The sequence below is a fragment of the Lepagella muris genome (assembly GCF_004793975.1).
Taxonomy (GTDB): domain Bacteria; phylum Bacteroidota; class Bacteroidia; order Bacteroidales; family Muribaculaceae; genus Lepagella; species Lepagella muris.
The window spans coordinates 114,012-301,915 of record NZ_SRYB01000001.1; the positions used below are offsets into that span (position 1 = coordinate 114,012).

The 187,904-nt window shown below is 44.4% G+C and carries 218 protein-coding genes, 1 tRNA gene and 2 pseudogenes (1 of these 221 only partly in view); 90 read left to right on the forward strand and 131 right to left on the reverse strand.

The genetic code is table 11. The features are described 5' to 3' along the window. The 8 genes from E5331_RS00545 to E5331_RS00580 form a co-directional block, all read right to left on the reverse strand. Nucleotides 1–404, reverse strand: partial view of a DUF551 domain-containing protein gene (locus tag E5331_RS00545; protein WP_135985763.1) — the 5' portion only. Its footprint begins 4 nt before the window's first position; only the first 404 of its 408 coding nucleotides appear in the window; it begins with the start codon at nt 402–404; its stop codon lies off the left edge, out of view. Nucleotides 405–406: 2 nt separating this feature from the next. Next, entirely contained in the window at nt 407–883 is a 477-nt protein-coding gene (locus E5331_RS00550) for a hypothetical protein (RefSeq protein ID WP_135985761.1), read from the reverse strand. After that, entirely contained in the window at nt 883–1,467 is a 585-nt protein-coding gene (locus tag E5331_RS00555) for a hypothetical protein (RefSeq protein WP_135985759.1), read from the reverse strand. Before E5331_RS00555 ends, E5331_RS00550 begins: the two co-directional genes overlap by 1 nt. A gap of 1 nt (nt 1,468) precedes the next feature. Further along, nucleotides 1,469–1,747 (reverse strand): hypothetical protein, encoded by a 279-nt coding sequence (locus E5331_RS00560; RefSeq protein WP_135985757.1) that lies wholly within the window; start codon nt 1,745–1,747, stop codon nt 1,469–1,471. Nucleotides 1,748–1,753: 6 nt separating this feature from the next. Continuing rightward, nucleotides 1,754–2,011, reverse strand: coding sequence for a hypothetical protein (locus E5331_RS00565; protein WP_135985755.1), 258 nt, complete (start codon nt 2,009–2,011; stop codon nt 1,754–1,756). A gap of 2 nt (nt 2,012–2,013) precedes the next feature. Continuing rightward, entirely contained in the window at nt 2,014–2,451 is a 438-nt protein-coding gene (locus E5331_RS00570; protein WP_135985753.1) for a hypothetical protein, read from the reverse strand. Further along, the gene (locus E5331_RS00575; protein ID WP_135985751.1) at nt 2,435–2,890 is read right to left on the reverse strand and encodes a hypothetical protein; all 456 of its coding nucleotides are present in this window, start codon (nt 2,888–2,890) and stop codon (nt 2,435–2,437) included. The genes E5331_RS00570 and E5331_RS00575 overlap by 17 nt, the downstream gene beginning before the upstream one ends. A 173-nt stretch (nt 2,891–3,063) precedes the next feature. Continuing rightward, a complete protein-coding gene (locus tag E5331_RS00580; protein WP_135985749.1) occupies nt 3,064–3,306 on the reverse strand; it encodes a YopX family protein in 243 nt (80 codons plus the stop codon). A 275-nt stretch (nt 3,307–3,581) separates the two neighbouring features. Between E5331_RS00580 and E5331_RS00585 the strand changes: the two genes are divergently transcribed. Beyond that, entirely contained in the window at nt 3,582–4,559 is a 978-nt protein-coding gene (locus tag E5331_RS00585; RefSeq protein WP_123481028.1) for an IS110 family RNA-guided transposase, read from the forward strand. Nucleotides 4,560–4,696: 137 nt separating this feature from the next. On the opposite strand, the gene E5331_RS00590 is transcribed toward E5331_RS00585, so the two are convergent. The 9 genes from E5331_RS00590 to E5331_RS20555 are packed head-to-tail and all read right to left on the reverse strand — an operon-like array spanning nt 4,697 to nt 8,343. Then, a complete protein-coding gene (locus tag E5331_RS00590; protein ID WP_135985747.1) occupies nt 4,697–5,053 on the reverse strand; it encodes a YopX family protein in 357 nt (118 codons plus the stop codon). A 52-nt stretch (nt 5,054–5,105) separates the two neighbouring features. Then, nucleotides 5,106–5,912 (reverse strand): SPFH domain-containing protein, encoded by an 807-nt coding sequence (locus E5331_RS00595; RefSeq protein WP_135985746.1) that lies wholly within the window; start codon nt 5,910–5,912, stop codon nt 5,106–5,108. Next, a complete protein-coding gene (locus E5331_RS00600) occupies nt 5,899–6,078 on the reverse strand; it encodes a hypothetical protein (protein ID WP_135985744.1) in 180 nt (59 codons plus the stop codon). The genes E5331_RS00595 and E5331_RS00600 overlap by 14 nt, the downstream gene beginning before the upstream one ends. Nucleotides 6,079–6,089: 11 nt before the next feature. Further along, entirely contained in the window at nt 6,090–6,368 is a 279-nt protein-coding gene (locus tag E5331_RS00605) for a hypothetical protein (protein WP_135985742.1), read from the reverse strand. After that, entirely contained in the window at nt 6,358–7,005 is a 648-nt protein-coding gene (locus E5331_RS00610) for a hypothetical protein (protein ID WP_136013195.1), read from the reverse strand. The genes E5331_RS00605 and E5331_RS00610 overlap by 11 nt, the downstream gene beginning before the upstream one ends. Before the next feature lie 19 nt (nt 7,006–7,024). Beyond that, a complete protein-coding gene (locus E5331_RS00615) occupies nt 7,025–7,537 on the reverse strand; it encodes a hypothetical protein (RefSeq protein ID WP_135985738.1) in 513 nt (170 codons plus the stop codon). A gap of 1 nt (nt 7,538) precedes the next feature. Beyond that, entirely contained in the window at nt 7,539–7,997 is a 459-nt protein-coding gene (locus E5331_RS00620; protein WP_123482495.1) for a hypothetical protein, read from the reverse strand. Further along, entirely contained in the window at nt 7,997–8,221 is a 225-nt protein-coding gene (locus E5331_RS00625) for a hypothetical protein (protein WP_135985736.1), read from the reverse strand. The genes E5331_RS00620 and E5331_RS00625 overlap by 1 nt, the downstream gene beginning before the upstream one ends. After that, nucleotides 8,218–8,343: a hypothetical protein gene (locus E5331_RS20555; RefSeq protein WP_275441017.1), complete on the reverse strand. Its 126-nt coding sequence runs from the start codon at nt 8,341–8,343 to the stop codon at nt 8,218–8,220. The genes E5331_RS00625 and E5331_RS20555 overlap by 4 nt, the downstream gene beginning before the upstream one ends. Nucleotides 8,344–8,522: 179 nt before the next feature. On the opposite strand from E5331_RS20555, the gene E5331_RS00630 reads away from it, so the two are divergent. After that, entirely contained in the window at nt 8,523–9,095 is a 573-nt protein-coding gene (locus E5331_RS00630; RefSeq protein WP_135985734.1) for a helix-turn-helix transcriptional regulator, read from the forward strand. Here the strand turns inward: E5331_RS00630 and E5331_RS20170 are convergent. From E5331_RS20170 to E5331_RS00790, 35 genes are all read right to left on the reverse strand, one after another. Then, nucleotides 9,084–9,257 carry a hypothetical protein gene (locus E5331_RS20170; RefSeq protein WP_168355097.1) on the reverse strand — a complete coding sequence of 58 codons (174 nt, stop codon included), beginning with the start codon at nt 9,255–9,257 and terminating at the stop codon, nt 9,084–9,086. The two genes, E5331_RS00630 and E5331_RS20170, sit on opposite strands and share 12 nt — an antisense overlap. 38 nt (nt 9,258–9,295) lie before the next feature. Beyond that, the gene (locus E5331_RS00635) at nt 9,296–9,691 is read right to left on the reverse strand and encodes a hypothetical protein (protein ID WP_123482619.1); all 396 of its coding nucleotides are present in this window, start codon (nt 9,689–9,691) and stop codon (nt 9,296–9,298) included. Between the two features lie 76 nt (nt 9,692–9,767). Further along, nucleotides 9,768–10,097, reverse strand: coding sequence for a hypothetical protein (locus E5331_RS20560; RefSeq protein ID WP_275441018.1), 330 nt, complete (start codon nt 10,095–10,097; stop codon nt 9,768–9,770). Nucleotides 10,098–10,347: 250 nt separating this feature from the next. Continuing rightward, nucleotides 10,348–10,743, reverse strand: coding sequence for a hypothetical protein (locus E5331_RS00645; RefSeq protein WP_135985732.1), 396 nt, complete (start codon nt 10,741–10,743; stop codon nt 10,348–10,350). After that, entirely contained in the window at nt 10,740–11,054 is a 315-nt protein-coding gene (locus E5331_RS00650; RefSeq protein ID WP_135985730.1) for a hypothetical protein, read from the reverse strand. The genes E5331_RS00645 and E5331_RS00650 overlap by 4 nt, the downstream gene beginning before the upstream one ends. Next, entirely contained in the window at nt 11,035–11,364 is a 330-nt protein-coding gene (locus tag E5331_RS00655; protein WP_135985728.1) for a hypothetical protein, read from the reverse strand. Before E5331_RS00655 ends, E5331_RS00650 begins: the two co-directional genes overlap by 20 nt. Before the next feature lie 2 nt (nt 11,365–11,366). Next, nucleotides 11,367–11,708: a DUF6706 family protein gene (locus E5331_RS00660; protein ID WP_123482503.1), complete on the reverse strand. Its 342-nt coding sequence runs from the start codon at nt 11,706–11,708 to the stop codon at nt 11,367–11,369. Nucleotides 11,709–11,713: 5 nt separating this feature from the next. Then, nucleotides 11,714–12,103 carry a hypothetical protein gene (locus tag E5331_RS00665; protein WP_135985726.1) on the reverse strand — a complete coding sequence of 130 codons (390 nt, stop codon included), beginning with the start codon at nt 12,101–12,103 and terminating at the stop codon, nt 11,714–11,716. After that, a complete protein-coding gene (locus E5331_RS00670; protein WP_135985724.1) occupies nt 12,100–13,125 on the reverse strand; it encodes a major capsid protein in 1,026 nt (341 codons plus the stop codon). The genes E5331_RS00665 and E5331_RS00670 overlap by 4 nt, the downstream gene beginning before the upstream one ends. Before the next feature lie 78 nt (nt 13,126–13,203). Then, nucleotides 13,204–13,635 carry a hypothetical protein gene (locus E5331_RS00675; RefSeq protein WP_135985722.1) on the reverse strand — a complete coding sequence of 144 codons (432 nt, stop codon included), beginning with the start codon at nt 13,633–13,635 and terminating at the stop codon, nt 13,204–13,206. 24 nt (nt 13,636–13,659) lie between these two features. Continuing rightward, nucleotides 13,660–14,397 carry a hypothetical protein gene (locus tag E5331_RS00680; RefSeq protein ID WP_135985720.1) on the reverse strand — a complete coding sequence of 246 codons (738 nt, stop codon included), beginning with the start codon at nt 14,395–14,397 and terminating at the stop codon, nt 13,660–13,662. A 193-nt stretch (nt 14,398–14,590) separates the two neighbouring features. Beyond that, nucleotides 14,591–14,812, reverse strand: a complete 222-nt coding sequence (locus tag E5331_RS00685) for a hypothetical protein (protein ID WP_135985719.1) — start codon at nt 14,810–14,812, stop codon at nt 14,591–14,593. A 1-nt stretch (nt 14,813) separates the two neighbouring features. Further along, the gene (locus E5331_RS00690) at nt 14,814–15,656 is read right to left on the reverse strand and encodes a radical SAM family protein (RefSeq protein WP_136013196.1); all 843 of its coding nucleotides are present in this window, start codon (nt 15,654–15,656) and stop codon (nt 14,814–14,816) included. A gap of 11 nt (nt 15,657–15,667) precedes the next feature. Further along, complete coding sequence (locus E5331_RS00695; RefSeq protein WP_135984980.1) at nt 15,668–16,072, reverse strand: hypothetical protein; 405 nt, start codon at nt 16,070–16,072, stop codon at nt 15,668–15,670. Between the two features lie 4 nt (nt 16,073–16,076). Beyond that, on the reverse strand, nt 16,077–16,394 hold the full coding sequence (locus E5331_RS00700; RefSeq protein ID WP_135984982.1) for a hypothetical protein: 318 nt from the start codon (nt 16,392–16,394) through the stop codon (nt 16,077–16,079). Continuing rightward, nucleotides 16,348–16,788 (reverse strand): YopX family protein, encoded by a 441-nt coding sequence (locus E5331_RS00705; RefSeq protein ID WP_135984984.1) that lies wholly within the window; start codon nt 16,786–16,788, stop codon nt 16,348–16,350. Before E5331_RS00705 ends, E5331_RS00700 begins: the two co-directional genes overlap by 47 nt. After that, a complete protein-coding gene (locus E5331_RS00710; protein ID WP_135984986.1) occupies nt 16,785–17,135 on the reverse strand; it encodes a hypothetical protein in 351 nt (116 codons plus the stop codon). The genes E5331_RS00705 and E5331_RS00710 overlap by 4 nt, the downstream gene beginning before the upstream one ends. Further along, nucleotides 17,125–17,370, reverse strand: a complete 246-nt coding sequence (locus tag E5331_RS00715) for a hypothetical protein (RefSeq protein WP_135984988.1) — start codon at nt 17,368–17,370, stop codon at nt 17,125–17,127. Before E5331_RS00715 ends, E5331_RS00710 begins: the two co-directional genes overlap by 11 nt. A gap of 3 nt (nt 17,371–17,373) precedes the next feature. Then, nucleotides 17,374–17,622: a hypothetical protein gene (locus E5331_RS00720; protein WP_135984990.1), complete on the reverse strand. Its 249-nt coding sequence runs from the start codon at nt 17,620–17,622 to the stop codon at nt 17,374–17,376. Between the two features lie 11 nt (nt 17,623–17,633). Beyond that, on the reverse strand, nt 17,634–17,921 hold the full coding sequence (locus E5331_RS00725; protein ID WP_135984992.1) for a hypothetical protein: 288 nt from the start codon (nt 17,919–17,921) through the stop codon (nt 17,634–17,636). A 2-nt stretch (nt 17,922–17,923) separates the two neighbouring features. Then, a complete protein-coding gene (locus E5331_RS20175) occupies nt 17,924–18,064 on the reverse strand; it encodes a hypothetical protein (RefSeq protein WP_168355098.1) in 141 nt (46 codons plus the stop codon). Nucleotides 18,065–18,163: 99 nt separating this feature from the next. Next, entirely contained in the window at nt 18,164–18,865 is a 702-nt protein-coding gene (locus E5331_RS00730; RefSeq protein ID WP_135984994.1) for a Thoeris anti-defense Tad2 family protein, read from the reverse strand. Between the two features lie 18 nt (nt 18,866–18,883). Then, entirely contained in the window at nt 18,884–19,339 is a 456-nt protein-coding gene (locus tag E5331_RS00735) for a YopX family protein (RefSeq protein WP_135984996.1), read from the reverse strand. A 6-nt stretch (nt 19,340–19,345) separates the two neighbouring features. Further along, entirely contained in the window at nt 19,346–20,491 is a 1,146-nt protein-coding gene (dnaN, locus tag E5331_RS00740; RefSeq protein ID WP_135984997.1) for a DNA polymerase III subunit beta, read from the reverse strand. Nucleotides 20,492–20,530: 39 nt separating this feature from the next. Next, nucleotides 20,531–21,043: a deoxycytidylate deaminase gene (locus tag E5331_RS00745; RefSeq protein WP_135984999.1), complete on the reverse strand. Its 513-nt coding sequence runs from the start codon at nt 21,041–21,043 to the stop codon at nt 20,531–20,533. Nucleotides 21,044–21,055: 12 nt separating this feature from the next. Next, nucleotides 21,056–21,841 carry a radical SAM protein gene (locus E5331_RS00750; RefSeq protein WP_135985001.1) on the reverse strand — a complete coding sequence of 262 codons (786 nt, stop codon included), beginning with the start codon at nt 21,839–21,841 and terminating at the stop codon, nt 21,056–21,058. Between the two features lies 1 nt (nt 21,842). Next, a complete protein-coding gene (locus E5331_RS00755; protein ID WP_135985003.1) occupies nt 21,843–22,949 on the reverse strand; it encodes a hypothetical protein in 1,107 nt (368 codons plus the stop codon). Then, the gene (locus tag E5331_RS00760) at nt 22,949–23,419 is read right to left on the reverse strand and encodes a hypothetical protein (RefSeq protein WP_135985005.1); all 471 of its coding nucleotides are present in this window, start codon (nt 23,417–23,419) and stop codon (nt 22,949–22,951) included. The genes E5331_RS00755 and E5331_RS00760 overlap by 1 nt, the downstream gene beginning before the upstream one ends. A gap of 2 nt (nt 23,420–23,421) precedes the next feature. After that, nucleotides 23,422–23,694 (reverse strand): hypothetical protein, encoded by a 273-nt coding sequence (locus E5331_RS00765; protein ID WP_135985007.1) that lies wholly within the window; start codon nt 23,692–23,694, stop codon nt 23,422–23,424. Nucleotide 23,695: 1 nt separating this feature from the next. Next, a complete protein-coding gene (locus tag E5331_RS20565; RefSeq protein ID WP_275441019.1) occupies nt 23,696–23,827 on the reverse strand; it encodes a hypothetical protein in 132 nt (43 codons plus the stop codon). An 8-nt stretch (nt 23,828–23,835) separates the two neighbouring features. Further along, a complete protein-coding gene (locus E5331_RS00770; protein ID WP_135985009.1) occupies nt 23,836–24,162 on the reverse strand; it encodes a hypothetical protein in 327 nt (108 codons plus the stop codon). Between the two features lie 211 nt (nt 24,163–24,373). Beyond that, nucleotides 24,374–25,156 (reverse strand): radical SAM protein, encoded by a 783-nt coding sequence (locus E5331_RS00775; RefSeq protein ID WP_135985011.1) that lies wholly within the window; start codon nt 25,154–25,156, stop codon nt 24,374–24,376. 6 nt (nt 25,157–25,162) lie between these two features. Beyond that, on the reverse strand, nt 25,163–25,378 hold the full coding sequence (locus tag E5331_RS00780; protein ID WP_123482519.1) for a hypothetical protein: 216 nt from the start codon (nt 25,376–25,378) through the stop codon (nt 25,163–25,165). Further along, complete coding sequence (locus E5331_RS00785; protein WP_123482520.1) at nt 25,375–25,881, reverse strand: hypothetical protein; 507 nt, start codon at nt 25,879–25,881, stop codon at nt 25,375–25,377. The genes E5331_RS00780 and E5331_RS00785 overlap by 4 nt, the downstream gene beginning before the upstream one ends. After that, entirely contained in the window at nt 25,872–26,195 is a 324-nt protein-coding gene (locus tag E5331_RS00790) for a hypothetical protein (protein WP_123482521.1), read from the reverse strand. The genes E5331_RS00785 and E5331_RS00790 overlap by 10 nt, the downstream gene beginning before the upstream one ends. Before the next feature lie 188 nt (nt 26,196–26,383). On the opposite strand from E5331_RS00790, the gene E5331_RS00795 reads away from it, so the two are divergent. Further along, nucleotides 26,384–26,653, forward strand: a complete 270-nt coding sequence (locus E5331_RS00795; RefSeq protein ID WP_168355099.1) for a helix-turn-helix domain-containing protein — start codon at nt 26,384–26,386, stop codon at nt 26,651–26,653. Continuing rightward, nucleotides 26,650–27,921, forward strand: coding sequence for a methionyl-tRNA formyltransferase (locus E5331_RS00800; RefSeq protein WP_135985015.1), 1,272 nt, complete (start codon nt 26,650–26,652; stop codon nt 27,919–27,921). Before E5331_RS00795 ends, E5331_RS00800 begins: the two co-directional genes overlap by 4 nt. 138 nt (nt 27,922–28,059) lie before the next feature. Here the strand turns inward: E5331_RS00800 and E5331_RS00805 are convergent, their stop codons facing one another. Together E5331_RS00805 and E5331_RS00810 are read right to left on the reverse strand one after the other, a co-directional pair. After that, nucleotides 28,060–28,668, reverse strand: a complete 609-nt coding sequence (locus tag E5331_RS00805) for a hypothetical protein (RefSeq protein ID WP_123482524.1) — start codon at nt 28,666–28,668, stop codon at nt 28,060–28,062. A gap of 23 nt (nt 28,669–28,691) precedes the next feature. Continuing rightward, nucleotides 28,692–29,195, reverse strand: coding sequence for a helix-turn-helix domain-containing protein (locus E5331_RS00810; protein ID WP_135985017.1), 504 nt, complete (start codon nt 29,193–29,195; stop codon nt 28,692–28,694). A gap of 220 nt (nt 29,196–29,415) precedes the next feature. Between E5331_RS00810 and E5331_RS00815 the strand changes: the two genes are divergently transcribed. The 7 genes from E5331_RS00815 to E5331_RS00845 are packed head-to-tail and all read left to right on the forward strand — an operon-like array spanning nt 29,416 to nt 31,824. After that, complete coding sequence (locus E5331_RS00815) at nt 29,416–29,682, forward strand: hypothetical protein (RefSeq protein WP_123482526.1); 267 nt, start codon at nt 29,416–29,418, stop codon at nt 29,680–29,682. A gap of 11 nt (nt 29,683–29,693) precedes the next feature. Further along, nucleotides 29,694–29,981, forward strand: a complete 288-nt coding sequence (locus E5331_RS00820) for a hypothetical protein (RefSeq protein ID WP_135985019.1) — start codon at nt 29,694–29,696, stop codon at nt 29,979–29,981. A gap of 11 nt (nt 29,982–29,992) precedes the next feature. Then, nucleotides 29,993–30,322, forward strand: a complete 330-nt coding sequence (locus tag E5331_RS00825; RefSeq protein ID WP_123482528.1) for an SH3 beta-barrel fold-containing protein — start codon at nt 29,993–29,995, stop codon at nt 30,320–30,322. Nucleotide 30,323: 1 nt separating this feature from the next. Further along, a complete protein-coding gene (locus E5331_RS00830) occupies nt 30,324–30,662 on the forward strand; it encodes a hypothetical protein (protein WP_123482529.1) in 339 nt (112 codons plus the stop codon). A 38-nt stretch (nt 30,663–30,700) separates the two neighbouring features. Continuing rightward, nucleotides 30,701–30,964, forward strand: a complete 264-nt coding sequence (locus E5331_RS00835; protein ID WP_136013197.1) for a hypothetical protein — start codon at nt 30,701–30,703, stop codon at nt 30,962–30,964. A 57-nt stretch (nt 30,965–31,021) separates the two neighbouring features. Then, nucleotides 31,022–31,195, forward strand: a complete 174-nt coding sequence (locus E5331_RS00840) for a glyoxalase (protein ID WP_135985023.1) — start codon at nt 31,022–31,024, stop codon at nt 31,193–31,195. Between the two features lie 11 nt (nt 31,196–31,206). Further along, a complete protein-coding gene (locus E5331_RS00845; protein WP_135985025.1) occupies nt 31,207–31,824 on the forward strand; it encodes a Rha family transcriptional regulator in 618 nt (205 codons plus the stop codon). Nucleotides 31,825–32,283: 459 nt separating this feature from the next. Here E5331_RS00845 and E5331_RS00850 read toward each other — a convergent pair whose 3' ends face one another. From E5331_RS00850 to E5331_RS00940, 21 genes are all read right to left on the reverse strand, one after another. Beyond that, nucleotides 32,284–32,613, reverse strand: coding sequence for a hypothetical protein (locus tag E5331_RS00850; RefSeq protein ID WP_123482534.1), 330 nt, complete (start codon nt 32,611–32,613; stop codon nt 32,284–32,286). Nucleotides 32,614–32,615: 2 nt separating this feature from the next. Next, nucleotides 32,616–32,978, reverse strand: coding sequence for a hypothetical protein (locus E5331_RS00855; RefSeq protein ID WP_135985027.1), 363 nt, complete (start codon nt 32,976–32,978; stop codon nt 32,616–32,618). After that, the gene (locus E5331_RS00860; protein ID WP_135985028.1) at nt 32,968–33,225 is read right to left on the reverse strand and encodes a hypothetical protein; all 258 of its coding nucleotides are present in this window, start codon (nt 33,223–33,225) and stop codon (nt 32,968–32,970) included. The genes E5331_RS00855 and E5331_RS00860 overlap by 11 nt, the downstream gene beginning before the upstream one ends. Then, nucleotides 33,218–33,895 carry a hypothetical protein gene (locus E5331_RS00865; protein ID WP_135985030.1) on the reverse strand — a complete coding sequence of 226 codons (678 nt, stop codon included), beginning with the start codon at nt 33,893–33,895 and terminating at the stop codon, nt 33,218–33,220. The genes E5331_RS00860 and E5331_RS00865 overlap by 8 nt, the downstream gene beginning before the upstream one ends. 11 nt (nt 33,896–33,906) lie before the next feature. After that, complete coding sequence (locus E5331_RS00870; protein WP_135985032.1) at nt 33,907–34,188, reverse strand: hypothetical protein; 282 nt, start codon at nt 34,186–34,188, stop codon at nt 33,907–33,909. A gap of 11 nt (nt 34,189–34,199) precedes the next feature. After that, complete coding sequence (locus E5331_RS00875) at nt 34,200–34,403, reverse strand: hypothetical protein (RefSeq protein WP_135985034.1); 204 nt, start codon at nt 34,401–34,403, stop codon at nt 34,200–34,202. A gap of 212 nt (nt 34,404–34,615) precedes the next feature. Continuing rightward, complete coding sequence (locus tag E5331_RS00880; protein ID WP_135985036.1) at nt 34,616–36,073, reverse strand: phage portal protein; 1,458 nt, start codon at nt 36,071–36,073, stop codon at nt 34,616–34,618. 11 nt (nt 36,074–36,084) lie between these two features. Continuing rightward, nucleotides 36,085–37,383, reverse strand: a complete 1,299-nt coding sequence (locus E5331_RS00885) for a PBSX family phage terminase large subunit (protein ID WP_135985038.1) — start codon at nt 37,381–37,383, stop codon at nt 36,085–36,087. Then, nucleotides 37,380–38,054 (reverse strand): hypothetical protein, encoded by a 675-nt coding sequence (locus tag E5331_RS00890; protein ID WP_135985040.1) that lies wholly within the window; start codon nt 38,052–38,054, stop codon nt 37,380–37,382. Before E5331_RS00890 ends, E5331_RS00885 begins: the two co-directional genes overlap by 4 nt. Before the next feature lie 92 nt (nt 38,055–38,146). Beyond that, nucleotides 38,147–38,425 carry a hypothetical protein gene (locus tag E5331_RS00895; protein ID WP_135985042.1) on the reverse strand — a complete coding sequence of 93 codons (279 nt, stop codon included), beginning with the start codon at nt 38,423–38,425 and terminating at the stop codon, nt 38,147–38,149. Nucleotides 38,426–38,883: 458 nt separating this feature from the next. Further along, on the reverse strand, nt 38,884–39,477 hold the full coding sequence (locus E5331_RS00900; protein ID WP_135985044.1) for a glycoside hydrolase family 108 protein: 594 nt from the start codon (nt 39,475–39,477) through the stop codon (nt 38,884–38,886). An 18-nt stretch (nt 39,478–39,495) separates the two neighbouring features. Further along, on the reverse strand, nt 39,496–40,413 hold the full coding sequence (locus E5331_RS00905; RefSeq protein WP_135985046.1) for a ParB N-terminal domain-containing protein: 918 nt from the start codon (nt 40,411–40,413) through the stop codon (nt 39,496–39,498). Next, nucleotides 40,413–41,174: a phosphoadenosine phosphosulfate reductase domain-containing protein gene (locus tag E5331_RS00910; RefSeq protein ID WP_135985048.1), complete on the reverse strand. Its 762-nt coding sequence runs from the start codon at nt 41,172–41,174 to the stop codon at nt 40,413–40,415. Before E5331_RS00910 ends, E5331_RS00905 begins: the two co-directional genes overlap by 1 nt. Nucleotides 41,175–41,185: 11 nt before the next feature. Continuing rightward, on the reverse strand, nt 41,186–41,332 hold the full coding sequence (locus tag E5331_RS20180) for a hypothetical protein (protein WP_168355100.1): 147 nt from the start codon (nt 41,330–41,332) through the stop codon (nt 41,186–41,188). Nucleotides 41,333–41,401: 69 nt separating this feature from the next. Further along, the gene (locus tag E5331_RS00915; protein ID WP_135985050.1) at nt 41,402–41,773 is read right to left on the reverse strand and encodes a hypothetical protein; all 372 of its coding nucleotides are present in this window, start codon (nt 41,771–41,773) and stop codon (nt 41,402–41,404) included. 31 nt (nt 41,774–41,804) lie between these two features. Beyond that, nucleotides 41,805–41,876: transfer RNA gene (locus tag E5331_RS00920), tRNA-Val, on the reverse strand. 93 nt (nt 41,877–41,969) lie between these two features. Continuing rightward, the gene (locus E5331_RS20570) at nt 41,970–42,098 is read right to left on the reverse strand and encodes a hypothetical protein (RefSeq protein ID WP_275441020.1); all 129 of its coding nucleotides are present in this window, start codon (nt 42,096–42,098) and stop codon (nt 41,970–41,972) included. A gap of 41 nt (nt 42,099–42,139) precedes the next feature. Continuing rightward, nucleotides 42,140–42,370, reverse strand: coding sequence for a hypothetical protein (locus tag E5331_RS00925; RefSeq protein WP_135985052.1), 231 nt, complete (start codon nt 42,368–42,370; stop codon nt 42,140–42,142). Nucleotides 42,371–42,386: 16 nt separating this feature from the next. After that, nucleotides 42,387–42,800, reverse strand: a complete 414-nt coding sequence (locus E5331_RS00930; RefSeq protein WP_135985054.1) for a hypothetical protein — start codon at nt 42,798–42,800, stop codon at nt 42,387–42,389. 3 nt (nt 42,801–42,803) lie between these two features. Further along, complete coding sequence (locus tag E5331_RS00935) at nt 42,804–42,983, reverse strand: hypothetical protein (protein WP_135985056.1); 180 nt, start codon at nt 42,981–42,983, stop codon at nt 42,804–42,806. Between the two features lie 64 nt (nt 42,984–43,047). After that, nucleotides 43,048–43,383 (reverse strand): DUF2958 domain-containing protein, encoded by a 336-nt coding sequence (locus tag E5331_RS00940; RefSeq protein WP_135985058.1) that lies wholly within the window; start codon nt 43,381–43,383, stop codon nt 43,048–43,050. 180 nt (nt 43,384–43,563) lie between these two features. Here E5331_RS00940 and E5331_RS00945 point away from each other — a divergent pair, with 180 nt between their 5' ends. Beyond that, nucleotides 43,564–43,866: a helix-turn-helix domain-containing protein gene (locus E5331_RS00945; RefSeq protein WP_135985060.1), complete on the forward strand. Its 303-nt coding sequence runs from the start codon at nt 43,564–43,566 to the stop codon at nt 43,864–43,866. Continuing rightward, entirely contained in the window at nt 43,850–44,146 is a 297-nt protein-coding gene (locus tag E5331_RS00950) for a hypothetical protein (protein ID WP_135985062.1), read from the forward strand. The genes E5331_RS00945 and E5331_RS00950 overlap by 17 nt, the downstream gene beginning before the upstream one ends. Here the strand turns inward: E5331_RS00950 and E5331_RS00955 are convergent. Beyond that, nucleotides 44,143–44,595, reverse strand: coding sequence for a hypothetical protein (locus tag E5331_RS00955; RefSeq protein ID WP_135985064.1), 453 nt, complete (start codon nt 44,593–44,595; stop codon nt 44,143–44,145). The genes E5331_RS00950 and E5331_RS00955 overlap by 4 nt on opposite strands. Nucleotides 44,596–44,767: 172 nt before the next feature. Between E5331_RS00955 and E5331_RS00960 the strand changes: the two genes are divergently transcribed. Both E5331_RS00960 and E5331_RS00965 read left to right on the forward strand, forming a co-directional pair. Next, entirely contained in the window at nt 44,768–50,959 is a 6,192-nt protein-coding gene (locus E5331_RS00960; RefSeq protein WP_135985066.1) for a tape measure protein, read from the forward strand. Nucleotides 50,960–50,961: 2 nt separating this feature from the next. Continuing rightward, on the forward strand, nt 50,962–51,393 hold the full coding sequence (locus E5331_RS00965; RefSeq protein ID WP_135985068.1) for a hypothetical protein: 432 nt from the start codon (nt 50,962–50,964) through the stop codon (nt 51,391–51,393). Between the two features lie 55 nt (nt 51,394–51,448). Here the strand turns inward: E5331_RS00965 and E5331_RS00970 are convergent, their stop codons facing one another. From E5331_RS00970 to E5331_RS01160, 40 genes are all read right to left on the reverse strand, one after another. Continuing rightward, nucleotides 51,449–51,874 (reverse strand): hypothetical protein, encoded by a 426-nt coding sequence (locus E5331_RS00970; protein WP_135985070.1) that lies wholly within the window; start codon nt 51,872–51,874, stop codon nt 51,449–51,451. A gap of 191 nt (nt 51,875–52,065) precedes the next feature. Then, nucleotides 52,066–52,407: a nucleotide modification associated domain-containing protein gene (locus E5331_RS00975; protein WP_275441021.1), complete on the reverse strand. Its 342-nt coding sequence runs from the start codon at nt 52,405–52,407 to the stop codon at nt 52,066–52,068. After that, entirely contained in the window at nt 52,394–52,816 is a 423-nt protein-coding gene (locus E5331_RS00980) for a hypothetical protein (protein ID WP_135985072.1), read from the reverse strand. Before E5331_RS00980 ends, E5331_RS00975 begins: the two co-directional genes overlap by 14 nt. A 3-nt stretch (nt 52,817–52,819) precedes the next feature. Then, the gene (locus E5331_RS00985; RefSeq protein ID WP_135985074.1) at nt 52,820–53,464 is read right to left on the reverse strand and encodes an FAD-dependent thymidylate synthase; all 645 of its coding nucleotides are present in this window, start codon (nt 53,462–53,464) and stop codon (nt 52,820–52,822) included. Then, on the reverse strand, nt 53,454–53,957 hold the full coding sequence (locus E5331_RS00990; protein ID WP_135985076.1) for a hypothetical protein: 504 nt from the start codon (nt 53,955–53,957) through the stop codon (nt 53,454–53,456). The genes E5331_RS00985 and E5331_RS00990 overlap by 11 nt, the downstream gene beginning before the upstream one ends. 5 nt (nt 53,958–53,962) lie before the next feature. Beyond that, nucleotides 53,963–54,289, reverse strand: coding sequence for a nucleoside triphosphate pyrophosphohydrolase family protein (locus E5331_RS00995; protein ID WP_135985078.1), 327 nt, complete (start codon nt 54,287–54,289; stop codon nt 53,963–53,965). Nucleotides 54,290–54,532: 243 nt separating this feature from the next. Continuing rightward, entirely contained in the window at nt 54,533–55,006 is a 474-nt protein-coding gene (locus E5331_RS01000) for a hypothetical protein (RefSeq protein ID WP_135985080.1), read from the reverse strand. Continuing rightward, nucleotides 54,987–55,409 carry a hypothetical protein gene (locus E5331_RS01005; protein ID WP_135985082.1) on the reverse strand — a complete coding sequence of 141 codons (423 nt, stop codon included), beginning with the start codon at nt 55,407–55,409 and terminating at the stop codon, nt 54,987–54,989. Before E5331_RS01005 ends, E5331_RS01000 begins: the two co-directional genes overlap by 20 nt. Nucleotides 55,410–55,420: 11 nt before the next feature. Continuing rightward, the gene (locus E5331_RS01010; protein WP_135985083.1) at nt 55,421–55,642 is read right to left on the reverse strand and encodes a hypothetical protein; all 222 of its coding nucleotides are present in this window, start codon (nt 55,640–55,642) and stop codon (nt 55,421–55,423) included. Next, complete coding sequence (locus tag E5331_RS01015; protein WP_135985085.1) at nt 55,642–55,914, reverse strand: hypothetical protein; 273 nt, start codon at nt 55,912–55,914, stop codon at nt 55,642–55,644. Before E5331_RS01015 ends, E5331_RS01010 begins: the two co-directional genes overlap by 1 nt. A 1-nt stretch (nt 55,915) precedes the next feature. Beyond that, entirely contained in the window at nt 55,916–56,650 is a 735-nt protein-coding gene (locus tag E5331_RS01020; RefSeq protein WP_135985087.1) for a DUF4406 domain-containing protein, read from the reverse strand. 128 nt (nt 56,651–56,778) lie between these two features. Beyond that, nucleotides 56,779–57,363, reverse strand: a complete 585-nt coding sequence (locus E5331_RS01025) for a hypothetical protein (RefSeq protein ID WP_135985089.1) — start codon at nt 57,361–57,363, stop codon at nt 56,779–56,781. A 15-nt stretch (nt 57,364–57,378) separates the two neighbouring features. Continuing rightward, nucleotides 57,379–57,963 (reverse strand): hypothetical protein, encoded by a 585-nt coding sequence (locus tag E5331_RS01030; protein ID WP_135985091.1) that lies wholly within the window; start codon nt 57,961–57,963, stop codon nt 57,379–57,381. 1 nt (nt 57,964) lies between these two features. After that, nucleotides 57,965–58,183 (reverse strand): hypothetical protein, encoded by a 219-nt coding sequence (locus E5331_RS01035; protein WP_135985093.1) that lies wholly within the window; start codon nt 58,181–58,183, stop codon nt 57,965–57,967. Then, a complete protein-coding gene (locus tag E5331_RS01040) occupies nt 58,180–58,611 on the reverse strand; it encodes a hypothetical protein (RefSeq protein WP_135985095.1) in 432 nt (143 codons plus the stop codon). The genes E5331_RS01035 and E5331_RS01040 overlap by 4 nt, the downstream gene beginning before the upstream one ends. 210 nt (nt 58,612–58,821) lie before the next feature. Then, nucleotides 58,822–59,229: a hypothetical protein gene (locus E5331_RS01045; RefSeq protein WP_135985097.1), complete on the reverse strand. Its 408-nt coding sequence runs from the start codon at nt 59,227–59,229 to the stop codon at nt 58,822–58,824. Nucleotides 59,230–59,234: 5 nt separating this feature from the next. Then, nucleotides 59,235–59,684: an adenylyltransferase/cytidyltransferase family protein gene (locus E5331_RS01050; protein WP_168355101.1), complete on the reverse strand. Its 450-nt coding sequence runs from the start codon at nt 59,682–59,684 to the stop codon at nt 59,235–59,237. Nucleotide 59,685: 1 nt separating this feature from the next. Continuing rightward, nucleotides 59,686–59,871: a hypothetical protein gene (locus tag E5331_RS01055; protein WP_135985100.1), complete on the reverse strand. Its 186-nt coding sequence runs from the start codon at nt 59,869–59,871 to the stop codon at nt 59,686–59,688. Between the two features lie 191 nt (nt 59,872–60,062). After that, nucleotides 60,063–60,491 carry a hypothetical protein gene (locus tag E5331_RS01060; protein ID WP_135985102.1) on the reverse strand — a complete coding sequence of 143 codons (429 nt, stop codon included), beginning with the start codon at nt 60,489–60,491 and terminating at the stop codon, nt 60,063–60,065. A 10-nt stretch (nt 60,492–60,501) separates the two neighbouring features. Then, nucleotides 60,502–61,290 (reverse strand): hypothetical protein, encoded by a 789-nt coding sequence (locus tag E5331_RS01065; protein WP_135985104.1) that lies wholly within the window; start codon nt 61,288–61,290, stop codon nt 60,502–60,504. A gap of 21 nt (nt 61,291–61,311) precedes the next feature. Further along, nucleotides 61,312–61,809: a hypothetical protein gene (locus E5331_RS01070; RefSeq protein WP_135985105.1), complete on the reverse strand. Its 498-nt coding sequence runs from the start codon at nt 61,807–61,809 to the stop codon at nt 61,312–61,314. 149 nt (nt 61,810–61,958) lie between these two features. Further along, complete coding sequence (locus tag E5331_RS01075) at nt 61,959–62,702, reverse strand: hypothetical protein (RefSeq protein WP_135985107.1); 744 nt, start codon at nt 62,700–62,702, stop codon at nt 61,959–61,961. Between the two features lie 20 nt (nt 62,703–62,722). Further along, nucleotides 62,723–63,334, reverse strand: coding sequence for a hypothetical protein (locus E5331_RS01080; protein WP_135985109.1), 612 nt, complete (start codon nt 63,332–63,334; stop codon nt 62,723–62,725). 47 nt (nt 63,335–63,381) lie between these two features. Next, on the reverse strand, nt 63,382–63,534 hold the full coding sequence (locus E5331_RS20185) for a hypothetical protein (RefSeq protein WP_168355102.1): 153 nt from the start codon (nt 63,532–63,534) through the stop codon (nt 63,382–63,384). Beyond that, nucleotides 63,497–64,924 carry a DNA cytosine methyltransferase gene (locus tag E5331_RS01085; RefSeq protein ID WP_275441022.1) on the reverse strand — a complete coding sequence of 476 codons (1,428 nt, stop codon included), beginning with the start codon at nt 64,922–64,924 and terminating at the stop codon, nt 63,497–63,499. The genes E5331_RS20185 and E5331_RS01085 overlap by 38 nt, the downstream gene beginning before the upstream one ends. Before the next feature lie 42 nt (nt 64,925–64,966). Continuing rightward, nucleotides 64,967–66,421, reverse strand: a complete 1,455-nt coding sequence (dcm, locus tag E5331_RS01090) for a DNA (cytosine-5-)-methyltransferase (RefSeq protein WP_135985111.1) — start codon at nt 66,419–66,421, stop codon at nt 64,967–64,969. Further along, complete coding sequence (locus tag E5331_RS01095) at nt 66,399–67,094, reverse strand: DNA-methyltransferase (protein ID WP_135985113.1); 696 nt, start codon at nt 67,092–67,094, stop codon at nt 66,399–66,401. The genes dcm and E5331_RS01095 overlap by 23 nt, the downstream gene beginning before the upstream one ends. Further along, nucleotides 67,084–67,917 (reverse strand): DNA-methyltransferase, encoded by an 834-nt coding sequence (locus tag E5331_RS01100; RefSeq protein WP_135985115.1) that lies wholly within the window; start codon nt 67,915–67,917, stop codon nt 67,084–67,086. The genes E5331_RS01095 and E5331_RS01100 overlap by 11 nt, the downstream gene beginning before the upstream one ends. A 12-nt stretch (nt 67,918–67,929) precedes the next feature. Then, nucleotides 67,930–69,810 carry a bifunctional DNA primase/helicase gene (locus E5331_RS01105; protein WP_135985117.1) on the reverse strand — a complete coding sequence of 627 codons (1,881 nt, stop codon included), beginning with the start codon at nt 69,808–69,810 and terminating at the stop codon, nt 67,930–67,932. 6 nt (nt 69,811–69,816) lie between these two features. Continuing rightward, on the reverse strand, nt 69,817–70,437 hold the full coding sequence (locus E5331_RS01110) for a P-loop NTPase family protein (protein WP_136903610.1): 621 nt from the start codon (nt 70,435–70,437) through the stop codon (nt 69,817–69,819). Further along, nucleotides 70,424–71,281, reverse strand: a complete 858-nt coding sequence (locus tag E5331_RS01115; RefSeq protein ID WP_135985121.1) for a hypothetical protein — start codon at nt 71,279–71,281, stop codon at nt 70,424–70,426. Before E5331_RS01115 ends, E5331_RS01110 begins: the two co-directional genes overlap by 14 nt. Nucleotides 71,282–71,296: 15 nt before the next feature. Beyond that, complete coding sequence (locus E5331_RS01120) at nt 71,297–71,710, reverse strand: DUF4494 family protein (RefSeq protein WP_135985123.1); 414 nt, start codon at nt 71,708–71,710, stop codon at nt 71,297–71,299. A gap of 1 nt (nt 71,711) precedes the next feature. Next, complete coding sequence (locus E5331_RS01125) at nt 71,712–71,978, reverse strand: hypothetical protein (protein ID WP_135985125.1); 267 nt, start codon at nt 71,976–71,978, stop codon at nt 71,712–71,714. Next, the gene (locus E5331_RS01130; RefSeq protein WP_135985127.1) at nt 71,978–72,832 is read right to left on the reverse strand and encodes a hypothetical protein; all 855 of its coding nucleotides are present in this window, start codon (nt 72,830–72,832) and stop codon (nt 71,978–71,980) included. Before E5331_RS01130 ends, E5331_RS01125 begins: the two co-directional genes overlap by 1 nt. After that, entirely contained in the window at nt 72,820–74,412 is a 1,593-nt protein-coding gene (locus E5331_RS01135) for a nicotinate phosphoribosyltransferase (protein ID WP_135985129.1), read from the reverse strand. The genes E5331_RS01130 and E5331_RS01135 overlap by 13 nt, the downstream gene beginning before the upstream one ends. 62 nt (nt 74,413–74,474) lie before the next feature. Further along, nucleotides 74,475–74,804, reverse strand: coding sequence for a hypothetical protein (locus E5331_RS01140; RefSeq protein WP_275441023.1), 330 nt, complete (start codon nt 74,802–74,804; stop codon nt 74,475–74,477). Nucleotides 74,805–74,806: 2 nt separating this feature from the next. After that, complete coding sequence (locus tag E5331_RS01145; protein WP_135985131.1) at nt 74,807–75,514, reverse strand: lambda exonuclease family protein; 708 nt, start codon at nt 75,512–75,514, stop codon at nt 74,807–74,809. Between the two features lie 5 nt (nt 75,515–75,519). Next, the gene (locus E5331_RS01150) at nt 75,520–76,476 is read right to left on the reverse strand and encodes a hypothetical protein (RefSeq protein ID WP_135985133.1); all 957 of its coding nucleotides are present in this window, start codon (nt 76,474–76,476) and stop codon (nt 75,520–75,522) included. Between the two features lie 313 nt (nt 76,477–76,789). Next, entirely contained in the window at nt 76,790–77,119 is a 330-nt protein-coding gene (locus E5331_RS01155; RefSeq protein WP_135985135.1) for a DUF3853 family protein, read from the reverse strand. A gap of 2 nt (nt 77,120–77,121) precedes the next feature. Further along, nucleotides 77,122–77,397, reverse strand: a complete 276-nt coding sequence (locus tag E5331_RS01160; RefSeq protein ID WP_135985137.1) for a hypothetical protein — start codon at nt 77,395–77,397, stop codon at nt 77,122–77,124. Nucleotides 77,398–77,506: 109 nt separating this feature from the next. On the opposite strand from E5331_RS01160, the gene E5331_RS01165 reads away from it, so the two are divergent. Together E5331_RS01165 and E5331_RS01170 are read left to right on the forward strand one after the other, a co-directional pair. Beyond that, entirely contained in the window at nt 77,507–78,160 is a 654-nt protein-coding gene (locus E5331_RS01165) for a S24/S26 family peptidase (protein WP_135985138.1), read from the forward strand. A 6-nt stretch (nt 78,161–78,166) separates the two neighbouring features. Then, on the forward strand, nt 78,167–79,564 hold the full coding sequence (locus tag E5331_RS01170; protein WP_135985140.1) for a site-specific integrase: 1,398 nt from the start codon (nt 78,167–78,169) through the stop codon (nt 79,562–79,564). Here the strand turns inward: E5331_RS01170 and E5331_RS01175 are convergent. Genes E5331_RS01175 through E5331_RS01185 form a run of 3 tightly spaced genes read right to left on the reverse strand, consistent with a single transcriptional unit; the run spans nt 79,511 to nt 87,583 of the window. Beyond that, nucleotides 79,511–81,847: a glycoside hydrolase family 31 protein gene (locus E5331_RS01175; RefSeq protein WP_136013198.1), complete on the reverse strand. Its 2,337-nt coding sequence runs from the start codon at nt 81,845–81,847 to the stop codon at nt 79,511–79,513. The two genes, E5331_RS01170 and E5331_RS01175, sit on opposite strands and share 54 nt — an antisense overlap. A 47-nt stretch (nt 81,848–81,894) precedes the next feature. Further along, complete coding sequence (locus tag E5331_RS01180) at nt 81,895–83,559, reverse strand: glycoside hydrolase family 43 protein (RefSeq protein WP_135984310.1); 1,665 nt, start codon at nt 83,557–83,559, stop codon at nt 81,895–81,897. Then, nucleotides 83,537–87,583: a two-component regulator propeller domain-containing protein gene (locus tag E5331_RS01185; protein WP_135984312.1), complete on the reverse strand. Its 4,047-nt coding sequence runs from the start codon at nt 87,581–87,583 to the stop codon at nt 83,537–83,539. The genes E5331_RS01180 and E5331_RS01185 overlap by 23 nt, the downstream gene beginning before the upstream one ends. A 188-nt stretch (nt 87,584–87,771) precedes the next feature. Between E5331_RS01185 and E5331_RS01190 the strand changes: the two genes are divergently transcribed. The 23 genes from E5331_RS01190 to E5331_RS01300 all read left to right on the forward strand — a co-directional run bounded on the left by E5331_RS01190 (nt 87,772) and on the right by E5331_RS01300 (nt 129,145). Further along, entirely contained in the window at nt 87,772–89,526 is a 1,755-nt protein-coding gene (locus E5331_RS01190) for a glycoside hydrolase family 97 protein (protein ID WP_135984314.1), read from the forward strand. Nucleotides 89,527–89,532: 6 nt separating this feature from the next. Then, the gene (locus E5331_RS01195) at nt 89,533–91,977 is read left to right on the forward strand and encodes a glycoside hydrolase family 95 protein (RefSeq protein WP_135984316.1); all 2,445 of its coding nucleotides are present in this window, start codon (nt 89,533–89,535) and stop codon (nt 91,975–91,977) included. A gap of 26 nt (nt 91,978–92,003) precedes the next feature. Beyond that, entirely contained in the window at nt 92,004–93,641 is a 1,638-nt protein-coding gene (locus E5331_RS01200; protein WP_135984318.1) for a glycoside hydrolase family 43 protein, read from the forward strand. A 282-nt stretch (nt 93,642–93,923) separates the two neighbouring features. Further along, nucleotides 93,924–97,055, forward strand: a complete 3,132-nt coding sequence (locus E5331_RS01205) for a SusC/RagA family TonB-linked outer membrane protein (protein WP_135984320.1) — start codon at nt 93,924–93,926, stop codon at nt 97,053–97,055. Nucleotides 97,056–97,067: 12 nt separating this feature from the next. After that, complete coding sequence (locus E5331_RS01210; RefSeq protein ID WP_135984322.1) at nt 97,068–98,996, forward strand: RagB/SusD family nutrient uptake outer membrane protein; 1,929 nt, start codon at nt 97,068–97,070, stop codon at nt 98,994–98,996. Between the two features lie 24 nt (nt 98,997–99,020). After that, nucleotides 99,021–101,834, forward strand: coding sequence for a SusC/RagA family TonB-linked outer membrane protein (locus tag E5331_RS01215; RefSeq protein ID WP_135984324.1), 2,814 nt, complete (start codon nt 99,021–99,023; stop codon nt 101,832–101,834). Between the two features lie 12 nt (nt 101,835–101,846). Then, entirely contained in the window at nt 101,847–103,616 is a 1,770-nt protein-coding gene (locus tag E5331_RS01220) for a RagB/SusD family nutrient uptake outer membrane protein (protein WP_135984326.1), read from the forward strand. An 18-nt stretch (nt 103,617–103,634) separates the two neighbouring features. Further along, the gene (locus E5331_RS01225; protein ID WP_135984328.1) at nt 103,635–104,675 is read left to right on the forward strand and encodes a DUF5627 domain-containing protein; all 1,041 of its coding nucleotides are present in this window, start codon (nt 103,635–103,637) and stop codon (nt 104,673–104,675) included. A gap of 32 nt (nt 104,676–104,707) precedes the next feature. Then, nucleotides 104,708–106,402, forward strand: coding sequence for an endo-1,4-beta-xylanase (locus E5331_RS01230; RefSeq protein ID WP_135984330.1), 1,695 nt, complete (start codon nt 104,708–104,710; stop codon nt 106,400–106,402). Nucleotides 106,403–106,414: 12 nt separating this feature from the next. Then, on the forward strand, nt 106,415–108,073 hold the full coding sequence (locus tag E5331_RS01235; RefSeq protein WP_135984332.1) for a glycoside hydrolase: 1,659 nt from the start codon (nt 106,415–106,417) through the stop codon (nt 108,071–108,073). Between the two features lie 8 nt (nt 108,074–108,081). Next, nucleotides 108,082–110,064 (forward strand): glycoside hydrolase family 97 protein, encoded by a 1,983-nt coding sequence (locus E5331_RS01240; protein ID WP_135984334.1) that lies wholly within the window; start codon nt 108,082–108,084, stop codon nt 110,062–110,064. Between the two features lie 24 nt (nt 110,065–110,088). Then, nucleotides 110,089–111,216, forward strand: a complete 1,128-nt coding sequence (locus E5331_RS01245) for a carbohydrate binding domain-containing protein (RefSeq protein WP_135984336.1) — start codon at nt 110,089–110,091, stop codon at nt 111,214–111,216. Nucleotides 111,217–111,262: 46 nt separating this feature from the next. Continuing rightward, nucleotides 111,263–113,005, forward strand: a complete 1,743-nt coding sequence (locus E5331_RS01250; protein ID WP_135984338.1) for a glycoside hydrolase family 43 protein — start codon at nt 111,263–111,265, stop codon at nt 113,003–113,005. Nucleotides 113,006–113,032: 27 nt separating this feature from the next. After that, entirely contained in the window at nt 113,033–114,553 is a 1,521-nt protein-coding gene (locus E5331_RS01255) for a hypothetical protein (RefSeq protein ID WP_135984340.1), read from the forward strand. Between the two features lie 84 nt (nt 114,554–114,637). After that, complete coding sequence (locus tag E5331_RS01260; RefSeq protein WP_168355103.1) at nt 114,638–118,438, forward strand: glycoside hydrolase family 31 protein; 3,801 nt, start codon at nt 114,638–114,640, stop codon at nt 118,436–118,438. 78 nt (nt 118,439–118,516) lie between these two features. Then, nucleotides 118,517–119,911 (forward strand): MFS transporter, encoded by a 1,395-nt coding sequence (locus E5331_RS01265; RefSeq protein WP_135984343.1) that lies wholly within the window; start codon nt 118,517–118,519, stop codon nt 119,909–119,911. An 8-nt stretch (nt 119,912–119,919) separates the two neighbouring features. Then, a complete protein-coding gene (locus E5331_RS01270) occupies nt 119,920–121,026 on the forward strand; it encodes an endo-1,4-beta-xylanase (protein ID WP_135984345.1) in 1,107 nt (368 codons plus the stop codon). A 5-nt stretch (nt 121,027–121,031) separates the two neighbouring features. Continuing rightward, nucleotides 121,032–122,012 carry a glycoside hydrolase family 43 protein gene (locus E5331_RS01275; RefSeq protein ID WP_135984389.1) on the forward strand — a complete coding sequence of 327 codons (981 nt, stop codon included), beginning with the start codon at nt 121,032–121,034 and terminating at the stop codon, nt 122,010–122,012. Nucleotides 122,013–122,134: 122 nt separating this feature from the next. Further along, nucleotides 122,135–123,622, forward strand: a complete 1,488-nt coding sequence (locus E5331_RS01280) for a xylulokinase (RefSeq protein WP_135984347.1) — start codon at nt 122,135–122,137, stop codon at nt 123,620–123,622. Nucleotides 123,623–123,629: 7 nt separating this feature from the next. Next, nucleotides 123,630–124,946: a xylose isomerase gene (gene xylA / locus E5331_RS01285; protein WP_135984349.1), complete on the forward strand. Its 1,317-nt coding sequence runs from the start codon at nt 123,630–123,632 to the stop codon at nt 124,944–124,946. A 109-nt stretch (nt 124,947–125,055) separates the two neighbouring features. Then, entirely contained in the window at nt 125,056–126,525 is a 1,470-nt protein-coding gene (xylE, locus tag E5331_RS01290) for a D-xylose transporter XylE (protein WP_135984351.1), read from the forward strand. 102 nt (nt 126,526–126,627) lie between these two features. Next, entirely contained in the window at nt 126,628–127,884 is a 1,257-nt protein-coding gene (locus E5331_RS01295) for a sigma-54-dependent transcriptional regulator (RefSeq protein WP_135984353.1), read from the forward strand. 505 nt (nt 127,885–128,389) lie between these two features. Further along, nucleotides 128,390–129,145 carry a hypothetical protein gene (locus E5331_RS01300; protein ID WP_135984355.1) on the forward strand — a complete coding sequence of 252 codons (756 nt, stop codon included), beginning with the start codon at nt 128,390–128,392 and terminating at the stop codon, nt 129,143–129,145. 48 nt (nt 129,146–129,193) lie between these two features. Here the strand turns inward: E5331_RS01300 and mobC are convergent, their stop codons facing one another. From mobC to E5331_RS20190, 4 genes are read right to left on the reverse strand one after another with little or no spacing between them, the layout of a single operon-like run. Next, nucleotides 129,194–131,161: a conjugal transfer protein MobC gene (gene mobC, locus E5331_RS01305; protein WP_135984357.1), complete on the reverse strand. Its 1,968-nt coding sequence runs from the start codon at nt 131,159–131,161 to the stop codon at nt 129,194–129,196. Nucleotides 131,162–131,173: 12 nt separating this feature from the next. Next, nucleotides 131,174–132,499 carry a conjugal transfer protein MobB gene (gene mobB, locus E5331_RS01310; protein WP_135984359.1) on the reverse strand — a complete coding sequence of 442 codons (1,326 nt, stop codon included), beginning with the start codon at nt 132,497–132,499 and terminating at the stop codon, nt 131,174–131,176. Next, nucleotides 132,478–132,903, reverse strand: a complete 426-nt coding sequence (locus E5331_RS01315; RefSeq protein WP_135984361.1) for a plasmid mobilization protein — start codon at nt 132,901–132,903, stop codon at nt 132,478–132,480. Before E5331_RS01315 ends, mobB begins: the two co-directional genes overlap by 22 nt. Nucleotide 132,904: 1 nt before the next feature. Then, a complete protein-coding gene (locus E5331_RS20190) occupies nt 132,905–133,054 on the reverse strand; it encodes a hypothetical protein (protein ID WP_168355104.1) in 150 nt (49 codons plus the stop codon). A 353-nt stretch (nt 133,055–133,407) separates the two neighbouring features. Between E5331_RS20190 and E5331_RS01320 the strand changes: the two genes are divergently transcribed. The 23 genes and pseudogenes from E5331_RS01320 to E5331_RS01430 all read left to right on the forward strand — a co-directional run bounded on the left by E5331_RS01320 (nt 133,408) and on the right by E5331_RS01430 (nt 150,759). Beyond that, on the forward strand, nt 133,408–133,554 hold the full coding sequence (locus E5331_RS01320) for a hypothetical protein (protein WP_168355105.1): 147 nt from the start codon (nt 133,408–133,410) through the stop codon (nt 133,552–133,554). 358 nt (nt 133,555–133,912) lie between these two features. After that, complete coding sequence (locus tag E5331_RS01325) at nt 133,913–134,671, forward strand: ParA family protein (RefSeq protein WP_135984364.1); 759 nt, start codon at nt 133,913–133,915, stop codon at nt 134,669–134,671. Nucleotides 134,672–134,679: 8 nt separating this feature from the next. After that, entirely contained in the window at nt 134,680–135,108 is a 429-nt protein-coding gene (locus E5331_RS01330; protein ID WP_135984366.1) for a DUF3408 domain-containing protein, read from the forward strand. After that, complete coding sequence (locus E5331_RS01335; RefSeq protein WP_135984368.1) at nt 135,101–135,430, forward strand: DUF3408 domain-containing protein; 330 nt, start codon at nt 135,101–135,103, stop codon at nt 135,428–135,430. Before E5331_RS01330 ends, E5331_RS01335 begins: the two co-directional genes overlap by 8 nt. Next, entirely contained in the window at nt 135,430–136,143 is a 714-nt protein-coding gene (locus E5331_RS01340) for a hypothetical protein (RefSeq protein WP_135984370.1), read from the forward strand. The genes E5331_RS01335 and E5331_RS01340 overlap by 1 nt, the downstream gene beginning before the upstream one ends. Nucleotides 136,144–136,226: 83 nt before the next feature. Next, nucleotides 136,227–136,520, forward strand: a complete 294-nt coding sequence (locus E5331_RS01345; RefSeq protein ID WP_237613052.1) for a DUF4134 domain-containing protein — start codon at nt 136,227–136,229, stop codon at nt 136,518–136,520. Next, nucleotides 136,521–136,832: a DUF4133 domain-containing protein gene (locus E5331_RS01350; protein ID WP_107036581.1), complete on the forward strand. Its 312-nt coding sequence runs from the start codon at nt 136,521–136,523 to the stop codon at nt 136,830–136,832. Between the two features lie 2 nt (nt 136,833–136,834). After that, on the forward strand, nt 136,835–139,324 hold the full coding sequence (locus E5331_RS01355) for a TraG family conjugative transposon ATPase (protein ID WP_135984372.1): 2,490 nt from the start codon (nt 136,835–136,837) through the stop codon (nt 139,322–139,324). Nucleotides 139,325–139,327: 3 nt separating this feature from the next. Beyond that, on the forward strand, nt 139,328–140,092 hold the full coding sequence (locus E5331_RS01360; RefSeq protein ID WP_135984373.1) for a hypothetical protein: 765 nt from the start codon (nt 139,328–139,330) through the stop codon (nt 140,090–140,092). After that, nucleotides 140,089–140,220, forward strand: coding sequence for a hypothetical protein (locus E5331_RS20575; protein WP_275441025.1), 132 nt, complete (start codon nt 140,089–140,091; stop codon nt 140,218–140,220). Before E5331_RS01360 ends, E5331_RS20575 begins: the two co-directional genes overlap by 4 nt. A 10-nt stretch (nt 140,221–140,230) precedes the next feature. After that, complete coding sequence (locus tag E5331_RS01365) at nt 140,231–140,869, forward strand: DUF4141 domain-containing protein (protein ID WP_275441026.1); 639 nt, start codon at nt 140,231–140,233, stop codon at nt 140,867–140,869. 17 nt (nt 140,870–140,886) lie between these two features. After that, nucleotides 140,887–141,885: a conjugative transposon protein TraJ gene (traJ, locus tag E5331_RS01370; protein WP_135984391.1), complete on the forward strand. Its 999-nt coding sequence runs from the start codon at nt 140,887–140,889 to the stop codon at nt 141,883–141,885. Between the two features lie 4 nt (nt 141,886–141,889). After that, on the forward strand, nt 141,890–142,543 hold the full coding sequence (traK, locus tag E5331_RS01375) for a conjugative transposon protein TraK (protein WP_135984377.1): 654 nt from the start codon (nt 141,890–141,892) through the stop codon (nt 142,541–142,543). A gap of 2 nt (nt 142,544–142,545) precedes the next feature. Next, nucleotides 142,546–142,896, forward strand: a complete 351-nt coding sequence (locus tag E5331_RS01380) for a TraL conjugative transposon family protein (RefSeq protein WP_135984379.1) — start codon at nt 142,546–142,548, stop codon at nt 142,894–142,896. After that, entirely contained in the window at nt 142,865–144,064 is a 1,200-nt protein-coding gene (gene traM / locus E5331_RS01385) for a conjugative transposon protein TraM (RefSeq protein ID WP_135984381.1), read from the forward strand. The genes E5331_RS01380 and traM overlap by 32 nt, the downstream gene beginning before the upstream one ends. Before the next feature lie 195 nt (nt 144,065–144,259). Then, nucleotides 144,260–144,352: pseudogene (locus E5331_RS20915) on the forward strand (conjugative transposon protein TraN); the annotation flags it as partial. A gap of 568 nt (nt 144,353–144,920) precedes the next feature. Further along, nucleotides 144,921–146,729, forward strand: a complete 1,809-nt coding sequence (locus E5331_RS01400) for a reverse transcriptase/maturase family protein (protein WP_128702922.1) — start codon at nt 144,921–144,923, stop codon at nt 146,727–146,729. A gap of 115 nt (nt 146,730–146,844) precedes the next feature. Further along, nucleotides 146,845–147,600, forward strand: a pseudogene (traN, locus tag E5331_RS01405) (conjugative transposon protein TraN); the annotation flags it as partial. 3 nt (nt 147,601–147,603) lie between these two features. Further along, entirely contained in the window at nt 147,604–148,185 is a 582-nt protein-coding gene (locus E5331_RS01410) for a conjugal transfer protein TraO (RefSeq protein ID WP_123482704.1), read from the forward strand. A gap of 5 nt (nt 148,186–148,190) precedes the next feature. Further along, nucleotides 148,191–148,883: a hypothetical protein gene (locus E5331_RS01415; RefSeq protein ID WP_135984387.1), complete on the forward strand. Its 693-nt coding sequence runs from the start codon at nt 148,191–148,193 to the stop codon at nt 148,881–148,883. Continuing rightward, on the forward strand, nt 148,880–149,746 hold the full coding sequence (locus E5331_RS01420) for a toprim domain-containing protein (protein WP_123482706.1): 867 nt from the start codon (nt 148,880–148,882) through the stop codon (nt 149,744–149,746). The genes E5331_RS01415 and E5331_RS01420 overlap by 4 nt, the downstream gene beginning before the upstream one ends. A gap of 12 nt (nt 149,747–149,758) precedes the next feature. Continuing rightward, a complete protein-coding gene (locus E5331_RS01425; RefSeq protein WP_123482707.1) occupies nt 149,759–150,274 on the forward strand; it encodes a DUF3872 domain-containing protein in 516 nt (171 codons plus the stop codon). After that, entirely contained in the window at nt 150,271–150,759 is a 489-nt protein-coding gene (locus E5331_RS01430; protein WP_123482708.1) for a glycoside hydrolase family protein, read from the forward strand. The genes E5331_RS01425 and E5331_RS01430 overlap by 4 nt, the downstream gene beginning before the upstream one ends. Nucleotides 150,760–150,980: 221 nt before the next feature. On the opposite strand, the gene E5331_RS01435 is transcribed toward E5331_RS01430, so the two are convergent. From E5331_RS01435 to E5331_RS01450, 4 genes are all read right to left on the reverse strand, one after another. Then, on the reverse strand, nt 150,981–151,256 hold the full coding sequence (locus E5331_RS01435; RefSeq protein WP_123482709.1) for an HU family DNA-binding protein: 276 nt from the start codon (nt 151,254–151,256) through the stop codon (nt 150,981–150,983). 171 nt (nt 151,257–151,427) lie between these two features. Further along, entirely contained in the window at nt 151,428–152,702 is a 1,275-nt protein-coding gene (locus tag E5331_RS01440; protein WP_123482710.1) for a PcfJ domain-containing protein, read from the reverse strand. Nucleotides 152,703–152,714: 12 nt separating this feature from the next. Beyond that, nucleotides 152,715–153,164 (reverse strand): PcfK-like family protein, encoded by a 450-nt coding sequence (locus E5331_RS01445; protein WP_123482711.1) that lies wholly within the window; start codon nt 153,162–153,164, stop codon nt 152,715–152,717. 12 nt (nt 153,165–153,176) lie between these two features. Then, on the reverse strand, nt 153,177–153,389 hold the full coding sequence (locus E5331_RS01450) for a hypothetical protein (protein ID WP_123482712.1): 213 nt from the start codon (nt 153,387–153,389) through the stop codon (nt 153,177–153,179). A gap of 784 nt (nt 153,390–154,173) precedes the next feature. On the opposite strand from E5331_RS01450, the gene E5331_RS01455 reads away from it, so the two are divergent. Together E5331_RS01455 and E5331_RS20195 are read left to right on the forward strand one after the other, a co-directional pair. Further along, entirely contained in the window at nt 154,174–155,811 is a 1,638-nt protein-coding gene (locus tag E5331_RS01455) for an RNA-binding domain-containing protein (protein WP_123482713.1), read from the forward strand. A 241-nt stretch (nt 155,812–156,052) separates the two neighbouring features. Further along, on the forward strand, nt 156,053–156,232 hold the full coding sequence (locus E5331_RS20195) for a hypothetical protein (protein WP_123482714.1): 180 nt from the start codon (nt 156,053–156,055) through the stop codon (nt 156,230–156,232). Nucleotides 156,233–156,420: 188 nt separating this feature from the next. On the opposite strand, the gene E5331_RS01460 is transcribed toward E5331_RS20195, so the two are convergent. From E5331_RS01460 to E5331_RS01470, 3 genes are read right to left on the reverse strand one after another with little or no spacing between them, the layout of a single operon-like run. Further along, nucleotides 156,421–156,657 carry a hypothetical protein gene (locus E5331_RS01460; RefSeq protein ID WP_123482715.1) on the reverse strand — a complete coding sequence of 79 codons (237 nt, stop codon included), beginning with the start codon at nt 156,655–156,657 and terminating at the stop codon, nt 156,421–156,423. Beyond that, complete coding sequence (locus E5331_RS01465) at nt 156,650–157,030, reverse strand: WG repeat-containing protein (RefSeq protein ID WP_123482716.1); 381 nt, start codon at nt 157,028–157,030, stop codon at nt 156,650–156,652. The genes E5331_RS01460 and E5331_RS01465 overlap by 8 nt, the downstream gene beginning before the upstream one ends. Further along, nucleotides 157,017–157,160, reverse strand: a complete 144-nt coding sequence (locus E5331_RS01470; protein ID WP_169477664.1) for a hypothetical protein — start codon at nt 157,158–157,160, stop codon at nt 157,017–157,019. The genes E5331_RS01465 and E5331_RS01470 overlap by 14 nt, the downstream gene beginning before the upstream one ends. Nucleotides 157,161–157,665: 505 nt before the next feature. Between E5331_RS01470 and E5331_RS01475 the strand changes: the two genes are divergently transcribed. Both E5331_RS01475 and E5331_RS01480 read left to right on the forward strand, forming a co-directional pair. After that, entirely contained in the window at nt 157,666–159,132 is a 1,467-nt protein-coding gene (locus E5331_RS01475) for an RNA-binding domain-containing protein (RefSeq protein WP_135986153.1), read from the forward strand. 548 nt (nt 159,133–159,680) lie between these two features. Next, the gene (locus E5331_RS01480; protein WP_123482719.1) at nt 159,681–160,205 is read left to right on the forward strand and encodes a hypothetical protein; all 525 of its coding nucleotides are present in this window, start codon (nt 159,681–159,683) and stop codon (nt 160,203–160,205) included. Nucleotides 160,206–160,290: 85 nt separating this feature from the next. Here E5331_RS01480 and E5331_RS01485 read toward each other — a convergent pair whose 3' ends face one another. Then, nucleotides 160,291–161,205, reverse strand: coding sequence for a cation diffusion facilitator family transporter (locus E5331_RS01485; protein WP_123482720.1), 915 nt, complete (start codon nt 161,203–161,205; stop codon nt 160,291–160,293). Between the two features lie 447 nt (nt 161,206–161,652). On the opposite strand from E5331_RS01485, the gene E5331_RS01490 reads away from it, so the two are divergent. The 23 genes from E5331_RS01490 to rfbC form a co-directional block, all read left to right on the forward strand. Continuing rightward, nucleotides 161,653–164,109, forward strand: a complete 2,457-nt coding sequence (locus E5331_RS01490) for an FAD-dependent oxidoreductase (protein WP_135986155.1) — start codon at nt 161,653–161,655, stop codon at nt 164,107–164,109. Between the two features lie 51 nt (nt 164,110–164,160). Then, nucleotides 164,161–164,526 (forward strand): MarR family transcriptional regulator, encoded by a 366-nt coding sequence (locus E5331_RS01495; protein ID WP_123482068.1) that lies wholly within the window; start codon nt 164,161–164,163, stop codon nt 164,524–164,526. A gap of 143 nt (nt 164,527–164,669) precedes the next feature. Beyond that, nucleotides 164,670–164,963, forward strand: coding sequence for a hypothetical protein (locus E5331_RS20200; protein WP_135986156.1), 294 nt, complete (start codon nt 164,670–164,672; stop codon nt 164,961–164,963). Nucleotides 164,964–165,117: 154 nt separating this feature from the next. Continuing rightward, nucleotides 165,118–166,158: a CNNM domain-containing protein gene (locus tag E5331_RS01500; protein ID WP_123482070.1), complete on the forward strand. Its 1,041-nt coding sequence runs from the start codon at nt 165,118–165,120 to the stop codon at nt 166,156–166,158. A gap of 109 nt (nt 166,159–166,267) precedes the next feature. Continuing rightward, complete coding sequence (locus E5331_RS01505) at nt 166,268–167,485, forward strand: tyrosine-type recombinase/integrase (protein ID WP_123482071.1); 1,218 nt, start codon at nt 166,268–166,270, stop codon at nt 167,483–167,485. A 787-nt stretch (nt 167,486–168,272) separates the two neighbouring features. After that, the gene (locus E5331_RS01510; protein ID WP_135986160.1) at nt 168,273–169,811 is read left to right on the forward strand and encodes a hypothetical protein; all 1,539 of its coding nucleotides are present in this window, start codon (nt 168,273–168,275) and stop codon (nt 169,809–169,811) included. 281 nt (nt 169,812–170,092) lie between these two features. Continuing rightward, nucleotides 170,093–171,526 carry a lipopolysaccharide biosynthesis protein gene (locus E5331_RS01515; protein WP_123482073.1) on the forward strand — a complete coding sequence of 478 codons (1,434 nt, stop codon included), beginning with the start codon at nt 170,093–170,095 and terminating at the stop codon, nt 171,524–171,526. A 12-nt stretch (nt 171,527–171,538) separates the two neighbouring features. After that, nucleotides 171,539–172,651, forward strand: a complete 1,113-nt coding sequence (locus E5331_RS01520; RefSeq protein ID WP_135986162.1) for a DegT/DnrJ/EryC1/StrS family aminotransferase — start codon at nt 171,539–171,541, stop codon at nt 172,649–172,651. Continuing rightward, nucleotides 172,648–173,283 (forward strand): NeuD/PglB/VioB family sugar acetyltransferase, encoded by a 636-nt coding sequence (locus E5331_RS01525; RefSeq protein WP_135986164.1) that lies wholly within the window; start codon nt 172,648–172,650, stop codon nt 173,281–173,283. Before E5331_RS01520 ends, E5331_RS01525 begins: the two co-directional genes overlap by 4 nt. A 1-nt stretch (nt 173,284) precedes the next feature. Then, nucleotides 173,285–173,512, forward strand: coding sequence for an acyl carrier protein (locus E5331_RS01530; RefSeq protein WP_135986166.1), 228 nt, complete (start codon nt 173,285–173,287; stop codon nt 173,510–173,512). Further along, nucleotides 173,512–174,570, forward strand: a complete 1,059-nt coding sequence (locus tag E5331_RS01535) for a 3-oxoacyl-ACP synthase III family protein (protein ID WP_135986168.1) — start codon at nt 173,512–173,514, stop codon at nt 174,568–174,570. The genes E5331_RS01530 and E5331_RS01535 overlap by 1 nt, the downstream gene beginning before the upstream one ends. After that, nucleotides 174,567–175,328, forward strand: a complete 762-nt coding sequence (locus E5331_RS01540; protein ID WP_123482078.1) for an SDR family NAD(P)-dependent oxidoreductase — start codon at nt 174,567–174,569, stop codon at nt 175,326–175,328. The genes E5331_RS01535 and E5331_RS01540 overlap by 4 nt, the downstream gene beginning before the upstream one ends. Nucleotides 175,329–175,869: 541 nt before the next feature. Further along, nucleotides 175,870–176,835: a glycosyltransferase family A protein gene (locus E5331_RS01545; protein ID WP_123482079.1), complete on the forward strand. Its 966-nt coding sequence runs from the start codon at nt 175,870–175,872 to the stop codon at nt 176,833–176,835. Nucleotides 176,836–177,176: 341 nt separating this feature from the next. Beyond that, entirely contained in the window at nt 177,177–178,235 is a 1,059-nt protein-coding gene (locus tag E5331_RS01550) for a glycosyltransferase family 2 protein (RefSeq protein ID WP_123482080.1), read from the forward strand. Between the two features lie 24 nt (nt 178,236–178,259). Continuing rightward, on the forward strand, nt 178,260–179,486 hold the full coding sequence (locus tag E5331_RS01555) for a hypothetical protein (protein ID WP_123482081.1): 1,227 nt from the start codon (nt 178,260–178,262) through the stop codon (nt 179,484–179,486). Further along, complete coding sequence (locus E5331_RS01560) at nt 179,455–180,645, forward strand: Coenzyme F420 hydrogenase/dehydrogenase, beta subunit C-terminal domain (protein ID WP_123482082.1); 1,191 nt, start codon at nt 179,455–179,457, stop codon at nt 180,643–180,645. Before E5331_RS01555 ends, E5331_RS01560 begins: the two co-directional genes overlap by 32 nt. Continuing rightward, entirely contained in the window at nt 180,642–181,733 is a 1,092-nt protein-coding gene (locus E5331_RS01565) for a polysaccharide pyruvyl transferase family protein (RefSeq protein WP_123482083.1), read from the forward strand. The genes E5331_RS01560 and E5331_RS01565 overlap by 4 nt, the downstream gene beginning before the upstream one ends. A gap of 8 nt (nt 181,734–181,741) precedes the next feature. Further along, complete coding sequence (locus E5331_RS01570; protein WP_123482084.1) at nt 181,742–182,833, forward strand: glycosyltransferase family 4 protein; 1,092 nt, start codon at nt 181,742–181,744, stop codon at nt 182,831–182,833. Between the two features lie 118 nt (nt 182,834–182,951). Continuing rightward, complete coding sequence (locus tag E5331_RS01575) at nt 182,952–184,280, forward strand: AAA family ATPase (RefSeq protein WP_135986170.1); 1,329 nt, start codon at nt 182,952–182,954, stop codon at nt 184,278–184,280. Next, complete coding sequence (locus E5331_RS01580; RefSeq protein ID WP_135986172.1) at nt 184,277–184,939, forward strand: HNH endonuclease family protein; 663 nt, start codon at nt 184,277–184,279, stop codon at nt 184,937–184,939. Before E5331_RS01575 ends, E5331_RS01580 begins: the two co-directional genes overlap by 4 nt. Nucleotides 184,940–185,147: 208 nt before the next feature. Continuing rightward, nucleotides 185,148–186,224: a DUF1972 domain-containing protein gene (locus E5331_RS01585; protein ID WP_123482087.1), complete on the forward strand. Its 1,077-nt coding sequence runs from the start codon at nt 185,148–185,150 to the stop codon at nt 186,222–186,224. Nucleotides 186,225–186,296: 72 nt separating this feature from the next. After that, complete coding sequence (rfbA, locus tag E5331_RS01590) at nt 186,297–187,202, forward strand: glucose-1-phosphate thymidylyltransferase RfbA (RefSeq protein ID WP_136013199.1); 906 nt, start codon at nt 186,297–186,299, stop codon at nt 187,200–187,202. Between the two features lie 193 nt (nt 187,203–187,395). Next, the coding region (rfbC, locus tag E5331_RS01595; RefSeq protein ID WP_136013200.1) for a dTDP-4-dehydrorhamnose 3,5-epimerase at nt 187,396–187,904 on the forward strand (509 nt) is incomplete at its 3' end.

Consider the following 187,904-nt stretch of genomic DNA (forward strand, 5'->3'; position numbering starts at 1 on the left):
TGTTGCGTAATATTAAGTTCCGGGATAGGCATCCAGTGGGTGATACGATACCCCAAATGACTGTTTATTCTTTCTTCTAACTCAAAGCCATAATCTTCAAAGAACATAAACTCCTTGACGTGATTCACAAATCTGCCACTTCTTGCAGAACGATAGTATTCTCTAATGAGAATGAGTTGACCATCTTTCGGCATTTCATCTTCCGGCTTGCGCCATTGTGAATTTAGAGCCTCCTTTGCACCATCCATAAACAATCCAACACCATACATATCGATACAAGCTGATGCTGTGGCGTAGTGCTGAATATCCTTATGCTTTTCGTATGCGCGTTTAAGGTCATCAATGACTTTTTCACGGGCGATGCGAGCCTTATGTTCCAATTTGTTTACGAGTGATTGCTCCATGACTATTTATATGGTTTTATCATTTCATCAAATTTCTTTTCTGAAACATGATTCCGACATTTAGTATTAACTTTACGAATCGCGTCAAAAATAGGCGTGATGTCATTGATATGGGTTGTTTCAGGGATATTTAACTTGCGGACTTTCTGCACCCTTTTCCACATCTTAGGTAAAAGTGCAATGAAATCTTTGTCAAATTCCACAGGCGAGCCAAAGTTGAAACTATGAGCAAAATCCTTAACCCATACCTCACCTTCATAATTGCCTTTTAGATATAGACTCGCTTCATATCTTTCAAAAAGTTCCTTCAAGTCTTCAAAGAAGCAATCAATATCCTTGCGCTTGTTGTATTCTTCCTCTTTCCAATCAAGCCCTAAACATTTGATTACATGGTCAGCCGTTTCTTTTGAAATCTTGCCTAACGCAACATCGACCGCCAACGCTGAACGAATTTCTTTGATGGTGATTTTTGCTTCCATTACACGTTGGTTTTGGTGAATTGGGATTCAACCTTTGCGTTATCCGCCACGAAATCGTAGCACTTCTTATCGGTCTTTCCATACGATTCATAGAAACACGCCACCGAAGTCCAATTTATTGCGATTGAATGGATACCCGGTATTTCACGGATAACTTTATAGATGGCTTCGATAAGGCATTTGAACGCTTCTTCTACACCTTTTTTATTCATAGCGCACGCAACTTCCAACCATGCCGATTCTATCTTTGGATAATCCGAAGCAAGAAAGTAACCCCTATCCATCATTGATGCCATAGTCAGACGTTCCGCATGGGTTGCATTTGGAGATAATTGCAAATCCCAAACTTCTTGTATAGGATGTTCACCTGTACCCTTAGCCCAAGATAATGATGCCGTACTTCTTGAATAATAGCGGTCAGATTTAATCCCATACGGAGCCGGGAGAGAGGGTAGATACTTTTCTTCCATCCACCACATAAAACCCATAAAGATAGCCATAGAACCACCACAAGAAATATCACTATCACGCCACTTGCGAGGTGACTTGTCAGATTCCAAAGTGTAATAGATTTCTATTGCCATATTACTTTTTTATTTGCTCAAGGTGATTGATGAAACCATCTATTTCATTCCGCATAGCACGGAGTTTATCGACGAAACTATCCAAAGAATCAGTATGAGCCTTATGCAGTCGTATTTTCTGATGACAGTCTGCGACCTCCAAGAAAACACATCTATCCGGGCCATCCGAATAATCTACCATTCCATCATAGCAAACGATACTGCCGGTAGATGGAGAATCAGGGGGATTCAGCCATTTTTCAGACTTGTAGAATGTGTTTCTTTGATAATCTCTTTCCATTTTGACTTATTTATTTAGAAGTTCAAGCATTGCTCCGATTCGCTGGTCTGCGCGAAAATCCCCAACGCTTTTATCCTCATATTTGCGGATGATGTGAGCAATAGGATTCAGAAGTTGATGTTTATAAAGCGCAAAACCATTGGCAAACATAGACATTGCCTGATTATCAAGGGTTGATTCATTCCTCTTGAGAATATCTACTGCCATCTTATAGTCACCCTGATTCAGAGCTTGCACCATTATCGCCTTTTCAGTCCATTCCATAGTCAATCTTCATCTTCATTATCAAAAATATCATCAAGATTATTATTGAAGTTCTGAATGAAGCCATTTTCATCAATATCCATTATGACGTAATCACCATAGCCATTTTCTTTAGGACAGAGAAAATCTGGTACATAACCCTCATATTCCTCTACGATTCCCAGTCGGTCATCTAAGATGTGGATATAGTTTTCGTCCACTGATTTATAGTGGATGCTCGCTTTAGTTCCCTGCGGCCAGTTGCATATCTGCCCAGTATCAAGATTGACTATGATGTGCCATGCCTTTTCACCGAGGTGTTCCTGAATAAGTGGCATTTGGGGATTATCATCGTCATCTTCCACGCCATTGATTTCAGACGTACTCCAATGTCTTGGATGAATCCAACATTCAGCCCCTGCAAGGTCTATTTCTTCTTCTACTTTAATTTTCTTTTTCATTGTCAGAATCTATTATTGTGTTTAATGAATAATCGTTTACCTTGAGCCACTCAATCAAGCGCACAGCAGCTTCTATGGGGTCACAAGGATAGGTAAGACCCTTGATTGAGCGTATTCCGGTTGAATTGAAATAACCAAAGCCCCATCCCTTATTATCGTATGGTGCGAAGTCCAGATAATAGATAGTCTTGCCTTGTGTGATTGTTTCCGGCATCAATGCAAGAAGCACTGACAAACCCCAAGCAGGGATGACATCCGTTTCTCCATAGATGGTTTTGGCGGTGTCATACTTCATCACCAAGAGATGTTCCTTATCTTCATAAGAATCGGAGATGGGGTCATATATTCTGCGCCATACCATATCAGCGGTATTCGTATCTAACCCACACTGCATAAGCCTATGTGACTGGTCTATATTTGTGGATGTTGAGAATTTCATATCCGGGAGTTGTTGATTAAAGAGATAAGATGCTTATATGTTGAATCGTAGATATTACCCACGATAGTTATTTCACGTTTGAAGTCATTCCACCAATCAAATGATGGATGTTGCCACGGATAGATGTAATCTTTTCCAAAATCATCTATATTGGCTATGCAGAAAGCAGTCTGTTAGGGGATATACTTGACTACTTTGGGATATTTGCCGTTGACGGTGAAAACATCACCATCATAAATTTCTTTTCCGTTGCTATCAAGCAAGCCGATAAACTGTCCTACGGTGTCAGGATGAACTTCTTCGCTCGGAGTCGCTACTTCATAGATATTGTTGATGTAATCCTTATCTGCGAGATAGCCAAAAATCCATTCGCCATCTTCGGTACGCTGACCTCTGAACTTTATAATTCTTTCCATTTTCCGTTTTCAAATTCAGGCTGAAATACATCGCCCAATACTGTTATGTCGTCGTACATTTGTACGGTTAAATGTTTTTGAATAATTTCAACTTCAAATTTCAGGATATTCAAGCATGGAATAAGGCAGATGTCATGTTGGTTGACTCCATTAAGAACGATAGGTCCCCATGCTTTTACATCTAAAGACTGGATAGTTCGTTGGGGCGGTGAAACCGACCCCGTGTTTGCGACGAGAGTGCAAAAGATGTAGTTCCTGACAAAAGATTTGATAATATGACATACATAGGCATCGACATCAGCAAAGCGACTTTTGTAGCAGCCTTCCTTCACGGGAAAAGCTACCGTACCGAGACCTTCCCAAATGATGCTAAAGGCATCCGCAGGTTCATCTCGAAGCTTGACCCTGCCATCCACCACTGCGTGATGGAGGCGACAGGCAACTACTGTTTCCTCCTTCTTTATCTTCTTGACAAGTCGGGCATCCGGGCAAGCCTCATCAATCCGAAGAAGATTAAGAACTATGCCCGCGTGATGATGTCCGTAACCAAGACGGATTCCAAAGACGCTTGTCTCATTGCCGATTTCGGGGAGAGGTTCAAGCCTGAACCCTATAAGTTCCCATCAGAACAGATAATGATTCTGAAGCAGAAGAAAACAGTCCTGCGTCAACTCCAGAAGCAACTGACAGCGACAAAGAATCTACTCTCATCGCTTGAACCTCTGCCGGTTAAGGACAAGAAGTGTGTCAATTCTCTTAAACAGACCATAACGTTCCTTGAGAAGCAGATCAAGTACATGCAGCAGGAAATGGAGGCGGTCGTGACCGAGGTGTTTGACAGGCAGCTGAAACTCCTTACCTCAATAAAGGGTATCGGGGTCACACTTGCCACAGCGCTGATTATAGCCACCGGAGGCTTTACCTACTTCGACAATGCCAAGCAGTTGTCCCGCTTTATCGGTATCTGTCCAACAATAGAGCAGTCCGGCACGAGCATAAACATCCGGGGACATATCAACCGTAACGGTGATGAGACTCTGCGTTCAATGCTTTATGTGGCGGCATGGTCAGCAAGTCAGCACAACAAGGCGTGCAAGGAATGCTACCAACGATTACGAGGCAATGGAAAATCCGGCAAGGTTGCCATGATTGCCGTAGCAAACAAACTCGTCAGACAGGCTTTTGCTGTTGTGACATCCAATAATTCATATATCGACGGTTTCGTCTCTACGAAACCTGATACCACCGTCTGAACACTTCCTCTCTCCTTCTGGCGAGGGGATGCCCCAGCGGCGGGGGCGGCCTAAACCGCCCCCAAGAGCGGACGGAGGCATGACTATTCTCAAATAATCTAAGGTGGATGTAATTTTTGCCTCATTTTATTTGGATTTTAATATAGTTCGTTCTTATATGATTTCCACATTTCACCAAGAGTAGCGTATGTGTCATTTAAGGTCGGTTCTTTGCCATCTGCGTTGATGCAGAAGCACGTTAGATAAGGATGCCACATTATCACGCCGGTAAGACCTCCGACACGCACCACATCGTTCTCAAATATCCTTTTTCCTTTGCAGTCGTACAAGCCGGTGAATTGTGATACCGTCATGGCTCTCACATCTTCAAAGTCACCTGCCATACTATCTAAGATACCTATGCGAGTGCAGATTTCATCATCATAGATGATGCCGGAGTTAGTCAGCCATTCGTCAGTTTCCTGACTTTTTCCACGATATAGTATTGGTATCATAAATTAAGATTTAGGATGGCGAGCGACCACGTTAGCACCCGCCACCCGGTTTTTACTTTGTTACCTTAATAAAGTCAGGCGCGATGCCGTAAAGCGGAGTCTTTCCATCCCACTTTTCAATGAATTGCTGTTGCAGGATTTCTTTAGTAAGACCACGTGATTTTATTAGCATCTGTTCAGTCTGGAGTTGCTCAAGTTCGTTACGTTTACGCTGTTCCGCAATCTTTTGGTCAAGCACAGTGATATTAGTGTTGACTTCGTTACGACTATCAATCTTGTCGCGCACCTTTGCAGAAAATTCAAGTTGTGCAGAAAATGTAAGCAACCTAAGTCCACGCCGCTCAAATTCCTTTTCCACAACTTCCTCAAGTCTTTTCTCGAAGATAAGGGAGCCGCCATCTGCCATAAGGCTATCTGTTTTATGTTTGCGGCTTTCCTCTTTGATAAGGTCATAAATCCGGGGTTCAAGGATGTTGTCTTCAAGTGACTGCATAAATCCGTCTTTCCCGGCTTCAGTTTCCGCTTTGTCGATGTGTTTGTTGTCGAATACAACATCAATGGCGCGGTCTTTTATGACCTTGTATGAATAGGTAGGTCGGGCGTTAAATTCCGTATTGTCGGCCGCCTTGAGCGTTACCGGCTCTGAAAACTCGCCTCGCTGGTCGAAGAGCGGCACCTGAAACAGTTCCGTTCCCATTTCCCAAGTGGATACCTTGCCGGATACCACCTTGAAGTCTGCTTTGCCCTCCTTGCCGTAGTTTTCCATAAGGACACCGGCATAGTTGGGGGCGACTCGTTCACATGATGCGAACACAAGAACGGCTATGATAGCCGTAAGAAAGAATCTAATCTTTTTCATTTTCTTCTGTGTTGTTTGATGGTTTGAATATGAAGTAGAGCGCAAGGATGACACCAATCACCATAAGGGCGATTCCAATCCAAGCGTCAACGTGGTTAAAGATACGATTGCCGATAAACAGCAGTGCGATGACCGCCAAGATTTTCAGAACTGATGATGCTTTCATAAGCTGATGATTTAATCATAATCTGAATTAGGGATATAGAAGCAATCACAATTCGCGTCATGGGCGATTCCTACGCCTATATCACCGTCATTATATAGCAGATAGGTATGACCCTCATAATTGAACTTTGTTATGTGGGAGGCACATTCCTTATCGTGAAGTTCCTGCCATTCTGCGTGTGTAGCCGGTTTGCAGGAGATAGCCAATCCAATCATGGCTACGATGAATAGCAAAGCAACCAAGAAGATTGCCTTTGCTATCCTTTGCATTGTGATAAGTCTATTCAGCATTGTTGTCAATGTCTTTGGGTTTGAAGCAATAGTCAGCCCAAATCTCAATGAACTGGCAACCGAAGTATTTTGCCAATTCTTCCGATTTGACGGCAAGGCGAGAGCCGTAATTCGCGGACGCATTCGAGAAAGCGTTCCACGAGTTCGCGAAGCCGAGACCGCAAGACGAGCCGAAATTCGCATAGCCGCCCCAAAGCAGCAGGCTGATTTCTTTCTTCCTTTCTTCGGTCATTTCGTCGATTTCTTCCTGTGTGTAGAGATAGAACCACGGATACCAACGATATTCGTTTTCGGTAAATTCCGGCTTCCATCCCTCATTCAGGGCCGCAGCGATGATGCGAAGTTTCAGATAGGCGGCAACATCCGCTATTTCCTTTGCGTCAACGGCTGCCATAACATCATGCTCAAAAGCATTGTAGGCTATGACGCAGGGATGATTCTCACCGAGGATGTTGCAAGCGTCTTCAAACGTCTTGACCCTTTCGGTGATGGGTCGGTTGTCGATAACTTCTTCCGTGTCATCAACGAGTTTCAGGGTATCGCCAACCCATACTGCCTTTTTACCTTTGGGGATTGGTGGCAGGGCGAAGCCAGTGGGTGATGCCGGTTTCAATTCTTTCAAATCTTCTTCTTTCATTTGGTTTATTTATTTGGGGTTAAAGTTTCTTGTTAGGTGTCTTTTTCGGCAATGGTATTGGCTTCCAATGTGTGTAATAGGAGTGCTTTTCTATATCGCCAAGCCAATCATCCTGACACACGGCTTCAATATCATTATCTTCTGCATCATAGATAAGAAAAGGCATATTGTCGAACATCTCATAAAGGCACTCATCAGTAGCAAAGCCATCCTTATCTCGATGTATCTCTGCCCAGAATCCCATTCCGGCAATGAAGTCATCCTCGCTATTTATGCGGTTGTGGTCATCCTGTTGGATGTTTTGGGAGTATTGCTTTGCGAATCGCTTTATTAAGTCGGTAGGCTCTTCCTTAGAATCATCCTTGCTATTATGATAATACTTGTCATAGAAGAGCCGTAGCGGTTCATCGGAGCGCATCATCGTACCGTTGAAGTCACCGCATACGACATCACCACATCTTTGTGATTCCTTTCTTATCCTTACAAAACAAGATTCAACGCTTGCACCGGGATTAAATTCAATCGTCTTCATATCATTGTAGATTTTTGATAACAGGGTCATCATCCCCATCATTGAAATGCACCTTTAATTCGGCTTCCGTTGCTTTCTCACAGTCGGCATACATCGCATCGTAGCACATATCATCCTCTATGCTTTCTCGCTTGCAGATAAACCAGAACCTTTGAGGGTCTTCATCGTTCCAATGGCGATTATCATAGATGAACCACTGATGGATGTCGCTATCATCGCGTAAGGCTGCAAGCGCGAAGAATAACTCCTCGTTATCCTTGCAATCAAAGATGTAGTCTGACAGATTCTTTTCCTTGACACAGTAGAAAGACCCACGCTCAACAACCACGCAGAACTTGTTGTCTTTATTCCGGGATGCCATCTTAGGCGAACACGCATTTGGATGCAAGCCAAAATGTATCAGCTTACGCCATATCCGGGGGTTACTGTCATGTATAGCGCAGATTGAAGTGAAGCCCATTACTTTATCGGTTTTTGGATTTTGAATAGAGGTATTCCATTCAGGCTACTGAACCAAGACATTGTACCATCTTCGACCATGCCGTTCAATGCCGTCTTCACAAGTTCATTCATCGCCCGTTGAATGTCAAGCATGGATACGTTGACCGGCTCACGATGCTCGGCAGCACGTTTATCCTGCAATTCCTTGACAATATTATAGGTGATTTCTTGAAGTGGGGTCATTGCTTGAGTCGTTTGATTACGTTGGCGATTTGCTCATTGTCAAACCCAAGACTCTTCATCGCCTTTTGTATTTCGTCAGACGTGAAGCATCTTTCGCCAGAAAGTTTCTTATCGTTATCCATAATTATACTTTTTTCATTCTGCCAATACTCATTAATAAGTATTGACACTGCAAAGGTAAATAATATTTGTGTATTGACAAAATAAAATACTGATTAAAATAAGTATTTAACATTATTTAATAAACCTATTTAGTTTATATCGGTAGGATTTGCTAACTTTGCAGTGAAAAAGAAAGGTTATGGACAGAAACAGCATCAAACTTCGTATCCGCGAGATACTCGCCTTAAAGGGGATGACCAACAGGGCTCTTGCAGATAAGATACAGGTAAGCCCACAATACGTTTCAAATATACTCAATGGAAGTGCATTGTCGTTAAATGCGCTATGTAAGATTGCCGATGCCCTTGAAGTGGAGTTTGGCGACCTTTTCGTATCATCTTTCACCCCGGATTCTCCATTTGAAAATGAATTTGGGGCGATGGTGAAATGCAGGCGCGGAATCTTTACGGCATCCAATCTGAACGAGTTGCAGGATATTGTAAATACCTTATCCAATCGCTCCAACAACGCCACACAACTGATGAAAGCGACCCTTGAAAGGATGCTAAGGTTTCCAAGCGGAAAGGACGTCGCATTAATATCGGAGCTGATGGCAAACCTTTCGCTTTGTATGAATCTGTCAGAATGGAGGGATTACTATAAAAAGACATTAGCCGACTTGCTGCCGGCTAATTTCCAAGTGGATTACAGATACCTATCCACATTTATGTCAAGGGATGACATTCTCTCTTTTGAAAGGTCACTCCTTTGAATTTCTTTTGTTTCTTCTACGGCGTTCTGCCATTTCCTTGCCTGTTGTCTTGTTGACTTTCACGCCTGTCAGTGGATGAATCTTATCCCTTTGCATCACAAGCAGATTTCGGAATGGTATTTTATGGACTACCTCATCATAAGTAAGGCCGAGAGCTTCCATAAAAGATGCGATTTGACCGAGCATACACTCATTGCCAATCATTTCGGTTTTGCTACCAGCAGTCTTGCGCTCTTCTGTAAAGCTGATAGCCTCATAAAATTTGTGGCTTCTATCATAGAAAATCCGGCTTCAATACCATCCACTATTTCCGTAAGGCTTCCTTTCGCAAGCTCTTCGCTTAATTCATCGTTTTCCTGAATAAGCCAAGACAATGCTTTGGCAAGGTTTTCCGCTTTGGAAAGACATTTAAGGATGTCACGCAATGTTGTACCCTCGCCATAGTCACATAGCCAATAGGATGCACCTGCAATCTTGGCTATCGTAGGCGGTTCTATGATGTAGGATTTATCATTTACGATGACCGTCTTGTAATCCAGACCAATGATGGCACTTGCTATCATCATAGCACCATCTTTCTTGTTAGATTCTTCCATTTTGGTAAATTTAATAATAATGGGGTACGTCATAGGCGTACCCCAAATCACTTTCACATACTAATCGGATGAAACATCAGGAGCCGGCTTCTGTAACTTCCGACATATCGAACCAGTATTCAGGCATGATTGCCTCATTGTCCGGTTCCATCATGGTGCCGATTACAGCAAGACCGATAGCACCATCGGTGTTTGCCTCGCGGCTCCTTACGTTTGCATACGGAAGCACCACATACTGATTGTCTTCCGTCAAGGCGATAAGTGCCTTCTGGATTTCGACGATACCGCGAGGACGCTTCCACGATGTTGCGGTTGCTACGCCACCGAGGAACTCGGCCTTGGTAAAGTAGTCATACTTACCGATAGTCCAGTTGAAGGTGACTTCGCCCATCGTTTTTGTTCCCATACGGTAGATTGAACCGGTGAGCTGATTGCGGTAGCCGTCCTGCTGGGCTTCGGTTTCCTCAAGAGTCCATGTGTCCTGATGAACATTCTTGACCTCCTTAGTTGTCGTTGCCTTGAGCAGAGCTGCCAGAAGTGCGCCGGTAAGGTCGGCAGTGATGTTGCTGGGGTCTGTATAGAACAGACGCTTGATGCCGATTGCTGAGATTTTGGGGGCGTTTTCGTTAACTCGTTATAAGGTGTTTAAGGGTTAATTATTCCATTGTGTTCATTGCCTTGAAAAGCACTTTGACATTTATGTAGTGAGCCTTTAGGTCTTTGTTCTCAAGCGGTCTTGTTGACTGCACCACATACTTGTATGTCGTTCCGTCAAACTCACCAGTGCCATGAAATGACTTTATCGCCATCCTTTCAAGTTCATTCAGACGGATAAGGTCTGCATTGCCCTGCTTGGTATCGGCGACAAAAAGATTGACCTCAAGAAAGCCCTTTTTCCAGATGGAATCGGGGGATTGCTCTTTTGGATGTATCACCACACGTCCTTTCTCATCGACAATGCCGGTTGGAACATTGCCATCCTGAAAGACGGGCAGTCCAAAGATTGCGCTGTCTTTATAAAGGATATTTGCTGCGTCAGTAGTGGTAATCATTTTTTCTTAAATGCTTTTCTAAGTTTTTCTTCCGCGAACAGGGCCGCACCGCCTATCACATCTTTTCCGTTTGCCTCAAGTTCATCGGCATAACCACTGTCATTATAAAGAATCAGATTATTGTTGTCATCAACTTCGTAATGATTGCTTGCGCGGGTCTTGCCGGTGACATCATGGTAATCGCCATTTTCAACAGCGTATTCAACCGCTTCCTGACCGATTTCCTCTACTTTCTTGCGAACCTGTCGGTTGAATTTTGAGAAAGCCGGACGGACATCCTTAAAGTCGAACTTACACATAGATTTCGGCATACGGCAGATAGTTTAGTGTCTTGGTCTTGATGATATGACCCTCGCCCCGGATACTTCCGTCTTCCCTCAAGCACCGTATATAATCGCCTGTCATTATGTCCGGGGTGTTGCCATCAAGGACAATATGATATGACGGAATGACTACTGTGCCATCGGATAGCTTGACTTCTTTATCACCATTGTCATCACATCTGCACTTGCATACCTCAGACCATTCTTCGGCTGATTCGCCTGTAATGGGTCTTCCGTATTCATCATTGACCTCTCCGGCAATGACGCGCTTCTGCAATGTATGTGGGGCATAGTTCATAGTTACCAGTTATCAGTGCGGTCTATAATGGAAGATATGCCAAGTAAATCCAAGATGTCTTCATTGGGGGTGATGCCCCATTTGCGACAAAGCCATAGATAATACTTGCCTACGGATTCATAATTCCATGACATTGAAAAGCCACTTTCGCTTACGTTAGACAGCCGGGGAGCAAGAATGCACTCCTCAAGGGTCTTTGTCAGTGCCACACCTACAACTGACGGTTCTATCGCCATGACATCAGCGTCAAGGTCAAGACCGGTCGTAATAGACAAATCGATAAGTTGAGCCTCAGATATTCCGTAGGCTTTCAACTTATCGGATATGTAAGCGCGAATGGTCATAGGGGTTATTCGTTGTCGTTGGAATCGTTTTCAGTTTCTGATTCGGTTTCAAATTCAGCGTTTTCATCGGCTGCCTGAGCATCGTCAGGGCTGGGATTGGCATCTTCGCTTTCGGATGTGGGTGCCTCCGCTTCTATGGGATTTTCCTTTTCCTTTTTGGAAGACTTGCCTTTACCCTTGCCTTTGCCGGATGCCTTTACACCACCATTCTTTGCTGGAGTCGGGGTTGCTGAATCATTGCCGTTGTCTACGGGAGCTTCTTCAAGGGGTTTGACAAGACCGCGAGCGGCCAAAGCCACTGCACGGTCATTGTCAAATTCCTTTACTTCTCCGGGCGCGTAGATAACCTTGTGGTCATGCTTTGCGCGGAAAGGTACGAGGACGATTGCTTTCATTCCTGAACTGTCTGGGTGTCGAGCGTATAGATACGGTCAACATTGTTCAACACAGGCACAACCATCGCTTCGGCAGCGGTGAACTCGCGGAGCGGGTCGGTTGTGGAATACTTCTTGGCAAGGATGAACTCATCGGCTTTCTGATAAACCACACCGTTGACGGGGCGGTTTTCCTCTGCCAGCGTAGTCCATACGAGGTCGCCAAGTTCCTCATCGCAGACAAAGGTCATTCCACCTTTCTTCCACGGCTTATGCGACTTCTTATCGCCGTTGATTTCTGTCTTGATGGTGCGGTTCACGCGAGTGAGCTTAACGCCCCACTTCTTCATAAAGACCCCTGAAACCGTCTCAAAGTCAAGGACAGGAACGGTTGTGCCGGCGGTCAGTGCGATGCCCTTGTCAAAGGCATACTGATTGCGAACCTGATTGTTACGATAAAGAAGCTGGAGGGCTGTCTCATCAAGATAGATTTCAGTGATGGTGTTACCATCCTCCTCTGCCTTGTCGAAGACTTTCTGAATGTCGTCAAGAGGAGTGGATGTTGCCGTGTTCCAAAGGTCGGAAACAAGGAACTGATTCTCTTCGTAGAAGTTCATGTCGATGCGGACACCGGTGCCGTTGCTGCGCTCGGAAACACCTACGCCAGAAGAAAGCTCCGAAAGGAAGATGTCTTCAATACGCTCCCATACAGCCTCTATACAACGAGCCACGTCGTTGAATATCTTGTCGATGATAGTCTGGAGCGGAACGTTCTGAACAATCATCGCGTCCACGTCCTTCATCTGCTTTTCAGTCAGATAAAGTTTCAGACCGAGCTTGGGAATGTCGCCGGAGATGGTTTCGATGGTGTCACGGCTCTTGAGCGGAAGCTCCGAGTCAAGTGCCACTACATCGGCAGCCACACGGGTGTACTGGGCAAGGATGGATGCCCAACGACCATCAAGCGAGAACTGTGTGCGAAGTTTCTGCTTATAAAGATAAGTAAACTCGCGATTCGCACTGTTCGCGTTTTTCTCGTTCATGCGTTCCACGATAGCCAGCACAAGGCCGGGAAAGAAACGCTTGGTGTAATCGTAAAAAATTGACTGTGTAACTCTGATTTAGGCCTCCTCGTCCTGTTCAAAAGAAATGTTTTTAACTGCGGCCGTGAAAGCGTCCATGATGCTATCCATAGGATAGGGAGTCAGGGTGGGATTCACGATACCATGAGTCATGATGCTCGCGGCGGGCTTGTCTTTGCTGATGGAGCGATAAAGCACACCAACATACTTTGCGCCCGTAGGAAGTGTGTCATAGCCGGCGGGGGAAGCAGGAGTCTCACCGACAGCCTCGGTAGCCGCCTTGATAGGCATAGGCGCGTAGTTTCCATCGGCTTTCTTGATGATGACGTGACCGGCATAGATGTTGTCTTCGGGATAGTCTGAGCAATCCAAAGTACGACCACCGGGGATACCGCTGAAATACTTACGGATTACGACTGAATCTTTTCCGAAGACCACCTTTGTTCTTTTGGGTGTAATGTCATTCTTCATAATCACAGTTGGGGTTAAGGGTTGTTACTTTACAATGCTTGCAGCCATAGAAGCAAGTTCCTCTTTCGTGGGGTCGTTGCCACTCATGGGGAAGATGTTCTTAGTCCCCGGCAGGAGATTGGTATTGATGTTGTTCGCAACCTTTGTAAGAGTTTCGGTGATGACTTCATCGGATGCGTCTTCCGCAAGAGTGAAGCCCTCGTCGATACGCCACTGGGGAACGCCCAACTCTTTGGCTTTTGCCTGTATCATCGCAGTGCGTGCTGCTTTGGCTGCGGCAGCTTCCGCTTCGGCATTCTTGTCGGATAGTTCTTTGACCGTCTTTCCAAGTTCCGTATTCTTGTCGGTAAGAGTCTTGATGGTGGCAGTGTACTGAGCCTCGCGCTGCTTGTTGGCTTCTTCCATCTCCTCCATTCTCTTCAAGACGGATGCCATGTCATTGTCCGGCTGGGGTTTGGGTTCGCCTTTCTTTTTGGCTTCCTCCTCAGCCTTTTTGCGGGCTTCTTCTGCTTCCTGCTCCTTTTTGCGAGTTTCTTCTTCATGCTTTTTACGCTCTTTTTCAAGCGCGTCTGTGACACGCTTATCGTTGGCTTTCTGAAGACCCTCCAACTCTTTACGCTGACAAGCCACAACAGCATCGATGTTATCGTCAGTCACAAGACCGGTGGCTGCAAGGGACTCGGCTTTTGACATCAGATATTCATCGCCTAACCCAAGAGAGGAATACTCCTGTTTTAGTTTTGCAAAGATTTTAGCTTTCATTGTTGTAATTTTGGGATTTCGTGATTAAACTACGCTAAGATAGTACGAATATTTCCGTACACGTTAATATTGGATTGCATCAGTTGCGACTATATTGTTATGGTCGTAAGATTAAGCAAATAAGTAAAAAAAGACGTATCGTTTCACAACGACACGCCCTGCAAAAGTACACAAAGTTAACAATCTTTTTACCTTAAAACATTATCTCGTCTATCCGGATGTAATGATATGTGTAGTCATCCGGGTAAAATTCAACTTTTCCGTTTGAAGTCATAATGATGTAGCGGTCATCCGCGCATTTATCCACGATGCCTACATAATGGGATACGTTCTGACCCGTCGGATAGTTTTCGCGGAGCAGGATATTCAGTCCTACGACATCATTTGCATTGTGTAGTCTTTTCCAATTCGCCATATCATCGTGATTCAAAGATGTTATAATCTGCATTTACGCAAGAATCAAGCCAGAAAGTGAAGTCATCGCCAAGATAGTCAATGATGCTCTTCTTCCAATAGACTTTATGACCCCGTTTGTCAAGGATATGATTCCATTTGTCAACCATCTTTTTCAAGTCATCCTTGACAGGCTTCACGCCACCGCTCATCAAGCCGACTTTGAATAGATGGCAATATGGCAATGCCTTTTCCATCACCTTTTCAGAATATGCAAGTTCAACAATCGGCTCAATGCTTGCAAAGGTATGAAATCCGTAAGCATTACACAAAGCCATTGTGCTGATTCTTTCATCATTCGTGCTTGCTCCCGGCTCAAGGTCATCCCGTCCGGTCAGGGTGAAGCCTATCGCTATTTTGTCGGTATAGTCGATGAAGACTGATTTTGCTGTTTCCATCCATACGTCAGTATCCCACCAATCGGCACACTTGGTAAGAATCTGAACCGGCACATCGTTCTTTAGTGCCAATTCAGCAGCGCGTAATGTCAGTTCAAGGGTCTTGCCCGGAATCATGGGGTCAGTGGTGAAACTGAAAAAGACTCCTGATTTCCGAAGCTCACAGATGTTTGCCATCATCTCTTTTTCAAAGATGGATAAGGCATGGTCGAAATCCCTGAAACACTTCTTGAGCTTCGGTTTTTTCGTCCAGACGTGACTGAATACCCCACGCTTGCAGAAGCAATAGGAACAGTCGTTTGAGCAGCCCGTAAAGAAGTTGCAGGCCCACTCGGAATATTCACCTGCTTTGCCAGTCGGCTTATACAGGGCTTTGCCTTTGAATGATTTTGTTTCTGATGTGTTCATCGTTTCTTTCTTTAATGTCGGCTATCCATTTTGATATAATTGCATATCTCGCAGATTCCAGCGTTGACGGCATCATTGTAATCATCATAGTAGTCATCGCTATCAAGATAACTGCCATCAACCAAGTCAAGGTAATCATAGAACCATTGACCTGTCAGCAGGGATTTGCTTATGCGCAAGCTGACACATCGCACATCCCTAAGATATTCCTTTGCCTTTTGTAGAATGGGGCGGTCTATCATATTTTCATATTCGCTACCCCAATGTTCAGGATTTGATGACAAGCCCACATAGACCTTATCATCACGAATATGGTAATGGGTATGCGTAGGCACATTGTAGCCTATGCCTTTCAGTGCTTTGGCAGCCTCAAGGCTCACATAATCCTTATCGGAAAGTTCTTTATTTGCTACCATATTCTCAGTCGATATAGAAGTTTACGTTAACTGGGATTTCTGCCGTATCGCCTTTTGCGATTTCTCGTTTCAGTGCATAGATGATGGAATCGCGCACCTCTATGCTGAGTTTGTATTCTTCTATGTTTGCTTCGTAGGCGCGTCTAAGATTTTTCACTTCCGCATCAATCTCGGTAAGCTCTTTATCCAGCGCAGACGCACTGGGATGGTTGCGACCGACCGACACACCGCTCAGAAATCCAATCGCCAATAGAACGATGGTGAACACGATGAAGCTAATCCATTCTCTTGCTGTGATTTTTGTTTTTTCTGTTTCTTCCATTTCTAATATCGTTTATTATTAAGTTGGGGTTGTCATAACGATTGCCTACAATCTCGCACAAACGGTCATCATCTGCGGTTGTTGTCAAGGCGTGAAGCGGGAATCCACCATAGATATGTTCATTGCACTCTTCAACGGAAGCGTAGAACATACCATCCCGGAATGTCACAAGGTAGTTACGCCTTTTTGAATGGATGACATCACCTTCAAAAATCTTGTTGCCATTCTTATCTTGGAGTCCTGTGTACTGTCCGGCGGTGTCATATTCAATTTCGGATGTATGGTCATCTTGAGTTACAATAGCGATGCGCTCTTTATCAGAAGCACAAATCAGTTCGCCATATAACCAGATATTTGTGCCTTTCCATTTACCTCTGAATAATATTTCTCTCATAGTCCTTTGATTTTTGGCTTGAATCCCGCTTTCAATATCACGTCAAGAAAAGGATATTTTTCCCTCGCTTCCGAGATGGCTTCGTGGTCAATCCGAAGAAGCTCGTCATGGGGAACTTCCGGCAGATGCTTTTCTACAAACATATAACCGGATACCACGGTCTTACCATCAGATTCAGATACATTCACCCTTATGGCACCGGACATCACCAATGTCAAAAGGATAGACTGCATCACTTTCCATTTGGCTTCTTCTACACCATAAGGCGTATGGTCTGCAACAAAGCCTATGCCGAGTTTCTTCAAACCGGGATTCAGTTCACTTTTTAGGTCGTTTTCATTCATCATCTTTCTTCGCATATTTGTTGTACTTCCGTTTGCTTGACTGTTCAATTACAAACTCCTGCATACTTTCTAAGAAAATCTTTGATATAGGCGTATCCCTTTCCACTTCATCAGAATTAAATTGATGGGCGCGTCCAACACGTTTACCATCTTTCACATCTTTGATGGAAAAGAACCAATAGTATTTATGGGTCAGAACCGCCCAGAATATTACGATGGCTTCTTTTAGTCGATACATAGATTACAATTTTTCAAATTCAACTTCAAGGGCATCCAACTTCTCAGAAAGTATCCTTTCAATATCTTTATCTTTGACGAAACGTCCGACCGCTCTTCTTACAAGCTCACCATCATCAGCAGATGGCCCAGCAAGTGACCCATGAAACCTTATGGGTTGCTTCCTAAGAACGGCAATAGCATCCGTCAGCAATTCAATATCGCATCTTAATTCGTGGGCTTTATTCAGCCGGTCATACTCATTTGGGGTCATATCGGTATAAATTAGAATCTGCCATTTCTGTTAGCCCTGCGTTTCTCATCATCGGTTGCCTGTTTCTTTGGAAATAAGCCATGCCATTTACCGGGAACGACCATTCGGGATGTTGAACCATCCGGCTTGCGGACAAATTCAACACGTCCACATTCTGAACATAGAGCCTTATGCTTGTACGATTCCAATGTCGGATGATATTCAAGGTCATCAGAAACACATCCTAAGTCAAGACTCCAGTAACTTGAAGTCGCGGTGTTGTCGATGCAGCCGCATTTGGCGCAGATGAATAGAGGCATAGTTATCCGATTACAATGATGTTTTGGTCTTGGTCATAATTCACATCGTTTACTTCCACAAGATTGAAGAAGTTGCCATCAATGAAGATTCCTGCATCGTCAGGCATATTCTCTATGGCTTTTATAAAAGCTTTCTTATCCATATAGTGTTGTCTTTTTTTTTGAAAAACTGGTGGCGTAGGAAAAAGGAAGCGAACCTACGCCACCGAAACCTTTTCTACACTTGGCAGATAGGCATATCCTTATTCAGTCACAAGTTCCCAGTCCTTTGCGAAAATGTCACTGATGCTTGCGACCCAACTATCGGCTCGCCCGGTCTGACGGTTGTAGATAAGGCACTGTGATGTGTAGTCGATGTGCTTTGCAGATTCCAAGATAAGCCGTTTTGCCTCATCCGGAACTGACTGCATACCGGGGATGATTTCTGCACGGATGTCAGTAGGCACTTGCTTGAAGACCATAAGACCCTTGCCGTTCCATCCCTCGCGCCTAAGAACGAAGCCTTTCTCCAGCAGTGTGATTGCGACACCGAAAGAGAACGTACCCATACTGCCTTGCCCTGTTTCCATAAGCGTAGTCCGGGTGGCGAGCAGATTCATATAGTCTGCCATTACGACATCCTGCGCCAGCAAGAGAGCCTTTGTGTCGGTATTACATTCGTTGAATTTTTCGCTCCGAATGAAAGCATAGAGATTTCCATTCTTTTCTGCGAGTTCTGTGTATTCAAGGTGCATCCTTTCAACAGCCGTTTCCGCAAGATGATAGGTCTTCTCAAACTCTTCTTTCGGACACCAGCTTTCATAGCCGTTTGGATAGATGACCTTATAGCCCTCTTCAACTGTTTCAAGGCTTTTGGGGATTTCATCACCGGGCAGATAAACTTTGCCACCCTTTCTGACCGCAGGAGTAGCCTGAACGGTCTTTGTACCGATGTACTTCTTCATTGTCTTGTTGGTTAAAAATTAATCATTACAGATGTTTTCAAAAAAATTTGGATTATCGTGCTTGTTTCCGATGACCTCGCAGCGATAGCCGGATATTCGTTTGTTCTTGGTGATGGTCTTATCGCCATTGGTATGATTCTCCGTCAGGCAAGGCGATATACATACGCCCTGTGTTCTGATTACGACCGGGCCTGTCTGTGTGCCGGAAGCATCCCAAGTATCGTCATAATTATCCACGATGGTAGTTTCCCAAGTCTGGCGCACTATATCACCCTCAAAGATTTCACGCTTGTTGCGGTCAAGGAGATTGGTATATTGACCCACCGATTCAGGATAGACTTCAACTATGCCGATTTGGGATTTACTATCAATCGGCCATATAGCAGTCTTATTCTCCGCTGTCTGGACTAAATCGCCATACACCCAAGAATCATCCGCTATCGACCTGCCACGGAACTTGATTACTCTTGCCATAGTCCTTTATGCTACGTTGATGGTTACTGGCATACATAGTAGTGTAAGCTCTCCATATTCGTCATTTTCTTGCGGAATGAAGACTCCGGGTCTGTCATGGGATAGTATCTTGATTACTATCTTCTGGGTATTGAGGACGTTGATTATCCCCTTGAGGTAAGATGAATTGAATCCGATTTCTGCATCGTTGCCGACATATTCACAGGCAATGCACTCTTCGCCACCTACATTGTAGGATAAATCCTGCGCGATAGCATCCATCCGGTCAGTAGATATTTTGAACCGAAGCAAGGAATTTTGATTGTCGGCAAAGATGGAAACGCGGTTGATGGCATCTGCGAAATCGTTGCGGTCAACGGTGATGATTATCGGCTGGTTTTGGGGAATCACGCGATTGTAGTTTGGATAGTTGCCGTTAAGGAGAGTGGAAAGGACTTTGAAATCAGCACCCTCAAAAACTACGATTTTATTTGTGACGGTCACGTTAATCTGAGCTTGCTTCCCTATAAAGGCGCGAATCAAGGACAGACTTTGACCGGGGAGGATGAAACTTGTTTCCACGCCCGGAGCAGTCTGAGTGCTACGATATTTGGCAAGCACATGGGTATCGGTTGCTACGAATGTGATTGCATCCGGCTTTATATCCCATAATATGCCTTTCATCTGGGGACGAATCTCATCATTTCCGACAGCGAATGACACCTTATCAAATGCCGATATGACCTGTGATGCCGGGAGTGAGAAAGACCCCACGATGGTATTTGGGTCAACTTTGTCATTCAAGGAATACTCGTTTGCGGAAAGTCCTGAAAGGTTATATTTACCTTTCGGATGACGGATTATCACTGTCTTGGACTCTTCATCAATGTTGAAACTGATGGGGCAATCCGGCATGGACTTGAGAAGTTCTGTGATTCGCTTTGCATCGATGCAGACTTTTCCGCTGCCTTCCGCAGCAGATACTTCTACGCGGGATATGACTGTGTTGTCAACATCTGATGCTGTGATTGAGAGTGTCTTGATGTCGCTTTCCGATTCCTCAAGCGAGAACAGGAAACATCCCAAGATTGAGATGGTCGGTCGGTTGTTGATGGCTTTGCCTGATGCAACCAGACGGCTTAATAGAATCTTACTGTTAATTGAAAATTTCATATTTGATAATGTTAAGTGTTGTCATAATTTAGTCTTTATTCAGTCGTCGAAAGGGTCAACTGTTTCAAGCTCATCTTTTGGAATATGGTCTATGGTGATACCAGCTCTTTTAAGTAGGTCTATTCCATCGTGCAGACGATATGGACGTGAATAGACTACCCTCACTATGCCAGCCTGAATAATCAGTTTGGCACATTCAAGGCAGGGCTCATCCGTGACATAGATGGTCGCGCCCTGAGAAGAGTTATTTGATTTCGCTAATTTTGTGATTGCGTTGGCTTCTGCGTGAAGGACATAAGGATAGGTCTTGAGTTTCCAACCATTTCGCTGAAAAAATAGTAACTTATTCTTATTTTCAGTTTCCATATCCGGATGAAATGGCTTTACAGCATATTCACAGATATTTGAGAATCCACTTGGCGTACCGTTATATCCATCAGAGATGATTACCCCATCCTTGACAATAAGGCATCCGACTTGCAGCCTTATGGCATGACTGTTCTCTGCCCATATAAATGCCATACGGAGGTATCTTTTATCTTTCTTCGTCATAATGATAGATTGTTAGAGTCCGAAAAGTTCCTTTGCCATCATAATGTCAGGGCGCGTTGATTTGATGAATCGTTTTCCACCGGCACATTTCAGGCAAGGTTGGGCGTTCCGAAGCTGATTGAACAGTGTCATAAATAAATCAGTATTTACATTGCCGAATGACGGGCATAGGCAGGATTCAGAAAGATGCACATCGCCTTTATAATCCACCATAGGCTTGCAGAATGTTCCTTGAGGCTTCATCCCGTTCATCCGGTGCAACGATGACATTTGTTTGAAGAGAAGATGACCATTGACGCAAGACATAAAATAGGGATTCTTTGCCACTTCTGCCTGTGCCTCCTCATCATTGCAAGCTCTTCCGAGGTCTTGCATATAGATTGTTTCGTTGCTGATTTTGACCTTATCTATGGATTCTATTTCTGCCTTATGCGCCATGATGAAATCATAGTCCTTATACCATTTGGGGTGTGAATAGACTTGCATACCGACAAAGGATTTAAGCCGGGAGAGCTTTTCCACCATATCCTTTTGTTCTGGATACCACATCCCATTAGACGTGACTGTAAAAGCGGCTTCTTTACCCAACAGTCTATCAAACATCTTGCAGAACTCAAAGAACTGCGGATGTTCCGTAGGCTCACCGCCTGAAATGATATAAAGGGGACATCTCAAGAATCGACCAAATTCAAGGGCTTTCCTGAATGTTGTTTCCGTCATAAGCGGCCCATCCGGGAGCGCGTTCTGCAAGCAGTGTCGGCATCCCTCTTGGCATCGGTTTGTTATCTGAATGAGCATATTATTCTTTGTTTTCTTCGGTGTAGGACTCTATTTGGGATTCAGAATACAATCCTATCTTATCATCAACCCAATACATATTCTCGCTTTCTTTGCCTGCATAGCCTTGTATGGTTGCAGTATTGCCAAAGGTGACAATGGCTTTATCCACAATCTTGACTTTATCTCCGGCGTTGAACTTCGGTGTCGGTTCGGTAAATGGCTCAAGTTTAGATGCTTCCAAATGTGCATATCCATTTGCGAATCTTACCTTATACATATCGTGATGTGCGTCAACAGGCACTTCTTCGATTGTACCTATCTTATGGAGTATTGCGAGGTTTGTGTCTTTGATGACCCTTACCCTCTGACCGACATGATACGTCAAAATAGGATTGTCATAAGGGTCAAGTTCATTTTCTCGCCAGATATGATGTGGCAATCCTTTCACTTTATAGCAATTCCATACAATGCCATCTTGCGGAGGCAGTCTTTCTGATATTATTCCTGTTTCTCCACCATAAAAATGCAATATCACTTTCTGCCCTAAAGAGAATTTATACTTAGGCTCAACTTGAACAGATGTTTGTTCAAGTCTGTGTTCAAGTTCCGCATTGGGATTGTTGCAAGAATCAATCTGGTCTTCGGTCAGCATCCCGGTACATCCCTCAAACTCATACATTATGGGGTTGTCGGGATAGACTGCTGATATGGTACGTTCCTTGCCGAGCCAAACTATCTTTTTGCCTATATGATATTTTGGGGTAGGGGTTGATATAGACACACAGGATTGTTCTTTATCAAACAGGCACTTGTCGCCGAAAAGGATATTCATAATTCTTTGCATACCAAGATACTGAGAAGCCATCTCAATAGCACCATTCTCTACTTCTTGTTTTTCTCGTTCTTTGGCTTCCTTATACTGAGTTATTAAAAAACTCCTTTTAACCATCAGCATCTCCTCCGGCTCGGTGTCAGATGTGATATTATCCCCATAAATATCAAGTAAGCACCTGCGTATGCTCTGGGGATAGTCGTATTTGGATGGCATAAGGAAAATCAGTCTTATTTCCTCTCTTGCCTCTTTTGGCAAACTTGCCCATGTGCGGTCTTGAATCTCTTTGGTCATCAGATAGCGTGTTTGAAGTCCTTTGGGATGCGGATTATCTCATGTTCATAGGGCTTTCCTGATTGCTTTTCCGGCACCTTATATTCCAATGTGAAATCAGGTATTATCTCGCGCAAGATTGCAAGCCGGGGATTATCCATACGCTTGTAGCAGTAATTATTCCGTAGAATAAAATGTGTATCATCTTGCGACATACGATGATGGCATCCGGTCAGTTGGTTGACCAAACTCTGAAACTTGAAGAATGAATAGTGAATCAAAGGTTTAACAATAATCTTGTCTTCATCATTTTCATCTCTTGTGTAGCAGTCTGGACAATAATGTCTTCCATCTATTTCTTGCCAATCGTTTTCACAGGCTTCTTCCTCCATATCATACTTATCGCTTGATACGGTGCAACCATCGCTATTTTCATATATTTCATGGCAGCGGTCGCATTTTACGCCATACATAATTTCTTCGTATATCATAGTCAAAGAGTTATCTTGATTTCAAATATTTCTGAAAGGACATTCGCACCCTCATCAGTCATGCGATAGACTATACCGCCATCAGAATCAGGTGTGGCAGTTGCCAGTTTTTCAGCCACAAGCCTTTGCCATTCTGGTACAGGCTTGCTTGCTGAATAGTAGTTCCGGTATGCCTCAAAGACACCCTTGTTTTTCTGAACCTTGCCATTGGATGTATCAAGACCGATGGCGTGTTTCATCATCTTGATTTGTCGCGGAGTAAGAGTAAGTTCCATATCAGTCAACATCTACATCAATTTCGTAATTTGCAGACCCAAGCTCATATTCCACGCAATCTTCAATCTTGTCGAAAATCTCATTTTCAGATAGACCGATGTCATCCTTTATCGTGATTGTAATCTTTGCCATAGCCGGATTTATTTGGATATTTTCTTATGGTCGGTCAAGAACTCATGCAATTCATCCTGTGATATAGAACCATCGTCATAGCGATACTGAACCCAAAGATGCTTTCCATCCACAATCGTCTTGTCGATGATTGTTGCATAATGATTCTGGGATGAATCAAAGGGATGGCTGGGCTCAACTGTAAAGAAATATCGGTCGCCAATCTTGATGTTGTCGAAGTATTCGCGCAGTTTGTTGTGATGGTGACGATAGCTCCACATACCCCATACGATTGCGATGATGATAGACAGCATTATGCCAATTACGACTATTTTGCCGACGGTTTCATTTTCCATTGTAGTGATTGTTTAGGGAGCCGGGGATTGATGATTACGCACCCCGGCTCAGGGTTAGAAGATAGATGATTGTCAGTCAGTGATGATAGCGAGCTGTCCGCAGGCTGCTCCGTTTTCGATTTCTGACTTGGTTGCGATTGCTACCGCATAATCGTAACCCATAGCTTCAAGTTGTTTCTTGATTGCTTCCATGTGGCTGTTGTGTTAAGTGTTATACAATGTTCACGCCCTCAATAATGCCGTTACCGAGGTTGTTTTTCTCTGATATGCTATTGGGATTGATGGGCGATAGCTTGACAAAGAAATAATCCTTATCAAAGTATTTCGCCAACTTTTCAGCGTCGAAGTCGGATTTATCCACAAGCGTAAGGTTGATTGTGGTCTTGAGATTGCTTTCCGTGCGAATCTGACCTAATTCTTCTATCATCATCTTCTTGGGATAAGGGATTAGCCAGTTCCGTTTTTCGTCATCAAAACTATGAAGACTTATCTGGAGCGTAATATTGTCTTTCACGAAAGAGAAATCACTGCCGACAATGCCGATGGTCGAAACATAGTGATGGGTGTTCGGATATTTTTCCGTAATGCGCTTGATAGCCTCCTTTACGGCTTCAATGTTCAAGAAAGGCTCACCCATTCGGGTGTAGTTGATTTTGAACTCCTTTGCATCAGTCGGATTGAACCCTGCTTTTTCAATGGCAAATTCCACCTGACCGATAATCTCATCTGCCGTAAGATTACGATAACGCTTCATATTGCCGGTCGCGCAGAACTTACATCTGACTGGGCATCCGCTCATAGTCGATACGCCAATCATCCAGCGTTCCGCACGACTGCCGAGATTGTTGTTATCAAGAAAATTCTGTTTGCGTCCGATTGCATCCTTTGTGTAGAATGGCAGAAACGTGTCTGTCGTTTCCACAAGCATCCCATCGGCAAGTTCAAGGCAATACACCGTGCCGTTCTTAAATGATTTCTGCTTCTTGATTTTCATATTGGTTTATTTTTGATACTTCTTCTTATATGCGGCGTATGCTTTCCAATAGTCATCGCCACTTAGGTTTTTCAATGCTTCATATTCACGCTCACGTTCCTCTTCTGCTTTATGTCGTCTGCGAATCTGACGGGCAACGAGGATATAGTAAATGATGAAACAGGTAATGCAACAAATGAAAGCAATCCTGCTAATCAAAGTCAAGATTTCATTAACTGTCATAATGGCAAATGTTTGTTTGTGATACTCCATACAAGGATTCCGTATAGGAGTAAAAGAAAAGAATCCGATTTCCAGATGTTATTTATTGCCGATACCATTTTACCATCATCATTCGCAAAGTTGTAAGATGCCTGATATTCGGGATTGCCCTGAACTGACCTTGTGGTAAAGAATAATCGGTGCTTGATTCCACAGATGGCAATCTCTTTAGGTATCTTCCTCAAGATGTCATCAGCCGTGTATGCCGGCACGTCACGCCCATACACCCGGTTGTAATAGTCCTCACCGACAATAGCCACTCTACGAGGATTATCCCAGAAATCTTTCCTATCCTCGATATTTGTCACACGCAAATTGAAAATATTGCAGTGCTGACTTACGGGATGATAGACCATACTTGCATCATCGCAATTCATACCGAGCGACATCAGACTCCTCATCTGGTCGATGGTAAGTGCCACGTTCTGCGTAGCCGGTTCCATTTTCTCTTCGTTCAGTACCATACTTGTCTTTTGTTGTGGTATTTTATCTTGCAGCTCTTTGTGCAGAATATCTGCTGGTATGATTTTTTGACAAACCACCGCCCACACATAGGGCATCGTAATTGTTCGCCCATCTTAGCCTTGCCATTCTTCGCACGGATTTCCTCAATCAAAGGGTGCAAACCGGGCAGGATATGACGTTTGACAAATCGCGATGGTCTGTCGGTCAGGTTACGCGGGTCATCTTCATAATCAAGACTGTCATAGAGGTCATAATTATGGTCGTAGGCGTAATCATCCCAGTCTTCTTCTATGTCACAAATTGTCTGGTTCATCTTTTCTCATTAGGTCTATAACTAAACCGCTGCAAAGATACACTAATATTATTTATTGAGCAAGTATTTACTATTGTTTTAATCAGTATTTAACAATATTTCACTCTTTAGACTCGTTATAAGTACCTATGGAAGAGTATTTTTGCAAAAAAATTAAGAAACTACCCAAATCAGTATTTACTTTTACTATGGCAAAATTCAGAATCAAGAACATTGTCGCTGCTAAGGGCATGACCCTTAAAAGCCTCGCGGAAAAGATGGGAATCACCCCTCAGACACTCGGCAACATCGTTAATGAAAAGGGCAATCCTAACATATCCACGCTTGAGCGAATTGCAAAAGTGCTGGAAGTGCCGGTATCTTCTTTATTCACAGATTACCTTGAGCCAAATTCCGCTATCATCATCTGTCCGCAGTGCGGCGCACGTATCGACATCCAGACCGGTTCACCGATATGAAAGTTCCAAGATATTGCGTAGGTCAGCTTGTGAACGTGGTGGGTCATTGTGCCGGTGAGCCTTTTAATAATGATTTCTTCGTTCAGTGCAGAATCCTATGCCCGGCTGACGATGGTACATATTTCGTCAGGGTGTTGAAGTCTGATGGATATTCCATTGTCGATGAAGATTCCATCTCCGCCTATCCTTTATATGACCAAGAAAAGCCAGCAGACCGCAAGCGGATAAGGGTTGTGTTTTTCGGAAACGGTCTTTTCGCGCTGCCTACGTTGAAGAAGCTCGTTGAGCAGGGATACGATGTGGCAGCGGTGGTGACTATGGAGGACAAACCATGCGGACGCGGAAACAAGGTATCCCCGTCGCCTGTGAAGACATACGCGGAATCGCAGGGGATTATAGTCTATCAGCCCCGGAATCTTGACTCGGATGATTTTCTTCAAGCAATCCGCGATATGAATCCGACTGTCGGGGTAGTGGTGGAATACAGGATATTGCCGCAGTCTTTATTCAAAATCCCAAAATGGGGAGTCATCAATCTCCATTCTTCGCTTCTACCTGTGTACCGGGGCGCATCGACCATCACATCAGCAATCAAGGACGGAAAAGGCATAACCGGTGTCACGACTTTCTTAATCAATTCAGGACTGGATAAAGGCAACATCATCAATAACCTCGCTACCTACATTGGCGATAATGACAGCGCGGAAGACATACACATCCAGCTTCGCACCAATGGGGCTGTGATGGTGGATGACGCTATCCAAAGGATTGCCCATTCTTGCAATGGGATTCCGCAGAGCGACCTTATATGTGATTTCATCCAGCCGAGCCATGCTCCCAAACTATTCCGCAAGGATGCCTATATACCGTGGTGTGATTCCGCATATAGGGTTCATAATTTCATCCGCGCACATTCATCAGTGATAGGCGGGCAGTATTATCCCAAGACACCGGCAATAGCGGGGTCTGTATCGACTGCATGGACTTCACTCAAGATGATTGATTCTGATTCCGCAACCGATGTAAAGATTCATAAGGTAAGCAAGACCGGCATCCCACGCGGATACCATGCTCCGGGGGAGTGGTTCTGGCAGGATGGCAGCCTGATGGTAGCCTGTCAGGACAATCTTCTTTCCGTCGATATTTTGCAGTTGCCCGGCAAGAAGCGGATGACTGCCAAAGAATATCATAACGGTTTCCGTGGAGTATGCAAAGGATTCTGCGACATATCCCCTGATGATAAGGACGAAACTACTTCTGAAAAATAGACTTTCTACACAATTTTTCTTTTTTTTACTGCCGGATGGCGATGCGCGTTGATGCGTGTCGCCTTTCATGTATGCACAAAAAGAAAGCGCACCAATCGGATGACTGATGCGCAAATTGTTTATAGGGATTCTTGAAAACTATTGAAAGAGGTCATCGAATTTCCTTTCGATTTGAAGATTTTTATGGGCTAACTGCAAAATTGTTTCTTCATCTCGTAGAATAGAAATCAGTCCATCTATGTCAGATGGATTCTCAAAAAGCATTGAGAAAACTTCCTTCTTGTTATTATATTTGGAAAAATTAGTTGATGTTGAAGCGTATATCCAAACACAAGGAATCCCATTGTCAACTTGAAAAAGAGCATTGAGCTTTTGCGAAAAATTGAAATTGGATTTTCCAGATAGATAAACTACCACCTTTGGAAAGTTAACACTGATTTGTTTCGTAAATTTTTCTATGCCATTGTCTATTGCTTGTGTTGACCATTCCTCAAATTTTGTTTTTACTTCACTCAATGCAGTCACAAATTCCGGAATTTTATTGCTGTCTATACGATAGTATCCGTTGCCCATTGTTGAAGCAACAAAAATATAGATACAATCAATCTTACTTCCATTTTCTTTAAGCCGAGCAATAACATTATGTTCGCCATCGCCATTGTTATCGTGATAACCCCCTATTAAGACTTCTTCCGCGAATATGTTGAAAGTCAACATAAATGCGATAAATAATGAAAATATTCTCATATTATTATATTTTTGTGATAAAATTATATTGGCATCAAACGGTCATATTCTATATCAAATACTTCGTTTCCATCCGAATCAATGGGATTTGTATTAAGGACACTAACCATGCCATCCTCACCCGGTAAGGTTTGAAGTTCCAGAATAGCCATTCTTTCTTCTCTTGAATGGGGATGCTTATATCTATATTTTGTACCATCATCAGTATTCAGACGTAAGTCAACAGTTTTCCTTATCGGTGTATGCCGATGCTCTTCTTTTTCTGCTGTCAATGTTATACGAATTGATTTTCCACAATAAGGGCAGTGAATCCTTTGAGTTAACGAAGATTCATCCTTAACAAGTTCCGAAAGCGATATACCAAGAATATCGGCAATGTCTTTCAATTTATTTATAGTCGGATTGCCATTAATTATAGCAGATAATGAAGCCTGTGCAATTCCCACACCTCCATCCGGTCGTGGCATCCGAGCCGCCACTTCACTGACGGTCATCCCTGCCTCTTTTATTCTTTGCTTTATATCCATAGCCTTTAATCTATATTTTTAATGGTGCAAAATTAAACAAAAAAATTTAATCTACAAAATTAAATTAGACTAAACGCTATTATTTTTATTATTTATAGATTTTAGCCTATTGTTAATAATTGTTAAATAATAGTGTTTAGGCTATATTTTATTTGCATATATAGATTTTATTCTATAACTTTGCATCATCAAAGTTAAACGACAACAAAAGACCAACGATATGAGAAAGACAAATAAGATAGACTTCAAGAAAGCATCAGCCAACATGGTTGAACGCCTTGAGAATGTTTTTCGCGCAAGCGTCATCGACAACTGGCAGAGAGGCGTGGCAGGTGCAATCATTACTTTTCAACTGCCCCCTTTCACAAATTCAATGGATGTTTGCTCTGAGGCTGGTCTTAACATCGCAATCGCCAAGAATCGCGGTTTAATCAACGATGGTTCTGTCAACGCTGAGAATGGTAATGTAATTGTAAAACTCTTCTAAAACGATAAGATATGACTACTACAAACGAATATGGCACAGCAACAGGTTACTTTGTACCTAACGACAATTTCATCAAGCGTGGCGAATACAAGCGCACAACACTTGATGATGAAAAGGCAAAGGCAGACATACTTGTAACGGCTATTGATAGCCACTATGAAATCAGGGTGCAGAAATCAAGCATCAAACTTTCAGGACGTGGCGTGAAGCGTAGCAAGTGGATAGGCAACATCTACTATGTGACTGAAAGAGTTTACAAGCAGCTCTGCAAAGAATACAACGTAATGTGTGACTTCTAAAAGATACGGCTATGAGCAACGAAAGAAAATCAACCCTCGCCAACATTATGAGAATGGCATGGATGTTCGTAAAACGCAACGGCTTCACAATGGCAGAAGCCCTCAAGGTGGCATGGCTCAACGCCAAAGTTACAAAAGCTATGCGCACCGGCATCGTACAATTCTTCTTTATGAAAGTTGACGGAACGCTCAGACAGGCTTTCGGCACACTTGACCCACACCGCCTCCCTGAAACGCAGGGGAGCGGTCGCAGACCGGCAGACACAGTGCAAGTGTACTATGATACCGAGAAGCAGGAGTATCGTTCTTTCAAGAAATGCAACCTCTATAAAATGGCTTGACATGATACCCAACCTGAAAGACCTTGAAGATGCTATTATCAATGCCGTCTATGAATGTGAGCCGGGCAGATTCTTTACTTCTGTTGAATATGATGATGAAGACGGAAACGCCCTGTCATGTGAAGTCAGTGGATGGATTGATGATGAGGATGGTGACGTTTCTATCAATGAATGTAACGTCTATCACTATAATGCAGATGATGAAGAAATCCCTTATGGCAAGCCGGATAAATACCGCATTGAAAAGGAGGCATCATACCGCATACGCGAAGCATGGCAGGAGGCAAAGGATATTCAGGAAACGGAAGATATGCTCAGTTGGGGAGGATGGTTTATCTGAAAAGACTTTTATGTAATCAACCAATAAAGCGAATGAAAATGCAAGTAACAAGTTTCAATTCAAAGGCAGCATCCCTCGCACTGGCGGCAGTGGTGGCTGCAATCACCCCGGTAGTGACCGGCTATTTCTGTGTAAGCGTGGAAATCGGAAATGATATGGTCGCATCGGTGGGCGGCATCAACAAGCCACATCTTGAAATCCTGACATCGCGTGTCTGGACTCTTGACGATGAGGGTAATGAAATCAACGTTGATAACGCCTATATCGACACGGAACTGATTGAATCATCAGTGACCGCATAATTACAATGTCTAACCGGGCGGCTCTGCAATCCGGGTCGCCCATAACACCCATCAGCAATGTACGAAGAAGATACAAATTTCCCTGAATACGGAAAGCAAGTAGAATTGAAAGAGCCGTGGCGCGGATACCATCGCGGCACCATCATCGGTAGAAACGGATACCGGTTCGTCATCCAGTTCAGCAGCGGGGCCACCATTGACCTTTATGATGATGAATTTGAATTTGACTAATATCAAGGATTATGGAAGTAGTACCAACGATTTACAGGCAACCAACAAGAACCAGTCTTGAGATAGCTCAGTTTCTTGATATTCGCCATGCCGATTTGTTAAAGGTCATCCGTAAGATGGAGAAAGTCTGGATTGAAGTAGGTGAGGGAAATTTTGCCCTCACCTCATACACAGATTCGCAAGGGAAGCAAAGACCATGTTATGAACTGACATTTGAACAAACGCTATTCGTCACATCAAAGTATGATGACCGACAGCGGGCAATCCTTATCCGAAGATGGAAAGAACTTGAAAGCATCCAACGTCCGGAAACGATGGCCGACATATTCGCGGAAACCGAAAGACTTGCCGGCGAGATGCGCGAAGACCTTGCAAGCGGAAAGATACTGCCGGAAAGGGGTGTCACGCTAACCGCCTATGATGTGGCGATATATTCATTTCTGCGGAATGGCATCAAGTCATCCATAGACACGCCTTTCTGCGTCACCAACACCATGATTTCAAAAGCACTCGGAATCGATGTTGAAGACGTGCAGCCGGCATGGGAACGTCTTGAGCGGGGAGGATACATCGTGACGCGGAAGTTCGGTGACAAATGCGCTTTCATCCTCGGAAGCCGTCAACCCTAACCTTTGCAGACCCATCTGCATACGCATAAGAATCCACTGAGCCAAAAACTGTGCCCAGTGGATTTTTTTGTTACAACCAGCAAAACGCCAACACAATTTATTGTTTGCTTGGATATTATATGCGGTCTTGACAAAATTACAACCAACAAACCGCCATCAGACCGCACCCCAAACCGCCATCCAATAGGAGGTCAAACCGCCACAAACAATAATAATAAGAATAAAAAGAATGAGAGAATGAAAGAAATACTCTATCTGAAAAAAACATACAAAAAAGTCCGATTTGCGTTTTTTCCGCGATTCGTCTTCACGCATTGACAGCCGGACGAAAATTCAATCATCCATCATCCAACAGTCTTCTTGTCATTCGTGGCGATATTCAGCAATGCCCCTGTTTAAGCGTCAGACATGCCAAATTTCGCGTTCTTTCATTGAAATGGTATAACTGACCACCTGACCCTATTGTGTGCCGTCAAAAACGATATATAGCGTTTTTCTCGCTTCATCAGGACTCGCCCCATTCGCTATCATCCCAAAGTAGTCAACCGCGATGCCCATCTGCTCGCATATATCGACACCGGCAGACCTGCATATATCGTGACATTCCGACATCCTTTGATTCAGCCTTTCTGTCCTTACAGGAGAAAAGGATGACCGGTTATCATTGCCCCTGACATATTCCGCAAAGTCATCATCAGGATGAAAGGCTGTCTCAAGGTCGAAGAAAAGATAGCTTGCAAAGGCTTTCACCCCTGCAAGCGTTGTGATGGGTTGTCTTTCGTCAAACATTGTCAGAAGATGTTAGCCATAAATACTTCATGGGTCAGCACCTCACGCAACTTCTGGAGCTTGTCTGGCGTAAGGGATGCAGCCTTGACCATCAGGATTGATGTCAAGATTCCGCTATATTCAAGATTCTTATCTTCCGGCCACCGTCCTTCTGCGCGTAGCCGGTCGCGTATCTTTAGCGCGAAAGGCAGACCAAGCACATGGGCGCGTGATGTTTCGGCTTGAGTAACGGGGTCGTTCCCATATTCCATATTGTGCCATAGGATTGAGTATGCCACCAGTTCAGGCATCATATCCAGAATGGTGATGCGCGTATCAGCGCAAAACTGATTATAATCTATCTGAGGTAATCCGTTATTTTCCATTGTAGTGTTCGTTTGCGGCATCAGCCAACATCTTTTGCAGGTTCTTGTCAAGACCATCGGTGTAGTACATCGTGATAGCGGCATAAAGCCCGTATCGGTCGCAATAACTGCACCATTTCTGCCATAGGTATTGCCATCCGCATGAAGCGTTGGCGAAGACTTTCTTTGCTTTAGACTCATTCCACTCATTGAACATGAAATGAAAGTAGCACATCAGGGGTTCTTTCTTTTGGGCTGTCTTATCCATTGATGGGAGGGTTTTGAAGTTGGTTTCTAAGATTGTCAATCTCCGTATGGTATTCGTTGCAGAATCTTGAATATGCCTTGAGCATCTTCTTAAATTCAGTGACAACATCTTGTTTAGTCAGAGTGCAAAGACCGGATAGATAATCATGGCGTTCACTTATGGTCTTCATATCAAAACATCCGCTTGAATAGTTCATTGAAAACTCATCCGGGTCGCATAAGTCAGTGCCATAGTACACATGGATGTCCATACCGAAAATAGGTTTTCCGTCGTTGCCGTTGAAATCTAAGGTCAGGCTGCTCTGATTGAAATTTCTGATTATCCACCGATGACCAAGATGGCGCATTGTGAAGTCGCGCAAATCTATTGCCGTGTCAGTCTGAGCTTTCAGCAACATTCCCTTTGCATCATCTATCTTCTTTTCAAGCCGTCTTTTCAGTTCTATCCCTGCCGGTGACTTGAAGTAGGCTTCAATCGCGGCTTTCTTCTTTGTGGCAGCGAGGCTCTGCTGTGCGTGAGCCAAGCCCTCCTCAAGCTCTTTTATCGTGTGATTCCGGGCAAATCCATTTGCAAGGTCACGTTGTTTGTCGGTAGGTGTTAACCCAAGAATAACTCGCTCTTCGTTCTTTACGTCGATGATTTTGGCGTATATCTTTTCTTTTGGTGTCATAGTGGGGATTTTTATACAAGCAGCCACGCTGCACGTTCACGGTTACATAAGAAAGTTTTCATCACGATACCATTATGGGTAAACTTAAACCATATCGTTCCGTCCTCGTCCATTCGTTCTTTCAGGTCGGTGGCTTCGCCCATTTTGATAAGACTTTTCGCTTTGTCATAGCAAGTGCGATAAATCTTAGCCATTTCTTCTTTAGTGCCTTTGTAGGCGCATTTGAAGCCGTCTAACACGATGCCAGCGTCAGCCGGTGTCTTCTGATATATGATGAAATGTGTTGATGCCATGATAACAGGATTTAGAAAACGTGATTATTTGCAAACTCAGGCACTGAATCAAAGCCCATCTTATCAATACCCTCTTCAAGAATGAAAGAGGCTATGTTATCAATAAGGCTATTAGCATAAAGTATAGCCTCGTCACGCTTGCGCACTACCTGATAGTAGGTCATACCTGAGTCGCTTACGACTTCTATCTTGTATGGGTTGCTTATTGTCTTCATATCGTATTGGTTATTGATTACGATGCAAAGTTATAACATTTTATTTAATTATGCAAATTATTTGACCATAAAATTAAACCATATAGTTATTTTTAACATTTGTTAATAAAACCATATTGTTTAATTTGCTGATATACTGATGATAGACAAAAAACGCGCCACACCCAAATTACTCAGGCGTGGCGCGTCCAGATATGAAACTCAAGAATAGGCTATGCGCTTATAGGCTTTTTCGGAATGTTGACAACCGGCTCAGACGGATTCTTTTCTTCATTGTCGGAATCGGATTTCTTCTGCTGTTCTTTCAGGGCAGCCGCAGCCAACAGGCGTTCCACCTCCTGCTCCGGAGCATCGGTAAGGGATAGCATGGTGACGGCAGTTTCCAACGAAACAAGACCAGCCTGATACAGACTTGCGATGGATTGCCATTTTGCCTGTTTGTCATCAGCGAATGGTTCCGCAAATTCAAATTTTATCTTGAGAGACTCAAGAGCGGCCCGCTTGTCAGGATAGAGATAGGCGAGTATGGCGATTACGATATTGCGGAATCGTCCGATAAGCTCCTCATACACCTCTTTGCGGTTGTCGCGCTTGATGAATCCAAGAATGAAAGCATTGCGGATTGCGACACCGGAAAGTGTGCCGAAACCTTTCATCGCCTCAGTATCGAAGTCAGGCGTGAATGTGTCAAAGAGGATGCTCTTATGCAGGTCATTCTTCTCGGCATCGCGTGTTTCGGAAGCCATCGGGGGATTGATGTATTCAAATTTGGATTTTTCACCGGTCAACTGAATCAGCTTGCCCGGCTTGTTGGGGTCAACCATCGTCTGAACGACATCGGCGGTCGCTGCTGCGATTGGGTCGGAGAAGTAGTTGTTGGTGTCGCCGGTCTTACTGTCAAGCATCTCCTCGCGGTTGATGCGCTGTTCCGCACCGTCCCATGCTTTAGGCTGCTGAAAATAGACCATATTGATTTTGCCGGTGGGATTTGGAAAGATTTCGACCTCCCATCCCATTCTGCCTTTCTTGCAGAAAGCGAGAATGTCGGCAGTCTGAAAATCCCAATGCTGGATGGTGCGATTGCCCTCGTTGGTAGTGTATCCGTATGCACAAACGGTCATATTGCCTATTGTGTCAAACAAGGGGCGCAGTCTGTATCCGGTGGAACGTGCCAAGACATTCATCTTCACCTTGCGCTCGCCAGTACGGTCATCACGGTAGATGTGGCATATAAGTGCGGATTCAGTTTCCGCACCGGCAAGGCGTTTAGCCTTTCTGATACGGGAGTTGAAATACTGCTCATCCAGAAAGTCGGTGAAGAGCTTATACGCTTCGTCATCACCCTCTTCTTTCTTCCAAAGGATAGGATTGCCAAGAAGAAAGAAAAGCTCTATCTCATTGATGTATCGCGCACGGGTTCGCGGAAGTTTCTCCGTGATATAAGGGTCATCGCCTTTTCTGTACTTGTTGGGCCGCTTCATCACATCGTGGGTCTGCGGATTGTATTCCTTGATGGCTTCATCGACTTCATCATCGCGGTTCTGGAGCATCTCAAGCGCACGGCTGATGTCCTTATCCTGCAAAAGCTGATATAGGCTTCTGTTCACACCGAATGAGTTCAGTGTGAGGTTGCGGAAGTATGTAAGAATCTGCTGTAAATAGTTATTCATATCTGGTGATGTTAATATATTCCTAAATCTGATTTCTTTACTTTCTTCGGCTTGATTATCTTGCCCAAGATGCGACCGAGGATGTAGTATCTTGTCGCGTCGATGCTATGGTTAAAGGCATCTATCGGAACGTTTATGAAATTGCCGTCCTTGTCTTTATCCCATACATAGTTCCGCAATTCTTCCTGTACGTTCAGCGACCGCCTCGTGACATAGATGTTGTCAAAGGATTTCATCTTTTCAATGCCAGCGATGATGCTTCCAGCCGGTTTCGCCACCGGGTAGATGATGACACCACCCAGTGCGATTTCATCAATCAGTCGCGGGTCTGCGCTGTCTGCGAATACGAATGAATCATCTTCGTTTAATGCCTTTATCAGTTCGGAAGACAGCATCCCGGTCTTGTAGAATTGCTCGTCGATGTAAAGGTCATTATTCAGGATACCGCACTTCACACACGCGCTCACATCATTGGAATAACCGAAGTCAAGACCACGCGCCACGTTCTTGCAGTTTTTCGGAAACTCGTTGACTATGCCCCATTTCTTGAAGACCGCACCCTCAGCGACATCTGCCCATTGACCCATGAAGATGTGGGCGTATCGTTCCGGATTGCGCTTCTTCATCTCCTGCGCTTGCTTGATGAACTCTTCCGAAAGGTTTTTTATATTGTCAAGATAGGTCGTATGGATGTGAAGCACTTGCGGATGCGTGGAAATCTGGACCGGCACACCATCATAGTAAACTATCTTGTGGGTGTCCTTGATGTATTTCTGATAGATGAAGTGATTGCTGTCAGTCGGATTCATGATGATGATAATCCGATTCTGAATACCGGGCTGACGTATGGAAAAGGCGATTGTTTCAAATTCGCGGTCAGAAGTCCATTCTTCCGCCTCATCGCATACAAATGTGGTGATTCCGTGAATTGATTTCAATTTGGCGGTCTGATTACCGGATGATGTCTTGATACCACGGAACATGATACGGCTGCCGGTCATCTTATTCACGATGTCCGTCTTTGTTGTGTGGAAATATCTCGTTGTGCCGTCAAGCTCTATCTTTTCAAGAAACTCAGGGATTACGGAAATATTCGCACTGGTCATCGTGTATCGGGTATAAAGAATCTTATGCACAATCTTATCTGCATCCGATTTGGAAAAACCCCTGCGCTTCAATTCAAATGAAAGGCGTTGTATGAAATCACCGATTCCAAAAGATTTACCTGAGCCACGACCCCCAGTGACAAGAATCACGAAATGTTCCTTGTCTGTATAGAGTGGGTAGTATATCTCATGGTTGATAATCATAATTCCGGCTCGTCATTCTTACGTTTGTGTTCCACTTCTTTTCTTATCCAGCTTTCAATATCGATTCCCTGCTCAATATCTGTGGGGATGCCTGTGTCTTCTTCCTTGACGATGGGATTCTCGCCATATCCATACTTCCTTCCTGTCGTATTCAAGTAGAAGCGCATCATCCATTCCGATGGGAAACGATTCCATCCCTTAAACTCATCCTTACCTTTGACCCCACCCAGCGCAAGGATGCGACCGGCTAAGTCAAGCTGTTCCAAAAATTCAAGGTCACGTTCTGCCATTATGTCCGCGAACATCGGCTCTTGAGCAATCCATGACTGCAATTTCGTCCAGCCGATTCCGAATTTCTTCATAAGGGCTGTCCGCTTCCCCTTACATTCTGCCCAGACTTCCGCAAACAAAGCCGGTGACGGCATATCTGCGCCCTGCTCACGCGCACGCGCACGGGCAGACTCCAATGTGCTTGAAATTTTTTTGCTACGCCTTTTTGCTTCATCAAACTGCCAGCGACTGATATTGAGTTTATCGGCTATTTCGGTGTCATAGAATCCATCATAAGCCAACTGCTCGATGCGAGAAAGCAATTCCGTATCCTCAAGGTTAATATCGGATATGGATACTTTCTTGCGTGTCACATCGTTGCTAATTCGCTTCTTCGGCATTGTCGTAATGATGAAAATGAGAATTTATACTAAGCTGCGTGTGCGGGAGTCGAACCCTGCTATTTCCGCTATGCGGCGAGATGACCGATTCTCTAACACGCACGTCTGAATGAAATCAGAATTTCTATTTGTGCCCCCCCCAGTGCATTTTTCAGACCCATATAGGTTGAGCGGGCATATTGACGGTTAGCCATTCTGCTTACATTTTTATAGTTCAGGATAGGCTCGCCATGTACGTTACGAGGGGAATTTGCGCGGTCGCGAGCATACTGTCGGGTCGCTTGAATGTTGCTGATGTACCGATTGCCAACACTGATGGCTCGCTCTCGTCTTGCTTGGCTGACATTCCGATTGGAATAAATGCGGAACATCTGATTGCTGATTTCAGCTGCTGATTTGGTTCTTTGCTTTTTTTTAACTCGGCTATATGTGTTAAAGATTGAAGATTCATCAAGCCGCCACTATCAAGCAACGGCCTGATGGTAACTGAAATTTCTCATTTGCCCCCCGGTAGCGGTGCGTAATGCTTGGAACATATTACCATTGGCTCGACCTACCATATTATAGTATCGGTCTTTCGTGGATGGTGAAGCGTTCATATCGCCAATACGCTGTCGTAATGATTGTGCGCGATTGTGAATTGCTACTTGACTTTTGGAATACCCAAGTGTCCCAGACATCATATTCTGGTCACGGTAGTTTCCAGTGTAGAAAGCCATTGTTCTGTTTGATGGTGTTCTTTTGCGTCTAACTCAGCTGATGTTTTTAAGGATTATGGTCAGCCGGGGTGTGAATCCGACTGACCGATTTATGATTGATGGCTAAGGGTTCAATCGTATTTCAGACCGGTGAATGTGATGTCATTGATGCGTCGCGTCCAGCCTTTGATGAATTTCTTTTGGCTCGGCTTCCTTGCAACGATGTCATTCACGAACTTAATTCTCGCGTTGTGGATTTCGTCGAAAAGACTTTTGGGGTCGCTTGCGTTCAATGCCGCCATAGTCTTTGGGCCTACAACACCATCCTGCTTCACACCGAGGATGCGCTGCGGTATCTTGATGCCACTGCTTCCGCTTGCCCATACCCAATCGACAAGAATGTTCGCAAGGGGCTGACTCTTGATTTCGTCCGCTTTCCACTTATCCCAGAAAAGCGTCTTGAGGACATCGCGCCACTGTTCATAGGAAATGTTGCGGAGTCTTGTGACTGTGGGAACGGGATAGCCCTTTGACCGACAATAAGCCTTGAATGTGCCTATTGTGATGCCGCACATAGTCGCGCCTCCTGCATCGTCGGGGTCGTTAGCAAATCCGGTCTTCCTTGCCTGTTCAAAAATCTGAGCCGGGGGAAGATTCAGATAGCGTTTGTTCACCCCGGTTTCAAAGTGAAGAAAGAAAGGTATGATTTCGTCTATTTTTGCCATAGTAAGTATTGTTAAGGATTATTCGTATTCGTCATCATCGCCAAACTCCAACTTACGTTGAAATTCCTCGCCATTGACATATTTTGCCATTGGGTCAAAGCCGTATTCTTCCATAAACCGCACTTTCTCGCTTGGTGTCTTGAAGCTGATGACAACATAGGACAGCATACCGCCATCCTTATCGACATCGTTCTGGCTTGCTATGCGGTCTTTGATTTTCTGCACCTCGTTGTGCCGGGCTATCTGATTCGCTTCATTATCGGAATAGAAATCAGTAGAGCGGTCTAACTTGTGATTCTCGCCGCTTTCCTTTGTCATTTCATCGTGGATTGCAAGGTCTTGACGCTCTCCGACAACCGATTCCTTTGACCAGTCCTTATTTTCGGTTTGACCGGGTGCTGACGGTTCTGATTCGGATTCAGATGTTATTTCCGTTTCTATGCCGTCTTCGTCATCATCGCCAAAGCCGAAATCCATATTGTCGAAATCGCCATAATCGCCCAGACCGAGAATCTGCAAATCCATATCCTCAAATCCAGCGTTCACATAGTCTATTTCCGATAAAAGGGAGCGTAGCATATCGTCATCGTATGTACCCTGAACCGCCTTATTGTTCATAAAGAGATTCTGCTCCTTTTCCGTCTTTTCGTCGAAGTCAACGACCTCCACGCGAAATTCATAATCGTTATCGCCCGTTTCAGGGTTATAGCGATTGACTGCATCCATGATGCTGACTTTCTGATGCCCGGATACAAGGTTGCCGGTGCGAATGTTCCAAACGACACCGCCAAGCAACCCCACAGTCTGCATATTCTTCTTGAGCTTCTTTCGTGCATCCTCGCTTATGACACGCGGATTGTAGGAAGCAAACTGAATTTCGCTTCTTCTGACCGTGCGCTGCTCTGCTTGTTTTATCTTGTTTTCCTTTGTCTTCATTATTCCGCTTCTGATTCGGTTTCTATACGCTTGATGATTTCAAGGACTTCTTTCTCCTGACCATGAGGCAGGATGCCGTTTTCGTAGTCAAAGATAAGTTTCTCGCAGAATGGGAACTCGCGCACCGTGCGCTGATAATCCCGTGGGAATCTTTGACGCAGGATAAGCAAGGAGCGCAAATCCACACCGAAGCCCTGACTCACATCTTTGGGATTGTAAACGAAAGGCTTGATAAGATTCCGCATTTCGATGTATTTCAGAACCTCCTTGTTTGTCCATATCGCCAACGGATAGACCATGCCTTTTTCCGTGATGTATGTTCCGTTCCGTTTCTTGAATGTCAGAAGACGCATACGCTTCATATAGCCATCTACGCCTTTCATGCCACTGAAAGCCCACTTGATGTCGGTTTCCTGACGCACCATTTCTTCAACTTCACCGACTTTGCGCGGCTTAATGTCGGGATTGCCCTCGCCGAACTGAAAGAATCCGTATTTGTCGTAATAGTCGCGCTGATAGTGCTTAATCTGACGTATCTCAACATTGGGATATTTCTTAATCGCCCATGCAAGATAAGGCTTAACGTGGTCAAGACCCGGCACAAGCCACATATAATAGCAGATGACTTTCTTGAATACCGGGGATAGCATATCAAGCAATGCGATGCCATCCTTTCCACCGGCTGAATAAAATAAAACGGCAGTATCCGTCTTTTGACGGATACCCCGGATTATCTGCATAGTTTCTTCGTACTTGGTCATAAGGTGTTGCGTTAGCCTGTTGCACCACCTGCGACGCGGAATGCCATACGGAGGTCTTGACGTCGCTGTTCACGACTTCCGAGCTGGCTTCTTCCTTCTATCACTCCCGCCGCAGTACGACGGGCTACAAGGCGACCACCTGCACCGGCACCATTCATGTTCCGACGGGGGCCATAGTTGTTGTTGATTCTTCTCTGAACTCAGCGATTGTTTTAAAGGGTGGATAATTATTCGGATACGTTTTCGGTGGCGATGATGTCACCCAGTGTGTACCACACCTGACAAACATAATACTCGTTGCCGTTTTCCTCAAAGGTCAGGTCATTGCCATTCTCGTCAGTCAGAACGACAAACTCAGATGACTTGACTTCTATGGTCAGACGTGGAGCATCCTTTTTGCGACCGCAGACGAATTGAAGCGCATCGTAATGAACCGGTGTGACGATTGTAACGTCTTCACCGTTATTATCCGTTTTGTCTTCTTCAATTACATACTTCTTTGCGTTGTTGGGATAGACGTAGCGTTTCTCAACCGTCTCTTCGCCTTTCAGAATAGCCTGAAAGTGCTTTTTGTTGGTGTGTAGGGTTAACTGTTCCATCGTTTTTAGTAGTGAAAGTTTATTTGATTAGTGGCGGGTGTCAGACTCGAACTGACGACCTCCAGCAAGTTAAACTGGCGAGCTACCAACTGCTCCAACCCGCGATGTTTCATAACGCTAAATTAAGCATAATCTGGCACTATAAAACATTTCGGTGTCTATCTCTTACGACCTATCACACAAAGTCGTAAATGGGTCATTTACCGCCATCAGTCCAGACTCTAAGGGTTTTCAGACCAATGCCCTTGCATTTGATTCCCTGCTTCATAAACTCAAGGGCTGCGGCAAATGCCTCTTCAAAACTATTGTATTCAATGGTCTTCATGTCAAAAAGATTTTTCAAGTTCCGTATTGTCGATTATTTCTTCATTTCGCGGCATAGACGCTCATGGGCACCGGGGTATTCTCCTCGTCAAAATCCGCCTTGTTATATTCCGGTGTTGTCGAAAGGTACTGCCATGCCTTATTGCCGTATCGGTTGCATATATCGCAAGCCCGGTTCAAGCGTTCTGCCTGACCGGGTGCATTTGGATTGCTGAAATATCCGCGTATGCGCTCAATATGCGCCCAAAGCTGATTCAATGTCTTTGTCTTCATATCTTTTTTATTATGGTTATTCTTCATAATCATCATCCTCCCAGATGATAAATTTATCCTCAGATGTTTCCGACGGGGTGTAGATGAATTGGTTAGTCCAGAATGTATCATGCCAATTTGTAGCACTGTCCATCCCATTGTCGCCAAAGGAGTTTTCCAACTTGAAATCAAGACCCTTTAGCCATTTTGAAAATGCGCCTGACAAATCCGGTGTCGGGCCATCAGCATAAGAAGACGTGCAATGTGTGACTGAGAATCCTTTCGCGTATCCTACGACAAGACCCACGCGATTGTGAATGGCTATCGTTTCTTCCGCTATTTGGCCATCGTGACCTATCTTCTCAGCAATATAGTTTACCATCGTCATTATATCGTCAGGAATATGGGTTTCATTCTCCCACTGCCTGAATTTCTCATCGTTGAATTTCATATCTTATGATTTTTGTGAGATTCTTTTGATATATTGTTTCTGCGCTTCTACAATGGCAGCCCTGATTCTGCTTTCTGATGCTCCTGCATCTTCACCCTGACCTCCTACACGGTCTGCGATTTCATCAAGTTTTGCATACTGCTCAGGTGTCAGGTTGTCAGGGATATGATTATATCTTTTCATAACTATTGTCATTATTTGAAAGGCGAGCCGTATCATTCAGCGACCGGCTCGCCTTATGTGGGATTTAACAAGCAACTTTGTTTTTATTCAAGACTTTTGCAAGTGTGGTCTTACCACAATCAAAGTACATATCGCGTTCAACACGCAAGCCATAGCGACCGCGCAAGGATTGAAGTTCTGAAAGGGTGAAATACCCAAACTCGCCCTCTAAGCCATCAACATAGCCAAAGAACTCATAATCGCCATTGGCAAGTTTACAGGCTTCTGTCACATACCATGTGAAGTTGCTCCACGGCATAAAGAATTTGGCGATGACCACTGCATCATACATCTTGCCATCCTGCGAATATGTAGGATATTTGGCGAAAAGTTTCTCAAGTGCTTTAGTTACAAGTTTCATACTTTCTACTATTATTGTGTTATTGATTACGAGTGCAAAGTTAAACCAAATAGTTTAATTATACAAATAAAAACACAACTATTTTGTTTGAATTAATATTATTTAACATAGTAAATGATTTAATTTTGTTCCTAAATTACTAACTTTGTAAAATCATTTAGTATAAGCCAAAATTAGGAAATGGAGAACAGAATCAAGGAGCATATCAAGGCAGCCGGTGTAATGCAGAAGGAACTTGCAGAGAAATTGGATATGACTACCGTAGGTCTTAATAAGATAGCCAATACTCCAATGCTAAAAATTGAAACTTTTCAGAAAGTGGCAGATGCGCTCGGTATTCCGGTGTGGAAACTGTTGTTGAGCGATGAAGAGCTTGAGCAGATACGTTCCGAAGCAACCGCCAATCGACCGACAGATGAGTTCCGCTGTCCTAAGTGCGGAGCATTGCTTAAAGTCATTCCTACTGATGAAGAAAAACTTTGAAAAGGCACTAATAAATTATGGCAGTCAGATTATGACCGCCATTTTTCAATATGCACTGAAAACGGAAAGATACGAGGATTGTGCCATCATCAAGGCACTATTTGAAAAGTATCATCTTGACCTGAATCAGACGATGGAAGAGTATCAGGCGTGTTTCTGGGAGATGGGTCTGTCCGGCAGGACTGCCATAACGAAAATCAACGACTTTCTTGCGGAGGCACTTGTAATGGTAGGATACCCGGCTGATGCCACAAGGATTGATGATTGTGTTCCGCTTTAATCAAAGACAAAAGATTCATCCGGCAGAGCTTCAAAGACCTCGTTTAAAATCAAATCCACATCCCTGCGGAAATCGGCATAAGCGTTGTATTCGATTATCAGGCTCGCACTATTGTCGGAAATCGGTGTGCTTGTAGTCAGACCGAACAATTCAGATATAATCTTTCTTAATCCCATCCTCATCCTGTCACCGGCAAGGGCTTTTGGGGAATACAGATACAGCACAACCATAATAAATTTCTTACGGTTGCGCACAAGCATTGCGTCCTGTGGGCATCCCCTACGGGCATACACACGTTTATAGGCTTCATGGATTGTAGGCAATAGAGCAAGGTCAGTAAGAATCGGCTCACCCAATTCTTCAAAAATCTGGGAAAGTTCAAGAACCTTATTGCGCATAGTCTTCAATGCGGCAATCTTCCCCATGTTGATTTTGGCTTCTTCGTTCATTTTGGCAGTAGGGTTAAAGGTTAAAAACGCACCCTTTCTGCACAATTCTTCTCTTTTCGGTTACAAAGTTACGATTTTTTTCTGATAGTTCCTTATGCGTGCGCGAAAAATAATGTGTTTCGCGCCTTTGAGCGGTAAATTGGCTGATTGAATTTAACAAATTCCAGCCGATATGCCGCTTTTATCATTTGAAGTATATTCCAATTACGAGGAAGTCGCAAGACTTCGCTCTGAGATTACGATGCTTGAGAACCGTCTGAGGTCTTTTGGCCCCGGCACTTCCGTTTCAACCATTCGCGCCGTAGAAGCACAGCTCCAGTCTGCAAGGGCAAAATTCAGGGGTCTTGCTTTGGATGCGGCACAAGCCGGGGCTTCCCTTGAACTGAATATCCGCAAGGGGGCTAACGGAGCAATCGCAGCCATCAATGACTTACAGCAGAAATTAACCGACCCCATTCAGGGATTGACGCAGATAGCCGGTGTAGCCGGTCTTGGTATGTTCCTGAATAACGTGACAAAGATTCGCGGTCAGTTTCAGTTGATGGAAACAAACATCAACACACTTCTCGGTGGTGCTGAAAAGGGTCAGGCTATGATGGCTGAACTTACCGAATATGCGAAAGTATCGCCACTTGACTTTCAAGGAACTGTCGGAGCCGCCCAGATGATGCTTGGATTCGGCATCGACCAGCAGAAGATTCTGCCCTTTATGAAAGCCCTCGGTGACGTGTCTATGGGTGACGCGCAGCGATTCCAATCCCTGACTCTTGCTTTCTCTCAGATGTCGGCCGCAGGTAAACTGATGGGTCAGGACTTGATGCAGATGGTCAATGCAGGATTCCAGCCACTTGACCAGTTGGCTAAGGATACCGGCAAATCAATCGGTCAGCTCAAGGATGAGATGTCGCAGGGTAAGATTTCGGCTGAAATGGTTCAACAGGCGTTCATCAATGCGACTTCCGAGGGCGGCAAGTTCTACAATATGTCACAAGCCGCCACTGCCACCATCACCGGTCAGATGTCGATGCTCGGCGATGCGACCGACCTTATGTTCAATGGCCTTGGAAAGAAGTCAGAGGACGCAATCATCAAGGTCATAGAGGGTGCTACTTGGATGGTAGAGAACTATGAAAAGGTTGGAGGTGTGTTGGGAACTGCCATTGCCACTTTCGGTATCTATAAGGCATCCGCTATGGCGAGTGAATTTGCAATAAAGGTTGCATCCGAAGAAAGAAGCAAGGCTGTTGTGCAAGGCTTTGAGGAAGAAATCGCCAAGATGGAGGAGTATCAGCGTCAACGCGCACTTCTGGCATTTGATGAAGATGTCAGAAGCGCACTTGAAACCGGGTCTATATCTTCCGAAATGGCTGAGAAGATTCAGGCATTGCGTGAGGAAGTGGGTATGCGGAAAGAAGCGGCACAGGCAGCCGTGGATGCTGCAAGGACAGAACAGGCTGCAATCAATGATGCTCTCAAGGCTGCCAATGAAAAGGTTGACAAGGCTCAGGAAATGGTGGATGTGGCTAACCAAATCGGAACTGCGGAAGAGCAAGCCGCAGCTGCCAATGAATTGCTTACAGCTCAAATGGAGCGTGAAGCCCTTACTACCCAGCTTGCCAATTCCCAGACCCGCGTTCATGAGGCTGAGATGGCATTGGATGCCGCAGCCACCCAGTCTAACACCATATCCCAGATTCAGCAGACCAACGCCACAAATGCAAACACCGCTGCCCAGAACACCAATACTGTTGCAACCGGCAGAGGGCGCATCGCTACGGCTTTATCCACGGCAGGAAACAAGATTGCGACCGTGGCCCAGTATGCCTATACGACCGCGATTAACACCTGTACGAAAGCATGGCAATCCCTGAAAGTTGCCTTTGCAACAAATTCCATAGGCTTAATCATCACTGCCCTGACTACTGTCATCGGGCTGTTTATGACATTCAAGAATGAAACGGAAGAGGCTACATCGGAAATGGAGCGTTTCGGTGAAGCCGCCACCAAGACAAAAAGCAATGTCAACACATTGTATTCTGTTCTTGATTCCGTAAACAAGGAAAGCAAGGTTTATAAGGATTCTCTTGAAGAGTTGACCAAGATTGCTAAAGATTACGGCATCCAGATAGATTCTGAAAAGGACACTCTTGACCAACTTAATGAGAAACGCGCACAACTTATCGCCCTGATAGAAAAAGAGGGTGAAGCCCGGCAGATAGCAAACCGCATCGCATCGTATGAGGAAGACAAGAAGAAGAATAGTGATGATTTCGTCAAGAATATGGCTGAAAGCATCGCTGATGAAAGCAAAAAGGATGCAAAGGACAATGCAGACCGTTTCGCCAGAATCATAGCTGATACCGTCGATAGGAAGAAAGCCGAATTGCTACCACTTATCAACGAGCTTGAGCAGCTTCAAAGGGAATATGCAACCGAATCGTCAAAAGGCGAATATGCCGATGCCTCCCGGATGGCTGAACTGCATAAGCGCATTGCATCCTTGCAGAACAATATCGCCAAGACTGCCAATGAGGAAGCGAAAAACTATGCAAAGGCAATGGGCATGGCAGAAGATTATATCCTTGACATTAAGGATACATCAAAGTTGGTTGGGGAACTGACCAAGCAGATTACTACTGCCGACAACTTCATAAAGCAGACTCAGGCTAATGCTAAGGCTGTCAATGATGAACTTGAACGTACAAAGGATGCCGCGCCACCGGTTGACTATTCCACATTTGATTCCAAGAAACTGACCGAGGAGTTGACAAAGGTTTCAAATGCCGTGGATGATATAAACAAGACCCCGGTTAAGCCACTTTCTGACCCCATCAACATTCACTCCCTGATAGAAACGGCGCAGAAAGCGGAAGAAAAGATTAGTGATGTCGATAATTCGTCAGCATCTCCAAAGACTGATAATTCCGCACTTGATGAAACCGCTCAGAAAGGAGAAAAGGCTGAGGATAAAATTAAGGACATAGACAATACTACTGCCACACCTTATATCGACACGAAGTATCTTGATATAGCCCTTTCCAAACTTGACAATATAAAGATTTCATTGAAAGAAGTTGGTGGTCAGGTTCTGAATACGTCCGGGGCTGAAAGAGAACAGCTCCAGTCACTGATGTCTAAGTATGGCAAGAATGGGAAACTTGACACAAAGCAGATGTCAAAGGAGGATGTGGCTCTATACAATCAGATAGTCCGCAATGCGCGTCTGCGTAGTAACTTCTCATTTGAGGGCAATAAGTATAAACTTAATTCCGAACAGTCTGCAATACTCCAGCAGTTCATAGACCGATATGGCACATCCTTGAATGAATCAAAGATGTCTGATGTTGACAAACGTCTATATCAGCAGTTGAAGAATGACCTCCGGGTTGGTGCTTACAACGCCAATAAAAACAATCAGACCGGGGCGATGAAAGCCATTAAGGATGCTCTTGAAAACCAGATAAAGACTGCCAAGACAACCGAGGAATTTGCCAATATCCGCAAGTCCATCAATGCACAGATGCAAAAGGTTGACCAGAGCAGTGAACTTTACAAGTATTACGAAAAGCAGTTGAAAGCCCTTGATAAGAGGGATAAAACCAAAAAAGATAAGAACAGCGGCAAGGATGACCCCAAGCAAAGAGCCTATGAACTTCGCAAGGCACGGCTTGAGGAAGAGAAGCGTACCAATGAATTGTTACAGGCTGAAAAGAATCGTCAGCGTGAACTTGAGATTGCGCAGATGGAGGATAATTCCGAAAAGGAAATCGCCACTATCAAATTCACATCCGAAAAGAAGCGTCAGGCTCTTGAGGCAGAACTGAAAAAGGAAGCATCTATCCTTGAGAAAAATGCCATGCAAGATTGGATGAAAGGCGGCAAGAACCGAAAGGAGTATCAGTATTATGAACAGTTCACGGATAAGCAGCTTGCAGAGATGCGTAAGCAGTATCAGGAACAGGCCCGTAGCAATATCGGCTATGATACCCAGCTTTCTCTTATCGCCAACAATGAGGCTTCTGAATTGCAGAAAGTACATCAGACCGACATGACGGCTATGCGCGACTATCTAAAGGAATACGGAACATTCCAGCAGAAGAAACTTGCAATAGCCGAAGAATACGCTGAGAAGATTCGTAAGGCGCAGAATAAGGGTGAGGAATTGACTCTTATGGCTCAGCGCGATACGGAACTTCGCGCCCTTGAATCAAAGGCTATGACCAGTCAGATTGATTGGTATTCAGTCTTTGATAATGTCGGTGTAATAATGCGAGGTCAGCTTGAACCCTTATACAAGCAGTTGCAGGAATACGTCAAATCCGATGCTTTCAGAAAATCTGGGGCTGACAATCAGCAGACGGTCATCAATGCGATGGATAAGATTCGTTCCCAGCTTGGTACTACGGATTCGTGGAAAGACCTTTCATCCGCCCTTGCTGACTATCAGAACGCACTGAATGAATTGCGTGTCGCCACTGAAAACGATACACGGGTAAGCGCGGAACTTGCCAAGTTGACCGAAGCCAAGAATACGGCTGATGCCAATCTTGAAAGAGCCAGAACCAATGCTGATACTACACCGGAACAGATGAAGGAATACATTGAGGCGGTCGAAGCCGCGCAGTTGGCTCTTGAGAACTATTCTTCAACTGTTGTGGCAAACAATCAGGCTATGCAGGAAGCGCAGAATCAGGTTCAAAGCAGTGGCACGTTATTATCTATGACCGCAAAGAACGTGATGCAGCCGGTAAGCGAGATATACACATTCCTAAGCGGTGCCGGACTTTCGCAGTTGGCTGAACTGTGGGGCGCATTTGATGAACTGAAAGGAGGCATTGATGGTCTGAAAGCTCTTAAAGATATTGGGAAAGATACGAAAGAACTGAATGATGGCATGGCAGAAGCCGGGGCAGCCTTAGCAAAGGAATTGCCGGCTGAACTTACCGAGGGTCTAAGCAAAGCGGGTCTAATTGGTCAGATTATATCCGCAGTCCTGAAAATCCTTGACATTCTCAAGGATGGCGTGGGTACGCTTATTTCTTCCATTCTTGATTCTATCTTTGGGGCCATAAGTGGAATCATCGACAATATCTTATCCGGTGAAATCTTCAAGCAGATTGGTGAAAGCCTCTACAAAGGTATCCTCGGAATATTCAAATCCATCTTCACTATGGGCGGTCTTTTTGATTGGATTGGCAATGGTGAAAGCGATAAGAATCTTGAAAAGGATATTGAACGCCTGACCGCGACTAACGATGCACTCCGCAAGGCAGTAGATAATCTTGCCACTGAAATGAAAGAAGCGGCTACGGCTGATATGGGCGAATTGTATAAGCAACAGAAAGCCGACATCGAGCAGTCAATGAAGAATACTCAGGAAATGATGTCACGCGCCGGGGCTGCCTATTCAAACGGATTCTTGGGTATCGGTGGAAGTAAGTCATCCAATCATAAAATCAATAAGGGAATGAGCGGTTCTGACTGGTCGCGTATTTCTCAGATTGTCGGTAAGACCATATCAAGTGCCGGTGAGTTCTGGAATCTCACTTCGGAACAGATGGCTAAGATTGCACAGAGCGCACCTGACCTCTATGCCAAAATCAAAGGTCTTGCCGATGACGGCTACAAGGATGCTTCGCAGTTCATAGATGAGTACATCGAATACTATAAGGAACTGGAAGAGCTTGAAAATTCTTTCAGGGAGTCGCTGACCGATGTGTCGTTTGATAGCGTCAAGGATGACTTCAAATCCCTATTGCTTGATATGGAGTCCGATTCTAAGGATTTCGCAAGCAACTGGGAAAAGATGATGCAGCAGGCCGTCATCAATAGCCTTATGAACTCCAAATATAATCAGATGCTGAAAGATTGGTATAACGGATTTTCCGATGCCATGAACGATGACAATGGTCTGACCGAGGCAGAGCAAGCCAAACTGAAACAGGAATGGGATAGCATCGTCAACAGTGCCATTGCTGACCGCGATAGTCTTAAAAAAGCTATGGGCTGGGATACCGGCAGCGGATACTCGCAGGAAGCATCGAAATATGGAGTTAACACATTGTCGGAAGATACGGGGCTTGCAATAGTTGGCAGGATGACCGCTATGCAGGAAGCCGTCGAATCCATAAAGGCATCTGAATCCGTATCCGTGCTGACCCTTGCAGACCTTACTGATGAACTTATCCAGATAGCAATGGAATACAGCCGTTTCAACGTGCATCAGGATAACATTGAGCGTCAGCTTGCCAGAATCTACATTGAATTGCAGACCATCAGTGAAAACACCGGGGCAATCGTGAAGCCGATTATGTCGATGCAAGCGGACGTTGCCGAAATCAAGAAATACGCTAAAAATCTATAATTATGGATAAGATACCGGAACTTAAAATCAATAAATACCCAGTCTATGACTTTTTTGGTGTAAGAATGGGTGATGGCTTTCTGGATGCGCTTACCGAGCCATTAAGCCTTAAAGAGAACATTCAGAATGAATCGCGCCTTGAACATGGGAAGAGGGTCATCGTTGATGAGAATCCTAAATTTGCATCCCGCGAAGTTCTTTTGGATTTCACGATAACCGGCAATTCCCCGGCGGATTTCCTTACAAAGAAGAATGGCTTTCTTGCTTTGATGTATAAGGGCAACATAAAATTAGAGGTGCCGCAGGTCAATACCAATGTCTATAATCTGATATACCGGAGTAAAGGCACTGACTACGGAATGAACGCACAGCGTACATTCTGCCACATGATGCTGAAATTTGAAGAGCCGAATCCGAACAATCGTTCTGAATAGGCTTGTCATTCAGAGATAATAAAAGGGCGGTCGGTTTTATCCAATCGCCCTTTTATCATTCATCAGTACGTTTCTTATGTATGTGTAATCGTTTGACCGATGATTTAGGATTCATCATCATTGCCCTCAGTGTCAGTTGGTACTTGGGAGCATATTTACTGTTTTCCACATCAAGAATAATCAAGCCTTGCCTTATCATTTCAACTACCATTTTCTGAACCATCTCTTTTAACTCTTCATTGAAGACAAATACTTCAGCGGATGTTATGTCAAAATGTTCCAGCGTTTCAGATACATCAGGATGTCCCAGCCTGTTATACATACACTGAATGTTATCAATGTCTTTCCTGCTGACTTCATTTCGTATTGAAATCATCGTATCCTTTTCAGCAAGACCATTCATTACCTGAGTTGCTCTTCTATTTTCTGCTTCTGCGAAGACTTCAAGCAAATTATTTATTTGCCCCGGCTTTTGTTCCATTTTCCTTACATTCGCGTTTGTGTCTTCTATATGCCCATCTGAAAAGATAAATCATAAATAAAAGAAAGACCGTATGATATATCATCAGAAATAATCTACATTCGTATGCAGCCCGGATTGCATCAGCCGACATCTGGATAATGCCGAAGACTATTGCACATAGATAGATTTTGAAACCTTTCAGATTCATACTATCCACGTTTTGCAAGTTCTATCTTTAACATGATGCAATAGTTCGCCATATCAAGGAGGGTATCTTCCATAGATTCACCCTCTACCAATGGATGTGTGCCTTTGATGATGTTCTTGAGACGGTTGAATTTGTGCATTATCACCGAGAAGCCGGCAACCGGGCCAAGTTCCTGCACCGATTCAGAAAAAGAATCGCCATAGTCATGGTTTTTGGCGATAAAGATGTCGGTCATTTTGCTGACAGTATCTTTAAATTCCTGAACATTTGAGGAAGTGCTGCCAACGACAGGCGCAAAGTCATTGCTGAAATCTATGACTTTAGGATTGCTATTGTTTTCCATTATGAAGATTTTTAATTATTGTTTCAAGTGCTTTTATCTTTTCTTTAAGTTCCTTATTCTCTTCGGATAAGTGGCTATTCTCTGCGGTCAACTTATCCACTGCACGTTTATTCTTTGTGGATTCTTTAGACCTTTTGATAAGTTCATAGACGTATGCCCGGTGAGCCTTATCTGCTATCAGTGGCTTCGCACCATTGTAGGCATCTATCAGTTCGTCAATCTCTTCATGCTGACGTTCCGTAAGAGCCTCAAGACGCTTAGTCTTATCCAATAGTTGCTCATTCTGACGTGTCAGATGGGCGATATAGTTGTTGCGTTTCTTATCATGTTTCTTATACTTGTCTATAAGATAACGTAGCCGGGATTCCTCGTCCTGAAACTGAATATAGCGTATTCCGTCATCGTCCATATCTTAATTGATGAAAAGAAGTTTGTATTGGGCGAGTTCCTTCTGAAACATTTCAGTCTTGTTGTAGCCACAACATTTCAGTTCACCGCAGATGCCGCCACGATATACGCATTTCCTCACAAGGTAAGGAGCTAAGTCTGGGTCAACTTCTGCGATTTTTGCTTTGATAAGACCGAAAAGTTCCCTTGTTTCAGGTGATGCCATTGTGCAAAGACGCAATTTCGCCATATCGATAAAGGCTTGCGCATTGGCAATAAGTAGGAGATTCACTTTGGTGTAGCGGTCGGAGTTTTCCGCAAGCCAATCAAGAATACCACAGGCCTCCTCAATCTTACACTGAGCAAGCAGGGTGTTGACTTCTGCGATACGCTCTTTCAGATGTGGATTGCCACCACCCGGACGGTCTATGCGACAAGTCAGCTGATAAGGTTGTGAGCCGACATGGTGACGTATGAAATGGGTGCTTACGAAAAGGGGGATTTGATAACATTCCACCGAGAAGATTTGTGTCCTGATGATGGAGTGTTCCGTTTTGTATGCCCTTTTAAGGGTAATCTTGCTTTCGTGTCCGGATGTGAAACTTGCAGCCAGTTGCACAAGCTCCACACCGGTATGTTTCTTAACTATGATAGTTGGTTTATTTTCCATTGCTTATGATTTTTTCTTTGATTGACCATGTGCGCATCGCGCCCAATCTTGCGAGTTTGAATTGTTCCTCCAACGATAGTTTCTTTGCCGGATTATGACGGGTTGAATTGGATGGCAGATATATAGTGTTAGGCCAACATTCGCCATAACTGTCACCACCATATTCTATCAATCCCCATTTCTTATTAGGGTCAACTTCTTCAAGTTTAGCCTTGCATTTATCTACTATGGATTTAGGTACGGCATAATAGAGCCAAGAAACCTTTGAATCATCGTGAGTATGTTTCTTCCTGAAATCGGCAAGGAAATCTGCCCAGCTTCTTTTTATCTCTATCTCGGTCAGATAGCCGGTCTTATTCATAATCAATAAGTCGGCTTCGTGATTAAGCAGTCCCCATGATACTTTAGGCACAATGACATTTGCACGATAACCGAAGTATTGCGCAAGTGCCACTTCTATCTGAGTGATTGAAAATATGGTATCCGCTGCCATGTCGATTAACGATTATCACCGGCTCCGTGAAGAGTTCCGCGTTTCACACGTCCTTCTATCTTGTCAATGTTCATCTGTGCAATGTCGGATAACCGATAGCCTATGACTTCTGACAGGTTTGCCACATACCACATCACATCGCCCAATTCCAAAGCTAACGCCTTTTTATCGGCATCGGAGAAAATGCCATCCTTATCACGCAATACTTTCTTGACCTTATCAGCAAGTTCCCCGGCTTCACCACTGATAGCAAGGGCGAGATAACTTACAGTGCCATCATTGGGGTATATGGCAGTCGCAAGAGCGGCTTTCTGATAATCGTTGATTTCCATTATTGTAATTGTTTAATATCCTTAGAATTTGCTTCGATTCTTTTATGGACAATCCTTTGCGTTTACCGATGGACTCTTTAAGCAAATCAATGGCTTCTTTAACATTACCAATGAAATATCCATCGCCACCGCATCTTTTACACTTGATTCTTGAAGGAATACCCATTTCGTATGCTACAACATGACCGTACCGGTCAAATTGTGGATTGTCTATATATCCTTTTCCATTACAAGTATCACATATCATGGCTTTACTTCTTTATCAATTCCGAACATACGATAGAAGTGCTGGAGTTCGTGAACATAGCGGAGATAAACAACGTGCAGATATTCATCATCAGTGCGATGAAATTTGGCTATGAAACGGTCTTTGTATTTGTGGATGTCAACCCAATCATTCAAATCCCATTTTTTGATGACTCCCGGCACAGTGTCAATAGTTCCGTATTGGTCATTTACGATGCGCTTGCCATAAATATCCTGTTCTTGCAGCCATTCCTTTGTCAAGGGAATAGGCTCTATATCCTCAAGGTCAACCTCAAACGGGTCGCCTTGCTCCGGGTCAATTTCCAAATATAAGGTATCTTTCAGCATAGATACAATATACATGGCTGGAGAAAGTATCCCGGTCGTTCCACGTTCATAAACCCAATCGCCAATCTGATAATGGTTCTGCAATGTGGGAGCATCGGTAATATTACAATTCTTGACTTCCATCGAACATTGGTCTATAACGGTTCTTAATGACTTGATTCAGGCAGTCTGTCGCATATCCTAATAGATAGCAAAATGTTTCCTGATGGTTCACGCTGACATCTTCACCTATCGCCTGATAAAGCGACAATACAAAGTGTCCTGCTTCATGGGCGCAATCCGCAACCGACATCTGATTATCAAGAATAACAATAAGTATTCCATATTCCTTAGATTGAAGATACTGAATTTCAGGATATGTGACGGCTTTTGCTTCATCCTTTGTGTATTCAGTAATTTCATTGCCATTTATGCCCTTGAATCTTTCTTTTACCCAAGAATAGGGCGCATCCTTGACAATCCACAATCTACGGGGAAATTGCTCATTTGCAAATAGATGTATGGCTGGTTTCTTTTTGGATGCCATAGATATTCAGATTATTTCGGTTCAATATCCTCTTTCAGCATCTCAAGAAGTTCCGTAGCACAAATCTTTGCATACTGAGCATCATCGCTTATAAAGGTCTTGACGGTGTGCCATGAAAGAAGTCCTTGAACTTCCACAATGTATGCCGGATACTTGTATGTGGATGAATCAGTAGTCATCCGATAACCGCCGATGTTTTCAACCCATCTGCGAATTTTATTAAAGATTTTCATCAGTCAAATAAAGAGGGGGTTATGTTTTTTTGTTCCTGTTTCTTCGTCTTTACTTTCTTGGGCAGCGTTGGCTTCTGACCGGATTTAACCGCATTGAGAAAGTCTTCCCATTGAAGCCGATGGTAATATTTATCCCAATCGCCTTTTACCAGTATATCCCTTTCAGGATGGTAGATGTATAATTCTCCCTGAATCGTCGCTCCGCCACTATACCGGGCGACTGAAAAGTATGAGGAGCTTACTTCTGCGATAATAATCGGTATCCGTTCCATATCAGGGGAGCATTTTGACTGTTATCAGTGGTTCTTTTCCCCATTGGTACGCCGGTGAAGCACAGTTGCAGCAAGTAGGTTTCGGTTCTGGTCTAAGTTTCCATAAGAAATGCCTTATAACCTGATGGATGTCGAAGAGAATATCCGATTTGTCATCATAATGGATTCCCATATTAGTTCCGGGGCCTAAATCCCATACCAAAGACTTGACTTCATAGAGCTTCATTCTTGCTGTTTCACGAATCTCATGACGCTTATCAAATGTGGCAGTGGTGTATGTTCTCGCTATTCCGGCTTCAATAACATCCTCTAAGCCGACATCCAACTGACCGCAGATATTCCGAGAATGGCACTCACAGGCGTTAGAAAGAGCCTCAAGCTGATGCTTATTCAATTCTATGCTGAAAAGCCGCTTATCGGCATCCTCCACCATTCTTTCATCCTTGATTTTGAAGATGCGTTTATTGTATATCTGGGCGATTGCCATTTCAGCTCGGCAACCTCTTGATTCGTTCCAATCATAATCAAATAGAATGGCATCACATTCTAAAAGACCGGCGATGTCACGTCCCATCAATTCTGAATAAGGCAATGTGCTGTCAGGGCAGATGTCAAAAGGCGTTACTGGTGTGTACTCCTCCGATTCCACCGAATCCTTGAGGGTGTTGGCTCTTCGCTTAACATCCTCAAGGTCGCGCCCGCTAATCGGGAGGGATATGTAAAGTTTCTTTTTCAACTGATAGTAGTTTTTGGTTTATTTTGACACTGCAAATTTAATCATTTACTTTTATTCTACCAAGAAAAAACCTATATAAATACTGATTTATACTGAATTTTACTGATTAATGAACCTTATATAGTCTTTTATGGGTCAGGATGGGTATATTTTGCAACGATGTCCTTTGCCTCCTGCGTTTCAAGACCACGGATAGACCTCATCTTAATGCGCCTTGCAAAGTCATTGAATTTGGTGCAACAGTTACGAGGACACGGATTGCCACAGCCATCAAAGTTCAGGCGTTTACCACAACCTGCATCGCAGAAAGCATCATAGATACTTTCTTGAGTCTTCATAAGAATGCGTTCCACATCGCGCCTGAAAGCATAATTGGGTTCATATTCTTGTGGGTCTTCTTCTTTTTCCACAATAGGCTCAACGCCATTGATTCTATCAATCCACTTGGCTGCCCATGCCGTTACTTCGGTATAATTAGAAAAGACTTTCTTATCAAGGCTGCTCCATCGTTGCATTGCTTCGCCTCTTATAATTCCGGCATCCGTTTTCCAGATGTTTAATGAGCCGAAACTACCTGCGGCAGTGCAAGCGCAACCTTTTTCAAGAATGGTCTTGATATAGTCCTCGTCCGCTTCCTTAATCAAGTATCCATCTACCTTGCGTTTCTTCAAGCCTTTCAAACCCTCAAGTTCGCAAAATGCTCTTTCTTCCATAGTTTTGTATTGTTGTTAGTCGATTCTTTCAAATTCGTAGCCAAAGACAATGGGATTATTATCCCATGTTCCCTTGCCAGATATTTTATCTATCAGCCACGCATACGCAAATCTTGGATTGAAAAATGTCGGTGATTCAGGCATACACGCAATCTTGCAATATCCATTTTCTGCTTTCCTGATACCCTCTGCTATACATCCGGCTTCGGTAATATCTTGAAGATTCTCTATCCATACATTTTTGAATTGGATATGATGGGGCATAAGGTCAGGTCTTACATACATCTTGTTTTTCCATCCTGCCCCATCAGGGAATTGCAGTCGGTTCTCTTCGCTCTTGCAGATGTCCTGATATTTCTGCGCGATAGCAACGATTTCGCCAACATTAAAAGGCGGGTTTTCCATCTTTTCGGTAAAGAAATAGTGATTGAACAATTCCTTTCCGGTCAGATGGTCAAATGTTGCGTTATAGTATTCTACCTGAAACTTGCTTATGCGTTCAAGCATAGATTTGGGGATTACGCGCCGGGTATGTGTCTTGATTCGGTCTAAAACTGCCTGTTGAAGACCAAACTGCTCACTGAAACATATCTTTTTCATATCAATATCCTTCTGAATGTGTATATCTTAGGGTTATGTGGCTTTTGGGGTAGATTTCTTTGATGTAGTGAAGTGCATCCGTGCCACGATTAAACCTTATATTAGGGCATAGGTCTGATGCTCCTCTATCCCAAAACTTGATTAATCCGAAAAGCAATGAATGACGTTGGTCAATTCGGTAAGTTGTAGGGCTATCCTTTACTATTCTAAATTGTTTCATTCCGTTGGTTTTGATTGTGATACTTCTTGATGTGCAGACTCTATTTCTTTCAATAGCCATTCTTCATTTATCTTTATGTCATCGCTTTCACCGATTGTCATTGTTCCATTTAGCCAATTAAGGTCAACAACCAATTTATCTTTCTCAATATGATAGGCGTTAATGCTGGCATGATGCTTTTTCAGGCAATCTTTCAGGTCACGAAGAAAGGCAATCTTGGGATTATGTTTCTCCACTAATTCAAGCTCCCTAAAATGAAATTCCATCGTTACCGGCAAAAATGGATAGTCAACCATTATGTAGTTGCCAAAAATATTATCCACAACACCTATATCCTCGGTGTCAATTTGCGTAAGCTGATGACCACACGTTATATCACGGCACATCTTCAATCTTACCCGGTCGCCGGATTCAAAGATATTTTCCATGCTTATTTATCCTTTCTTTTTCTTTGTTCTTTTTCCCACTTAACACCTTTTCTGAATCCCTCTATAAAAGCATTTGAACAGACTTTAAACTGAATTTCAGAACAGGGATGTAGCGGACAGTTTTCACATCTATGGCTTCTGCCATCAATTATTCGTGCAGTTTGATTTAAGCTCCGTATGGTTGCCATAATTCTTCCATTATTGATAGACTCAAAACATTCCTTGTAAGGGCAGCCATCTCTTCGCTACCAGCCATGTAATATCTTTCTTTAAAGACCATCCATTAGGCTTCGGCTTATGTGTTGCAAGTTTGCCCTCCGTAGGCTTCAATCCTTTATCGTGAAGCTCACACAATCCGTTTGGTTGACGAAACGTACACCATCCATTATTTTCCAAACGAGGTTGAACCATTTTAATGGGTTTATCGGTCAGACCTACAAGCATCCCGACTCCCCATAGCACAGGTGTAAGGCGGTTGCCATATCCTGCTTCCAACAACTTGTTTATATCTTCGGGAGTGCCTAAGCATGGGGTACGACACAGATTCTTGCATTTTTCACAAGAACATTCTGATGGTCTAATCCCTGACTTCACTGATATTTCTTGAATGTCTGTCATATTACTTATGTATCTTCCTTTCGTATTTTATTGATTAGTTCGGATGTTGAATAGACTTCTTCAATGTCTGGCACAATCACCAATTCAGCCGTTATGTTATTGTTGATTTCAACCTTTTTTCCGTATATAGTATCAGAGTTCTTGAAAACTTTGTTAGCGATAGGATAAAAGTCTTCAATATTCTTGATTTCGTCCATCTGAAACACGGCATCCACACATTTCAGGGCATCGACCATAGCGATACGATGATGTTCAGGTATCATCGGCACTTTGTTCTTATTCCGATTCACAAGGGTATCGCTATCAACGCCCACGATAAGAAAGTCACATTGTGCCTTACACTTTTCAAGATAGCGTAGATGATAAAAGTGGAGCAAATCAAAACATCCGCTTGTAACTCCAACAACCTTTCCGTCAAGGTCAAGTTTATGTATTTCATTTCGTCTGATTATCATATCATTCAGCATTAAAAATCTCAGATTCAATTTCTTTAAATTCTTCGGCTAATTTCGCATCACCATTGGCAAGGTCATTGAAAAGGTCACTCATATCTTCATATCCTCCTACTGGGTCGCCATTAGCACGATTGTGGCAATAGACTTTGTAATGATATGCGATTGTCTCACGTTCCGTTTTATTCATACCTCACCAATTTACATCTGTGTTAGTAAATTCTTTCAGCCTCGATATAAAGTTATGGGCTAAATATTCTGATATAGTGGCAATGATTGCGACTATAATCAAAGGGATTGCGATTAATGCGCCAATAGCAAATATGGATAGCTTAATCCATTTCATCACTTTCCCATCACTTGAGTTTCGTATAATTATCCTCATATCTTGATGTTGCCGGTTATTTTGATGATTTCATCCGGATATTCTATTGCCATCCTTTTAAGTGCATTGAACGCTGCATCCAAAGGGGTTTTATCTGGATAATTCTTTTTAAGAAAATGGTGGTTTGCAAGACAGATGGATGCAACCCAATTCCTATCTTTTGGCATAAGTTCATTGTATCTGACTTCTGCCAATGGCAATTTCAGCATTATATCCTCAAGGGTATAAGTGGGCCAGATGGTATCACAGATTTCAGATTCCGCGATTGATTTATCCATCAGATAATGGGCGACCGGTGTATGTTTCATTGTCTGAACATAAAAAGGACACCATGCCAAACGAGTATCTGATATGTCAAGCCCTATTGTTTGAAGTTCCAGCATTTGCTCAATCGACAATGCTAATTGAGATTGTATGGTAGCCATAATCCTTTTTTCATTCAAAAGATACTAAACATTTGCGTACATTAATTGATGCAGACTCCAACTGACAAAGAGCGTCATATAACTGCTTCCGACCATTATCTTCTTTGTTTTCAGTTTTGCTTTCAGTATAAGGGGCAAGTTCGGATTCATCAACCCATGTCGTAAATTTATTCTTTGGCAATATCAGATAAGGATAAGAGTTATTCACATCTATTTGGATGATTTCAGCCTCTTCGCCTTTATATAGGCACTTATCCCCAATATTAAACTTCAGTTCAAAGTACGGCTCAAGATATTCAGCTTCCAATAAAGTCCAGCCATCATCAATGCCAACTTCATAACGCGATTCATCCTTTGTTGGGAGTGCCTTTATGATGCCGATTTCATCTTTAAGCATTGGATTGGCTACATTGACAATCTTAACTTTATCTCCGATATTAAGTGACTTAGCCGGTTCTTTGGGGTCAGGTAAACATCTTTCGCCCATAAGGTTTTCAAGAAAATTGATTGCCATTTGAAAGGCTTGCAATTCAGCTTCCGATTCTGACTTTTTTGCGTGTTCATACATCTCAGTCAAAAAATCGCGTGTTTTCTGCCTTTCGGCAAAAATCAATTCAGCCGGTTCTATTTGTGATGTAAGGTTGTGTTGACCGCATATATGAATAAGAGCATCAATGTACCCTTTATTATAATCGCTTATTCTGTTTGGACTGTCGCTCTTGCAAGAATAGGTTGATATAAGCCTATCTCTCGTGATTTTAGGCATACAAGCCCAATTCTTATTTTGTAATTCGTTCATAGATATTCCATTTTGTTTGAATTATTCAGGTATCTCAATGGATTTCTGCGCCTCATAAGAATCAAGCATATTAGACGCATAACAGCCAGCCATCTTCTGCTTATCCCATGCCTGATGTAAGGTTTCTTCCGAAAAGAAACCAAACGGCCATATCAACGCGATTTCACGCATGGTCATCCTCTTCTTGCCCATCTTAAAGGCTTTATATTGAAGAAAGTTGGTATATATCACTACTTCGCCGGGTCGTTTGGTAAGCGTTGAAAGAAAGGCTGCGGCTGCCACGCTGATTGTATATGTATGGCAATTCTTTATCCGGTGGTATAGCATAGAAGCGAAGTTCTGTCTTCTGGGTTCTATCAGCTTGAGCGCATCTGAATCGGTTTCAACCTTTGCTTCATTCAGAGTCATCGCCATAAACATATCCATCTGCTCATTTGTCAGAGGTGTATTCTTTGGCTGAGAATCAAGCCATTCAGCCCATTTCTCTATGCCATCTTGAGGCGGTTGTACTTGTTTCATATTTTGATTTATTAAATTATTTACTATATTTTGATAACGCAAAATTAAACCAAATAGTTTAATTATGCAAATAAAAGTGCCGAGCAAATAAGATTTTTAACTCTTATTCACTCTTTAAGGTCGTATTGACCTGACACTTTTATTGATGATTACAATAGATGATTATCACGGATAAAGCGGTCTAAATCATCTACTTTGTATTCGTAGTAATTGCGGTTGGCATTACGTCTATATACACGCCTTTCAATGATGCCATTTTGACCGGCTATATTTATCACTTCCTCTTTGCAGCCACAATAAAGAGCCGCCGTATCAAGGGGTAGCCATTTTCCCTCATCCTTTACTACTTCATCAGGATTGGTGCCGGGTGTATAGTATTCACCATTCATGCGCGGCTCCTTACCTTTTCCATAAGATTGAAAGAAAAGGATTGATGACCTGATGGCGGCTCTTTCGCGCATCTCATCTTCCGGGGTTATAAGGAAGCCAAGAACATTCTTGACCTTTGTTCTTGTTGGGCGAGTGATTGCCGGCATAGGCTTTGGAATTTCAACCTGAACAGGCTTTGAGGGCGTGATGGGTTCTGACTCCTTAACTGGGGTCTGCTTGTGCGCAATCCGTCTGCTCATAGGAATCTTCTGGACTGCATTTATTATCAGGTTCACAGTCACATCGCCACCCTGCATCAGTTGAATCCATTTCTGCACAAGTTTTGTCGTTCCGCTTTCAGAATAGTCTATTTCAGGGGCGATTTCCCGGACCGAATATCCATTCAAGGTTATCTGCACTCCGGCATAGAGCATCGCCCTATAAGCCTTTCTCTTTATCCCCGTCATTCTATTATATTGACGTTGTGCCTTTTTGTCGATGATGTCAATTATAGTCTTTTCCATATCGTTTATGAAGATGGGTATTATAACATTGCATTTATCATTGCGCTGGCTTTATTAGCCATTACGCTTACACATAGTTTGGTCTGGTCATTGGGCTCAATGGGATATTGATTCTTTATGCCCATACAAACCGATTTTATTGCTGTCAGTCTTGCATCGCCATGATTCCGGCACGGCATACCGAGTTTTTCAGCGATACGCTTGTTTACCTGTCGGTCGAAGTCTTCCACATAGTCAATGAAAGCTATGATGATATTGGCGTAACAGAAGATACTTTCGTGCTTGACGCGCCCATGATACTTGAGAATCTGATTTCCGAAAGTGAAAAACATCAGTGTCAGATTGCCTCCGCAGCTTTCAAGATATTCATCGCGCTGGGCAAGAAACTTCTGAAATACCTTTGGTGGCATTTCTTTTTCAAGGGAATCCATATATTCCTTTCTGATTTCCTTGAGTCGACGTGTCTGCTTCTTGTATTCTGAAAGCCGGTTATCCCTTGCATACGCTACAAGTAAGTCAAGATAATAGACCACGCATTGCGTTATGAAGTGAGGGATGTACGCCATTTTAAGGGATTCTTTGCGTTCAAACAGATTCAGAAATTCTTCCGTTGACAGGTCACGCTCTTGCATTGGCTCACGCTGCTTAACTTGTATCCCGGTAAATAGGGTCGTAGATTCTAAATGGGGGGGGTAAATTGAATCTTGTCGATGTTGAGTTCCTGATTCTGCATCATCTCCCTTACCCTTATGCTGTCAAGTTCTGCCATCTGACCCTGATAACCTGAAAGCATATCAAAAGAGGGATAGTTGCTGATTTTGGGGTATTTCATTTGTGAATAAGTTTTTGAAGATGTGATACAGGCAAGCCACCACGATTGAGTTTCCTGCCAACTTGTAATGCTGTGATTTGGATATGCCCGATGACAGTAGTCGGTCTATCTTTTCTTCCGGTACATCCATAAGGCGGTAGCACTCACGCGGAGTCAGTTTGCGTATGCGAAACCGGGTTGTCTTACCATAGACATTGTTGGGTCTTGCAGAAATGTTTGTACTGCCGATGCTTTCATCATAGTCAGTGCAATATTCGCTTATTCCGTCCTTTGCCCTATTGAGCTTATGAGGGCGTAGGCTGAAATCAGGATTGATTGTAACGCCAATCTCCTGTGAACGACTGGCAGCCGCTATAAGTCGTAACTTTTCAGCAGCCTGTGTAATTTCAAATGGTATCCTTTCCATAGAAGCCTCCATTACAAGATGTGGGGATTTGTAGTCCGTGCTTAGTAGGGTCGGTGATGATTCAGATGATGGCGCAAACTTGCCGTAATTCTTCCGTGGGTCTGCCATAACCATTGGATTAGGTATCTTGACATAATTGTTATGCTCCCACGCGCTTGACGTTATGGATGGAGATATGTCACCCACATCGCCACCGGGACGATTCCACGGCATTAGGCAGATGATGGATGGGTCTTCAACCGATTCAAAGACCATAGAGTCTTTTTGGACAGTTGTGATGGCATTGGCTACATCATCTCCTATTTCCACCTCCTGATGGAATGGGGGTATAGAGCCACGTCTGCGCATGGCACACGATTTCTTTGTGGGTTCTTTCGGCATACCTTTGTCAAAATTAAGGTATCCGCTTTCTATCAGTCGTTTCATTTCTAATGTTGGATTATCGATTGTCAGGATGCCGGTCATAGGGAAATTGCCATCAATCAGGTTGCTGGCGCACATAGCACCATATCGGGTAGTGATTGTGTAGGCTAACCCATTCTCGGCAGTGTTGAATGGTATCTGTTCCATAACATAGTGCATATTTGCGCTGTCAATGGTCGTGCGCAGTGTTCCTGCCACATCCGGATTCACACCCTTATTATAGGTATCAATCCAAAGACCATCCTCAAAAGGGATTTGACCATCTTCAAGCATTTCTTTCAGACGTGAGTTCATTACGATTTCTTCCTTTGTCATTATCAGCGGCATCGAATTGCCTCCTGTGGGAGTTGTCAGCGTTGGTGATATACCGCAAGGGTCATAAACCCTGCCGTTGGTAGGATTCTTTTCCTTGTCATATATCTGGGCGACTTGAATAAGCTGATTCATATCATCTTCTTTTATTTCTTCTATCACAAAAGCCGGATAGCCGTGATTATCCATTATGGTAGGTGAGATGCCGTCAGGGTCAAAGACATTCCCAGCACGATGACCTGATGGCATAATGTTTCCAACCAATAGGATTTCGGGGGGGGTAAATGGCGGTTATTGTTCATTGTCTTGATTATTTGGGTATTCTGTGACGCAGGGATGCCAACCGGTTGTTAGCGCAGTTGCTATTCCATTGCTGTCATATACCCGGTCATGGATACTTGGTTGTTTACCGGTTTCATCCTTAGAGTTCAGGCAGATGGTTCGGGATGGAGTATTTACCAATACTTTAGGGCAGTTTCCATGTCCGCTTGTATGTGTCGGTGCGATTCCGTCAGCATCCACGATTTTGCCGTCCTGCGAATTGTTCATCTTTCCCACCACTATGATGCCATCATCTTCATTCTTGGATGTATGTATCGGTTTCACGGTGTCCGTAGTGTCCTGTGATTGTTCCACAATACCCCCCCCGGTAGCCAAATGCAGACCATCAAAACTCCACGGGTCATTGTTATACCAAGCATGATTATGTATGCCTGTGGTCTTTGTGATGATAAAATCTGACTTCATCGCCTCAGCGATATTGGCAAATTCATATTTGTTTTTGCCATCGATGAAGAAGACTTTTCCATTGTATTCTTCATTGATGTTCTTTACAAAGACTGACATAAACTCGCTGACATAGCAAGGGCGGGATAGAATAAGACGATTAAAGGGGATTCCCATACCGCTGGGATATTCAGGAATAATCTTGATGTTTAGTGGAATGTCTGTATCAACCTTATCTGCATAGACGAATCGATTCTTGAAACCACATCCCTCTGCTTGCTTGCGCTCACAGTGGTCGATTATCGCCTGAATCTTTGCATCAGACAAATAGTAGCTCTCGTCCACATTTGTTTCCAAGACGTGCTTGAGGCGGCGGTCTAACTTGAAGGACTTGGGGAAATAGTAGATGGCTTCGCCATAGATGCTGACCATAAAGACGCGCTCGCGGTTCTGCGGTACGCCATAGTCTTTGGAGTTCAATATCTGATAGTGATTTGAATAACCGAGGCTTTCTAAGTATTTTGCCCATTTCTTGAAATCGGGCATGAATTTGTCGCTGACGAGTGCCTTGACATTTTCCATCAATAAATATTTGGGGCGTTTTATCTCTATCGCCCTTGCGCACTCCCAAAGAAGCGATGAACGTGTTCCAGACCCCTCGGCGAGTCCTTTCTGCAAGCCGGCATTGCTGATGTCGGTGCAGGGAAATGAATAGGTGAGAAGATTGAAATCTGGGACTTCCTCCCAATTTATAAGTGAAATATCTCCAAAGTTTGGATACTTCTCTACAAGCTCTTTCGGTGGTTGATACCCCCCCCGGAGGGCATTTTCTACGTCTGACATTGTAACTTTTGAAAGTTCAGGGTCACGCGCAGCATAGTAGGCTTTGATGGCGGTAGGGTCTATCTCGCTTATCCCTACGACTTCATAATCAAGTCCGATGTCATCCTTGAGTAATTCCAATGCCATTGACTGACTGCCATATCCGGCAAAGGCTTCAAATATTTTTATCTTCTCCATTTTGGTCTTCGTTGAAAAGGTTATATTGGGTGATTATCTTATCTCCGATGTGGGTTACGCCCATACATTCCTGCTTGAAGCGTTCATCTTGGGCTGAATAATACTCAGGGTCAATTTCGCATCCGATGAAATCAAGACCCATGTGATAGGCTGCGATACGACTACTCCCACTTCCTAAATGGGTATCCAGAATCAGGTCGCCGGGCTTTGTGAAGTTCTTGAAAATCCAGCAATATAAAGCCACCGGCTTTTGTGTAGGATGGATTCGCTTTTCCTTTACTGTCTGACGTGCCGCGCTATACCTGAAAATCTTTGCCGAGCGGTCAAAGGTTGTCAGTGCAAGCTCGCACATTGCGAAAGACAGTGCTTCCGGCTGTTCCTTATCCCAAACTATCCAGCATTTGGAATTGATGGGGATTCGTTCTATGAAATGGTTTGCACCGAATATGATGGCGTTCTTGCTTACACGCAGAAGCTCCTTGAAAAATTCCGCAGATGGGGCTTGCTTATCCCATGCCTTATACTGACGGCCTTTTTCCTTGATTAATCTGCCACTTGAGCAGATGTCAATTCCATAAGGGCAGTCACATAGCGCAAGGTCTATGCTTTTATCTGCCATAGATTTCAGCACTTCAAAGCTGTCACCAAGTATTATATTGCTTTTAGGATTCATCTGAAAATAGGGTATCTTGTTTGTGTTGCAATCTGCCTTTGGCACGTTTCTTATCCAGTTCAACCACATCGAACATCGACATAGGAGGATTGTAAGTTTCCAACAAGTTCACGGCATCGGCATAGAAGTCTTTCTTGATTTCAAAACCATAAGCCCTGCGACCGCATTGCCGGGCTGCAAGCAAAGTCGTTCCGCTTCCTGCGCATGGGTCTATAACGACATCTCCGGGGTCAGTGTAAAGACGTATCAACTTATCAAGCAAAGGCACGGATTTTTGCGTAGGATGAATCTTTGGTGTCTTTGTGTCACGGGGATAGTCCATACAGTTGAATATCATCCGACCGTTATTGTTAAACTTCGGTAACTTATCTCGGTATAGCAATAGACCATATTCACCGTTACCTACAATCTTCATATTTGCTTTCAGAACCTGTGGTGAATAGTTCTTGACGAAAACAAGCGGTATGTAGTGTTGGAAGCCGTATCTCTGCCCAAGTTCAATGAAATACATCATCTGTTCAAAGGCGCAGAAGATTATCATGCAAGGAGATTTCCCCTTTTCCTTTGGCTCCTTGATAAGAAGATTGGAGCAGAAGTGCATAAACTCAGCGGGCTTGAAGTTGGCATCGGTATCAAAGAATTGCTTTCCAGCAAGTTCACTTTCCCCATTGGCATTATCGCCATCGACATACCATTTAGGGTTGGATGCGTAAGCATTGTTCCCAAGATTATAGGGAACGTCCGCAATTATAAGTTGAGCCTTGCAGTTCAGGTATCTCTTCCAATTCTGGAAGTGGTCATTGAATAGTTCTATATCTTTCATTTTGTCTGAATATTAGAATGGTAATGGTTCATTAGGGTCTATTGGCCCAAATGGGAAATCCGGGTCAGATTCTATTGGGGATGAAGCGGTCATATTTGGCATACTGGGCATATTCTCCCACGGCAGTTCCATTTGTGTCTGGGGAATTTTGACTTTATCATTCAGCTTTTGCTTAACGAAATCCACCATGTCGGCTCTATAATCAACCGCTATGCCGTCACTTTGCTTCCACGGTATAAATCTACCATTGATTACGTTGAATTTAAATGTCGCATCGCCCGGCTGACCAAGATGCCTGAATTTTACTTTTTCCACCCTTGCGAGGGTGTAGTTCTTACTTTCATCGCGCTCTCGGTGTACCACCATACCGAAGTCTGCCTTGTCAAAGAATGTCGCAGAACCACTGATGTCATACATTGTCGGCACACCGCCATTTCCGTTATCTTTTCGCACCTTAGTAGGGTGCGCCATTAAAATGAACAGTAAATCATTCTGCTGGGCGAAAGCCGACATCCGGTTAAGAAGCCTTGATATGTATTGGGTTTCCGTTTCGCCCCTTGACTGTTCGTGTTCAATGCGGTTAAATGGGTCAAGCACGAAAATACGGATTCCCCAGCGTCTTACAAGATATTTGGCTTTCGCCAAGATATTGTCTATCGTTGAACCATCTTCCGGCAATACATGAAAGAAATTATTCCGGTAGTAATCCTTTGCGCGGGCATACTGTTCCGGAGATATATGCTCCGAGTGTGGTGTGGATTGCAGTTTCTTTCCGCAAAGTTTCTCCATAAGTTTTACCGCATGATATTGCATCGGCATATTCTCAGGCGAAAAGAATCCCACCTTGAAATCATATAGGATATTCAGGCGAACACACATCTCGTCGATAAATTCCGATTTACCACTGCCGGGGATACCTGTCACTATGAAAAGACGCTTAGTTTCAAGACTGATTAAGGCATCAAGATTTGGATGACCTACAAGAAACCCCTTTTGAAGACCATGCTCGTAGATTGAATCAAGTTCATCCTCATAATCATTCAGGGAGAATACACCATCAACCTTTACTTCCTTTGCATTTCGGAGGCAATTCTCAAGACTTTCTTTGCCGTATTTTTGAAGATGCTCGTTGGCATCCTTGCAATCATCGCCATAAGTAACAATCTTGCATCTTTCAGCACCGAATCTGCGGATAAGCTCATCACGCAGCAACAAGCCTTTAGTATCGGTATCAGATGCAATATAAATAGTTTCCTTGTCTTCAAACCAGCCATCAATGAAGTCATCAAGATAGGTCAGGTTGCTATTTGCGCCATTGGGTACGCTTATACAGTTGGATTTACCAATTTCCACAAATGACAGGCAATCCATTTCGCCCTCAGTGATTATACATTCGCTTTGACCGGTTATTGAATCAAGATTGTAAGGTATCAGTTCCGCACCGCTTTCAAGCATGAAATCCTTATCTCCCGTGCGGTACTTGACATTGATTAGTTCGCCATTCAGATAGTAGTTGAATTGGACTGTATTCATCTTCTTGCCTTTCTGGGGCATGTAATGTTCACCCTCGTTAATCTTCATCTTCTTGAGGGTGTTCTCCGATATTCCACGACCATTGAACCATTCAACCAATTTGCGTGAAAGAGTTGTGATGGGGCGTGGAGTAGGTCTGCGGTATTCTTTCTTGGGGGCATCATGCGACCTTTCACCAACGTGTATAGTTCCACTCCAACTACAATAATGGCAGTGCCAAACCCCTTTATCCAAGTCAACGGATAAGCTCTTATCGCGCTTGTTAGTCCGTCTATCCCGGCATTTGGGGCAAGTCACTTTCATCTTGCCGCTATTGCGTCCAGATGGTATGTCTATGCCAAAGTCGCTATATGATTTCATAGGGAATTACTCCTTATCTTTCTTTTGTTTCTGTTCTTTCTTAATCAGGTTCCAGATTTCCAAAGATTCACGCCTTGTCACACCTTTCAGTTCGACAAGATTGAATAATTGGGCGATGCGGTCAACTGTCCGTGGGCCATATTGAGTCAGGGTGTCCGATAAAGAATTGTTTGTGGTCACGATTTTAGGTATGTCACTGCGACGGTCGTAGATTGTATTCATCAGATGCGCCACAACATTCAGTTTGTTGCCTACATGGTTCGTAGGGGCTATTTCAGTGCCAAGCTCATCAAAGCCCATAGGGATTGACTCAAATACTGAGAATCCATCTGTCGCATAACTTCCGCAGAACGTGGGAACATTCACCCATCTTGGACTGACCGGCTCGCCACTATCCCTTAGCCAATATCTTTCCACAAACAACATGACCGCTTTCATCAACGTACTTTTGCCTGTGCCGATATTGCCGTATATCCACAATCCCTTTTCAGGATTCAATGCGCCTTTCCTATCACGGATACACCAGTGAAAGAGGTCAGTAACGACTTTCTGATTGTCTTTATCGACTACAAAATCATTGCAGTAGTATTTGATGCAGTCATAAAATAACGCCTTAATGGATTTCATCTCCGTTTGGCAGCATGAGGCCTTTGCCGGCTGGAGATATACCGTTTGACTGATAAGGTCTATTGTTTCCATTGTTTGAATTGTTTTCAGGTTGATATTCGGATTCCCAACAACGGTTGTTTATCCACGTCTGGAGATGCTTGATGTATTCTTTGGGTGTTCCGCGTGTCCGCATCAGTTCGGCATACGCCTTTGCAGCCGGTAGCAACAAAGGCAGGACTTCACGCCAATCCTTATGTTTTCGCCTGAAATTTTCAAATTCAGTAGTCAATCCCCGTTTGGTACCGGGATATGCCTTGCGAAAAACATCAAAATCATCTTTCGCCTTTTGGAGAGTTATACTCTCTTTTCCCTCTTCTTCCATTCTTTCATTCTTCTCATTCTTTCCATTCTTTTTATTCTTATTATTATTGTTTGTGGCGGTTGGAGTGTCGGTCTGAGGTATGGTCTGAGGTTCGGCTTGATGGCTGTTTGTTGGCGGTTGGCTGGCGGTTTGTCGGTTGTAACTTTCCTCGCCACCTTGATAACTGTCGTAATTACAGATGGTTATTAGTGAATGTTTGTTGGTTGTAACAATCACGATTTCTCCTGATGCTACTAACTTATCCAAACATTCACGCAACGCACCGCGCTTGATGTCGATTCGTTCCATTATCTTCGCCTGTGATGTCAGGACTTGACCGCGCTTGACCTCAAAGCCATAGCAATAGCCGTCCTTATGATTGGCATTAAGGAGAAGATGAATGAACACTGCCATCATATTAGGCACACCATACCATCGCCATTCCGTCATCTTGCGATAAAGGCGTATCCAACCGATTTCGGATTGACTTGGATTACTCATGGCGATGATACCTTATTATGCCCGTTTATAGCGTATATAATCGACAATCTTCACACGTTTGACCTCATCCAGACGTAAGTCATATCCCTGCTTGAGATATTCAGTGGTGATAGCCGTGGCTTCTGCTACGCTATCAGCGCATACAAGGACTTCATATTTCGTTTCCTTTTCCTTGCCGTTGTCATCAGTGAAAATATCAATGACAATAGCCTTGAAGAAAGGCTTGTCATCTTCTTTTTCATTGAGAATTTCCTTGACCTTGCTACGAAAGATAGCGTACACGTCAAGTTTATGATTGGGATACTCCTCATACATAATCTTTTCCGCTTCTGCAAAGAGTTCGGCATCCATGATAAAGTGTTCGTTAACTTCCTTGACTTCACCGCTATCAAGAGTCTTTTCTACTTTGATTTTTGCTTCGTAATACATATTAGTTCAGATTCATAATCATCAGGTCAGAAAAGGCACGATGTCTTTCACGTTCCTTTTCTGCCACGATGATAGAGTTTGTAATTATCCTATGTGAATACTGATTGTTCAGCATCAAAGTCGCAAGCGCACTGCCAATCTTATCCTCATCGCCATAAATACTAAATTCAGCCTTATCCGGATAGATAGTCACGCTAAATTCGGCAATGGGTTTCTGATTGGCAGATGCTTTTGACTTCTTACGTTTCCATCTTGAGAAGAATCCCACTATTTGAAGACCTTAAAGACTGTTACGTTTTCAGGTAATGGCTCGTCTTCCCAAGCCTTATACGAATTGGTGATATACACATGGTCGTAGGCTTCGGCTACTTTCTTTATGCCCTCAAGCTGAATGGCATGGGTGACGAGAAGTGACAGGGATTTCGGTTCAAGTTCACGGAGTTTGGGTGCAAGACCAACGAATGTTCCTCCGCCATCGCAAAGGTCATCAAGCACAAATAAATCCTTGTCTTTGCACTCGGTTTCTCCTGCATCTACTGTGAAGGATAGAAGTTTGCCGGTTTCAGGGTCGCGTTCCTTTCCGCATACGATATATGGCAGACCATTCGGCTTGTATCGGCTTATTGCTCCGCTGTCAGGCAGCACGGCTACAATATCAAGGTTATTCTCATTTGGACGGATTATTTCTTTGTAAAAGTACTCCATCGTAGCCATTACACCGATAGAACTTTTGATTTTCAAGAGAGATGCCGTTGAATGGGGTTCAACGATTCCCACCTGTAATGCGCCTACACTGTTGATTATGTCGGCAACAAGTTTCAGGGAGAATGGTCGGTTAATGTCAAATAGACGGTCACATCGCATAGACATCATATAGCCTATGAAAAGATGGTCTATAATCATTTCCTGACGCTTTAGAACGTCTGCCACTTGCATAAGGCAGAATAGGTCATCTGCGCAAGTTATACGGCAATATATGGATACCGGGATTTTTCGGTTAAGGTCATCAACAGTGACGTGCTTTTCCCCATCGGGGAATGTGGTTATTTTACACCCGGTCTGATTGGTAAGGTTGATTACCTGTGGATTGAATCCTACCACTGGACTGCTTATTGATTGCATAGTCTTTTACGGATTTGAGAGAATGAAACTTCTTTGACGAGTTTTCCGTCTTCAAAGACGGTTTCAAGGCATCCGCCGGCTTCCTGCTCCTTGCTTACGCAATCGGTAGCATAATATTTGCCGTTTTCGTCTTTATCGACGCGGATAAGACCCTTGAGGGATTTCTTCATTCCGCTGTCGGTCTTTGGCGATTTGTAGATTTCACGAGCTATACCATCGACCTGACACCATGTGGCTTTCATTGCGAATCCGAGGCTGTCGCGTGTGCGATACTGATATGTGTAAGAACCTATGCCCAGAACGAGGTTAGTTGCTGCGAAGCCCTTTTCCTCAAGTCTGCGATATATTTCTTTCTGGCGTTCAATAGTGATGCTATCGCCATAGATGACACCGATATGGGGGTCAAGAACCTTATATCCCTTTTCGTTGGTAATTCCACCGAACAAATCCCATAGGAGTTCATATACGCCTTTTTTCTCAGCCGATGAAACCTCCATCGCCTTATATACGGGGTCATCAGGATATGTAAGTATGGCTTCCTGTATTGATTCAGAATACTGGGCATCTTTCATCACACCGGGGATGTGGTATTCCTTGCCATTGAGTTCAACGATGTCTTCCGGTTTGATACCACAGATGATGTCAACTGGATTACCGCTGTCAGGGCGAATGACCAAGCGACCATCACGATTCATTATGATGTCCTTGAGGCGAGGCAAGTAGTCAGTAATGACCTGCCATAAATCCCAAGTATCGCTTACGATGCTACAAAAACCATCGACATAGATTTCCGTAATGAACCGTTTGAACGTCTGAATCTCATCCTCCTTACCACCAGCGCACATGACGCTATGCTCTGATGCCGGGACGGTCATTGCGATGACTTCCTTTTCCGCGTTTGCGTTATAATATTCTTCTACGGCATCAATAGCGGGGATGGTTTCACTGCCGACAAATGATGTCAGATGACCCATTCCGCTTGTGATAGCGGCTTCCAGTCCTGCCATTCCGCGCATTGAGAAGTCATGGCATAGAAAACCGAGATTCACGTCCGGTGTGAAGCCGGTCTTTTCGGCATGACGTTCAAGCTCCTTGCGGTAGATACGGGCGATTGTCGCTGATGTCATAGGTAGCCAGAACTCACAGGACATTAAGGTTTCCAAGTAGTTTGTCACCCAAAAGAATTTGGGATTTGTGTTGATGACAGTGACCATCGGCACACGAATGGGACAGATAGACCCCTCCGGGAGTGCTTTCATTCTGATGGGCAGATAGCCAAGTCTGTGAAGTTCCCGGATGTGTTCGCTGCCTACCTCATTCTTGCCAAGAAAGGTATCAACGCGACGCTTGAATGAAGATACAGCCTTGTCTTCCGGCAAATTGAAGAAATGACGGTTGAAGTTTTCTATCAGATATTTCTTGATGAAATACTGAATACCGAAGACCACTGCTCCGTCTTTGGCTTCCGGCAGGTATTCATTGCTGCGCGGAGTCCAGTTTGAATAGACGTATTCCGTTCCTTTGGGATACTGTCTGCGATGGTCTAACTTATAGCCATCGGTTAATAATGCTGAGTTCATATCTTTATGATTATTTGGCTATACCGTGGGGATTCCACGATATAGCCGTGTGAAAGTGATTGTCAGAATGGGAGGTCAGGTTTCTCATTGGGTGCGTAGCCGGGTGCATTTGCAACAGTGTCCGTTGTCGGTGTCTTAGGTTTGGATACGCGGGTTTCAAGGTCGCCCATGATGTAGTTCACACCCTCTTCGCGCTCTTCCGCTTTTGGAGCGCATGAAACGAAGTGGGTATATGTGCGGTCGCCGAAAGTCTGGGGTTGCTTCTTTGCGAAGATTGCGATGTTAAGAAAGGCACGTTCCTTGCCGTCCTTGCACATCACTCTTTTTATCTGACTTTTGGGGATGTCTGTCAGGCAAATGCTACCTGACAGAAAAGAATTGTTGTCTGCCATAATTATGCTCTTTGAGGTTTGTTGATTTGTGTATAGTTGCTTTGGATGACTTCTTCCGCTTTGATTACGCGCTCCTCAACGAGGGCGATTTCGTCATTGTCACGGGTTATTCTCACGATGTGCATAGGATTCTCCACAAAGGGGCAGTATGCAACGAAGTCGCAGAATGTGGCTTTTGTGCAAGCCATGTGATTCTGACACTGATAGAAGTAGTCGGGATTGACTTTCTTTAGTGATTCGTTATCGTGGATTTCGGCAACATACTTGCTATATGTGGATAGCGTGGGGCATTTAACCTCAAGGCAACCTAACTCGTCAGCATCGTAAGTTATTCCATCAGGTGACGATGCAAGATATGGGATTGTGGGATGCTTGCATAGTCCTACCTCCTGCACTTGGCGTCCGGTCATCTGAATATACATATTCCGGGCATTCTCTTCCTGCTCTGTGCCGAAGCGCATAGCCTTTGATGTAGAAGTGGTTGTGTCGATGTAGAAAGCAAACATATTGTCATCTTTCACGATTTCAGGATTAAGGGAGCGTTCCCCTGCAAGCTGATATAAGTAAGTCAGTGCGGTTTCGCTGAAAACCTTATCCTTAGAGCGTCCGCTTTTCATAAGCGTACCTACCTGACTACCGGTAATGTAGCCAAGCCGAGCGCGATACCAGTCAAGGGTACGCTGTTCCTGTTGAAAATTCAGATTTGCCATGATTGTCAGATTTCAGGGTTAGGTGCAAAAATACCGTCTTCTTTCACTTCGCCTGTTTCCGTATCTACGGCTTCGGCTGGAGCCTCTACTGATGCTGATTCAGCCGGGGCAGATTCTTTCTGCTTCTTAGAACCTTTGGCTGCACGGCTGGCGATGTCGTTGAGCTTGTTTGACTTTGCCTCCCTGCTTTGACGATAGGGGGTCATAACCTCATCTACGGTTGTATCACCATCTTTAAGTGACTGCTGGATGCCAAGCAAGAGAGCGATTTCATCCTTGCCTATCTGATTTACCGTTTGCTTACCGCAGAGCTTGATAACCTCTTCCTCGGTAATGCCATACTGGTCATTGAAATACTTGATGGCAGCATCACGACGCTTTATCAGCTTTGTTTCATCTGAAAGGTCGCCTGTGATACATTCCTGAGCCGCCTTATATACCTTGTCGGTAATGGATTTCGGCACTACTGCGAAAACTGCATTTCGGTAGGCGATTGCGTTGGCGGCATTGCCGGTGACTGTAATCATGTCTTCCGAAAAGCGTTTGCCCGAAGATGTGAGGATAGACCTACGCACCTCAAAAGCCACCGCATAGTTGTTTTCCAAATCCCATGCCGTACCTCTTGATATTACCTGAGTGGCAGTCGCATTTACCACACGCGCCTCAACACGCATATTGCCATACTGCTGCGCGATGATTTTTGCGAGATGCACCGATGGGCCTGTGATTGGTTTGCCACCGCGAGGGATGGCGTAACCGCATGATTGAGCGGTTTCCTTATCCATTACGGCAATGGCAATGGCGTTGTTTACTGCCCGCGAGATACTACGGGGATAAGCGTGAGCCGTACTGACCTGTATGTCAATGTTGGCTTTTTCCGCTCCGTCGATTGTTTCGACAAGTTGCAATGGGGTTGGGTCTGCCAATCTTGCGACCTCGTAGCCCTGAATCTCTTCTATCATATTGAAGAATGTTTTAATTGCCATCTTACTGCTTCCGGCCTTGCATTAGTGAAGACAATGGGACTCGAACCCACATTGTATCGCCTACCATACTTCCTTATTCACTCGGCACCTCCCGGCTACGGGCTTACCCGGTGTTTGCAACCACCGGCACATCAGGCCAAATTACCTCCTCTCCGTGTTTCGCTGAATAAGTGACGCGCCTACCAATTTTCGCCATGTCTTCATGTTGCCCGGCTTATTTGGCTTCACCGGGCGTTAGAATGTTTGTGATTTATGACTTTCGCCAAAGGACTGCCTCTCTTGGCTCGCCCTATTTCTTTTTCCTGCGCCTGTTGGATAGCTTGAACTTCTCAAATACCTTATCCACATCTATCAGCATCCATCGCCCATACTGACTTATGCAGTCATCAAGCACTCCGCTTGACTTCATCCGATATACCGTTGATTCCGATGTTCCGAGGATTTTGGCAAGTTCACCGATACTGTTCACATACCATCGCTCAGGACGCTGGGGTGTTTCTTCGCTTTGCTTTTGATTTGTCTTGGCTTGCCAGTCACCCATCATTTCAAATAGTTGCCGTGGTGTAAGCAAATTGATAGGGGTATCAAGCCCGATAACGTATGTTCCTACATTTTCCATAATTATTGAGTACGGGTTACAATGGCGGCGACATTAGACCGCGCATCTATATCATACCCAATAGGACTTTCGCTTCCTTTCTTGAGTTGTGTCACGGTGGCTCTTATGGAGTTTTCAGAATAGTGCCTGTACGGTACTTTTACTGAATCGCCCACATTTAGCTCTAAAAGAGCCACTTGAAGCCGGTCGCCGCGTTTAATTTTTTTTACTTCCATTTGGTTTATATCAAAAATAAGTATTAACTTTGCATTTGAAATATTGATTAAGTATTTAATCATTGCTTTTAGTATGGTTGATTAAGTATTTAATCAGTATTGACGATGCAAAAGTACAACAAAATACTGAATGAAGCAATAGTAAAATCAGTATTTAACAAAAGTTAACATTATGACCGACGGAGAAAAACTTGAAGCAATCCAGCAAATGACCGGATTACAATGGAAAGAACTTGCCGCTAAGGTAGGTCTGGCATCAGGTCAGACCTTTACTGACATACGCAATGGTCGGCACGGCATAAGCATGAAACTTGCCAATAGGATGATTGAGGCTTTTCCTGAAATCCGCAGGGAATGGCTTGTATTTGAAAGTGGCCCGATGACACATAAGGAAGCAGCCGGGATGATTGCCTTATTCAGCTCTACCGAAGAATTGGGTGCAAACCTTAATGATGAGAAAGGCACATCAGAATCTATTAATGTAGGCTCTTGCTTCCCCAAAGCTGAAATCGCAATGAGGAATACAAGCGACAGCATGACGGAGTATCCGATAGGCTGCATACTTGTGATGAAGCGTGTGATGGATAAGAAACTTCTTATGCCCGGCTATAATTATCTTGTAGAAACCAATGAATTTATTACCGTCAAAAGGTTGCAGAAAGGAAAGGATGATGCACACATCGCCCTTTATTCTTCAAACTGTGCTACCTATCCGGATGGCAAGTTGATTTATGAGCCGTTTGAAATCCCTATGGATTCGGTCAAAAGGATGTTTTATATTCTTGGGTACATATATCCGCAGGCAAATGATATAAATAAGGTGTAAGGTCTTATGATAGCAATCAAGCGCAGTATATCGTTTGGCGTAGAAGTAAAGAAAAAGCCGGAAGCCGACAATAGAAAAAATCAGAAGCCGGAGGGTCGCGTCAGGTGCGTAATCGTCTGGCATGGTCAGCGTGTGCGCTTGAGTGTGAACCATAATGTCAATCCCGACAACTGGGAGAAATCTGTGCAAAGATGCAAGGCAAAAACCACACACGGAAAGAATAAAACCCCGGCATCGGTAATAAACAAAGACTTGCAGGAAATGGAGGATTTGATAAACTCCATATTCATGCGCTTTGAAGAAGCGGGCCGCATACCCACAAAAGAAGAGTTCTCGGAAGCATACGACCGTCAGGTTAATCCTGAAAAGTATGTTGAAAAGGATAAGATTGTCAATCCGGCAGATGAACCATTGTTTAAGATATATGACAAATTCATAAAGGATGGAATGACAAGCGGACGATGGAGCGAGGGTACGCTTGTTAAATGCAGGACTATCAGAAAGCACCTTTATAGTATATCCCGCAAATTATCCCTTAATGACATCATCAACGGTGGAATCAACATACTAATCGAACACTTTGCAAAAGTGCCTGATAACTTCAAGCAAAAAGGACTGGCGAATACTACCATTAAGAATGACATTGCTTTTGTAAAGGTGTTCTTTCGTTGGGCGCAGGAGCATGGGTATTGTGACGCATCGCCATTCCTATATCAGAAAGTCAAGTTGAAGACCGCAGAAAAGCCGGTCATCTTTCTTACAAAGGAAGAGCTTATGAAGGTGTATGATTTTGACTTCGGGCATAAGAACTACCTGTCTCAAGTCCGGGATGTGTTCTGCTTCTGCTGCTTCACATCCCTCCGCTATTCCGATGTTTACAATCTTCGTAGGTCAAACATCACGGATAGCGAAATCCACATCACCACCATAAAGACGCATGACACCCTTACCATAGAACTGAATAGGTATTCACGCGCTATACTGGATAAGTATGCCGACATTCCTTTCCCTGATGATAAGGCGTTGCCCGTAATCACCAATCAGAAAATGAATGACTACCTGAAAGAGATGGGTAAGGTGTGCGGCATTGATACGCCAATTACCATTACGCGGTATAAGGGAACACAACGTTATGACAAGACATATAAGAAGTATGAGCTTCTATCCACACACTGCGCCCGTCGAACTTTTGTCTGCAATGCCATAATGTTGGGCATCCCTACAAATATCGTTATGAAATGGACTGGTCATTCAGACTACGCCACGATGAAGCCGTATCTGGATATTGCGGATGAAACAAGACGTTCCGCAATGACAGCGTTTAACCGATTTGAAGATTTTATGTTCCCCTCAGATGACCGGACTAAAAATAATGGTGGGGCAGAAAGTGGGGCAGAAAATTGACATTATATGAAACTGTATGCAAGTAAAAATTATGAACCGAGATAATAATCCCCTGATTTGCTTCGTTGTAATTTTGGGTGCGAGCCTACGAGGAATATGGGGAGAGTACCTTCCTTTCTCGTAGTTGTAGTTGTTGCCTTCATCCTCATAGAGGAGGAACTCGGCATCCTTACCGGGATAAACCACAATTTCGAGATTATCATAATTATTCTCATTGGCATACTGCACGTCGGGACCAAAAGGAATGATGCTACCCTCTCTTACATATATGGGTGAATGAGAAATCGGAGCATCTGCCGCAATGGTCTGACCTCCATCGATTGATTCATTAGTCCAGAAATCATACCATCGTGTTCCGGCGGGGAGATAGACATCATAGGTCTTTGAGGCATTCCAGTTAACTTCTACGAAGTTTCCTGAGCGGTCGATCTCTTCAGGGGTATAGAGCGCATTGCCTACAGGACAAACGAGTACATTACGACCGAACATAAATTCATCGTTTATATCCCACGTTTTTTTATCATCCTTGAAATCCATGAATAGAGCCCTCATGAAAGAATCGTCGTTCTTAGACACCTGCCATGCGTGGCTGTATATGTATGGGAGGAAACGGTAACGGAGCTTGACGGCATCTACGAGAGCGTCATAGATAGGTTCGCCCTCTTTGCCATACAGATATATTTCACGTGGAGCTCCTGTGCCGTGGCTTCTCATCATCGTCATAAACGCGCCAAGTTGCATCCATCTTACATAGAGCTCGCGGAACTGTGGGTTATCCTTTGCCGAGGCCCAGCCATTTGTATTATAGTCGTATGCAAGGAAACCGCTGATATCTGAATGGACATTGGGGTTAGCTGTCAGGGTGAAGTTTAGGCACACGGGAATCTGCTTGCGCATAGCATCCCATGTAGAGGCAACGTCACCGCTCCAGGTGTTGGCACCAGTGCGCTGCTGGCCGGCAAAATATGAGCGTGTAAAGATAAAGGCACGCTTTGTACTATCCACATCGCGTTGGTGATTATATACACCTTCAACGGCGACGAGAGGATAAGCGTTTCTTACTGAACGGAGAGAGCCAAGGGCTGTCGGGACATCAAGGTCTCGGTCCTGCTCGTTGTAAAAGTCAGGGTCGGTCGAATCCATCCACCAGCAATCGATACCCATGCGATGGAGACGTGAAAGGTTTTTCCAATAGATATCACGAGCTTCAGCACTATACGCGTCATAGACTCTTGACCCGCTGGGATAATCGTCGCGAGGAGGCCATCCTGAAAGGCCACTGGGAGGAAATGTTTCAAAGTCGAGCAGATGACCCTTTGCCGCCAATTCGCGATAAGGCTTTGTTCCAACTCCAAACGATTGCCATACTGAAATACTGATGTGAGCGTTCTGATCGTGGACGTGATCAATCATCTTCTGAGGTTCGGGATATCCGTCGGCAAGGAATTCCATTGCATTCCAAAGGAACGGATTTCCCCAGTATTCCCAGTCCTGAACAATGCAGTCGTAAGGAATTTTGAGGTCGCGATATTTGTCGACAACTTCAAGAAGTTCGTATTGCGTCGCATAGCGTTCACGGCTCTGATGAAAACCGTATGTCCATAGCGGAGCCATCGGTACCTTGCCTGACAGATGACGCATGCCGGCTATCACACCGTCGGCGTCTCCACCGTAGATGAAGTAGTAGTCTATGATATCACCTACTTCCGATTCAAGGACGAGTTCGCCGGCCTTGCCATTTTCGGGCACTGAAATAAACGTAGGTGAGTAGTTATCCCAATACACACCGTAGCCTTTGATACTCTGATAGAAGTGAGCGTAATCGTCAATATTCGACTGCTCCATGCGGCGCTGCTCGCCACGCTGATTCAGCTTGCCGTTCTGAAGCATACCGATACCGTAGATTGCCTCGTGGGGTTCAACAGAAAATGTCTGCTTTACTTTGTATGAATTTCGATCTGGACCGGTATGACGTGGAGTGAAAGCATATTCACCCTCGGTCATAAGTAGATTACCTTTTGCATCGGAAAAAGATACTTTTCCGTTTTCAACCGAGACTGTAAGTTGGTCTGTCGTGTATACAGTTTTGCCGTTCTCAGTATTCATTACTACTGCTACATTTTCAGGGGTAGCTGTTACCACAAGAGATACATTCTTGGTAGCATCCTCACCATTATCTCTTGTTACCCGCACTATACCAGGGGTATAGAATTCTATTTTCTGCGCCAATAAGCCTGACGAAGAAAACATGGCAATTGCAGCCATGAAAAATAATTTCTTCATTGTTATAAAAAATGATTGATGTTATTATTATATTGTTCTCGAGAAATCTATTGTTGTGAAGTGGCGTAAACTCCAACCATAGTACCTGTAAAATTACCGGCTGTTTTAGTACTTAAAATATGAGCCGGAAGTTTTAACGGTATTTCGTCATAAGAGTTGTCGCCTACTGAATAGTAGAAAGAATACTCTCCATCGCCATCAGAACTTATTTTAAGTTTCAATGGTTTATCGGATTTGGACAAGACCTTATCCCAATTACGACTGTAACCATTTTTACTTTGAGCCATCAGTTTTACGGTAGCTGAACCTTCGCAATTAGCACTCTTTCCTAACGCGATGAAACAGTCATCATCCTGAAATAAAATCAGGCCTGCAAAATCAGTTGGTGATTTCGGGTTAAAACTTTCAAGAGTTACATTGATGTCAAAAGTATTTTCGGTAACCCAACGCCCTATTGCAGCCGGCGATTTTCTATCGCTTATCAGAACATCCGATGGACTTATTACAAGTTTATTGTCTGTTACAGTGTAAAAAGTTGACTTAGGATTTCGGATGAAAAATACATCATTTACTAAAGAATCACGGCACCATAAACGATTTTCACATTCTTTCTGCGCCTGCCAGACAATTGCCTCGTCAGCCTCGGTTACGACGGGTTGCCCATTCACCCAGCGAACAGGGTGAATAAATGTCTCTCGACCCATAATATCATGTCCATCAGCCGAGTATGGACGGACTCCGAGAAATAAAGCCCACCAATTACCTTCTACGTCTTCTACCAGATCAGCGTGTCCGGCACAGGTCACAGCGTTGTGCCTGTCGGGAGAAAGACTCCGTTGAGTAAGGATTGGATTGATGTTACATGGTATGAACGGTCCCTTAGGATTATCCGATACAAATATCACTTCTCGATGATCGGGTCCGGTACCGCCTTCAGCACACATCAGATAGTACTTCCCATTGATATTGTAGAGATGCGGGCCTTCAATCCATATGGGTTTCTCATTGATATTGACACCACCGTTAACAATTACTTTCGATTCTCCCGTCACACAGTCGTTTTCCCAGTCAAAGTCGTGAATACGAATGGTTCTGTGTCCGCCGTAGAGTTCTTTACCCTCAGGACCATCATTGTTTACAATATAGGCCTTGCCGTCTTTGTCAAAAAGAATACTCGGGTCTATGCCACCTACCTGTGGAAGCCATATAGGGTCACTCCAGATACCTTCTTTAGGATTCTTGGTCTTTACATAGAAATTGCCACCATTACCTACATGAGTAGTAATCATATAGAAAGTTTCGTTCTGCGGATTATAGGAAATATCGGGAGCATATATTCCCGCCGATATATTCAGACTGTCCGGCAGACTTAGTTGAGATGGACGGTTAAGTACATACCCAAGGCGTTCCCAATTTTTAAGGTCGTTGCTATGCCATATAGGAACACCGGGGAAGAAGGCAAATGACGAATTTACCAGATAATAGTCATTCCCGACCCTTATAATTGACGGATCAGGGTAGCAGCCTGGCAAAAGCGGCGTTGCCAGTTTAGATGTATCAGTCTGGATGGATTCAGCAGTGACATGATAATCAAAGTCAGAGAATACAGCCTTGCCAGTCGATGTTGCCGTATTGCATGAGATCGATAAAATGGATATCGCTGAAACGGCAATAGGCCGGAATACCTTTTTAGTTGTCGTTATTAGATTCATTTTGACTTTCTGAATTATTTAGAATATTTACTTGTTCATCGGATAACTCTGTATACTCTGAAGGTGTATAACCATATTGGTTTTTGAAAGCAGTTGAGAATACTCCGGGATTTGAGAAACCTACGGCATAGGCAACCTGTGAAATATTTGTGTCACAGGTCCTCAATAATTTTGCGGCCTGCGCAAGCCGAATGTTACGAACAAACTCAACGGGCGAAATGCCGGTAAGACCCTTAATTCGGCGGTGTAGAGTAACACGACTCATACCTATACTGTCTGCCAGATCTTCAATCTTAAAATCCGAATTCGACATATTCTCGTTGATGACTGCCGTGAGCTTATCCATAAAGATGTCATCATTACTTTTCATCTTTACAGGCTGTATTTTCTCATCGATGTCTTTATCTACCGACAATCTACCTTTAAGTCTTAAACGACCATTTATAAGATTGCCACACAAAAGAAGAAGTTCCTCTAAGTTAAATGGTTTTGAAAGAAAAGCTTCAGCTCCTATATCCCATCCTTTGATACGAGTTTCATATTCTGCCCTGGTAGTAAGCAGTATGATTGGAATAATAGAAGTTCGGGCATTTGACTTAAGACGCTTTAAAAGTTCAAAGCCATCCATGCGGGGCATCATGACATCTGAAACAATCAGGTCTATACCCGAAGTCTGGGCTATGTTGAATGCCTCAATACCATCTTTTGCCGTCAATACTTTATATTCAATAGACATATTGGTTTGCAAGTACATTATTATATCCTCATCGTCATCAACGATAAGCAACCTTGGTTTGCGTTTAATGGCATGACTGTTCGGTTTCACCTCCTGTACAATATTGTCTCTGAATATCACAGGACGTTCATGCAATGTATTGGTCTGAATGGGATTAATAATTTCATTTTCAGACAAGTGTTCTTTTCCACAAGGAACAATAACAATAAAACGGCTGCCGTTCTCTCCTTTTCGATTCTCCGCCGTAAGTCTTCCATGGTGAAGATCTACTAACATTTTGGTGAGATGAAGCCCAATTCCATAACCTGCTGTTTCATTTGAAGCTTGATAAAAGCGCTCGAAAATCTTATTTATTTTCCCTTCCTCTAATCCTATTCCGGAATCCTCTACTATGATTTGGGCTTCTTGTTCATTGGACGTAATCGTGACATTGATACTTCCATTATCGGGCGTGAATTTGAAAGCGTTTGAAATAAGATTGATAATAATTTTATCAAAATTGTGAGGATCAATCCAAAGGAAAAGAGATTCCTGGTCATGTACAAATGTTAGAGTGATATGACGTTCCGATGCCACATACTCAAACTCGTCGACTATATTTTTCACAAGAATAATTATATCAGTCTTGATAAAACCAAGCTTCATCTGTCCTTTCTCGATCTTTCTTATATCAAGAATTTGATTTACAAGATTTTCAATTCTCGAAACACTACGCGACATCGTCATCAGGGCACGTTTTTTCTTTGTGTCGGTTTCTGACTTAATCAATGAAGAAAGAGGACTGACTATAAGAGACAGCGGTGAGCGGAGCTCATGCGCGATATTTATGAACGAGCGGAAACGCTCTTCATGAATTTCTTCTTTTTTCTTTCGGTTGAGTTGCCGTTTGTAAATAAATAACGCAAACGAGACAAAAGCCAGTGCGAGAATTACATACATTAGAATGGCCGAGTTAGACGCATACCAAGGTGGTGCAATTGAAATATTAAACTTCCTGACAGGAGAGTATATGCCATTTTCATTCGCTCTTACTTCTAAGTGATAATTACCCGATGGAAGATAGTTGCACGAAACTTTATTCTCTCCCCGCATAACCGGTTGCCAGCTGTTATTCAGTTCGAGTATTCTAAACTCAAATTGAATGTTCTCCTTATCCTCAAAACCGAAGGTGGAAAATTCCATGGCAAAAGAGTTATGCTCTTGGTCAAGATTAATCCCCGTGCAATCATGCCAATTAGCGTCAGCGACTCGATTGCTGCCAAAGTGGGTATTTGCCGATATTTCCTCATTATTTACATAAAGACGCGTAAGGACCGGACAGCCCGGAACATTGCCTGACGGCATGGTATTTGCCGAAAGATATGTAATGCCACTGAGACCGGCAAAATACATTTTACCGGATTTGGACGCAAGGTATCCTGATTTAATGAATTCTTTATCAACTAAACCATTACCCGAGGTATAGGTTATTACAGATTCCGTGGAAGCGTTTAATCTTCCAAGACCTTTGTAGGTCGAAAACCATACATCACCATTGTCTGCAGCCACAATACCACATATCATACTGTTTTGCAAGCCATCTTTTATATTATAATCCTGCAGTTCACAGGTCATGCCGTTATATCTATACATGCCATTGTTGGAACCAATCCACATTTCCCCATTATCGTCACGGCAAAATGCGTTGACAACATTTGATCTAAGCTTTTCGATACAGTTTAAGTCTATCAGGCGATTATTGTAGGGATCATAGCAGTCAACTCCATCACAATGACCAATCCAGATGAATCCATCGTCATCACAATAAAGAGTTATGATATAGTCGTTGCCAAGTCGTCGGTCTGTTGCAAGCTGTGTCGAGCTGTTTACATAATTTAATTTACCGTTGTCGTCTATCTGTATAAGGCCTTTCCTCAGTGTAGCAATATAAATGCGTCGGTCCTTGCCTACGAGCACCTTGGTAAGATATAACCCATCAGCAATATTGTCATTTTTAATAAGTTCACCGTTTTTATTGAATTTATATAACTCGCCAATAGGGGACACAGCCCAAATTATTCCTTCGTGATCAATCGCAATACTGGAAATGCTTTTACCGGTATTAAACACTCTTATAATTTCCATCTCAGGAGTAAAACAAAATATTTCGCCATCGCTTGTCGAAACCCATATTTCACCACTGCTATCTTCAGTTATACATGTAATTAAATTTGATATAGACTGTGTTATTTCTTTAAAACGAAATTTGAAGGGATTGGAGGTCAAATGCAATATACCTGATTTGTGACTACCCATCCAGATACCATTTTTACTGTCAAAACAAACACTATATACATGGTCTGTTCGGAATGATTCATCATAAAAGAAAAGAGTGGGCTTGGAGTGCTTATCTTTTATCTGGTACAAGCCTCTGTTGCGAGTGACAATATATATTATACCATCCCGAGAAGAAATAATTTCAGTAATATCATTGATATTAGTATCGGATAGATTCACTTCATCAAAACGAGATACATCATCATTCCAAAAATAAACTTTATCAGTTGTAGCATACCATAGATTACCCAGAATGTCAACGGTTGTATTAATTATGAATTCAGATTCCTCTACAAGTACCGCCTTTTTATGGTCTGGAGCAATATAATAGAGTCTGTTGTTGTTCAGTGTTATCCATATACGATGTTTACTATCTTCATCAATGGTGACCATGAAACCCATTTCAAAAAGTTTATTGATATCTTCCAACTTCTCGGCCAGTAAACTCTCTGCGTCAATACGATAAACACCATAACCATTGGTTACAGCCCAGATTTCACCGTTTGACAATTCAGTCATATCCATTACTGACGGTTTTTCAGCGTCAACAAATCTGACATTCTCAAATGAATCGGAGTAAGAAGAGTATCGTTGTAACCCACTGCCGCTACCGATCCACAAATCTTCGTTCTTATCTACATATAGAAACTGCACAATGTTATTTCGAAGAGATGTCGAATCATTTTTATCAAATAAATATGATTTAACATTCCATCCGTCAAACCGGTTAAGACCGTTTTCGGTGGCTACCCAGATGTAACCGTCAGCATCTTGTATCAAGGCATTAATTCTTCCACAGGTCAACTCTGCGTACTCGTAATTACGCAAATGTTGAGCATGACATAAAATGCCAATGAAAAGAGCCATGTATGTGATGAATGTGCGTAACATGTCGATGTAAATTTGTTTTGCAAAATTACAAAAAGAATCACATTTAATGCCTTTCAGGCTGATAATTACACGTGTTTTCATGTAATAAAGTATTCATTAAATGTATCAGCAGGTCAATTTATCATACTAACACATTTTGTAAACACAATGAAACGGGCAGCTGCGGTCGTGATACACCGGCGTAAGCAAACGATACCCTCTGATTCTCTATTTAAGTCAATTGGTCGGTAATTTTGCAGTGATATAAATTTTTAAATCAAACGAATAATATGAACCGATTATCACTTGCAAGTTCGCTGATGATTCTTGGTGGAATAACCGGACTGTTCGCTTCTGCCCAATCTTCTCCAAACGGATTGATACAGGTGAATCTGATAAATGATTCAACTCTGGCTGTTTCAAACGGTATAGGAAATCAAAGAGTTACACTGATGAATATTGAGTGTGGCGAAGTTGCTACTGTAAAAAACAAAGGAAAAAGCAAGGTCAAATACGAAATGGTCACAGGCAAGCGTCACCACTGCTCAAATTCGTATTCGATGGCTGATTACATTCTTGAAAATGGCGATACACTGACTGTAAAAGCTTTCAATGATGGAATAGCGTGGAGTGGTTGTCATGATTATAAAATTAATGTCAAAGATGCATCACACGACTGGTTGATGACCTGGACCGACAGCTATGAGGGATTTTTTCCGAAAGATCGGAATGACATAGCAAAAGATACACGAATCGGTTACCCATCATTATTTGAATTCAATAATGACATGTTCATGTTATTGTCGGAGTCTGGTTTAGATCGTTTCAATGCTGCTTCAAGTATGTATGCTGGAGATAACAGAAATATATTTCATATCTGTCCGGACGGAAGTGAGAACGGAGCATGGCAGGTGGCAATCATTGGACATCTCGCCGACATAGTAGAGTCTACGCTCATCAACGATGCTGCTCTCCCCTCAAGAATTGATGATACTTCATGGATAAAGCCGGGAGTAGCATCGTGGATATACTGGGCAAATAACCATGGCTCTAATGATTACGGCATAATAAAAAGTTATGTTGATATGGCTCGGGAACTTAGATTGCCTTACGTTCTTATAGATGCAGAATGGGACGAAATGAAAGATGGCTATACTGTCCTTGACGCTGTCAATTATGCAAAAAGCAATGGCATTAAACCAATGATATGGTATAATTCTTCCGTCGGATGGATTCATGGAGCGCCCGGTCCGAAATTCAGATTGAACACACCTGAGGATCGTGAACGTGAATTTGCCTGGTGTAAAGAAAACGGAATTGCCGGTGTCAAAATAGACTTTTTCTCGGGTGATACTAATATGAACATCAACTATATGGTTGATTTGCTTGAATGTGCGGCCCGACATAAACTTCTCGTAAATTTCCACGGAGCAACAATCCCCCGTGGATTGCAGCGGACCTACCCCAATCTAATAAGCGTTGAGGCTGTTTATGGTGCTGAATGGTACAACAATGTGCCTACGTTTACCGATATGGCAGCCTCACATAATGCTACCCTGCCATTCACTCGCAATGTAATCGGTTCAATGGATTACACGCCATGCGCATTTACCAACTCTCAGCATCCACATATAACCACCGATGGTCATGAATTGGCTCTGACCGTATTATTCGAGTCAGGAATACAACATCTTGCCGATAGGCCGGAGAGTTTCTTGTCTCAGCCTCAAGAAATTAAAGACTTCTTGTCGGAACTTCCCTCTGCATGGGACAACACCGTTTTGCTCGGAGGATATCCTGCTGATTATATCGTGATTGCACGCCAAAAAGGTAGTGATTGGTATATCGCAGGCATTAACGGCAACGATACTGAAAAAGAAATTGAGATAGACCATTCTCGCTTGAAAATCAACAAAAAAGCCAAAGTGAAGGTCATAAGCGATAATCATGACGAAAAAAGCTGGCTAATTAAGGATGCCGATTCAATCCCAACCAAAATAAAGACAAATCCGCACGGGGGATTTGTGATCCACATTAAAAAATAACGCATTATGATTAGAATACTGATATTATGCTTGGCTGTGGTCTCCAACGTGTATTTGTTAGCCACCCCCCTGTCTCGGCTATGGGAATCAACACCGGCCAAGGAATGGACCGAAGCCTTCCCTGTAGGCAATTCTCGAATGGGTGCCATGATATTTGGAGGCATTGATACAGAAAGATTACAACTTAACGAAGAAACTTTTTGGAGCGGACGGCCTTATAATAACAATAATCCCTCCGGTCGTGAGCATCTCAATGAAATCAGAAACCTGATTTTTCAAGGCAACGTCGGCGATGCCGAAAATCTTATCGCCCAGCACTATATGACATCGCAGCATGGCATGCGCTACCTCACTCTGGGCAGTGCTTGTTTTGATTTCAAATACCCGGCAGGTAATGTCAGTGACTACTCCAGGGAGCTTGACATAGACAATGCTCTATCAAGTGTCAGCTATAATATCGACGATGTAACTTATCACAGGGAAGTCATAGCGCCCATTGGCTCCGATGTGATTATCATGCGCTTAAATGCCGATAAAAAGGGGGCTTTAAACTTCACACTGGGATATGATGCACCTGAAAACAGTGTAATCAAGGTCTCGGGCTACTCTATGACAGTTAAGATTCCCGGCATGGAACACGAAGGGATAGAGCCGGGATTGACAGCCGTCTGCGGTCTTAATCTGATTAGTGACGGCAAAATAAAAGGCAACAAGAATAGCCTGACGGTAAGTAATGCCACTGAAGCAACGGTTTATATCTCAGCCGCTACCAACTTTGTAAACTACCATGACATATCGGGGAATGCTGAAAAGTCAGTAAGCAGAGCGATTAAGCAAGCTAAAAAAATCGGATATGATTATATGAAACAATCTCATCTGGAGAAATATCATAAGCTGTATGACCGCGTTAAACTTAATCTGTCATCATCCCACAACAATGATAAACTTGAAACACACAAGCGCATAGCCTCGTTCAACAATGATTATGACCCTTCGCTTGTGGCACTTCTGTTTCAGTATGGTCGCTATTTGCTCATATCTTCCTCTCAGCCCGGCGGACAACCTGCTAATCTTCAGGGAATATGGAACGACAGTATGTATGCTCCGTGGGACAGCAAATACACAATCAATATAAATGCTGAAATGAACTATTGGCCGGCAGAGGTCACCAATCTGTCGGAGTGTCATGAACCGTTGTTTGACATGATCAAAGACCTGTCAGAGACCGGAGCCGAGACCGCCCGCACGCTGTATGGAGCCGACGGATGGGTCGCCCATCACAACACCGACCTGTGGCGTATATGCGGCCCTGTGGATTTTGCGGCATTTGGCATGTGGCCCAACGGCGGAGCATGGCTTGCCACTCACCTATGGGAGCATTACCGATATACTGGCGATATTAATTTCCTGCGCAAATACTATCCCGTAATAAAAGGTACTGCTGATTTCTATCTCAGTCATTTAACACCACACCCTACAGAAAAGTATCTTGTAACATCTCCGTCTATGTCGCCTGAGCACGGCTATAACGGGTCGTTTATTACTGCGGGCTGTACAATGGATAATCAGTTGGCATTTGACGCGCTAAACAACACGCTTTCAGCCGCAAAGTTGTTGGGCGAACAAGATGATTATTGTGATAGGCTAAAAAGCACCATCAACAGACTCGCTCCCATGCGGGTGGGCCGATACGGGCAGCTCCAGGAATGGATGGAGGATGCCGACGATCCAAAAGACGACCACCGCCATGTGTCACATCTATACGGATTGTATCCCGGTAATCAGATAAGCCCTTATACAACCCCTTTGGCTTTCAAGGGAGCAGAAACATCGCTGAAACAGCGGGGTGACATGGCAACCGGCTGGAGCATAGGGTGGAAACTTAATCTTTGGGCACGACTGCTTGACGGTAATCACGCCGACAGGATTATACGCAATATGATCACCCTTCTTTCTTATGATCCGGAGAAAGGTGGAGACCCTGAAAATGGTCGTCTATATGCAAACATGTTTGACGCACACCCGCCATTTCAGATTGACGGCAATTTCGGATTCACCGCAGGTGTAGCAGAAATGCTTATGCAGAGCCATGACGGTTGTGTTCATCTGTTGCCTGCTCTGCCCGATACTTGGCTGGAGGGTAGCATCAAAGGTCTTAAATCACGAGGAAACTTTGAAATTGACATGAATTGGCAGCAAGGACAGCTTTATGAGGCCACTATCAAATCAAATATAGGAGGAACTATCAGAATACGCTCCTATGTTCCACTTTCTGGCGATGGTCTGAAAGTCGCCAAAGGGAATTGCCCCAACGAGCTTCTTTTTTCTACCCCAATTGAGGATGCAGTTGTGTCGACTGAAACTAAAAACTGCTACCCGGAACTCAAAAGAGTATATGAATATGACCTTCAAACAGTAAAGGGAGAAACATATTTATTAAAACGGCTTTGAAAGTAAACTTCTAAAAAATACATAATATGAATCTACGGAATGTTATAGTCTCGGCATGCATATTGTTTGGGCTCAACGCTATTGCCGATAGCAAGAATCCGGCCGAGACTTATGCGACCTCACCCAATCCTGTGATTTGGGCCGATGTTCCTGACCCTGATGTAATACGGGTTGGTGATGACTTTTATATGGTATCCACCACCATGCATTTGATGCCCGGATGCCCCATCATGCACTCTAAAGATCTTGTCAACTGGGAAATAATCAACTATGTTTTCGATACACTTGAGGACTCGCCACGTTACCATCTCGAAGGCGGTACCGTCTATGGCAAAGGTCAATGGGCTACTTCGCTGAGATATCACGACGGAATGTTTTATGTCCTGTTTTCACCCAATGACGCACCTTTCCAGTCGTATATTTTTGCAGCGAAGAACCCCAGGGATAAGTGGAAACAGGTATGCCGAACCGACCATTTCCATGATTCATCGCTATTTTTCGATGATGATGGCAAGGTTTACGTATTTTATGGTTCCGGTGCTATCAATCTACGGGAATTAAAATCGGATATGACGGGCGTAAAAGAAGACGGACTCGACATGACTGTAATCGTGCCTGACGAAGAAGCAGCAGGACTTCACGAGGGGAGCCGTGCGGTCAAGTATAACGGCAAGTACTATTTAATGATAATCAATTGGCCCGAGGGTCGAAATCGCCGACAATTGTGTTATCGTGCCGACAAAATTACAGGCCCATACGAAAAGCTTGTGGTTCTTGAAGATAACCTTGACGGGTTTCCATATGCAGCACAAGGTACCATTGTGGATGATGTAGACGGAAACTGGTGGGGCTTTATATTTCAGGACCGTGGAGCTGTGGGGCGTGTACCGACCGTTATGCCTTGCCGATGGATTGATGGTTGGCCTATGCTCGGGAATGAAGACGGCAGAATACCAAAGACATTTACTTATATAAATCGTGGAGAAACACCTTCGTGTATCGTATCAAGTGACGATTTCAACTCAGATACAATAGGCTTTAACTGGCAATGGAACCATTGTCCGGACAATGATGCCTGGTCTTTGACCGAACGACCGGGATCCTTAAGGCTTAAAACATCTCGGATAGCCGGGAATATCTATGAGGCTGTGAATACACTTACTCAGCGTATGGAAGGTCCCGAATGCTATGGAACCGTTAAAATGGATCTGTCAAAAATGAAAGACGGTGACGTAGCAGGCCTGGCTGCATTCAACGGACACTCGGCACTGCTGTCGATAAAAAAAATTGGACGAAAGAAATATCTTATCAAACATAATGAAGTTGTCAATTTCAGTGATCCGACTACACTTAATGTACAAGTTGAAGATGAGGAAGAGGAACGAATAGAAATCAAGGGTAACACGATATGTCTTCGCATTGGTGCCGATTTTCGTCTTGGCAAAGACATCGCTACTTGCTTCTATAGTCGCGATGGCAAAACATGGAAAGAAATCGGGAAACCGTTCCAAATGCGATTTGATTACACTCGTCTTTTCATGGGTTCAAGATTTGCGATATTCAACTATGCCACAATTTCCAGTGGGGGATATGTCGATATTGAAAAGTTCGACTATACCAGAATGGAGAATATCGAATCTGATCAACTCGCTAAAACTTTATAATTAGGTAATTCAATATGTGGTTATTTAGATTGTTTTAAGGTAATTTATGCAACTACATTGCTGCTCCGGAGCGACAGTTTGTCGCTCCGGATATTGTGGCTAAATATCAGGTAATCTGATGTACTATTACATTGCGTGAAGGAATTGAAACAATAATTTTTACACCTTTTACAATATCTAAACCAATCGCAACAACAAAGTGAACAAAATCCTGGCGTTCTTTCTAATTTTGCGCTGGAAATGGTAACGATTTAAATCAATAACACAATAACAATCAATCCAATGAAAAACGAAGAATTGCTACATTGGCGCAGTCTATTTCTGATTGCTATATTTTTCATCTTTGGTTGCCTGCAATCCAAGGCTGAGATAGTGAAAGGAACTGTCGTCGATGACACCGGCGAACCACTGATCGGTGCTACAGTCCGCCTATTGAATGCAGAAAGGATAGCTGCAGTAACAGACATAGACGGAAACTTTTCTCTAAATGTTTCAGACCTCAAATCGGCAGTTTTAGCATTTTCCTATATAGGAATGAAACCGCTTGAGGTGAAAGTTAATGGACGTGAAGTCGTAAATGTGACACTTCAGCCTACTGAAAATTCTCTCGAAGAAGTGATAGTTGTCGGTTACGGTCAACAGAAAAAAGCATCGGTTGTAGGTGCCATTGCCCAGACTACCGGTGATGTACTTGAACGTGCAGCCGGTGTGCATGATATCAGTTCGGCACTTACAGGAAACCTGCCGGGCGTTGTAACGATGGCAAGTTCCGGTATGCCTGGTGATGAAAGTGCTAGTATCGTAATTCGTAGTGCCAGCTCTTGGAATAATTCAGCACCTCTTGTTCTCGTAGATGGCGTTGAGCGTGATATGGCTTCGGTCGATGTAGGCTCAGTAAAGACAATATCCATTCTTAAAGATGCATCAGCCACAGCGGTATATGGTGTAAAAGGTGCAAACGGTGTGATTCTTATCACAACACGTCGAGGAGAAGAGGGGCGAGCCAAAGTGAGTGCTAACTTTACTGCTACAGTCAAGAGCGCTTCAAAACTTCCGCAGAAACTTGACTCTTATGATGCATTGGCTGCCCGTAACCGAATCATCGTTCACGAACTCGGCTTGATGCCAAGCTCATGGGAACACATGACTCCGCTTTCCGAAATGGAAAAATATCGTAACCAGACATCTATTACACAGATGGAGCGTTATCCTAACATAGATTGGGAAGATGTATTGTTTAATGACTATGCAATGTCCTACAATGGAAATGTTTCGGTTAGCGGTGGTACAAAATTCGTAAAGTATTATGCCATCATTGACTATGTAAGTGAAGGTGACTTATTCAAACAGATCAATAATGGTCGTGGCTATAAAACAGGTTTTGGCTATACTCGACTGAACTCCCGTTCAAACCTTGATTTTCATCTAACCCCAACTACAGTGTTCAAGGTTAACATTTCAGGCTCTAATGCACAGCGCAGAAGCCGAGTTCCGGAGGGTGACGCCTTTGATCAGAACACATGGGGAAACAACCGTGTATGGGCTGGCGTATACAGCACATCGCCCAACGCCTTCTATCCTATCTACAGTGACGGTTCATTCGGATACTATCCGCAAAATACAACTCACGTCGAAAACTCGGTATGGAATATTGCTCGAGGAGGTAGCAACACCAATACTGAAACCCGCATAAACACAGACTTTGTCCTTGAACAAAAACTTGATTTCATTACAAAAGGACTTAGCTTCCGTGGAATGATTTCTTGGGATAACCGATTCATGGAACAAAGTCGAGGAATCAGTGATCCTACCGAAGAAATTCGCAAATGGATAGACCCTGTGACTGGCGCAATACAGACAACTACCACAACCGAAGGCAATAGCAACTTCGATAAGACGCCCGGGAATAATTGGGATACGATGTCTGGGGCAGTTAAAGATGATATGACGATGAAGAATCTATATTATCAACTGCAACTTAATTATAACAGGACATTCGGTAAAAACACAGTCGGTTTGACCGGCGTTTGGAATCGTCAACAGCTTTCGACAGGATCAATGGTTCCCATCAGACGTGAAGACTGGGTGTTCCGTGCTACTTACGACTTTGACAACCGCTATTTTGCCGAATACAACGGCGCTTATAACGGTTCTGAGAAATTTGGCAAAGGATATCGTTTCGGATTCTTCAACTCAGCCGCAGTCGGCTGGCGTCCTTCAGCCGAAAAATTCTGGGAGCCGATATCTCGTTGGTGGAATGAGCTGAAAATTCGCGGTTCATATGGCGAAATTGGAGACGATACCGGAGACCGATTCCTATATATGGAACAATGGGGATATGGCGGCAGCGCTTTGATGACGGTCAATGGAGCGTCAAGTATTTATCAGTTCTACCGACTCAATGCTCTTGGCAATCCCAATGCCAATTGGGAGAAAGTGAAAAAGATGAATCTCGGTATTGATTTTGCATTCCTGAACTCGAAAATCGCCGGAACTGTCGAAATGTTCAAGGATAGCCGTAATGATATTCTTCTTAGAGGCAGTGAACGTGCCATGCCATCATATTTTGGCATGACTCCTCCTACCACCAACCTTGGCAAAGCCGAATCCAAAGGTTTTGAAATCGAACTGAGGCTGAATCATAATTTTACGCCCGACTTCAGAGTATGGGCCAATCTAAATATGACACATGCTTTCAACAAAATCATTTTCAAGGACGACCCCGAATTGAAGCCAAGCTATCAGAAATCAGCCGGATATTCAATCGGCCAGACTACAGCTTTCATAGATCACGGAACATTGACATCATTCGATGATCTATATGGTAGCCCTGCTCACGATATCAAAGATGAGACCCGCCTGCCTGGTGACCTTTATATAATTGACTTCAACGGTGATGGTATCGTTGATGAGAAAGACCGTGCGCCCTATGGATTCTCCGGAACTCCTCAAAACACATATAATGCAACTTTGGGCTTTGAATGGAAAGGTTTGAGTGCCTTCGTCCAGTTCTATGGCGTGACAAATGTTACTCGTGAAGTATATCTTCGGGATTTTATTAATCAGATTGACCTCGTATTCACAGGCCGCTCATGGATAGACCCGGCATCTGGAATTGGAGATATCAGGACTCCTCGTTACTATTCGTCTAGCACTCCTTACTCAGATGGTACACGATACCTATATGACGGTTCTTACGTTCGTCTGAAAAACATCGAGATTGCTTATGATTTCAATCAGCGTTGGGTAAAAAAACTTGGGCTTTCAAATCTGCGTATTTTCTTAAACGGCAATAACCTATGGCTATGGACAAAGATGCCCGATGACAGAGAATCAAACTTTGCCGGAGGTTCAAGCGATGGTGCGTATCCGACAATGAGAAGATACAACATCGGCTTAAAATTTAATTTTTAATAGAATAGCATAATGAAAAATATACTATCAATCATTACTCGATTTGCATTGGCAGCCGGTTCGGTTCTGATGATGGCATCTTGTGAAGATTATCTTGACAAGAATCCCGAATCCAATGTCAACAAAGAAGACGCATTCAAGAACTTCAATAATTTCCAGGGCTACATCGAGGAAATATACAACTGTATCCCGGATAAGGCCAAATGCAACTGGACTACATCATGGAATCTTGGTGATGACGAAATCCAGAACCCACACGCAGATAACCGTATGAATCATCAGATTGATATTGGCAACTTCTACGCATGGCAGACCGATAACTATTTTTGGTTTGGTAAGAGCGATATCAATAGCACTTCTCAGAGTAGCTTTGATCATGGACTCTACGGCCACGCTTGGTATTGTATTTCAAAAATAAATACAGCTTTCGCCAACATTGACGAATACTTCATAGGTTCACAGGAGGAAAAGGATCTTCTGCTTGGCCAACTATACTTCTTTAGAGCATGGTGGCATTTCGAGATGATGCAATTTCTTGGAGGTCTACCCTACATAGATCATGAACTCCCTACTGACGAGTCGCCTCGACTTGTACGTCTGTCGTATCTCGAATGTGCCGATAAAGCAGCAGAGGATTTAAAAAAAGCAGTTGAGCTGCTTCCTCTTGATTGGGACAAGACCACACCCGGCAAAAATACCATTGGACATAATGAATTACGCATAAACAAAATTGTAGCATTAGGCTATCTTGGCAAAAACTATCTTTGGGCAGCAAGTCCCCTTATGCAGCATGGCGCACAGACAGGTGGCACGCGCACTTATGATTACAGTCAGGAGTACGCACAGCTTGCAGCCGATGCCTTCGCAGAAATCATAAATCTTGTAGAGAGCGGACAGACAAACTACGAACTGGCAAAATTCGAGTATTCTAATGTCTATGACCACATTAAGAAATCCGACGTAGATTTCAGTTACAGCGAACTGTTCTTTACCATCAACCGTGGATGGCTTCAACCTGGTGGAAAAGAAGCTATCTTCCGTGGACCTTCTCCGGCATGGAGCGCCACCCGCTTCAACTACTCACGTACTTTCGGCCCCAACAATCTATGTGCTCAGGACAATGAGATCCACCAGCCCACTGCAAATTATGTAGCAAACTACGGTATGGCAAACGGACTACCACTTGATGATCCTGAATCTGGATTTGACAAAAATTACCCCTTTAAAGACCGAGATCCGCGATTCTACCATGATATTATTTTTGACGGTGTTAAATACATATTGAGCGACACCAAAGGCAATGATCTTGACATGATTTATGCCGGCCTTGCTACAGGTGGTTCGATGCGCGCTGTATCCAACGCTTCGCGAACAGGATATTTCTGTCAGAAACTATGTGTTCACACATGCCAGAAATATGATATGGGTATGTCCGATGACTATCCTCCTAACCCTCATGCCTATATTCCGTATATGCGACTTGCCGACATTTACCTGATGTATGCCGAGGCCTGTGCAGCTATCGGAGGCCCTAAGGCTAAATCGTCTAAATGCGATCTTACAGCAGCCGATGCCATAAACGTACTTAGAGATCGTGTAGGTGCAGGACATGTGAACGAGAAATTCACCGGCAACAGCTTTATGGACGAGGTGCGTCGAGAGCGAGCTGTCGAACTCAGTTTCGAAGGCTTCCGCTTCAACGACCTGCAACGCTGGCTCCTGCTCACTGAACCCAAATATACGGTCAAAACTTCTCAGGAATTTATCCGTGTAGAAAATGAGGACTTCTTCAAAAACAACGATCCCCGCAATGCGAGAGTATCGGAGTTCAGAGAAGAAATTATCCTGACACGCAAATTCGACAGTATGCATTACTGGTTCCCTCTTAAGAGAGAAGACACCTACATATATGCAGAATTCGAGCAGAATCCCGGTTGGTAACATTAATTTAAAACAGTTAATCTCATGTCAGATAAAACAAAATATATAGCATCACTCGTACTTGGGGCGCTATGTGTGACGACTGTTTCCGCCCATGTGGAACAGCCCGATTCACTTGTCGGCAAGGATGAAGTGCAGGTGGCATTCCGACAGATTCCGTCAAAAGATGTAATCGGAGGAGTATCGTTCCTGAACATGGAACAGCTCCAAAATAAAAACTATAATTACGATGTCTCCAATCTTGAAGCTTATGTACCCGGCTATACCGGTAATTCATTCTGGGGTTTGGATGACTCCCCTTTAGTAATAATCGATGGTGTGCCACGTGATATGAACAATATTTCGGCTGAAGAAGTAGAAGAAATAACCTTCCTTAAAAGCGCGCCTGCGGTCGTCCTATATGGCAGCAGAGCGGCCAAAGGTGTTATCTACATCAAAACGAAGCGAGGTAAAGACCAGCCTATTCAGATTAATGTCAAAGCCAATACCGGCTGGAAAGTAGCTAAGTCTTTCCCCAATTATCTGAGAGCCGCAGAGTATATGACTCTTTATAATGAGGCATGTCTCAACGATGGTATCGGTGCAGCATATTCACAAAATGATATTTATCGCACGGCAGCCGGAACGAATCCTTATCGTTATCCCGATCTTGACCTCTATAGCTCGGAATATGTGAAAAAAGCATATAACCGCAGTGATATAGGCATTGAAATCAAAGGTGGTAACAATAAGGCACGTTATTACTCCTATGTATCGTATTTCCGCGAAGGTGACCTTATCGACTTTGGAAAAGCGAAGGACAACTATACTGACCGTCTGAATGTCAGAGGCAACGTTGATATAACATTCAATCCCATTGTAAGCGCGTATGTTGACGCTGCCGCTACATTCTATGGCGCACAGTCGGCACAGACAGACTTCTGGAACACTGCCGCCAATCTTCGCCCCAACCGTATTGCCCCGTTAATTCCAGTCAGCTATATCAGCCCGGAAGCAGCATCGGCACTTGACTTGATTAGAGGCAGCAATTTCATTGTTGATGGCAAATTCCTTTCCGGAACATCAATCGACCAGACCAATGCTATTGCCGACGGATATGTAAAAGGCGATAATAAATTTACAAGTCGTCAGTTTCAATTCAATTGCGGTCTTGATTTTAATCTTGATCCTTTTGTCAAAGGACTTGGCGTACACACCCGTTTTGCTATTGACTATGCCACTTCCTACAACTCTGGTTATACCGATTCTTATGCCACTTACGTACCTGTGTGGGCATCGGTCAACGGCAAAGATGAAATTATCGAATTAACCAAGGAAGGCAAAGACGAGCACTCGGGTGTTCAATGGTTAGGCGGTTCCTCTGACCGACAGACAATATACTTTGATGTCAATGTTGACTATCGCCGTACATTCAACACAGCTCATAACTTAAGTGCTATATTGGTTGCCTCAGGTTGGCAGAGAACATTCTCCGGTGAGTATCACAAGACAAGCAATGTAAACCTTGGACTTCAAATAGATTATAATTATAAGAGCCGTTACTTTGCGCAATTAGGTATGGCTGCCATTCACTCGGCACGTCTTGCTCCAGGACATCGTCAGGCATTTTCACCTACGGCTATGATTGGTTGGAATATCGCCAATGAACCTTTCATGGATGACCAGAATGTTGTCAATAACCTCACTTTAAGTGTATCGGGAGGCATACTTAATACCGACCTCGATATTCAAGGCTACTATCTTTATGCTCCCGCTTATGCTGAGGGGGGCTGGTTCTCTTGGCCCGGCGCATCTGGAAGTACCGCAACATATCCTGAAAGAGGCGGAAATCCTGACATGACATTTGTTAAACGAAAAGAGTTGAGTGCAAATATACATTCCGAGTTCTTTGACGGTAAACTGGCTCTGGATGCCGAAGGGTTTATCTCCGAAATGAACGGCTTACTTATCAACAATTCGACTCTTTATCCGACTTATTTCTCAACATTCTATCCGACTTCATCTCTCGTACCATGGCGCAACTACAATAACGATCGCCGAACCGGTTTTGATTTCGGTATAAAGTATAATGACACATGGGATCAGGTGAGCTTTTCGGCCGGCGTGAATGCAACATATTATACAACAAAAGCAACACGCCGTGATGAGCAGAACGTCTATGACTATCAGAACTCGGAAGGTCAAGCCCTTGACGTAATAAGGGGATATCGCTGCTTAGGTTTCTTCAACAGCTACGACGAGATCAAAAATTCGCCCGACCAGTCTCAGTTAGGCGGGGTGAATATCCAGCCCGGTGATCTTAAATATGCCGACATAAATGGAGACAATGTCATCAACTCCGATGATCAGGTCGTTTTGGGCAAAGGCGGTTGGGCCGGTTCTCCGTTTGTTCTCGGAGTCAATCTCACAGCCAAATGGAAAGATTTCACTCTCTTTGTATTAGGTGTCGGCAACTTCGGTGCCCAGGCTGTAAAAAGTTCCTCGTATTACTGGGCGTACGGCGATCGCAAATACTCGGCTGAAGTACGAAACCGCTGGACACCGGAAACCGCCGAGACCGCTACTTATCCGCGTCTTACTACCACCAATGGTGCCAATAATTTCCAGACTTCTGACTTCTGGATGTATAATACCGACCGGTTTGAAATAGCAAAAGTGCAGCTCACTTACGATATGCCCGGCCGTTGGTTCAGCGGCAAAGTCGTAAAAGGTCTCTCGGCCTATGCAAGTGTTTCAAATCTCTGCACGATAGGCAAGCACCATAGAATTATGGAACTCAGCACCGGCTCGGCTCCACAGACCCGCTGGTTCAATATTGGTGCTAATATTAAATTCTAAATATCGACTGTCATGAAAAAACTTATAATACCCATAATATCGGTACTCGGAGCCTTGTCATTCGTTTCCTGCGATGACCTGTTTGATCCGGCTCTCGAGAACGTGAGAGACGAAAACGCTATGCAGAAGGACCCGTCTCAATTCGATGGAATGTTGCGCTCGGCATATCTCCTTATGCCTTATGGAACACCTGCGACAAATGATGTAGCGACAGATGATGCCGTTACCAACAATATGTCCAACAACTGGCTTAATATGGCTGTCGGTGGCTGGACATCCAAATCTTGGGAATCAACTTGCAACTGGCGAGACCGAAATGCGTCTATTCAGTTCTGCAACGTATTCCTAAACGGTGTAAACAATGTTCGTTGGGCTGATGAACCTGTCACCAATCAGTTGTATATTACCCGACTAAGCGGAGAAGCCTATGCTCTTAGAGCAATGAATATGTATTTCCTGCTCCAAAACTATGGAGGTAAAACAGCATCCGGTCAACTGCTCGGTGTACCTATCTGGACACAGACATACGATGCAACTACCGATATGAATGTTCCCCGTAATACATTTGCAGAGTGCATGCAGCAGATTTTTTCTGACATTGACAAGGCACTTGAGCTTCTACCATACGACTATGGCGAAGTTACCTCCTCCAACATTCCGCAAAAATATAAAGACATGGGCGCCGGTATGACCGAATACAATCGTGTATTCGGGAATAACGGTATCGGCAGAATAAGCGGCAGAATCGCCGAAGCTGTCAGAGCACAAGCCGCACTTCTCGCAGCAAGTCCGGCCTTCGGCGACCAGTCAGGAGTTGACTGGGCTACCGCTGCACACTACGCCGGTGTTGTTCTTGATCACATTGGTGGTGTTGCAGGAATGGCCTCGAAAGGTCATATATGGTATACACCCGGAGAAGTAGGCAACACAGGCAATACCGTGAACCATGACGAAATTATCTGGCGTGGCAATTTTAGTGACAATAATGATCTTGAAAAGGAAAATTTCCCGCCAAGTCTTTATGGTAATGGACGAATTAACCCCACGCAGAATCTTGTGGATGCCTTCCCTATGGCAAATGGCTATCCTATCCATGACTCACGTGGTTACTTTGATGAATCAAATCCTTACGATAACAGAGACCCTCGTCTCTCGAATTACATCGTTTACAACGGGTCGGTGCAAGGACCATCGTCACAGACCATCAATACGAGTTCAACAAGTGCCACCAACGACGGCCTGAACAAAGAACTGGGGCACTCGACAAGAACGGGATATTACATGCGTAAATTCTTGCGCGATGATTGTAACCCCAACAGTGCTGTAAACACCGTTCAGAGACATTATACAAAATATATCCGTTACACCGAGATATTTCTTGCCTATGCCGAGGCTGCGAATGAGGCTTACGGGCCTACAGGAAGCGGCGAACATTCATATTCGGCCTACGATGTCATAAAGGCAATACGAAAGCGTGCCGGTGTAGGTGTCGACAATGGCGATCCATATCTGGAACAGGCCAAAAACAACAAGGAAGACTTCAAAAAACTTATCAGAAACGAACGTCGACTGGAACTCTGTTTCGAGAATGTAAGATTCTGGGACCTTCGACGCTGGAACGAGACTCTCAATGAGACAGCGCGTGGCGTCGATATATCGGGTAATAACTACAACTATATTGATGTAGAGCAACGACTCTATAATCCATATATGATTTATGGGCCGATTCCATTCGATGACGTATTGAAATTCAGCAATCTTGAACAAAATCAAGGCTGGTAATAGAAAAGCAATTGAATTATGAAACATCTCAAATATATATTAGTGTCATTGATTGCCGGAGCAGCTCTGGCTTCATGCGAGAACAGCGAGCAGGATTTTCCCGACTTTGACGGTGGAACAAAAGCATACTTTGCTTACCAATACCCCGTTCGCACAATTACTCTTGGCGAAGATCCTGAACAGGACAACACTCTTGACAACAGCCACCGATGCCGTATTACGGCCACTCATGGCGGTTCATACGAACCGCGCGACGCAAAAATGGAAATCGAAATAGACAATACACTCACCGACAATCTCTACTTTGAGAATGGCACACCTGTCAAACCTATGCCGGAAGACTACTATAGACTGTCTTCCAATAAGCTGACTCACATCAAGTCATTTCTCTATGGCTCAGAAATAGAACTGACCGACAAGTTTTTTGCTGATCCTGCGTCGTTAGAAAATACATACGTTATTCCGGCCCGCATCATTAAAGCTGACGGCTGTGATGGCATATTGTCAGGATCTCCTGTTTTCGAGGGTGATACTCCCTCGCCTTGTGATGCGACTGCATGGAAAGTGCAGCCCAAGGACTATGTTCTATATTGTGTGAAGTATATAAATCCCTGGCATGCCACTTATCTGAGACGCGGTGTGGATATCATCACCGAAGATGGAGGTGCCATGGTTAAATACGTGCGTCGAGGTAAATACAGAGAATCTGACGAGGTCGTATCGGTTACCACTGGAGGCTACAATATCGCAAAATTTCCAGTCAAAACCCAAGTCTCGGAAAACGGTGGCATAGCGACACGAACATGTGTACTTGACCTTACATTTGACGGTGATAATTGCACAATCTCTACTTCAACCCATGGCATGACAGCCACTGGAAGCGGCAAGTTTGTAAAAGACGGAGAGAAAAAGGGTTGGGGCAATCAGGATCACAATGTACTGTATCTTGAGTATAACATCGATTTCGGAGGTAAGACTTACGAAACCATGGATACCCTTGTAGTTCAATCACGTAACATTGTTATGGAAGAATTTAAGCCTACCTATAAAGTCAATTGAATTAATCCGCTTCATGCAAAACAGCAATAATCATGAATAAAAGTAAAATAAACATACGGAGAGCACCATACGCGTTGATGCTGTGTGCATTACTGGCGGGGTGCAGCGATGAAAAATATGATATCAACCTCGACCCGATAGAGGAGCCGATGGACGTTGCCATGGCTGAATACGTCAATGGTTTTGATGTGCTCAAAAAATATATTGACTTTGAGTCTCATCCCGGGTTCCGTCTTGGAGCGTCAGTATCGTCCACCGAACTGATGAAACGCGGTGCAGCCGGAATTATACTGCACTCCAACTTTACCGAAACGATGCCCGATGATAATATCATGACCATGGGGGCCTGTCTTGGTAACGGAGGCGAATTTGATTTCGGTAATGTTGAATCGTATCTTAAATGTACTCAGGAATACGGGCTGTCGACATTCGGACGTTCACTCGTGTGGCATCGTTCACAAAACGCCGATTATCTCAACCAACTTATCGCACCTGTTATTATTGAAGACCCTAATGTAGGAGTTGCAAATACCGGCTATTGTCTTGTATTTGAGAATCAAACGGCAGGTTCTAATCCCTGGGATGCTCAGGTGTGGTATGAACATTACACTAATTTTGAATCCGGCGCAAAGTATACACTTAAATTCATGGCAAGGGCCAGCGGTGTGTGGAGTCCTGAAGTATATCTGCAAGGAGGAGAACAGCAATATCCTGGTCCTTTCACAGTAACCACCCAGTGGCAGGAGATCAATTATACATTTACTTCTTCTCATGGTGAAGCCAACAAGATTGCCATCAATTTCGGACAGTATGTCGGCAAGATGTATATAGACAACATTTCACTCAAAAAAGAGGGCTCTGACGATGAACTCATGAGAAATGGTGATTTTGAAAATGCAAGTATAGACCAGTGGCATGCCTGGAACGGCGACTTGTATCATCTTTCTACTGACAGCGAAGGATATTCTGAGATCGGCCCCGGCGCTAATATAATTGAAAAGACTCCTGAAGAAAAAGCTGAAATTCTGACCGGCGTAATGGAACAGTGGATTGCCGGCGTAATGGAGGTTTCAAAAGAGTATGTTAGCAGTTGGATTGTTGTTGAAGATCCTATGTCTGATACCTCACCCGTAGAACTAAGAAAGGCTGATGACGATGTCAATGGTGCTCCCGGTGTATTCTTGTGGTCAGACTATCTTGGTGAAAATTATGTGCGTGAAGCAGTCAGAATAGCTCGCGAACACGGCGGTGACAATTTGAAACTATTTGTAAGCGAATATGGATTAGAATCTGCAGGTCTCATAAAATGTCAGGGCTTGATTTCACAAATTGAAAAATGGGAATCAGATGGTGTAACAAAAATTGATGGTATCGACGTAAAACTAAATCTCACTTGCTCTAATGACCCCATTACTCAGAAAGGATATGAAGATGCAATAGAGCAAATGTTTGTTTTACTTGCCAAGACTGGTAAAATCATAAGAATATCCAATCTGACAGTCTCTATGGCAAATGCGACAAGCACCAATACTGATATTGAACTTGCCAAAGGAAACTACTATAATTTTGTACTACGTAAATATCAGGAGCTGATACCTGCCGAACTTCGTTATGGTGTCTCATTCGGACATCCGGCCGGACTTAATGGCATTTGGGATTCAAACTATAACCGCAAAGCCTCATACATTGGAGTTGCCAATGGATTGGCCGGTAAAACCAACCAGTAAACAGATAACGATATGAAAAAAGTATATTTCTATAACAGCATATTAATGGCAGTACTTCTGTTGTTGTGTGGCTGTGCCGAGCGCGACGAAGATCTGCTTGGAATCGCGTCCAAATCGGGCGTGCGTTTCCTGAAAACAAATCTTGAAGTACCGTTCATCGGGGGCGATTCATACCTGATGGTAGAATGGAATGAGACCCCATGGGAACTTGAACTTGTCGGTGATGGATTCATCGAAGATTTCTCGCCCCGGCAGGGTGGAGAAACGACCGAATCAGGTTTCAGCCAGATTAGGATTCAGGCCAAACCGAATATCGACTTGGACGAAAGAGAGCAAAAGATGATCCTGACAAATCTTCTGACCGGTGAAAAGACAGAGCTCATTGTGACACAAAGAGCTGAATACAAGCGAGTGGATGTATCGGTTGACTACTCCAAGAAACGTCAGCTCATCAGAGGTTTCGGAGGTGCATACAATCCCTACATTTGGGTTAAACAAGTAACCTCGCACCAGATGGAGCAAATGTTTAAGCGAGGTGGGATACTCGGCTATAACATACTGCGACTGATGCTTTACGATGACAAAAATATATGGGAAAAAGATGTTGAGGGCGCAAAATATGTATCAGACCAAGGTGGAGAAGTATTTGCCTGTCCTTGGCATGTTCCCTCGGAATTCACCGAAAATATCACAGTCAACAACGAAGTAAGGAAGCATGTTGACCCGTCCAAATATGATGCGTATGCTGATTATTTTGTCGAGTACATTAACTATATGAAAAGCCATGGTGTCAACCTTACAGCAGTGTCTGTACAGAATGAGCCTGACATGGACGTTCTGTGGGCACCGGCCGAGATTGCGGTATTTATGAAGCAATGTGGCCCCAAAATCAGAGCCACAGGTGTGGAGCTTATGGGCCCTGAAGCATGTGGTTTCGCGCCTGAATATACCGATCCCGTTGTGAATGACCCTGAGGCAATGGCTCAGACCGACATTGTCATCGGACATACTTATCAGGGATTTGCCGATTTGAACAATGGTTATGTAAAGGCTCGTCACGATTATGTTCAGAACATATTCGAAACACTCCTCGAGCCGGTTGGCAAATCATGGTGGATGACTGAGAAATATTTCGATGACCCCAAGAATGCCGACCTCAAGACTATCTGGAACTACCAACTTGATGGCCTTGGTGAGGAAATTCATGCCTGCATGGAGGCCGGCTGTGGTGCTTATATCTATTGGTATCTGCGTCGTGACAGCGGACAATGCGGTTTAGTTTGCACAGTCGATGATCCTGACAAGAATGTCTCGGTTGATGAAATCGGTATTGCAAAGGACGGATATCTGATGGCTCAGTATTCCAAGTATGCTACCGGACGCTACCGTGTCGCTTCATCGTCGGAAGACAGCGAAGTCAAGATGTCATCATATGTCAACGAGTCTGCCGATGAAGTAAGTGTCGTAATTCTCAACAAGAAGAACGAAAAAGTCATGGTCGAGATTGATGTGCCTGAAAATGCAATTATCACTTCGGCTTCAGAGACAAATCTCGATGTAAATCTCCGAGACATCACTGCCGGAGGAACTGGCATTTCTGGCCGCAACAAGCCTTATGTCCTTTGCGGGCCCCGAAGCGTAGTATCCGTCAATATGAAACTGACTAAGTGAATTTGACTATGATTCGAAAAATCGTAACAGCCCTATTACTTTCAGGAGTTGCACACAATGTTGTAGCGTCAGGCGACAACATTGTAGCAAGTCCCGACGGGAATCTTACCGTCTCGGTTATTGATACCGACGCGACTCCCGCTTATTCAGTAAAATACAACGACGATTGCTTTATAAGACCGTCAAGAATTGGCTTTAAGACTGATCTTGGTGACTACTCTACAGGATTGAAACTGACCGCTGTTTCTCCAATAGAGGCCGTACAAGAGAGCTACTCAATTCCGAATATCAAGAAGTCTGATATTGATTATCTTGCCAACAAGCGTACCTTTTCATTCTCCAAAGACAGTATTCATGTATTTGACATAGTATTCCAGGTCAGCAACAACGATATCGCGTTTAAATACATTCTTTTACCCCAGAAGGACGCTCTGACAACGCGTATCGAAAGAGAAGTGACGGAATTTGTATTACCCGACGGAACTACATCGTTTCTTTGTCCTCAGAGTCATCCCATGGGAGGTTATGCACGCACCTCACCGAGCTATGAGACTCCTTACACATGCGATGAGCCGATAGGCAAGAATGGATGGGGTGAAGGATATACATTCCCCTGCTTGTTCAAAAACAATGACAAAGGTTGGATCCTGTTGTCGGAAACCGGCGTGGATGGATCTTATTGCGGAGGACGTTTGATTTGCGAATCAGACTCGGCATATACAATCGGATTCCCTCAGAAGGGTGAGATGAACGGCCTCGGCTCTGAATATGTCGGTCTACCGCTGCCGGGCGAGACTCCTTGGCGAACTATTACGATTGGTCGAAATCTCGCTCCAATAGCCGAGACTACTATCGCTTTTGATGTCGTAAAACCCCTATATGCACCCTCTCGTAAATACGAATACGGCAAAGGCTCATGGAGCTGGATTATGGGCATGGACGAGAGTGTTAATTATGATGAACAGATTCGTTATATCGACTTTTCGTCGGCTATGGGTTTTACGTCAATTCTGGTTGACAGTTATTGGGATAAGCAGATAGGACGTGATAAAATAGAAGAGCTTGCACGTTACGGAAAGTCCAAAGGTGTAGACCTCTATCTCTGGTATAATTCCAATGGATACTGGAATGATGCGCCCCCGACCCCGCGACATATCATGAATAATCCTGCCGCACGTCGTAATGAAATGCAGTGGATGAAAGATAATGGCATACGCGGCATCAAAGTAGATTTCTTTGGCAGCGACAAGCAGGAGATGATGAAACTGTATCAGGATATTCTCTCTGATGCCAACGATTTTGGTCTGCTGGTCATTTTCCATGGCTGCACATTGCCTCGAGGCTGGGAGCGTATGTTTCCTAACTATGCTTCAAGTGAAGCAGTACTGGCAAGTGAAAATCTTCATTTCTTCCAGGACAACTGTGATAAGGAGGCATATAACGCAACTATATTCCCATTTGTCAGAAACACCTTAGGAAGCATGGACTTTGGCGGCAGTGCTCTCAACCAGTATTATAATAGTGAGAACAAACCCTATGGCACTAAAAGAAAGACTTCCGATGTATTTGCACTCGCAACAGCGGTTTTGTTTCAATCTCCGGTTCAACACTTTGCGCTCGCTCCGAACAATTATGAAGACGCTCCCTCATGGGCTATTGATTTCATGAAAAATGTACCTACTACATGGGATGACATACGACTAATTGACGGCTATCCCGGACAATATGTCGTTCTTGCACGCAAGCATAACGATGAGTGGTATATTGCCGGAGTCAATGCCGTGGATGAGAAAAAGAGCATTTCAATTGATTTGTCTAAGCTACTCCCCAAGTTGTCAAAGGAAGAAAGATTATCATGTACTGTGATTAAAGATGAATCTCTTTGCAAAGACAATGTGAAAAATATCTCCTTGAAGCCCGATAGCAAATATAAGATTGAAATACCATGCAATGGAGGTTTTGTCATGAAACTCTCAATGCAACCGAAATAAATCACCAATTACAATACCATAAATATGAGAAAAATCATTGCATTAATAATCATCTCTTTGACAATATTATCAGTCAAAGCAGAAGAGACGGTTACTGTCTCTGAAATCGACTTCAGTAGTGTGGGATCTTATTCAATGTGGAATATTGGTCCGGCAACTCCTGTGATCCAGAATGGCGCGTTGTACATCAACAATACGACTGAAGCTAATTTCTGGGATCTTCAGTATTTTGTTCTTGACAATTTCCCGGTTGTCAATGGTGTTGAATACACCGTTACGGCCAAGGTCAAAGGATATCATGGAAATTTGCCGTTCAATATCGGAACGTGGGATGCGACCTTTGGTGGTGATTTGAATTTCTCTGATTCCAACGACTGGCAGACGGTATCCAAAAAGCTAAAGTCAACAATTGATGCAAGCAACGCACATCTCAATTTCCAAACCGGCCACTATACATCGCCATATTCAATCGCGTATGTCGCAATAACTTATGTAGAGGCAATCTCAGGTGATGAATATGTTATTCCGTTGATTGTGAACGGTAATCTCGCAACCGATGATGAGTCAAGCTTCTGTCTTAAAATAGACGGTGAACGGCAGCATAGCTTCATCAATAATGGAGAAATGGTCATAGACGTGCCAGAACGTACCGTGGATGGGTGGCCCTGGGAAACACAGCTTTGCATCATGTCGCACATGCCACTGAAAGCCGGTTACAAGTATCAGTTCTCCTGTCAGGTAAAAAGCTCATCACCCCGTTCAATCTTAATACATGCCAATGACGGACCAGACAATTATGTGTATTCCTACATTGCAGGAAACGAGATAAATGTCACAGATGAATGGAAACAATATATCGTTACGGAAGTTGTTCCGACCGAGGCTGACGGGTTCAATGTTCTTGCGCTAAATCTGTCTACGATTATTGAGCCATGCACCATGTATTTCAAAAATTTCGAATGGAATTTTATCACCAAAGATCCCTCGCTGGCGTCAGTCGACAATGTGGTTGCCAGTCAGCCTGTCAATCATTGGACGGTTTACAATATTCTTGGAGTCAAGGTGCTTGATAGCGATGATGAGTCAGAAATATATAATCTCAATCCCGGTTTTTACATCGTAAACGGAAAGAAAATAGCCATCAGAAGATAATATTCAAGATATTAATTTACACCAAATTAAACAAATACAAGCCGAGATGAATAAATCAATATCATGGGTCTTGATTTCCTCGCTATTGTGCAGTTGCAGCGATAGCGAGCAAAATCAAATAGTGCCGGAACCCGGCCCGACAACGCAACAAGGGCCACAGCTGCAAGAAGGAACTGCGTTGTTTGACTATTTCAATTACAAAGGGCACGATGCATGCTTCGACAATCTGAGTCTTGGTGCCGGAGATTTCCTAAATCCGGTGCTTCCGGGATGTTATCCCGACCCGTCGGTATGTAGTAACGGGAAGGGCGATTACTACCTTATAGCCTCGTCGTTTGCATATTTCCCCGGGGTACCTTTGTTTCATAGCCGAGATCTTGTAAACTGGAAGCAGATCAACAATATCATATCAAGAGATTCACAGTTGGACAATATTATCGGGCAGGATACCAGTGGCGGCATATATGCCCCAGCTATCGACTATAATCCGCACAATGATACGTATTACATGATAACATGTAATATTGGCAAAGGCTGTTTTCTGGTTAAAGCCAAGGATCCTGCTGGAGAATGGAGTGATCCCATCTATCTTGACAATGTCTATGGCATAGACCCATCGTTGCTTTTCGATGATGATGGCAAGGCCTATATTGTTGTATGTGCAGAGGCTCCTGACAACAAGGAAGAATATGGAGGTCATCACACAGTACGAATCATTGAATATGATACAGAAACTGACCGTACCGTCGGAGACCGTAAAATCATTGTCAATAAGGGCAGCCGTCCGAGTGAGAATCCAATATGGTGTGAAGGTCCACATCTTTATAAAATCAAAGGCAAGTACTACCTTATTACTGCAGAAGGCGGTTCGGGTGACTGGCACAGTGAAGTCGTATATAAAAGCCCCGCACCATTCGGCCCCTATGTGGCTTACGATAAAAATCCTATTCTAACTCAACGCATGGTGCCTTGGGACAGGGAATATCCTATCTCTGAAGCCGGTCATGCCGATATTATCGAGGGGCCTGACGGACAATGGTGGGGTTTCTTCCTTGGTCGCAGACCGGTCAATCAAAATTACTTTGAGAACCTCGGCCGCGAAACATTCATGTATCCTGTCGAGTGGACTGAAGATGGCTGGCCGTTCATGACGGGTGAGATAAAGCCTATCCCTAAAATTCTCAATATACCTGGTGTTACCGTTGGCGAGAACCCGACTTTCGGCAACTTCGAGCGTCATTATACTTTTGACGAGGAAAAACTTGATTTCACATGGATGTCTCTGCGACGCGATATCACCGGTTACTATTCGCTCACTCGTGTACCAGGTTATCTTGCTCTTGACTGCCAGTCAATCAATGTTAAGTCGAAGGACGCGCCGTCATATTTAGGGCGCCGTGTACAGCACCACAGCTATGAGGTAAGCACCCGTATGGGGTTCAATTCACGTAGTGGAAATGAAGCTGCCGGTCTTCTCATCTATAAAGATGAAAAACATCAGTATTTTTTTGCCAAAGGACTGGTCAATAACCAGAAATCGCTATTCCTTACAGAAGTATCTCCCGATGGTGAACGTAATGTAGCCGTACTTTCACTACCGGAGAACAATGATTATATAGACCTTAAAATAGTGTCAAACGGCACATCGTATGATTTCTATTATTCATTTGACAATGGAAATAGCTGGGATTGGTTGGCAAAGAACATCACAGCACTTCTAACGTCTTCAAGAGCTGCAGGTGGATTTACAGGCACTACTGTAGGTCTATATGCAACCTCAAATAAATAATCATAATCACTAACTAAATCAATTTTTATGACAAAATCATTATTGACTGTCGCTGCAATGGCCCTTTCAATTCAGGCCATTAATGCAGCCGAAGCTGTGGTCGCCGAAATCGACTTCAGCAAGACGGAGTCTTACGATATGTATCACTCCGATCATGTGACCCCTGTGATACAGGACGGTGCTCTCTACATCAATAACACAACGGCCGATCTCAACTTCTGGGATGTCCAGTATTTCGTTCTTGATGGCTTCGACCTTGAGGATGGAGTAGACTACACCATCACCGCCAAAGTGAAAGGCTTCACAGGCAATCTTCCCATCAGTATCGGTTCATGGGATGCTTCATTCGGTGGCGAGCTCAATTTTGAGGAAACCTCTGATTGGCAGACAGTATCAAGGACTGTCACCTCGACAGTAACGGCGTCTGGCTGTCACCTCACCTTCCAGTCGGGCAACTACACTACTCCCTATTGGATTGAATCAGTCAAAATCACACGCGAAGCAGATGATCCCAATGGTGAGGTTGTAGAGGATGCATACGTTGATTTCTCTACAGCAACTGTTGTCCCTTATCATAGCAAAAATCTTGAGCTTAAACTGGAAAACGGGGCACTCGTTGTGACAAACAGCCAGCAAAAACCTTTCTGGGAATTGCAGTACCATCCGATTGAGCACATCAAGATAGCTAAGGATGTAAGATATACCATAACAGCTAAAATCAAAGGCTTCTCAGGAAATCTCAGCTATAATCTGGGCTCATGGGGACAGGACAACAACGGAGAGTTCAAGGTAAATGATTCGGCCGATTGGCAGGAAATTTCATCAAAAGTCACTTCTCAATTTAACATTGACGATGCATTCCTGCTTTTTCAGTCCGAATTTGTAGGCACATACGAAATAGCATGGATCAAAGTAACCCATGTAGAAACTCCTGCTGAACCTGAAGATCCAAATCTTGTAGCTTCGTTTTACACCGGCAACGGCAAGACCTTCGGCGGTTGGGGCGACAACACAACATTTGAGAATGTTACAGAAGATGATAAACCGTGCCTCAAATTCACACATACCACAGCCGGAGAATATTATGCCGCTCAAATTGCAATGGATCTTCCCTTGGAAAGCGGTGTTGAATATGTCATGACTTTCGATGTCAAAGGCAATCCTGCACAAAATATTTTGGCCTCCATGCAGAATGCCGATACTTGGGCCGGCTGTGGCGATTTCAGCCGCTTTAATATATCCGACCAGTGGGAAAGCGTAAGTGTCTCAGGGACATGTCAGGCCGAGGCACGTAGCGGTGAGTTCAACGGACGTATCGTGTTTAATCTTGGCGAATATGTCGGTACATTATATCTCACCAACGTTAAGATTTCAAAAAAATCAACCACAACCTCTATTTCTGAAATAGAAGTTGAAGAACCCGAACATTGGACAGTTTACACCATGATGGGTATCAAAATACTTGATACTAATGATAAAGGCGAACTAGGCAATCTACCCGCCGGTCTCTATATCATTAATGGCAAGAAAGTAGCTATTCGCAAATAAATTTCGAAATTAGAAGACCCGGCTCATATGTATTTATACTTATGGTTCGGGTCTTTTAGTACCTTATTACCTAAAAATATAGCCATGTTAACAGATATTGGTCACAGAATCCAGATTGTTATTTTGCTTTTATCGGCACTGACTTCATACCATGTGGGATTCGGACAGATTCCATACACATACAATTGCCGGGACTATGTCTCGACCGATGATAATCGCGCGCCACAGTCGGCTTTCTCCTATAATGATAATGCCAATTCATTTACCATCAACGCGCTGCCCGGAGAAAACAATGTAGCCTTTGAAATGAACCGGGCCAAGGACAATGCCTATTATATCAACAATGATTGCAATTGGATGGTCATTACCGGTTCAAACGTCAGTGCTGATTCCGAAAAAAGCAAAATGTGGTTTTGGAACGGACTATACAGCAATCCGTTTCATAACCCGAATTATGTGATTGAGAAGGACGGCAAGACCGTGATGCTTTGGAATGTCAAGGAGGACTTTTCATGGTCAAGCAATCTGTTTGCCAACGAGCATGTATATATTTCAGCCAATGGTGCAGGTTATATTAATGCCGTCGGTCTTACTCCTGTCGAGGGTACTACTGCAACAATCTACGGTGTCTCATACTACAATGTGTATAAGGTAGCTATTGATTTTCCCGAACTGCTGTCACAGCTTGGTTATACGGCCCAAAGCATGACGTCTGAAATAAGGGCAATCGTTGAGAAGAGTCTCGAAAAGGCAAACGGTCTGAATCCCAAAGAGGGTTCAGCTCTAGAGCAGGAAATAGAGAAGGCGGAAAATATTCTCCGGAATTTGAATGCCGGCGATTATCAATCTCTTTATCCTTTTTATGAAAGTCTTCCCGGATTGATTGAAGAATACATCCGCTCAAATGCCAAAGTCAGCTATGAAAAAACAGCCAACGGCATCCTGGCTCGATGGAATGACGAATATCTGCGCCTTATATTTTATTCAGACGATATCGTGCGTATCTATAAATCTAAAATAGAAGATATCGACAAGAAATCTCTGTCAGTAGTCGCTATGCCCGCCGAAAGCGTGGACATAGATGTCGTACAAAATGGGAATGAGCTGACTGCCACTGGAAATAAACTGACAGTGAAATATGCTATGGACAAAATGTCGTTTTCAATATATCGGGCCGATGGCTCAGTTGTTATTGCCGAAAAAGATTTTCCATCCTCATTCTCAGAGACTAAAGACGGCACATTCGACAGCTATAACATATCCAACCACTTCAAACTTGATCCTGATGAATATATCTTCGGTATGGGTCAGATTCAAAACGGAACGCTCAATCAGCGCGGTCAGACACATTTCCTTGAGCAATCCAATATGAAGGTCTGCATACCATATTTCCAATCAAGCAAAAATTACTCATTGTTCTGGGATAATTACTCATCTACAACATTTTCAGACAACAATGTTTCTACGAGTTTTACTTCAGTAGGAACTGAAATCGACTATTATGTCATGGTGGGCGATAACAGTGATGAGGTTTTGTCATTGATGCGCTATCTTACAGGCACGAGTCCGATGCCGGCTTTATGGAATTTTGGCCTTTATCAGAGCAAGCAACGTTACTGCAGCGCAAATGAGGTAATGGAAGTTGTAAAGAAATACCGCAGCCTTAAAGTTCCCTTAGATTGTATTGTTCAAGACTGGCAATATTGGGGCGGCAATGAACAGTGGAATGCAATGGAATTCCTCAATCCCTCATTTTCGAACTATCAGGAAATGATAGACTACGTACATGCCAACAATACAAAACTGATGATTTCTGTTTGGGCGAACTTTGCCCCGGCTACAGCTCCCTTTAAAGAGTTAAAAGCCAAGAATATGCTTATGTCGGCATACTCATTCCCATGGGGGTGCGGTGTTCAGCCCTACGATGTCTATAGTAAGGAAGCCAGGGATATATATTGGAAACATCTTTATAACGGTCTTGCATCAAAAGGTATTGATGCATACTGGCTTGACTGTACCGAGCCGGACTATTCACCAATGGAGGGCGAGTCTGATTTTGACTTCGTTACCGGTGACGGACGCACATGGCGCTCTCTTCGCAATGCATTCCCGCTGGCAACCGTGAGTGGAGTGCATGACAATCACAGGGCAGCAGAAGCACTTGGCGACAACTCTCTCTCAGGTAAGCGTGCTTCGATTCTGACTCGCTCGGCTTTTGCCAGTCAACAGCGATATGGCGCCAACACATGGAGCGGAGATATTACAGCCAACTGGTGGACACTGGCCAATCAAATTCCGGCTGCATGCAACTTATCAGCAACCGGTATCCCATATTGGAACAGCGATATAGGTGCATTTTATGTCGGAGATTATGAGGGTGGTATAAACAATCCCGATTGGAGACGACTCTATATTCGATGGACTCAGTTTGCTTGCTTTACGCCTATGATGCGCTTTCATGGGGACGGCACTCCACGCGAGATATATCAATTCGGTGAAGAAAACGATGGCTTAGGCGATTATGATAACATTTTGAAGTACGTTAAGCTGCGCTATCGCCTTCTCCCTTATCTCTACAGCACGGCATGGCAGATTTGCTCTAAAGATCGCACTTTCATGCAGTCTCTTCCTTTGGCCTTTAGTGACGACCGCAACGGCTACGATATCAAGGATGAATATATGTTTGGCGAAAGTTTCCTGGTTGCTCCAGTAATTACCGACAGAACTACACGCCGTAACGTATATCTCCCGGCTGGGCATAAGTGGATAAACTTCTGGACAGGAAAAAGCTATGAAGGCGGCAAATCAGTAGCCACACCTGCAGCAGTTGATATAATACCTCTATATGTCAAAGCCGGTTCAATTGTACCTTGGGGTCCGGACGTTCAGTACAGTACTGAGAAAAAATGGGATGAGCTTGAAATCCGTGTATATCCAGGTGCCGACGGTTCGTTTGTTCTCTATGAAGATGAGTATGATGGATATGGATATGAAAAGGGGCTTTACAGCGAGATAGAGTTCACATGGGACGATGCCAATCGCACATTGACCATAGGAGCTCGAAATGGCAATTTCCCCGGTATGATACAGACTCGCAAATTCAATATCTGCAAAGTATCTATGCTCCGTGGATTTGGTGATTTACACACTATGATGTACAATGCACAGGTTGAATATGATGGAAACGAAATATCAATTGTTCTTGACGAAGATGATCCCGAAGAACCCGAATATGCTGATGTGACCAATGATTACATCTACAATCCGAGTTTCGAGATCAATGACACCGAAGGTTGGACTGTTGATGCCTCAACAACCTGGAGTGGCGTCAATATCGGTGGCGGATGGCGCGACCCTGAGGCTACCGATGGCACCCACATCTTCGGAGTATGGGATTGGAGAAATGACTTAACGGCAAAAATCTATCAGGATGTCATTCTTCCTATCGGGAAATATATACTGACCGTTGACATGCACGCTTCAAACAAAGAGAACGGAGAGTGCCGAGTAGGTAATCAACGACTTTTTGCTAATGATAATGTAGCATATTTCAAGGATCAGATTACAGACCCAGGAACGAGTGACAACTTTCCAATGCAAACCCTCGAATTGAAATTCGCCAACGACACAAACAATACCAAATATTGTATAGGAGTGGCAACTGATGGTGCACCATATGACACATGGTTTAAAATAGACAACTTTCGACTGTATATGATGCCATTATCTTCGGGTGTGGATAATGTAATTGTTGATACTTTCGATAGTAGTGAAACCATATACTATAACCTCATGGGCAACCGTGTGTTGAATCCGAGTAATGGACACTTCTACATCAAGCGAAAAGGCTCAAAAACTGAGAAAATAATTTATTACGATAGATAATTACCAATCGAAAGGGTGAGTCATACAGAAATGATAAATCTGTATGACTCACCCTATTACAAACATTTACACTCTTTTATGTCCAGATCAAAAGGATTCTATAAGCTGTCTATTTTACAGTGTATTGGTTTTGGGGCAGGAGACCTTGCTCAAAACCTTATATATCAAACTGTAAGCATGTATCTTTTGTTCTTTTACACCAATGTTTACGGGCTCAATCCTGCTGTGGCGGCTATAATGTTCCTGATAGTAAGAATAGTTGATGTCATATGGGATCCTATTGTTGGCACATTTGTCGACAAACACAATCCCAAAATGGGTAAGTATCGCGCATATCTTGTTTTAGGTGGTGTCCCGTTGACCGGTTTCGCGATTTTATGTTTCTGGAACGGCTTTTCAGGGTCACTGCTCTACGCATATCTGACTTATGTCGGCTTATCCATGTGTTATACACTTGTAAATGTTCCTTATGGAGCCCTGAACGCTTCGCTGACACGAGATACGGCTGAAATCACAAAACTCACATCAGTACGCATGTTCATGGCAAATCTCGGCGGACTTGCAGTTGGAATGGGCTTGCCGATTGTATTGAAAATGTTCGATCCGACCGAAACAATGGATCTGTCTGTCAACGATAGTGCATGGCTGTATACGATGGCAATATATGGCCTCATAGGATTAGGCTTGCTGATGTTCTGTTTTACACAATGCCGCGAGCGGGTTGTAATGGATAGAAATGAAACGAAGAATGTAAAAGTATCTGATTTATGGCTTGAATTTGTTCATAATCGTCCGTTGCGTATACTTGCATTTTTCTTTATTACTGCTTTCGGACTGATGGCAATCAGTAATTCAGCAGGAGCCTACTACATCAATTACAATCTGCATGGCTCAGCCACAGAACTTTCGGTGTTCATGGGCCTCGGATCAATTCCGGCTTTTATATTTATGCCCTTGATTCCTGCAATCAAACGCTTGGTCGGGAAAAAAGGAATGTTCTACATATTTCTTACCACAGCTATTATCGGAATGGGACTTCTTTATGCCGTCTCTATGATTCAATTTCTAAAAGAACAGATGTGTATAGTATATGTTGCCCAGTTTATCAAATCCACCGGTATAATAGTAGCTACTGGATATATGTGGGCACTTGTTCCTGAGGTCATTTCCTACGGAGAATATATCCACGGGCGACGCATATCGGGGATCGTGAATGCTTTGACAGGAATATTCTATAAGGCGGGAATGGCTCTTGGCGGAGTTGTTCCTGGGCTTGTCCTTGCTTTTGTTGGCTTTGATAAGGAAATGACGGAGCAAACTTCATTTGCACAACAAGGTATTCTGTGGCTCGTTGCGGTAATTCCTGTCATCTTACTTTTGCTTGCAATGTTTATTATCTCCCATTATGAGCTTGAAGATGACGTAATTGACAATATCAACAACCAAATAGAAAAAAGACACAACAATAAATAAGTATATTTATGATAAGAGTATATTTAACGCTTCTCACTTCGGCATTACTTGTCTCGGCTTGTACCGGTCATCAGCCCGCAGCTACAATGAAAGAGCACTTCAAAAATGATTTCCTCATTGGAGCTGCGATATCCACTCGACAAGTTCAGGGATTTGAATCTAAATCAGACTCCGTCATTACCCGGCATTTTAATTGTATTGTCGCAGAAAACTGTATGAAAAGTGAAGAAATCAATCCGGCCGAAGGTACATATAATTGGGATGATGCCGATGCTTTTGTTGAATACGGTTTGACTAACAATATGGTTATCATTGGTCACACACTTGTGTGGCATACGCAGCTGGCAAAATGGTTCCTCATTGATTCGTTCGGAAATTATGTTACACCGGATGTCCTCAAAGAGCGTATGAAAAATTATATCACAACCGTAATGGGTAGATATAGAGGTAAAATCAAAGGCTGGGATGTAGTAAATGAGGCAATCCTTGACGATGGTTCATATCGCCAAAGTCCATTCTATGAAATTTTAGGTGAAGAATACATTCCACTCGCTTTCCAGTTTGCGCATGAAGCAGATCCCGAAGCAGAATTGTACCTCAATGATTTCTCCATGGCAAAACCGGGTAAAAGAGATAGATATATATCAATTATCAAGGAATTGCAGCAGCGTGGATTACGTATTGACGGTATTGGTATGCAGGCACATATGGGTATCGACTATCCTGATATGGACGAATTTGAAAAGTCTATTATAGAGTTCGGTAAAACAAGTGTGAATGTCATGATAACCGAGTGGGATATGAGTGCATTACCTACAATACACGAGGGCGCAGATGTGGGTTCTACAGCTGAGAAAATCGACTCCTTAAACCCTTATCCCAATGCCTTGCCGGAAAATGTCTATAAACTGTGGAACAACCGTATTACAGAATGTCTTAATATGTTTCGTCGTCATTCCGACATTATTTCGCGAGTGACCTTATGGGGTGTAAGTGATGGCTTGTCTTGGCGGAATGACTTCCCGATGGTAGGTCGCACTGATTACCCCCTTGCTTTTGATCGCAATTATAATCTTAAAGAAGCATTTAGCAAAGAAATCAACAATAACAGATGAAAACGATTAATCCTGAAAAGAGATATCTTTTCCCTCGCGATTATATGGCTGACCCGAGTGTGCATTTGTTCAATGGGCGGCTGTACATTTATCCATCGCACGACCGCGATTGTGAAAACGTTGAAAACGACAATGGCGACCAGTATGTCATGAAAGATATGCATGTCCTATCAATTGATGGAAATCCCATGACCGGTAAAGTTACAGACCATGGTAATGCTTTGGATATAGCAGATATTCCATGGGCTGGACGGCAGCTCTGGGACTGTGACTGCGCTGAGAAAAATGGTAAATACTATCTATATTTTCCCCTTAAAGATAAAAACGATATTTTTCGTATTGGCGTTGCTACTGCAGACCGACCAGAAGGTCCATTCCATGCGCTTCCTGATCCGATACGCGGCAGTTACTCAATTGATGTATGTGTATTACATGAAAACGGCGAATACTATCTATACTTTGGCGGAATCTGGGGCGGGCAACTGCAGCGATACGCCGATAACAAAGCTCTTGAATCTCCTCGTTTGCCAGAAGGCAATAACGTAGCTCTGCCAAGCCGTTGTGTCAGACTGTCAGCCGATATGACGCAGTTCGCTGAAGAACCACAACCAATTGTAATTCTCGACGAATGCGGTAACCCACTAAAAGCCGATAATCCATATCGTTTTTTTGAAGCTTCGTGGGTACACAAATATAATAGTAAATATTATTTCTCATATTCAACCGGTGATAGCCACATGATATGTTACGCTGTCGGAGACAACCCGTATGGGCCATTTACATTTAAAGGGATTATCCTAACACCTGTTGTCGGCTGGACCACACACCACTGTATTGTGGAATATGACGGACGATGGTATCTGTTTCATCACGACAGTGTACCCTCCGGAGGCAGATCATGGCTTCGCAGTCTCAAAGTTTGCGAACTGACACATGATTCTGAAGGCAAAATATTGACAATCAGTGGAAATGACAGCTCTGAATAATATTGCTGATACATTCTATAAAGACTTTGAGTCATCTATATTACATTGTATAAAGACTTTGAAACAAAGTATTGAATCTACGCTTGACAAGCGAAGTAATTTTGCTGAAAAATTAAATTCATATGTATCTTTTAGGATATGACATAGGAAGTTCTTCGGTAAAGGCGGCTATTGTGGACGTCTCGACCGGGAACTGCATTGCCTCTGATTTCTATCCGAAGACGGAGGCCCCGATAAAGGCTCTTAAACAAGGCTGGGCTGAACAGAATCCGGAAAGCTGGTGGGAGTATCTGCGCAATGCAACAGCGTCCATTCTTTCTTCGGCTCATATTTCACCAAAGGAAATAGCCGCAATCGGCATCAGTTATCAGATGCACGGACTTGTGGCAATTGACAAGGAGCATCGTGTAATCAGGGATTCGATTATATGGTGTGACTCCCGCGGTGTTCCTTTCGGCGAAAAAGCCATGAATGAGTTGGGCGCAGATTCATGCCTTCCTCATCTGCTTAATTCACCCGGTAATTTCACCGCTTCTAAATTAAAGTGGATAAAGGAGAACGAGCCTGACCTGTACGAGCGCATTTATAAGATAATGTTGCCGGGCGACTATATCGCGATGAAACTCACAGGCGAAGTCTGCACTACTTTGTCCGGCTTATCCGAAATGATGCTTTGGGACTTCAAAACAAATGCTCCTGCTCAGTTTCTGCTTGACTATTTCGGATTTAACAAGGCGTTGTTACCTGAAATAAAGCCTAATTTCTCTGAGCAAGGCCGCGTAACAGAACGTGCAGCCGCCGAACTTGGACTCGTTGCAGGCATTCCCGTTACTTACCGTGCGGGTGACCAACCTAACAATGCCCTTTCGCTCAACGTGTTTAATCCCGGTGAGATTGCTTCTACTGCCGGAACATCCGGCGTCGTTTATGGCATCAATGGCACTGTAGATTACGACTCCCTGTCTCGCGTCAACAATTTCGCCCATGTCAACCACACTGCCGATAGTCCCCGAATTGGAGTTATGACCTGCATCAATGGCACAGGCATACTCAATTCATGGATTAAGAATAATGTCGCACCCGAAGGCATATCATATGCCGAGATGAATCTCCTTGCCGAGAAAGTACCGGTAGGTTCTGAGGGTGTGACGATACTTCCTTTCGGTAATGGTGCCGAACGAGTGCTTCACAACCGCGAGGTCGGATGCTCTCTGTATGGTGTTAATTTCAATATCCACAACTGCAATCACATAATCCGCGCCGCCCAGGAAGGCATCGTCTTTTCATTCTACTACGGCATGGAGATTATGAAGCAGATAGGTCTTGAAATCAAGCGCATACATGCCGGCCATGCAAATATGTTCCTAAGCCCCGTTTTTCGCGCGACGCTTGCATCGGTATCCGGTGCGACTATCGACCTGATCGATACAGACGGAGCAATGGGAGCGGCCAAAGGTGCCGGTATGGGTGCCGGAATTTATAAAGACAACAATGAGGCATTCGGCACATTGAAAACCATCGAGGTTGTCAATCCGGCCAAAGACCGCACCCCTTATATTGAAGCATACGAAAAGTGGAAAAATTATTTAGAAAAAGAACTCAAAAACTAACATAAAAATGACAAAGAAGGAATATTTTCCTAATATCGGAAAAATCAAATTCGAGGGTACAGAGAGCTACAACCCAATGGCTTACCGCTACTACGACGCAGAGCGCATAGTTCTGGGCAAACCAATGAAAGAATGGCTCAAGTTCGCCATGGCCTGGTGGCACACACTGTGCGCCGAAGGCGGTGACCAGTTTGGCGGCGGCACCAAGAAATTCCCCTGGAACGAAGGCCCTGACGCAATGACCGTAGCAAAACAAAAAGCCGACGCTGGCTTTGAGATCATGCAGAAACTCGGTATCGAATACTTCTGCTTCCATGATACTGACCTCATCGGTGACCTCGACAACATCGAGGAATACGAAGGTCGCATGAAGGAAATCACCGAGTATCTCAAGGGTCTGATGGCTGAAACCGGCATCAAAAATCTGTGGGGAACAGCCAATGTATTCGGCAATGCCCGCTACATGAACGGCGCAGCCACAAACCCGGAATTTGATGTTGTTGCCCGGGCTTGCGTACAGATTAAGAACGCTATCGACGCTACAATCGCACTTGGCGGTCAGAACTACGTGTTCTGGGGCGGACGCGAAGGCTATATGAGCCTACTCAACACCGACCAGAAGCGTGAAAAAGAGCATCTTGCCACAATGCTCACGATGGCCCGTGACTATGCCCGCGGCAAGGGATTCACCGGTACCTTCCTCATTGAACCGAAACCAATGGAACCTTCAAAGCACCAGTATGACGTCGACACCGAGACTGTAATCGGCTTCCTCAAAGCCCATGGACTCGACAAAGACTTCAAGGTGAACATCGAGGTAAATCACGCCACCCTCGCCGGCCACACCTTCGAGCATGAACTCGCCGTAGCTGTTGACAACGGTATGCTCGGCAGTATCGACGCCAACCGTGGCGACTATCAGAACGGCTGGGATACCGACCAGTTCCCCATCGACAACTATGAGCTTACACAGGCCTTGATGCAGATTATCCGCAATGGAGGTCTCGGTAACGGGGGTACAAACTTCGATGCAAAAACCCGTCGCAACAGCACCGATCTCGAAGACATCTTCATCGCCCATATCGCCGGCATGGACGCTATGGCTCGTGCCCTGCTCTGTGCCGCTGAGGTTCTGGAGAAATCCCCCTACAAGAAGATGCTTGCCGAGCGTTACGCATCGTTTGACGGCGGCAAGGGCAAGGAATTCGAGGAAGGCCAGATGACACTTGAGGAGCTTGTCGACTACGCCAAGACCCAGCCCGAGCCTGCAGCCACATCGGGCAAGCAGGAGCTTTACGAAGCAATAGTCAACATGTACTGTTAATATATTAGGTGTAATTAAGGTTTAAGATTGGTATTATTTAGGTCGAAAAGGAGCCGTGGGGCGTAAGCTTACAGCTTTACCCACGGCCTTTTAATTAAAATCTTTTCCCATGAACAATAATAATGTAAATAAACTTTATCTTTTCTCGATAGTTGCTGTTGCAGTTCTTGGAGGACTGTTGTTCGGCTATGACACAGCGGTCATTTCAGGTGCAGAGAAAGGGCTTCAGGCATTTTTTCTCGGAGCCAAGGACTTTATCTACAGCGACACAATCCATGGTATAACATCATCCAGCGCACTTTTAGGTTGTATTATAGGAAGCGCAGTCTCAGGCTTTGTCGCCTCTCGTTTCGGGCGTAAGCCGAGCCTGATATTTGCAGGAATCCTGTTTCTCGTTTCAGCTTTAGGTTCTTATTATCCCGAATTCTTTTTCTTTACTTATGGAGAGCCTTCTGTCGAGCTTCTTGTAGCTTTCAACATTTACCGAGTAATAGGTGGAGTCGGAGTCGGTCTGGCATCAGCCATTTGTCCGATGTATATAGCGGAGATAGCACCATCAAGAATGCGTGGCGAACTGGTTTCATGGAACCAGTTCGCCATAATCTTCGGCCAGCTCGTTGTGTATTTTGTCAACTTTATGATTTTGGGCGAACACACAAATCCCATTATAGAAAAAGTTGGTGAAACACTCTATTCCGTTCATCCTTCTTCAGATATGTGGACTATTCATACCGGCTGGAGATATATGTTCGGGTCGGAAGCCATTGTTGCTGCGATATTTACCATTCTCGTCTGCTTCGTGCCCGAATCGCCCCGCTATCTCGCACTAATCGGCAAAGACAATAAGGCTCTCGTCATCCTCAGCCGTATTAACGGTAGAAAAGTTGCTACAGAGATTCTTGATGCAATAAAGTCAACGGTTGAGGTAAAGACCGAAAAACTGTTCTCATTCGGTATCATGGTGATATTCGTAGGAGTTATGCTGTCGGTTTTCCAACAGGCGGTCGGTATAAATGCAGTATTATACTATGCTCCCCGTATTTTCGATTCGATGGGTATGGGAAACCCGATGGTACAGACGGTTATCATGGGTATAGTGAACATTGCATTTACTCTTGTAGCTGTGTTTACAGTAGAGCGCCTCGGAAGAAAACCACTTCTGATATGGGGTTCGCTCGGAATGGCTATTGGTGCAATCGGTGTGGCTCTGTCCAATATTTATTCAGTATCACCGCTTCTACCGGTAATATCCATTATGGTGTATTCGGCATCATTCATGTTCTCGTGGGGGCCTATATGCTGGGTGCTTATATCCGAAATTTTTCCAAATACCATTCGTTCTGCAGCTGTAGCAATAGCGGTAGCTTTCCAGTGGATATTCAACTTCATTGTTTCTTCAACCTTCGTGCCCCTCTACAACATGAGTATGGGCGATATGGGTGATAAATTCGGACATTGTTTTGTATATGCCATGTATAGTGCTATCTGTATTATTGCCGCGATATTTGTTTATAAGCTCGTACCGGAGACCAAGGGGAAATCGCTTGAAGACATGACAAAACTTTGGAAGAAAAGGTAATAGCTACATGAATGTAAATCCGGTATATGTCATACCCGGGCATGAAGGTTTGATTTTTAATTATCATCCATAGTGCCCGGTTATTCATACAATCTTTTTAATATGAACAAAGTTTTAATCGTTGAAGCCTCCGAATCCGACCGTCGGCTCATGGCGGGCTTGCTTGTCAAATCCGGCTATGAGCCGATTGCAGTTGAAAGTATGGAGGCTGCAAAGGAAGAGGTGATGAAGCTGCCACCCGGCGCAGTCATCGTCGCTGGACTGAGGTTCAGCGGCGGCACTGCCAGAGAGTTAGTTAACTGGCTCAAAACTGAGAATAAAAATTTCCCGGTGATAGCCATAGTGGAGCGTCTCGGCGATACGGATGCAACAGATGTAATGGAAGACCATGGTGCGGTGGCGGTTGTCCAACGAGCGGCTATCGACAAGCGACTTCCGGAGCTGATGAAGAAGTATGTGCGGGATGTCGAGGATGTAATCTTCGCAAAAGGTGGTTTGATTCATCGTCAGAGCAAGGAGTTCTGTGAGATAGAAAGGACTATCCGGCAGATTGCAGCCACCGATGTCAATGTCGTGATTGTCGGCGAGAGCGGAATGGGGAAAGAGATGATTGCCCTGGAGATTTATCGACAGAGTAACAGATTCGGCAATGCACTCAAAGAACTGGAAGCAGGTAGTGCGGCTCTCGTTGGAAAAGATAACCCGGAATCCGGGAGAAGCAAGACTTACAATCGGATAAAGGGTTACTTCAATGACACGAATGGAGGCACGATAATCATCAAGAACGTGCATCTGCTTGACTTCGAGAAACAATCGGTGCTACTGCATATTCTTTCGGAGGAACATCCCGATGTTCGTGTTATCTGCACCGCAGAACCGGAACTGCTTGAGATGGTCAGGGAAAAGACGTTCCGTCCGACCCTGTTCTACTATCTGCGGCAACTTGACATCAATGTGCCACCGTTGCGTCACCTGAAGGAAGATATTCCGATTATCGCTGACTATTACCTTCAGGGCTATGCGACTGATAAGGGAGAGCCGCCCAAACGCTTGTCAGCCTCTACAATAAAGCTGCTTAGACAGCATAGCTGGCCCGGCAACATCCGTGAATTGAAAGTGGCTGTTCTTCTCGCTGCTCAGAACGTCAAAGGTCCGGTAATCAATGCCAATGACCTCACAATCTGTCAGGCAACCCCGATAATGAAAGAGACACTTCTGCTTCGGGATGAAAATGAAGAACGACGGCGAATAGAGGATGCCATGATACAGGCACAAGGCATCAAAGCCCAAGCAGCCAAGCTATTGGGGATAGACCGCAAGACCCTCTCCTATAAGATGCGAAACTACGGAATGGAATGACATCGCTATTGACACGCTACTGACATTGGCAGCTGACAGGCGATAATTCAAAGAAATTTCGTAATTTTGCAGGAAATTAGACATATTGCGGCCGAAGAGTCGGCTGATTCTGATACACATCATAACATAACACCGCATTTTGTTCCGTATAAAGTCTGGTAAATTTTAAATGTTAGAGCAAATGCGTGATGCTTATGCTATGCGATTGCATAGCGTACCGTCACGTTTCTCTAACCCGGCATTACCAGCGCCATTACGGAAGGACGTGTTCGGTGCGCTTTTTTTATATAAGGCTGTGGCATTATTCCACATATCGGGTATGGTTGCCCCGATTTTCAAATTTAACTATCATTAATTCAGAATCTCATAACGCTATCTAATACTCTGAGAACCAATAATTCCATAGATTTAACACTCACATCGTAATCAAATTGTAATACCGAGAGGTTTATATTGCCGTAATTCCAAAATTATGTCTAACGAATAATCACGAATATATAAACCTATGGCACACAACCCTAAACAATCCACTTGCGACGGAGTCGCGGAAGGTCATATCGAAACGACAGTCGGTATGACCGGGAAACACGACAAGTCTCTTGTCGAAGAGTCGCTCAATATCTTTATCCTGATCGAGCATGAGTTTTTCATTGGCATAGAGACCGGGGAACTTGAAAATCTCAAAGACACCTACACTACCTTCACAAAAGCAATCGTGATGCTGTTTCACGGCAGCCATAACAAGTCGGAGGTACATTCGGCACTTATAGTAGCCGAAGACCATCTGACAGTCATCCTCGAAGATTCCACGCATCTTGATGACAGCTTTCTCCGCTTTGTGGAGCGTGCAATAAAATTCATCAAGCGTTACATCGACCGCATAGGGGAATGGGTGAGGAACAATCCCAGAAACGACGGGGAGACGGCAATCGTTTCAGCCACGGTTTTGGGAGAAAGTATATCGGTCGAGGAAGTATCCTCTATACAATGGGAAGGCAAGTTCACCGAGATTGTGGAACTTGTATCGGCATTGCTGATATCGGGCAATGTGTCAACGGAGACTGACGCTGAATTTATCAGAGGCTTCTTCAATCTGATGGGTATAAGGAAAACACTCAATGACTATTACAAGGCACTGAAAAAGATAGAGGAGAAACATCCCAAGACAGATGACAATCCCGGAAGATGCGTGTTGCTTGCCCGTCTGCTAAGGGACACGGAAAAGGAATGGCAGAACAGATACCTCGGCAAAGCGGCATGAAAAATCCGCAGTCATACAGACTTGCCGTATAACTGCGGATAAGAAAGATCAGTCACTGTTTGCTTCCTGTGCCAGACGTACTTTCTCCTTCAGCACAATCTCCCTCACGTCCTGCTTCACTTGGTCGTAATTGTCCTGAATTGCTATATCCATCGCCTCCTTTGTCGGGATGTCGGTAAGAACCGGGATACGCTTGTATGCCTTTTCTTCCTTTGCAACGGCCTTCGTGTCCACGACAATCTCAGCATGAAAAATCTTTTGGTCAATACGCTCGTCAAAGTTGTCGCTGACTGCTCCGACAAACATACCCTGCGTCAATGTGGAAATCTTACTTGCCGGAATAAGACTATCCATCTGCGTGTTGAATGAATGGCTCACGTCCTGACGGTTGATGGATATGGACTGGCGTTTCTGGAGAACCTTACCAAAACGCTCCGAGAGTGTCTTGGCTGTCTCTCCGACAACCTGTCCGGAGAAGATATTGCCGACGGTGTTCATTACCACGGCCGCCTCCTTGTCGCCATAGTCGCGCTTTAGCTGCGAGAAGTCCTGAAAGCCGAGGCAAACGGCAACCTTGTTGCTTCGTGCTGTGGCGATGAGATTATCGAGACCCTTGAAATATATGGTCGGCAACTCATCTATCACCACACCCGATTTGAGCATATTCTTTTTGTTGATAAGTTTGACAATTCGGCTGTTATACAGACCGAGTGCCGCCCCATAGATGTTCTGGCGGTCAGGATTGTTTCCGACACACAGTATCTTCGGATGCTCCGGGTTGTTGATGTCGAGAGTAAAGTCATTTCCTGTCATTACCCAATAGAGTTGTGGCGAAATCATACGCGACAGCGGGATTTTGGCTGATGCTATCTGACCTTGGAGCTGGTCCTGCGCCCCGCCTTTCCATGCGTCCATGAACGGAGAGAGATAATTTTCCAGCTCACGGTATGATGTTAGTATCGGAAATATATCCTCGTAGTTGCGGTTAAGGAACTCAATCGCATGGGGAAAGGTGCAATACTTACCGTTCTCATAGATTTTGAGAAACCATATAATCGCGGCCAACAGGATAATCGGCGACTCCACAAAGAAATCTCCCTGCTTCTGGATCCACGTCTTATTCAAATTTAAGAGGATGGTGTATGCCGATTCGTATGCGTCGGCAATGTCGGTCATGAAGTCCGGGTGTATCGGATTACACCTGTTGCTGCGCATAGGATCATCGAAGTTGATTACATAGAACTTTACCCCCTTCGGGTACTTGTCCTTGTTCTTCTTCAGATGGTTATACACTATTGTCGATAGATCCGGGAATTTGAAATCATAACAATAAAGCGCAAATCCTTTGTCAATCTGCTGTTTAAGGAAGTTATTGACCACCGCAAACGACTTGCCGGAACCGGGGGTGCCGAGGACAATCGAGGCGCGGAAGGGATTCACCACATTTATCCAGCCCGAGTGCCACTTCTTTTCGTAGTAGAACCTTGTGGGGATATTTATGGAATAGGGATTTTTCAAGAGACGAGTCTCCTGCATGAACGATTCATTCTCATTGTTGAAACGGTCGTCCATCATGTTGTTCTTCAACATTCGACTTATCCATATACCCGACATCAGCATACCGACATATCCGAGTATGGTGGTTATGATATAGATATAGCGGTATCCGAGAGGCAAAAGCCATGAGTTGAACAGAAACACCACAACACCTATGACTCCCACAATAATTATATGGCGCCACGTTATAGACTCGTCCTTTACCCCTTTAGTGCCGAAGCACGAAAGGGCAAGCATAAGCATTGCGAACAGTTTTGAGTTGAACGTATTGGTGAAAAGCCCGCACTCATTGTTGAAATTATTCAGGATTTTATCGACCACCATGTAGAACTCATTGCTGTCAACGGTCTCCACACGGGTAAAAAAGTAGAGATTGGCCACCACCAGCACGATGCTGATGGCCCGAAGAAAATCCATTATCTTGGCCAATGCCCTGAGGTCATCTTCTTGCTGACTCATATTATTGAGGTATTAAGGTTTGCGTCCGCGACGGTGCTGACGCTTCATGCGACGAATAAACGCCTCTTCATCCGGATTGTATGACTGCCCCTGTTGGAACAGGTCAAGTCCGGGTATCGAGTTATCATCGAAATCATCAAACAGATTCTTCTGACTTGCTGCCGGCGGAGTCTGTTGCTGTGATCTGCTGTCAGGCCCGGGCCCGTTATTGCTCTCTGATTCTTGCCTCGGTTCTTGTCTCGGCTTTTGGTCTGTTGTCTCTGACGGCTGGGTGACAGGAACGGTCTGCTCTTGACGGGAATCCGGCTCTTGCGACGGATTGAATTTAGCTTCAAAAGCGTTGGCGGAGAATGTCTTGCCTAAACGTGAGCCGTTGAGGACATTGAACGTCTCGTGGTCGATGAACGTCACGCCATAAATCCTGCCTTCATCGGTGTACCTGAAAACAACATCAATATTCTTCTCCTTTAATCTTGCTATGAAATCATCTTTGCCGGAGCAATGGGCAAGTGCGTCGGCAACTTTATCTTTTGTCGGAGCGATATTGATTTTCTCTTTTGCTTTCTCATACTTGCCGTCAATAGCCTCTCGTCCAGCGAACTTGCCAAGGCGGGAGGCCTTGAACGGAGCCGCTATCGGTTTACCGTCTTCTCCAAGAGCGAAATATACCAGCCCGTGATACTCACGCCCGTTGACCCTGCCGTCGGTCTGCTCACATCTGATATTGAACAGGCCAAGCACCGCGTTATACTCGCCGATGGTCTGGAACCGGTAGCGCATACCGATAATCTTCACCGCTGAGGCAACCTGTTTCTTCAGGTCGCCCGATGGATCAATCTTCAGCAATGGAGTATCAGGCGTGACCTTCTCGCGCTCGGCGGTCTTCAATCCATACTTGCGTTCAAGTTCACGGGTTATCTCCTTGCTACGGTAGAAGTTGTTCTTGTCGGATATGCAACTGCCGTCTGTCCGTATTCTCAGAGCCACGATGTGCATGTGGTGACGGTTGATGTCGGTGTGCTTATAGACCATATAAGGCTGGTCACCGAACCCCATCTTTTCCATATATTCGCGGGCGATTGCCGTCAGCTGCGCATCGGTCAGAACATCATCGGGATGCGGATTGAGGGAGATATGAACCATGGGCCGCTCTGTCTTTGTCGTGGATGGCATCCACTGCATGAAGTCGGCGAAGGCACGTTTGATGTCAACCGAGCCGGAGCCGTCATTGTAGATTTTGTTGGTGTCGAGCAACCGTCCTTTCTCCTTGTTGATCTTCTCCCCGTTGTAGCAGATGGCTCCGTAAAGCGAGTTGCCTAACGAGATTTTTGCGACCATTCCTCGTCGAATTTTTGTGCCAGAGCTGCGATGTCCTGACTGACGGAGATAAGCCGAATCATCAGTTTTTTGATTTCTTCGAGTGCCGCCGACGCTTTTTTCTCGGTGAAATTCTGATTTAGCGTGGCAACAAGATTGTCGTAAGACACACCGATTGTACGGTAGAGGGCATTGAAACCGGAAAGTCTGTCGATGAAAATGCGGGTGTTCTCATCAACGTAGAAGACCTTGAAAGGCTTCTGAAAGAGGAAATGCTTGATGAAAGCCGCCTTGTTGTCGGCCTCCGATTGCTCGTACATGGCGAGAAAGCGGGCATTTTCCTCGGCATTGAACCGCACGACGTAGCGGTTCACGGAGGGGTCAACCTTAGGTCGCCGCCCTCCGTGGCTGGAGTTTTTACTCATATTATAGTGAAAAGGCATCGCGGATTGCCGTGCCGGAGCCGCCGCAGGCGTTGAAAGGTTCTCCAACTCTGGCGGAGAACCACACCCTCGGAGAGCAAGGGTTGTGAGGCACCGAATTTATTTCGAGTGCCCCGCAACATACCTTGCTCATCCATGTGGATGCTTGTGTATCAACGAATTTACAGGGAATGATCGAAGTTGAGTGCCAAGAGGTGCCGGTCAGACCTCTTTAAGCATGGAATCCATCGAAAAAAGCGTGGCTCCGGTGGCTGCGCCCTGCCTTGGGCGCGTGCGATTGCCTTATTAAAGTTACAAAAAATCTCTGACATGACCAAAAACCGGGGTTCCGGGTGTCGCTGAGAAGCGCGTGATAACCGAATCAAGAGCCATTAATGCCCCAGCCAGTTCCTCCTTGACCCGAAAATCATGCAAAAAAGGTGTTATTCAAAATCGCGTCACTTTGAGGCAACGCGAGGCGACCGAGTACCGCATATCCCTGAAATTATGCCTGACGTACAGACATATAGTAACTTTGCAACGTGGATATCAGCCAACACGTCTGCCGTCACATTCAAGTTAATGTCTATAGGAATGCTCGACCGCATGAACGTAATGACAAATGTCTGCACAATCGGATTCATAATTGAATAATCAAATATTCGGGCATACGCCAATGCCTGTGTACGTCAAAGCATCCACGCTTTCAAGTTAATGTCTATAGGAATAACCGTATGATAGTTTTGACATTCGCACGCTAATGTAAACGTCCGTGTAACGGTACATTCAATTACAGAATCAACCAAGTGCTAACAAGCACATTCACTTATCCGCTTGCACATATACTTATGCAAGTATGTAAGTACATTTGGCTACGTAGCCAAATATCCCCGTATCCTTTCTGAACAGGCAATTCCCGGTTTTGTCGCTAAGACCGGTCGGCCGGTGGCGTGCCTTGTCGGAATCGAAGTGTGATAATCAACCCTATTGTTTAACCCTATTTTTTCCCGCAATGAAAGATCCCGTATTCGTAGCCTTCTCCACCCAGAAGGGAGGAGCCGGCAAAACGACCCTGACTGTGCTTATGGCGAGTTATCTCTACTACGTCAGGGGGATGAAAGTCCTCGTTGTGGACTGCGACTATCCCCAGTACAGCATCAAAGAGATGCGCGACAGAGATGTGGAGATTCTGAAAATCAACAAGACATTTCTCAGAAATTTCAACGAACTGCGTCGGCGCACCCAGTGCGATCCTTATCCTATCCTCATTGCCAAGCCGGAAGATGCCCTCGCAAGGGTACAGGCGCGGATAGAAGCCGGACATGAATATGACATCGTTCTGTTCGACCTTCCCGGAACCATCAACAATCCGGGTGTGGCAAAGACGGTATCGCTCATGGATTACCTTTTCTGTCCTGTAGCCGCTGACAAGCTGATTCTTGAAAGCTCGCTTGCCTTCGCTATGAAGGTGCGCGACGAGATTATGACGCTTAATGGCAGCTCGGTCAAGGAGATGTATATGGTCTGGAATCTTGTGGATGCCCGAGAGAAGACCGACCTCTATGACCGCTATGAAGAGGTCTTTGAGGAACAGATGCTGCAAACTCTCAAAACCAGACTTCCCGACACCAAACGCTACCGGCGCGAGGGGTCGAAAGACGCGGCACGTGCCGTGTTCCGTTCGACTCTGTTACCGCCTGACAAAACTCTGCTGAAAGGCAGCCGACTGGTGGATCTGGTCAATGAGATTCTCGGTATAATCAAGCTCTGACAAGGCTTATGGCAAAACGATATGATAATGATTTCGATGCCGAAGGTTTCGTTGAGAACTTTCGTGCCAAAGATGAGCCGCCCGCCCCCCGGACTCCGAAGGAGAAGCAACAGCCTGTAATGGAGGAACGGGACGGAGTTGCCAATAGAAAAGAAAAAACTGCAACTGAACGTAGCGAAAGACTGAAGCCGACCGACTCGGCTGATGCCTACAAGGCCGCATATATCGACGACCTGAAATACAGGTTCCCGGAACATGGCTGGCCGCAGGTCAAGATAAATCCCGCTTTCTGTTCACGGATTGCAAATCTCGAAATCCTGTGTGGCAACCGCAGAGCCAATCTCTCAACCTTCATCAACAATTTGCTGGAGCGGCACTTCCGTGACTGCGAGACACAAATCAAAGAACTAAAGAAAAAGTATAACGATAATGAGTAATTCCCCTTCTACTCCATTTATGGAAAAGGTGTCGGGAGCCGTGTCAGGCGCATTGTCTGACGCTCTCGACCGGCAGTCGCCATCGCTGGCGGCAGCGAAGAAATATCAGGAGCGGTTCCTCTCGAAAAACCGCATCAACTCCAACTGTCGTGTCTATATCTCCGACGAAATGTTCGACCTGCTCAACCGTATGGTTGCAGCGGTCGGCAAGAACCGGGCTTCGGTCGGGAACTATGTCACCGAGATAGTGCGCGAACACGTGGAGCGGAACCGCGAGTCAATCAACGCCATCTATTTCACCAATACCCGGCCTCTGTTCTGATGGAAGTATTGCTGATTGTGGCGTTGCTGGCAAGCAACATCTATCTCATCGGGAAAGTGCTGAAGAGACCGGCGGAAAAACATCCGCCAGCTCCGGCCACAAATTCCGAAGAAACACCTTCTCCGGCATCATCGGGACCAGACGACGATTCCCTCGTGGGTCGCAGTCACTATGACATGGACAGGCTCAACTCCCTGATTGATGCAAAAGTCAACTCCAGAGTTGACGAGAAAGTGGATGAAATAGTGACAAGGATAAGAACAGAGCTGACCAGTCCGGAAGATGTAGGTCTTCCGCCTGAAGAGCCGGCACAGCCTGAACAGGAGAAGACTATCCCGCAGGAGAGACTCGACGAGGTTTTCACTCACCATACTGTGGGCGAGTCATTCGGCGACGCCCCTGAAATCACGGAACGTCAGACAGGCGGGCAGGACTTCAAGGCACTTGAAAGTGCGGTACGTGTGGCAAAGGATGAGCCCCACACACCCGAAGAAGCAGCAGCCGCCAAGGAAACGCTCAAAGAGATTCAGGGAACCGTCATCGAAGAACGGCTGTCGCTTGATCCGAAAGTGCGCACGCGTATCCTCTCGATTATCTACGGCGACGAGGATGAGCCGCTTACCAAAGAGGTCATCGCCAAGAAGAAAGTGGTCTATTCCAAGACCATCGACACTGTTGACATTGACCGGATCAATCTCAATATCTTAACTTGATTATTAACGAATCTGAAATGCGTATGAAGAAATTCCTCAATAAGATGTATAACCGTGTCGTAGCGTGGATGAACGCTCCACACATGCGCCGTCCTATGGCGGCAATGCTCCTGCTCACCGCCGCTGTCCAGATGTGGGCCGCAGGTGACGGAATGTCAGGTATCAATCAGGCTACAAGCATGATAAGTGGATATTTTGACCCCGGCACCAAACTCATTTACGCCATCGGTGCTATGGTAGGTCTCATCGGCGGTGTCAAGGTCTATGGCAAGTTCTCGTCAGGCGATCCCGACACAAGCAAGACCGCTGCCTCGTGGTTCGGTGCCTGTATTTTCCTTATCGTCGCCGCTACCATTCTCCGCTCTTTCTTCCTCTAAATGGCTTCGTATTCCATCAACAAGGGTATCGGCCGGACAGTGGAATACAAGGGGTTGAAAGCGCAATATCTTTTCATCTTCGCCGGAGGTCTCATCATTGACTTCGTATTGTTCGTAATCCTTTATATGTGCGGTGTCCCGCAATGGTTCTGCATCGGGTTTGGTGCCGCGAGTGCCTCAATTCTGGTGTGGTACACTTTCCACCTGAATGGGAAATACGGTCAATACGGTCTGATGAAGATTACCTCGGTGAAATATCGTCCCCGGTATATCATCAACCGCCTACGGCTTAAACGCTTAATCAGACATTGACTATGAAGAATACGTTAAAAGCAACGACACTCGAAACAAAGCTGCCATTGCTCGCTGTAGAACACGGCTGCATTATCAGCAAAGATGCAGACATAACGGTCGCCTTTGAGGTTGCCTTGCCGGAACTGTTCACCGTCACTTCTCAGGAGTATGAAGCCATGCACGGAGCATGGTGCAAGGCTATCAAGGTGCTCCCGCATTACTCGGTGGTGCATAAGCAGGATTGGTTCGTGTCGGAACGCTATAAGCCGGAACTCCAGAAAGATGACCTCTCTTTCCTCGACCGTTCTTTTGAACGCCACTTCAACGAGCGTCCATATATCGCCCACAAGTGCTATCTGTTCCTGACAAAGACCACGAAGGAACGGGCCCGTCAGCAGAGCAACTTCTCGACACTATGCCGGGGGCGTATCACTCCTAAAGAACTCAATCACGAGATGATTGTCAAGTTCATGGAGTCGGTGGAACAGTTCGAGCGCATTATCAACGACACCGGCTATATCAGGCTGCGCCACCTCTCTGATGATGAACTGGTTGGCACTGAAAAGGAATCCGGACTTATCGAAAAATATATGTCGCTGACAATGGACGATGTTACCTGTCTGGAAGATATAGACCTCGATGCCCGCCAGATGCGGATTGGCGACAAGATGCTCTGTCTGCATACGCTGTCCGACACAGATGATCTTCCCAGTAAAGTCAGCACTGATAACCGTTACGAGCGGTTATCGACTGACCGAAGTGACTGCCGTCTCTCGTTTGCCTCTCCCGTCGGGTTGCTCTTACCCTGCAACCATATCTACAATCAGTATATCCTGATTGACGACCACGACGAGAACTTGGCGAAGTTCGAGAAGACTGCCCGTAACATGAACTCGTTGAGCCGCTACTCTCGCTCAAACGCTATCAACAAAGAGTGGATTGACCGCTATCTCAACGAAGCACATTCATACGGTTTGACCTCCGTCCGTTGCCATATCAACATTATGGCTTGGAGCGACGATGCCGAGGAACTGAGGCGCATCAAGAATGATGTCGGGGGTCAGTTGGCAACAATGGGATGTATGCCGCGCCACAACACCATCGACTGTCCGACACTGTTCTGGTCGGCAATGCCCGGAAATGAGGCTGATTTTCCTGCGGAGGAATCGTTTTATACGTTCATCGAGCCTGCCGCCTGTTTCTTTACTGCCGAAACCAACTACCGCAGCAGCCTGTCTCCATTCGGGATAAAGATGGTCGATAGACTGACCGGGAAACCGATACACCTTGATATATCGGACGAACCGATGAGAAGAGGTGTCACAACCAACCGAAACAAGTTCATTCTCGGTCCGTCCGGTAGCGGTAAGTCATTCTTCACCAACCATCTGGTGCGCCAATATTATGAACAGAACACACATATTCTGTTGATTGATACCGGCAACTCTTATGAGGGTCTTTGTAATCTGATTCATAATAAGACGCATGGCGAAGATGGTGTTTATTACACCTACACCGAGGACAGCCCGATTTCATTCAATCCTTTCTATACGGATGACGGGGTCTTCGATGTGGAGAAGAAGGACTCGATCAAGACGCTGCTCCTGACACTCTGGAAGTCAGAGGATGACAGAGTGACAAAGACCGAGAGTGGTGAGTTAGGTTCTGCGTTGTCAATGTTTCTCGAAAAGATGAACAAGGACAAGAACATAATTCCATGCTTCAACTCATTTTACGAGTTTATGCGTGACGAGTATCGCGCTGAAATGGCACAGCGTCCTATCCCCATCTATAAACAGGACTTCGACATAGACAACTTCCTGACTACCCTGCGGCAATATTATCACGGAGGCCGTTTTGACTTCCTTCTCAACTCCAAAGAGAATATCGACCTGTTGAACAGGAGGTTTGTGGTGTTTGAAGTGGATTCTATTAAAGAGAATAAAGAACTTTTCCCGATAGTGACAATCATCATCATGGAGGCCTTCATCAACAAGATGAGGCGATTGAAAGGTATCCGCAAGATGATAATAGTGGAAGAGGCTTGGAAGGCTCTTTCGACTGCGAACATGGCTGAGTATCTGAAATATATGTTCAAGACTGTCCGCAAGTATTTCGGTGAAGCAGTGGTGGTTACGCAGGAGGTTGACGACATCATATCGTCACCGATTGTCAAGGAGACCATCATCAACAACTCAGACTGTAAAATCTTGCTCGACCAGCGCAAGTATATGAACCGCTTCGACCAGATTCAGGAACTGCTCGGTCTGACCGACAAGGAGAAAAGCCAGATACTCAGTATCAATATGGCGAATAACCCCAACCGCCTATATAAAGAGGTTTGGATTGGTTTGGGCGGCACACAGTCAGCGGTCTATGCCACAGAGGTAAGCAAAGAAGAATATCTTTGCTACACCACCGAGGAGACGGAGAAGATCAGAGTTCTCGAAATGGCTGAAAAACTCGGCGGCGACACAGAAGCCGCCATTAAACGAATTGCCAACGAATAATATATGTTTAAAGATATTTTAGAATTTCTCGAACCCGTGCTAAACGTGTTCACTGCGATTGTAATCTTCAGCCTTGGGATTACAATCTGTGTCGGCTGCATAATGCTGGCTTTCAAGACTTGCGGCCGGTTCAATGCTTTTGTCAGAAAGAAGGCTGAAAAGACTGTCAACAAATGGGCCCGTCACGCCGACTATGTTGTCGTGCGCATCGGTGAACGGATCGGTCATTTCGTCAAGGAGGCCATCGAAAAGTCGAAGACCGGGATTCCTGTTGACATGCGTCCCAAAATGGTAGGTGACTGGTTTTGTCCCGACGGGGCCGATATGACAATCAGCGAACACAACGGTTATTACAAGGTGAAATTCTCAGGAACAGGTCTTCCTGCCGAGATTATTCCGCAGGAGTTTATACTCCGGGATATTCAGGGGTGGCTCCATGACGATAACGTCTATTGTGCCGAGGGTCGTGATGTACTGGCTATGGCTATATCGAATGACGGCAATGAAATATTCGTCGCGGATCTGGGCAGGACATTCTACCAGATGCGAGATATGACAAAGACAGAACTAAAGACCTTTGATGAGGCAGCCTTGGATGATTTTATCAATGCCAATCAGTCAGCAGAGAATAAGGATATTCTGACCGAGGTTCACGAAGTCGTGGAGAAACTCACTCTGTCTGAGGATGTTCGTAAAAGGCTCTGCAAACTGGCAATCAAGGATGTTCCGGCCAATGATGTAGGCTTTAACATCAATGTCATCGAGTGAAAGTGCTGCGTGTACTATGGGCAATAATCGCAGGTCTGTTCATCGGACTGCTTGCCCTGATAACCTTTCCTCTGCTTCTGCTCTATGTCGGATTGAAAATAATCGGAGGCATGGCCTCCAAAATCTAAAGAAATGCGTATGAAAGAATTGAAATTTATCCTCCCTCTCGTTCTGTTTTGCCTGTTCCTCGGAGCGGGCAGGGCAAACGCCCAATGGACGGTGATTGACCCGTCTAACATCGCCCAGTCTATTGTCAACTCTTCCAAATCACTCGTTCAGGAGTCAACGACGGCGACAAATATGGTGCGTAATTTTCAGGAGACGGTAAAGATTTACCAGCAGGCGAAGAAATATTACGATGCCCTCCAGTCGGTCAACAATCTCGTCCGTGACGCCCGCAAGGTGCAGCAGACAATCCTGATGCTCGGCAATATCTCCGGCTATTATGTAAATAATTTCCAGAAGATGCTGACTGACCCTAATTTCACGTCGAGTGAACTGTCGGCTATAGCATCGGGATATACCCGGATTCTTGAAGAGGCCGGCGGAGTCCTTAACGACCTGAAACAGGTGGTCAATATCACGACACTCTCGATGACCGACAAAGATCGTATGGATGTGGTAGATGACTGCTACAAGGAGATGAAGCGGCTGAAAAGCCTGACGGCATATTATACCAACAAGAATATCAGTGTGTCGTATCTCCGCGCTAAGAAGAAGGCTGATACCCAAAGGGTGATCAATCTTTATGGCGACGGCTCTGAGAAATACTGGTGATGCCTATGCTGTGTGCCATTGATTTTTCCAACCTCCATACCATACTCCGGTCGCTCTATGACGAGATGATGCCGCTTTGTTCCGACATGGCGGGAGTGGCTCAGGGGATTGCCGGATTAGGCGCGCTGTTCTATGTGGCCTACAGGATATGGAGGTCATTGGCTGCTGCCGAACCGGTGGATGTATTTCCTCTGCTGCGTCCGTTCGCAATCGGACTGTGTATAATGTTCTTTCCATCTATAGTTCTCGGCACCATCAATTCTGTCATGTCGCCGATTGTGCAGGGCACAGCCTCGATGCTTGAGGGTCAGACTCTCGATATGCAGAAATATCGGGAGGAGAAAGACCGGCTGGAGTATGAGGCTATGATGAAAGACCCGTCAACGGCATATCTCGTGGATGATGCCGAATTTGACAGGCAGATTGATGAACTAGGAGTGACTGAGGTGGGTACGGCGGCCGGAATGTATATCGAGCGTGGAATGTATAAGGTCAAAAAAGCGATTCAGAATTTCTTCCGGGAACTGCTGGAAATGCTTTTCCAAGCAGCATCGCTGACCATTGACACGATTAGGACATTCTTTCTCATTGTCCTTGCCATTCTGGGACCGATTGCCTTTGCCCTGTCGGTATGGGATGGATTCCAATCAACATTGACCACATGGATCCAACGCTATATACAAACTTATCTGTGGTTGCCCGTGGCTGATTTGTTCTCCACCATCCTCGCCAAGATTCAGGTGCTGATGCTTCAGAACGATATATCGGAACTGACCAATAATCCCAACATAAATCTCGATAGTTCAAATACTTGCTATATCATATTTATGGTGATTGGAATTGTCGGCTACTTCACTATACCGACTGTTTCAGGCTGGATTATTCAGGCAGGAGGCGCAGGAAACTATAACCGTGCGGTCAACAATACCACAATGCAGGCCGGCTCTATGGCGGGCAGTGTCGGTGGTGCCGTGGTCGGCAATGTTGCCGGACGTGCCGGAAAACTATTAAAATAGAATTATGGAACCTTTAGCTCGCGGTGTGAAGACACCGCAATTTAAGTCACTGAAAAATATCGAGACCTCTTTCCGCCAGATACGTCTGTTCGGGATTGTGTTCGTGGCGATGTGTGCGGTGGTGGTTTCCGTGGCTCTGATCATGGTTTTCAATTTTGCTGAAAAGCAGCGTGAGAAAATCTACGTCCTCGACAATGGCAAGTCCCTGATGCTTGCCTTGTCGCAGGACATGGAGCAGAACCGCCCCGCCGAGGCCCGCGAGCATGTGCGTCGATTTCATGAACTGTTCTTCAACCTTTCTCCCGATAAGTCAGCAATCGAGCACAATATCAACCGTGCCCTGATTCTTAGCGACAAGTCGGCTTACAACTACTATACCGATTTTTCGGAGAAAGGTTACTACAACCGTATTATTGCGGGAAATATCAACCAAGTGGTGCAGGTTGACAGCGTGGTATGCGATTTCAACAATTACCCTTACACTGCCAATACCTATGCCAGACAGATGATTATCCGTGAGTCGAATGTTACCCAGCGCACACTGGTGACTACTTGTCGCCTTTCAAACGTATCGCGCTCTGACGACAATCCCAACGGATTTATCATTGAAGGTTTCAACATCCTTGAGAACAAAGATATAATCACTACTAAACGATAATTATGACTAAAAATAAATCTCCTCTCGCCCGGCTCATTGATTGGGTCTGGCGGGAGCCAAAGGGGAAGGTTGGCACAAAGCTGAAACAGGTCTGTGACGATATGCCCCACAAGCAAAGGCTCATGGTCGTGACCATGCTGCTCTCGGCTTTCGTACTGATTGCCTTCTTCGTGTTCGGTCACGCCTGCTACAAAATCGGAGCAAAGAGGGCTGTATTCGAGTATGAGGTGGAACACCTTTATAATCTCGATTTACCGGAGCACTCTGTAAAAGATACCGTTTGCTCACTCGAAAAATTTTATATCCCAACAGATTCTGCCTATGACGATACAGGAGTGGAAAGCGAAGATTAACTCATACTTCCAGCCCAAGACTACTGCGGAGCGTCAGAAGATGATGAAATATCTCGTGGTGTTCCCTGCCGCTATCCTTTCAGGTGTGGTAATCCTGTGGCTACTGTATTCCAGTCTGAACAAGGAAGATGCCAAGACGGGCAATGCTTTCAACACCGAGATACCGGCCGGTGAAAGCGAGAAGATAGGCACAAAGGTTCAGGAATACGAGGCCGCTGATGTAGCCAAAGAAAAACAGGCACGGATTGATGTTGTCGGGTCTCTTGACACAATCGCGACTTCTTCGCCTCTCGATACTGTTGCTGAATCGTCAGCCATTGAGGGTTCTGTTTCGCAGTACCAGCAGGTACAGGCTTCTATTCAGGATTTCTATGTGCCTGACTATAGCCAGACTGAGCAAGTGGTGGAATTGCAGGCCCGGATTGAGGAACTGGAGGCTCAGAACGCAATGGTCACACAACAGGCACAGCAGCCGGACGAGATGGAAATGCTTGAACGTTCATATCAGCTTGCCGCCCAATACATGGGTAACGGCAATGGCGGGAACTATCCGCCTCACCGGCAATCCGAGGAAGAAGGCAAACGTAATGTGCAGCCTGTGGCTCAGGTAAATCGCAGTGTGGTTTCTTCGCTCAGTGCGTCATCTGACCGTGGCTTCAACACCTCTGTCGGAAGGAAAACCTCTGTTGCCAAGAATACTATCGCGGCTGTTGTGGCAAACGACCAGAGTGTGATTAATGGTCAGGCGGTTAAGCTCAGACTTACCGAACCTATGTGGGTCGGCAATGTACTGATACCCCGGAACACTCCGCTTGTCGGAGTGGCGAGATTACAAGGCGAGAGACTGGAGGTTGCCATTACTTCTATAGAAGCTAATGGCTCTGTGTATGAGGTGGACTTAACGGTCTATGATTCCGACGGTCAGGAGGGTATCAATATCCCTAACTCTATGGAGTCTGACGCTCTGCATGAGATTGGTGCAAATATGGGCTCCACTATGGGAAGTTCAATAAATCTGACCACGAATACCGGAGCGCAGATTGCCTCTGATGTAGGTCGAGGACTTATCAACGGTGTAAGTCAGTATCTAAACAAGAAACTGCGTACTGTTAAAGTCCACCTTAAAGCCGGGTATAGGGTGATGATTCACCAGCCCGAAGATGTCTAATTTAATTTACTAATAATGAGAATAAAAACTATTATGCTATCCGCTATCGCCGTTCTCGGCATGGCAATCCCTGTCTTTGCAAAATCGAAGACAACTGTCAATAACACCGATAATAATAATAACGTGTCGCCTGACACTGAACAGGTAGCCTATCAGGTAGCCGAACACGATATGAACGTGTACGGTGCCAACTACACCGACGGCGACAAGTTTGACGGTCTGACCCGCAAGGTCGGTTTCGACCGTATGATTCCCCCTCACGCTCTGGAGGTCTGCTACGATAAAACCACGTGCGCCCATAAGGGTGAGTAATAAATATCTCTTTGGCAAGAGATTAGATTAGAGTTCAAATGAAATCTACCACCAGCCGACTTATCCGGAGGGGAAACCCAATGGGGAGTATAGCATGTCGGAAAAGTCATAAGTCAGCGAACTGCAAAGCTGCGACTGAATGGCAAGGTGGAAAGACTGTTAAAAGGATGAAGCCCAAACTGGTTGAACGACAGTTCTGCTGCACCTTGTCGAGCTATGACGGAAAGCAGTTACAAACGTCATACCGTAGTACTCTGACGGAGTGTAGTTACGTTCAGAGCATCCGAACTGACTACGGAGCAACCGCAATAAGCGGACATAAGAACGGAAATCGCATCCGACAAACAGTCATGCCAACAGTTATTACTTATCTAAATGGGGATTGCCTAAATTGGAATGCCGAAAGGCTATGGAGAGTTGCTCCTGAATATCCAACATGGCAACGGAGTTCCCATAGTAGTCTGAGCAAGGGAAAGCCTTGTACATGGCGAAGGGGAACAGTTAAGTTCCTTTAATACAATCAAAAGACAATGTGAGAGACATTATGAGAAGTCCAGAGACAGTATTAAACAATCTATCAAAGCACAGTTCTGACTTAGGTTATAAGTATGAACGGCTCTACCGACTCCTATTCAATGAAGAAATGTTCTTCCTTGCCTATCAGCGTATATATGCAAAGCAAGGAAACATGACACCGGGCACAGATGGTCGGACAGTAGACCAAATGAGCATTCAACGAATAGAACGCCTAATTGATGCTCTTAGGACAGAAGAGTATCAACCACATCCTGCCAAAAGGGTGTATATACCCAAAAAGAACGGAAAGAAACGTCCATTGGGAATACCCTCTTTTGATGACAAGTTAGTGCAAGAGGTAACTCGGATGATTCTCGAAGCAATATATGAGGGTCATTTCGAATATACCTCACATGGCTTCCGACCGCACAGAAGCTGCCACACCGCGCTGACACATATACAAGATAAATTCACAGGGGCAAAATGGTTCATTGAGGGAGACATAAAAGGCTTCTTCGATAACATCAAGCACGAAATACTTGTGAATATCCTAAAGGAAAGAATCGCAGACGAACGTTTCATTCGCCTTATTAGGAAATTCTTGAAAGCAGGATATGCTGAACAGTGGAAATTCCACAACACATACAGCGGAACACCTCAAGGGGGTATTGTCAGTCCCATATTGGCAAACATCTACCTTGATAAGTTCGACAAATACATGAAAATGTATGCTGATAAGTTCAACAAGGGAGAAAGGCGCAAAGTCAGTTCAGAGTACAGACGGCTGAATAACAAAAAGACAAGACTTGCAAAGAAGCTCAAATCCGTCACCGATGAAAGCGTCAGAGCTGGAATGATAACGGAGATTAAAGAAACGTTGGCTCAAACCTACGTGACACCATGCCATGAACCTATGGATGCCAACTATAGACGAATTCAATACGTAAGATATGCCGATGACTTCCTAATAGGAGTTATAGGTTCCAAGTCTGAATGTCAGGCAATCAAAGCAGACATCAAAGAATTCATGACCGAACAACTCGGACTTGAACTGTCTGATGAGAAAACTCTGATTACCAATGCTAAGGACAAGGCTAAATTCTTAGGTTATGAGATTTTCGTCAGAAGCAAAGCATTCATGCACAAGGATAGCAGAGGAGTCATGAAAAGATTTGGAAATGGTTCGGTGTTACTTCATGTAAGCATGGACACCGCAAAAGCCAAATTACTGGAATACGGCGCGCTTAGAATCGCCAAGGAAGGTAACCAAGATATCTGGAAACCGAAACCTCGCGGTTTTATGATTGGCAACAAGGTTGAAGATATTGTTGCCCAATACAACACCGAAATCCGTGGCTTTTACAACTATTATGCCATCGCCAACAATATCTCCACCATCGGACACTCTTTCGGCTACATCATGGAATATAGTATGTATAAGACTATCGCCCAAAAACTTAACCTCACAATGTCACAGGCTAAGCTCAAATTCTTAAAGGATAAGAAGTTTATAGTGCCATTCACGGGAAAAAACGGTGAAGTCAGATACAGAATATTCTACGACGGAGGATTCAAACGCAAAGAGCCTTTCAATGGCAGCATAGTTGACTATATACCCAACACAGCTTTCGTTCCTAAACTTAGCTTGATGGAGCGATTGAAAACGGGAACTTGTGAAATATGCGGCAAGAAAGGAAACTTAATCATGCACCATGTCCGAAATTTGAATCAACTCAAAGCTGATTCACCTTGGAATGCCATCATGATTAAGAAGCGGAGAAAGACTTTGGCTATATGTGAATCTTGTAACGAAGTAATTCAGAATCATGCAAAGTAGATTGAGAGAATTTAATGGAGAGCCGTATACAAGGAGACTTGTAAGTACGGTTCGGGGGCAGGTACCCGAAAACCTGCCGCTGAAAGGCGGTAAGGCGTTGGATACCGAGCCTACACATATTATTTTCCCTGCGGAAATAATTTATGTGGACCTCGGCAATGAGAACCTTGTGGCAGGGCTCGCAGACGGTGCAAAGAACGTACTTCGCATTAAATCAGCGTTTAAGCATTTCAAAACGGAAACTAATCTCTCGGTTATCACCGATGATGGCTCTTACTATGTTTTCAACGTCAAATTTGCGAAAGAACCTCTGCTCCTGAGCATTGAGATGTCCGACTTTCTCCATGACGGTGAAGCTGTCAACCGTCCCAATAACGCTCAGGAGATATACTTGGAGCGTCTCGGATCGGAGTCGCCGATGCTTGTCAAGCTGATTATGAAGAGCATCTACAAGCAGAACAAGCGCGAAATCAAGCATATCGGCTCAAAGCGTTTCGGGGTGCAGTTCCTGCTGAAATCCATCTATGCCAACAACGGGCTTCTCTATTTCCACACTGAACTTAAAAACACATCAAACATTCCTTTCGATGTCGATTATGTCAGCTTCAAGATTGTGGATAAGAAGGTTATCAAACGGACTGCCATGCAGGAGCAGGTACTCGAACCGCTCCGCGCCCAGAACTATGTGACGGTGGTGCACGGCAAGCAGTCGGAGAGAACTGTGTTTGCTCTGGAGAAATTCACCATCCCCGACGACAAGCAGCTTGTCATCGAAATCGCCGAGAAAGAAGGTGGTCGCCATCAGTCCTTCGTAGTTGAGAACGAGGATATTGTTAGAGCCAATATAATTGACGAACTTTCAATCCAGTAACCTATGAGAAAAGCGATAATGATAATCGCTGCTATGCTCACCCTCTTCGGAGGGCGGGCAATGGCCCAGCGATGCCTCCCCGGAATGTCGGCAGTAGAAATCAAGACTGACATGGCAGACGGTTTTTATACCGGCAACTCCCGCAACTGCGGTTATTCTTTCGGAGTGTTCTACTCAGTTTATAAGGGTAATGCCAATACTTGGAGCTTCGGAGGTGAGTATCTCCAGACCTACAAGCCATACGGCGCGAAAGGTCGTATTCCGGTGGCACAGTTCACTGGCGAGATCGGCTACAATCTCCATCTGTTGAGCGACTATTCGCAGACATTCCACCTCTACGGCGGCGTGTCGGCTCTCGGTGGTTACGAAACAGTGAACTGGGGCAAGTCTGTGTTATCCGACGGCTCGACGCTCCATGATGGCGACAACTTCATCTATGGCGGTGCGCTGACATTACAGGCTGATTTCTATCTGTCAGATAAAATCGTCCTGACTGCCAACATCAAGGAGCGGTTCACTTTCGGTAGCGATGTTCAAATTTTACACACCCAGTATGGTGTCGGTGTCAAATTCATAATCGAGTAATGGCTATGAGATACACTGAAAAAGACATCCGCAATATTCCTCTTACGGAATTTATGGCTGCACTCGGTGAAAAGCCTGTCAAGTCCTTTGAGGATATGAAACTGTATTATGCCCCACAACGTGATGACCCTGAGCCAATGCTGGTTGTCAATACCTCCACCAACAAATGGTATGACTATGCCACAGACCAGACCGGCGACATAATCGACCTTGCCGCCCTCAAAATGAATCCGGCACTCTATATGAATCCGCACGATTTCATACTGAAATATATGAACGAGTATGAGCAGGGTAAGGAGCTTTCGGCAATGGTGCGTCGCCCGCAACAACCGACGATTATCAACCTCGACATAAAGAAGGTGAAACTCACCGACTTTATGAAGGCTCTCGGTCAGGAACACCCGGTGGCTGCCGACGGCAACCTTAGGATTTACAATGTTCCATACGATGCCAATCCGGGCCCGACAATGGTAATCAACACCGAGACAAACCTATGGCGTGATACAAAGTCCGGCGCATACGGAGGAATATATGACCTCGCGTATGAGCTGACAGGCTCGTGCAATATGTCGGAACTGAACCGATATATATCTTCTGAAATGTCGGTTTTGGAGAAGTCCAAAGATAAGGAACAGAATACGGAACCGGACAAGCAGGAACAGGAACCGGATAAACCCCAACGGAAGATGCGCCTATGAATATCGACGACATCAAGAAAATTTCGCTTGTCGAGTTCCTCAATCAGTTGGGCTATCAGCCTACCGGACGCGACAGCAAAGGTCTGTGGTTTTACGCCCCGTATCGCAGTGAGAGAAAACCATCGTTTCATGTAAATCCACGGAAAAATGTATGGTTCGATTTTGGTAGCGGTGCCGGAGGCGACATCTTCACTCTTGCCGGAGAACTGTGCGACTCGACCGATTTCATCAGACAGGCGGAGTACATAGCCGAAAAGATGCAGATGCCGATTGCAAAGCCTTACAAACCTGAGCCATTCATTGAGCAGCCGACCTTTGAGGATGTGAAAATCTCTAAATTGGTATCGCCGGCATTACTGAGTTACCTCGTAAACCGTGGCATACCTGCCGATATAGCACAACGATATTGTGTGCAGGTGGATTATAAATTGCATGGCAAAAACTATTATGCCATCGGCTTTGAGAACAGCGCACACGGCTATGAACTGCGAAACGCCTTCATCAAAGGCAGTTATCCGCCAAAGCATATCACCCATATTGCCAACAGCAACGCTCGGTGCAATGTATTCGAGGGTTTCATCGACTTTCTTTCGGCGGAACGCCTCGGATTGAATGACGGAAACGACAGTGTTGTGCTTAACTCCGTGGCAAATGTCGGCAAAGCAATCCCGACTCTGGCGAAATATCCGCTGATACTGTGCTATCTCGACAACGATACTGCCGGGCGTGCCGCAGTCGCCAGACTGCGCCGCGAGTTCGGCGACAGGGTGAGCGACAAATCCGCGCTCTATCCCGATCACAAGGATCTGAACGATTACCTACAATCGCTCAAACCCAAGAAATCAACAAAACTAAAATTCTAAACAGACACAAAAATGGAAAAGACAAATAAAAAATCATTTGGCGTTATCGCCATTCTCTCCCTTGTAATCGCTGCCGTGTGCAGCCTCACATCATGCTCCGACGACCTTGATGTGCAGCAGTCCTATCCCTTCACAGTGGAAGTCATGCCATACGCTGACAAGATTGCCAAAGGGCAGACCATCGAACTGCGCTTCGAGATAAAGCCGGAAGGCAACTATGCCAACACCCTCTATACCATCCGCTACTTCCAGTATGACGGCGAAGGCTCGCTCAAACTTGTTGACGGCCCGGTGCTGGTCAACAACGACCGTGTTCTGCTCGAAAGCAAGACCTTCCGCCTCAATTACACCGCAAAATCAGACCAGCAACATCGCTTTTTAGTAGTGGTTGAGGACAATTTCAATTCTACCCCGTGGGAACAGACATTTGAGTTCAATGGTAAGGATAGTGGCGATGATGACAGCGGTAAAACACTGGGCACAATAAGTTCTGCCAATTCTGTAACAATAACACCGATTGCCCGATGAAAAAAAATCTGATGTTCTTTATGGCGTTGCTGACCCTTGTGGCGGCAACGCCGACCGCAAATGCAAAGCGGTCGATTATGGAGCTACCGCTATTTGAGCGGGCGGTGCTGATTATAAAAAAATTTGAAACGCTTCATAAGCCAAAGCACTGGCCGACGATATGCTATGGTCATGTCGTTCAGCGTGGAGAACATTTCACACGCCGGCAATACAGTGAAAGCGAGGCTGATGCTCTTCTTCGTCGTGACTATGCCAAATTCTGCGAGTTATATAAGGAATATGGACGTGACAAATATATTCTTGCGGCTCTCGCTTATAACATTGGTCCCGGAGCCGTCAATAAAAGCAGCGTTCTGAAAAAGTTGAAACACGGCGACCGCAACATCTTCAAGTCCTACACCTCCCACTGCCATTACAAAGGTAAGTGGCACTCCGGGCTTCACAAAAGGCGGCTTACTGAACTTGCCGTTTTATACGTCCCCTGAAAATCTACAGCGATGCTATTCTATCAAATGGAATGGCATCGCTGTATTGTACTTTTATCAATCCCAATCATTTAATGATTCGATATATCTATCAACATCAAGTATCTGGACATACTTTTTGCGATTCTCCAGACAGGATTGACTATTACAATTTTCGGATTGTGATTGGATATGAACTGTTTCTATTTCCGGACTATCCTTTTCGATTTCCTCTTCCATGATTATTTTGCGACTTCTTCCTTGAAAGAATTGGCGGGCTTGAATGCCGGGATGTTGTGAGCCGGAATGACGAGTGTAGTATTCTTGCTGATGTTACGGGCTGTCTTCTCGGCTCTCTGTTTGACTACAAATGAGCCGAAGCCACGGAGATACACGTTTTCGCCGTGTGCGAGACTGTCCTTCACAACGGTCATGAACTGTTCTATTACGGTAACAACCGCAGCCTTGTCAATGCCGGTTGTCTTTGCTATTTCATTCGCTATTTCTGCCTTAGTCATTTTATACTGCTTTGAATTTGATACGTTTTTATATTGCAAAATTACGAAAAATCGCTGAATTTCGGAACGAATTACCTGCACAACGCCGCCTTTTGGCGGCCGAAATTTTTGGCAAAATGAAGGTGACGGAGGTCTTATACTCCGCCACCTTCATCGCTGATATGGCACTGGCTATGCTCTCTTTCTCTCTGCTATCATCTTCTTGTTGGCGTTGATGATACCTGCTATCTGCTCGGTGTACTCACATATTCCGTTGGCGAAGGCTCGGCATTGGATTATGTGGTAGTCGTCAAGCGAGATTTCTATGGTGGCTATCTGCTTGTTGCCGATGTAGGCGGTGAGGGTCAGCGTACTTTCTTTAAGAAAATATTTGGCTGTACCGCAACATATAGATTGACTTTCACCGATTTTATAGTAGTCGTCGATAGTGTCGATTGAGTGGATTTCAATCTCTCCGTCAGTCATTTCCATTCCGAAGTAGCGGGATTTGAGTTCCTCGAACTTGGCTTTATCCTTGATGGCTTGCTGACGTTCTTTCTCTCTCTGCTCCTTGATGTGCTGGCGGTTGACCTTAGCCACATATATGTCATGGGCTACTTTGAGGTCATTGGGTGCTATCAGCGAGGGAGAATTGAGGTCTCTGCCCATACGCTCCAACATCTTGATGTAGTCAAACCACATCTGCGGGTCTTTAACCTTGTAGCCGTTGCGCTTGGCTATCTTAATGGTATTCCAATACTTGTCAATGTCTGACTTATTGGCTGGTCTTGCACAAAGGTATCGTAACAATCCTATCTCGTTGGCTTTCATCAGTGTCTCGGCTTTTGGGTTGGTCAACAACTCTTGGAACATAGTCACGGGGTGGATATGGTGGACTGAGTTCTTGAACCCGTTGCGCTTTATGGTGTCAGTGACCTTGATGCGTGGATATACCCATTGGTCTGAAACGTACATATAGGCGTCTCCATCATTTCTGATTTCAAGTGGTGCGCTGAATGCAAAAGTATCAACATAGCAACCGAGAGTACGAGGGATAGCGACAACGGTCTTATTGCCTTTGGAGTCAATGAAATACTGTCCGATTTCAAGATAGGCGGGTTTCACTTTCATGCCCTTGCGCATTTCAACCATCATCAGGAACATTCTGATTACCTGATAGTCTTCGATGGTGGTGATTACGTTGAAATAGGACTTTTCGCGGATAACACGCTCTTTTGTATCCTTGATTTCAATCTGAGTGCCACATTCGGGGCATAGGCACGTTCCGTTTCGGGTTTCCAGCCACTCATGACCGCATTTCATACAGGTACACATTCCGTTCTTCAACCGATAGCCATAGTGATTGATGGTGGAGTTGAGTGCCCAGTTCATTTGGGGAGTGGTGAGCGGGCGCAGTCGCCCACTCAGTTCCACTATATGCTGTTGCTTCTTATTGCGAGGTTTCATATCCTTGGAGTTTTAGAAGTCGAAAAGATTGGGTTGAACATTGATTTCTGCTCCGGCTTTGGGAGCGGTGGCGGTCGGCTTGGGTTGAGCCTTCGGAGCTGACTGCCGTCTGATTTCTCGGAGTTGCTCCTCCTTGTATTGCTCCATAGCCTGCTCTTTGAGTTCGGCTTTGTCCTCATCGGAGAGTTCCGGCTTGGATACCACGATGTTGCAGTTGACTTTTCCGCCTTCCTCAATCTCATTCTCGTCGAAGTAATGAACCAATACGTTCATCACGGTAGCGTCATCGACACAGCACAGACCGCTCTTCTGAATTTGTCCGCACAGATAGTTTACTGCGCCTTCCATACTCTTGGACGGGTTCGCCATCTTGATAGCGAATGTGGGTTCTGCGATGCAACGCTCTTGGAGCATCTGCTGCATAGCTGCGATTGCAGCGTTGTTGGATTTCATAGTAGCCATATCAGTGTTATATTAAAGGGTGAATAACCAAAAGATTATCATTATTGCGGTTATAATGGATATTACCCAGCCCGCACCTCGGATTACAGGTCTGACCATCGCCCACACCAGAGTTCCGATTATTGCTCCGACGATGATAGCCGCCACCTTTGCAACCTTTTTTATTTGGTTGAACCTGAGGCTTTGAGCTTCGCTTTGACCTTTTATGTGGCTGTTTGTTTTCATCGTTGCGACTTTTTTTTATTTGTATATCACCATCGGTTTTCGCTTGCTTGACACCTCAAAGGCGTGTGGTGAACAGAGGGGATGTTCGCCCTTTGACGGAAAAATACGAGTGCAAAATGAAGTATTCGCCGGAGCTTACGGAGGCAAATACCATTTTGTGTCTGGAGATTTTTCAGTCAAAAGGCAAAAGAATATCCCCGGCACCACACGTTAACCATTGGCAAGCAAGTTAAAATCGCTGTTGATTAGACAATAACAGGAGCCACGACTCCGGCACGGTGAAAACATACGGCTACATAATCACTATGAAAATTTCGTAATATTTAAATGTCTGTAAATAGAATTGTCCAGTCCCGGAAAGGCGAGTCTGTGATATGACGACAACGCAGGAAGGCGGCACATCACTGTCTCGGCCCGTGGACTGCTGCTAACGGAGAGTGGCGCAACGGCTCAAATAACGAACGATGGAGGCGGCGTAAGAACACGGAGTGGCTGATAGACTTTGCAGGTACAGCGAAGCAACCTGCTCAGGCTATCAGCCACTCGGTGTTTAGCCGACTCTTCAATTCTGATAATGCGGTCAGCGGTAGTGCCGGACTCGATCCAAACGCCGCTGACGGCATTGCCCAATACCTGCGATGCCTCGCTTGCGATTGCCAAAGTCGAGCCGTTGCGCTTATCGCAGTTTAGAATCGAATAATCCTACCGATTTGTAAGTGCCTGATTTTCGTAGTCTGTATGTCAGAAAAATTTCGTAAATTTGCATTATAAAAGTGCAATAGACATGGATACGCCTTCATCTTTCAGCCTTGAATTGCTGACAACATATAAAGAGAATTCCTTGCTTGAGGTCAAATCGGCCCGTGGCGGTCTGCCCAACTCTTTGTGGGAGTCTTATTCCGCTTTTGCAAATAGCGAGGGCGGTATAATTGTGCTTGGTGTAAAAGAAAACGCTAAGGATGGTTCGCTTTACGTCGAGGGTCTTGATGACGTGCATAAGTTGATGAAGGATTTCTGGAACATGGTGAACAACCGGCAGAAAGTCAGTTGTAACATACTGACTGACTCAATGGCTGTTCTTGACAAGATTGAAGGGAAAGATGTGATTGTAATACGCGTGCCACGAGCTGAGCGCACTTCACGTCCGGTATATGTCGGTTCTGATCCACGCACAGGAACTTATCGCCGCAACTTCGAGGGCGATTATCATTGCTCAATTGATGAGGTTTCGCTGATGATTCGCGATTCTGCATTGGTGACGGATGACAATAAACTGCTGACCGATATTGATGTGTCGGTATTCTGTCCAGATACGGTAAAATCATATCGCAATATATTCAAACTCATTCGCCAAAACCATTTATGGAATAAAGAGGATGACGCGATGTTTCTGCGTCGTATCGGTGCCGTGCGTGAGGATAAGGATACCGGAAAGTTTCATCCGACCGTGGCAGGACTTCTTATGTTTGGCTACGAATATGAGATAACCGCAGTATTCCCCAACTATTTCCTCGATTATCAGGAAAACCGCACCAATGGCATCTATGCCCGCTGGACTGACCGCATAACATCGCAGTCAGGTGACTGGAGCGGAAATGTGTTTGACTTTCTTCTGAGAGTAATTCCCAAGTTGCAGGCTGATTTGAAAGTGCCCTTCATGTTCAAAGGCAATCATCTGGATGAAGACACTCCATTGCACAAGACGGTGCGCGAGGCAACCGTAAACATGCTTGCTAACGCGGACTTTTACGGTCGTCGCGGCGTGGTTGTGCAGAAAGGAGTCGACGGTTTCAGATTCGCTAATCCCGGCAGTATGCGTGTGTCGCTTACCGAAGCGATACAGGACAGCGCATCAGACCCACGCAACGGAGTGATGATGAAAATGCTTGCTATGGTAAAATACGGCGAGCGCGCCGGCAGTGGTCTTCAAGGTATTTTCAAGACGTGGCAGAGCGTGTATCACTGTGCGCCCAAACTGGAAGTGACTACCTCCGGAGGTGTTGACCGCACAACTCTTACCCTCGGCTTTGAAGGTCACCAGCCCGACATCGAGGCTATGAAACTTCTCTATGATAACCCGGATGAGCTTATTGAGGTAAGTGATACGCCGGAAAGTAAGGGAGAAAGCAAGGGAGAAAGTAATGGAGAAACAAACTATATTACCAAAAACACAGGACAAAGTAAGGGAGAAGGCATAAGTGTCGAACCCAATCCCTTACATAGTAATGGAGAAAGTAACAGAATAAGAGTTATCAGACTTTTATCGGACAATGGAAATCTCACGCTTCCTGAAATTGCAGATAAACTTCAGCTATCTCTTGGCGGAGTTGAAAAAATCGTAAGACAGTTAAAGAAGGAAGGCAAACTGTCACGAGAAGGTTCTACCAAAGCCGGGAAATGGATTGTGAAACTTGAAGATTAGTAGAATCTCGATAATGATTTTTAACACCGGAAGTGTTGGATAATCGATGAAAAATCAGTAATTTTGCTCTCAGTCATGTCCCACATGGCGTAAGAACATTGAAATCTGTAGGAGTAGAGATAGGGAACGTACCCTGAATACTCTCGGACTAAATGACTGATGGATACGATACTTAATTTATAGTCCCATTGTCCAAGTGGGACCACGAGGACGGTAGAAATACCGTCCTTTTTTTGTATCTATGGGTCAGCGTAACGGTCATACCTCGGAGGAAATGCAGAAGTTGCTGATAAATCGTGAACGAGAGTTCTTCACCGGTAACAAGTATGAGCAGGACAGCATAAAACGGAACATCCGCTATTGGGAACACGAACGTGGCTTAGACAAATTGTTCCTCTACTGCGACCCAACAGAAGAATAACCCAACTCAATGCGCCCTGACAAATCCAACCTATTTGTCGGGGTACATTATTATAATACAATATCAAGGGAATGCTTATGATTTACTCCGAGAGTCTGGTTATGTTTTTTCGTCTGGATGGATTGAGACCTTAAACTCAAGTATCGGAAGCGAACTTAGCCTAATGGGGATAAAACGCCCAATAATAATTAATCAAATATCCAATCACCTCCATTCTCACGAATGTGTTTTAGTTCAGATTTAGCATCCCAAGGGTCTGGATCATAGGGCTCATCATAATCAGGAGAAGATGTTAATTCTATTGGTTTGTTTGGACTTAATTCAGAAATAGGTATTTGAGCTTTATCCCCATATTTTTCGACAATGACATAGTTTGAATTATATTCTATTCTTGTATATTCAAATGGAATTAGAATATTATTCATCGAAAACAGCATAGCCTTTCTCCAAAGAGCGCACAGTAAAGCGAGTAGAACATTCAGGAGCTGCAATTCCTTCATACTCTAAAGGTAAAACAAAAGTGCCTTTGCAGTTGATTAGACCGTATTGTAGTCGAAGATAAGGTGAAGCGGATAATTTGTATGAGACAGGAATATAATTGCCGACTCTGACTAACGGCCAATCGCCAGTAAAATCATCTAACACGGTGGAAAATGAAGCCGGGATTACTATGTTCCTTTCATTATCACAAAAACCTATTTTAGTTCCTGTGATAAATGGAATAAGGAATCGTTTGTCTTGCTTAAAATCGTATAGCAGACCGTCAATGATTATTTTGGAAGATTTAATCTTTGGCATATTTGTGTTCTATGACAAGTCGTTTTTCCACTGTCTGACGGACATATTCTTCAGGGGTTTCCTTACGGATAGTGTCGTCTATATAATCCCGAATTTTGCCTTCGGGTGTTACTAATACTGTTTCAGCCATTCAGCTATATGTAAAGAAATCCCAATGAGAGTGCCACAGGCCGACCAAAGCCTATTACCCTCAAAGGAGTTTCATATTATCTTGTTTATGATTTGGTCTATTAAGTGGCAGATGCAGAGCATCTATGAATGCAAAGTTAATACTTTTTTTCTGGCATTTTGTGTATTACGCAGCTATTACTTATCGACATTAGGTATCGTCGTTGTTCTATCTGATAGGTCCCAAAGGAAAATAATGATATAATTATCCTTTTTGCATAGTACAATAACACCGCTTTACTCTCTAATCTGTAATGCATTATGCCCAAGATAACTCAATTTTACATACGTTCAAATTCATTGATGTGAATATTCGGTTTGCTTCGGATAATCGACCTCACGTTAATTACCCGGGATTATGATTTCTTTCGATGATCTCTTCCCATCTTAAAACTTGTAATAGTATTTGGACAACAGAGGATTATTGGAGAAAATTTTGTAATTTTGCATTTTAATAAGCATCAGAAATGACGAAAGAAGAACTGGTCAACAAGCTCAACGATATAGAATGGGAGGATTTCGAGGTTAAAGAGGCTTCGGGTGGTCTCCCTAAATCCATGTGGGAAACGGTTAGCGCGTTTGCCAACACCGCCGGAGGATGGATTGTGCTCGGCGTGAAAGAATCAAAAACAGATTTCGGCTCCGTGTACAAAATCAAGGGTGTGGATAATCCCGAAAAAATGGAGCAAGAGATTATAACCACCTTGCGCTCGCGCACGAAGTTCAATGCCGTCATATCATACAGAACAAGCAAACATGTTATCGAGGGCAAGACTGTACTTGCTTTTGAGATCATGGTATCACCACACAAGCCGGTAGCAATAAAAAGCACAGGAGAGGTATATGTTCGGTCTGGAAGTGGCGATGTGTTAGCGTCAGATTTGGAAGTCGATGCCATTGTTCGCGATGCAGCGTTTGGCTCCCGATCAGAAACAGAAGTAGTGGGTAGTGGATTTGAAGATGTGAACTTAGAATCGTTGGCATCATATCGAAGTTATCTGCGGGATTTCAACCGTTCGCTCTCATACCCTAATCTTAATGATGAGGATTTCTGCAAGAAAATCAATATCGTTTTAGGGTCAGGAAAATTGTCGTATGGCAGTTTGCTGATGTTTGGTAAACGCGATTCCATATTACGGGTTCTCCCAACATTTTGGGTGGACTATATGGAGATACCCGGCGAATCTTACAGCGAAGCGGCGCAACGATATACCTATCGTATGCCGGAACAAGAGAATATTTGGGAGAGTTTTCAATTGATTATGCGCCGATTGCGCAACTTCGTGGATGCGCCATATATTGAGGGACCGGACATATTTGGGACAGAAGATAATTCTCAACTCTTTTGTCTGCGTGAAGGCGTAGTTAATTTTTGCGCCCACTCGGATTATTTCGCTGCGGCCCACCCTACAATCAGAGTGTTTAATGATAAGATTGTAATGCAGAATCCCGGTCGCTTTATTCTTGATGCGACTGAGTTTAGAAGCAGAGTGCTGTCTATGCCACGCAATCCGAGTATCATTAAATTCTTCCGCCACCCCAAACTTTCGGAAAATGCAGGATATGGCATAGACAAGATTATCAGGTGGAAAGAATTAACTGGCTGTGAGGTTAAGTTTAATAGCGATTTGCTTATCTCCACTGTCACGTATCCACTTGCAAAAAACAATTCTCGCCAGACTATGCAATCCAGAAGTGAGAATGAGGAGATAAATGAGGAGATAAATGAGGAGATAAATGAGGAGATAAATGAGGAGATAAAAAAGGTATTAGACTTCATCTCCAAAAATCCAACCATAACCCAGCCCAAAATAGTATTGCAGTTTGGGTATTCAAAAAGCAAGGTAAATCGAATTATCGCTAAGTTACGAGAATTGGGTCTGTTAACTCGCGAGGGGTCAAATAAAACCGGACGATGGGTAGTAAAAAAATAATCTATCAGAACACTTGCTATAAATCGCTTCTGCCATTTCGCCTAAAACAATTCATATGAGTAGACAACATGGTTTGGTTCGGGCAATATATATACCCGTCAAACCATAAACCAATATATATAGCTGGGCAAAAGAGAAAATATAGGCTATGCTACAAAGATGGCTCGATATTTATTTTCTCATTGAACGATTGCATCATGGCGAGGGTAACCGGCTCAAGAGACTTGCCGTGAAATTCAAAGCACCCCATACGTTGTGATAATTTCCACAATTTTCAGGACGTTGTATTATTGATGAGCCATCCTCACTTATTAAGTGATTTAATCCATTGGGCGATTATCTCTAATACCTCTGGAGAAACCCTTTCTTCAATCCCTCCTTGTGTACGGATAACGCACCCACAAGGTCCGGATCCTTGACTTTCTTGTAAATATTACAGAAGTTTCGATTGGAAGTGAGCCAATGACAGTGGAAAACTGAAAATATACCCTTTTGGGTATGGTGCATGATGCATGGTATTTATAATTTTGCATCAGAAAATATAATATATGACACAGCAAGAAATGCATAAGATAAAGGATTGCCGTATTCTTATAATTGGATATGGTAGCCTGTCGGAGTTTATCAGTGACGAATTGCAGAACATCGGATTTTGCCGGATAAGGCGGTCTGATGATCTATCTGACATTGCCGACTTTGATATTGTAATCGTGGTGAATACCGGTCAGCCGACCGCTGCCGTTCCAATATTGTATCCTTTTGATTTCATTGAGGGTGGTGGGGTGATAGTTAGGTTGCCTGGCGATGATATTGGTGTTCCAGATGATGCCGATATGCGGATATGGGCGGCAAGGTATATGAGCGGTTACTGTGCCTTTTGGAATATGGAGGATTGCGAGTGGCTTGTTGCGTCGCTACCACTTATAATGAAAGGGGAGTCATCTGCACAGGCACAACGGACAGCGGCTGTGATTTGTGCTCGGATTTCCGCAAACATTGCAGTCGGAAGGGTTGTGAAACACTTTCCACGATTTTATTTAGCTGATAACCGCTCTCTCCTCTCAATTAAATGAGCTTGTAATAGGTTTCGGCAGGGATAGACACGGACGTGTTCATCATCCGGGGCATATTTGAGGTCGGGCGGATATTTGGCGCGGGTCAGCAGGGACATTCGGTGCTCTCTCCCGACGAGATCTTGGTCTCGGTCTCGATTGTGGAGTGCTTGATACCCATCGACTGCATCTTCTTGCGTATGTCGTTGATTACGTTGTCCATCTCCAAAGGGTCGCTGATGATGACGTGGGTGGTCATCGCTGTCACGGTTGTGCTCAATGGCCAGATATGAAGATGATGCACCGACTTGACCCCCGGAACGTCTGAGATTGCCTGGCGCACCTTCTCATAGTCAATACCGTCGGGAACCGCGTCAAGCGACATGCGCATGCTCTTCTGCAGAAGATCCTTAGTAGACCATCCAACGATTATGGCTATCACAATACCGATGATCGGGTCAATTACGTATAACCCGGTGAAATGAATGATTATACCCGACACGACGACGCCTACCGATACGAGTGCGTCGGCTGCCATGTGGAGAAATGCCCCCTTTGCGTTGAGGTCGCGGTTCTTATCGCGCATGAAGAGCCATGCCGTGATGCCATTCACCACAACGCCTACGCCTGCCACCCAAGCGACGGCATCACCATCGACCGCCTCCGGATGGATCAGTTTAGAGATGCTTTCCACAAGGATTGCCCCGACTGCCACGCAGAGCAGCAGCGCGTTGATCAGTGATGCCTGCACGGTCATCTTCCTGTAGCCATAAGTGTAGCGTTCAGTCGGTTTGCGCTGCGACATCTTGAATGCCACCATGGCAATTATAAGCGTGGCGACGTCGCTGAGGTTATGCCCGGCATCAGATAGTAGCCCCATTGAATTATAAATGAGTCCGTATACCGCTTCCACCACCACGTATGCGGTGTTCAATACGATTCCGAGGATGAATGCTGAATTGAGGTTGCTTACGTCGATATCATGATGATGCTCATGACCGTGGTGATGATGATGTGCCATGTGGTTTATGTTTATTGCTTAAGTAACCAGCCATATTAAAACTATACAATAAAATGGCTAATATTTTGAAGGAAATATGGAAACCCGAAGATGGAGTAATGGGGTTCCATTATGACTGATGAGGGATTTCATAGTTCCTCAAAAGATGGGTATTTTAGTTTCGTTTTAATATGGTTGGTTACTTAATGGTTATAGTGTATGGTTTAATAATATAACGCGTGAATATGAAAAATGACATTGTTGATTGAAAAGATTTTTTTAACATAGAAGTTTAGACAACTTCATATAGATTGAAAATATTCAGATTATTTCAAGAGATAAAAATTTTTTAATCCTTTGTAGTTATATTTCAAAAATTAGTAGTATATTTGCAAATATTTTCTATTGGAAAATATTGAATATGGTAAAATATTATAGAAACAATCTTAAACAAAATAATCTTTGGATATGAAATTCGTCATAATTGGAGGAGTGGCAGGTGGCGCGACCGCTGCGGCAAGAATACGTAGAAACATCGAGCAGGGGGAGATAATCCTTTTTGAAAAGGGTGATTATATCTCTTATGCCAATTGCGGTCTGCCTTATTATATAGGTGGCGTGATTGCGGAGCGCGACAAACTTTTCGTGCAGACGCCCGATGCATTCGGCAAACGGTTTAATATCGACGTACGCACACGTTCGGAGGTGGTCGGAATCGATGTCAGAAATAAGAGCGTCAAAGTGCGTACTGCCGACGGACGTGAATATGAGGAGACGTATGACCGGCTGCTGCTGTCGCCCGGTGCGTCGCCTGTGGTGCCGCCGCTCGCCGGAATAGGAAGCCGAGGCATATTTACGCTGCGTAACGTCAGCGACACCGATAAGATAAAAAGTTACATCGCTTCCAATGACGTGAAGAGAGCCGTGATCGTCGGGGGTGGATTCATAGGTCTGGAGATGGCAGAGAACCTGAAATATGCCGGAATCGACGTGTCGGTCGTGGAGATGGCAAATCAAGTGATGGGTCCGATCGATTATTCAATGGCGGCAATCGTGCATCAGCATCTGCAACAGAAAGGGGTAGGGCTCTATCTCGAACAGGCTGTTGAATCGTTTGTCGAGAGGGGTGGTACTCTCGACGTCAACTTCAAGTCGGGCATTACGCTGAATACGGATATGGTGATTCTATCCATAGGGGTACGTGCGGAGACGCGTCTTGCTGCAGATGCCGGATTGAAGTTGGGCGAGATGAGAGGGATATACGTGGATGAATACCTTCAGACTTCCGAGCCGGGGGTATATGCCGTAGGGGATGCCATAGAATATCCTCATCCGATCACCGGGAAACCGTGGCTCAATTTCCTCGCCGGACCAGCCAACCGTCAGGCGCGTATCGTGGCGGACAATATGACATTTGGTAACCACGTGAAATATGAAGGCTCTATCGGCACTTCGATAGCGAAGGTGTTTGACCTGACGGTAGCCGCTACCGGACTCCCTGCAAAACGGTTGAAGATGATGGGTATGCCTTACGCATCAGCCACGATACATCCCAACTCCCATGCCGGATACTATCCCGGTGCGATGCCGATGAGCATAAAAGTGACCTTCTCGCCGAAGGATGGCAGGCTTTACGGCGCACAGATTGTAGGTTATGACGGAGTTGACAAGCGTGTGGATGAATTTGCACTCGTAATCAAGAAGGGAGGCACCGTGCGCGACCTTACCGAGATAGAGCATGCCTACGCGCCGCCGTTCTCAGCAGCGAAAGACCCGGTGGCTCTTGCCGGATACGTGGCGGGGAACATTCTCCAAGGGAAGATGCAGCCTATCTATTGGCGCGAGCTTAGGGATGCCGACCTCTCGAACGTGACTCTTATCGATGTGCGTACCCCCGATGAATATGCGTTGGGGAATCTGAAGGGATCTGTCAATATTCCGCTTGACGAGATGCGCGACCGACTCAGCGAGATTCCTACGGATCGTCCGGTGTATCTATATTGCGGTGTAGGTCTTCGCGGTTATCTTGCATCCAATATATTGAAGGGTAACGGATTCAAGGATGTGAGGAATCTGATAGGTGGATTGAAGACTTATCGTGCCGCCACTGCCCCGATAGCAGCTCCCTCCGATAATGGTGGACCGCGTGGGGGTAAGTTGCAGGAGGCTGACGGAGGTGCTGCGGCTGTAGTTCATGAGACTATGAAGGTGGATGCTTGCGGATTGCAGTGCCCCGGACCGATATTGAAGATGAAGAATACGATGGACGGACTCAGTGTGGGGGAACGTATTGAGGTGACGGCTACAGATGCCGGATTCCCGATAGATGCCGAATCATGGTGCCGCACCACTGGCAACCGTCTTATCTCCACATCCTCAAAGGCTGGCATATACAACGTGGTCATAGAGAAAGGTGAGCCGCAGAGGGATGGTGTAGAAGGTGCGCGTCCGTCAGGAGATGGCAAGACCTTCATCCTCTTCAGCGATGATCTGGACAAGGCTCTCGCCACGTTTGTGTTGGCAAACGGTGCGGCAGCCACAGGGAAGAGGGTCAGCATATTCTTCACGTTCTGGGGACTCAATGCCATAAAGAAGGAGAATAAACCGAAGGTGGAGAAAGACGTGTTCGGCAAGATGTTCGGGATGATGCTCCCGTCGAGCAGCAGGAAGCTATCCCTCTCCAAGATGAATATGGGTGGTGTCGGTTCGCGTATGATGCGCGGCATAATGAAGAGGAAGGGTATCGAGTCGCTTGAGTCGTTGCGCGAACAAGCGATAGCCAACGGAGTGGAGTTTATAGCCTGTCAGATGTCGATGGACGTGATGGGGGTGAAGAGGGAGGAACTTCTCGACAATGTTGTCATCGGTGGTGTCGCTACCTATATGGATCGTGCAGTCGTTTCAAATGTGAACCTGTTTATCTGAACTGTTTGAGAGTAAGGATTTGCATGAGTGGAAACTAAAAGTATTTTATGAATGGAAAAGATTTCATGTATATGTAAGATGCGTCAGCTTTATCAGGCAATTTGCCGTCTGGAGACTGACCTTGTGGAATTATATGGCGTGACCCTTAACGAGGCGATGGTTATGTGCTGCATCGGACATGAGCAACCGGCGGCGAAGGAGATTGCTCAGAGCGTAGGTATGAAGGTGTCGCATCTGTCGAAGGTGTTGCGTTCGATTGAGGAGAAGGGTTTTGTCAATAGAGAATTCGGAGATGCCGACCGGCGGTTGATGTGTTTTTCATTGACGGAACCTGCGCTATCGTTGCTTGGCAGGATAAGGTGCGATGGGTTGCCGGTGCCGGAATTACTGAGAGATTTTTTTGCGGAACATCACTGAATGTGTGTCATTGAGAGGCGGGTGCAGATGTATTTGAAACTGCACCCGCTGATTTTTTGAATATTACTTAATCCAAGAGGAAGTTTAAATAACTTCATATTGAACAAATTGATAAAAATATTGTTTTTTTATAAAAAAAACTAATGCGAAGAATACTGCCCATAATACTAACGATGGTCATGTCGATATTTACTATCGGTGCAGATTGCTGTGGCATAAGCGAGATGTCGGCTGATGATATAGAAAGTGAGTGTTGCATCTGCATTGACCTTCCGCAAAGACAGAGTATCCGGAAAACGGTGATGTCAAGCTCCGCATACGGGTTGAAAGAGGGGTTAAGTGTCTCTTTACAGTTTAGCGGTGCGGAATTAAGCCATATCGTGCCGCGATATTCCAATTACACAAAACATAAGCGTTTTTGTGTGTATCGGTTATAATGCCATCCCTGCTTATTAGGTCAGATGCTGAATGTCATGCCGTCTGCCTTTGCTTATTGAAATGATTTAAATCAAAATAAAAATATACATTAAAAGACACATTTAAAAGATGTCATTGGTATTTGGCATCCATTTATCAAAATAAAATTAAATCATGGGATTATTATTGATTTACCTTATAGGAGCGTTGTCGCTCTCATTTTTATGTTCTGTTCTTGAGGCGGTGCTCCTTTCCACACCGATGTCATACATAAGTACTCTTGAGATGAAAAATCCACGTCTCGCGTCACTTATGAAACGCTACAAGTCGAATATTGACCGACCTGTGTCGGCAATTCTTTCCCTCAACACTATAGCCCATACGATCGGTGCGGCAGGTGTTGGAGCGCAGGCGATCGAGTTATGGGGTGAGGCTGTTTTCGGTATCGTCTCTGCGGTGATGACATTTCTTATCCTTGTGCTTTCTGAAATTATCCCCAAGACTATCGGGGCATTCTATTGGCGTGATCTTGCGTTGAAGAGCACAGCTGTAATCCGTGTGCTTATCATCATTACCTATCCGTTGGTATGGCTGTCGGAACTCATCACCCGCTGGCTGACGCCAAAGGATGCGCCGGCATCAGTGAGCCGCGATGAAGTGTCGGCCATGGTCAGCCTCGGAGTGGAGGAGGGTGTCTTCAAAGCTAAGGAATCAAAGGCGATACAGAGTCTTATACATCTTGAAAGTGTTAAGGCTGCCGATATAATGACACCGCAGATAGTGGTGGAATCGGCAAACGCGTCAATGACGTGCCGCGAGATGTATGATGACAGACGTTTTACAAAGTCGCGGATTCCCGTTTATGACAGCGATGACGATTTCATCTCCGGTTACGTCCTCCGCAATGATGTGCTTGAAAAAGTGTCGGCAGACGACTTCGGATGTGTCCTTGACAGCCTGAAGCGGGAGATACTGCAATTTAAGGAGAATGAACCCGTGTCGAATATCTGGGAGCAGATGCTTGTGACAAAAGAACATATAGTGGCGATTACCGACGGCTACAGTTGCCTGCGGGGAATAATAACGATGGAAGACATAATAGAGACTATGCTTGGCATTGAGATTGTTGATGAGAATGAAAGTATTGTCGACATGCAGCTTTATGCTGTACAGTGCGCACAGGAGATGAGGAAGAGTCGGGAGACAAAGAGATAGGTCTGCTGTCGGTATGGTGTGATTGTGCCTTGTTTCCGGCTGCATATATTTGCAGTGAGAATATATGGCGGTTCCGATAGACTGACCGCATCATGAAAATAAGGAAACAATGGCAACTATCAAGATTAAGATCAGATTCTCTAATGCCGGCACCAGTGCCGGACGTGTTGTGTATCAGGTGATCCATCGCCGGGTGATACGTCGTATCGCATCCGGAATATCAGTAAGGAAAGATATGTGGGAGGAGGCGACATCTCGCGTAGTGATGCCCCCGGATGCCATTGGCGATCTCGCCGTGGCAAACGAGATGAGAATCGCCAACACCCGCATCGATGAGGACATGGAGGCGATTCGTAGCATAATCGACGGGTTGGAGGGGAGATACGGCGGGTATTCCGCAGATGACATTGTGGATGCCTTTCAGGCTCAGATAACCCCCATCCCTTTCCCCGACTTCATGGAGGAGGAGATATATCTAAAGGAGAAGAGCGGGAAGATGGGCACCGTGCGCACATATACCTCCGCGTTACGACGCTTGCGTGCTTTTGCCGCCGAGACGGGCTACGACATCAACATCATCACTGCCGATCTTATGGAGGAATACGAGTCGTGGCTCAGTCAGCGTGGCGTGGTCAACAATTCCATATCATTCTATATGCGGGCGTTGAGGGCAGTCTACTCCCGTATGGTGAAGACAGGTATGGTGCGCGAATGTCACCCCTTCGCCAACGTCTACACAGGGATTGCTAAGACGCGAAAACGTGCCATATCCGAGACCGACCTGCGGAAAGTGAGGATGCTTAATCTATCGGGCGACAACGCGCTGGAGATGGTGCGCGACATGTTTCTGCTCAGTTTCTATATGATGGGGATATCCTTCGTAGACATGGCATTCCTGAAAAAGACGGATATGCGTAATGAGGTGATAAGCTATTGCCGCGCCAAGACGGGGCAGAGCATCAACATCGGCGTCAACGCGAAGATACTCCACATGCTCGACAAGCATCCTTCGGCTACGGATTCTCCATATCTTCTACCAATCATCAGTGACCCGAAGGGCGACACGCGTAAGCAGTATCTCAACGCTTTGCGCGAGTTTAACAAGAAACTGAAGAAGATAGGGGAGAGGATAGGGCTTGCCGATAAGTTGACCACCTACACCAGCCGCCATTCATGGGCATCGATAGCACGCACGCGAAACGTGGAGCTGAGTGTGATCAGTGACGCGCTCGGTCATCAGAGCGAGGCGACCACGCGCATCTACCTGGCTACGCTTGACACCGGACGTATCTCACGTGCCAACGACATCATCCTGCGCGGCTTCTGACAGCCACACCACCACAGAAACGCGGAGAGCACAAAGTTTTTTAATTCCTTTGTGCTCTCCGCGTTCTTTGTGGTGAGTTTAACCGCAGAGAACACAGAGAGCGCAGAGAAATTATAAAAAACTCCGTGCTCTCCGCGTTCTTTGTGGTGTAAAATCCACAAATGTTTGCCATTTTTGCCCGTCTCTAACTTAGAGTGGGGTATTGTGATTTAAATAACTGATAATTAAAATATTAAAAATTTATAAGTGCAACAAATGGTCAACAATTAAGGGAAATGGTCAACAAATTATGTACTTTTTCACGTCATATTTTTACTCTCAACGTTATTCTGATATTTTATATACCAACCCCTATATTCAGTCGAATAAATTCATGAGATTTAATTAATATTATTTTCTCATTAAGAAGATATGTCATTAATCATCAAATAAATAAGCAATAATAAATCAAAATTCACATAAATTCCAAATATAGGTTAATAAAAATTTTTGATTAAAATAAAATTTGTTCATATCAGCAGATTTTATTAATTTTGCCATGTAATGCCCCACTCTAAGTTAGAGAAGGACTAAGTTTGTATGGGTAATACACTGAAAATGTGTATGTTCTGCCCTCACTATGCCATCGGGAAACCATTTCCCATCGGCAACACATAAAGCATTTGAGAATGAGACCTCACGGTCTGGAACTCTCGGTTTGCCATTATTCTTACGTTGGACAGTTTTACTGAGTCAACGAAAGGAAGAGCACTCTTCACTATACCCCCAAGTTACGGATTTTTCTACTGTGAACTTATTGGAATATATAAGGTTGCAGAACGATGAGCTGAAAAAGTCCTCGTCACGTACAACGCAGGAAAAGACCGCTCAGTTTGTGACGACAATCTCCGGATATTGTGATGCCGACACCGACTTGCGAATGGCACAGACTACGCCCTTTGTCATGGGTTACGGAAAATCCATAACCGACGGCTCCGGCAAGACCTACAGCCCGACCGTGGCAAACGAATGTGTGGAACGTCTGCGCGGAACCATCCGTAAAGCCATCCGCGACAAGGTAATACCCAATTACGATCCCATCCCCGAAGCACTCGACAGACTGCGCAATGATGTATGGGGTCTTGAAGTGAAAGCCGAGTCACCAGTAAAGATAGATCTCCGGCTGACCGATGCCGTGTTGACCCTGACGCGCAAATTAACTTGGATATTCGCTAACCGCTCCATTGCGGAGCAATCCGACGACCCGCAGCAGCGCCGTCGGCTCCGCGAAGAGACCACCGACGCACGTGCCGTGCTCATCTACCTCTTCAGCCTCTTCTTCTACGGACTCGACATCGAATCCATCCTCCGCCTCAAGACATCAGAACCCTCAGAAAATTCAGAGTGCTTCATCCCGAAATACGGTCGGGCATTGCCGATTCCGGCAGTAGCCCTCTCCCTCGCCCGAATGCACAACGAAGGGAAGATCTGCACCACCGGCGACCGACTCTTCAGCGTAATCAGCGACACAGATACCGACGCGCAGATTGCAGCCAAAGCGAAGCGCATCATGACGCGTGCCTGCAAATGGCTCCGCCGTCAGGAGATACCCCTCGCCACCTATCCCGACACCTTCAGCGAATGGCTCTCACTCGCCGCCGAGACCGGTGCACCGGCAGCAGCCATCGAGACAGCGATACAATGCGCCGTCAGCGGCAAGTTTACCGAGATAGACGAGCAGACATGGCTCGACCTCAACCGTTCGGAACGCAGTGTAGCCACATTCCTCCAGCACAACTGGTACGTACTCTGTAGCTACTCCACCACCTTCCGTGGCGAAAAACTCCGTTCATTCATAGCACGTTCCGGCATCTTCGGCACAGAAACCGAAGCCTACCGCCGACTCTACAACCCCACCGATAACACCGACGAACGCCCCACAGAGACATCCGCCATAAGCCGATTCGTCTTCCTCAAGGCGAACCCCATAGAGGCGATGCTCATCGACAGGCTAAGACGCGACGCCGCACTTCTCCGCGTGAGCCGTACCCGCCAATTCGCAATAGTACCACAACACGAAATCGAGATCTTCCAGGTAGCCCTCCGCGACTTCCGCGACGACGTAGACCTCGTAGACCGCGAGGAATGGATCGCCGCCCACCGTAAAGAATTCGCCAAATCCCAAAAAGTGATAATCCACACCGGACCCTTCAAAGGACGCGAAGCCACCATCATCGACATCAAGACGAAGCAGGGCAGCGAACCCCACTACCTCCTCTCCCTCGCCCACGCCACCTTCACCATCGTCGCGACCCGCACCGCCCTCGCCCTCGACGCCGCCCCGTAGCCCCTAAAAGGGGAGCGAAACCGGGAGCGTCAGCTTCCAGCTTGCGCAAATCCGTGAAGATACCAAAGGATCAACAGCGTAGCCGTTTTGTTTCAAGTGTGAGCGTGAAGCGCGAAAAAAGATAAACCGCAGAGACCACAAAGCTCACGGAGAATTATCTTCACACGAAGAAACAAAAGAATAAAAAGAAATTAATCTACAATAAAATATAATTTCCGATCTTGCCACCTTACCTCCTACTTTAGGGGGTAGGGAGTTTAATCAGATACTCCCCTAAAGTTTTGTCTGAATCGCTGAAAAGAAAGACCCTAAAGGGCACACTCTGGAGCACTCTCGAAAGATTCTCCGTGCAGGGTATAGCATTCGTCGTCATGATTATCATGGCGCGTATACTTACCCCTGAGGACTACGGTCTTGTAGGGATGCTCACGATATTCATAGCCATTTCGCAGTCGCTTGTAAATAGTGGTTTCTCGCAAGCTTTAATCCGGAAACAGGACCGTTCGGAGGTTGACAACTCCACCGTCTTCTACTTCAATATCGGAGTCGGGCTGGTTCTCTATCTCCTCCTCTTCCTCTGTGCTCCGCTTATTGCTCGGTTCTACAACGAGCCGATACTTGTGCCACTCACACGACTTATCTCGGTCAGCGTGCTGATCAATTCCTTTGTCGTCGTGCAGAGAGCATTGCTGACGGTTAGGATAGACTTCAAGACACAGGCAAAGGCTTCATCTGCGGCTGCTGTTGTCTCCGGTGCGGTCGGTATAACGATGGCATACACCGGTTCTGGGGTGTGGTCGATAGTCTGGTATCAGCTGACCAACCTAACCGTTAATGTAGGTCTGCTGTGGATATTATCCCCATGGCGTCCGCAGTGGATATATTCATGGAAGTCTTTCCGTGAACTTTTCTCATTTGGATCTAAACTAGCTTTATCTGGAATTCTTGAGTCTCTCTACCAAAATATATATCTTATGATTATTGGAAAAGTATTCAAGGCATCCGATCTTGGCTATTATACGAGGGCACATCAGTTTGCGGAATTCCCGTCATCAAATGTATCTGGTATAATACAGCGGGTCACGTTCCCGATACTCTGCTCCATACAAGATGATGACGAGCGTCTTCGCAGTGTCTACCGCCGTTTCCTGCGTCTCTCCGCCTTCATCGTGTTCCCACTCATGATAGGGCTTGCGGCAGTGGCGCATCCGTTCATTCTGCTTGTGCTGAAGGAGCAGTGGGAGTTTGCCGCAGTCCTTCTCCAGATAATCTGTCTGGGTATGATGTGGTATCCAATCCATGCCATCAACCTCAATCTACTTCAGGTGAAGGGGAGGAGTGACCTGTTCCTCCGTCTGGAGATAATCAAGAAATGTCTCGGAGTCACCATGATATGCATCACTGTGCCGTTCGGCATAGTCGCCATGTGCTGGGGCTCCGTGGCGAACTCGATAATCGCACTGATAATCAACACCCACTATACGGGTAAACTCATACAGGTGGGCTTCCTGCGCCAGATGCGCGATCTTGTCCCGACACTCCTCTACTCATTCTCGATGGGCGCGGTGGTCTGGGGCGTGGTGCAGTTGGTTCCCGGCAACATGCTGAAACTCATAGCCGGCATACTGTCTGGCATCGTGTACTTCCTGATTGTGACGAGACTCACACGCTCGTCAGACCTGCGCGAGCTCCTTTCATTCGTAAAAACAAAATAATCAGTATAAATTATGGACGGTAACAAGCAGATTACCGTGACTTCTCCGCTACTTCCCGATCTGGAGGAGTTTCACGACATGCTCAGGGAGATCTGGGCAAGCAAGTGGATAACGAACAACGGTTCCTTTCATAAACAGTTGGAGAAGGAACTTGCCGCATATCTCAAGGTGCCATACATCAGTCTCTTCACCAACGGCACGTTGCCCCTTATCACAGCCCTCCAGGCACTGCGCATCACCGGTGAGGTCATAACCACCCCCTACAGCTTTGTAGCCACGACCCACTCACTGTGGTGGAACGGCATCAAGCCGGTGTTTGTTGACGTGGATCCCGCCACCTGCAACCTTGACCCCTCAAAGATAGAGGCGGCAATAACACCGAAGACCACCGCCATCATGCCCGTTCACTGCTACGGCAAGCCGTGCGACACGAAGGCGATACAGGAGATAGCCGACAAGTACGGGCTGAAGGTGATATATGATGCCGCCCATGCCTTCGGAGTGGAGGTAAACGGGGAATCCGTCCTCAATGCCGGCGACATGTCGACACTCTCGTTCCATGCCACAAAGGTCTACAACACGATCGAGGGCGGGGCGATGGTGATGCAGGATGAGGTGACGAAGAAACGCATCGACTATCTGAAGAACTTCGGATTCGCCAACGAGACGACGGTTGTCGCCCCCGGCATCAACTCCAAGATGGACGAGATGCGCTCAGCCTACGGACTCCTCAATCTCCGTCAGGTGGATGCGGCTATAGCCGCCCGTCAGAAAGTAGCCAACGCCTACCGCGAGGCACTGCGCGATGTTGAGGGCATCAGCTTCTTCGACGACATGCCCGGAGTGCGCCACAACTACAGCTATTTCCCGATCTTCATAGATGCGGAGCGGTTCGGCAAGACCCGTGATGCACTCTATCAGGAGATGAAGGAAGCCAACGTTCTCGGACGCCGCTACTTTTATCCCCTCATAAGCGAGTTCAGCACCTACAAGGGGCTTCCATCCGCCACGCGCGAGAATCTCCCTGTTGCACATAAACTTGCTGACACGGTTCTATGTCTTCCGATGCATCATGACCTTTCGGATGCAGATATAGAGAGGGTTCTTAAATTCTTCAGGAAATGAAAAATCTGATTATAATAGGAGCCCGTGGATTCGGGAGGGAAGTCTACAATCTTTATCTGGATTGTAGAAGGAATGATCCGGAATTAGTTTGCAAGGGGTTCCTTGATGACAAAGCGGATGCCTTGGATGGATATGAGGGGTATCCTCAAATAATATCCTCAGTGGAGGATTATGAAGTTCAGGACGATGATGTCTTTGTATGTGCCCTTGGAGATATAAGATATAAAAAGCAATATGTGGAAAAAATACTTGCCAAAGGTGGTGAGTTTATATCCCTCATACATCCGGATGTTCAGATAGGGATGAACACAATGATAGGCAAAGGTTGCATAATACGTACTGCGTGCAGCATAAGCTGCGATATAACGATAGGTGATTATGTGACCATCATGGGTTATTCTGTACTTGGGCATGACTGCAAGGTCAGGGACTGGTCCCATCTTGGTGCATATTCATTCCTCGGAGGATTCTCGGAAGTCGGGGAGATGGTCACGTTGCACCCCGGAGTGCGTCTGCTTCCCCACAAGAAGGTCGGGGACAATTCCATCGTTGGGGCCGGTAGTGTAGTGTTGAGAAATGTTAAACCGGGGATAACCGTATTCGGGGTCCCTGCAAAAAAAATAGAGTATTAATATGGATTTGAACAGTTTTATAGAGAAATTTGCAGAGGCGATTGAATTGGAGGATTCCTCTGTTCTGAGTAGAGATACAGTGTTCCGCACATTGCCGGAATGGGATTCATTGTCCTATCTTTCAGTGATAGCGATGATGGATGAGGAATATGACATCCAGATAGAGAACGCTGATTTCAAGCAACTGCTGACAATAGAGGATCTGGTAAACTATATTTCCAACAGGTAATGGCATTCTCATCATATACAGGTGTGGGTGTGACAGCCCTCGCCGGGGCAGTCCCCCATACCGTCATAGACAATTACAGGTACACTGACTATTTCCCTGCCGATCAGGTCAGGGAAGTGGTTGACAAGGTGGGTATCTACGAGCGTCGTTTCGCAGACAAGGACACGTGCTCCTCCGACCTCTGTTTCGCGGCGGCTCAGAGACTTATTGATGACAACGATATAGACAGGTCGGAGATAGACCTTCTGATATTCATCTCGCAGACCCCCGACTACAGGATGCCTGCCACATCAGTGTTACTTCAGCATCGTCTCGGGTTGCCAAACTCGACGGTTGCGTTTGACATCAACCTTGGATGCTCCGCCTTCATATACGGGCTTAACGTGGTGTATGCACTCATGTCGGGAGGCAACTACCGTAAGGCATTATTGCTTGACGGGGAGACCCGGTCAAAGGTATATTCCCCTAAGGACAGACGTTCGGCATTCCTTTTCGGGGATGGTGGAGTCGCCGCGCTTATAGAGAGGGATGAGAAGTTTGGCAGGAGCTATTTCTCACTGAACTCCGACGGTTCACGCGGAGATCTCATCAAGATAAATGCCGGAGGCTACCGTATGCCGTCATCAGCCGAGACCGTCAAGGAGAAGGTCGTCGATGAGTACGGCAACATCAGGAGTGAGGAGCAGGGCTACATGATGGGGGGCGATGTCTTCAATTTTGTCATACGTGAGATACCTAAGGACATAAAGAAGACCCTTGAATACTCCGGCAAGACTGTGGCAGACTTCAACTACTTCATCTTCCATCAGGCGAACAACTTTATCAACAGCTACCTTGCGAAGAAACTCAAGCTTGACACTGCCAGGATACCCTCCACAATAGAGAAGTATGGCAACACCTCCTCCGTGTCAGTCCCCCTGACCATCGCTGATCAGCTGAAAGGGAAACTTGAAGGGGAGAACACCCTTCTTTTGAGTGCTTTCGGTGTCGGCATGACATGGGCTACGGCTGTGGTTCCATTCGTGAATCTTAATATAAGCGACATAGTTGAGGTATGAATCCATTCTCGTTGGAAGATAAGGTTATAGTAATAACCGGGGCATCCTCAGGCATAGGAAGGCACACCGCCATCTCCTGTAGCCTGCAGGGTGCTTCGGTCATCCTTATAGGTCGTAATCCGGAACGTCTTCAGGAGACATACACATGCCTGTCTGAAGGCAAGAGACACGGCAGTTACGTGTTGGATCTCACGGATGATGCATGTATGTCGGATGTGGTTCAACAGATAAACACGGATTTTGGGCGGATAGACGGGATTGTACATTGTGCCGGCATTTCCGGGACATTGCCATTGAAATTGGCAGACACCGCTGAGATGGAAAGATATTTCTCCAACAATGCCATAGGTGCTGTCAACCTTACAAGGGAACTCTGCAAGGTCGGCAGGTTCTCCAAGGATGGAGGCAGCGTTGTGTTCCTGTCATCTGTCGCTGCACTTACAGGAGATCCCGGGAAAAGTCTGTATGCTATGAGCAAGGGAGCGTTGCTTTCAGGTTGCCGTGCCCTTGCAGCCGAATATGCACGAAGGAAAATCAGATTCAACTGCATATCTCCGGGAGTTATCATAACACCGATAAATGAGAATCTTCCGCATATCAAGGATCCCGAAAAAAGGAAGGCATTGGAGGCGAAGCATCTTCTTGGACTTGGAAAAACAGAGGATGTGGCGAATGCATGCATCTACCTCTTGTCGGATGCATCCCGTTGGATCACAGGACAGAATCTCATCGTTGACGGGGGGTATACAGTGCAATAGTGGTTTCTTTGAATACTTGGGGGTACAAGAAATGATTAAAGGATTTGTCCGATTACTAAAATATCATTAATGGGAAGACTATCGGCCTCGCGTGTAGGTCGCACCCTCCCAAGAGGAGAGGCTAATTTATTAACCTCTTGTATACAAGGTCGCGGAAGAGTTGACAAGAATCATAATTCTTAATATCATGATCAAAATACTTTTATTGATCGTGGCCTTGGTGTAGTGGGCTTTTGGATTAACCAAATCCATAACTGCATTTGAGTAGGCCATTGACGATTACAGAGAAGCAAGAAGCAGGTCATCCTTTAAGAAACTTGCTTGGGAATTCTGCGGAATTCTTTGGGTGGAATTGCTTTTTATACTTAGTTTTATACCCCTCTGATACGAGTAAAGGGTGACATCGAAAATAATAGAGTTGATTTAAGCTGTGTATTTAAATCAACTCAAACAACAGCTTAAATCAACTCAATTTGTCTAATCAATTGCAGGGAATCAGCCGCGAATGATCCCCTACACGGAACGGTCTAATATTGTCAATATGAATGAAAATAAAAAATTGAATAAGCCATTGTCGTTTGCTCCTGTTATTATTCCGACATTGTGTAGATATGATCATTTGAAAAAGTGTGTGGAATCCTTAATGAAGTGTACCTGGGCAGAAGAAACAGAAGTATATATTGGTCTTGACTATCCTCTAAAGGAATCTCATTGGGAGGGATATAAAAAAATAGAACAATATTTGAACTCTCTTAAAAAAACGCATTTATTCAAGACTCTTCATGTGGTAATACGTTCTACGAATTTAGGTATTGGTCCAAATGGTAATTCTGAAAATCTTCGTGATATTGCGTTTAAAAATCATGACAAATTAATTTTTACTGAAGATGATAATATTTTTTCACCTTCATTTCTTGTGTTTATTAACGAAGGTCTTGAAAAGTTTCGAGATGATTCTTCAGTATTTGCAATCAATGGTTACCGGCATTTTTATGATGTAAAATTTATGAATAATAATTTTTATCGTCAAAATGTTGATTTTTCGGCATGGGGTTATGGTATTTGGAGAGACCGATATTATAAGTTAAAGGAAGCAAGTAATTCAAAATATTGGCGTTTAAAAGCGATTAATCCATTAAATTGGTTTAGAATTTATAAAAATGGTTGGAATAGGGTATTGGGCTTTATTAGTCTTGTATATAAAACGAAAGTTCTATTTGATAACGAGAAAAGTGTGTACATTGCTATAAACAATATGGACGTTATTATGCCTAAAGAATCAATGGTTCGTAATTTAGGATGGGATGGATCTGGTGAACATTGTAAAACTGTAGATAAAAATCTCATAGTTTCACATATAACACAACCCATCTATACCCACACAACTTTTGACTATAAAGGGAATGGGAAAGAGTATTACAAGGAAAATAAGAAGATTTATGTGAATCAATCTTATGGACGTATTTCATTTAAGGACTTATTGAAAAATATAATTCAGAGATTTTGAATTTATGTAAGCGGTAAGTGGAAATTCCCTGTGAATATTCAATTTTGGTAAGTATTCAATTTTAATATCTGCCAATGAAAGGGAATAATGCATATCTTTGCACTGATAAATTTTTAAATTGAAAGAGAGGCGGGTATGTGAGATATTATAATTTATAGTGATTGAGTATGCTGATGCTTAATTCTGGGATGTTTTACGCATTTTTTTACTTTGTTGTTTACTTACAGTGCTTATATTTTAAAATATTCTATGTCGATATGCTCGAATGAATGCCTCGTGGAGTATTGATACAGAAGTACTGCAAGCAGAATAACGTATAATACAATTCTATTGTCGTAAATGTGGATGAAAACTCTCCCTTTAGGGTGGTGGAGTCAGATATTAATATAAAGGACTTTGAAATCCTTTCTCCTAACCCCACAAGTCAAAGAAGGACGCTTACTGTTCACGGTTTGGTAGAAATGAATAATTTAGATATCGTATATAAGTTTATGAGTGAAAATATTAAAATGCTTAGAAGATTAAATTCGGATAAAGATAATCCGATTAATAAAGATATTGCGATAATAATTCTTAATTATAATAGTGAGGTAGATACGATAAAATGTGTTAAATCACTTCAAGAACAGAGATATGATTCTTTTGAAATAATTATAGTTGATAATTGCTCTAAAAAGCCGTCTCTTAATGTTATTAGAAATTTCTGTTATAATGAATCAATACATCTTATTGAGAATAATAAGAATAATGGATATAATGCTGGAAATAATATTGGATTGAAATATGCATTTAATAAAGGTTATAAGTATGCACTGATTGCAAACCCTGATATGGAATTTCCTGATAAAGATATGTTGCAGATTCTTGTTGATAGAATGTCAAATGATATTGTTGTAGTTGCTCCAGATATACGAGGTATTGACAATTCTCATCAGAATCCATATAAGCGATTAGGGGACTGGAAACATTCGTTTTATTGGATAGGTAATGTGATTCGATCTATTATTGATTCGAATGCAAAGGATTCCTTATTTGATGATTGGAGTAAATCACATTATTGTGCCATGGTGAGTGGATGCTGTTTCTTGATTGATTTGAAATTTGTTGATGCTATTGGATACTTTGATGAGGGTGTTTTTCTGTATTGTGAGGAATCAATATTATCTCGACAAGTTGAACAGTTGAAATATAAGATGTGGTATTGTGCTAATACTTATGCAGTACATGCACATATAGAAAAAGCCAAAGGAAATCCGAACCCACGAATAAGAATTTGGTATAGATCAAAAAAATATTTTATACGTAATTATAGTGGTAATAGTTGGATCGGAAGGCAAATTGCTTATTTTTCGGCTTGGCTAAATTGTATGGTTCAATTGATGATACATTCGGTTAAATAATGGAGACATTATAATGAGGATGTTATGATAGATATATGTCGAAATAAAGATATTTGGAAGAAGATATTTATTGGTATAATAGTATCTTTATCTATTTCTCCATCTTTTGCAACAAGTGATTTGGATAATAGGAATTTTTTGTTAATAGGATGTATGTGTTTGGGTCCAATTATTTTTTTATATTTGAGAAAAGTAATATGGAAAATAGATAAGTATATTATAATATTGATTGGAATGATATTCATTACCCAGACAATATTTAATTTTACAAGTATTCGAATAACGTCAATATTATTCTCAATAATGTTTTTTATATATTATTTGATTGCTATTCGAACGGCACTTATAGCTCAGATAAATTATTCGAATATGTGTATGATAACAAAATATTTGATTTATGCATATTTTATAGTATTGTTAATTCAGCAATTTTGTGTATTACTAGGATTGCCTGTATTTAATCAGTTAAATGCTTTGGAAAATCCTTGGAAACTGAATTCTTTATCCGCAGAGCCAAGTCATACATCCAGATATGTTGGAATATTAATGTATAGTTTCCTTGTATTTCAAGATAAAATAAAAAAATACAGAATAAATTTTAGAGATAGTTACAAAGAAAATAAGAAGATTTGGATAGCATTCTTTTGGATAATGTTCACAACAGTGAGTGGTACGGCATTTATTGTTGTGGTATTGATATTATCACGTTATCTTACACATAAGAATATTGTTATTGCGGTTGGGTTGTTATTTATTGTTTTTACAATTGGTGTCTCTTCTGATATTACAGCATTAAGACGAGCTACCCTTTTCCTATCAGCCGTTGCTACAGGAAATGCTGAGGCTATGATTGGTGCAGATCATAGTGCATCTGTCCGTATAGTTCCGTGGATGTTATGTATTCAGCGAATTAATCCTTTTTCATTAAATGGATGGATTGGTGAAGGAGGTGGTTCTACTGCTGCATGGCTTTATCAATATATGCCAGGTGTGCGAGAGGGTTTTATAGGGGGAGGAATGGCAGCATATACACTTGAATATGGTCTTTTAGTTGGTTTACTCTTTTTATATTTTTCATTAAGATGTTGTTATGATAAAAAATATAAAATATCAACTATTGGTTTGTGGATTATGTGTGTAGTTTTGATAGGGGTAAATTCTCAGATAGGTTGGCTTTGTATTTTAATGCTTTATTTAGATAAAAATTTATACGTGACAAATGCGAACAAAAGTATTCTACGACTTGCCTGAGACTGCGTGTTATGGTTGTCAGGCATGTGCTCAGATATGTCCAGTATCTGCGATTAGTATGGTTCCTGATGAAGAAGGTTTTCTTTTCCCGCAAATTGATACGGATAAATGTATAGAATGTAATTTGTGTGAGAAAACATGTCCGACACAAAAATCAGTATCTAACCCATTATTTAATGCGGTTCCAACAAATGTTGATGCTGCATGGGAAAAGGATTTTGATGCAAGACTTGAATCTACATCTGGGGGAGCATTTTATATCTTTGGTAAAAAATGGATTGAGGATGGCGGCGTGGTTTATGGTGCAGATTTTGATGATAAGCTACAGGTCTGTCATTGTAAGGCTGTGACCATAGAAGAATTACAAAGACAACGGGGATCCAAATATGTGCAAAGTAATCTATCCGGAATTTTAAAAGCTGTAAGAACGGATTTAAAGGCTGGTATAAAGGTATTGTTTTCCGGTACACCTTGTCAGGTCGCCGGTTTGAGGGCATTTTTAAAGAAGGATTATCCTAATTTAATATGTATTGATTTAGTATGTCATGGTGTCCCAAGTCCTCTGATTTTTTTAGAACATTTAAAATATGTGGAAAATATGAGTGGCAAGCAGATTGTCGATTATAAATTTAGAGGAAAGGAACGCTCTGGATGGCGGGCTTATATAAAATATATATTCAAGGATAAGACTGTTGAAAAGAGATTTTTGGGAAATGATTTCTATGCATATTCCTTTTATCGGTCTCGATTTAATCGAAGAAGTTGTTTCTCATGTGGATTTTCTCATGCAAAAAGAGTAGGAGACATTACTCTTTCCGATTTTTGGAATGCTGAAAGATATTCAAAGGAACTTAGAAAGCAACGGAAATATGGGTTTAATATGATTATGTGCAATACGGAAAAAGGTCGGAATTTGTATAATGAAACGATCTCAAAATTTGGACGTATAGAATTGCCTCTACAAATTGCAGTTGATGGAGATGTGAGATTGAGACATGCAGAAAAGGCTCCATTGGATAGGGATAGTATATTTCAAGAATACCATACTCATGGATATGAGTGGTTGGTAAATAATAGAGGACCTAAAAATTCTATTGCGTCACGTCTGACACCAACTTGGGTTAAAAATCTTATATATGAAATAAAGTCCAGAATATGAAAATTGGAATATTGACAAGACGTTACGGTTATAATTTCGGGTCTGCACTTCAAGGATTTGCAATCATGCAATTAGTGAAAAATCAGGGGCATGATGTAGAGGTGATAAAATATGATGAAACTTCAAATCATTGGTTATGGAAAATTAGACCATTTGTAGAATTTATACAATATAAAGTTGGATTATCATTTTCAAAAAGAAAGAAGAAATATTTGGAGCAACGGTTTAAACAAGAATGTTTGTTTAAGCAGTTTGAAAATAAATATTTTAATTTGACAGAAAGGTGTTTCAGAAATAGCGGATCATTGCGGAAACAATCAAATAAATATGATAAGATTGTAATAGGGAGTGATCAAATTTGGAATCCATATTTTTTTGATCCATGTTATTTGGGTAGTTTTATACCTGTAAATGAAAGGGATAAAATAGTGCCGTATGCCCCAAGTTTTGGAACATCAAATCTTGATTTGATTTCGTCGAAGCAAATTGAATTAATAAAGAGTCTTAAGCATTTATCTTGTCGTGAAGAGGAAGGCTCAAATATCTTGAAAAAATTTACAGGTAAAGATATTCCAGTGGTTCTTGATCCAACGTTGATGATTTCTGAAGAAATTTGGAATGATATAGCAGATAAGTATGTAATGTCTGTTTTGCCAGAGAAATATTTATTAACATATTTTTTAGGGTCAAATATTCCTCAAGATGAAATAGATCGTTTGAAAAATAAATATGGACTACCGGTTGTTAATATATCTATTTTTAATCGAATTAATGATGTTGACTGTGATTTAGAGGTGTCAGATGTGGGACCGGGGGAATTTCTTTATTTAATAAAAAATGCGGATCATGTTGTTACCGATTCGTTTCATGGAACAATATTTTCTCATGTTTTTAAGCGAAAATATACTGTGGTTGAGCGTTTTAATGAAAATGATTTAAGGAATGAAAATTCTCGAATATATACCTTATTAAAGATTTTTGGGGAACAGGATAGATTATATAATAAGCATTTTGAAAAGACGGATAATTGTTTGCAAAATAAGAGACAATTTTCATTGGAATATTTAAAAAATGCAATAAACTCTTGATTCAAATTATGAGATTATTGATAGATTGTCATTGCTTTGATTTTGAGATAAGTCAAGGTATAACCACTTATATTCAAGGTATATATTCTGAATTGCCGGATTTGGCTCAGGATATTGAATTTTTCTTTGTCGCTTCCAATATCGGAAAGATTAAGAGAATTTTTGGAGAAAGGGAAAATATTCATTATGTACCTCTCGTATCAAAGAATAAGATTTATAGATTGCTTTTTGAAATACCGGATATTATACGGAAGAATAATATAGATGTAGCACATTTTCAGTATGTGTCTCCATTAATTAAGAATTGTAAGACGATAGTGACATTGCATGATATTCTATTTGTGGATTATCCTCAATATTTTCCATTTCCATACAGATTTTTTAAGGGTGCAGCTTTTAAATTGTCGGCAAAACGTGCTGATTTGTTGTGCACTGTATCAGATTATTCCCGTAAACAGATTGAACATCATTATAAATTAAATGGAGATGATATCGTAATCACTCCGAATGCTGTAAGTGAGGACTTTTATTCTATAGATGGAGATAGACCGAAAGATTTTCCGGAAAAATATATTCTTTATGTAAGTAGAATAGAGCCAAGAAAAAATCATGTCGCTTTAGTGAGGGCTTTCAACCGTTTGAACCTTGCAGAGAAAGGATATGAATTGGTTTTAATTGGTCGTGAGACTGTGCCTACTCCGGAACTTCATCAGGTATTGGATGAATTAAAGGATAATGTGAGATATAGAATTCGAGTCATACATCAGTCTCCATTCGCAGAATTGAAATTATGGTATAAATATGCAGATTTATTTATATATCCTACGGTTGCAGAGGGGTTTGGAATACCACCGATAGAAGCCGGAGCTGCAGGGGTGCCCGTAATATGCAATAATGCGACTGCTATGTCTGATTTTTCCTTTTTCGGAAATAATCTTATTGATTTTTCGGATAAAAATATATTGGATAGAATAATAATGAATTGCCTGAATGATAGAGATTCTGATAGACTAAATCTTATTTCAAAAGAGATTAAACAAAAATATAATTGGCATTCAATAGCTGAAGAATTTAATAAGTCTCTGAATGCCTTTAGATAAGAAATTTATGAATCCAAGCCGGATAGTGAAGTGGAATTTATCAAAAAATGGGTTAAGGTTGCGTTATATCTGTTTTTTTTTGTAATTTTGAGATGTAGAAAGCAATTCCCAAATTAGCATGAAAAAGATCACACTGTATAATTTCCGTTGTTTTGAAAATTTTGAATGGGATTTTACTCCCGGAATCAATCTCATCGTGGGAGATAATTCCAGTGGTAAAACATCTTTGCTGCGGGCTTGTAGACTTGTGGCAGGGAGTTTTTTTGCCGGATTCAGCGATGAGAATACAGTGTGGCCCGGTCCGGAAGCGGCTGATTTCAGGGATGTCATTGTCGATGGAGTAAAATTGCCTGTAAAAGCTATTGAAATCCAATTTTTATTGGATGCGGAAATGTATCCTGATATAGATATGGCTTTTAAACGGGGGGATGATGAAATCGCGTTTAATCCATCAATGGCTAATCCGTATTTTTTACGGAAAAATAGTCCAAAGAATACTAAGCAACTTACTTCCGGAATCTCTGCTTATAAGGCTTATTGTAAGGCTCTACAAGAGAATGAGAATCAAAATTTGCCTTTGCCTCTATTCGCTTTTTTCTCTACTGAAGACATTCATGCCTCAAGAAAGATAGATGCCGGAAAATTCAAGGAGGAGTATCTCAAAAGATCTTTCGGTTATTATTTTTGTCTTGACAGCAACGGGCTTTTGCCTTATTGGGAGAAACGTCTTCTTGTGATGAAGGAATTGCAACAAGACTGCGTGGAGGTGAAGGTGGTGACTGATGCATTGCTAAATGCGCTTGGTGAGTCAGGATGTGGAATTTTACGGGATGTATCTGTTCGTCCGATGAGAGGAAAGGTTTATTATACTCTCGCTGACGGGCGTGTGGTTGATTCTGCGATATTGTCTGATGGATATAAGCGGCTCGTGAATATTGTGATGGACTTGGCTTTCAGATCGTATATTCTGAATCGTCCTACTTTCGGAGCGGATGCCTGTAAGTATTCAAGAGGTACGGTATTGGTTGATGAGGTTGATCTTCATCTGCATCCGTCGTTGCAGGTAAGGGCACTTCCTTCAATTGCCGCTACTTTCCCGGGAATACAATTTATAGCCACAACTCATGCTCCTCTTGTGATGTCGAGTGTCGGAAATAACGAACGGGATACTGTAAGCAAGATTGAGTTTGATGGTAGAGATTCTTATTCACGTGTAGCCATAGATGCTTTCGGTTTTGATGCCTCTTCCATTATGACAAGCATTTTGGGCGTGTATGACCGCGACATTAATGTGCAGCATGATCTTGATTCTTTGTTCGGGCTTATAGATGATGAAAGGATTGAAGAGGCACGGGCAATGTTTGATGCCATGAAAGAGAAGTATGGCAATTTACCTGATCTTGCACGGGCCGGAGTGACGATTGATTTTTTTAGCCCGGAGTTATGATTACCATAGAGAAGCAAAAGCAGCCCGGTAGTCTTATCTCATTCAAGAAGAATGGTGGGACTGATTATCTTTCGCTTGACAAGGATACGAAGAAAGATATAGTGGATTCTCTATTAGAAGAACAGGGTTATCTTTGTGCCTATTGTATGCGTAGAATCCCTCGTCATGAGAAAAACGGAGATAAGGGGTATCTGGATGATCATGTGCGGATAGAGCATGTCAGAGACCGGGAACATAATCCGGAATTGCAGCTTGAATATAAGAATATGGTGGCAGTTTGTCCCGGATTTCTTAGAAGCATCCCTCATTGCGACCGCAGTAAAGGTTCACGGTCAATCACACTGTCACCGTTTGATCCTGAATTGGAAAAATCGATCTCTTATGCTACAAAGGATGGAGGTATCAAATCTGAGAATCCTGATTGGAATAAGGATCTGACAGATGAAGATCTTTTGAATCTGAATCATGAAGGGTTAAAGATTGCTCGAAAGAATGTAATTTTTGAAGTTATTGCTATCCTTGGCAAAAAAGGATGGACTAAGATTAAACTTGAAAGGGAGTTGGATAATTGGAATCATCGTGATTCCAATGGATATTTGCGTGAATATGCGGGTGTGGTCAGATATTTTATTAAGAGAAAATTGAGGACTATTAAATAATCAATAGATTCCTTCAAAACATAAAAATATTGGTATTTACCTGAAAACTCAATTTTTTTTTGAAGCTCTTGTTTTGCTTGAGCTTTCTCTGTTATACTATCATTTGAAAATTTTTGATTTGTTGAGACATTAACAACGGATTGCGTGCTTGCTCGATTTGCCAATATGAGTTTATTTAGGTGCGCAGTCTATTCTCACATTTATTTTTATGAAAGTTGCGATTATAGGCACGGTGGGCGTGCCTGCCAACTACGGGGGGTTTGAGACTCTCGTGGAGCAATTGGTGCGTCATAACTCTTCGGATGAGATTCAGTATGCTGTGTATTGCAGCAAGAAGTCGTATGATGAGGAGAGATGGGTGTATCATGGAGCGAAGACTGAGTATGTGGGATTGAATGCCAATGGCATGCAGAGTATCCCGTATGATATATTGTCGCTGGTGAAGGCTGCCAGAAACAGTGATGTTATACTTGTGTTGGGTGTGTCGGGATGTGCTTTCCTTCCGATATTCCGGTTGTTCTCTAAGAAGAAGCTGGTGATCAATATTGATGGTCTGGAGCATAGGCGTGACAAATGGAACAAATGGGCACGGAGGTTCCTGAAGTTCTCGGAGAAACAGGCTGTGAAATATGGCGATGTCATTATTACCGACAACAAGGGTATCACAGATTACGTCATGGAGGAGTATGGCAAGCCTTCGGAACTTATCGCATACGGAGGTGATCATGTGTTGACTTATCCGGATGAGGAGCTTGTCGGCAGGACGATGAAGGAGTATGGCATTGAGAAGGATAAGTATGCCATGGCTCTTTGCCGAATAGAACCGGAGAATAACGTGCATACCATTCTTGAGGCTTTTGAAAATGCTAAGAAAAGATTGATTTTCATAGGCAACTGGAATAAGAGTGAGTATGGCAGGAATCTTGCGGAGAAGTATAAGAATTCCGAGTATGTGAAGATTACACCGGCTGTATACGACCTTAATGTGCTGAATGTATTGCGTAGCAACTGTTCGATATATCTGCACGGTCATAGTGCTGGGGGCACAAATCCCTCTTTGGTGGAGGCGATGTTTTTCGCTAAACCGATTTTTGCATTCGACTGTGTGTATAATCGCGAGTCGACGGAGAATAGGGCGGTCTACTTTGCATCGTCGGATGATCTCGTCGGCAAACTGAATGACTCAACTATTGACTTGGCAGCCAACGCTGCTGCTATGGCGGAGATTGCCGACCGCCGTTATCGCTGGGAGACAATCGCCCGCCAATACGAAGCATTATATTAACTTTTTTCCTGCGGATTTGCGCGCGGTTTGAGCGTTTTTGCGTAAATTTGTGGGACTTAATCCGTATTTCTTATGAAAGGTATCGTTCTTGCCGGTGGGTCCGGCACTCGGTTGTATCCGATTACGAAGGGGGTGTCGAAGCAGATGCTCCCAGTGTTTGACAAGCCGATGATCTATTATCCGATCTCGACTCTGATGCTGGCGGGGATAAGGGATATCCTTATCATCTCGACGCCTACTGATCTGCCGGGGTTTAAGCGTCTGTTGGGTGACGGATCGGACTATGGCGTGAAGTTCACGTATGCGGAGCAGCCGTCGCCGGATGGTCTTGCGCAGGCGTTTATCATTGGTCGTGAGTTTATCGGTGATGACTCGGCGTGTCTTGTGCTGGGCGATAATATTTTCCATGGTGCGGGCTTTTCGTCGGTGCTGAGGGAGGCTGTCGCTACGGCTGAGAACGAGGGTAAGGCTACGGTGTTCGGCTATTGGGTGGATGACCCGGAGCGTTACGGCGTGGCTGAGTTTGACAGGGATGGCAATTGCCTGAGCATTGAGGAGAAACCGGAGCATCCGAAGTCGAATTATGCCGTGGTCGGGCTGTATTTCTATCCGAACAGGGTGGTGGATGTGGCTGCGACGATCAAGCCGTCGGCACGTGGTGAGCTTGAGATCACGACTGTGAACCAGGCGTTCCTAAAGGATGGTGAGCTGAAGGTGCAGACGTTGCCGCGTGGTTTTGCGTGGCTGGATACTGGCACGCATGATTCTCTGGCGGAGGCATCGATCTACGTTGAGGTGCTGGAGAAGCGTCAGGGGTTGAAGATTGCGTGCCTGGAGGGGATTGCCTACCGTCAGGGGTGGATCTCGAGGGAGAAGATGGTGGAGCTGGCGCAGCCGATGCTGAAGAATCAGTATGGGCAGTATCTGCTGAAGGTGGTGGATGAGCTGGGCAGGACCGGGAATGGGAATCTGGACTGAGTGTCTTGGACGGCTTGGACGGCTTGGACGGCTGGGATTTTTTGGACTAATTGGACTTCTTGGACGGCTGGGACTTCTTGTAATTGGGATTGTTGTGGTCGAAGTGGTCGAAGTGGTCTAAGAAGTCTAAGTGGTCAAAGAGGTCGAGGAGGTCGAAGAAGTCGGAGAGGTCTTAGTGATAAAATTTGATGATATGAGAGTTATAAAGACAGATATAGAGGGGGTGGTGATCATTGAGCCGCGCGTGTTTGAGGATGCGCGGGGGTATTTCTTTGAGAGCTACAGCCGGAAGGCGTATGTGGAGGCAGGTATCACGGCTGAGTTTGTGCAGGATAATGAGTCGTGCTCGACGAGGGGTGTGATGCGTGGTCTGCATTTCCAGCGTCCGCCGTTCACGCAGGCGAAGCTGGTGCGTTGCGTTAAGGGACGTGTGCTTGATGTGGCGGTGGATATCCGTAAGGGTTCGCCGACTTACGGACAGCACGTGGCTGTGGAGCTGTCGGAGGATAACCACCGTCAGTTCTTCATACCTAAGGGTTTCGCGCATGGGTTCGCGGTGCTGAGCGATGTGGCAGTGTTCCAGTATAAGTGTGACGAGTTCTATCATCCGGAGGCGGATGGGGGTATCTCGATCCTTGACGGGAGCCTGGGCATTGACTGGCATGTTGATCCGGCAGAGGCGATCCTGTCGGAGAAGGACAC

Coding starts and splice junctions, on each gene's coding strand:
- E5331_RS00630 (WP_135985734.1), top strand. CDS start 8,523: ATGGACAGAAACAGCATCAAACTTCGTATCCGCGAGATACTCGCCTTA.
- E5331_RS00575 (WP_135985751.1), bottom strand. CDS start 2,890: ATGAAATTCTCAACATCCACAAATATAGACCAGTCACATAGGCTTATG.
- E5331_RS00835 (WP_136013197.1), top strand. CDS start 30,701: ATGCAAGTAACAAGTTTCAATTCAAAGGCAGCATCCCTCGCACTGGCG.
- E5331_RS00560 (WP_135985757.1), bottom strand. CDS start 1,747: ATGGAAAGAGATTATCAAAGAAACACATTCTACAAGTCTGAAAAATGG.
- E5331_RS00910 (WP_135985048.1), bottom strand. CDS start 41,174: ATGACCAAGTACGAAGAAACTATGCAGATAATCCGGGGTATCCGTCAA.
- E5331_RS00670 (WP_135985724.1), bottom strand. CDS start 13,125: ATGAACGAGAAAAACGCGAACAGTGCGAATCGCGAGTTTACTTATCTT.
- E5331_RS01345 (WP_237613052.1), top strand. CDS start 136,227: ATGCGCCGTCCTATGGCGGCAATGCTCCTGCTCACCGCCGCTGTCCAG.
- E5331_RS01270 (WP_135984345.1), top strand. CDS start 119,920: ATGATAAGAGTATATTTAACGCTTCTCACTTCGGCATTACTTGTCTCG.
- E5331_RS01530 (WP_135986166.1), top strand. CDS start 173,285: ATGGATTTGAACAGTTTTATAGAGAAATTTGCAGAGGCGATTGAATTG.
- E5331_RS01160 (WP_135985137.1), bottom strand. CDS start 77,397: ATGATTAAATACTTAATCAATATTTCAAATGCAAAGTTAATACTTATT.
- E5331_RS00570 (WP_135985753.1), bottom strand. CDS start 2,451: ATGAAAAAGAAAATTAAAGTAGAAGAAGAAATAGACCTTGCAGGGGCT.
- E5331_RS01520 (WP_135986162.1), top strand. CDS start 171,539: ATGGACGGTAACAAGCAGATTACCGTGACTTCTCCGCTACTTCCCGAT.
- E5331_RS01170 (WP_135985140.1), top strand. CDS start 78,167: ATGATAGCAATCAAGCGCAGTATATCGTTTGGCGTAGAAGTAAAGAAA.
- E5331_RS20570 (WP_275441020.1), bottom strand. CDS start 42,098: ATGAAGACCATTGAATACAATAGTTTTGAAGAGGCATTTGCCGCAGCC.
- E5331_RS00950 (WP_135985062.1), top strand. CDS start 43,850: ATGAAGAAAAACTTTGAAAAGGCACTAATAAATTATGGCAGTCAGATT.
- E5331_RS01480 (WP_123482719.1), top strand. CDS start 159,681: ATGACACAGCAAGAAATGCATAAGATAAAGGATTGCCGTATTCTTATA.
- E5331_RS01250 (WP_135984338.1), top strand. CDS start 111,263: ATGAATAAATCAATATCATGGGTCTTGATTTCCTCGCTATTGTGCAGT.
- E5331_RS00725 (WP_135984992.1), bottom strand. CDS start 17,921: ATGCCTCTATTCATCTGCGCCAAATGCGGCTGCATCGACAACACCGCG.
- E5331_RS01030 (WP_135985091.1), bottom strand. CDS start 57,963: ATGAAAAAGATATGTTTCAGTGAGCAGTTTGGTCTTCAACAGGCAGTT.
- E5331_RS01500 (WP_123482070.1), top strand. CDS start 165,118: ATGGGATTATTATTGATTTACCTTATAGGAGCGTTGTCGCTCTCATTT.
- E5331_RS01325 (WP_135984364.1), top strand. CDS start 133,913: ATGAAAGATCCCGTATTCGTAGCCTTCTCCACCCAGAAGGGAGGAGCC.
- E5331_RS00655 (WP_135985728.1), bottom strand. CDS start 11,364: ATGAACTATGCCCCACATACATTGCAGAAGCGCGTCATTGCCGGAGAG.
- E5331_RS20180 (WP_168355100.1), bottom strand. CDS start 41,332: ATGAATGGTGCCGGTGCAGGTGGTCGCCTTGTAGCCCGTCGTACTGCG.
- E5331_RS01210 (WP_135984322.1), top strand. CDS start 97,068: ATGAAAAATATACTATCAATCATTACTCGATTTGCATTGGCAGCCGGT.
- E5331_RS00635 (WP_123482619.1), bottom strand. CDS start 9,691: ATGGAAGAATCTAACAAGAAAGATGGTGCTATGATGATAGCAAGTGCC.
- E5331_RS00650 (WP_135985730.1), bottom strand. CDS start 11,054: ATGCCGAAATCTATGTGTAAGTTCGACTTTAAGGATGTCCGTCCGGCT.
- E5331_RS00955 (WP_135985064.1), bottom strand. CDS start 44,595: ATGAACGAAGAAGCCAAAATCAACATGGGGAAGATTGCCGCATTGAAG.
- E5331_RS01365 (WP_275441026.1), top strand. CDS start 140,231: ATGAAAGAATTGAAATTTATCCTCCCTCTCGTTCTGTTTTGCCTGTTC.
- E5331_RS00710 (WP_135984986.1), bottom strand. CDS start 17,135: ATGATGAATGAAAACGACCTAAAAAGTGAACTGAATCCCGGTTTGAAG.
- E5331_RS01400 (WP_128702922.1), top strand. CDS start 144,921: ATGAGAAGTCCAGAGACAGTATTAAACAATCTATCAAAGCACAGTTCT.
- E5331_RS01070 (WP_135985105.1), bottom strand. CDS start 61,809: ATGAAACAAGTACAACCGCCTCAAGATGGCATAGAGAAATGGGCTGAA.
- mobC (WP_135984357.1), bottom strand. CDS start 131,161: ATGAGTCAGCAAGAAGATGACCTCAGGGCATTGGCCAAGATAATGGAT.
- E5331_RS01535 (WP_135986168.1), top strand. CDS start 173,512: ATGGCATTCTCATCATATACAGGTGTGGGTGTGACAGCCCTCGCCGGG.
- E5331_RS00820 (WP_135985019.1), top strand. CDS start 29,694: ATGACTACTACAAACGAATATGGCACAGCAACAGGTTACTTTGTACCT.
- E5331_RS00810 (WP_135985017.1), bottom strand. CDS start 29,195: ATGGATATAAAGCAAAGAATAAAAGAGGCAGGGATGACCGTCAGTGAA.
- E5331_RS01130 (WP_135985127.1), bottom strand. CDS start 72,832: ATGCAATCAATAAGCAGTCCAGTGGTAGGATTCAATCCACAGGTAATC.
- E5331_RS01105 (WP_135985117.1), bottom strand. CDS start 69,810: ATGAAATCATATAGCGACTTTGGCATAGACATACCATCTGGACGCAAT.
- E5331_RS01265 (WP_135984343.1), top strand. CDS start 118,517: ATGTCCAGATCAAAAGGATTCTATAAGCTGTCTATTTTACAGTGTATT.
- E5331_RS01465 (WP_123482716.1), bottom strand. CDS start 157,030: ATGCCAAAGATTAAATCTTCCAAAATAATCATTGACGGTCTGCTATAC.
- E5331_RS01575 (WP_135986170.1), top strand. CDS start 182,952: ATGAAAAAGATCACACTGTATAATTTCCGTTGTTTTGAAAATTTTGAA.
- E5331_RS01430 (WP_123482708.1), top strand. CDS start 150,271: ATGAAAAAAAATCTGATGTTCTTTATGGCGTTGCTGACCCTTGTGGCG.
- E5331_RS00720 (WP_135984990.1), bottom strand. CDS start 17,622: ATGACCCCAAATGAGTATGACCGGCTGAATAAAGCCCACGAATTAAGA.
- E5331_RS00680 (WP_135985720.1), bottom strand. CDS start 14,397: ATGAAAGCTAAAATCTTTGCAAAACTAAAACAGGAGTATTCCTCTCTT.
- E5331_RS01230 (WP_135984330.1), top strand. CDS start 104,708: ATGAATAAAAGTAAAATAAACATACGGAGAGCACCATACGCGTTGATG.
- E5331_RS01075 (WP_135985107.1), bottom strand. CDS start 62,702: ATGGAAAAGACTATAATTGACATCATCGACAAAAAGGCACAACGTCAA.
- E5331_RS20190 (WP_168355104.1), bottom strand. CDS start 133,054: ATGAGCAAGGTATGTTGCGGGGCACTCGAAATAAATTCGGTGCCTCAC.
- E5331_RS01055 (WP_135985100.1), bottom strand. CDS start 59,871: ATGAATAAAACGGAACGTGAGACAATCGCATATCATTACAAAGTCTAT.
- E5331_RS00790 (WP_123482521.1), bottom strand. CDS start 26,195: ATGAACCAGACAATTTGTGACATAGAAGAAGACTGGGATGATTACGCC.
- E5331_RS01180 (WP_135984310.1), bottom strand. CDS start 83,559: ATGAATCTAATAACGACAACTAAAAAGGTATTCCGGCCTATTGCCGTT.
- E5331_RS01185 (WP_135984312.1), bottom strand. CDS start 87,583: ATGAAAACACGTGTAATTATCAGCCTGAAAGGCATTAAATGTGATTCT.
- E5331_RS01280 (WP_135984347.1), top strand. CDS start 122,135: ATGTATCTTTTAGGATATGACATAGGAAGTTCTTCGGTAAAGGCGGCT.
- E5331_RS01295 (WP_135984353.1), top strand. CDS start 126,628: ATGAACAAAGTTTTAATCGTTGAAGCCTCCGAATCCGACCGTCGGCTC.
- E5331_RS01360 (WP_135984373.1), top strand. CDS start 139,328: ATGTTTAAAGATATTTTAGAATTTCTCGAACCCGTGCTAAACGTGTTC.
- E5331_RS01140 (WP_275441023.1), bottom strand. CDS start 74,804: ATGGCAGACAACAATTCTTTTCTGTCAGGTAGCATTTGCCTGACAGAC.
- E5331_RS01015 (WP_135985085.1), bottom strand. CDS start 55,914: ATGGAACGGATACCGATTATTATCGCAGAAGTAAGCTCCTCATACTTT.
- E5331_RS00815 (WP_123482526.1), top strand. CDS start 29,416: ATGAGAAAGACAAATAAGATAGACTTCAAGAAAGCATCAGCCAACATG.
- E5331_RS01065 (WP_135985104.1), bottom strand. CDS start 61,290: ATGAACGAATTACAAAATAAGAATTGGGCTTGTATGCCTAAAATCACG.
- dcm (WP_135985111.1), bottom strand. CDS start 66,421: ATGGAGAAGATAAAAATATTTGAAGCCTTTGCCGGATATGGCAGTCAG.
- E5331_RS01580 (WP_135986172.1), top strand. CDS start 184,277: ATGATTACCATAGAGAAGCAAAAGCAGCCCGGTAGTCTTATCTCATTC.
- E5331_RS00690 (WP_136013196.1), bottom strand. CDS start 15,656: ATGAACACATCAGAAACAAAATCATTCAAAGGCAAAGCCCTGTATAAG.
- E5331_RS01330 (WP_135984366.1), top strand. CDS start 134,680: ATGGCAAAACGATATGATAATGATTTCGATGCCGAAGGTTTCGTTGAG.
- E5331_RS00625 (WP_135985736.1), bottom strand. CDS start 8,221: ATGACCCCACTTCAAGAAATCACCTATAATATTGTCAAGGAATTGCAG.
- E5331_RS00745 (WP_135984999.1), bottom strand. CDS start 21,043: ATGACGAAGAAAGATAAAAGATACCTCCGTATGGCATTTATATGGGCA.
- E5331_RS01190 (WP_135984314.1), top strand. CDS start 87,772: ATGAACCGATTATCACTTGCAAGTTCGCTGATGATTCTTGGTGGAATA.
- E5331_RS01455 (WP_123482713.1), top strand. CDS start 154,174: ATGGATACGCCTTCATCTTTCAGCCTTGAATTGCTGACAACATATAAA.
- E5331_RS01085 (WP_275441022.1), bottom strand. CDS start 64,924: ATGCCATCAGGTCATCGTGCTGGGAATGTCTTTGACCCTGACGGCATC.
- E5331_RS01335 (WP_135984368.1), top strand. CDS start 135,101: ATGAGTAATTCCCCTTCTACTCCATTTATGGAAAAGGTGTCGGGAGCC.
- E5331_RS00985 (WP_135985074.1), bottom strand. CDS start 53,464: ATGGAAAATAAACCAACTATCATAGTTAAGAAACATACCGGTGTGGAG.
- E5331_RS00915 (WP_135985050.1), bottom strand. CDS start 41,773: ATGGAACAGTTAACCCTACACACCAACAAAAAGCACTTTCAGGCTATT.
- E5331_RS01165 (WP_135985138.1), top strand. CDS start 77,507: ATGACCGACGGAGAAAAACTTGAAGCAATCCAGCAAATGACCGGATTA.
- dnaN (WP_135984997.1), bottom strand. CDS start 20,491: ATGAAATTTTCAATTAACAGTAAGATTCTATTAAGCCGTCTGGTTGCA.
- E5331_RS00700 (WP_135984982.1), bottom strand. CDS start 16,394: ATGGAAGAAACAGAAAAAACAAAAATCACAGCAAGAGAATGGATTAGC.
- E5331_RS00970 (WP_135985070.1), bottom strand. CDS start 51,874: ATGGAACAAAAGCCGGGGCAAATAAATAATTTGCTTGAAGTCTTCGCA.
- E5331_RS00960 (WP_135985066.1), top strand. CDS start 44,768: ATGCCGCTTTTATCATTTGAAGTATATTCCAATTACGAGGAAGTCGCA.
- E5331_RS01320 (WP_168355105.1), top strand. CDS start 133,408: ATGCCTGACGTACAGACATATAGTAACTTTGCAACGTGGATATCAGCC.
- E5331_RS01195 (WP_135984316.1), top strand. CDS start 89,533: ATGATTAGAATACTGATATTATGCTTGGCTGTGGTCTCCAACGTGTAT.
- E5331_RS01450 (WP_123482712.1), bottom strand. CDS start 153,389: ATGAAAACAAACAGCCACATAAAAGGTCAAAGCGAAGCTCAAAGCCTC.
- E5331_RS01010 (WP_135985083.1), bottom strand. CDS start 55,642: ATGAAAATCTTTAATAAAATTCGCAGATGGGTTGAAAACATCGGCGGT.
- E5331_RS20195 (WP_123482714.1), top strand. CDS start 156,053: ATGGGTCAGCGTAACGGTCATACCTCGGAGGAAATGCAGAAGTTGCTG.
- E5331_RS00555 (WP_135985759.1), bottom strand. CDS start 1,467: ATGGCAATAGAAATCTATTACACTTTGGAATCTGACAAGTCACCTCGC.
- E5331_RS00840 (WP_135985023.1), top strand. CDS start 31,022: ATGTACGAAGAAGATACAAATTTCCCTGAATACGGAAAGCAAGTAGAA.
- E5331_RS01570 (WP_123482084.1), top strand. CDS start 181,742: ATGAGATTATTGATAGATTGTCATTGCTTTGATTTTGAGATAAGTCAA.
- E5331_RS00825 (WP_123482528.1), top strand. CDS start 29,993: ATGAGCAACGAAAGAAAATCAACCCTCGCCAACATTATGAGAATGGCA.
- E5331_RS00620 (WP_123482495.1), bottom strand. CDS start 7,997: ATGGGCTTCACTTCAATCTGCGCTATACATGACAGTAACCCCCGGATA.
- E5331_RS00990 (WP_135985076.1), bottom strand. CDS start 53,957: ATGGCAGCGGATACCATATTTTCAATCACTCAGATAGAAGTGGCACTT.
- E5331_RS01235 (WP_135984332.1), top strand. CDS start 106,415: ATGAAAAAAGTATATTTCTATAACAGCATATTAATGGCAGTACTTCTG.
- E5331_RS01040 (WP_135985095.1), bottom strand. CDS start 58,611: ATGGAAAATATCTTTGAATCCGGCGACCGGGTAAGATTGAAGATGTGC.
- E5331_RS00760 (WP_135985005.1), bottom strand. CDS start 23,419: ATGATATACGAAGAAATTATGTATGGCGTAAAATGCGACCGCTGCCAT.
- mobB (WP_135984359.1), bottom strand. CDS start 132,499: ATGGTCGCAAAAATCTCGTTAGGCAACTCGCTTTACGGAGCCATCTGC.
- E5331_RS00715 (WP_135984988.1), bottom strand. CDS start 17,370: ATGTATCGACTAAAAGAAGCCATCGTAATATTCTGGGCGGTTCTGACC.
- E5331_RS00750 (WP_135985001.1), bottom strand. CDS start 21,841: ATGCTCATTCAGATAACAAACCGATGCCAAGAGGGATGCCGACACTGC.
- E5331_RS01175 (WP_136013198.1), bottom strand. CDS start 81,847: ATGAAGAAATTATTTTTCATGGCTGCAATTGCCATGTTTTCTTCGTCA.
- E5331_RS01260 (WP_168355103.1), top strand. CDS start 114,638: ATGTTAACAGATATTGGTCACAGAATCCAGATTGTTATTTTGCTTTTA.
- xylE (WP_135984351.1), top strand. CDS start 125,056: ATGAACAATAATAATGTAAATAAACTTTATCTTTTCTCGATAGTTGCT.
- E5331_RS00735 (WP_135984996.1), bottom strand. CDS start 19,339: ATGGCAAGAGTAATCAAGTTCCGTGGCAGGTCGATAGCGGATGATTCT.
- E5331_RS00675 (WP_135985722.1), bottom strand. CDS start 13,635: ATGAAGAATGACATTACACCCAAAAGAACAAAGGTGGTCTTCGGAAAA.
- E5331_RS01555 (WP_123482081.1), top strand. CDS start 178,260: ATGATAGATATATGTCGAAATAAAGATATTTGGAAGAAGATATTTATT.
- E5331_RS01300 (WP_135984355.1), top strand. CDS start 128,390: ATGGCACACAACCCTAAACAATCCACTTGCGACGGAGTCGCGGAAGGT.
- E5331_RS01000 (WP_135985080.1), bottom strand. CDS start 55,006: ATGGAAGTCAAGAATTGTAATATTACCGATGCTCCCACATTGCAGAAC.
- E5331_RS00895 (WP_135985042.1), bottom strand. CDS start 38,425: ATGTTCCGCATTTATTCCAATCGGAATGTCAGCCAAGCAAGACGAGAG.
- E5331_RS01460 (WP_123482715.1), bottom strand. CDS start 156,657: ATGAATAATATTCTAATTCCATTTGAATATACAAGAATAGAATATAAT.
- E5331_RS00940 (WP_135985058.1), bottom strand. CDS start 43,383: ATGAAACTTGTAACTAAAGCACTTGAGAAACTTTTCGCCAAATATCCT.
- E5331_RS01150 (WP_135985133.1), bottom strand. CDS start 76,476: ATGATAGAAGAGATTCAGGGCTACGAGGTCGCAAGATTGGCAGACCCA.
- E5331_RS01420 (WP_123482706.1), top strand. CDS start 148,880: ATGAATATCGACGACATCAAGAAAATTTCGCTTGTCGAGTTCCTCAAT.
- E5331_RS00965 (WP_135985068.1), top strand. CDS start 50,962: ATGGATAAGATACCGGAACTTAAAATCAATAAATACCCAGTCTATGAC.
- E5331_RS01215 (WP_135984324.1), top strand. CDS start 99,021: ATGTCAGATAAAACAAAATATATAGCATCACTCGTACTTGGGGCGCTA.
- E5331_RS00945 (WP_135985060.1), top strand. CDS start 43,564: ATGGAGAACAGAATCAAGGAGCATATCAAGGCAGCCGGTGTAATGCAG.
- E5331_RS00930 (WP_135985054.1), bottom strand. CDS start 42,800: ATGAAATTCAACGATGAGAAATTCAGGCAGTGGGAGAATGAAACCCAT.
- E5331_RS00795 (WP_168355099.1), top strand. CDS start 26,384: ATGGCAAAATTCAGAATCAAGAACATTGTCGCTGCTAAGGGCATGACC.
- E5331_RS00805 (WP_123482524.1), bottom strand. CDS start 28,668: ATGAGAATATTTTCATTATTTATCGCATTTATGTTGACTTTCAACATA.
- E5331_RS00900 (WP_135985044.1), bottom strand. CDS start 39,477: ATGGCAAAAATAGACGAAATCATACCTTTCTTTCTTCACTTTGAAACC.
- E5331_RS01470 (WP_169477664.1), bottom strand. CDS start 157,160: ATGGCTGAAACAGTATTAGTAACACCCGAAGGCAAAATTCGGGATTAT.
- E5331_RS00975 (WP_275441021.1), bottom strand. CDS start 52,407: ATGGAAAACAATAGCAATCCTAAAGTCATAGATTTCAGCAATGACTTT.
- E5331_RS00870 (WP_135985032.1), bottom strand. CDS start 34,188: ATGGCATCAACACATTTCATCATATATCAGAAGACACCGGCTGACGCT.
- E5331_RS01350 (WP_107036581.1), top strand. CDS start 136,521: ATGGCTTCGTATTCCATCAACAAGGGTATCGGCCGGACAGTGGAATAC.
- E5331_RS01240 (WP_135984334.1), top strand. CDS start 108,082: ATGATTCGAAAAATCGTAACAGCCCTATTACTTTCAGGAGTTGCACAC.
- E5331_RS00845 (WP_135985025.1), top strand. CDS start 31,207: ATGGAAGTAGTACCAACGATTTACAGGCAACCAACAAGAACCAGTCTT.
- E5331_RS00995 (WP_135985078.1), bottom strand. CDS start 54,289: ATGGAAATCAACGATTATCAGAAAGCCGCTCTTGCGACTGCCATATAC.
- E5331_RS01415 (WP_135984387.1), top strand. CDS start 148,191: ATGAGATACACTGAAAAAGACATCCGCAATATTCCTCTTACGGAATTT.
- E5331_RS01425 (WP_123482707.1), top strand. CDS start 149,759: ATGGAAAAGACAAATAAAAAATCATTTGGCGTTATCGCCATTCTCTCC.
- xylA (WP_135984349.1), top strand. CDS start 123,630: ATGACAAAGAAGGAATATTTTCCTAATATCGGAAAAATCAAATTCGAG.
- E5331_RS00890 (WP_135985040.1), bottom strand. CDS start 38,054: ATGCCGAAGAAGCGAATTAGCAACGATGTGACACGCAAGAAAGTATCC.
- E5331_RS01525 (WP_135986164.1), top strand. CDS start 172,648: ATGAAAAATCTGATTATAATAGGAGCCCGTGGATTCGGGAGGGAAGTC.
- E5331_RS00935 (WP_135985056.1), bottom strand. CDS start 42,983: ATGAAAAGATATAATCATATCCCTGACAACCTGACACCTGAGCAGTAT.
- E5331_RS01145 (WP_135985131.1), bottom strand. CDS start 75,514: ATGGCAAATCTGAATTTTCAACAGGAACAGCGTACCCTTGACTGGTAT.
- E5331_RS00590 (WP_135985747.1), bottom strand. CDS start 5,053: ATGATACCAATACTATATCGTGGAAAAAGTCAGGAAACTGACGAATGG.
- E5331_RS00980 (WP_135985072.1), bottom strand. CDS start 52,816: ATGGACGATGACGGAATACGCTATATTCAGTTTCAGGACGAGGAATCC.
- E5331_RS01585 (WP_123482087.1), top strand. CDS start 185,148: ATGAAAGTTGCGATTATAGGCACGGTGGGCGTGCCTGCCAACTACGGG.
- E5331_RS00615 (WP_135985738.1), bottom strand. CDS start 7,537: ATGAAGACGATTGAATTTAATCCCGGTGCAAGCGTTGAATCTTGTTTT.
- E5331_RS01100 (WP_135985115.1), bottom strand. CDS start 67,917: ATGAAAGATATAGAACTATTCAATGACCACTTCCAGAATTGGAAGAGA.
- E5331_RS01490 (WP_135986155.1), top strand. CDS start 161,653: ATGAAATTCGTCATAATTGGAGGAGTGGCAGGTGGCGCGACCGCTGCG.
- E5331_RS00830 (WP_123482529.1), top strand. CDS start 30,324: ATGATACCCAACCTGAAAGACCTTGAAGATGCTATTATCAATGCCGTC.
- E5331_RS01445 (WP_123482711.1), bottom strand. CDS start 153,164: ATGGCTACTATGAAATCCAACAACGCTGCAATCGCAGCTATGCAGCAG.
- E5331_RS00695 (WP_135984980.1), bottom strand. CDS start 16,072: ATGGTAGCAAATAAAGAACTTTCCGATAAGGATTATGTGAGCCTTGAG.
- E5331_RS00600 (WP_135985744.1), bottom strand. CDS start 6,078: ATGAAAGCATCATCAGTTCTGAAAATCTTGGCGGTCATCGCACTGCTG.
- E5331_RS01060 (WP_135985102.1), bottom strand. CDS start 60,491: ATGGCTACCATACAATCTCAATTAGCATTGTCGATTGAGCAAATGCTG.
- E5331_RS01485 (WP_123482720.1), bottom strand. CDS start 161,205: ATGGCACATCATCATCACCACGGTCATGAGCATCATCATGATATCGAC.
- E5331_RS01505 (WP_123482071.1), top strand. CDS start 166,268: ATGGCAACTATCAAGATTAAGATCAGATTCTCTAATGCCGGCACCAGT.
- E5331_RS01110 (WP_136903610.1), bottom strand. CDS start 70,437: ATGAAATCCATTAAGGCGTTATTTTATGACTGCATCAAATACTACTGC.
- E5331_RS00775 (WP_135985011.1), bottom strand. CDS start 25,156: ATGAAAATCAAGAAGCAGAAATCATTTAAGAACGGCACGGTGTATTGC.
- E5331_RS00685 (WP_135985719.1), bottom strand. CDS start 14,812: ATGGCGAATTGGAAAAGACTACACAATGCAAATGATGTCGTAGGACTG.
- E5331_RS00855 (WP_135985027.1), bottom strand. CDS start 32,978: ATGGAAAATAACGGATTACCTCAGATAGATTATAATCAGTTTTGCGCT.
- E5331_RS01340 (WP_135984370.1), top strand. CDS start 135,430: ATGGAAGTATTGCTGATTGTGGCGTTGCTGGCAAGCAACATCTATCTC.
- traK (WP_135984377.1), top strand. CDS start 141,890: ATGGAACCTTTAGCTCGCGGTGTGAAGACACCGCAATTTAAGTCACTG.
- E5331_RS00905 (WP_135985046.1), bottom strand. CDS start 40,413: ATGAAGACAAAGGAAAACAAGATAAAACAAGCAGAGCAGCGCACGGTC.
- E5331_RS01205 (WP_135984320.1), top strand. CDS start 93,924: ATGAAAAACGAAGAATTGCTACATTGGCGCAGTCTATTTCTGATTGCT.
- E5331_RS00880 (WP_135985036.1), bottom strand. CDS start 36,073: ATGAATAACTATTTACAGCAGATTCTTACATACTTCCGCAACCTCACA.
- E5331_RS00765 (WP_135985007.1), bottom strand. CDS start 23,694: ATGGAACTTACTCTTACTCCGCGACAAATCAAGATGATGAAACACGCC.
- E5331_RS01410 (WP_123482704.1), top strand. CDS start 147,604: ATGAGAAAAGCGATAATGATAATCGCTGCTATGCTCACCCTCTTCGGA.
- E5331_RS01035 (WP_135985093.1), bottom strand. CDS start 58,183: ATGAAACAATTTAGAATAGTAAAGGATAGCCCTACAACTTACCGAATT.
- E5331_RS01200 (WP_135984318.1), top strand. CDS start 92,004: ATGAATCTACGGAATGTTATAGTCTCGGCATGCATATTGTTTGGGCTC.
- E5331_RS01255 (WP_135984340.1), top strand. CDS start 113,033: ATGACAAAATCATTATTGACTGTCGCTGCAATGGCCCTTTCAATTCAG.
- E5331_RS00800 (WP_135985015.1), top strand. CDS start 26,650: ATGAAAGTTCCAAGATATTGCGTAGGTCAGCTTGTGAACGTGGTGGGT.
- E5331_RS00865 (WP_135985030.1), bottom strand. CDS start 33,895: ATGACACCAAAAGAAAAGATATACGCCAAAATCATCGACGTAAAGAAC.
- E5331_RS01220 (WP_135984326.1), top strand. CDS start 101,847: ATGAAAAAACTTATAATACCCATAATATCGGTACTCGGAGCCTTGTCA.
- E5331_RS01545 (WP_123482079.1), top strand. CDS start 175,870: ATGAATGAAAATAAAAAATTGAATAAGCCATTGTCGTTTGCTCCTGTT.
- E5331_RS01120 (WP_135985123.1), bottom strand. CDS start 71,710: ATGTATTACGAAGCAAAAATCAAAGTAGAAAAGACTCTTGATAGCGGT.
- E5331_RS01560 (WP_123482082.1), top strand. CDS start 179,455: ATGCGAACAAAAGTATTCTACGACTTGCCTGAGACTGCGTGTTATGGT.
- E5331_RS20555 (WP_275441017.1), bottom strand. CDS start 8,343: ATGGATAACGATAAGAAACTTTCTGGCGAAAGATGCTTCACGTCTGAC.
- E5331_RS20175 (WP_168355098.1), bottom strand. CDS start 18,064: ATGGATAAGAAAGCTTTTATAAAAGCCATAGAGAATATGCCTGACGAT.
- E5331_RS01440 (WP_123482710.1), bottom strand. CDS start 152,702: ATGAAACCTCGCAATAAGAAGCAACAGCATATAGTGGAACTGAGTGGG.
- E5331_RS00665 (WP_135985726.1), bottom strand. CDS start 12,103: ATGAAAGCAATCGTCCTCGTACCTTTCCGCGCAAAGCATGACCACAAG.
- E5331_RS00595 (WP_135985746.1), bottom strand. CDS start 5,912: ATGAAAAAGATTAGATTCTTTCTTACGGCTATCATAGCCGTTCTTGTG.
- E5331_RS00660 (WP_123482503.1), bottom strand. CDS start 11,708: ATGACCATTCGCGCTTACATATCCGATAAGTTGAAAGCCTACGGAATA.
- E5331_RS00550 (WP_135985761.1), bottom strand. CDS start 883: ATGGAAGCAAAAATCACCATCAAAGAAATTCGTTCAGCGTTGGCGGTC.
- E5331_RS00850 (WP_123482534.1), bottom strand. CDS start 32,613: ATGTTTGACGAAAGACAACCCATCACAACGCTTGCAGGGGTGAAAGCC.
- E5331_RS00605 (WP_135985742.1), bottom strand. CDS start 6,368: ATGCTGAATAGACTTATCACAATGCAAAGGATAGCAAAGGCAATCTTC.
- traM (WP_135984381.1), top strand. CDS start 142,865: ATGACGATACAGGAGTGGAAAGCGAAGATTAACTCATACTTCCAGCCC.
- E5331_RS01495 (WP_123482068.1), top strand. CDS start 164,161: ATGGAAAAGATTTCATGTATATGTAAGATGCGTCAGCTTTATCAGGCA.
- E5331_RS01245 (WP_135984336.1), top strand. CDS start 110,089: ATGAGAAAAATCATTGCATTAATAATCATCTCTTTGACAATATTATCA.
- E5331_RS00565 (WP_135985755.1), bottom strand. CDS start 2,011: ATGGAATGGACTGAAAAGGCGATAATGGTGCAAGCTCTGAATCAGGGT.
- E5331_RS00755 (WP_135985003.1), bottom strand. CDS start 22,949: ATGACCAAAGAGATTCAAGACCGCACATGGGCAAGTTTGCCAAAAGAG.
- E5331_RS00785 (WP_123482520.1), bottom strand. CDS start 25,881: ATGGTACTGAACGAAGAGAAAATGGAACCGGCTACGCAGAACGTGGCA.
- E5331_RS01095 (WP_135985113.1), bottom strand. CDS start 67,094: ATGAATCCTAAAAGCAATATAATACTTGGTGACAGCTTTGAAGTGCTG.
- E5331_RS01315 (WP_135984361.1), bottom strand. CDS start 132,903: ATGAGTAAAAACTCCAGCCACGGAGGGCGGCGACCTAAGGTTGACCCC.
- E5331_RS00580 (WP_135985749.1), bottom strand. CDS start 3,306: ATGGAAAGAATTATAAAGTTCAGAGGTCAGCGTACCGAAGATGGCGAA.
- E5331_RS01050 (WP_168355101.1), bottom strand. CDS start 59,684: ATGATAATCAGACGAAATGAAATACATAAACTTGACCTTGACGGAAAG.
- E5331_RS01025 (WP_135985089.1), bottom strand. CDS start 57,363: ATGGAAGAAAGAGCATTTTGCGAACTTGAGGGTTTGAAAGGCTTGAAG.
- E5331_RS00645 (WP_135985732.1), bottom strand. CDS start 10,743: ATGATTACCACTACTGACGCAGCAAATATCCTTTATAAAGACAGCGCA.
- E5331_RS01435 (WP_123482709.1), bottom strand. CDS start 151,256: ATGACTAAGGCAGAAATAGCGAATGAAATAGCAAAGACAACCGGCATT.
- E5331_RS01045 (WP_135985097.1), bottom strand. CDS start 59,229: ATGACAGACATTCAAGAAATATCAGTGAAGTCAGGGATTAGACCATCA.
- E5331_RS00925 (WP_135985052.1), bottom strand. CDS start 42,370: ATGAAGACAAAGACATTGAATCAGCTTTGGGCGCATATTGAGCGCATA.
- E5331_RS01115 (WP_135985121.1), bottom strand. CDS start 71,281: ATGAGTAATCCAAGTCAATCCGAAATCGGTTGGATACGCCTTTATCGC.
- E5331_RS20170 (WP_168355097.1), bottom strand. CDS start 9,257: ATGGAAGCTCTCGGCCTTACTTATGATGAGGTAGTCCATAAAATACCA.
- E5331_RS01475 (WP_135986153.1), top strand. CDS start 157,666: ATGACGAAAGAAGAACTGGTCAACAAGCTCAACGATATAGAATGGGAG.
- E5331_RS01565 (WP_123482083.1), top strand. CDS start 180,642: ATGAAAATTGGAATATTGACAAGACGTTACGGTTATAATTTCGGGTCT.
- E5331_RS20200 (WP_135986156.1), top strand. CDS start 164,670: ATGCGAAGAATACTGCCCATAATACTAACGATGGTCATGTCGATATTT.
- E5331_RS00885 (WP_135985038.1), bottom strand. CDS start 37,383: ATGATTATCAACCATGAGATATACTACCCACTCTATACAGACAAGGAA.
- E5331_RS01155 (WP_135985135.1), bottom strand. CDS start 77,119: ATGGAAAATGTAGGAACATACGTTATCGGGCTTGATACCCCTATCAAT.
- E5331_RS00730 (WP_135984994.1), bottom strand. CDS start 18,865: ATGAAGAAGTACATCGGTACAAAGACCGTTCAGGCTACTCCTGCGGTC.
- E5331_RS00610 (WP_136013195.1), bottom strand. CDS start 7,005: ATGAAAGAAGAAGATTTGAAAGAATTGAAACCGGCATCACCCACTGGC.
- E5331_RS00860 (WP_135985028.1), bottom strand. CDS start 33,225: ATGGATAAGACAGCCCAAAAGAAAGAACCCCTGATGTGCTACTTTCAT.
- E5331_RS01540 (WP_123482078.1), top strand. CDS start 174,567: ATGAATCCATTCTCGTTGGAAGATAAGGTTATAGTAATAACCGGGGCA.
- E5331_RS00780 (WP_123482519.1), bottom strand. CDS start 25,378: ATGACAGTTAATGAAATCTTGACTTTGATTAGCAGGATTGCTTTCATT.
- rfbA (WP_136013199.1), top strand. CDS start 186,297: ATGAAAGGTATCGTTCTTGCCGGTGGGTCCGGCACTCGGTTGTATCCG.
- E5331_RS00705 (WP_135984984.1), bottom strand. CDS start 16,788: ATGAGAGAAATATTATTCAGAGGTAAATGGAAAGGCACAAATATCTGG.
- E5331_RS20565 (WP_275441019.1), bottom strand. CDS start 23,827: ATGGCAAAGATTACAATCACGATAAAGGATGACATCGGTCTATCTGAA.
- E5331_RS20560 (WP_275441018.1), bottom strand. CDS start 10,097: ATGGGAACAAAAACGATGGGCGAAGTCACCTTCAACTGGACTATCGGT.
- E5331_RS00585 (WP_123481028.1), top strand. CDS start 3,582: ATGACATACATAGGCATCGACATCAGCAAAGCGACTTTTGTAGCAGCC.
- E5331_RS01080 (WP_135985109.1), bottom strand. CDS start 63,334: ATGCAAGAGCGTGACCTGTCAACGGAAGAATTTCTGAATCTGTTTGAA.
- E5331_RS01225 (WP_135984328.1), top strand. CDS start 103,635: ATGAAACATCTCAAATATATATTAGTGTCATTGATTGCCGGAGCAGCT.
- E5331_RS01135 (WP_135985129.1), bottom strand. CDS start 74,412: ATGAACTCAGCATTATTAACCGATGGCTATAAGTTAGACCATCGCAGA.
- E5331_RS01005 (WP_135985082.1), bottom strand. CDS start 55,409: ATGGCATCCAAAAAGAAACCAGCCATACATCTATTTGCAAATGAGCAA.
- E5331_RS00875 (WP_135985034.1), bottom strand. CDS start 34,403: ATGAAGACAATAAGCAACCCATACAAGATAGAAGTCGTAAGCGACTCA.
- E5331_RS01355 (WP_135984372.1), top strand. CDS start 136,835: ATGAAGAATACGTTAAAAGCAACGACACTCGAAACAAAGCTGCCATTG.
- E5331_RS01380 (WP_135984379.1), top strand. CDS start 142,546: ATGACTAAAAATAAATCTCCTCTCGCCCGGCTCATTGATTGGGTCTGG.
- E5331_RS20185 (WP_168355102.1), bottom strand. CDS start 63,534: ATGAAATACCCCAAAATCAGCAACTATCCCTCTTTTGATATGCTTTCA.
- E5331_RS00770 (WP_135985009.1), bottom strand. CDS start 24,162: ATGGAAAATGAAACCGTCGGCAAAATAGTCGTAATTGGCATAATGCTG.